The 230686-nt window shown below is 51.5% G+C and carries 210 protein-coding genes, 6 pseudogenes and 1 riboswitch; of the genes and pseudogenes, 135 read left to right on the top strand and 81 right to left on the bottom strand.

The features are described 5' to 3' along the window. The first annotated feature begins 188 nt into the window (after positions 1 to 188). On the top strand, positions 189 to 956 hold the full coding sequence (gene pdeH / locus JQ822_RS15665; RefSeq protein WP_213134232.1) for a cyclic-guanylate-specific phosphodiesterase: 768 nt from the start codon (positions 189 to 191) through the stop codon (positions 954 to 956). Positions 957 to 1034: 78 nt separating this feature from the next. Beyond that, on the top strand, positions 1035 to 3095 hold the full coding sequence (locus JQ822_RS15660; protein ID WP_213134231.1) for an AsmA family protein: 2061 nt from the start codon (positions 1035 to 1037) through the stop codon (positions 3093 to 3095). A 48-nt stretch (positions 3096 to 3143) separates the two neighbouring features. Here JQ822_RS15660 and JQ822_RS15655 read toward each other — a convergent pair whose 3' ends face one another. The 3 genes from JQ822_RS15655 to JQ822_RS15645 form a co-directional block, all read right to left on the bottom strand. Then, a complete protein-coding gene (locus JQ822_RS15655) occupies positions 3144 to 4466 on the bottom strand; it encodes an MFS transporter (RefSeq protein ID WP_213134230.1) in 1323 nt (440 codons plus the stop codon). Positions 4467 to 4764: 298 nt separating this feature from the next. Next, positions 4765 to 5793 carry an inner membrane protein YhjD gene (gene yhjD / locus JQ822_RS15650; protein WP_213134229.1) on the bottom strand — a complete coding sequence of 343 codons (1029 nt, stop codon included), beginning with the start codon at positions 5791 to 5793 and terminating at the stop codon, positions 4765 to 4767. A gap of 47 nt (positions 5794 to 5840) precedes the next feature. Next, positions 5841 to 6740: a LysR family transcriptional regulator gene (locus JQ822_RS15645; protein ID WP_213134228.1), complete on the bottom strand. Its 900-nt coding sequence runs from the start codon at positions 6738 to 6740 to the stop codon at positions 5841 to 5843. 119 nt (positions 6741 to 6859) lie between these two features. Between JQ822_RS15645 and JQ822_RS15640 the strand changes: the two genes are divergently transcribed. Beyond that, the gene (locus JQ822_RS15640) at positions 6860 to 7618 is read left to right on the top strand and encodes an SDR family NAD(P)-dependent oxidoreductase (RefSeq protein WP_213134227.1); all 759 of its coding nucleotides are present in this window, start codon (positions 6860 to 6862) and stop codon (positions 7616 to 7618) included. 28 nt (positions 7619 to 7646) lie between these two features. Here JQ822_RS15640 and JQ822_RS15635 read toward each other — a convergent pair whose 3' ends face one another. Further along, positions 7647 to 8111 carry a hypothetical protein gene (locus JQ822_RS15635; RefSeq protein ID WP_213134226.1) on the bottom strand — a complete coding sequence of 155 codons (465 nt, stop codon included), beginning with the start codon at positions 8109 to 8111 and terminating at the stop codon, positions 7647 to 7649. After that, on the bottom strand, positions 8098 to 8892 hold the full coding sequence (locus tag JQ822_RS15630) for a winged helix-turn-helix domain-containing protein (RefSeq protein ID WP_213134225.1): 795 nt from the start codon (positions 8890 to 8892) through the stop codon (positions 8098 to 8100). The genes JQ822_RS15635 and JQ822_RS15630 overlap by 14 nt, the downstream gene beginning before the upstream one ends. 573 nt (positions 8893 to 9465) lie before the next feature. On the opposite strand from JQ822_RS15630, the gene JQ822_RS15625 reads away from it, so the two are divergent. The 4 genes from JQ822_RS15625 (at position 9466) to JQ822_RS15610 (ending at position 13835) form a co-directional block, all read left to right on the top strand. Then, complete coding sequence (locus JQ822_RS15625; protein WP_213134224.1) at positions 9466 to 9906, top strand: winged helix-turn-helix domain-containing protein; 441 nt, start codon at positions 9466 to 9468, stop codon at positions 9904 to 9906. Between the two features lie 135 nt (positions 9907 to 10041). Further along, positions 10042 to 11979 (top strand): methyl-accepting chemotaxis protein, encoded by a 1938-nt coding sequence (locus JQ822_RS24525; RefSeq protein WP_274608460.1) that lies wholly within the window; start codon positions 10042 to 10044, stop codon positions 11977 to 11979. Between the two features lie 51 nt (positions 11980 to 12030). Continuing rightward, positions 12031 to 12867 carry an EAL domain-containing protein gene (locus JQ822_RS15615; RefSeq protein WP_213134223.1) on the top strand — a complete coding sequence of 279 codons (837 nt, stop codon included), beginning with the start codon at positions 12031 to 12033 and terminating at the stop codon, positions 12865 to 12867. A gap of 365 nt (positions 12868 to 13232) precedes the next feature. Beyond that, a complete protein-coding gene (locus tag JQ822_RS15610) occupies positions 13233 to 13835 on the top strand; it encodes a helix-turn-helix transcriptional regulator (RefSeq protein ID WP_213134222.1) in 603 nt (200 codons plus the stop codon). A gap of 18 nt (positions 13836 to 13853) precedes the next feature. Here JQ822_RS15610 and JQ822_RS15605 read toward each other — a convergent pair whose 3' ends face one another. Further along, the gene (locus tag JQ822_RS15605; RefSeq protein ID WP_213134221.1) at positions 13854 to 14204 is read right to left on the bottom strand and encodes a glycoside hydrolase family protein; all 351 of its coding nucleotides are present in this window, start codon (positions 14202 to 14204) and stop codon (positions 13854 to 13856) included. Between the two features lie 86 nt (positions 14205 to 14290). After that, positions 14291 to 14830, bottom strand: a complete 540-nt coding sequence (locus tag JQ822_RS15600) for a GNAT family N-acetyltransferase (protein WP_213134220.1) — start codon at positions 14828 to 14830, stop codon at positions 14291 to 14293. A gap of 178 nt (positions 14831 to 15008) precedes the next feature. On the opposite strand from JQ822_RS15600, the gene JQ822_RS15595 reads away from it, so the two are divergent. Continuing rightward, the gene (locus JQ822_RS15595) at positions 15009 to 16598 is read left to right on the top strand and encodes an STY4199 family HEPN domain-containing protein (protein WP_213134219.1); all 1590 of its coding nucleotides are present in this window, start codon (positions 15009 to 15011) and stop codon (positions 16596 to 16598) included. A gap of 37 nt (positions 16599 to 16635) precedes the next feature. On the opposite strand, the gene JQ822_RS15590 is transcribed toward JQ822_RS15595, so the two are convergent. After that, positions 16636 to 18285, bottom strand: a complete 1650-nt coding sequence (locus JQ822_RS15590) for an alpha,alpha-trehalase (protein ID WP_213134218.1) — start codon at positions 18283 to 18285, stop codon at positions 16636 to 16638. A gap of 429 nt (positions 18286 to 18714) precedes the next feature. Between JQ822_RS15590 and JQ822_RS15585 the strand changes: the two genes are divergently transcribed. The 13 genes from JQ822_RS15585 to JQ822_RS15525 all read left to right on the top strand — a co-directional run bounded on the left by JQ822_RS15585 (position 18715) and on the right by JQ822_RS15525 (position 31692). Further along, a complete protein-coding gene (locus JQ822_RS15585; protein ID WP_213134217.1) occupies positions 18715 to 20109 on the top strand; it encodes a cytochrome-c peroxidase in 1395 nt (464 codons plus the stop codon). A gap of 412 nt (positions 20110 to 20521) precedes the next feature. After that, complete coding sequence (locus JQ822_RS15580) at positions 20522 to 21193, top strand: PIG-L deacetylase family protein (protein WP_213134216.1); 672 nt, start codon at positions 20522 to 20524, stop codon at positions 21191 to 21193. 9 nt (positions 21194 to 21202) lie between these two features. Beyond that, the gene (locus JQ822_RS15575) at positions 21203 to 22399 is read left to right on the top strand and encodes a glycosyltransferase (RefSeq protein ID WP_213134215.1); all 1197 of its coding nucleotides are present in this window, start codon (positions 21203 to 21205) and stop codon (positions 22397 to 22399) included. Next, on the top strand, positions 22377 to 22958 hold the full coding sequence (locus JQ822_RS15570; RefSeq protein WP_213134214.1) for an acetyltransferase: 582 nt from the start codon (positions 22377 to 22379) through the stop codon (positions 22956 to 22958). The genes JQ822_RS15575 and JQ822_RS15570 overlap by 23 nt, the downstream gene beginning before the upstream one ends. A gap of 1 nt (position 22959) precedes the next feature. Continuing rightward, positions 22960 to 23733: a YaiO family outer membrane beta-barrel protein gene (locus tag JQ822_RS15565; protein ID WP_213134213.1), complete on the top strand. Its 774-nt coding sequence runs from the start codon at positions 22960 to 22962 to the stop codon at positions 23731 to 23733. A 447-nt stretch (positions 23734 to 24180) separates the two neighbouring features. Continuing rightward, positions 24181 to 24720: a fimbrial protein gene (locus tag JQ822_RS15560; RefSeq protein WP_213134212.1), complete on the top strand. Its 540-nt coding sequence runs from the start codon at positions 24181 to 24183 to the stop codon at positions 24718 to 24720. Positions 24721 to 24794: 74 nt separating this feature from the next. Further along, a complete protein-coding gene (locus tag JQ822_RS15555; protein ID WP_213134211.1) occupies positions 24795 to 25382 on the top strand; it encodes a fimbrial protein in 588 nt (195 codons plus the stop codon). Between the two features lie 124 nt (positions 25383 to 25506). Beyond that, positions 25507 to 28008: a fimbria/pilus outer membrane usher protein gene (locus JQ822_RS15550; RefSeq protein WP_213134210.1), complete on the top strand. Its 2502-nt coding sequence runs from the start codon at positions 25507 to 25509 to the stop codon at positions 28006 to 28008. 91 nt (positions 28009 to 28099) lie between these two features. Beyond that, positions 28100 to 28831, top strand: a complete 732-nt coding sequence (locus JQ822_RS15545; protein WP_213134209.1) for a fimbrial biogenesis chaperone — start codon at positions 28100 to 28102, stop codon at positions 28829 to 28831. 23 nt (positions 28832 to 28854) lie between these two features. Beyond that, positions 28855 to 29415 (top strand): pilus-assembly fibrillin subunit, encoded by a 561-nt coding sequence (locus tag JQ822_RS15540; protein WP_213134208.1) that lies wholly within the window; start codon positions 28855 to 28857, stop codon positions 29413 to 29415. Between the two features lie 15 nt (positions 29416 to 29430). Further along, entirely contained in the window at positions 29431 to 29988 is a 558-nt protein-coding gene (locus JQ822_RS15535; protein WP_213134207.1) for a fimbrial protein, read from the top strand. Continuing rightward, entirely contained in the window at positions 29981 to 30562 is a 582-nt protein-coding gene (locus JQ822_RS15530; protein WP_244848957.1) for a fimbrial protein, read from the top strand. The genes JQ822_RS15535 and JQ822_RS15530 overlap by 8 nt, the downstream gene beginning before the upstream one ends. A 77-nt stretch (positions 30563 to 30639) precedes the next feature. Continuing rightward, the gene (locus JQ822_RS15525) at positions 30640 to 31692 is read left to right on the top strand and encodes a PapG chaperone-binding domain-containing protein (RefSeq protein WP_213134206.1); all 1053 of its coding nucleotides are present in this window, start codon (positions 30640 to 30642) and stop codon (positions 31690 to 31692) included. A 371-nt stretch (positions 31693 to 32063) separates the two neighbouring features. On the opposite strand, the gene JQ822_RS15520 is transcribed toward JQ822_RS15525, so the two are convergent. Then, positions 32064 to 32285 (bottom strand): ANR family transcriptional regulator, encoded by a 222-nt coding sequence (locus tag JQ822_RS15520; RefSeq protein ID WP_213134205.1) that lies wholly within the window; start codon positions 32283 to 32285, stop codon positions 32064 to 32066. A gap of 109 nt (positions 32286 to 32394) precedes the next feature. On the opposite strand from JQ822_RS15520, the gene JQ822_RS15515 reads away from it, so the two are divergent. Next, positions 32395 to 33219 (top strand): helix-turn-helix transcriptional regulator, encoded by an 825-nt coding sequence (locus JQ822_RS15515; RefSeq protein WP_213134204.1) that lies wholly within the window; start codon positions 32395 to 32397, stop codon positions 33217 to 33219. A 27-nt stretch (positions 33220 to 33246) separates the two neighbouring features. On the opposite strand, the gene JQ822_RS15510 is transcribed toward JQ822_RS15515, so the two are convergent. The 4 genes and pseudogenes from JQ822_RS15510 to JQ822_RS15500 all read right to left on the bottom strand — a co-directional run bounded on the left by JQ822_RS15510 (position 33247) and on the right by JQ822_RS15500 (position 37030). Continuing rightward, the gene (locus JQ822_RS15510; RefSeq protein WP_213134203.1) at positions 33247 to 34062 is read right to left on the bottom strand and encodes an AraC family transcriptional regulator; all 816 of its coding nucleotides are present in this window, start codon (positions 34060 to 34062) and stop codon (positions 33247 to 33249) included. 271 nt (positions 34063 to 34333) lie between these two features. Beyond that, positions 34334 to 34600, bottom strand: a pseudogene (locus JQ822_RS24410) (hypothetical protein); the annotation flags it as partial. A 127-nt stretch (positions 34601 to 34727) separates the two neighbouring features. Next, positions 34728 to 36083 carry a glutathione-disulfide reductase gene (gene gorA, locus JQ822_RS15505; RefSeq protein WP_213134202.1) on the bottom strand — a complete coding sequence of 452 codons (1356 nt, stop codon included), beginning with the start codon at positions 36081 to 36083 and terminating at the stop codon, positions 34728 to 34730. 104 nt (positions 36084 to 36187) lie between these two features. Then, positions 36188 to 37030 (bottom strand): 23S rRNA (adenine(2030)-N(6))-methyltransferase RlmJ, encoded by an 843-nt coding sequence (locus JQ822_RS15500; RefSeq protein ID WP_213134201.1) that lies wholly within the window; start codon positions 37028 to 37030, stop codon positions 36188 to 36190. A gap of 215 nt (positions 37031 to 37245) precedes the next feature. Between JQ822_RS15500 and prlC the strand changes: the two genes are divergently transcribed. Further along, on the top strand, positions 37246 to 39288 hold the full coding sequence (gene prlC / locus JQ822_RS15495) for an oligopeptidase A (protein WP_213134200.1): 2043 nt from the start codon (positions 37246 to 37248) through the stop codon (positions 39286 to 39288). Positions 39289 to 39296: 8 nt separating this feature from the next. Continuing rightward, a complete protein-coding gene (gene rsmJ, locus JQ822_RS15490) occupies positions 39297 to 40046 on the top strand; it encodes a 16S rRNA (guanine(1516)-N(2))-methyltransferase RsmJ (RefSeq protein ID WP_213134199.1) in 750 nt (249 codons plus the stop codon). A gap of 43 nt (positions 40047 to 40089) precedes the next feature. Here the strand turns inward: rsmJ and JQ822_RS15485 are convergent, their stop codons facing one another. Then, positions 40090 to 41289 (bottom strand): NAD(P)/FAD-dependent oxidoreductase, encoded by a 1200-nt coding sequence (locus JQ822_RS15485; protein ID WP_213134198.1) that lies wholly within the window; start codon positions 41287 to 41289, stop codon positions 40090 to 40092. 230 nt (positions 41290 to 41519) lie between these two features. Between JQ822_RS15485 and JQ822_RS15480 the strand changes: the two genes are divergently transcribed. Then, on the top strand, positions 41520 to 42023 hold the full coding sequence (locus tag JQ822_RS15480; RefSeq protein WP_213134197.1) for an RrF2 family transcriptional regulator: 504 nt from the start codon (positions 41520 to 41522) through the stop codon (positions 42021 to 42023). A gap of 43 nt (positions 42024 to 42066) precedes the next feature. Here JQ822_RS15480 and nadS read toward each other — a convergent pair whose 3' ends face one another. From nadS to uspA, 4 genes are all read right to left on the bottom strand, one after another. Then, complete coding sequence (gene nadS, locus JQ822_RS15475; protein WP_213134196.1) at positions 42067 to 42354, bottom strand: NadS family protein; 288 nt, start codon at positions 42352 to 42354, stop codon at positions 42067 to 42069. After that, positions 42351 to 42692, bottom strand: coding sequence for a type II toxin-antitoxin system RelE/ParE family toxin (locus JQ822_RS15470; protein ID WP_342344248.1), 342 nt, complete (start codon positions 42690 to 42692; stop codon positions 42351 to 42353). The genes nadS and JQ822_RS15470 overlap by 4 nt, the downstream gene beginning before the upstream one ends. Before the next feature lie 108 nt (positions 42693 to 42800). Further along, positions 42801 to 44273 (bottom strand): dipeptide/tripeptide permease DtpB, encoded by a 1473-nt coding sequence (gene dtpB / locus JQ822_RS15465; RefSeq protein ID WP_213134194.1) that lies wholly within the window; start codon positions 44271 to 44273, stop codon positions 42801 to 42803. Between the two features lie 292 nt (positions 44274 to 44565). Next, positions 44566 to 45003, bottom strand: coding sequence for a universal stress protein UspA (uspA, locus tag JQ822_RS15460; protein WP_003023368.1), 438 nt, complete (start codon positions 45001 to 45003; stop codon positions 44566 to 44568). A 393-nt stretch (positions 45004 to 45396) separates the two neighbouring features. On the opposite strand from uspA, the gene uspB reads away from it, so the two are divergent. Continuing rightward, positions 45397 to 45732: a universal stress protein UspB gene (gene uspB / locus JQ822_RS15455; protein ID WP_096759190.1), complete on the top strand. Its 336-nt coding sequence runs from the start codon at positions 45397 to 45399 to the stop codon at positions 45730 to 45732. Between the two features lie 64 nt (positions 45733 to 45796). Here the strand turns inward: uspB and pitA are convergent, their stop codons facing one another. Further along, the gene (gene pitA / locus JQ822_RS15450) at positions 45797 to 47293 is read right to left on the bottom strand and encodes an inorganic phosphate transporter PitA (RefSeq protein WP_135323972.1); all 1497 of its coding nucleotides are present in this window, start codon (positions 47291 to 47293) and stop codon (positions 45797 to 45799) included. Positions 47294 to 47522: 229 nt separating this feature from the next. On the opposite strand from pitA, the gene JQ822_RS15445 reads away from it, so the two are divergent. The 8 genes from JQ822_RS15445 to JQ822_RS15410 all read left to right on the top strand — a co-directional run bounded on the left by JQ822_RS15445 (position 47523) and on the right by JQ822_RS15410 (position 58736). Further along, the gene (locus JQ822_RS15445; RefSeq protein ID WP_213134193.1) at positions 47523 to 48746 is read left to right on the top strand and encodes an NAD(P)/FAD-dependent oxidoreductase; all 1224 of its coding nucleotides are present in this window, start codon (positions 47523 to 47525) and stop codon (positions 48744 to 48746) included. Between the two features lie 122 nt (positions 48747 to 48868). Next, complete coding sequence (locus JQ822_RS15440; protein WP_020833813.1) at positions 48869 to 49711, top strand: TnsA endonuclease N-terminal domain-containing protein; 843 nt, start codon at positions 48869 to 48871, stop codon at positions 49709 to 49711. Beyond that, the gene (locus JQ822_RS15435) at positions 49698 to 51821 is read left to right on the top strand and encodes a Tn7 transposition protein B (protein WP_048217579.1); all 2124 of its coding nucleotides are present in this window, start codon (positions 49698 to 49700) and stop codon (positions 51819 to 51821) included. The genes JQ822_RS15440 and JQ822_RS15435 overlap by 14 nt, the downstream gene beginning before the upstream one ends. Further along, positions 51821 to 53269 carry an ATP-binding protein gene (locus JQ822_RS15430; protein WP_001049182.1) on the top strand — a complete coding sequence of 483 codons (1449 nt, stop codon included), beginning with the start codon at positions 51821 to 51823 and terminating at the stop codon, positions 53267 to 53269. The genes JQ822_RS15435 and JQ822_RS15430 overlap by 1 nt, the downstream gene beginning before the upstream one ends. 41 nt (positions 53270 to 53310) lie before the next feature. Continuing rightward, the gene (locus JQ822_RS15425; RefSeq protein WP_024143025.1) at positions 53311 to 54867 is read left to right on the top strand and encodes a TnsD family Tn7-like transposition protein; all 1557 of its coding nucleotides are present in this window, start codon (positions 53311 to 53313) and stop codon (positions 54865 to 54867) included. A gap of 11 nt (positions 54868 to 54878) precedes the next feature. Continuing rightward, the gene (locus JQ822_RS15420) at positions 54879 to 55805 is read left to right on the top strand and encodes a hypothetical protein (RefSeq protein ID WP_000262426.1); all 927 of its coding nucleotides are present in this window, start codon (positions 54879 to 54881) and stop codon (positions 55803 to 55805) included. A 362-nt stretch (positions 55806 to 56167) separates the two neighbouring features. After that, on the top strand, positions 56168 to 56467 hold the full coding sequence (locus JQ822_RS15415; RefSeq protein WP_001097217.1) for a helix-turn-helix domain-containing protein: 300 nt from the start codon (positions 56168 to 56170) through the stop codon (positions 56465 to 56467). 562 nt (positions 56468 to 57029) lie between these two features. Then, entirely contained in the window at positions 57030 to 58736 is a 1707-nt protein-coding gene (locus JQ822_RS15410; protein ID WP_244848968.1) for an AAA family ATPase, read from the top strand. On the opposite strand, the pseudogene JQ822_RS15405 reads toward JQ822_RS15410, so the two are convergent. Beyond that, positions 58732 to 59172, bottom strand: a pseudogene (locus JQ822_RS15405) (IS5-like element IS5B family transposase); the annotation flags it as partial. The gene JQ822_RS15410 and the pseudogene JQ822_RS15405 sit on opposite strands and share 5 nt — an antisense overlap. Positions 59173 to 59240: 68 nt before the next feature. Between JQ822_RS15405 and JQ822_RS24655 the strand changes: the two are divergent. After that, positions 59241 to 59366 (top strand): annotated as a pseudogene (locus JQ822_RS24655) (TOPRIM nucleotidyl transferase/hydrolase domain-containing protein); the annotation flags it as partial. Positions 59367 to 59532: 166 nt separating this feature from the next. Here JQ822_RS24655 and copM read toward each other — a convergent pair. The 4 genes from copM to JQ822_RS24400 all read right to left on the bottom strand — a co-directional run bounded on the left by copM (position 59533) and on the right by JQ822_RS24400 (position 61400). Further along, positions 59533 to 59883: a CopM family metallochaperone gene (gene copM / locus JQ822_RS15400; protein ID WP_000694954.1), complete on the bottom strand. Its 351-nt coding sequence runs from the start codon at positions 59881 to 59883 to the stop codon at positions 59533 to 59535. A gap of 143 nt (positions 59884 to 60026) precedes the next feature. After that, positions 60027 to 60458, bottom strand: coding sequence for a silver-binding protein SilE (gene silE, locus JQ822_RS15395; RefSeq protein ID WP_000790483.1), 432 nt, complete (start codon positions 60456 to 60458; stop codon positions 60027 to 60029). Between the two features lie 335 nt (positions 60459 to 60793). Next, a complete protein-coding gene (locus tag JQ822_RS15390) occupies positions 60794 to 61255 on the bottom strand; it encodes a DUF6448 family protein (protein WP_020833811.1) in 462 nt (153 codons plus the stop codon). Beyond that, the gene (locus JQ822_RS24400) at positions 61248 to 61400 is read right to left on the bottom strand and encodes a hypothetical protein (protein ID WP_020833810.1); all 153 of its coding nucleotides are present in this window, start codon (positions 61398 to 61400) and stop codon (positions 61248 to 61250) included. The genes JQ822_RS15390 and JQ822_RS24400 overlap by 8 nt, the downstream gene beginning before the upstream one ends. 177 nt (positions 61401 to 61577) lie before the next feature. On the opposite strand from JQ822_RS24400, the gene JQ822_RS15385 reads away from it, so the two are divergent. Continuing rightward, complete coding sequence (locus tag JQ822_RS15385; RefSeq protein ID WP_242405924.1) at positions 61578 to 62762, top strand: helix-turn-helix domain-containing protein; 1185 nt, start codon at positions 61578 to 61580, stop codon at positions 62760 to 62762. Between the two features lie 166 nt (positions 62763 to 62928). On the opposite strand, the pseudogene JQ822_RS15380 reads toward JQ822_RS15385, so the two are convergent. From JQ822_RS15380 to silR, 3 genes and pseudogenes are all read right to left on the bottom strand, one after another. Then, positions 62929 to 62991, bottom strand: a pseudogene (locus JQ822_RS15380) (copper-binding protein); the annotation flags it as partial. 250 nt (positions 62992 to 63241) lie between these two features. After that, on the bottom strand, positions 63242 to 64717 hold the full coding sequence (silS, locus tag JQ822_RS15375) for a copper/silver sensor histidine kinase SilS (RefSeq protein WP_032433718.1): 1476 nt from the start codon (positions 64715 to 64717) through the stop codon (positions 63242 to 63244). Further along, positions 64710 to 65390 (bottom strand): copper/silver response regulator transcription factor SilR, encoded by a 681-nt coding sequence (silR, locus tag JQ822_RS15370; protein WP_137397188.1) that lies wholly within the window; start codon positions 65388 to 65390, stop codon positions 64710 to 64712. Before silR ends, silS begins: the two co-directional genes overlap by 8 nt. Positions 65391 to 65579: 189 nt before the next feature. On the opposite strand from silR, the gene silC reads away from it, so the two are divergent. The 7 genes from silC to JQ822_RS15335 all read left to right on the top strand — a co-directional run bounded on the left by silC (position 65580) and on the right by JQ822_RS15335 (position 75248). After that, a complete protein-coding gene (gene silC, locus JQ822_RS15365; protein WP_213134192.1) occupies positions 65580 to 66965 on the top strand; it encodes a Cu(+)/Ag(+) efflux RND transporter outer membrane channel SilC in 1386 nt (461 codons plus the stop codon). Between the two features lie 27 nt (positions 66966 to 66992). Then, positions 66993 to 67346: a cation efflux system protein CusF gene (gene cusF / locus JQ822_RS15360; protein ID WP_137397186.1), complete on the top strand. Its 354-nt coding sequence runs from the start codon at positions 66993 to 66995 to the stop codon at positions 67344 to 67346. Positions 67347 to 67459: 113 nt separating this feature from the next. Then, a complete protein-coding gene (silB, locus tag JQ822_RS15355; RefSeq protein ID WP_000157620.1) occupies positions 67460 to 68752 on the top strand; it encodes a Cu(+)/Ag(+) efflux RND transporter periplasmic adaptor subunit SilB in 1293 nt (430 codons plus the stop codon). A gap of 10 nt (positions 68753 to 68762) precedes the next feature. Continuing rightward, on the top strand, positions 68763 to 71909 hold the full coding sequence (gene silA, locus JQ822_RS15350) for a Cu(+)/Ag(+) efflux RND transporter permease subunit SilA (RefSeq protein ID WP_137397185.1): 3147 nt from the start codon (positions 68763 to 68765) through the stop codon (positions 71907 to 71909). A gap of 86 nt (positions 71910 to 71995) precedes the next feature. Continuing rightward, the gene (locus tag JQ822_RS15345) at positions 71996 to 72436 is read left to right on the top strand and encodes a DUF411 domain-containing protein (RefSeq protein ID WP_137397184.1); all 441 of its coding nucleotides are present in this window, start codon (positions 71996 to 71998) and stop codon (positions 72434 to 72436) included. A 126-nt stretch (positions 72437 to 72562) separates the two neighbouring features. Continuing rightward, the gene (gene silP / locus JQ822_RS15340) at positions 72563 to 75010 is read left to right on the top strand and encodes an Ag(+)-translocating P-type ATPase SilP (protein WP_023331515.1); all 2448 of its coding nucleotides are present in this window, start codon (positions 72563 to 72565) and stop codon (positions 75008 to 75010) included. A gap of 40 nt (positions 75011 to 75050) precedes the next feature. Next, the gene (locus JQ822_RS15335) at positions 75051 to 75248 is read left to right on the top strand and encodes a DUF2933 domain-containing protein (protein ID WP_000843494.1); all 198 of its coding nucleotides are present in this window, start codon (positions 75051 to 75053) and stop codon (positions 75246 to 75248) included. Between the two features lie 33 nt (positions 75249 to 75281). Here JQ822_RS15335 and JQ822_RS15330 read toward each other — a convergent pair whose 3' ends face one another. Beyond that, positions 75282 to 76019: a peptidoglycan DD-metalloendopeptidase family protein gene (locus JQ822_RS15330; RefSeq protein WP_000287501.1), complete on the bottom strand. Its 738-nt coding sequence runs from the start codon at positions 76017 to 76019 to the stop codon at positions 75282 to 75284. A gap of 288 nt (positions 76020 to 76307) precedes the next feature. Then, entirely contained in the window at positions 76308 to 76757 is a 450-nt protein-coding gene (locus tag JQ822_RS15325; RefSeq protein WP_001023257.1) for a copper resistance protein, read from the bottom strand. Positions 76758 to 76991: 234 nt separating this feature from the next. On the opposite strand from JQ822_RS15325, the gene pcoA reads away from it, so the two are divergent. The 7 genes from pcoA to JQ822_RS15290 all read left to right on the top strand — a co-directional run bounded on the left by pcoA (position 76992) and on the right by JQ822_RS15290 (position 83843). Beyond that, positions 76992 to 78809, top strand: a complete 1818-nt coding sequence (gene pcoA, locus JQ822_RS15320; RefSeq protein WP_000925242.1) for a multicopper oxidase PcoA — start codon at positions 76992 to 76994, stop codon at positions 78807 to 78809. 5 nt (positions 78810 to 78814) lie between these two features. Next, positions 78815 to 79705 (top strand): copper resistance outer membrane transporter PcoB, encoded by an 891-nt coding sequence (gene pcoB / locus JQ822_RS15315; protein ID WP_074133539.1) that lies wholly within the window; start codon positions 78815 to 78817, stop codon positions 79703 to 79705. A 39-nt stretch (positions 79706 to 79744) separates the two neighbouring features. Next, positions 79745 to 80125 (top strand): copper resistance system metallochaperone PcoC, encoded by a 381-nt coding sequence (gene pcoC / locus JQ822_RS15310; RefSeq protein WP_000025662.1) that lies wholly within the window; start codon positions 79745 to 79747, stop codon positions 80123 to 80125. Between the two features lie 55 nt (positions 80126 to 80180). Then, entirely contained in the window at positions 80181 to 81059 is an 879-nt protein-coding gene (gene pcoD / locus JQ822_RS15305; RefSeq protein ID WP_229692861.1) for a copper resistance inner membrane protein PcoD, read from the top strand. Positions 81060 to 81113: 54 nt separating this feature from the next. Further along, positions 81114 to 81794: a copper response regulator transcription factor PcoR gene (pcoR, locus tag JQ822_RS15300; RefSeq protein ID WP_001188930.1), complete on the top strand. Its 681-nt coding sequence runs from the start codon at positions 81114 to 81116 to the stop codon at positions 81792 to 81794. Then, positions 81791 to 83191 (top strand): copper resistance membrane spanning protein PcoS, encoded by a 1401-nt coding sequence (gene pcoS, locus JQ822_RS15295; RefSeq protein WP_001211180.1) that lies wholly within the window; start codon positions 81791 to 81793, stop codon positions 83189 to 83191. The genes pcoR and pcoS overlap by 4 nt, the downstream gene beginning before the upstream one ends. A 217-nt stretch (positions 83192 to 83408) precedes the next feature. Next, complete coding sequence (locus tag JQ822_RS15290; protein WP_000723070.1) at positions 83409 to 83843, top strand: hypothetical protein; 435 nt, start codon at positions 83409 to 83411, stop codon at positions 83841 to 83843. A gap of 257 nt (positions 83844 to 84100) precedes the next feature. On the opposite strand, the gene JQ822_RS15285 is transcribed toward JQ822_RS15290, so the two are convergent. Further along, complete coding sequence (locus tag JQ822_RS15285) at positions 84101 to 85216, bottom strand: nickel/cobalt efflux protein RcnA (RefSeq protein ID WP_001572377.1); 1116 nt, start codon at positions 85214 to 85216, stop codon at positions 84101 to 84103. A gap of 122 nt (positions 85217 to 85338) precedes the next feature. Here JQ822_RS15285 and rcnR point away from each other — a divergent pair, with 122 nt between their 5' ends. Beyond that, complete coding sequence (gene rcnR, locus JQ822_RS15280) at positions 85339 to 85611, top strand: Ni(II)/Co(II)-binding transcriptional repressor RcnR (RefSeq protein ID WP_000019951.1); 273 nt, start codon at positions 85339 to 85341, stop codon at positions 85609 to 85611. 463 nt (positions 85612 to 86074) lie between these two features. Here the strand turns inward: rcnR and JQ822_RS15275 are convergent, their stop codons facing one another. Continuing rightward, positions 86075 to 87088: a magnesium transporter gene (locus JQ822_RS15275; RefSeq protein WP_213134191.1), complete on the bottom strand. Its 1014-nt coding sequence runs from the start codon at positions 87086 to 87088 to the stop codon at positions 86075 to 86077. 55 nt (positions 87089 to 87143) lie between these two features. Next, positions 87144 to 87327: riboswitch (M-box (ykoK) riboswitch) on the bottom strand. Between the two features lie 412 nt (positions 87328 to 87739). On the opposite strand from JQ822_RS15275, the gene JQ822_RS15270 reads away from it, so the two are divergent. Genes JQ822_RS15270 through JQ822_RS15260 form a run of 3 tightly spaced genes read left to right on the top strand, consistent with a single transcriptional unit; the run spans position 87740 to position 92675 of the window. Then, positions 87740 to 88807 carry an HlyD family secretion protein gene (locus JQ822_RS15270; RefSeq protein ID WP_213134190.1) on the top strand — a complete coding sequence of 356 codons (1068 nt, stop codon included), beginning with the start codon at positions 87740 to 87742 and terminating at the stop codon, positions 88805 to 88807. After that, positions 88804 to 91551, top strand: a complete 2748-nt coding sequence (gene rbbA, locus JQ822_RS15265) for a ribosome-associated ATPase/putative transporter RbbA (protein ID WP_213134189.1) — start codon at positions 88804 to 88806, stop codon at positions 91549 to 91551. Before JQ822_RS15270 ends, rbbA begins: the two co-directional genes overlap by 4 nt. Then, positions 91551 to 92675, top strand: coding sequence for an ABC transporter permease (locus JQ822_RS15260; protein ID WP_213134188.1), 1125 nt, complete (start codon positions 91551 to 91553; stop codon positions 92673 to 92675). Before rbbA ends, JQ822_RS15260 begins: the two co-directional genes overlap by 1 nt. Positions 92676 to 92722: 47 nt before the next feature. On the opposite strand, the gene nikR is transcribed toward JQ822_RS15260, so the two are convergent. From nikR to JQ822_RS15245, 3 genes are all read right to left on the bottom strand, one after another. Continuing rightward, complete coding sequence (gene nikR, locus JQ822_RS15255) at positions 92723 to 93124, bottom strand: nickel-responsive transcriptional regulator NikR (RefSeq protein ID WP_213134187.1); 402 nt, start codon at positions 93122 to 93124, stop codon at positions 92723 to 92725. 49 nt (positions 93125 to 93173) lie between these two features. Then, the gene (gene acpT / locus JQ822_RS15250; RefSeq protein WP_213134186.1) at positions 93174 to 93752 is read right to left on the bottom strand and encodes a 4'-phosphopantetheinyl transferase AcpT; all 579 of its coding nucleotides are present in this window, start codon (positions 93750 to 93752) and stop codon (positions 93174 to 93176) included. 63 nt (positions 93753 to 93815) lie between these two features. After that, positions 93816 to 94865 (bottom strand): AI-2E family transporter, encoded by a 1050-nt coding sequence (locus JQ822_RS15245; protein ID WP_213134185.1) that lies wholly within the window; start codon positions 94863 to 94865, stop codon positions 93816 to 93818. Between the two features lie 132 nt (positions 94866 to 94997). Between JQ822_RS15245 and JQ822_RS15240 the strand changes: the two genes are divergently transcribed. Beyond that, entirely contained in the window at positions 94998 to 96215 is a 1218-nt protein-coding gene (locus JQ822_RS15240; protein ID WP_213134184.1) for an MFS transporter, read from the top strand. Between the two features lie 3 nt (positions 96216 to 96218). On the opposite strand, the gene JQ822_RS15235 is transcribed toward JQ822_RS15240, so the two are convergent. Continuing rightward, positions 96219 to 96776 (bottom strand): DcrB family lipoprotein, encoded by a 558-nt coding sequence (locus JQ822_RS15235; protein ID WP_213134183.1) that lies wholly within the window; start codon positions 96774 to 96776, stop codon positions 96219 to 96221. A gap of 72 nt (positions 96777 to 96848) precedes the next feature. Then, positions 96849 to 97514: a 7-cyano-7-deazaguanine/7-aminomethyl-7-deazaguanine transporter gene (locus tag JQ822_RS15230; RefSeq protein ID WP_213134182.1), complete on the bottom strand. Its 666-nt coding sequence runs from the start codon at positions 97512 to 97514 to the stop codon at positions 96849 to 96851. A gap of 169 nt (positions 97515 to 97683) precedes the next feature. Here JQ822_RS15230 and tusA point away from each other — a divergent pair, with 169 nt between their 5' ends. Further along, positions 97684 to 97929 (top strand): sulfurtransferase TusA, encoded by a 246-nt coding sequence (gene tusA / locus JQ822_RS15225; protein WP_003827551.1) that lies wholly within the window; start codon positions 97684 to 97686, stop codon positions 97927 to 97929. Positions 97930 to 98030: 101 nt separating this feature from the next. Here the strand turns inward: tusA and zntA are convergent, their stop codons facing one another. Both zntA and JQ822_RS15215 read right to left on the bottom strand, forming a co-directional pair. Continuing rightward, the gene (zntA, locus tag JQ822_RS15220) at positions 98031 to 100229 is read right to left on the bottom strand and encodes a Zn(II)/Cd(II)/Pb(II) translocating P-type ATPase ZntA (protein ID WP_213134181.1); all 2199 of its coding nucleotides are present in this window, start codon (positions 100227 to 100229) and stop codon (positions 98031 to 98033) included. A 75-nt stretch (positions 100230 to 100304) separates the two neighbouring features. Beyond that, positions 100305 to 100931, bottom strand: coding sequence for a lysoplasmalogenase (locus JQ822_RS15215; RefSeq protein WP_213134180.1), 627 nt, complete (start codon positions 100929 to 100931; stop codon positions 100305 to 100307). Positions 100932 to 101072: 141 nt separating this feature from the next. Here JQ822_RS15215 and JQ822_RS15210 point away from each other — a divergent pair, with 141 nt between their 5' ends. Then, entirely contained in the window at positions 101073 to 101432 is a 360-nt protein-coding gene (locus JQ822_RS15210; RefSeq protein WP_213134179.1) for a DUF2500 domain-containing protein, read from the top strand. Between the two features lie 44 nt (positions 101433 to 101476). On the opposite strand, the gene JQ822_RS15205 is transcribed toward JQ822_RS15210, so the two are convergent. Then, positions 101477 to 101752 (bottom strand): DUF1145 family protein, encoded by a 276-nt coding sequence (locus JQ822_RS15205; protein ID WP_135323997.1) that lies wholly within the window; start codon positions 101750 to 101752, stop codon positions 101477 to 101479. Further along, entirely contained in the window at positions 101742 to 102338 is a 597-nt protein-coding gene (gene rsmD / locus JQ822_RS15200) for a 16S rRNA (guanine(966)-N(2))-methyltransferase (protein WP_213134178.1), read from the bottom strand. Before rsmD ends, JQ822_RS15205 begins: the two co-directional genes overlap by 11 nt. Positions 102339 to 102489: 151 nt before the next feature. Here rsmD and ftsY point away from each other — a divergent pair, with 151 nt between their 5' ends. The 5 genes from ftsY (at position 102490) to JQ822_RS15175 (ending at position 108227) form a co-directional block, all read left to right on the top strand. Then, positions 102490 to 103995, top strand: coding sequence for a signal recognition particle-docking protein FtsY (gene ftsY, locus JQ822_RS15195; protein WP_213134177.1), 1506 nt, complete (start codon positions 102490 to 102492; stop codon positions 103993 to 103995). Between the two features lie 2 nt (positions 103996 to 103997). Then, positions 103998 to 104666 (top strand): cell division ATP-binding protein FtsE, encoded by a 669-nt coding sequence (ftsE, locus tag JQ822_RS15190; protein WP_003023420.1) that lies wholly within the window; start codon positions 103998 to 104000, stop codon positions 104664 to 104666. Then, entirely contained in the window at positions 104659 to 105717 is a 1059-nt protein-coding gene (gene ftsX / locus JQ822_RS15185; RefSeq protein ID WP_213134176.1) for a permease-like cell division protein FtsX, read from the top strand. The genes ftsE and ftsX overlap by 8 nt, the downstream gene beginning before the upstream one ends. A gap of 270 nt (positions 105718 to 105987) precedes the next feature. Then, on the top strand, positions 105988 to 106842 hold the full coding sequence (rpoH, locus tag JQ822_RS15180) for an RNA polymerase sigma factor RpoH (protein ID WP_213134175.1): 855 nt from the start codon (positions 105988 to 105990) through the stop codon (positions 106840 to 106842). 281 nt (positions 106843 to 107123) lie between these two features. Then, positions 107124 to 108227: a branched-chain amino acid ABC transporter substrate-binding protein gene (locus JQ822_RS15175; protein WP_167817564.1), complete on the top strand. Its 1104-nt coding sequence runs from the start codon at positions 107124 to 107126 to the stop codon at positions 108225 to 108227. 159 nt (positions 108228 to 108386) lie between these two features. Here JQ822_RS15175 and panM read toward each other — a convergent pair whose 3' ends face one another. Then, on the bottom strand, positions 108387 to 108770 hold the full coding sequence (gene panM / locus JQ822_RS15170; RefSeq protein ID WP_213134174.1) for an aspartate 1-decarboxylase autocleavage activator PanM: 384 nt from the start codon (positions 108768 to 108770) through the stop codon (positions 108387 to 108389). Between the two features lie 423 nt (positions 108771 to 109193). Between panM and livK the strand changes: the two genes are divergently transcribed. The 10 genes from livK (at position 109194) to ugpQ (ending at position 119303) form a co-directional block, all read left to right on the top strand. Then, positions 109194 to 110303 (top strand): high-affinity branched-chain amino acid ABC transporter substrate-binding protein LivK, encoded by a 1110-nt coding sequence (gene livK / locus JQ822_RS15165; protein WP_213134173.1) that lies wholly within the window; start codon positions 109194 to 109196, stop codon positions 110301 to 110303. A gap of 47 nt (positions 110304 to 110350) precedes the next feature. Further along, complete coding sequence (gene livH, locus JQ822_RS15160) at positions 110351 to 111277, top strand: high-affinity branched-chain amino acid ABC transporter permease LivH (RefSeq protein ID WP_135324005.1); 927 nt, start codon at positions 110351 to 110353, stop codon at positions 111275 to 111277. Continuing rightward, a complete protein-coding gene (gene livM / locus JQ822_RS15155; protein ID WP_213134172.1) occupies positions 111274 to 112551 on the top strand; it encodes a branched chain amino acid ABC transporter permease LivM in 1278 nt (425 codons plus the stop codon). The genes livH and livM overlap by 4 nt, the downstream gene beginning before the upstream one ends. Continuing rightward, entirely contained in the window at positions 112548 to 113315 is a 768-nt protein-coding gene (livG, locus tag JQ822_RS15150) for a high-affinity branched-chain amino acid ABC transporter ATP-binding protein LivG (RefSeq protein WP_003023438.1), read from the top strand. The genes livM and livG overlap by 4 nt, the downstream gene beginning before the upstream one ends. A 17-nt stretch (positions 113316 to 113332) precedes the next feature. Continuing rightward, positions 113333 to 114046: a high-affinity branched-chain amino acid ABC transporter ATP-binding protein LivF gene (gene livF / locus JQ822_RS15145; RefSeq protein WP_213134171.1), complete on the top strand. Its 714-nt coding sequence runs from the start codon at positions 113333 to 113335 to the stop codon at positions 114044 to 114046. A 294-nt stretch (positions 114047 to 114340) separates the two neighbouring features. Continuing rightward, entirely contained in the window at positions 114341 to 115657 is a 1317-nt protein-coding gene (gene ugpB, locus JQ822_RS15140) for a sn-glycerol-3-phosphate ABC transporter substrate-binding protein UgpB (protein WP_213134170.1), read from the top strand. Between the two features lie 104 nt (positions 115658 to 115761). Further along, entirely contained in the window at positions 115762 to 116649 is an 888-nt protein-coding gene (gene ugpA / locus JQ822_RS15135; RefSeq protein WP_213134169.1) for a sn-glycerol-3-phosphate ABC transporter permease UgpA, read from the top strand. After that, positions 116646 to 117491, top strand: coding sequence for a sn-glycerol-3-phosphate ABC transporter permease UgpE (ugpE, locus tag JQ822_RS15130; protein WP_213134168.1), 846 nt, complete (start codon positions 116646 to 116648; stop codon positions 117489 to 117491). The genes ugpA and ugpE overlap by 4 nt, the downstream gene beginning before the upstream one ends. A gap of 1 nt (position 117492) precedes the next feature. After that, positions 117493 to 118563: a sn-glycerol-3-phosphate import ATP-binding protein UgpC gene (locus tag JQ822_RS15125; RefSeq protein ID WP_213134167.1), complete on the top strand. Its 1071-nt coding sequence runs from the start codon at positions 117493 to 117495 to the stop codon at positions 118561 to 118563. Beyond that, on the top strand, positions 118560 to 119303 hold the full coding sequence (gene ugpQ, locus JQ822_RS15120) for a glycerophosphodiester phosphodiesterase (protein ID WP_213134166.1): 744 nt from the start codon (positions 118560 to 118562) through the stop codon (positions 119301 to 119303). The genes JQ822_RS15125 and ugpQ overlap by 4 nt, the downstream gene beginning before the upstream one ends. On the opposite strand, the gene JQ822_RS15115 is transcribed toward ugpQ, so the two are convergent. Beyond that, on the bottom strand, positions 119300 to 119743 hold the full coding sequence (locus JQ822_RS15115; RefSeq protein WP_213134165.1) for a DUF2756 family protein: 444 nt from the start codon (positions 119741 to 119743) through the stop codon (positions 119300 to 119302). The genes ugpQ and JQ822_RS15115 overlap by 4 nt on opposite strands. Positions 119744 to 119861: 118 nt before the next feature. Between JQ822_RS15115 and ggt the strand changes: the two genes are divergently transcribed. Continuing rightward, positions 119862 to 121607 (top strand): gamma-glutamyltransferase, encoded by a 1746-nt coding sequence (ggt, locus tag JQ822_RS15110; RefSeq protein ID WP_213134164.1) that lies wholly within the window; start codon positions 119862 to 119864, stop codon positions 121605 to 121607. A gap of 72 nt (positions 121608 to 121679) precedes the next feature. On the opposite strand, the gene JQ822_RS15105 is transcribed toward ggt, so the two are convergent. From JQ822_RS15105 to yhhY, 6 genes and pseudogenes are all read right to left on the bottom strand, one after another. Further along, positions 121680 to 121931, bottom strand: coding sequence for a hypothetical protein (locus JQ822_RS15105; RefSeq protein WP_049014307.1), 252 nt, complete (start codon positions 121929 to 121931; stop codon positions 121680 to 121682). 22 nt (positions 121932 to 121953) lie between these two features. Then, a complete protein-coding gene (locus JQ822_RS15100; RefSeq protein ID WP_213134163.1) occupies positions 121954 to 122232 on the bottom strand; it encodes a YrhB domain-containing protein in 279 nt (92 codons plus the stop codon). 37 nt (positions 122233 to 122269) lie between these two features. Then, a complete protein-coding gene (locus JQ822_RS15095; protein WP_213134162.1) occupies positions 122270 to 122530 on the bottom strand; it encodes a hypothetical protein in 261 nt (86 codons plus the stop codon). Position 122531: 1 nt separating this feature from the next. After that, positions 122532 to 123785 (bottom strand): annotated as a pseudogene (gene tssD / locus JQ822_RS24395) (type VI secretion system tube protein TssD). 273 nt (positions 123786 to 124058) lie between these two features. Beyond that, positions 124059 to 124943 carry a hypothetical protein gene (locus tag JQ822_RS15080; protein ID WP_213134160.1) on the bottom strand — a complete coding sequence of 295 codons (885 nt, stop codon included), beginning with the start codon at positions 124941 to 124943 and terminating at the stop codon, positions 124059 to 124061. A 47-nt stretch (positions 124944 to 124990) separates the two neighbouring features. Then, a complete protein-coding gene (yhhY, locus tag JQ822_RS15075; protein WP_213134159.1) occupies positions 124991 to 125479 on the bottom strand; it encodes an N-acetyltransferase in 489 nt (162 codons plus the stop codon). Positions 125480 to 125895: 416 nt separating this feature from the next. Between yhhY and JQ822_RS15070 the strand changes: the two genes are divergently transcribed. The 5 genes from JQ822_RS15070 (at position 125896) to gntU (ending at position 130852) form a co-directional block, all read left to right on the top strand. Further along, positions 125896 to 126933 (top strand): oxidoreductase, encoded by a 1038-nt coding sequence (locus JQ822_RS15070; protein WP_213134158.1) that lies wholly within the window; start codon positions 125896 to 125898, stop codon positions 126931 to 126933. Positions 126934 to 127056: 123 nt separating this feature from the next. Next, positions 127057 to 127752 carry a quercetin 2,3-dioxygenase gene (yhhW, locus tag JQ822_RS15065; protein WP_213134157.1) on the top strand — a complete coding sequence of 232 codons (696 nt, stop codon included), beginning with the start codon at positions 127057 to 127059 and terminating at the stop codon, positions 127750 to 127752. A 92-nt stretch (positions 127753 to 127844) separates the two neighbouring features. Beyond that, on the top strand, positions 127845 to 128840 hold the full coding sequence (gntR, locus tag JQ822_RS15060) for a gluconate operon transcriptional repressor GntR (RefSeq protein ID WP_213134156.1): 996 nt from the start codon (positions 127845 to 127847) through the stop codon (positions 128838 to 128840). A 141-nt stretch (positions 128841 to 128981) separates the two neighbouring features. Then, positions 128982 to 129512: a gluconokinase gene (gene gntK, locus JQ822_RS15055; protein ID WP_003023475.1), complete on the top strand. Its 531-nt coding sequence runs from the start codon at positions 128982 to 128984 to the stop codon at positions 129510 to 129512. Next, positions 129512 to 130852, top strand: coding sequence for a gluconate transporter (gene gntU, locus JQ822_RS15050; protein ID WP_213134155.1), 1341 nt, complete (start codon positions 129512 to 129514; stop codon positions 130850 to 130852). The genes gntK and gntU overlap by 1 nt, the downstream gene beginning before the upstream one ends. A gap of 95 nt (positions 130853 to 130947) precedes the next feature. Here gntU and JQ822_RS15045 read toward each other — a convergent pair whose 3' ends face one another. Both JQ822_RS15045 and yhgN read right to left on the bottom strand, forming a co-directional pair. Continuing rightward, complete coding sequence (locus JQ822_RS15045; protein WP_213134154.1) at positions 130948 to 131394, bottom strand: hypothetical protein; 447 nt, start codon at positions 131392 to 131394, stop codon at positions 130948 to 130950. A gap of 692 nt (positions 131395 to 132086) precedes the next feature. Continuing rightward, a complete protein-coding gene (gene yhgN, locus JQ822_RS15035) occupies positions 132087 to 132680 on the bottom strand; it encodes an NAAT family transporter YhgN (RefSeq protein ID WP_135324026.1) in 594 nt (197 codons plus the stop codon). A gap of 189 nt (positions 132681 to 132869) precedes the next feature. On the opposite strand from yhgN, the gene asd reads away from it, so the two are divergent. From asd to glgP, 6 genes are all read left to right on the top strand, one after another. Next, positions 132870 to 133976, top strand: a complete 1107-nt coding sequence (asd, locus tag JQ822_RS15030) for an aspartate-semialdehyde dehydrogenase (protein ID WP_213134153.1) — start codon at positions 132870 to 132872, stop codon at positions 133974 to 133976. A gap of 322 nt (positions 133977 to 134298) precedes the next feature. Then, the gene (gene glgB, locus JQ822_RS15025) at positions 134299 to 136482 is read left to right on the top strand and encodes a 1,4-alpha-glucan branching enzyme (RefSeq protein ID WP_213134152.1); all 2184 of its coding nucleotides are present in this window, start codon (positions 134299 to 134301) and stop codon (positions 136480 to 136482) included. Next, positions 136482 to 138455 carry a glycogen debranching protein GlgX gene (glgX, locus tag JQ822_RS15020; protein WP_213134151.1) on the top strand — a complete coding sequence of 658 codons (1974 nt, stop codon included), beginning with the start codon at positions 136482 to 136484 and terminating at the stop codon, positions 138453 to 138455. Before glgB ends, glgX begins: the two co-directional genes overlap by 1 nt. 17 nt (positions 138456 to 138472) lie before the next feature. Further along, positions 138473 to 139768, top strand: a complete 1296-nt coding sequence (glgC, locus tag JQ822_RS15015; RefSeq protein ID WP_213134150.1) for a glucose-1-phosphate adenylyltransferase — start codon at positions 138473 to 138475, stop codon at positions 139766 to 139768. Beyond that, the gene (gene glgA, locus JQ822_RS15010; RefSeq protein WP_213134149.1) at positions 139768 to 141201 is read left to right on the top strand and encodes a glycogen synthase GlgA; all 1434 of its coding nucleotides are present in this window, start codon (positions 139768 to 139770) and stop codon (positions 141199 to 141201) included. The genes glgC and glgA overlap by 1 nt, the downstream gene beginning before the upstream one ends. Before the next feature lie 19 nt (positions 141202 to 141220). Beyond that, on the top strand, positions 141221 to 143668 hold the full coding sequence (gene glgP, locus JQ822_RS15005) for a glycogen phosphorylase (RefSeq protein WP_213134148.1): 2448 nt from the start codon (positions 141221 to 141223) through the stop codon (positions 143666 to 143668). An 80-nt stretch (positions 143669 to 143748) separates the two neighbouring features. On the opposite strand, the gene glpD is transcribed toward glgP, so the two are convergent. Continuing rightward, a complete protein-coding gene (gene glpD, locus JQ822_RS15000) occupies positions 143749 to 145257 on the bottom strand; it encodes a glycerol-3-phosphate dehydrogenase (RefSeq protein ID WP_213134147.1) in 1509 nt (502 codons plus the stop codon). A gap of 198 nt (positions 145258 to 145455) precedes the next feature. Between glpD and glpE the strand changes: the two genes are divergently transcribed. From glpE to JQ822_RS14985, 3 genes are all read left to right on the top strand, one after another. Then, positions 145456 to 145782 carry a thiosulfate sulfurtransferase GlpE gene (gene glpE, locus JQ822_RS14995; protein ID WP_135324964.1) on the top strand — a complete coding sequence of 109 codons (327 nt, stop codon included), beginning with the start codon at positions 145456 to 145458 and terminating at the stop codon, positions 145780 to 145782. A 75-nt stretch (positions 145783 to 145857) separates the two neighbouring features. Then, positions 145858 to 146688 carry a rhomboid family intramembrane serine protease GlpG gene (gene glpG, locus JQ822_RS14990; protein ID WP_213134146.1) on the top strand — a complete coding sequence of 277 codons (831 nt, stop codon included), beginning with the start codon at positions 145858 to 145860 and terminating at the stop codon, positions 146686 to 146688. A 15-nt stretch (positions 146689 to 146703) separates the two neighbouring features. Beyond that, positions 146704 to 147462 carry a DeoR/GlpR family transcriptional regulator gene (locus JQ822_RS14985; RefSeq protein ID WP_096759257.1) on the top strand — a complete coding sequence of 253 codons (759 nt, stop codon included), beginning with the start codon at positions 146704 to 146706 and terminating at the stop codon, positions 147460 to 147462. Between the two features lie 41 nt (positions 147463 to 147503). Here JQ822_RS14985 and malT read toward each other — a convergent pair whose 3' ends face one another. Next, positions 147504 to 150209 (bottom strand): HTH-type transcriptional regulator MalT, encoded by a 2706-nt coding sequence (gene malT, locus JQ822_RS14980; protein WP_213134145.1) that lies wholly within the window; start codon positions 150207 to 150209, stop codon positions 147504 to 147506. A gap of 628 nt (positions 150210 to 150837) precedes the next feature. Between malT and malP the strand changes: the two genes are divergently transcribed. Together malP and malQ are read left to right on the top strand one after the other, a co-directional pair. Beyond that, complete coding sequence (malP, locus tag JQ822_RS14975; protein WP_213134144.1) at positions 150838 to 153231, top strand: maltodextrin phosphorylase; 2394 nt, start codon at positions 150838 to 150840, stop codon at positions 153229 to 153231. Positions 153232 to 153240: 9 nt separating this feature from the next. Then, positions 153241 to 155328: a 4-alpha-glucanotransferase gene (gene malQ, locus JQ822_RS14970; RefSeq protein WP_213134143.1), complete on the top strand. Its 2088-nt coding sequence runs from the start codon at positions 153241 to 153243 to the stop codon at positions 155326 to 155328. Positions 155329 to 155373: 45 nt separating this feature from the next. Here the strand turns inward: malQ and gntT are convergent, their stop codons facing one another. The 3 genes from gntT to gntX form a co-directional block, all read right to left on the bottom strand. Then, positions 155374 to 156690 carry a gluconate transporter gene (gene gntT, locus JQ822_RS14965; RefSeq protein WP_045448464.1) on the bottom strand — a complete coding sequence of 439 codons (1317 nt, stop codon included), beginning with the start codon at positions 156688 to 156690 and terminating at the stop codon, positions 155374 to 155376. 315 nt (positions 156691 to 157005) lie between these two features. Continuing rightward, positions 157006 to 157581 carry a Fe-S biogenesis protein NfuA gene (gene nfuA, locus JQ822_RS14960; protein WP_045448462.1) on the bottom strand — a complete coding sequence of 192 codons (576 nt, stop codon included), beginning with the start codon at positions 157579 to 157581 and terminating at the stop codon, positions 157006 to 157008. A gap of 58 nt (positions 157582 to 157639) precedes the next feature. Beyond that, on the bottom strand, positions 157640 to 158323 hold the full coding sequence (gene gntX, locus JQ822_RS14955) for a DNA utilization protein GntX (RefSeq protein ID WP_213134142.1): 684 nt from the start codon (positions 158321 to 158323) through the stop codon (positions 157640 to 157642). 37 nt (positions 158324 to 158360) lie between these two features. Here gntX and bioH point away from each other — a divergent pair, with 37 nt between their 5' ends. Further along, positions 158361 to 159131 carry a pimeloyl-ACP methyl ester esterase BioH gene (gene bioH / locus JQ822_RS14950; protein WP_213134141.1) on the top strand — a complete coding sequence of 257 codons (771 nt, stop codon included), beginning with the start codon at positions 158361 to 158363 and terminating at the stop codon, positions 159129 to 159131. Between the two features lie 44 nt (positions 159132 to 159175). Here bioH and JQ822_RS14945 read toward each other — a convergent pair whose 3' ends face one another. From JQ822_RS14945 to greB, 6 genes are all read right to left on the bottom strand, one after another. Continuing rightward, on the bottom strand, positions 159176 to 160126 hold the full coding sequence (locus tag JQ822_RS14945; protein WP_213134140.1) for an Rpn family recombination-promoting nuclease/putative transposase: 951 nt from the start codon (positions 160124 to 160126) through the stop codon (positions 159176 to 159178). Between the two features lie 182 nt (positions 160127 to 160308). Beyond that, positions 160309 to 160545: a [Fe-S]-dependent transcriptional repressor FeoC gene (gene feoC, locus JQ822_RS14940; RefSeq protein ID WP_213134139.1), complete on the bottom strand. Its 237-nt coding sequence runs from the start codon at positions 160543 to 160545 to the stop codon at positions 160309 to 160311. Positions 160546 to 160556: 11 nt separating this feature from the next. Beyond that, positions 160557 to 162875: a Fe(2+) transporter permease subunit FeoB gene (gene feoB, locus JQ822_RS14935; RefSeq protein WP_213134138.1), complete on the bottom strand. Its 2319-nt coding sequence runs from the start codon at positions 162873 to 162875 to the stop codon at positions 160557 to 160559. Positions 162876 to 162893: 18 nt separating this feature from the next. Next, positions 162894 to 163121 (bottom strand): ferrous iron transporter A, encoded by a 228-nt coding sequence (gene feoA / locus JQ822_RS14930; RefSeq protein ID WP_045448450.1) that lies wholly within the window; start codon positions 163119 to 163121, stop codon positions 162894 to 162896. A gap of 373 nt (positions 163122 to 163494) precedes the next feature. Further along, positions 163495 to 165828 (bottom strand): Tex family protein, encoded by a 2334-nt coding sequence (locus JQ822_RS14925; RefSeq protein ID WP_213134137.1) that lies wholly within the window; start codon positions 165826 to 165828, stop codon positions 163495 to 163497. Between the two features lie 96 nt (positions 165829 to 165924). Further along, a complete protein-coding gene (gene greB / locus JQ822_RS14920; RefSeq protein ID WP_005121627.1) occupies positions 165925 to 166398 on the bottom strand; it encodes a transcription elongation factor GreB in 474 nt (157 codons plus the stop codon). 226 nt (positions 166399 to 166624) lie between these two features. Between greB and ompR the strand changes: the two genes are divergently transcribed. Together ompR and envZ are read left to right on the top strand one after the other, a co-directional pair. Then, positions 166625 to 167344, top strand: coding sequence for an osmolarity response regulator transcription factor OmpR (gene ompR, locus JQ822_RS14915; protein ID WP_001157751.1), 720 nt, complete (start codon positions 166625 to 166627; stop codon positions 167342 to 167344). Then, complete coding sequence (gene envZ, locus JQ822_RS14910) at positions 167341 to 168693, top strand: two-component system sensor histidine kinase EnvZ (protein WP_213134136.1); 1353 nt, start codon at positions 167341 to 167343, stop codon at positions 168691 to 168693. Before ompR ends, envZ begins: the two co-directional genes overlap by 4 nt. A 58-nt stretch (positions 168694 to 168751) precedes the next feature. Here the strand turns inward: envZ and pckA are convergent, their stop codons facing one another. Then, entirely contained in the window at positions 168752 to 170374 is a 1623-nt protein-coding gene (gene pckA / locus JQ822_RS14905) for a phosphoenolpyruvate carboxykinase (ATP) (RefSeq protein WP_213134135.1), read from the bottom strand. 378 nt (positions 170375 to 170752) lie between these two features. Here pckA and JQ822_RS14900 point away from each other — a divergent pair, with 378 nt between their 5' ends. Then, positions 170753 to 172471, top strand: a complete 1719-nt coding sequence (locus tag JQ822_RS14900; protein WP_213134134.1) for a DUF4153 domain-containing protein — start codon at positions 170753 to 170755, stop codon at positions 172469 to 172471. A 46-nt stretch (positions 172472 to 172517) separates the two neighbouring features. On the opposite strand, the gene hslO is transcribed toward JQ822_RS14900, so the two are convergent. From hslO to igaA, 4 genes are all read right to left on the bottom strand, one after another. Further along, positions 172518 to 173396, bottom strand: coding sequence for an Hsp33 family molecular chaperone HslO (hslO, locus tag JQ822_RS14895; protein WP_213134133.1), 879 nt, complete (start codon positions 173394 to 173396; stop codon positions 172518 to 172520). A gap of 24 nt (positions 173397 to 173420) precedes the next feature. After that, entirely contained in the window at positions 173421 to 173822 is a 402-nt protein-coding gene (gene hslR, locus JQ822_RS14890) for a ribosome-associated heat shock protein Hsp15 (RefSeq protein WP_213134132.1), read from the bottom strand. Positions 173823 to 173832: 10 nt separating this feature from the next. Next, positions 173833 to 174501, bottom strand: coding sequence for a GMP/IMP nucleotidase (yrfG, locus tag JQ822_RS14885; protein WP_213134131.1), 669 nt, complete (start codon positions 174499 to 174501; stop codon positions 173833 to 173835). Between the two features lie 62 nt (positions 174502 to 174563). Further along, positions 174564 to 176699, bottom strand: coding sequence for an intracellular growth attenuator protein IgaA (gene igaA / locus JQ822_RS14880; protein ID WP_213134130.1), 2136 nt, complete (start codon positions 176697 to 176699; stop codon positions 174564 to 174566). Between the two features lie 323 nt (positions 176700 to 177022). Between igaA and nudE the strand changes: the two genes are divergently transcribed. Continuing rightward, complete coding sequence (gene nudE / locus JQ822_RS14875) at positions 177023 to 177583, top strand: ADP compounds hydrolase NudE (protein ID WP_003827667.1); 561 nt, start codon at positions 177023 to 177025, stop codon at positions 177581 to 177583. A 69-nt stretch (positions 177584 to 177652) separates the two neighbouring features. Here the strand turns inward: nudE and mrcA are convergent, their stop codons facing one another. After that, positions 177653 to 180205: a peptidoglycan glycosyltransferase/peptidoglycan DD-transpeptidase MrcA gene (mrcA, locus tag JQ822_RS14870; protein ID WP_213134129.1), complete on the bottom strand. Its 2553-nt coding sequence runs from the start codon at positions 180203 to 180205 to the stop codon at positions 177653 to 177655. Between the two features lie 120 nt (positions 180206 to 180325). Here mrcA and JQ822_RS14865 point away from each other — a divergent pair, with 120 nt between their 5' ends. The 20 genes from JQ822_RS14865 to JQ822_RS14770 all read left to right on the top strand — a co-directional run bounded on the left by JQ822_RS14865 (position 180326) and on the right by JQ822_RS14770 (position 198088). Beyond that, the gene (locus tag JQ822_RS14865; protein ID WP_213134128.1) at positions 180326 to 181105 is read left to right on the top strand and encodes a DNA utilization protein HofM; all 780 of its coding nucleotides are present in this window, start codon (positions 180326 to 180328) and stop codon (positions 181103 to 181105) included. Then, on the top strand, positions 181105 to 181644 hold the full coding sequence (locus JQ822_RS14860; protein WP_213134127.1) for a PilN domain-containing protein: 540 nt from the start codon (positions 181105 to 181107) through the stop codon (positions 181642 to 181644). The genes JQ822_RS14865 and JQ822_RS14860 overlap by 1 nt, the downstream gene beginning before the upstream one ends. Next, positions 181628 to 182095: a HofO family protein gene (locus JQ822_RS14855; protein WP_213134126.1), complete on the top strand. Its 468-nt coding sequence runs from the start codon at positions 181628 to 181630 to the stop codon at positions 182093 to 182095. Before JQ822_RS14860 ends, JQ822_RS14855 begins: the two co-directional genes overlap by 17 nt. Next, a complete protein-coding gene (locus JQ822_RS14850) occupies positions 182085 to 182489 on the top strand; it encodes a HofP DNA utilization family protein (protein WP_213134125.1) in 405 nt (134 codons plus the stop codon). The genes JQ822_RS14855 and JQ822_RS14850 overlap by 11 nt, the downstream gene beginning before the upstream one ends. Further along, positions 182401 to 183639 carry a DNA uptake porin HofQ gene (gene hofQ / locus JQ822_RS14845; protein ID WP_213134124.1) on the top strand — a complete coding sequence of 413 codons (1239 nt, stop codon included), beginning with the start codon at positions 182401 to 182403 and terminating at the stop codon, positions 183637 to 183639. Before JQ822_RS14850 ends, hofQ begins: the two co-directional genes overlap by 89 nt. A gap of 403 nt (positions 183640 to 184042) precedes the next feature. Beyond that, positions 184043 to 184564: a shikimate kinase AroK gene (gene aroK, locus JQ822_RS14840; RefSeq protein ID WP_003023552.1), complete on the top strand. Its 522-nt coding sequence runs from the start codon at positions 184043 to 184045 to the stop codon at positions 184562 to 184564. 55 nt (positions 184565 to 184619) lie between these two features. Beyond that, complete coding sequence (aroB, locus tag JQ822_RS14835; protein WP_213134123.1) at positions 184620 to 185708, top strand: 3-dehydroquinate synthase; 1089 nt, start codon at positions 184620 to 184622, stop codon at positions 185706 to 185708. Positions 185709 to 185804: 96 nt separating this feature from the next. Next, positions 185805 to 187115 carry a cell division protein DamX gene (gene damX, locus JQ822_RS14830; RefSeq protein ID WP_213134122.1) on the top strand — a complete coding sequence of 437 codons (1311 nt, stop codon included), beginning with the start codon at positions 185805 to 185807 and terminating at the stop codon, positions 187113 to 187115. Between the two features lie 117 nt (positions 187116 to 187232). Continuing rightward, on the top strand, positions 187233 to 188069 hold the full coding sequence (gene dam / locus JQ822_RS14825; RefSeq protein ID WP_213134121.1) for an adenine-specific DNA-methyltransferase: 837 nt from the start codon (positions 187233 to 187235) through the stop codon (positions 188067 to 188069). 17 nt (positions 188070 to 188086) lie between these two features. Continuing rightward, complete coding sequence (rpe, locus tag JQ822_RS14820; RefSeq protein WP_096759286.1) at positions 188087 to 188764, top strand: ribulose-phosphate 3-epimerase; 678 nt, start codon at positions 188087 to 188089, stop codon at positions 188762 to 188764. Then, positions 188757 to 189515, top strand: a complete 759-nt coding sequence (gene gph, locus JQ822_RS14815; protein ID WP_213134120.1) for a phosphoglycolate phosphatase — start codon at positions 188757 to 188759, stop codon at positions 189513 to 189515. Before rpe ends, gph begins: the two co-directional genes overlap by 8 nt. After that, positions 189508 to 190512 carry a tryptophan--tRNA ligase gene (gene trpS, locus JQ822_RS14810; protein ID WP_135324059.1) on the top strand — a complete coding sequence of 335 codons (1005 nt, stop codon included), beginning with the start codon at positions 189508 to 189510 and terminating at the stop codon, positions 190510 to 190512. The genes gph and trpS overlap by 8 nt, the downstream gene beginning before the upstream one ends. 163 nt (positions 190513 to 190675) lie before the next feature. Next, on the top strand, positions 190676 to 191581 hold the full coding sequence (gene yhfZ / locus JQ822_RS14805; protein WP_213134119.1) for a GntR family transcriptional regulator YhfZ: 906 nt from the start codon (positions 190676 to 190678) through the stop codon (positions 191579 to 191581). A 15-nt stretch (positions 191582 to 191596) separates the two neighbouring features. After that, positions 191597 to 191959: a PRD domain-containing protein gene (locus JQ822_RS14800; protein WP_213134118.1), complete on the top strand. Its 363-nt coding sequence runs from the start codon at positions 191597 to 191599 to the stop codon at positions 191957 to 191959. A gap of 83 nt (positions 191960 to 192042) precedes the next feature. After that, the gene (locus JQ822_RS14795; RefSeq protein WP_213134117.1) at positions 192043 to 193206 is read left to right on the top strand and encodes a YhfX family PLP-dependent enzyme; all 1164 of its coding nucleotides are present in this window, start codon (positions 192043 to 192045) and stop codon (positions 193204 to 193206) included. Further along, complete coding sequence (locus tag JQ822_RS14790; RefSeq protein ID WP_213134116.1) at positions 193206 to 194432, top strand: phosphopentomutase; 1227 nt, start codon at positions 193206 to 193208, stop codon at positions 194430 to 194432. The genes JQ822_RS14795 and JQ822_RS14790 overlap by 1 nt, the downstream gene beginning before the upstream one ends. Beyond that, positions 194429 to 195307: a phosphotriesterase-related protein gene (locus tag JQ822_RS14785; protein WP_213134115.1), complete on the top strand. Its 879-nt coding sequence runs from the start codon at positions 194429 to 194431 to the stop codon at positions 195305 to 195307. Before JQ822_RS14790 ends, JQ822_RS14785 begins: the two co-directional genes overlap by 4 nt. 10 nt (positions 195308 to 195317) lie before the next feature. Next, on the top strand, positions 195318 to 195671 hold the full coding sequence (locus JQ822_RS14780) for a DUF2620 domain-containing protein (RefSeq protein WP_213134114.1): 354 nt from the start codon (positions 195318 to 195320) through the stop codon (positions 195669 to 195671). Positions 195672 to 195682: 11 nt separating this feature from the next. After that, the gene (locus JQ822_RS14775; protein WP_213134113.1) at positions 195683 to 196987 is read left to right on the top strand and encodes a YhfT family protein; all 1305 of its coding nucleotides are present in this window, start codon (positions 195683 to 195685) and stop codon (positions 196985 to 196987) included. Between the two features lie 12 nt (positions 196988 to 196999). Further along, positions 197000 to 198088, top strand: a complete 1089-nt coding sequence (locus JQ822_RS14770; RefSeq protein ID WP_213134112.1) for an aminotransferase class I/II-fold pyridoxal phosphate-dependent enzyme — start codon at positions 197000 to 197002, stop codon at positions 198086 to 198088. A gap of 65 nt (positions 198089 to 198153) precedes the next feature. Here JQ822_RS14770 and JQ822_RS14765 read toward each other — a convergent pair whose 3' ends face one another. From JQ822_RS14765 to tsgA, 6 genes are all read right to left on the bottom strand, one after another. Then, positions 198154 to 198324 (bottom strand): YhfL family protein, encoded by a 171-nt coding sequence (locus JQ822_RS14765; RefSeq protein WP_213134111.1) that lies wholly within the window; start codon positions 198322 to 198324, stop codon positions 198154 to 198156. Positions 198325 to 198607: 283 nt separating this feature from the next. Further along, positions 198608 to 199981, bottom strand: coding sequence for a siroheme synthase CysG (gene cysG / locus JQ822_RS14760; RefSeq protein ID WP_213134110.1), 1374 nt, complete (start codon positions 199979 to 199981; stop codon positions 198608 to 198610). 11 nt (positions 199982 to 199992) lie between these two features. Beyond that, positions 199993 to 200802: a nitrite transporter NirC gene (gene nirC / locus JQ822_RS14755; protein ID WP_213134109.1), complete on the bottom strand. Its 810-nt coding sequence runs from the start codon at positions 200800 to 200802 to the stop codon at positions 199993 to 199995. Positions 200803 to 200881: 79 nt separating this feature from the next. Then, positions 200882 to 201208: a nitrite reductase small subunit NirD gene (gene nirD / locus JQ822_RS14750; RefSeq protein WP_005121659.1), complete on the bottom strand. Its 327-nt coding sequence runs from the start codon at positions 201206 to 201208 to the stop codon at positions 200882 to 200884. Then, positions 201205 to 203748 (bottom strand): NADPH-nitrite reductase large subunit, encoded by a 2544-nt coding sequence (gene nirB / locus JQ822_RS14745; RefSeq protein ID WP_213134108.1) that lies wholly within the window; start codon positions 203746 to 203748, stop codon positions 201205 to 201207. The genes nirD and nirB overlap by 4 nt, the downstream gene beginning before the upstream one ends. Positions 203749 to 204021: 273 nt before the next feature. Beyond that, positions 204022 to 205203 carry an MFS transporter TsgA gene (tsgA, locus tag JQ822_RS14740; RefSeq protein ID WP_213134107.1) on the bottom strand — a complete coding sequence of 394 codons (1182 nt, stop codon included), beginning with the start codon at positions 205201 to 205203 and terminating at the stop codon, positions 204022 to 204024. Positions 205204 to 205479: 276 nt separating this feature from the next. On the opposite strand from tsgA, the gene ppiA reads away from it, so the two are divergent. From ppiA to argD, 5 genes are all read left to right on the top strand, one after another. Beyond that, positions 205480 to 206052: a peptidylprolyl isomerase A gene (gene ppiA, locus JQ822_RS14735; RefSeq protein ID WP_096759295.1), complete on the top strand. Its 573-nt coding sequence runs from the start codon at positions 205480 to 205482 to the stop codon at positions 206050 to 206052. Positions 206053 to 206159: 107 nt separating this feature from the next. Beyond that, positions 206160 to 206327, top strand: a complete 168-nt coding sequence (locus JQ822_RS14730; protein ID WP_096759296.1) for a YhfG family protein — start codon at positions 206160 to 206162, stop codon at positions 206325 to 206327. Continuing rightward, positions 206317 to 206919, top strand: coding sequence for a putative adenosine monophosphate-protein transferase Fic (locus JQ822_RS14725; protein WP_213134106.1), 603 nt, complete (start codon positions 206317 to 206319; stop codon positions 206917 to 206919). Before JQ822_RS14730 ends, JQ822_RS14725 begins: the two co-directional genes overlap by 11 nt. Positions 206920 to 206950: 31 nt before the next feature. Then, a complete protein-coding gene (pabA, locus tag JQ822_RS14720) occupies positions 206951 to 207514 on the top strand; it encodes an aminodeoxychorismate synthase component 2 (protein WP_213134105.1) in 564 nt (187 codons plus the stop codon). Positions 207515 to 207599: 85 nt separating this feature from the next. Then, the gene (gene argD / locus JQ822_RS14715) at positions 207600 to 208817 is read left to right on the top strand and encodes a bifunctional acetylornithine/succinyldiaminopimelate transaminase (protein ID WP_213134104.1); all 1218 of its coding nucleotides are present in this window, start codon (positions 207600 to 207602) and stop codon (positions 208815 to 208817) included. Positions 208818 to 208860: 43 nt separating this feature from the next. Here argD and JQ822_RS14710 read toward each other — a convergent pair whose 3' ends face one another. Both JQ822_RS14710 and crp read right to left on the bottom strand, forming a co-directional pair. Next, the gene (locus JQ822_RS14710; protein WP_213134417.1) at positions 208861 to 210948 is read right to left on the bottom strand and encodes a YccS/YhfK family putative transporter; all 2088 of its coding nucleotides are present in this window, start codon (positions 210946 to 210948) and stop codon (positions 208861 to 208863) included. 51 nt (positions 210949 to 210999) lie between these two features. Further along, a complete protein-coding gene (gene crp / locus JQ822_RS14705; RefSeq protein ID WP_000242758.1) occupies positions 211000 to 211632 on the bottom strand; it encodes a cAMP-activated global transcriptional regulator CRP in 633 nt (210 codons plus the stop codon). 309 nt (positions 211633 to 211941) lie between these two features. Between crp and JQ822_RS14700 the strand changes: the two genes are divergently transcribed. Further along, the gene (locus JQ822_RS14700) at positions 211942 to 212346 is read left to right on the top strand and encodes an OsmC family protein (protein ID WP_096759301.1); all 405 of its coding nucleotides are present in this window, start codon (positions 211942 to 211944) and stop codon (positions 212344 to 212346) included. Between the two features lie 45 nt (positions 212347 to 212391). Here JQ822_RS14700 and JQ822_RS14695 read toward each other — a convergent pair whose 3' ends face one another. From JQ822_RS14695 to JQ822_RS14680, 4 genes and pseudogenes are all read right to left on the bottom strand, one after another. Beyond that, the gene (locus JQ822_RS14695; RefSeq protein ID WP_135324078.1) at positions 212392 to 213261 is read right to left on the bottom strand and encodes a phosphoribulokinase; all 870 of its coding nucleotides are present in this window, start codon (positions 213259 to 213261) and stop codon (positions 212392 to 212394) included. Between the two features lie 54 nt (positions 213262 to 213315). Further along, positions 213316 to 213534 (bottom strand): YheU family protein, encoded by a 219-nt coding sequence (locus JQ822_RS14690; protein WP_096759303.1) that lies wholly within the window; start codon positions 213532 to 213534, stop codon positions 213316 to 213318. 2 nt (positions 213535 to 213536) lie between these two features. Continuing rightward, positions 213537 to 214599, bottom strand: a pseudogene (locus JQ822_RS14685) (hydrolase). A gap of 35 nt (positions 214600 to 214634) precedes the next feature. Beyond that, a complete protein-coding gene (locus tag JQ822_RS14680; protein WP_213134102.1) occupies positions 214635 to 215354 on the bottom strand; it encodes an NUDIX hydrolase in 720 nt (239 codons plus the stop codon). A gap of 194 nt (positions 215355 to 215548) precedes the next feature. Between JQ822_RS14680 and prs the strand changes: the two genes are divergently transcribed. Together prs and JQ822_RS14670 are read left to right on the top strand one after the other, a co-directional pair. Then, positions 215549 to 216409 carry a ribose-phosphate diphosphokinase gene (gene prs, locus JQ822_RS14675; RefSeq protein ID WP_213134101.1) on the top strand — a complete coding sequence of 287 codons (861 nt, stop codon included), beginning with the start codon at positions 215549 to 215551 and terminating at the stop codon, positions 216407 to 216409. 14 nt (positions 216410 to 216423) lie between these two features. After that, positions 216424 to 217914, top strand: a complete 1491-nt coding sequence (locus JQ822_RS14670; RefSeq protein ID WP_213134100.1) for a nicotinate phosphoribosyltransferase — start codon at positions 216424 to 216426, stop codon at positions 217912 to 217914. A gap of 51 nt (positions 217915 to 217965) precedes the next feature. Here the strand turns inward: JQ822_RS14670 and JQ822_RS14665 are convergent, their stop codons facing one another. Then, the gene (locus JQ822_RS14665; protein ID WP_213134099.1) at positions 217966 to 219867 is read right to left on the bottom strand and encodes an ABC transporter ATP-binding protein; all 1902 of its coding nucleotides are present in this window, start codon (positions 219865 to 219867) and stop codon (positions 217966 to 217968) included. Positions 219868 to 219998: 131 nt separating this feature from the next. Here JQ822_RS14665 and kefG point away from each other — a divergent pair, with 131 nt between their 5' ends. The 4 genes from kefG (at position 219999) to slyD (ending at position 223274) form a co-directional block, all read left to right on the top strand. Further along, complete coding sequence (gene kefG, locus JQ822_RS14660) at positions 219999 to 220550, top strand: glutathione-regulated potassium-efflux system ancillary protein KefG (protein WP_137398838.1); 552 nt, start codon at positions 219999 to 220001, stop codon at positions 220548 to 220550. Next, positions 220550 to 222355 carry a glutathione-regulated potassium-efflux system protein KefB gene (kefB, locus tag JQ822_RS14655; RefSeq protein WP_213134098.1) on the top strand — a complete coding sequence of 602 codons (1806 nt, stop codon included), beginning with the start codon at positions 220550 to 220552 and terminating at the stop codon, positions 222353 to 222355. Before kefG ends, kefB begins: the two co-directional genes overlap by 1 nt. Before the next feature lie 9 nt (positions 222356 to 222364). Next, entirely contained in the window at positions 222365 to 222565 is a 201-nt protein-coding gene (locus JQ822_RS14650; protein ID WP_005121675.1) for a YheV family putative zinc ribbon protein, read from the top strand. Between the two features lie 94 nt (positions 222566 to 222659). Then, positions 222660 to 223274 (top strand): peptidylprolyl isomerase, encoded by a 615-nt coding sequence (gene slyD / locus JQ822_RS14645; protein WP_213134097.1) that lies wholly within the window; start codon positions 222660 to 222662, stop codon positions 223272 to 223274. 201 nt (positions 223275 to 223475) lie between these two features. Here slyD and JQ822_RS14640 read toward each other — a convergent pair whose 3' ends face one another. Beyond that, positions 223476 to 223694, bottom strand: coding sequence for a protein SlyX (locus JQ822_RS14640; RefSeq protein ID WP_038634770.1), 219 nt, complete (start codon positions 223692 to 223694; stop codon positions 223476 to 223478). A 231-nt stretch (positions 223695 to 223925) separates the two neighbouring features. On the opposite strand from JQ822_RS14640, the gene fkpA reads away from it, so the two are divergent. The 9 genes from fkpA to JQ822_RS14595 form a co-directional block, all read left to right on the top strand. Beyond that, on the top strand, positions 223926 to 224744 hold the full coding sequence (fkpA, locus tag JQ822_RS14635; protein ID WP_213134096.1) for an FKBP-type peptidyl-prolyl cis-trans isomerase: 819 nt from the start codon (positions 223926 to 223928) through the stop codon (positions 224742 to 224744). A gap of 165 nt (positions 224745 to 224909) precedes the next feature. Further along, positions 224910 to 225632 carry a helix-turn-helix transcriptional regulator gene (locus tag JQ822_RS14630; RefSeq protein WP_000091462.1) on the top strand — a complete coding sequence of 241 codons (723 nt, stop codon included), beginning with the start codon at positions 224910 to 224912 and terminating at the stop codon, positions 225630 to 225632. Next, positions 225632 to 226018, top strand: coding sequence for a sulfurtransferase complex subunit TusD (gene tusD / locus JQ822_RS14625; protein WP_213134095.1), 387 nt, complete (start codon positions 225632 to 225634; stop codon positions 226016 to 226018). Before JQ822_RS14630 ends, tusD begins: the two co-directional genes overlap by 1 nt. Continuing rightward, entirely contained in the window at positions 226018 to 226377 is a 360-nt protein-coding gene (gene tusC / locus JQ822_RS14620) for a sulfurtransferase complex subunit TusC (protein ID WP_213134094.1), read from the top strand. The genes tusD and tusC overlap by 1 nt, the downstream gene beginning before the upstream one ends. Positions 226378 to 226383: 6 nt before the next feature. Beyond that, positions 226384 to 226671, top strand: a complete 288-nt coding sequence (gene tusB, locus JQ822_RS14615) for a sulfurtransferase complex subunit TusB (RefSeq protein ID WP_213134093.1) — start codon at positions 226384 to 226386, stop codon at positions 226669 to 226671. A gap of 125 nt (positions 226672 to 226796) precedes the next feature. Further along, positions 226797 to 227171 carry a 30S ribosomal protein S12 gene (rpsL, locus tag JQ822_RS14610; RefSeq protein ID WP_003023654.1) on the top strand — a complete coding sequence of 125 codons (375 nt, stop codon included), beginning with the start codon at positions 226797 to 226799 and terminating at the stop codon, positions 227169 to 227171. A 95-nt stretch (positions 227172 to 227266) separates the two neighbouring features. Beyond that, entirely contained in the window at positions 227267 to 227737 is a 471-nt protein-coding gene (gene rpsG / locus JQ822_RS14605) for a 30S ribosomal protein S7 (protein WP_135324092.1), read from the top strand. A gap of 96 nt (positions 227738 to 227833) precedes the next feature. Beyond that, positions 227834 to 229948 (top strand): elongation factor G, encoded by a 2115-nt coding sequence (fusA, locus tag JQ822_RS14600; protein ID WP_213134092.1) that lies wholly within the window; start codon positions 227834 to 227836, stop codon positions 229946 to 229948. Between the two features lie 71 nt (positions 229949 to 230019). Then, positions 230020 to 230686: GTP-binding protein (locus tag JQ822_RS14595; protein WP_213134091.1), on the top strand; the 667-nt coding region annotated here is incomplete at its 3' end.

The raw sequence follows: 230686 nt of genomic DNA, 5'->3' as shown, positions 1-230686 counted from the left end.
GTGGGTGTTAAGTGGTCAACTATATTAAAACATCGTTCCATTAATTTTTTGAGCCAACGCGTATTCTGCGCGATTTTTTGCTGCCAGGTTTTTATTTAGCGACGTGCTGAACGTAAAGTTCTGCGCCTGAGCGCCGATAACCTTTGACGAGTCCGGTCAGTCACACTCTTATTTACAGGACATCTCAGATGATAAAGCAGGTTACCCAGCAGCTAATTACGCCTGATGCGAGTATCGAAAGCTTGCTGGAGAGACGCTATTGGCTGCAGTGCGAGCGTGCTTACACCTACCAGCCGATTTACCAGACTAATGGGCGGCTGATGGCTGTTGAATTGCTGACAGTGGTGAGCCATCCTGATAACCCTTCCCAGCGTCTTGCGCCAGACCGTTATTTTGCCGAAGTAGCCGTACGTCACCGTATTGAAGTGGTGAAGGAGCAGCTCCAGCAACTCCAACTGAAAAGCGACTTTTTTAAAACCCACGACCTGCTGGCGTCGGTGAACGTTGATGGCCCAACGCTGCTTGCGATGCGCCAGGAGCCCGAGATACTGAGAATCATCGAAGGTCTGCCGTGGCTGCGCTTTGAGCTGGTGGAACATATTCGCTTGCCGAAGGGGTCGTCATTTGCTTCGATGTGCGAATTTGGTCCGCTCTGGCTGGATGACTTTGGCACTGGGATGGCCAATTTCTCTGCCCTGAGTGAAGTCAGCTACGACTACATTAAAGTGGCGCGGGATCTGTTTATTATGCTGCGCCAGACGCCGGAAGGCCGGAATCTGTTCACGCTGTTGCTACAGCTCATGAACCGCTATTGCCGCGGGGTGATTGTCGAAGGCGTTGAAACGCTGGAAGAGTGGCGCGATGTGCAAAACTCACCGGCGTTCGCTGCGCAGGGCTATTTTCTCTCGCGTCCGGTTCCCCTGCATACCCTTGAAGAGGTGATTTTGTCGCTTTGATGTTGGCGTCATCAGCCTCCTTTTAATCCTGCTGGACTATCTTTAGGACAGGCAAGGAAGAAAGTGAGGAGGTAAAAGATGACGAAAGCAGGCAAAATAGCCACAGCAGTATCAGGGGTTTTCTTGTTGTTGATCGTCGTACTCATCATCGTGATTGCGACATTTGACTGGAACCGGCTCAAACCGACCATCAACCAGAAAGTCTCTACTGAACTCAACCGACCGTTCGCGATACGCGGTGATTTGGGCGTAGTCTGGGAGCGGCAGAAGCAGGAAACCGGCTGGCGCAGCTGGGTTCCGTGGCCGCACGTTCATGCGGAAGATATTATCCTCGGCAACCCGCCGGATATTCCCGACGTTACCATGGTGCACCTCCCACGCGTTGAAGCCACGCTCGCACCGCTGGCGCTGCTGACCAAAACGGTCTGGCTGCCGTGGATTAAGCTGGTGAAACCGGACGCGCGGCTTATCCGCCTGTCGGAGAAAAACAACAACTGGACCTTTACCCTCGCCAGGAGTGAAAACCCCGACCCCAATGTCCCACCGTCTGCCTGGTCATTTCGACTCGATAACATTTTGTTCGATCAGGGGCGCATTGCCATCAACGATAAGATCACGCAGTCGGAAATTGAGATCTTCGTTGATCCGCTGGGTAAGCCATTACCCTTTAGCGAAGTGACCGGTGCAAAAAATAAAGAGAGCAACGCCCGCGTCGAGGACTACGTGTTTGGTCTGAAAGCGCAAGGCCGATATAACGGTGAACCGCTCAGCGGCAGCGGAAAAATCGGTGGGATGCTGGCGCTGCGTGGTGAAGGTACCCCTTTCCCGGTGCAGGCTGATTTCCGTTCGGGTAATACACGGGTGGCGTTTGTCGGCACGATAAACGATCCGATGAATATGGGCGGGGCGGATCTCAAACTGAAGTTTTCGGGCGATTCGCTCGGGGATTTGTACGATTTGACCGGCGTGCTGCTGCCGGATACGCCACCTTTTGAAACCGACGGGCGACTGGTCGCCAAAATAGATGGCGGGAAATCCTCGGTGTTTAATTATCGCGATTTTAATGGTCGCATTGGCGACAGCGATATTCACGGCACGCTCGCTTACACCACCGGCAAGCCGCGCCCGAAACTGGAAGGGGACGTTGAGTCGCGCCAGCTGCGGCTGGCAGATTTAGGGCCGCTGATTGGCGTGGATTCCGGTAAAGGTGCGCAACGAGCCAAACAGTCTGAACAACGCAAGGGTGAAAAGAACGTTCAGCCCACGGATAAAGTCTTGCCGTACGACCGTTTCGAAACCGACAAATGGAATGTCATGGACGCCGACGTACGCTTCAAAGGGCGACGTATTGAGCACGGCAGCAGCCTGCCCATCAGCGATCTCTCCGCTCATATCATCCTGAACAATGCCGACCTGCGGCTGAAGCCGCTGAAATTTGGTCTGGCGGGAGGCAGTATCGTCTCCAGCATTCATTTGGAGGGGGATAAAAAGCCGATGCAGGGTCGGGCGACTATCCAGGCGCGCCGTCTGAAGCTGAAAGAGCTGATGCCGGATGTGGAACTGATGCAGAAAACGTTGGGTGAAATGAACGGTGACGCCGAGTTTCGTGGGAGCGGGAATTCGGTGGCCGCGCTGCTCGGCAACAGTAATGGCAACCTGAAGTTGTTGATGAACGACGGGTTGATTAGCCGAAATCTGATGGAGATTGTGGGGCTGAATCTGGGTAACTATATCGTTGGACAGATATTTGGTGATGACGAAGTACGGGTAAACTGTGCGGCGGCGAATCTGGATATCGTCAACGGTGTCGCACGCCCGCAGATTTTTGCTTTTGATACCGAAAATGCGGTTATCAATGTTACCGGAACGGCGAGTTTTGCCTCTGAACAGCTGGATTTAACCGTCGATCCGGAGAGTAAAGGCATTCGTATCATTACGCTACGTTCGCCGCTGTATGTGCGCGGGACATTCAAAAATCCGCAGGCCGGGGTGAAGGCAGGGCCGTTGATCGCCCGTGGTGCCGTCGCCGCTGCGCTGGCCACGCTCGTCACGCCTGCGGCCGCGCTGTTGGCGCTGATCTCACCGTCTGAAGGTGAGGCCAACCAGTGTCGGACGATTTTGTCGCAGATGAAGAAGTGATTTCAGAAGAAAACTGCCGGATAAGCGAGGCGCTATCCGGCAATCAAATTACAACGATTGATGGCGGGTTTCGTGGGTTAATAACAGCGCAATCAGCGTTAACGCCGCCATCGATGCCAGATAAATACCGACGGCTGGCAGGCCGTAGTTGCCCTGCAGCCAGGCGGCGATGTAAGGGGCCACGGAAGCGCCGAGAATGGATGAAACGTTATACGAGAACGACGCGCCTGTGTAGCGAACCTCGGTCGGGAACAACTCCGGCAGCAGCGCGCCCATCGGGCCGAAGGTCAGCCCCATCAGGCTCAGCCCCAGCAGCAAGAAGACAAATACCAGCGCCGGATTGCCAGAACCCAACAACGGTTTAAAGGCGAACAGGGCGAACAGAATGATAAGCGTGGTGATGATGAGCATGCTCTTACGACGACCAAACGCGTCGGCCAGCAGCCCGGCTATCGGTACCATGACGCCAAAGCCAATCACCGCCATCATCAGCATCCACAGGACTTCATTACGCGGTAAGCCAAGGCCCACAGGGGCTGCGGCGGTACTGAAGGTCATCGAGTAGACGGTCATGATATAAAACAGCGTATAGGTCGCCAGCATGATAAACGTGCCGAGGATCGTGACGCGAACATGCTTCGTCAGCAGTGTACCCAGCGGGATTTTCACCTGCTTTTTCGCCGCCGCGACTTTGGCGAAAACGGGGGATTCATGCAGTGAAACGCGAACGTACAGGCCGATAATCACCAGCACCGCAGAGGAAATGAACGGTACGCGCCAGCCCCAGCTCATAAACTGCTCATCGGTCAACAACCACGAGAGCAGAAGAAACGTGCCGTTGGCAAAGAAAAAGCCGATCGGCGCGCCCAACTGAGGGAAGGAACCGTACAGCGCCCGCTTGCGCGGTGGAGCATTTTCCGTTGCCAGCAGCGCAGCACCGCCCCATTCACCGCCCAGGCCTAAACCCTGACCAAAGCGAGCCAGCGCCAGCAGGATCGGGGCGAAAATCCCAATCGTCGCGTAGCCAGGCAACAAGCCGATAATCACCGTCGAGATCCCCATGGTCAGCAGCGAGGCAACCAGCGTGACCTTGCGCCCGACACGGTCGCCGAAATGTCCGAACACCGCAGAGCCGATCGGTCGCGCGACAAAGGCGATAGCAAACGTTGCGAGAGACTGCAGCGTTGCCGCGGCCGGGTCGCCCTGGGGGAAGAAGATGTGAGGGAACACGATCACCGCAGCGGTGGCGTAAATGTAGAAGTCGAAGAACTCAATGGCGGTGCCGATGAGTGAGGCGACGACGACTTTATTGCGCGAGTTGACCGGGGTATGTTCCTGTTCGTTGTCGAGCGTTGTGGCGGTTGCTTGCATAATATTTTCTTATTTTTTGTCGAACGAATGGTCATATTACGCACAGCAAAAGAGACATTTCAATCTGTAACAAACGTTGCGCGTGGTCAAAAATAAGGCAAAAAGGGGATAATTTTTAGGCCGGCGGTTTCACTTCTATGAAATGCTTCACACAATTTAAAACTTGGATGATAAAACTGGTTTTTGGTTAAATAAAAGTTACAGGTTGGATTTATATCCTAAGAATGTACTGGATGGCGATGCAAGCATTTGGGGCACAGGCCGGATGAACGTAGCGTCATCCGGCAGTTGACGAAGACTAGCGGTGCGTTTTCCCCGGCATCCGGGGGTCATCTTTGTATTCAGCGGTGGCTATCCAGGCGGCGCAGAACAGGGTCAGGCGGGCGAAGAAATAGAAGAACGCCATCAGGCCGAGCACCGATCCAAACGCCGCGCCAGAGGGTGATTGCACCAGCGACGGCAGCGTCCAGGTCATAATAATTTTGATGGCTTCAAAGCCAAGGGCGGCGATAAATGTACCGCGAATCAGCGCCTTCTTACGCGGGCGATGGCGGGGAAGTCGCCAGAAAATCCAGAAGAACAGCAGATAGTTGGCAAAAATGGAGATCGCCAGGCCGATCAGTCGCCAGGCGGGCTTCAGCCATTCGATGTCGTCGAGGTACAGGGCCGAGATAATCATCTGCTGGGCAGAACCAGAGATGGAGGTAATCGACAACGTGACGATCAGCGCAATCAGTAATCCAATCAGCGAGATAAAATCACGCAGATATTTGACCCAAATTTTTTCCTGATCCTGCGGCGTGCGCTCCCAAACGTCTCGCGACTGAGCACGTATCGCTTCGCGCAGGTTTCCCATCCAGTTAATTCCGGAATAAAGCGCGATACCCAGCCCAACCAGACCGACGGTAGTACGCTGCTGAACGGCAGTATTGATGGTGTTTTTCAGCGTGGAGGCGAGCGTCGGATCGCTGACGTTAATCAGGATTTTGCTGAAGATATCCTGCAATAGTGTGGGGTGCGAAGCGAGAATAAAACCGGCAGCGGCAAACGATACCATCAGAATGGGGATCATCGACAGGAACGAGAAATAGGTAATCGCTGCGCCAAACTGGTTTCCCATCCGGTCATTAAAACGCTCTGTAGCACGGATCAGGTGGGCGATAAAGGGCTGGCGCTGAACGCGTTCTGCCAGAGTCAGGGCCGTTTTCAGCACCTGATGGGGCCTACTGTTGGTCTCCGTGCGGTCACGCTCTGGCGTCTCAATTTTTACGATCGGGGTGTGCTCAAGTTCCTGAATGGGGCGTTTTACGTCTTTTTCCTGCGTCATCAGGGCGGTAGTCCTTATTTTATGCATTCACAGGACAGTATAGCGTGTCAGTCCACATAGTCTTTCATCACGCCGGTCAGCCACTCCATAAACAGGTGTACCCGGCGGGAGAGATTGCGGCGATGCGGATAAAGCAAAGATACCGGCATCGCTTCGGCGCGATATTGCGGTAAGACTTCGACCAGCGTACCGGCGCGTAATGCCTCGCGTACGCCTACTCGTGGGACCTGGATGATACCCAACCCGGCAAGACAGGCCGCATGATAGGTTTCGGTGCTGTTTACCGTCAGCATGCCGCCGGTTTTAATCCACCGGGGTCCGTTGTCTGTCGCTACTTCGAAACCCTGCGAGCGCGTACCCAAGTTTACCGCGTAATGCACCACCGCATGCGAAACCAAATCTTCCAGGTTTTCTGGATAACCAAAACGGGCCAGATACTGTGGGCTGGCACAGTTAATCTGCGTCAGTTTCCCCAGCGGACGGGCAATAAGTCCAGAATCTTTCAGCGTGCCCACGCGCACTACGCAATCGAAACCTTCGCGTATTAAATCCACCAGGCGGTCGCTGCTGCTGAGTTCGAGTTCAAGTCCTGGATACTGATGTAAAAAGGTGGGCAGGCGGGGCATTACCAGATTCCTGGCGACGCCAACCGGCATATCGACCCGCAGCTTACCGCTGATGCTGGTGGGATCGTGATGAAACAGCCCGTCCAGTTCATCCAGATTGCTCAACAGATCTTTCGCGCGTTCGTAATAGATCATACCGTCCTGGGTCAACTGAACGCGGCGGGTGGTGCGATGCAGCAACTGAGTCCCCAGATGATTTTCCAGCGCCTGGATTTGGCGCGATACGCTACCCTTAGGCAGTCCGAGGGTGTCGGCCGCGCGCGAAAAGCTCTCCAGTTCTGCGACGCGGATGAACAACTGCATTGCGTGAATTTTATCCATCCTCATGCCCTATTGTTGTTCTGATTGAAACAGTAATGCGCAATTAACAGTATTTATTGTTTTTCTAACACCTAATAAGCTCAATCTCAATCTTCACTACAGCAGAAATGGGGTTTCTTATGACGCAACGCATCGCATTGGTGACCGGCGGCGGTCGTGGACTGGGTAAAAACGCGGCGCTTAAGCTGGCGAGCAAAGGAATTGGCATTATCCTGACGTGGAACAGCAACGAAAAAGAAGCCCTGCAGGTGGTGGATGAAATTCGCCAACTTGGCGGGAAAGCAGCAACATTGCCGTTGAATGTCGGGGATATTTCAACGTTCCCGCGCTTTGTTGAACAAATGCAGGAAACGCTGCAAACCCAGTGGCAGTGTGAGGGGTTTGATTATTTATTGAACAACGCAGGAATTGGCATAAATGCGCCGTATACTGCCTTCACCGAGGCGCAGTTTGACCAGCTTTTGAACATCCAGTTTAAAGGCCCGTTTTTCCTGACGCAGAGCTTGTTGCCGCTGATAAAGCAGGGCGGCAGGATCCTCAATGTGTCGACCGGGTTGTCGCGTTTTGCCCTGCCTGGCTACAGCGCTTATGCCGCCATGAAAGGCGCGATGGAAGTGCTAACCCGCTATCAGGCGAAAGAGTTGGGGGAGCGCGGTATTACGGCGAATATCATTGCCCCTGGCGCGATTGAGACCGATTTTGGTGGCGGAAACGTGCGGGACAACGCACAGCTGAATGCGTATATCGCCTCACAAACCGCCCTGGGACGCGTTGGGTTGCCGGATGATATTGGGGATGCCATTGCCGCGCTTCTCAGTGATGAGCTGGCCTGGATGACAGCCCAGCGCATCGAGGTGTCTGGCGGGATGTTCTTGTAATTCGGTCGTCTACTTATTGCGTAGCAGATTAGTTTTTTGAGCAATAAAAAACCGGGGCGTCATCATACGTGAAAATATAGCTGATGGCGTTTACCGGTGTTATCTGGAATCGAACGCCACGATTACGGTGCTGAAAGAAATCGGGGATAAATTGCCTGAAAAATTCATCTTTCTTAGGTAATGGGTTTGCCTCATCAGAAACCATAATGACTTGCCCATCTTCATACCAATATTTAAACGATACTTTATTACTGACGGACTGAGTCGGTGCGCCATTTTCATTGTATTCACCGGCAGCTTCATAGGTGCCATTACCATTATTAAGGTTAAAGTCGAGGATCATATCCAGAACTGAATTATCATAAACGATGGTTGTGTGGATCTCGCAGCTGAAATTCTTCCTCTGATGTTGAATATAAGTAGCAACGAGTAGCGGAGTGACAATCGCCAGAGCAATCAGCGACCAGATAACGATCCCTTTATTCATTTTCATGGTATTGCTGCTTGTAATAAATAGAGTGGCAATGTGCGCTACTTTCTTGCGGATTTTTGTCGCAAACTAAAACAGATACCCCGCGTTGTGCATGGTTGAGCGTTAAATATGCTATTTCACCCTGATTACATTTAACAGGATAGCGGCCAGATAAGGTCTCGAATGCGCTTCGACTTTTGTCTCGATCGTGCCATGAAGAGAAAATGTGGCAGCCGTTCATCTGACCAGTATTATAATAATTGGCAAAGGCCGGTTCATCATATGTCCAGGTCAGATAAAGCACGTAGCAGGAAAGAATAAACAGCAGGGCGGCCAACCCGTACACTATCGCGTGTTTTCGTGGCGCTGTGTGGGGCATGGCATTCGTTTCTGGTGGCGCGGAGGATGATGCCACAAAAATGGGATTGGCAGGCATGCTCTGTGGTTTCAGAAAATCCTCTCGTTCACCCACGACAACACGAGCGATGCTCTTAAAACCTTCCTTGGAAATCGTTTTGATGACATCGTCAGCGAGGTCGGCTGCTTTCAGCGCTTTTCGGATAGAAGAAATCGTTTGATAAAGGGCGTTAGTCGTTACTACCGCACCTTGCTTTTCCCATACGGCAGAGAACAGATAACGCTGGCTCAGCACCTGTCCATTATGTTCAAGCAACTGCGTCAGGCACTCACTAACAGGGCCATGCAAGGCGACAGCCCGTTCCGGGTAGTTGGCTAATGGCCCAAGGCGGCGAAGTTCCGGCTCGAAAATTACCGTCTCGTTTATCATAAACACTTTTTTCATGACATGCCCATTTGCGACCTGTAGAACATCAGGCTGTTCAATGTGTTTAGATTATCCGACTGCTAAAATTCTGATTAAGATTTTTAATGTTATAAATCATGATGTTGTACATGTACTTATCTGTGTCTTTCACGCGTATCCCCTCTCCAGTCGTCCGCTATGATTCATTATAAATCAAAAAAGATCACTGCTTCTGCAAGCTTTTTGCCCTTATTGTGGTCTCGATTGATAGCTGGGCCGAGTGGATAACGAAAATCTTCAGAAGATGCAGAATTTAATTCTTTATAATTACAAAATTTCGACATTTAAAATTGAGTGATTGGTTGCATATGCCTGAACAGAATAAATAGGTTTTCATGTTGCCATTTTAAAGAATATTAAACTGTCAATTTCATTTATTACTTCTAATCTACCATAAACGAATGCTAAACGACCGGTTCTTTATAGTGCATCGGGTTGTGGATTGGAAAGCATTTATAGCAGCCATATAATCCACCACATAAACGGTATGGATTATCTCAACGCTTATATGTAGAGGTGCATGTTAGTCTTCATTTAACGTGGGTATAAGATATGGGCTATCGTCTATATGGATTTATGATAGGTGATGAGATTCATTTTGATATTTCTAACCGCAGGCTGTATCGGCTGACAGGGAGCCATACCGATAAAAGCATCGCTTTTGCGTCAATTTATTTCAATGAAACAATGTTAAGGCTTTTTCTGTATCTGCTGATGAATGGCAGGACCAAGCCAGTTCCCAAAGAAGAGTTATTTGAAGAGATCTGGGAAGCGCATAACCTCAGCCCTTCCACACAAAGATTATGGCAGGTTCTGCACAATCTTAATAATAAATTAAGCCTGCTAGGGTTACCTGGAGATTTTATCCTTAATATTAGAGGGCGTGGTTACATCATTAATTATCCTGATGTGATCCCCGTCTATTACAGAGTGAGCGAGCTCCCGGCTCACTCCGTTAAAAAAGGGGAGAAGACAGATACCCTGAGTGAGTGATGTCAACTCAGGTGTTTGCCCTGAACACTTACGTGTGAAGGGCTTTTTTTTATCATTCTTATTCTATATTCAATTTCTTATTAATGATGGTTAAATAGCATTGTTGTTCGGTTCATTCCGGCACTGGAATAATATATGAGCATAATAAATCGCTTCACCAATTTAAAAGTAAGTAAGAAATTATTCTTTGGCTTTTCAATCGTCTTGCTTGTGACGCTTGTCATTCTTGTTTCTGGTTTGCTTGGTCTTACTAATATTCAGGACAAGGTTGAAAAAAATGGACATACCACTGATTTATTTAATGCGTTGTCTCAGGTCCGCTTAGGGCGTACTAGTTTTCAATATACGCTGGACCAGAAGTATCTGGACCAGACCAATGCTGCCACCCAGCGTATGCAAAGTATCGTCACTGAAATGAAAGCGCTCTCCTGGTCTCCTGAAGGGGCAAAGGCATTGGCAGATACCGCGAATGCAGTGAATAGTTATGTCACGACTTTGGTGCCTTTTACGAAAGCGCTTTCTGAAAAGAAAACCAGCGAACAGAAACTCAGCACACAAGGGCTGTGTGATAACTCAGAATTGGCCTCAGAACTGAGCCGAAACGGTACGCTAGATGCTCAGCATTCGCTTATCGCGGCGCAGATCGCCTTTATTATGAGCGATATTGATTCGCAGATGGCGCTGTACAAGCAGCACCCGACAGAGGTGTTACTGAAAGGGATTCACAAACGTCTGGAGACAGCAAAGGCTGACACCGGGCAACTGTTACCGATTTCTTCTGAAGAGCAAAAGGTCTGGTTGCAGTCTGGTCTTGAAGAGATGCAGAACGTAGCTTCCGAACTGGAGAATTATAAAAATGTCTGGAACCAACAGGCAACGCTGTCCGATGCCTTAGCGGGTAAAGCGATCTCGTTGACCCAGGCAATCCAGACTCTGTTTGCCATGCAGCAGAAAATGGTGACTGACACGGTCGGTAACGTGCAACTGCAGATGGGTATTGTCGCTGCTATTGGTATTGCGTTAGGGATCCTGCTGGCGATTGGCATAACCACATCCATAACCCGCCCGCTCAACGAAACCCTGCGTGTGGCTGAACAAATCGCCAAAGGCGATCTGACCAGCACACTGACCAGCACCCGCCGCGATGAGCCGGGCTTGTTAATGCAGGCTGTTTCCACCATGAACGACAACCTGAAAAACATCATTAACGATGTGCGTAACGGTGTGGATAGCGTCGCGCGTTCTTCATCAGAAATTGCGGCGGGCAATATGGATTTGTCTGCACGTACCGAGCAACAGTCCGCTGCCGTGGTGGAAACCGCGGCAAGTATGGAAGAGCTTACCTCAACCGTGGCGCTGAACGCGGAAAACGCCAACCATGCGCGTCTGCTGGCGGATGAAGCCTCGCAGCATGCGACAGCAGGCAGTGAGATATCGCAGCAGGTGATCGATACCATGAAGAATGTGCGAAGCAGTTCGCATCGTATTTCTGAAATCACCACCGTCATCAACAGCATTGCCTTCCAGACCAACATTTTGGCGCTAAATGCCGCCGTTGAGGCCGCCCGCGCAGGTGACCAGGGGAAAGGTTTTGCCGTTGTGGCTGCTGAAGTGCGTACGCTTGCCCAGCGTAGCGCCCAGTCAGCCAAAGAGATTGAAAACCTGATTAATGAGTCTGTCGTGCATGTCGATACCGGTTTTAACCTTGTCGAAAATGCAGGCGATGCGATGTCTAAAATTGAGACTTCCGTTGCGCAGGTTCGGGACATCATGAGCGAAATTGCCGCTGCTACCGATGAGCAAAGCCGGGGGATCTCGCAAATTGCGCAAGCGATGGCCGAAATGGACACCACCACTCAGCAGAACGCCGCTCTGGTGGAAGAATCTTCTGCTGCGGCCAGTTCGCTGGAGGAGCAGGCGGTACAGCTTGAAAAAGTCGTGTCGATCTTCCGCGTATCGAATGATCAAACCACACAGGCGGAACATCGCCGGGTAAACCACGGGAATACTGCCCGTATGACCACGAGTAAACGACCTTCCTCCAATGTCCAGGATGACTGGGTCAAATTCTGATGATTAGCGTGCGGCTGCCATGAACGGATAGCCGCACGCGAAAGGTGCGCGATGATTAGCTTAACCAAAGATAGCCCTGGATTGTTCTCGGGTGCCGGTGCGCAGCAAGCCTGCTTTCTTCCCCATACAGCGGCGAAAACGTTGAGCGCAGCAATGACTCAGCGACAGATTAAGCCAGTCTATCAACCCTTTTTTGATAGTCAGACGGGTAGAATCGCGGGTATCGAAGTATTGGCCAGGTGGAGGCATCCAGTACATGGCAATATTCCCCCTGATATATTCATTCCCCTGGCGGAGGAGCATAACCTTATTGCCTTGCTGACGCATCAGCTGGTTCAGGAGGTGATTGCCGAGCTTCAGCATCGGATCCATCTTTTCCCTGATGGGCTTTATATCAGTCTTAACCTGAGCCCTTATAACTGTCTCGATCCACGCTTTGAGTCGGATGCCATTACGCTGTTGCAAACGCTTTCTGCAAGCCATGTTCAGTTGGTCATCGAAATAACCGAGAAGTACCCGCTGCACTTTACTCCCCAGTTAAGCGAGTGGTTTGCCAAATTAAAAAAATCCAATATCGCCGTGGCGCTGGATGACTTTGGAACGGGATATTCAAACCTGTCATACATCCACGAGCTGGAGCCTGAGTTCATTAAGATTGATAAAATTTTTGTCGCTCAGATTGACGGCAACGGTGATACCCGCCTTGTTGACACCCTGATTGAGCTGGCGAAAAAGATGCATCTGCGGATTATCGCTGAAGGCGTTGAAACCCTGGCTCAGGCTGACTATCTGCGCTTGAAAAACAGTGATTTTTTACAAGGATACTATTTCTGTAAGCCGGTTCAGATTGATGAGCTGATCGAGCTGGTGTTGGGTGAAAAGAGCTGACCATATCAGGACCTGTCACTGTGTAGAGATACGTCGAAAGAAGCACTTCATGCTATATTGTGTTTTGTAACACATTCACCCGACGTTTGAGATTCCTTATTTTCAGCAAAAAATATAGACTCGGATTAATTAATATTAATTGCTTTGATGTTCGTACTGATAATAAGGAAATCCTTAAAGCAAAGCCTTGCTTTTACCTCTTTGTGTAATCCTTTTGCCTGAGCTGTAACCATTCATAATTTCTGCTTCTTTCTTCTTCAGTTATCGGTAGAATGGCCACTGCCAAACGGCGAGTTCTTATTTTACCCCGTGGGTAATACCCTTCTGCGTTGATGGCTAATATCTTATTCAGACGGAGAGAAGTAATGCAGTTAATAATGTTTGACAGGCAGTCGATATTTATTCATGGAATGAATGTAAGTTTACAAGAAAGTATTCCAGGAGTGGATGTTCAGGGTGTCAGTCAGGCAGATGACCTTTGGCAAAAGCTGGAAGCAAACCCGGATGCGTTGGTTATGATTGATGGCGATCTTGACGGTGAGTTTTGCCGTGGATTACTCCAACAGCTCGCACAGCGCTATTCGACGGTAAAAGTGCTGATAACCGCCACGGATTGCCGTAAAAAATGGCTGCAGGAGTTGGCGCAGCTAAATGTACTGGCTATTGTACCGCGCGACGCCGACGCAGGAACGTTTACGCTGGCGCTCAATAGCGTTGCAATGGGCATGATGTTTTATCCCAGAGATTGCTTAACGCCAATCGAGAGCGGTAGCCAAAATATTAAAACATTAAGTGCGCGCCAGCGAGAGATCCTGACCATGCTGGCTGCCGGAGAGTCCAATAAACAAATTGGTCGCATGTTAAATATCAGCACCGGGACGGTAAAAGCGCATCTGGAGTCGCTGTATCAGCGCCTGGAAGTGAAAAATCGTACCCAGGCGGCAATGATGTTAAACGAAATACATTAACCCACGCTTATTTCACAGTCAGATAATCTCTGGCTGTGAAATATAATCAGGCCACATTTCTGATGGGCAAAACCGGGTTATCCCCGCGCTAAACATCCACGCAATTAACGCTTCCAACTGGAACAGATCTTTCAGCTGCGGCAGCTTTGCATGGATTAATTCCTCGCAGGCGCACAGATCCGTGAGCAGCAGCGTTTCTGCCTGTGCCACTGAAATTTGGCCATTGAAGGCTTCACCTGCGGTGATTTCATGCCCATAGCCAATGACCCAGACGCCGCGTTCATCCTGATATTTTTCCAGTGACAATCCTTGTCCCTGTTTAATAAAGGCGATACAGGCGGGCGTAAAATGTGATGAATGGCGGTGCATGCTGATTTCTCCGCAAAGAGAGCCATTCTAGAGAAAATACCCGGTTACAGTAGTTGCCATGCGGCCCGTTTTTTCAGTAAAACGCCTTATGACGTGGGTGGCTGATATTCCTGCTTTAGCAGGCCGAAAATCCAGTCGTCGTACCAGGTTTGATGCAGCCAGTAGCTTTCGCGCAGTGTGCCTTCATGAACGAATCCCGCCTTTTCCAGCAGGCGTCGCGAGGCTTCATTCCCTGCGGTGACGTAGGCCGTCAAACGGCGTAACCCGCCAGTGGTAAATGCGAAATCACACACGGCATACAAAGACTCTGCGCCATAGCCTTTACCTTGCGCTTCGGGTGCAAGCAGAAAACCTACTTCGGCGCAGGCATTATTTTGGTGAACATACCCCGTGACACCCAGCCGCGATCCCGACTCATTATCGCACACGACCAGGCATAGCCAGTGTGGGCTTCCGGGAGACCATTCAGGCAGGCGTGAGTTAAATATTGCCCGTACATATTCTTCAGCGCGTGCATCGGAGACATAGTGCATTACATTAGGATCTTGCTGCAATGCTAAGAAAAAATCCCAATCGGCCTCCGTCAGCGGGCGGCAGGTCAGACGTGATGTTTTTAACACTGGCACAGGCTTACCTCCTGAATAATTTTCAATGATTACGTGGTCATCACTGTAAAACACACTTATTTGTTATATGAATGTGTTTCAGTTTACATCGGTACGTTTTTACACGACGCCGCGTTTATAAAAAGAGCAATAAAGACCATCGTGAGGCCGCACTGTTGCGGTCCTTTTAGGGACGATAATGACCAATAGCGCATTACCGGCGACATGTACGCCATTTGAACACTGTTTAGGGAGCATTCGCCAGGCATCGGTGGAAATCCTGCTGCTATTAGGTGTGCATGTTGCAGAAGGCAAAGATCCGCGCTGGTTTCTGGAACAGCTCGATCAGGCCCGCCTGAATCTGGGCGGCTGGGGGGCGGTTGCCAGACGATTGCAGATGAACGATGCGCAATTAAGCCAGTTCACCCTGCGATTGCGTCATCTTCAGCAGAACGTACCTCAATATGAAAGTGGTCAGGATGTCAGTGAAAACCAGCTTATTTCTGCGTTGCGCTTTGTCGCCTCTCTGGAGCAATTGCGTCATCTTCAACCGTTGCTGAAGTATCAAACCGATATTGACGTCGGGAGTCCAGAGGCACAGATGCAGGCGCAGCGCCAGCTTCGCGCAATAGAGTTAACGCTGAAAGCCCTCGTTGCGCGGGTATGGCCGGACCAACATCCTCTTAACAGCTTCCTGAAACAGCACTTTGGTGCCGATCGGCTGCGACGCTGGCTTAAACTTGGCGAGGGGCGTGATGCGTTGGACGGCATGTTGTTTAGTGAACTGGCGCTAATGGTGGTCGATAAGAAACTGTTCGTGCGCCATTTTACCCAGATTTTTAATGACTCTTCGGTACTCACGCTGTTTGTCGAGCCGCGCTTAACGCTGCGTATGTTTCTTGATGACTGCCGGCTGGCACGCAATGGGGTTATTGCTCAGCAGCCGCTGAGCTCGGTACAACTGATGCTGTTAAATTATCAGTACCGACAAATCACCCACCCTGTGCAGCGGGCGTTTGAAGAGCGGCGTATCCGCATCAGCCCTGCATCGTATCTGGAATCTGATGAGAGCCTCATTCGCCAGTTCTGGATAACGGCAAAGCAAAAGGCCGAACAGACCGGGGAGGATAAGCAGGAAATTGCCGACAGTATCGACCCGCCGGAAAAACGGGTGCAGCGCACGGCCGAAGAGCGTGAACAGCTGATTTCCGGCATGCTGTGGGTGGCCGTTGGCGTAATGGTGCTGATGATATCGCTGGGCGCGTTCTGGTTATTCAGCTCGCCTGCGCCACAGGCACCTGCCGGTCAATCGGTTGACATCGTGCAGGAGGAACCGCGACGTGACGCGCCTTCCGCGCGGGACACGGTGACCCGTATGGGCATCTCGTGGGATGCGTTTACTATGCGGGCGGCTATCGATCGCAACGACACCCGCGTAACGTCCTTGTTTTTGCAGGGCGGGATGGACTGGAAGCTGGCGTGGACGGAGCAGGCGTTCACTGCGGGTAATACCGCCGTGCTGAAGCTGCTGTTGCGTTATCCCTCGCAGATGGATGAGGCCCAACCCTGTCAGCAGTTTATGGGTACGCTAAGTCATGCAATGTCGAACGGAGCATCGCTGACATCGTTGCATAAAAGCTATCTGCAAAGTTTTTGCGCCAAACCGGACGTTGTTGCGCGACAGCGGTATGACGCCGAACAAGCCGAACTGCGCGCTCGCGCGGAGCCAAGCGCCGAAAATAAGAAATGGCAGAAAATTCATAACACGCTGTATGACGCCATTAACTGACAGCCTGAATAGCCAGCGCCATCAGGCTGCCAGGCCGTTACGGTTCGCCGTAGAGGCCGATTAATCGGCGCACCACGCCATTAGTCCAGCCAAAACCATCTTGCAACGGATATTCACCGCCGCCGCCTTCGCGCGGCGTGCCGTCGGCGATATGGTATTTCTCGATAAGTTTATGGTGTTCCTGGTAAAAAAGATTAACCGTTTTCAACCAGCTACGAGCAATTTCATCTCCCAGGTGGTCGTCACCGTACAGCTTAAATCCCTGAATTGCCATCCACTGCAGCGGTGCCCAGCCGTTGGGTTTATCCCACTGTTCACCGGTTTCGTATTCCGTTGCCATAATGCCACCGGGGGTTAACAGGCGACTGCGCACGGTATTGGCGAGCCGATCGGCTTGTGCGTGGGTCGCCATACCGACATACAGCGGCACAATACTGGCGGCAGAGAAGAGGGCCATTTCTTCGCGTCGCCAGTCATAATCCCGATAACAACCGTTTTCATCATCCCACAGATAGTGGTCCACGGCAGCGCGGCGGTCATTGGCTTTCTGGCGAAACAGGGTCTCCGTTTCCCGCTCACCTTTCAGTGCCGAAATGTTAGCAATGGTGCTCTCCAGCTTGTACAGGAAGGCGTTGAGGTCAATGGGGATGAACTGGGTGGTGCGGATGCTGGCAAGACGGCCCGCATCGCGCAGCCAGCGTGAGGAGTAATCCCAACCGGAAGCCGCACCCGCTCGCAGATCCCGGTAGACCTCATTGGGCGGGCGACCCGAATGCTTGGCCGTTTCGACGTCTTCGATCCATGACTCATCGCGCGGGGTATCACGATCGTCCCAATAGCGGTTGAGCAGAGAACCGTCCGGCATTCTGATGACATGGCGGTAGGCCTGGTTAAGCGCCAGGGAATCTGCGCCATCCATCCAGAACGCGTATTCCATTTTAAGATGATCCAGATAACGACGCGCGCCGCGCACGCCATCCTCTTCAAACAGTTCCACCATCAGCGCAAAGACCGGCGGCTGGGAACGGCTCAGATAGTAGGTTCGATTGCCGTTCGGGATGTGACCATAGTTTTCAATCATCCAGGCAAAGTTATCCGCCATACATTTCAGCAGATCTTCCCGACCGCTCTCTGCCAGACCGAGCATGGTGAAATAGGAATCCCAGTAGTAGGTTTCACTAAAACGTCCGCCCGGCACAATATACGACTGCGGCAACGCCAGCAGTGAAGACCAGGGAATGTGATCCTGCGGTTCGCGCGTTAGCACGGGCCACAGTTGGTCAATATGCTCTTTCAGCGAGTCCTGCGGGTTGGAAACATACTCACTTGACGGGGTTTCGGGCATCCAGAAATGGTTCTCGACAAAGCGTTGCAGGTCAAAGTCCCGGTGGCGCTTAACTTTGCGATAGCGGATCAGAATATCCAGCGGGTCCATTTTAGGCGCGCAGTCGGGGAAGGTTTTGCTGTCGGCAAACAGCTTTGACGACTGGACATGCTCGAACAGTTCAAGATAGCGGTCGGCGGGCGTTAACGCATCGGAGGCGGGTAGTCCTTCAATCATTTCCGGCTCAGGCTCCGCCTCAATCATTTCATCCAGCTTTAACTCGCACGGATCCATTTCATAAAGCAGATCGATGTCGATCGTCAGTTCTTCTGAAGGGGCGTGGGGTAGTTTCTGGTTGAGCATAATGAGAAAGACCTCCGGTAAAGAGATGTTGAAAGGAAACGGCTATTGCCCGGCTGTCTGTTAAGCGTAGACATTCGCTTCGGTGTCGGGTGAGTAAAGCGTGCGGTTGATCACGTTTTTAGGTTTTTCAATTATTAAGAGATAAAACTATCCCAATGATAACAATGAATAATTGCTGATTTTACGTGACCTGTAGATATTTAATTTTCAGAACATTCGATTGCAACGAGGTGTGAACAGAATGAGGTAGCGTCCGATCCCTGTAATAGGCGCAGGCTATTCTAATGATAGTTCCCGCCCATGTAATTGATTGATACTTATCAAAATAATAATCCCCTTATTTTCTATGATGGTCAAGTCTGACAAAGACTGCGCAGTATTTATTTTAATTTCTGGGTCACAATAACTCACAACGGTGAGGGTAAAATAATGAAAATCATTACCCGTCTTACCGCGATTGCTATAGCAGGCATCGTGATTTGTTATTTTGGATTATCCGGTTATGTGTGGTATCACGATAATCAACGTAGCAAACAGGCTGATGTTCAGGCCTCTACGCTGGAAGCCAATAATAAGGTATTAGGATTTTTACGCGAAAAGGGATGCGATTATTGTCACACGCCTTCAGCTGAATTGCCTTTCTATTCTTCCTTTCCTGTCGCTAAACAATTGATGAATTACGACATTCAACTGGGATACAAATCGTTCAATCTTGAAGCCGTTCGCGCCGCTCTGATTGCGGATAAACCTGTTTCGCAAAGTGATTTGAACAAAATCGAATGGGTGATGCAGTACGACACCATGCCGCCTACGCGCTATACCGCGCTGCACTGGGCCGGTAAGGTTAGCGATGCGGAGCGAGAGGAAATTCTTGGCTGGGTAGCCAAACAACGCGAGCAGTACTACGCCAGTCGCGATACCGCAACTCAGCACCGCAATGAACCTGTACAGCCAATACCGGAAAGCATTCCGACTGACGATCGCAAAGTGGCGCTTGGGTTTACGCTTTATCATGACCCACGTATCTCTGGCGACAGCACAATCTCCTGCGCGCACTGCCACGCCTTAAACGCAGGCGGCGTGGATGGCAGGAAAACGTCAATTGGCGTCGGTGGTGCCGTTGGCCCTATCAATGCGCCGACGGTCTTTAACTCGGTCTTTAACGTTGAACAGTTCTGGGATGGCCGTGCGCCAACATTGCAGGCGCAGGCGGGTGGTCCACCGCTCAATCCGATTGAAATGGCGTCTAAATCCTGGGATGAAATTATCCAGAAACTGGACAAAGACCCGGCCTTGAAGCAAGAGTTTATCGCCGTCTATCCTCAGGGATTCAGCGGGGACAATATTACTGACGCGATTGCTGAGTTTGAGAAAACGCTGATTACGCCAAATGCACCGTTTGATAAATGGCTACGTGGTGATGAAAGTGCGTTAACGGCCCAGCAAAAACAGGGTTATCAGTTATTTAAGGATAATAAGTGTGCGACCTGCCATGGCGGTATTATTTTAGGCGGACGCTCATTTGAACCCCTGGGCTTGAAAAAGGACTTTAATTTTGGCGAAGTCACTGCGGCAGATATTGGTCGTATGAATGTAACCAATGAAGTTCGCGATAAGTTGCGTCAGAAAGTCCCTGGATTACGTAACGTCGCGCTGACTGCACCTTATTTCCACCGCGGTGATGTGCCTACGCTTGATGGTGCGGTAAAACTGATGCTGCGTTATCAGGTGGGTAAAGAGCTACCGCAGAAAGATATCGACGATATCGTGGCGTTCCTTGAAAGTCTCAACGGGGTATATACGCCGTATATGCAGGGTAAATAATAAATAAACAGGATGGCGTCCGGCCTACACTCAGCAATGTCTGTAGGCCGGATTCTTCCACCAACAAAGAACTGTCAGATGCTGTTGCATTTATGGTTACCGCAAGAGCCATCTCGACATGTGTCATATCTGGATGTCAAAGAGGATAGTCGATACTTTAATTTAATCTTAATGTATATATGATGTTTTTCTAAGCCTGATCTTAAATAATATTATTTTATTATCGATTATTGGTAAAGCTTCCTGTGTAGAATAAAAATGTCCGAGAGTGATTAAACGTTTTTGTGCCTCTTTGGTTATAGCAGCGAATCTAAATAGTGGCAAAGAACGATTGCATTAGTATGTTGTTATGTTTGGTGTCAGATATTGTGGCACTTTACTCTCATCATAAAATCTACAAAATGAAAAAATATTGGATAAGGTGTTAAAGTCAGTGATCCTTTCTCAATCAAATAAAAGAAAAGGCATACTTGCTATTGGTGCACACCCTGATGATATAGAACTGGGTTGTGGTGCATCTCTTGCGCGTCTTGCGCGAAAGGGGATTTATATTTCTGCTGTAGTAATGACGGCCGGTAAGTCTGGCACTGATGAACCTATTGATCGTCATCAGGAATCACGTGAAGCATTAAAAGTTTTAGGCTGCCAGCAAACCATTCATCTTGATTTTGCCGATACTCGCGCCCATTTTCAACTCAATGATATGATTTGTGCTCTAGAAAACATCATTCACCATGAAATTCCATCGGATGTTGAAATTGGGCGAGTATATACCATGCACAATGCTGATCGTCATCAGGATCATATGGCGGTCTATCAGGCTTCAATGGTTGCTTGCCGTACTATTCCACAAATTCTTGGCTATGAAACCCCAAGCACATGGCTTTCATTCATGCCTCAGGTTTTTGAATTATTGGAAGAAGAAGATTTCAATTTAAAACTTAAAGCTTTAAGTAAACATAGAAGTCAGAGTAAACGTGATTATATGTGTCCTGAACGTTTGCGTGCTGTCGCGCAGTTTCGTGGACAGCAAATTAATAGTAATTATGGAGAAGGCTTTGTTATTCATAAAATGATTCTATGAGCATATATAATGAAAACTATCATTTTCGTATTTATGGCTGTAGCTATATTTATATGGTTTCTTAGTACATTAAGACAAAAACCAAGTCACAAAAAAGGATGTGTTGATGTTATTATTCCAGCATATAATGAAGGGCCTTGCCTAAAACAATCATTGGAAAATCTTTTACTGAACCCTTATTTCTGTAAGGTGATCTGCGTTAATGACGGCTCCACTGATAATACCGCGGAGGTAATGGAAGAAGTAAAACAAAAATGGGGTGGTCGTTTTATTGCTGTGACACAAAAAAATACCGGTAAAGGTGGGGCGTTGATGAATGGCCTTAATTACGTTACCTGCGAACAGGTTTTTTTAAGTGATGCTGATACTTACGTTCCGCCAGATAACGATGGTATAGGGTATATGCTGGCGGAGATTGAGCGTGGCGCGGATGCTGTGGGCGGAGTTCCCTCTACAACATTAAAAGGGGCGGGTTTTTTACCCCATATCAGAGCCACCGTAAAGTTACCGATGATCGTTATGAAGCGAACATTGCAGCAGTTGCTTGGAGGGGCTCCATTTATTATCAGTGGCGCATGCGGGATGTTTCGAACGGATGTTTTGCGTAAGTTTGGTTTCTCCGATCGGACAAAAGTAGAGGATCTGGATCTCACCTGGACGTTGGTCGCCAATGGCTATTGTGTTCGTCAGGTCAATCGCTGTGTTGTCTATCCGCAAGAATGTAACAGCCTGGGTGATGAGTGGCGTCGTTGGCGACGCTGGATTATTGGCTATGCGGTATGTATGAGATTACATAAATCACTCCTCTTTAGCCGCTTCGGTATATTCAGCATTTTTCCTATGGTTATGGTAGTGCTTTATGGCGTAGGAATTTATTTGGTTACCTGGGTTAATGAATTTCACGCTACCGGGGTTCATGGTGTGGTACAAGCTATATTTCCTTTTCTTTGGGTAGGTGTGGTTTGCCTGATTGGTGCTTTTAGCGCGTGGTTTCATCGTTGTTGGGTATTAGTACCATTAGCGCCACTTTCTGTTCTATATGTTTTATTAGCGTACGCTATCTGGATTATTTATGGACCTATTGCCTTTTTTACTGGACGTGAACCCCAAAGAGATAAACCTACACGCTATTCGGCCTTGGTGGAAACGTCAGAAACTTATTCCCGCCCTTCTTCCACAGGAAGTGAGAGACTTTCTGAAACTTGATACCAAAAAGGACAAAATTCAAATTGCTGATAATGTCATTATAGATGAAAGTGCTGGAGAAGTTGTTATTGGTGCCAATACACAAATTTGCCATGGTGCTGTTATTCAGGGACCTGTAGTGATTGGCGCTAACAGTTTGATTGGCAATTATGCCTTCATTCGTCCAGGCACAGTGATTAGCAATAGTGTGAAAGTTGGGTTTGCAACCGAAATTAAAAATGCGGTTATTGAATCCGAAGTAACTATTGGGCCACAGTGTTTTATCTCCGACTCTGTTGTTGAGCATCAGGCATATCTGGGAGCACAGGTGCGTACCAGTAACCATCGTCTGGATGAGAAACATGTATCAGTTCGCACCCCATGGGAAACTATTTCAACTGGGTGTGAAAAACTAGGGTGCTATATCGGTCAGCGCTCACGACTTGGTGTACAGGTGATTATTTTACCAGGGCGAATTATTGCTCCGGGTACTCAACTTGGCCCACGTATTATAGTGGAAAGAAACTTATCTTCCGGAAATTATGCCCTCCGGCAAGAGCTTATTTGCACAGGTGATTAAAATGATAAAACAAGCATTATTAGCGGCAGGTATTTTTAGCACATTGCCAGCTTATGCAGGATTAAAATCAATTACTGCAGGCTATGATTTTATCGATTATTCTGGAAACCATGGTACGCGCAATGTGGCTTATGCTGAAATGGTCGCAAACGTTGATAGATCAACATTGCTTTTGAATATTTCTCAGGGAAAACGCGATTATGAGACCGAGCGTTTCAATGCCACGAGAGGTCAGGGTGCTGTATGGTATAAATGGAATAACTGGCTAACGACCCGTACAGGTATTGCCTTTGCTGATAATACCCCAGTCTTTGCACGACAGGATTTTCGTCAGGATATTAATCTGAACCTGCTGCCAAAATCCGTGTTCAGCACTGGATATCGCTACACTAAATATTATGATGATGCTGAAGTTAATGCATGGCAAGGCGGCATTGGTCTCTATGTCGGTCAACTTATCGCCAATTATCGTTACACTCATTATGATTCAAGTCATACGGGAGGCAGCTATAGCAATATGATCTCCTTTCGGCTGAAAGACTCACGTGGGGATGGTTATACTCAGTTGTGGCTGAGTCGTGGCACAGGCGCTTACATTTATGACTGGTCTCCTGAGACCCTTAGCGGAAGTATGAAGAGCATAAGTCTCCAGCGTATCCAGCCGCTTACAGCGCAGCTTAATCTGGGATTGACGGCAGGTAAACGTTGGTATGACACACCCACGAATGAATACAGTGGATTACAATTTGCAGCTCAGATTTCGTGGAAATTCTGACTTTCCCATAATAAATGGCTCTGACGGCAGATTCGTGCGGCAGAATATTAATTGGAACCGTTCTCGGGTACTTGTCGTCGGGGCTAGCCCACCAGCCCCTGTTCTATATTCCCCACTAGCCCAGTTGGTATCTTTTATTACAAGTTTTCATATCCGAATCTCTGTGCAGTAGTTGCCGCAAGCAGTGCGTCACCACACTGCTTATATAGTACATGAATATCTTTTTTGCTTTCGAAATGGCATTGTAATGGCTTGTAATCCGTGTTTTTTCTTATAATTAGTAATAAGTGATAAAATTTTAACAATATTAAATATAGCTCTTGCTAGTCATGATTTGTTTTATAATAATTTGAGCAACCCGAAATTATTAGCGTCATTTTGAATGCCATTAGTTCTCGGTGTTTAATTTATTGTGTACTAGTTAAAGAAGGATTGAGGTTTAATTTTATGAAGAAAAGTTTAGTAGCTGGTGTTGTAGCTATGGCGATGTTTTCTTTTGGCGCCCAGGCTAAAGGCCAGGGTGTTGTTAACTTCAAAGGTTCTGTAATTGATGCACCATGCGGGATTGCATCTGAATCAGCAGATCAAACTATTGATTTCGGCCAGATTTCTAAGGCGCATCTAGAGGCTGATGGTATTTCGGTTAAGAAAAATCTGGATATTAAACTTGTTAATTGTTCTCTGGCTAATACAGCGCCCGGGGCCAATCCAACGGCTTTTAAAACCGTAAAAGTTGCGTTCTCTGGCACGACTATAGGTGCTAAGAAAGAAGAATTAGGTACTGCGGGGGACACGGGTACTGTAATTGTTGTGTCTGACGCTGGTGGCAATCTGGTTGACTTTACGGGAGCTGACGGTGCAGCAAGCAACCTTAAAGAAGGCGATAACACCCTGCGTTATAGCGCATGGGTCAAAAAAGCGAATGGTGGCACTCTGAAAGAAGGTGATTTCACCGCCGTTGCGAACTTTAACCTGACCTACCAATAATTAGCGCTTGCTTCTTATATAATAAAAAGCAGAACTATTTATAGTTCTGCTTTTACTCGGAATGGAATATCAAAATGAACTGGCGCTTTGCTTTTATTATAACGATATTCTGGAGTTCAGCATTATATGCTACCTCCTCATTACCTTTCCCTCCTCCGGGGATGACACTGCCGGAATATTGGGGGGAAGAGCATGTATGGTGGCATGGTCGTGCAAATTTTAAAGGTCAGGTCATTCTGCCTGCCTGTACGTTGGCGATGGAAGATACGTATCAGGTAATCGACATGGGAGAAACACCTGTACGGGATTTACAGAATAGTAGTGTTGGAGCGGAAAAGAAATTTCGCCTGAGGTTACGTAATTGCGAGTTGGCGGGTACTGGGAAACGAGTTTATACGGCAAGTCGAGTGCGTGTAACTTTTGAGGGGGTGCATGGTGAAACTCCCGATAAATTCTTATTACTCGGGAGTTCTCAGGGCGTAAGCTTACAAATACTGGACCAGCAAGGTTATCCGGCTAAGTCTGGAAAGGTGATGCCCCCATTATTATTGAATGGGAATGAAGATGAGTTCGATTATACCTTACGACTTGTCCGCAACGAATACCCACTAAAAGCTGGGAGTTATTATTCCGTATTGCGGTTTAAGGTCGATTACGAATAATAGCTTAACTGTATTTCATTAAGCATATCCATCATACATGATGGTTTTATTTCCTTGTTGTTGGAGGAATATAGCTTTCGTTTGTCGGAATCACTCTGATTCGTGTTAAAAGTGATGATTGATAATGGAAAAGAATAATTATTTTACCGTTAATAACATTACCTATGCGTTGATGCTTTCACTATCGGGTGTGCCGGCTTACGCTGTAGACTTTAATACTGATGTTCTGGATGCGGTAGACAGAAAAAATATTGATATTTCCCGATTCTCACAAGTGGGATATATCATGCCCGGGCAGTATCAAATGGAATTAATAGTGAATGGGCAAGGCGTTTCACCCACTGCGTTTTCTGTAACATTTCTGGAGCATCCAACACAAGGAAAAGGCGAGGAAGAGTCATTACCGCAGCCATGCCTGACCCCTGAAATGGTTAACAGAATGGGGCTAACTGAAGAATCTCTGGAGAAAGTTACCTACTGGAACAATGAACAGTGTGCTGATTTCAGCCGTTTGCCGGGGGTCGAAATTCGCCCAAATACGGCACAAGGTATGCTTCACATTAACATGCCACAAGCGTGGCTGGAGTACTCTGATGCGTCTTGGCTACCACCGTCACAATGGGATGATGGTATTCCAGGATTGTTGTTTGACTATAACATTAACGGGACAGTAAATAAGCCGCACCAGGGAGGACAGTCTCAGTTACTCAGTTATTACGGTACAACAGGTATCAATGTAGGGGCATGGCGTTTACGTGGAGACTACCAGGGTAATCTTAACCATACCACTGGTAATGCAGGGGGGACGGAGAGTCAGTTCACCTGGAATCGATTTTACATGTACCGTGCACTCCCGCGTTGGCGTGCTAACTTAACGCTGGGTGAAAATTACATTAATTCAGAAATCTTCAGTCCCTGGCGATACATTGGTGCCAGTCTGGAGAGCGATGATCGCATGTTGCCGCCAAAACTACGTGGTTATGCTCCGCAGATTACGGGGGTTGCCAATACGAATGCCCGTGTTGTGATCTCGCAACAGAATCGAATTCTTTATGATTCAACTGTCCCGGCTGGACCATTTTCGATCCAGGACTTGGATAGTTCTGTTCGTGGACGCCTTGATGTAGAAGTTATTGAGCAGGATGGACGAAAGCAAACATTTCAGGTTGATACGGCGTATGTGCCCTATCTTACCCGACCTGGTCAAATTCGCTATAAACTTGTCTCAGGTCGTTCGCGTAATTACGAACACACTATGGAAGGTCCGGTTTTTATATCCGGCGAAGCATCATGGGGGATCGGTAATAAATGGTCTCTCTATGGCGGCAGCATTTTTTCGGAAGATTATAACGCCCTGGCTGTTGGTCTCGGCCGTGATCTTAATGAATTTGGTACTGTATCTACGGATGTTACCCAATCCGTGGCTCGACTTGAGGATGAAACAAAACAAGGTAAGTCCTGGCGTTTAAGTTATTCAAAACGTTTTGATGATGTAAATGCAGATATTACATTTGCAGGGTATCGTTTCTCAGAGCGTAACTATATGACCATGGAACAGTACCTTGATGCCCGTTATCGCAATGATTTCACGAGACGTGAAAAGGAGATGTATACCGTTACGTTTAATAAGAACTTCGTAGACTCAAATACATCCGTTAACCTGCAGTACAGCCATCAGACATACTGGGATCAGAAAATGTCTGATTATTACATGGTGTCAGTGAACAGATATTTCGATGCTGCTGGCTTGAAAAATGTTTCTTTGGGATTGTCTGCCTCCCGTTCGAAATACCAGAACTACGATAACGATTCGGTATTTCTGCGGTTGTCCGTTCCTTGGGGAAGCACAACACTTAATTATAGCAGCAGCATGAGTAACGATCGTTACACTAACACCGTAGGGTACAGCGGTACCCTGGATGGTGGGTTAAGTAGCTACTCGTTGAACGCAGGTATGAGCAATGGCAACAGCTTGCCGTCTCAAACACAGATGAGTGGGTTCTTTAGCCACAGCAGCCCACTGGCTAATATTGCAGCCAATTTTTCAACAGTGCAGAACGGTTATACCTCATTTGGGGTGAGTGCTTCAGGTGGTGCAACCATTACAGCACAGGGGGCAGCCCTGCATGCGGGGGGTATGAATGGTAGTACCCGCTTACTGGTCGATACTGACGGTGTTGGAGGAGTACCCGTCGATGGTGGTCGAGTTTCGACCAACGATTGGGGTATTGGTGTTGTGACAAATGTGAGCAGTTATTATCGTAACACTACCTCAGTTGATATGAAGAAGTTACCAGCAGACATCGAGGCTCGTCGTTCTGTGGTGGAATCCGTCCTGACCGAGGGTGCAATAGGATATCGTAAATTTGAAGTTCTAAAGGGGAATCGCTTATTTGCCGTGTTGCGTATGGCTGATAACAGTTATCCACCCTTTGGTGCAAGCGTAATGAATGCTAAAGGCCGTGAACTGGGAATGGTCGCAGACAGTGGACTTTCTTGGTTGAGTGGGGTAACCCCCGGAGAAAGATTGAATGTGAGTTGGGACGGAAAAATACAGTGCGTCGTAGATATTACGGAGAAGCTAAATCCAGACCAACAATTACTGTTGCCATGCATAAAGGCATAGAAGGCCGTTATTCACTCGGAGTATGGAGATATATTCTCCATCCGATTATTTATGTGCGATTTATCAGAACATAAAATGAGAGAGGTTTAATATGTTGAAAGTAACACCAGTATTTAAGAATATATTGATGACTGCAGCATGTTTGACTGCAGCACCTATTGTTAATGCGGCCGTTTCCCTTGACCGCACCCGAGCCGTTTTTAACGGTGGGGAAAAAACAATGACTCTCAATATTTCCAATGACAACAATCAATTACCATACCTTGCTCAGGCATGGATAGAAAATGAAAAGCAAGAAAAAATCACAACGGGACCGATTGTTGTTACACCACCAGTACAACGCCTTGAACCTGGTGAAAAAAGTATGGTGCGCCTTTCCAGCACCCCGGAAATAAATAAACTCCCTCAAGATAGAGAGTCTATTTTCTATTTCAATCTTCGCGAGATTCCGCCTAAGAGTGACAAGGCGAATGTTTTGCAAATAGCACTGCAAACGAAGATAAAACTTTTTTATCGACCTGATTCTATTAAAGCAGAACCTAATGCTGTATGGCAGGATCAGTTAGTACTCAATAAAACCAGTGGTGGTTACACAATTGATAATCCAACACCATACTATGTAACAGTAATAGGTCTGGGGGGCAGCAAAAAACAGGCAGAAGAAGGTGAATTTGAACCGGTGATGCTGGCTCCTAAGTCTTCAAAAACAGTTAAATCAGGTAGCTACACTACACCGTATCTGAGCTACATAAACGATTACGGTGGGCGCCCAGTCTTACAATTTAGCTGCAGTGGAGATCGTTGTACGGCGGTGAAAAAGTAATGGTAATAGCCCGGAGCGGAGTGATGAAACTGGTCGCGGCCAGAGTTTTTCTGGCTGTTCTAATGGCAGGCTATATCGTAAATAACGTGTTATATGCAAATGAGTGGGTGAAGCAAGAAGAATTTTTGCATGTGGACGAGACGCGTCATCAATGGGTGAATGAAAGGAATGGTCGCACCGGCATGCTGGTAGTCAGTGGCGCGCTGTTGTCTTCTCCCTGTACCCTGGAAACAAATGAAATTGATTTGCATAAGGACATGCAACCGCAAGGAATGCTTGAACGGTACGTGTTTAAGCTAAAGCTTGTAGGGTGTGGTGACGGTGATGCAAAAATACAGGCAGGTCGTGATAAGACCATAGCTACACAAAGTGCCCTTTTATACAACCGAAAGGGGGGGCAGCCGGCAGAGCAAAAGATGCTCAGTAATGGAAAAGTAGCACTGGAGAATGGGCAAAACCATCTCATATATTACATGAGCAAAAATCAGCGGCAAGCCCTGGTAAGCCAGAATAGATCAGACCACACGCATATGGCACCACTTGCGAGTAGCTCATTGTTGCATCTACTGCTGGGGTACGAATAAAAGAGGGGGGGGATAATGAAAAGAATGACCTTGGGAATTGCTGTTTTGCATTTGATTGGGAGTATTGCTTTTTCAGCAAAAGCAGTGGACATCTCATTCATTGGTGATTTAACAGATTACCCTTGTAAGATTGACACTGGTAGTGATAATCAAACGGTTCATTTTTTAAAATATCCTGTAAAAAATTTTCATATAAGTCCTGGTAACATGCCGCCTCAGAAATTTAGTATTCGTTTGCGTGATTGTGATGCAAACTCTTCATGGAAAATAGTGAAGTTTAGATTTTCCGGTAAGAATGAACCTCAAATGAAGGAGAGGAGTGATTATTTTCTTAGTGTCACTGGTTCGGGAAATGAAGGAAAGCTGGCTATAGGGTTACTTGATACGGATGGGAAAACTCCACTTAAATTAGGTGAGAATCATAATCATTCGAATGGTACGCCTTTAATTGATGGTAGTATGAATTTTGATTTTTTTGCATATGTCCAAGCAACGCCAGATGCCATTTCGAATAAAAGTGTACAGCCGGGAGAATACGAATCTTTGGCCAGGTTTGAGATTACGTATGAATAATGCCAGTGCTATCAATATAAACAGTAAAATATTTTTGATGAAAATGAAAGTAAAAAATGGAATTCGGATTCTAATTGCATGTTTTCCATTAACTCTCGGCAGTGCCCTGGCTGAAGAGGTTCAAATAGAAATAACAGGGGAAATTTATAATGAGCCGTGCAAAATAAATAACGACGCGAGCTTTGAGATTAATTTTGGAAAGGTATCAATTCAAGAAGTTGATGGTAATAAATTCAAACAGACAAAAACAGTTGAAGTTCTGTGTGTGAATAATTCGGGAGTGCCCTATATAAGTTTTACATCAAACACCGGTGTGCAAGGTGAGAATATTCTAAAGACTACAGGGGTAAATGCCTCATCTTTAGGGATTGCCCTGTACCAGGGAGATTCTGTTGACAGTCGTTTCCCTTTGAAGGTCAATGTAGATAAAGATAAAATTAAAAAAGGGTTATCTCAAATAAATACTGAAAGAAGTCATTTTACCTTTACTGCTGCACCTTATAAGTATGGGAGCGAGGCACTTACTGCTGGTACATTTAGTGCAACGGCTACCATGAATATTTTTTATGTGTAATCGTATTTGTTTTATTACTTTGTTATATATCGTTATATAAAAACCACTATTAAATACTATCTAAACTAGAGGTATATATGCGATTTTTATTTCTGTGTGCATTCATTGCTAGTCAATTTTCGACTCCAGTACATGCTGATTATATAGGGACATTACCACATCTTGGTTATGTGACTTACGGTTTTTTTTGGACAGCACCAAATGATGGTTTTGAAATGGGTAGATTAGAATACAATGGAAATGCTATATCAAGTATTCCTGTAGCATTAAATTCTATTACGCCGGGGAATCTATATCTTAAAGCTAAATTTTGTAAAACCAGTAATTTTGTATCAGTAGATATTGAAGGCCTTGATTATTATCTTTTTCTACCGAAAAAAATAAGTGCAAATGGTGTAGAGATACCAATCAGTATTGGCCAAACACCATCAGATACTACTGTTATTGACAGGACAGGACATTATGCTTTATATAAAAAAATAGAAGATAGACGCATGCCCTTAACACAGTATCGATGTTATGCCGACGGGCATGTTACTAATTATGGCCCTGTGGCATTTGATTCATCCTTACTTCTTGATGTACGACATCTTGGTGTGGGTCATTATACGGGGTCTATACCGATGAGGATAGGATTTGCTTCGTACTATTCTAGTAGAATTATGCACCAATGGCTTTCAAGATGGCCGCTGGATAGTATTGATGATATTTCAACTACCCAGGCCTCGCTTCCATTCGATATTACAATCAATAATAAGTGTGAGGTGTTTCCAAGTAAAATAGAACTGTCACATGGAGGGCATTCAATTTCATCTGCAGATGGTCATACTACGAGTAGTTCTATAAACATTAAGTGTCAACTTCCTAGTGATGTTAAGTTTAAATTAACCCTAAAATCTCTAAATACTCCGACAACTGAATACTCTGATGGTGTGGGTGTTGGATTAGGAAATGGTTGGGATTCTGTTTTGACAGTAGAAAACACAAATATTTCCGCGTCATCACCTTCTGCGGATATCACTATATCAGGAAACGGTAATTTAACTATTCAATCAGTATTAAAAAAGACTGCGAGTAGTCAACCGGGAAATTTAAGTGGTGCAGCTGTAATGGAAATTTCCATACCATGATGTCGGTTTAATACCTGGCACGATTGATCGTTAAAAAGTTGCTGAGTAAAGTGCCTTTCTGAAAAGTGATCGCTTTGCAGAAAGGCACTTTCTACCTGTTCTATATCACTGGAATTCGCCCGCTGTTTATTCTATTCCGCTTTCACCCAGATTGCTGCAGGTTTTCGATGAACCTTTTAAATAGGGCATAACCAGTCCGCTACACTGACGCTTTCCTGGTTGAATCGGGATGGTATCATTCTCTATATTAAAACAACGAAAATAAATTATTTCATTGTTTATACTCATGATGATTTGTAAACGGCTTGCTATAATGAATTATAGCTAGCATCGCATATGCAAAACTTTAATTCTGAAACGTATTATTAGTATTAGATATCTTGATTTTTCTTGTGTGACGAAATTTGTTTTAAACAAAATTTTTTTCTACGGATAGCCCATTCAATATTTTCATTACTTAAAGCATACTGCAATGCTTTCTCCCAAAATTGAGCTGCGAGATCATACTTCCTCTTTCTTTCTGTGTTGGAGGCGATATGTGCATAAAATCTAAATTGGTTTAGTGCTTTATCTGACGGCATACTTATCTTCATAAATACATCTTTGGACTTGTTATCATGGGGTATTCGTAATTTTATCATTAGACGGGTACAGAATTAAGTGTTAGCATTGATAAAAATTTAATACTCTGAGGTGTGATTTATGGACAGCAAAGAGATTGTGGATGGTGTGATTAAAAAAATAGAAGCAATGATTTATAATAAAGACAACATCAGTGTTGTTGATGTGGCAAATATGTCAGGGTATAGTAAAAGACATATACAAAAAATATTTAAAATCTTCACAGGTATGAACATTAGTACCTATATCAGGAAAAGAAAACTAACTCAGGCTGCTATTCTTTTAAAATTAACCAAAAAAAAGATTTACCATATTGCGATGGAATTGAATTTTTCGACTCAACAATCATTTACACGTGCGTTTTTACGAGAGTTTAATGTTACTCCTTTAGAATATCGAAATGAATCGGGTTTTGATTGTACTGGTTTATTTTTGGGGGTATCTATCAATTTATACATTAAAAGTCCAGTGATGAAGGTAATTGATTCTTTAAAATTGAATACTAAGGAGTTTCATTATCGTGATAGTTTATTGGGTAAGCCATATTCCAGGAGTAACAATATCAGATTGCAAGAAGTAACTTCTATTCTCTCGGCAAAAAATGAAGCAGTTATTGTAACGACATTCGATCCAAGCTCATATAAAACGGAGATTAACTTAGTGGCCATGATTGGTTATAGCGATGCAACCAATTATAACTATGAAACTTACAGTGGGTGTTATTGGGAGCTTGAGTACAATGGTACATGGGAAGAATATATCATATTTGGTCGTTTTTTTATATTGTTCATTGATTTTAAAATTGATCTATTCATAATTGAATGTATTCAATTAAATGGTAAGGCAAGGGATGGGCAGCAGCTATATTGTGTGAAAGTATATCTACCCACCCCTCATAATGGGTAATGATTTATAAACGTAAATCACTTATATTTAACTTCTAAAGTAAATAATAAATTGTTTTGGTGTAATGCCAAAATAGTCTTTAAAGTTTTTTATAAAATAAGATGGACTTGAGATCCCTACATCTCGCGAGATTTGATGTATTTGCAATTCATTTTCAAGCAGTAATTGCATTGCTTTATTCATTCTAATCTCAACTAATAAATTATTAAATGATGTTCCCTCTGACTCAAGACGCTTTCTGACAGAGACTTCTGAAATATTAAACTCATCGGCAATCATATTCAGACGCCATTTTCTAGATGTGTTTTCTTCAATCATATTTCTAACCTTATCTGTAAATGTAATAGCTGCAGATACGATTAATGAGTTAATGATTTCTTTCGATCGCCCAATTCGTGAGATAATATTAGCTAATTTGAGTATTTTTAGTGGTTGGTCCGTAGTAGACTCAGCACGGTTGAATTCCTCTATATATTCCTGGCGCCCTTCAACACCAATAATTTTATTATGGGGTTTTCTTGCAATCACCTTTTCATCAAGATAGTAACTGTGTGTTGCTTTAAAAACATCTTTGAGCATAACCAATTCTTTTTTGTCAAGACGTATAACTCTATATGGTTTTATCCCTGGGAGTGATTTTTTTATTTTGCAAGAGAATTTTATTCCGCGCTCTATAAATACAAAAGTCCTTTGCGGGAAAAACAAAGTCTCATTATTTTTTTGTATTGTTAAATCGCAGTTGTCAGTATAAATGACCAGGTACTTATTTGTCATTATGCTTTCTATTGCGATGGTTTCCGTATCAGTAAAATTCAGTTTGTCCTGTATATTAACCTTTTTCATGAAACCTCCAGAAGCCATCAGAACGATGTGCTTTCAATTACTTTAGCTATCCTGATGGTGGGTGATTTTCTATTTTGTTTTATTTTGAATCTTATGTTTGATATTTTTTTACCAATTTGTGCAAAAGAAATTTTTTTTATCACTTATGTATCGCAAATAACTAGCAGGCTAACTAAATACCTTTGAAAGGGAAGCCGTCTTTAATATTGACTAAACTTTTTTATGAGTTGCCACGGATAATCCAGACACTTCCGAGCCTGGTTTTCATATTACGCCCGCGCGAACTCCGGTATCCAACCAGGGCCTTTATTCCAGCACGTTTCACCTGCCGCCAAGCCCAGTTAACACCGCACCGTTGCCCGGTATCACGCAGGTCGAGATGGATCTTACGATGGCCATAGATGTAACAGCACCTGACGGTTTTTTGTTGGTGGTAAGAGTCTGGTCCGAATTTCTTTATCAAGGCATAAGGACTGTGGATGGTGATACTGGAACGTGTTGCAACACTGGAAACAGAATGACCGCGATTAACAACCTGTTAAACCTGTGTTGATTCAGACAACAAAGCGAGATAGGGCTTACATACATTGATAACAGCAATAAAAAACTGGCCTTTTACAGCCAGTTTTTCAGAATCATAAAGGTGTAGGGATGCGTTTTCTACATTAACCCCTCATGGTCACAAATTCTTCCGATGCGGTCGGGTGAATGGCAACGGTGTTATCAAAGTCTTTCTTGGTTGCGCCCATTTTCAGTGCCACCGCAAAGCCTTGCAGCATTTCGTCCATCCCAAAACCAATGCCGTGAATACCGACAATCTTTTCTTCCGGGCCTACGCAAACCAGTTTCATGCGGCATGGCTGACGGTGTGTGGTGACAGCGGTATACATCGCGGTAAACGATGATTTATACACTTTCACCTGGTCATCGCCGTGCTGTTCGCGAGCCTGTTGCTCGGTTAAACCGACGGTGCCAATTGGCGGGTGGCTGAAGACCACGGTCGGGATGTTGCTGTAGTCCAGATGCTCGTCCGGTTTGTTGTTAAACAGACGCTCGGACAGACGACGGCCTGCGGCAACGGCAACTGGCGTCAGCTCAACGGCCCCGGTGTTATCACCCACGGCATAAATACCCGGCACGCTGGTGTTCTGGAATTTATCAACGACGATGTAGCCTTTTTCGTTGGTTTTCACGCCAGTAACCGCCAGATTGAAGTTGTCGGTTGCAGGTTCACGACCAATCGCCCAAATCAGGCAATCTACCGTTTCGCTACGACCGTCTTCCAGTTGCAGGGTCAGGCTGCCGTCAGCGTTTTTAACCACCGCTTTCGGAATAGCGTGAGTATGCAGAGTCGGGCCTTCCGCGTTCATTACCTCAACCAGCGTGTCGACGATCATTGGGTCAAAGCTACGCAGCGGCGCGTGTTTACGCACGAACAGATGCGTTTGGGCACCCAGGCCGTTAATCACACCAGCCAGTTCAACGGCAATGTAGCCTGCACCCACAACGGCTACGCGTTTTGGCAGGGCTGGCAGTTCAAAGAAACCGTCGGAGTCGATACCGTATTCCACGCCCGGAATATTCGGATGGCTCGGGCGACCGCCGGTAGCAATCAAAATATGATCGGCGGTAATGGTTTCACCGTTCACTTCAATGGTTTTGGCATCCACGAAGCGGGCAAAGCCTTTAATCACATCGACATTATTTTTACCCAGCACGTTATCGTACGAAGTGTGAATACGGTCGATATAGGCGGTACGGGTGGCGATCAGCTTGTCCCAGTCGAATTTGTTGATGGTGGTGTCGAAACCATAATCTGGGCCGTACATGTGGATCGCTTCACGAACCTGTGCGGCATGCCACATCACTTTCTTCGGTACACAGCCAACGTTGACGCAGGTGCCGCCGAGTTCTTTGGCCTCAATCAACGCGCATTTCTGGCCGTACATGGCCGCGCGGTTAATGGAGGCAATACCGCCGCTGCCGCCGCCGATAGCGATGTAATCATAGTGTTTGGTCATGACCGCTCCTTCATGTTCATTGTTGGGCGGAGAAGCGTTATGCCCTCCGCCAAAATATTCGCGATTGTATACCTGAAATCAAAAGGTTCCACCGATGGCTGCGATTACTCCGGCACGATCCAGCTGACCGAGGTATGCCCGATTCCCGTTGGAACCAGTTTGCTGTGCAGCCATGGCAGCACATTGTTCATCTGCTGTTCCAGCTTCCACGGTGGGTTAACCACAATCATGCCGGACGCCGTCATACCGCGCTGATCGCTGTCCGGGCGCACCGCCAGCTCAATTTGCAGGATGCGGCGAATGCCGGTCGCTTCCAGCTCTTTGGTCATGCGCTTGATTTGCTGGCGCAGGACCACCGGATACCACAGGGCATAAGTGCCGGTCGCGAAACGCTTGTAGCCTTCGTTGATGCCGGCGACTACCGCCTGGTAGTCGGTTTTAATTTCGTACGGCGGATCGATGAGGATCAGCCCACGGCGGGAGACCGGCGGTAATTTAGATTTTAACTGCTGATAGCCGTCGGCTTTTGCCACGCGTGCGCGCTCATCTTTCTGAAACTCAGAGCGCAGCAGCGGAAAATCGCTCGGGTGCAGTTCGGTTAATTGCAGGCTGTCCTGCTCGCGCAGTAACTGGCGGGCAATCAGCGGTGAACCCGGGTAGTAGCGCAGTTGGCCGCTACGGTTGAAATGGTTAACCACACTGATGTACGGCTCCAGTTCTGCAGGCAGGTCGTCCTGTTGCCAGATGCGGGCGATGCCTTCCAGATATTCTCCGGTACGTTCAGCGCGCTCACTGCTCAGCTGATAACGACCCGCACCGGCGTGGGTGTCCAGATAGAGAAACGGTTTATCTTTCTCTTTGAGCGACTCGATGATCAGGCTCTGAACCGTATGTTTAAGGACGTCGGCGTGGTTGCCAGCGTGGAAGCTGTGGCGATAACTGAGCATGGGTAAACGTGTTCCAGGTTGTAAACGTAGGCCCGACAAGCTGCGTGCCATCGGGCGAAAATAGAGCATATCGCCACAGTATACAGAAAAGTCGCCACTGCCGCGAAAGCGCAACGCCTGGCATTGAAATCCTCTACACTTAACCCCATTCTACAAATAATATGCATAGCGCCGGTATGCGCGCTTCATTCACTCTTTTCAACAGGACTGCGCTAATGACCAATCCATTGCTGACTCCCTTCGAACTGCCGCCGTTTTCCAAAATTCAGCCGGAGCATGTTGTACCCGCCGTCACTAAGGCACTGAACGATTGCCGTGAAAACGTTGAGCGTGTGGTTGCGCAGGGGGCGCCGTACACCTGGGAAAATCTTTGCCAGCAGCTTGCGGAAGTGGACGATGTCCTGGGGCGTATTTTCTCTCCGGTCAGCCACCTGAACTCGGTGAAAAACAGCCCGGAGCTGCGTGAAGCCTACGAACAAACGCTGCCGTTGCTGTCTGAGTACAGCACCTGGGTTGGGCAACATGAAGGTCTGTACCAGGCGTACCGTGACCTGCGTGATGGCGATCATTATGCCACCCTGAATACCGCGCAGAAAAAAGCCGTCGATAACGCACTGCGTGATTTTGAGCTTTCCGGTATTGGCCTGCCAAAAGAAAAACAGCAGCGCTATGGCGAAATAGCCACCCGTCTGTCTGAGCTGGGCAACCAGTACAGCAACAACGTCCTCGATGCCACAATGGGCTGGACTAAGCTGGTCACCGACGAAGCGGAACTTTCCGGCATGCCGGAAAGCGCGCTGGCTGCCGCTAAAGCACAGGCCGAAGCCAAAGAGCAGGAAGGCTATTTGCTGACGCTGGACATCCCAAGCTACCTGCCGGTGATGACCTATTGCGACAACCAGGCGCTTCGTGAAGAGATGTACCGCGCCTACTCCACCCGCGCGTCTGACCAGGGGCCAAATGCGGGCAAATGGGACAACAGCCCGGTGATGGAAGAGATCCTCGCGCTGCGCCACGAGCTGGCTCAACTGTTGGGCTTTGAAAGCTACGCCTTTAAATCCCTTGCCACCAAAATGGCGGAGAGCCCACAGCAGGTGCTCGACTTCCTGACCGACTTAGCAAAACGCGCCCGCCCGCAGGGTGAAAAAGAGCTGGCTCAGCTGCGCGCCTTTGCGAAAGCTGAATTTGGTGTGGATGAGCTACAACCGTGGGATATTGCCTACTACAGCGAAAAACAGAAACAGCATCTCTACAGCATCAGCGACGAACAGCTGCGCCCGTACTTCCCGGAAAACAAAGCCGTTAACGGCCTGTTCGAAGTGGTTAAACGTATTTACGGCATTACCGCCAAAGAGCGTACCGATGTTGATGTCTGGCACCCGGAAGTGCGCTTCTTCGAGCTGTATGACGAACACAACGCGCTGCGCGGCAGCTTCTACCTTGACCTCTACGCCCGCGAAAACAAACGCGGCGGGGCGTGGATGGATGACTGCGTCGGCCAGATGCGCAAACTTGATGGTTCGCTGCAAAAACCGGTCGCCTACCTGACCTGTAACTTTAACCGTCCGGTCAGCGGCAAACCGGCGCTGTTTACCCACGACGAAGTGATCACCCTGTTCCACGAGTTCGGTCACGGTCTGCACCACATGCTGACCCGCATCGAAACGGCCGGTGTTTCCGGCATCAACGGTGTACCGTGGGATGCCGTCGAACTGCCGAGCCAGTTTATGGAAAACTGGTGCTGGGAGCCACAAGCGCTGGCGTTTATCTCCGGTCACTATGAAACCGGCGAACCGCTGCCGAAAGAACTGCTGGATAAAATGCTGGCGGCGAAAAACTATCAGGCGGCGCTGTTTATCCTGCGCCAACTGGAGTTCGGCCTGTTCGACTTCCGTCTGCACGCTGAGTTTAACCCGCAGCAAGGGGCGAAAATCCTCGACACCCTGGCGGAGATTAAAAAGCAGGTTGCCGTGGTGCCGGGCCCAACGTGGGGCCGCTTCCCGCATGCCTTCAGCCATATTTTTGCCGGGGGTTACGCAGCGGGTTATTACAGCTACCTGTGGGCTGACGTGCTGGCGGCGGACGCCTTCTCTCGCTTTGAAGACGAAGGGATTTTCAACCGTGAAACCGGTCAGTCGTTCCTTGAAAACATCCTGACCCGCGGCGGTTCAGAAGAGCCAATGGAGCTGTTTAAACGCTTCCGTGGCCGTGAGCCGCAGCTGGATGCGATGCTGGAGCATTACGGGATTAAAGGCTGATTATTCGCGTGAAGATCTGCTTACTTGATGAAACGGGCGCCGGAGACGGCGCCTTATCTGTTCTGGCCGCCCGCTGGGGGCTGGAACACGATGAAGACAATCTGATGGCGCTGGTGATGACACCGGAACATCTGGAACTGCGCAAACGCGATGAGCCAAAGCTTGGCGGCATCTTCGTGGATTTTGTCGGCGGGGCGATGGCGCACCGTCGCAAGTTCGGCGGCGGTCGCGGTGAAGCGGTGGCGAAAGCCGTTGGCGTGAAAGGCGATTATCTGCCGGATGTGGTTGACGCGACTGCCGGGCTGGGGCGCGATGCGTTTGTACTGGCATCTGTTGGCTGCCATGTGCGGATGCTGGAACGTAACCCGGTGGTGGCAGCGCTGCTCGACGATGGCCTGGCGCGCGGCTATGCCGATGCGGAAATTGGCCCGTGGTTGCAGAAGCGCTTGCAGTTAATCCACGCGTCCAGCCTGACGGCGTTAACCGATATCACCCCGCGTCCGCAGGTGGTGTACCTTGACCCGATGTTCCCGCATAAGCAGAAAAGCGCGCTGGTGAAAAAAGAGATGCGCGTGTTCCAGTCGCTGGTGGGGCCTGATTTAGACGCTGATGGCCTGCTGGAGCCTGCGCGCCAGTTAGCCACCAAACGCGTGGTGGTCAAGCGCCCGGACTACGCGCCACCGCTGGCAGATGTGGCAACGCCAAACGCGGTGGTCACTAAAGGTCACAGGTTTGATATCTACGCCGGGACAGCGTAGTTTCCAGGCCGGATGAGGCGTTAGCCGCATCCGGCAATACTGCTTACACAAACGGTGCCAGCGGATCGGCAATCTCAAACGCTACTGCGCGGTCGGCCTTCGGCGGATAAATCAGCTCGCTAACAATCGACACTTTCAGCTTCTTCGCTTCTGCACGCGTCAGTTTTACCTGCTGATCCCACCCTTCGCTATATACCGCGCCCCAGGCACCGAGATCCAGACAGGTGACGTAGTTTTCCTGACGGTACGGCAGTGGTGCGACGTCGAGCAGGCTGGCGGCAGCGTTATTCCCGGCAAATTTACCCAACAGAATGGCGTGCTGGCAGGTCATCAGCGCATGGTTGCCCTTATCGTCGGTGGCGGCGTAGGCGACGTCACCCGTCGCGTAGATATCTTCATGCCCTACAACCTGTAGTTCGGTGTTCACATGCAGGCGGCCCTGGCGATCGCGCGGGGCGTCGATCTGTGCCGTTAAGCCGTTCGCCTGCACGCCGACCGTCCAGATAACGGTTTGTGATGCAATCGTCTGTCCATCTTTCAGCGTTACGCCGGACGCGTCCACGCTTTCGACTTCCGCATTGACCTGCCATTCCACGCCCAGCTCCGCAGAGGCCTCGGCGATCACGTCACGCAGTTCCTGACTCCAGCGTGCACCCGGCTGTGGACCGCGTTCAACTACGACAACTCTGGTCTTAGCATCAGCGCCCAGAATGTCGCGCAGGCGACCCGGTAATTCCAGCGCCATTTCGATACCGGTAAAACCGCCGCCGCAGACCACTACGGTATTGCGTGCTTCGCTTTCCGGTTGGTGTGCGAGACCTTTCAGGTGTTGCTCCAGTACGGCTGCACTTTCCAGCTGATCGAGATCGAAGGCGTGCTGCGCGGCTCCGGCGACCATGGAACGGTTTACCTGACTGCCGCTTGCCAGAATCAGTCGGTCGTAGCTGAGAAGCTGTTTTTGGCCCGACGCGTCCGTCCAGCTCACTTCTTTGGATTGCGGAAGCAATTGCGTTACCGTGCCGCACAGGAAGTTCACGCCGGTGACATCAAACAGTGGCTGCAGCGGTGCGACCAGCGTCTGGACGTCATTCTCATAAAAACGCGGGCGTACGCGCAGCTCTGGCTGCGGTGCAATAACTGTAATATCAATAGATTGCTGATGTTTATCCGCCAGTCGTGCGGCGCTTAATGCTGCCCACATACCGGCAAAACCGGCGCCCACGATCAGAATTTGTTTACGCATTGGAGTTTCTCACTGGTAACTACGAATTATTGACTCGGATTTTATTGGTCGTAGTTGCGAATTGCAATGTGATTCCTCATAAACTTACTGGTTTGCATATGATTCTGTATTTATCTATTTGATATTTATCTAATTATATTTTTATTGAACGAGATCGCATTCGGAGATTCTGGAAACTGTAAGCCGAAAAAGCTACAATAACTCAGATTAATATTGGCTGAGATAAGAGAATGGCATTTTACAGTTCCGGGGTTGAGTACGGCATCCATAGTCTGATGTGTATGGTCGATAGTAAGGGCGATGCGCGAGATATGAGCGTGCGGGAAATTGCCGAGTTGCAAAGCGTGCCGTATGACTATCTGGCCAAAATCTTCACCCGCCTGTCGAAGGCCGGGCTGGTGCGCAGCATTGAAGGGAAGGGCGGTGGTTTTCAGCTCGCCAGGCCTGCCGAGCACATCACGGTGCTGGACGTGGTCAACGCCATTGACGGCGACAAGCGCATTTTCGAATGCCGCGAAATCCGCCAGCGTTTAGCCGTTTTCGAGGAACATCCGCCCCAGTGGGCTTGTGAAGGGATTTGCGGCGTGCGCTCAGTGATGGATATGGCGCAGCAGCGCATGGAAGAAGCGCTCGGTCAGCACACAATCCTGGATTTAGCCCGCAAGATGTACCGCAAAGCGCCGGATACTTTTGTGGTGGAAGTGCAGGACTGGATTGACGCGCGTAAAGGTTAACCGCTGAAAATGCCCGATAGCGCAAGGCCGAACGGGCGATATCTCAGGCAATTTTGAAAAGATTGACCATTTCCGGGTTGCGTTCTATAACGCGGAGAACCTTTAAATAGGTTCCAGTTGGAATGCGCCTTTTTTGTTCCCAGGCCTGGATCAAGGAGGATGAAACACCTATCGCCTGTGCAAATTCATCCTGCTTCATTTTGGCTTGCTTTCGAATAGCCCTGACATCTGGAAGCTCATATCGGGTGACCTGGGCGGCAGCTTTGCGACCCTGGCTGATTTCAACGGCCTCGCTTGCCGATTCCATCAGTTCTTTAAAGAAATCATTCATAACGAGCTCTCTTTCAATTGGTGAATGATGGCCTTGAGTGCGTTTTTTTCTTCGCCGCTCAGGTTGTCCTTTCTGCTTTTAGGATAAGCCATGAAAAGCCAGATACGCCCTTCGCCATTTTGAAAATAGTAAATACTACGAATCCCACCGCTTTTGCCTTTGTTGTTGCTTTCGCGTGCGAAGCGGACCTTCCTGCAACCGCCTGTACCCTGAATTAAATCTCCCTCCAATGGATTTATAATGAGCATTTCCTGAAATGCCCGATACTCGTCCTCGGAGAGCAGAGCTTCTCGCTGGCGTGAGAAGACTGAAGTCTCAATAAACTCAATATAGTTCATGGTCATGTCCGTCCATGATGACCTTTTTGTATAAACTATACTCTTACAGCGTAAGACTTAAAAGACAAAAAACCGCGATGTGACTCGCGGTTAATGTTAAAAATAAGCTTACTTACTGCTATCTGGCGTATTAATCATCCGATTCAGCCATGGCACCATAATCGCCATCACCACCGTGACTGCCAGCGTAACCAGACCGATTTTACTAAAGACGTTGGTATAGATAGGCAGCGTTTGTAGCGGGTCGGTGATGTTTTCCGGGACGGCAGTGAACGTCGCCACGTACCCGCCCATCAGGAACGCCGCGGCCTGGGTCAGGAACCACATTCCCAGAATAAAGCCCATCAGGTGCTGCGGCACCAGTGCAGCGACCATTGCCAGCCCCAGGGCGCTAATCAGCAACTCACCCAGACTCTGGAATAGATACACCAGCACGATAAACCACGGTGAAGTCAGCCCCTGCGCATCGGCAAACCACATACCGGCGGCGGCGGCGGTCAGGAAGCCCAGCGAGCACAGGAACATCCCGAGCGTAAACTTCATCGGCATGGTCAGGTCTTTGCCTTTGTTGCCCAGGCGGGTATAAATCACCGCCAGTACCGGGCTGGCAAGCACGACCCAGAACGGGTTCAACGCCTGGAAACTCACCGGGTTGATGGCGAAGCCCAGAATTTCATGGTGTACGTTATTGATAGCAAAGAAGTTCAGAGACGTTGGCATCTGTGCGTACAGCACGTAGAACACCACGGCTTCCAGCATCAGAATAAAGGCCACGAACATCTTATTGCGTCCGGTTTTATCCAGTTTGAATGCCTGGCGGAAGAAGATGATGGTGACCACAATCGACAGGAAGATCAGCACCAGGTTGGCAACCTGAACGTTGTGCATCAGCCAGGCGCACAGGAATACCATCACCACCGTACCGGCCAGTACACAGAGCAGGTTGCGGAATACCAGCGGCTTATGGTCTGGCTCAGAACCAATGTCCTTCACCATCCCACGGCAGGCAAAATAAACCAGCAGCGCGACGATAAGCCCCGCCCCGCACAGGTTATAGGTCACCGCATAGCCAAACTTATCGGCAATAACCGGGGCCAGCGACAGTGACAGCAGGGAACCGATGTTAATCGACATATAAAACAGGGTGAAGGCGCCGTCCAGCCGGGCGTCTTTGGGCGGATAGCATTTTGACAGCAGGCTTGCCGGGTTAGCTTTGAACAGCCCGTTACCAACGGCAATGGTACCCAATGCGATAAAAATCAGATCGGGTTTCAGCAGGGACATCCCGGTCATGAAGTAGCCGATTGCCAGCACAATAGCACCGAGCACCAGCGTGCGTTTGGTACCCAGCAGGTGGTCACCGACGTAGCCGCCAATGGAGATCAGACCGTACACCAGTGCAGCAAACGCACCGAAGGTGATAAACGCCTGTTCCTGAGAGAACCCGAGTTGTTTAACAAAAAATACCGCCAGGATGCCCTGAACGCCGTAATAGCCAAATCGTTCCCATAACTCTACAAAAAAGATCATGAAGAACGGACGAGGTTGCTGCAGCAAGCCCGTAGGTGCAGTTTTATTCATATTCCATCGCCTTTCAAAGCCATCCCGAAAAGTATGAACGCGTATTCTTAAACGCGCCGAAAAAGTCTTATTTTGTTATAGACTGCGGTGATTGGCCGCGCGGGTAGAGTATTATAGAGATAGTTTTCGATCCAATTAGTTGATCACACTAATTATGATTTATTTGTTGGATTGATGTACTGAGGTGTAATGATTTGTACGAAAGGCACAAAAACAAAAACGCCCGCACAGGCGGGCGCTTACAGGCTTAAATGTTTGCAGCGAGGCGGGTTACGCCCCGACAACTAGCATTTTATGCTTCTTCGTCATCTCGCAGCGGAACAATCAACATGTCGACGTGAACGGTGTTGATCAGTTGGCGCGCGGAGGACATCAGCTTGCTCCAGAAATCCTGGTGATGGCCGCAAACGACCAGATCCATGTCGTATTTCTTGATGGCATCAACCAGTACCTGACCCAGATCGCCGCTACCGCTCAGGGTTTCGGTGATAGGGTAGCCTGCGTTGGTGGACAGCTCGGTTAACGCGTGGTGAGTTTCTTCAGAAATGCGCTTCTGCATGTCGCCCAGATTCACGTCGATTAACCCGGTGTACAGGTCGGAATAGTTTACGTCAACGTGGATAAGGGAGACTTTTGCATTGTAAGGCCGCGCCATAGAGACTGCTTTTTCAACCAGAACTTTGCTTTCCGGAGAAAGATCAACCGCGATGAGAATGTGTTTATAAGCCATAGTGTTACTCCTTCCATAAGTTGTCGATGACTAGCCTTCTGGCGATCGTTTGCCGCCGCGTCATCCGCATCCTGCGGACCTTACGCGCGGGGCTAGCCCAGTCGTAAAATATACCCTTTAAGGACTATCCTTACATTATAGCGACCAGGATAATCCGTCAATCCGCCTTGCTTGCCAATTAGTTAAACAAATTTTTCAGTTAATTGCATTGATAGCGATTAACCTTCTGGCAAAAAAATTAACTAATCTCCTACACTATCTAGAGAGGCGTTCGGATGCGAGACACTAACACGAGCGGTTTCGGTAGCACTCTTCACTGAATAGTTTGGTAGGGTATCGGGGAGCGGTAGTCCCGGAGAGGAACTCCGTGGGCGGGTCGCCGGGGAGGGGGGTATGATAAGCACCATTGCGTTATTCTGGGCTTTGTGTGTCGTTTGCATAGTTAATATGGCGCGCTATTTTTCGTCGTTACGCGCACTGTTAGTGGTACTTCGTGGTTGCGATCCATTGCTTTACCAGTATGTTGATGGCGGAGGCTTTTTTACCTCGCATGGGCAGCCCAACAAGCAGATGCGTCTGGTGTGGTATATCTACGCTCAGCGTTACCGCGATCATCATGATGATGAGTTTATTCGTCGCTGTGAGCGAGTTCGCGGCCAGTTCATTCTTACCAGTTCGTTATGTGGCCTGGTATTGATCAGTATGGTTGCGCTGATTATCTGGCACTGAGGCTTATAACAATGCAAAAAAAAGCGGACCTGTTTGCAGGCCCGCTTTTTTATTGTGCATTCGCTTAGATAAGCTTCAGGGAGAGCCAGTACAGCCCCCCGGAAAGAATAATCGCCGCAGGCAGGGTGAAGACCCAGGCCATCAGAATGCTGGTCACTGTTTTACGCTGCAAGCCGCCACCGTCAACAACCATCGTCCCTGCTACGGAAGAGGAGAGAACGTGGGTGGTGGAAACAGGCATACCGGTATAACTGGCAAGACCGATAGAGACGGCGGCAGTCATCTGCGCAGACATCCCCTGAGCATAGGTCATGCCTTTCTTACCGATTTTCTCACCGATAGTGGTTGCCACGCGACGCCAGCCAATCATCGTACCGCAGCCCAGAGCCAGCGCAACGGCCATGATGATCCACACCGGAGCGTACTCAATGGTGCTCAGCATGTCAGTTTTCAGTTTCTTCAACAGACGCTGATCGTCGTTGCTTACGCCAGGCAGTTTCACGACTTTATCGGTCGTATCGGAAATGCACAGCATAATACGGCGCAGTTGTCCGCGCTGATCGACACTTAATTTGTCGTAGGTTTCCAGATTCGCCAGCATACCTTTCGCACGTTCAAGCGCGTTAATGGTGTTCGCCGGGTGGCAATGGAACTCTGTTGGTGTCGCAGCACTGGCTTCCGGTGACGGAATCAGCTGGTCTACGCCGGTTGCCTGCTTGAGCAGGTCAGGGCGTTGCTGGAAGAAGGTTTCGACGTTATTGATTGCATCGCGAGTACGGGTAATTTCGTAACCGGAAGCGTTCATATTGACCACGAAACCGGCAGGTGCTACGCCAATCAACACCAGCATGACCAGACCAATGCCTTTCTGCCCGTCGTTTGCGCCATGAGAGAACGCTACGCCGATTGCAGAGAGGATCAGTGCGATACGCGTCCAGAATGGCGGCTTTTTCTTGCCGTCTTTCTTTTCACGCTCTGCTGGCGTCAGGTGAATACGGGCACGTTTTTTAGTACCGCTCCAGTAGCGACGCAGCAAAAAGATCAGGCCGCCTGCAACCACCAGACCGACAATCGGCGAGATGATAAGCGAGGCAAAAATACCCATCACTTTCGGGATGTTAAGTGCATCCACGACCGATGTGCCGTTCATCAACGCATTGGTTAAACCAATACCGATAATCGCGCCAATCAGCGTGTGGGAGCTGGATGCAGGCAAACCAAAGTACCAGGTACCCAGGTTCCAGATAATTGCCGCCAGCAGCATAGAGAACACCATGGCGAGACCATGTGATGACCCCATGTTAAGCAGCAGATCCGTTGGTAACATATGCACGATGGCATACGCTACGCTGAGACCGCCCAGCAAAACACCAAAGAAGTTGAATACCGCAGCCATGATCACCGCCAATTGCGAACGCATGGCACGGGTATAGATCACGGTAGCGACGGCATTGGCTGTATCGTGGAAGCCGTTAATTGCTTCGTAGAACAGGACAAAAGCCAGAGCAAGCAATAGTAAAAGCCCGGTATGTAAATCCAGGCCAGCAAACAAATGTAGCATAGGACGTTACGCCATTTTGAGGACATGAACGCGGCGCATTATCAGTGACTTTGGCGGCGCGGGCAAAGTGAAATATAGAGTTTTTTTGATTTGTCTCCTGCTTTGTATAACACCACTAAAGAATTATCTTATAGAATTCAGATAAATACCTATTTTTGATGGTTTGGTGCTGGTGCGACCACTGAGGAATCTTTACAATTCACGCCCGCTTTTTAGAGAGGATCGCAACGTGGAAAGGTTTGATACCGTTATTATAGGTGCTGGCGCAGCGGGTATGTTCTGTGCCGCGCAGGCAGGACAAACAGGTAGTCGCGTACTGCTCATTGATAATGGGAAAAAGCCAGGACGCAAGATCCTCATGTCCGGCGGGGGGCGTTGTAACTTTACCAATCTTTATGTAGAACCTGCGGCCTATTTGAGTCAAAACCCCCATTTTTGCAAGTCAGCGCTGGCGCGCTATACCCAGTGGGATTTTATCGATCTGGTGGGTAAACACGGTATTGCCTGGCATGAAAAAACGCTCGGCCAACTTTTTTGCGACGACTCAGCGCAGCAAATTGTCGATATGCTGGTGGCGGAATGCGAAAAAGGTAACGTTACGATGCGCTTACGTAGCGAAGTTCTGAGCGTCGCGCGGGGTGATGAGGGCTTCATGCTGGAGCTTAACGGCGCGACCGTCGGTGCGAATAAACTGGTGATTGCCAGCGGCGGGCTTTCGATGCCGGGTCTTGGCGCTACGCCGTTTGGTTATAAAATTGCCGAACAGTTTGGTTTGAAGGTTCTGCCGACCCGTGCTGGTCTGGTGCCTTTCACTCTGCATAAGCCGCTGCTGGAGCAGCTTCAGGTGCTTTCAGGCGTCTCTGTTCCTTCGGTTATCACCGCTGAAGATGGCACCGTATTTCGTGAAAACCTGCTCTTTACGCACCGCGGGCTTTCTGGTCCGGCCGTTTTACAAATTTCCAGTTTTTGGCAGCCAGGTGAATTTGTCAGCATTAATTTGTTGCCAGATGTAGACCTCGAAAGCTTCCTCGATGAACAGCGCAGCGCGCACCCAAACCAGAGCCTGAAGAACACGCTGGCGATGCAATTACCAAAGCGGCTGGTGGAGTGTTTGCAGCAGTTGGGACAAATTCCTGACGTGACGTTGAAGCAGCTTAACGCGCGCGATCAGCAAACGCTGGTGGAGACGCTGACCGAATGGCGCGTGCAGCCAAACGGTACAGAAGGTTATCGCACGGCAGAAGTGACGCTGGGTGGAGTAGACACCAACGAGCTGTCGTCACGGACAATGGAAGCCCGGAAAGTACCTGGTCTCTACTTTATCGGTGAAGTGATGGACGTCACCGGCTGGCTGGGCGGGTATAACTTCCAGTGGGCGTGGTCGAGCGCCTGGGCGTGTGCGCAAGATTTGGTGCCTTGTCCGAAGACAATAAAGTTGTACACAAAGCACTAAAGTTGTAACCATTCTCAAAAAACGACGCTAATGTTGTATACTTACTGAATGTGTGGTTATAGGGTTGGAGACTATAAAATGCACATATAGGTACGTATCAATGTCGTTTTTTGGGTACGATCATGGGTAGGGGTAGGCGTCTCAAATCCTATTTGGATTATGAAAATGCGCTAGGTGACGGCATAGGAGTGGGCTATGGCCAAAGTTATCAGCCCTGGCTTAGAGCTCAGGACGTTAAATCCCGTGGAAACCGTTCGATAGTCTTTGGCCTTAAGACGTTTCGAAACCATCATCTCCTTTCTTCTGTCGAAAGTAACTTTTTCTATCTGGCTGAGTTTAATGACTCGGTGATTGATATCCGGGAACAATTCCCACTCTTTCCTCTCCGGCTTACCCAACAAATAGCAAATCATCTACATTTTCAACATCCTATGGTGAGGGGAGTAAGAGGAGTACCTGTCGAAGTTCTGAATGTTATGACAACCGATTTTTTACTGACCTTGAGAACTCCTGAAGGCGGACTTCGATACAAAGCTGTAGCAGTAAAACAAAACGAGAGCATACCTGAACGCGAAGCCCAAAAACTTGAAATAGAGAGGATGTTTTGGCAGTTGATTGATGTTGAGTTTCAAATTTATGTTGGCTCGGAACTCAATAACGTCGTCGGTAAAAATATTTGTTGGGTTACTTCTGTATTAAGAGATGGTTCTGTATTTTATGATAAATATCCTCTTGATAAAATCCTATGGAAGCTTAAACCAGATGTTTATCCCATAGTGGGACTACGTGCAATGATTTCATCAATCATTGGGGTAGATGCACAAGAAGCGATGATGTTATTGCAGGCAATGATTGGATTAAAAATGATAAAAATTGATTTATCATATCCAATACTCGAAACCGGTCTGATAAAGATAATATCCAATGGCCACTATATAGGACTGAACGCAAATGGATATTATTAGAAATTCAGTCTGGCTCTCTCAAGGCACTGATTTGCTTGCAGAGGGGCTTTATCGTGTTTTGGATTTTGACAAAAAGGTTGATTTGTTAATTTTGTTTAAAATAAAATCAGAAAGAACGGGTAAGCCAATTCCTTTCTCATTTTCATTGTTTAAATATTATATTGAATCAAATAGCATAACTTGTAAAGATTATATATACCCTTCATATATGTTAGTAGATGAGAAAGAAATAACAGATGAAGACAGGGGAAGGCGAGATGAAAATTACAATATCATTAAAGATCTTGTAGATGACAGAATGTTTCTGTTCGACTATGCATTACATAAAAAGTCTCACCTTTTAATGGACTACTCCAGAAATAAAAAAATATCACAATATACTATCAGAACGCTTCTGGCGTTGTACTGGCGACATGGGCAGGATGTTTATGCATTACTACCCGCATTCTCGAACTGTGGTGCCGCTGGGAAAAGTAGAATCAAACATGAAATTAAACTTGGGAATTCCAAGAAAAACAGAGCATTACCTAATGAACGTTCACGTGTTTTCATTCTTAATGAAAGAGATATAAATAATATTAGAAAATCTCTCATTATGTATCATTATAAAGTTAACGGAGATACGATAAAGAAAACATTAGAGAGACATATTGATTTGTATTTTAGGGATGAAATTAAAACAGCGAACTTAGAAAATAGAGCTCCATATGTTCCTTCTTTAAAACAATTTTCATACTGGAATAAAAAACTCTTCACTAAAGATTTCTCGATAAAGAAGAAGAACACGAAAAAAGAAATAGACCTCAAAATGCGGGCGCTTTTAGGTAGTGCGGCTAATACAACTGTTTTACCGGGTGATGTTTTCGAAATAGACTCAACTGTCGCTGATGTACATCTTATTTCGAGTTTAAACAGACGAAAAGTCATTGGGCGCCCAACTATTTATACAGTGGTGGATCGCGCAACAAGAATGATTGTTGGCCTTCATGTTTCTTTATACCATGCTTCATGGCGAGCTGCCCGACAAGCGTTAGCAAATTGCTTTATGCCAAAAAAAGAATATTGTAGATTATTTGGAATCTCTATTACTAATGATGATTGGCCTTGTTCTCATATTCCATTAACATTGATGTGTGACAACGGGGAGATGATTGGTCTTAAACCTCAGGAAAAGATGACCCCCCTGACAAAACTTGAGTTTGCGCCAGTCGGTAGAGGCGACAGAAAAAGCATTGTTGAACGCTGTTTCGGTATTCTAAATGATGAAGTTATTCATAGGCTTATTGGAACAACACGAAGGGGTAAGATTGTTAAAGGAGCGCCAACACCGCAATCCAGGGCTTGTTTAACGATTCAGGAGGTCACGTCTTTACTGATTCGGGAGATACTTGCACATAATCAGAGAACATATGAAGAACTGGCTTATATCAATCCCTTACTGATTGAAAATGATCTCGTAATATCACCAAAAAATAGTTGGATGATAAGCTTAAAGCACGGGAGATTCAGCGCAAGAGCCGTTGGGGCCGACGAAGTGATCGCACGATTGTTGATCCCTGTGAACGCTAACATTACCGCCGGTGGGATTCAGTACAATAATCTTTTTTATGAATGTGATCCAGACATTGCATCAGGTGCCAGAGTATTTGGAAGAACCACTTGTGAAGCAAGAATAGATGACAATTGCGTAGATTATATATATGTAAGATTTGACAAAAATAGCATTTTCAAAAAGCATTACCTGCTTAAGAAAAGAGATATATTTAAAGGTAAAGCTCATCTTGATACAGATGTAATGGCTGATTGGGTAGATACTCAAAAAGAAATTAATTTATTTACTCTGGATTCACTCAGCAATATCAATAATAAAGATGATTTTAACAAGAAAGGTAACGAAAGATTAAATGAAATATACGAATCTCGACGGGTACATGGTAAAGATATTAAAAAGAACAGGAAAAATGAACTTGATTCATTAGGGCGAACTGATGTTGCTAATGGAAGACCTGAACCCCTACTTCCGTCATCCAGTAAGGTTCTGCTTTTGCCTGGCCGGGAGGAGAAACAAAGATGGTTAAAAGGTAAGAAGAAGACTGAGGACGCAGAATAATGAACCTTATACGGAGCGTTTCAGCGATATATAAAGAACAGGAGTTACCTGAGTATCGTGGCAACCCCTTAATTGAAGCACTTCCTGAAGCGCTTACGGAAGATGAAGTACTTCTGGAAATGAGTTATTTTCCCGAAATTGACGAAAAAATCCGCTGGACTGCCCCGGCGAATGTTAGAGAGCAGTATGTCGAACGTATAAAGAAATTCCGTTGCCCTCAAACCAATCTTATCCAGGCTTATAAAATGATTTTACGGGCACTTAGGGAAAGCTATGCAGCCCGTAATCCTTTAAAAAGCGGAACTATTCAATATCTTCATTACTATGGGACTGAGCGTCCTGATATTGAACCCGAAAGTGGATATTTTAAATCCCAGGCTGAAACCATTACGATAGTTGGAATGAGTGGTTCTGGAAAAACTACCATGATCGAGCAAGTCATGGATCATTTCCCTCAGATTATAGAACACAGCAGCTATAAAGGAGTTTTTCCCGGCTTCAGTAAGCAAATCGTATGGGTAAAGATTAATTGTCCATACAACTCAAGTGTGAGAGACCTTTGTGAAGAGATTTTACAAAAATTAGATGATGCAATTGGTATTGAACGAACTACACCAGAGATTAGAAATGGTGCTCTGGCTCGCCAGATTGCGCAAAGAATAAAATCATCATTTTTAGGTATCCTTGTTATTGATGAAATGCAGAGGCTAAAATTTTCAAGAACTGGAGGTGAGAGTAAGTTGATTGATTTTTTACATGAAATTGTAGATTCGATGGGGGTATCTATGGTTTTTTGTGGAAATCATCCTTTTGACGAGACTCTGACAAAGAAAATGAGAATTGCCAGGCGGGCAGAGTCTGGTGGTTATATGAAAATTTCAAATGTCAGATACGACTCACAAGACTGGCAATCGTTTATTCATTATTTATGGCCATTACAATGGACAAATGTTGAAACACCATTAAATGATGAGTTAAACGAAAAATTATTCATTTTATCTAAAGGCAACATTGGATTGGCTCAGATGATTTATCGGGGGGCACAATTAAAGGTTATCGGTAGCGGTAATGAAATCATAACTGGTGCAGTCTTGTCGGCCTCTGTACCGGTACTCGTAAGCCATACGGAGGAATATAAGGATACTTTACTCCCGGGGGCAGCGACTGAAGACGAGGAAGCCAAATGGCTCTCTGCATCTAATGAAAGTGATGCTTCGGCTAAGTTCATGTCAGAGAAGCCCTTAAAAGCTTTGATCCCTGGAGATATAGACAGGCCACAGCACAAGGAATTCGTAAGAAAAATAGACGAGGTTATGCGCAATTTCGACGAGAAAATACTGTCTCTTGACCATGATCTTGTTATCACCAGAACAGCTGAAAAGAAAAATACCTACGATGCTCTTCAGCGTTGCGGGCTTATAAATACAGATCCACTTAATAAATTGTAATGAGGTCATCAGTTCGTAACGGTCAAAGAGAGGTGGGGTAAATGAGAATGTTGTCTGTTTTACCTGATGAATCCTTGTTCAGTCGGTTTTGTCGGACAGCTACCGTGTACGGTATGTCCCCATCTTCTCTGTTAACGATCATTTTCCACAAACCTGATATGAGCGTCCATCCAATTCTCAATTCAGGATTAAAGGCTATTTCTCTTCATACATCCGAAAGTGCAGACCAGCTCTGGCATGAACAGACTTTACTCCCTCTGTTTGCCTGGGCACTACCAATCAGTCGTAATGAAATTATGGATTTCAACACGACCCCTGCCAGGCTTAATCGATTGTGCCGCCTTAGTAATTTTTCACTAGGACAGCGGACACTATTGAAGTTTTGCCCGGTTTGCGCTCGTGAAGATACTTTTCATTATGGTGTTACTTATTGGCATCTGGCGCATCAACTTCATGGGGTTACAACCTGCCATCGGCACCAGGTAGTGCTTGAAAGCATCAATGTCCCTTCTGCACCGCACATACGTATTGGACTGATGCCTCCTGTTTCGTATACAGAACAACTCAGCAATGAGACAGACTTCGATTTTGCTAAATTTTGTTATGAGTCCATAAATATAATCAGAAGAAAAGAAATTTGTCACCCAAATTACATGGATGTACTTAAAAAGTTAAATTTATTATCATTGGACGGGAATCTGAAGAAAAATGTATTTTACGCACATGTTTATGCTAAGTGCCAGTTATTTGGGGAGGGTTCATCGGAGCTTCTACCGACATCCCTTACTGATTATCACTACTGGGAGCCTATACTCAAAGATAAATGTTGTCAGCATCCCACAAAGCACCTTTTGCTTTGTTATTGTTTGTTAAATACTTGCTGGCCAACGTATGCAGGAAGTCGTCCTAATAAAAAGAAAGAAATCTTTAAAAGTCATAAGGAATACAGCTTTCATATGGCTGAAAATAATACTAGTGTTAGCAACCTTGGGAGAGAATTTAATCGCAGCAGATGTTACATTAAAACACTTATTTATAAAAAATACCTGAGGGCGTTTAAGCGAAACACAAAAATTAATATATTCACTGAATTGCTTATCAAGTCTATGGCTGTAAGGGGGTTTAGTCTGGCATCCATAGCTGAGAAAAACTCATTATCGGAAGGAACTGTATCCTCTGTAATTTCATCTTGTTACGGTTTATGCTCATGGCGTAAAAAATGTAAAAAAGATTCTTTAAGACGGCGTCATAAGCAGAAAATATTAAGATTTATACATAATCAATCCATTTCTGTAACGCGAAAGTTAGTCAAGGAAAGTTGTTATGCTAGTTTCTTTTGGCTAAATAAACATGAAAATGGCTGGCTTAATTCCTGTCTTCCTAAAGCAGTACGATGTTATAGAAATAAAAGAGTAGACTGGAGCGAGAGAGATATAATCTCATCATCATTAATAAATGTTGTTTTATCTCAGGGGCAATACCCGATGTCACTTACAAGCCTGGATGCTTTACTGGGGGGGCATAACTGGCTTTTGAAATACAGAGATAAACTACCAATGACAATGACACTTCTCAGGAAAAAGAATCTAATTAAATAAGAGGGAGTGATATGGTTTACGAAAATGAATTGTGGCACAGTTTTCTTCTGCGTTCACAGATAATGTATAACTTATCCAATTGCAGGAACATAATATCTAAGCATGGTGAACTAAGGTACGATGCCTTTCCTCGGCTCGAACTGATTGATATGTACAAATTGCATAGTTTGCAGGATATATATGACATTCTTGCCACAAGAAATGGTTATATACTAACTTCCAATATAGTGTCGTTATCTTCTGGTGTTTACGGGTATTTCAACGCTGTTGAAGATGCCTGTCGAAATAATTTACACATAACTAATTCATATCCATTGGTAAACATCTCAAAGATTCGTTACTGCCATAAATGTATTATTGAAGATATACACTCTAAAGGCATTGGTTATCTTCGTCATAGATGGTTGTTTGAATCTAAATGTGCAGCTCATAGTACCTGTTTATATGAGGTTTGTTTTGACAACTATTTGGATGCAGTGAAAGGACTTAGTGACTTAATTATAAGTGGAATAAATCCTCATGGTTATTGTTCCCTTGTGGTTGACATTTCAAATCCTTTCAAAACTCCAGTGTATTTATTGCCATGTGCCAGGGATAAAATTTTAAAATGGATTTCTGACAATAAAAATGAGCTGGTTTACTTTCTCTTTGACCTCTTTAAAAGTAAATCGCATTCTAGTTTATTAAAGGTTATTGAAGTCAGGATAATGCATAGTAGTTATATTTCTGCGGTGTTCAGGATATTGAGTGAGGTTAATTTTTGTAATTTCAACTCATTTATTACCGATTTATTCGAGGACGTAAGTTATGCCTCTGTTGGACTTGATGATTATTCTGTTAATGTGGATTTTCTCAGGCTAAAAGCCGCAGATTGCAAATTTTGCCGGTTCAATGGTAAAAATTTTTGCTCACTTTTTAATGTAAAGCTTCTTCGCTAATTTTTACTTCATTTATAAACTACTAAGAAAGCTAATAAGATAGGGTTATATATTTTGATTAGGGCGGGAATAAATTATCACTTCCCGAGTATCCCTGGGGGTTACCACCTGAGTATGATGCCGGTTAGCAACAACGTCTAAAAGACCTACGATCACGATAAATGTCACTGGGTCACTCTCAAGCAAAGTGGTCAGGGGTGCTAGATACCAGTACTGCTTACTCAACACGGCCTTGTTTTTGAAAGATGCCGAATCTTGGCAAGAGGCGTATTACAGCCTATAGTCTGTTAATGAGTATTACAGCTTATCTGCTGTAAATCCATTCGTTGTGCTTGTTAACCCGTCGATACGGAAGATCACTTATGAACACTCAATACGCTTTGAAGACCTTGAATCAGTTGCGTCCTGTTTTAATCGGCTTTCGCAAAGCCAATGGACTGACGCAAAGAGATGTTTCTGAACGTTTGGGTGTAACACAGCAAACTTATGCCCGACTGGAGGCCAACCCTGCAAGTGTGGGTTTTGAGCGTTTGTTTAGAGTGTTCAGCGTCCTTGGAGTGGAGATCGTACTTTCATCCAGGGAACCATTGTCAGATGCAAAGCCCGAATACGGAGCTTTGCACAATGATTCTTCACTTCCAGCCAGGCGGGAGAAATGGTGACGCCATGCGCTTCCCGGTCTAATTGTCTGCAGCAATATTAACCCCTTAGCGGCCTGAAGTATCAGGTTGCTATGAAGCCTTTCGTTTCTTCTGTTATGTTAAATACACCAGTTTGAGCTGTTTCGGACAACCATAAATTATCTCTTCACTCTTAAATGAAAATTTTATGTCGATCACATTATCGATGAATTTAGGAAATAATCCGTAAATGAAAATCTATCTACCTTTAAATTTATCAATGTCCGTACGACATAATTAATATCAAAGAATGTGTATTATTATCATTTAAGTCATAAAAGCCATGAGTCAGTTCCAAAAAATATAATGAGCATTGAAATTATTACCCATCATTCTGGAGTTTTAACTTAGCCATGTATCGAACCACAAGTTGGCTTCCGGTGTTTTGAGGAGCAGTAAAGTTCAGAAAGCGCGACCAGATCATAATCCAGAAATGTCGTTAAGATATTCTGAATAACGGTTATCCCTGCATGTTGGCAGGCATTTGAAAATATATTTTGTATTCAGGTTGCAGCAAAACGCTTTCTTACACACAGGACTTCATATGCGGCTCAGAAAATTAAAACTGAAAAACTTCAGAGGCTACAGAAACTCTACTGAAATCATTATTGATGAAAGCATGACGGGTATTGTCGGTCGTAATGACTTTGGGAAGTCAACGATTCTGGAAGCGCTGGCTATTTTTTTTGAAACAGAAGGAATGAAGGCTGACAAGAATGACATGAACTGTTTCAGCCTAAGAGAAGGGGACGGCCGTTTTGAAATAGCCTGTGAATTTGATGACCTGCCCGATTTTATCATGATCGACGACAGGGTGCAGACCACGCTCGCCTCAGAACATCTGCTGAATGAAGACGGCAATTTTGAAATCGTCAAAACGTTTAAAGCAACGACTTCAGGAAAACCGGAGCAGACCTGCATCCGCTGCATCCATCCCGAAGAGGAGCCCCTGAGAAACTTACTGGCAATGAAAATTTCCGAGCTCAGGGCGGTGGGAAAAGAAGCTGAAAAAAATGTGGCGGATAAACGCACTGCATCGTTATGGCGTCAGGCCATCAGGGAAGCCGCCGCTCCCTATACCTGTTCTGAAATGTTGCTGGATGTCGATAAAGAGTTTGGAACCGACACAAAATCATTATGGGGTAAGATCCTCGATTTGCTGCCCACGTATGCGATTTTCAAAGCCGACAGGGAAAGCAGCGACGGGGATTCAGAAGCTAAAAACCCCTTACAGCAGGCCGTAAAAGACGCTCAGGCTGCGCTGCAGGACAAAATTACAGCGCTGGAAAATGAGATCCAGGACAGCGTACTGGATGTCGCACAGAGAACGCTGGATAAATTACGTGAAATGGCCCCCGAACTCGCCAGTGAACTGACTCCACGATTTAAGGAGAAACCCAAGTGGACCTTCAGTTTCACCCTGGACGGGGAAAATGGCATCCCCATCAATAAGCGCGGCAGCGGGATAAGGAGGCTTATCCTGTTGAATTTTTTCCGGGCTGAGGCCGAGAAGCATGTCGCGGGGACGCCCAGAAATGTGATTTATGCCATAGAGGAGCCTGAAACGTCACAGCATCCGAACTATCAGATGATGCTGATGAAAGCGTTACTGGCACTGGCAGGCCAGCCGCACCGTCAGATTATCGTCACCACCCATGTCCCGGCGCTGGCCGGATTGATCCCTGTCGAAGGCGTACGTTATGTCACCCGAAATGAGGCGGGTGAACCCGTAGTAAAAATGCCGGATGACGCTGTGCTGAAGGAAGCGACTGAAAGCCTGGGGGTGCTGCCAGAGACCGGTATGGAAAGGGCGCAGGGGATAGTTCTGGTAGAGGGAAAGTCGGATGTCACTTTCCTGAGGCATGCGGCCAGTTCATTAAAACAGTCAGGTATGTTGCCAGCCTCTCTGGAGGACGTGAAAATAGTGCCAGTCCTCATAGGAGGGTGTGGCAGCGTCAAACACTGGGTGACATTGAATCTGGCCAACGATCTGGGGCTTCCCTGGTGCGTATTTCTGGACTCCGATATTGGGGGAGACCCTGCACAGGTTCTGTCCATTCAGAAACGTAAAAAAGAAGTGGAGGATGCCGGTAAGGTATTCTTCGCCACGCGCAAACGTGAAATAGAGAACTATCTCTGCCCGGATCTGATTGAAGAAATGACCGGTGTAGCCGTCACGTTTACGGACACCTGTGATGCTAAAAAAATAATTGGCCGGGCGGTGGGAATGAAACCCGATAATGTGNAATGATGGTGGCATCGACCAAGGTGCCTCGAGTCATCATGACGCCTGCTTCGGCCAGCCAGCGATTGATGGTCTTGAACAATTGGCGGGCCAGTTGATGCTGCTCCAGCAGGTGGCGGAAATTCATGATGGTGGTGCGGTCCGGCAAGGCGCTATCCAGGGATAACCGGGCAAACAGGCGCATGGAGGCGATTTCGTACAGAGCATCTTCCATCGCGCCATCGCTCAGGTTGTACCAATGCTGCATGCAGTGAATGCGTAGCATGGTTTCCAGCGGATAAGGTCGCCGGCCATTACCAGCCTTGGGTTAAAACGGCTCGATGACTTCCACCATGTTTTGCCATGGCAGAATCTGCTCCATGCGGGACAAGAAAATCTCTTTTCTGGTCTGACGGCGCTTACTGCTGAATTCACTGTCGGCGAAGGTAAGTTGATGACTCATGATGAACCCTGTTCCATGGCTCCAGATGACAAACATGATCTCATATCAGGGACTTGTTCGCACCTTCCCTTGATAAATTCTGGCCCCGGATGACAGCGGAAAGAATCATCTCAAGATCAACCTATCATGACGGAATGCAGGAAAGGATTGAGCTGGTTGAGATCCTGAGCGATATTGTTGCCATGACGAGATAATGTGTAAAAATTATCGCAGCTGCATATATTCCGGTCCACAGCAAAGGACCGGAGTATAGTATATAAAAAACCCGAAATTAATCGGGTTTTAATTATTTAACGTTTAACAGGCTCCCGTGCCCGGGAGTGAATTAAAATTACGCTTATTATGGCTTTTTTGCAATCTTTATTTTTGACTGCCAAGCCATTTATTCATCTGCTCGATTTCACCTTTCTGAGCTTTAATGATGTCCTGCGCAAGCTTTCTCATTTCGGGATCTTTTCCGTATTTGAGCTCGGTCTCAGCCATTGCGATTGCCCCTTCATGGTGTGCGATCATACCTTTTGCAAAGGCCTTATCGGGATTGGATTCATTAACGGCGGCCATCATTTTTTCATGCATATTTTTCATGCCAGCCATATATTCCTGTGATGATGCCGATGAGTGCATATCTGACATTTTCATTTCCGAATGTTCAGCAGAAATGGCTGGCAGGGATAACATTAATATTACAAAAAGGGTGTTTTTGATTTTCATATAATAATTCCTTTCAGACAGGTACCGGTTAAGTGTAGCTGAGTCAGACAAAAAAGCCCCCTGACGGGGGGCAAAAATGTAGCAACGTTGTTTCAGGAAAATCTATCAGGGAAAAGGTAACAGCACGGATACTACCGTCGCATTCAGCCTGCATTGATCATGCGGCGGTGCGCTTCGGCCATGGCCTGATGTGGGCCGGATTGCCCGTTATTCATGAATTCATGGGCAACCGCTGCTCTTTCATGCTCATTCATCGCCGCGTAAGACGTTGACGGGACGGTCGTGGATACCGTGTTATTTCCCATCATCTTCTGATGACTTTCCACCATTTTCTGGTGCGCATCCGCCGAGCCGTTCGTCATGGTTTCATGAGCAATAATGGCCTGTTCATGCTGGTCCATACCGGTCATACGAGGAGCAGTCCCCTGGATCCCGACAGGAGCCGCAGCAGACTGCATCTGGTGAGCAGGAGCCTGTGCATTGTTGACGCGATCATGGATATTCACGGTTTCAGTGGCCCAGGCCGATGAAATTAAACCAAAGCCCAGCAAAGATGCTAATACGATATTTTTCATGATAACTCTCCATTTCTGAATGACATTGATGATAGAATGTTTGCACCAGTTGGCGCTATCTCCAATAAAGGTGACGCCGTTGGGCTGGTCATTGACCATGATTTTAGTCGTTTCGTTGCAGTGACGTAGGGCAAAGCTGAGGCCCTCGGTTCAGACCAGAATCCCGCTCCCTGTTTATCAATATATTATGGTTGTCTAGCCGAAGCTAACCGTCACAACGATGCTCCTGAAACGTTCAGTATCGTTCAACGGTTAGCACGGTGAGCTGCGTTTTCGCACAGCCTTAGCGTCGCGGTTCAGAGATGCCGTAAAGGCATCTCTGAAGGGCATGATGATTAGTGCTGATGCTCCGTATCGGGCGCTCTACCCTCCGCCATTTCGTTTATTTCCTCGACAAAATGTATGTAGTGAATGTAGTCATTTACATATTCGCGTCCCTGCTTAACCGATTGATTCGCCTGCTGCTTACTGAGTTCGGCTTTGGTAAATTTTTCCCGGATAGCATGCTCAATGTTAGCGGTCACCTTTGCCACCAGGCTATCAACACTGTTGGTGCGAAGTGCGGCATCAGCCTCTTGTACAATAACAGGAATATGACCTGCCGATTTTACACCGGTAAACGATGCACCTTCCGCTTCACGGTGAATACGTACCAGGGTGGTAAAAAGCTTTTGCTGGGCCTTTTCCTGAGAGGTTTGACTGCTGCCTTGTTTACTCATTGTTTCGTCAAACGCCTTTCTGACGTCATCTTCACGGTTTTCTGGTACCCATTTTAATAATGGGGTAACATCACGCACGCGCCTGAAGGGCGCTTTTAGCCTCGGTGATCACAGGCCCATCCATGCTGTCGCAGTGGGCAAACGCCGTTGTGCTTACGGTCATTCCCGCAAGGAACATAATGCTTGCGCACAGGGATGTTCTGGTCTTTTTCTGCTTTTTCATATTAATACCCCCGGGTCTCTTTCGACCTGTTCATCTGCTTTTTTGTGTTTAAAGGAGGCAGAATTTCAGTCCTCTGCCGATTTGGTTGCAGAGTACTGGCGAGTAACCCGGGAGTCGTTCGAATTGATAAATTCGAACGTATGAAACGTAAAGTCGAACGTTCTGCTGACACGAAGCGTGTGTGGCGTCCGTTTCTCATATCTCGTTTTAAATTGTTGGTGCTCGTGCATGCTGAATGATCTATCTGTTTTTCTTCTGGCAGCAGGAATGATGCAGGCTGCATTGCTCTCTGTTTTTCTTCTTTTGCCGTCTAACATCATACAAGTCAGCAACCGGCTATTGGTGATCGTTCTGCTGACCCTTGCCGCCGGTTTTGGTGAACTTTTCCTCTATGGTAGCGGCGTGAGTTTTTTACACCCGAACTACGCCTATATCGGTACGCTTATCTCTCTGCTTCAGCCACCGGCCATCTATCTGTATACCCGTTCGCTGATGTATCGCCATTTTCGAATCCGGCCAGCTCATGCTGTACACTTAATCCCGTTTGCTACTGGCCTTATTGTGTTTTTCACGCTGTACGTTCCGTTATCTGACTCAGCAAAAATAACGCTCTTACAGCAGCAGGATTTACCGGGCATGCCAGTATCACTGCCCCTTGCATTGGCCTATCACGGGGTATTTCTCGGCTGGCTTGGCTATTCCCTCAGACGTTTGCGGTCATTTAATTCGGATATTCAGCATCTTTATTCCGATATTGCCAGCCAGCAAATGCTCTGGCTCCGCTTCCTGCTGTCAGGTTATTCGGGACTTTGGATAGTCAGTATTATTTGCTGCCTGTTTTTCTATCTGTTCAGGCTAACCGATAAAACGAGTTGGGTACTGCCCGTTGTCAGCATAGCGGGGTTTGCATTTATTAATACGTTATTAGTTTGTGCGCTGCGGCAACCCGCTGCGTTTATGGGGCTAACGCAGGCAGATGAAATCCTGCTGGAGAATATTCAGCCGGTTAAAGCACCGCAGTTACGGGGGGCTGAACAGGTGGATAAGGTGGCAGAATTTATGCACCGGAATCAGCCGTTTCTGGATTCCACCCTGTCCTTAAGCCAGCTTGCGCATCAGTTAAAACTCTCGCCGCACGATCTGTCAGCCATTATCAACAACGGGTTTCAGCAGAATTTTTTTACGTTTATCAGCGAGTACCGAATAGAGCACGCTAAAAAACTCCTGGCAATGCCGGAAGATAAGCGGACCATTCTTGATATTATGTATTCCTCAGGCTTTAACTCTAAATCGGTCTTTAATACCGCGTTTAAGAAGCAAACGGGTTTAACGCCTTCAGAATATCGGCGGCAATACTTATAATATCTATTGATGTGTGGTTAGTCCAGGCCGTGACTTACTAAGTTGTCAGAACTTTTTGAGCAAGGCTATATAGTGAAAAAATGATGAGTAATTCTCTTCCAAATATATTTACATCCTTTTTTCCAAACTTTTTTATCAAAGAGAATACCAGCATGCGGAAAATGANAGTGGCCCAGGCCGATGAAATTAAACCAAAGCCCAGCAAAGATGCTAATACGATATTTTTCATGATAACTCTCCATTTCTGAATTAGTGATGTCCGGGGAAGTACAACCGGTGTTTTCAGTTCCATAACTGAAACAGGTTCGGCAGCGTTTATTTCTCCGGAAGAGGGCTGGATATTCATTTCCTGGCGTACTCTGACGCCGGGTATTGATGAAGCAATCCAGCCTTCCTGATAAGTTGCACTAATTATATCGAATGGCTTCTGTTTGCTGCATGACAGGCTAATGACATCTTTGTCATTTACATCTTTATTTTCAGCATTGGGTTTCCGGGATCATTTTCTCCAGTCTGGGCACGGATAAGATAAAACGCGTGGAGCGTACGTCTGATTCCACCTGCACTCTTCCGTGATGTGCTTCCACGATTGACTTCACAATCGCAAGGCCGATGCCGCTGCCTTCTCCTTTTCGTTGTCTGGATGGATCCACCCGATAAAAACGGTCAAACAGCCTTGATAAATGTTCTTCAGGGATCGGTTTCCCTGGATTTTCAATCACAAGGTCAAAAAAGCTCTCCTGCTTTCTTATTGAGACGGTGATGGCCTGTCCCTCCGGGGTATAACGCAGGGCATTGGATAACAGATTATTGATCGCTCTTCTGAACATTTGTGGATCTCCCTCAACCAGGCAGGGCATCCCGTTAAATTTGAGCGTGATATTGCGTTCTTCGGCCCAGGCTTCGAAAAACTCGAAGACTTTCATGACTTCTGCTCTGAGGTCAAAACGGACCCTGTCAGGTATAAGCTGGTTATTGTCCGCCTGTGCCAGAAACAGCATGTCGCTGACCATTTTGGTCATCCGGTTATACTCTTCAAGACTGGAGTAGAGGACATCCTCAAGTTCCTTCTGGGTTCGATCCTGACTCAGTGCGATTTCAGTCTGCGTCACCAGATTGGTGATGGGCGTTCTGATCTCATGCGCGATATCGGCAGAGAAATTGGCCTGGCGGGTAAAGACGTCCTCAATCTTTCCAATCATATGATTGAACGAGATAACCAGTTGCTCCAGCTCAATGGGAACGCGTGTCGGTTCCAGCCGCGCATCAAGATTCTCGGAGGTGATGTTTTTAATGGCATTGCTGACATTACGAAGGGGCAGGTGCCCCTGACGGACAGCGATGCGAATGATCAGAACAATCAGCAGGCTTATCACGACGGCGATCGCAATCAGATTTTTTTTCAGCGCATCGAGGTAATGGAGATGGAAATTAATGGAGAGGCCAGTCAGCATGACATAATTCTGCTGTTTGCCCTGAAATATCGCCTGGCCAGAGGAGGCGATAATCCGGTATGTTTCCATCTTCATTTCAGACCCGGTATCCATCGGTCTCGCAGGATCCTCCACCGTCCAGAGAAAGACATCCCGTGCGCGGCTGTGCTCGCTAAAATCTGCGGAATTCACGGCCGGGTGTAGTGCCGCCCCCTGCGCTGAACTAAAGAGCACTTCCCCCCTGGGATTGAGGAGCAAAAGGGCAACGTTGCGGTAGCTGGCAATCGACTCCTTTATTTTGCTTACTTTTTTTTCATCCGGATCCACCGGGGACTGCAGTATACGGTTCAGGGTAGTGCTGATTTGTTGAAGATCGCTGACATCCTGCTCGGCAAAATGATTTTCAACAGAATGCAGCATAAACCAGGTGAAGGCGATAAAAGCCAGTATCGTGGACAGGCTGATAAAAAAGGTCAGCCGCAGGGCGAGTGAGAAAGGGCGCCTGGAAGGTTTGCTATGCATCCGGGGCCTCCAGCATATAGCCCACGCCCCGGACAGTCTGGATCAGCTTTGTCCCGTAATCGTTGTCTATTTTAGCGCGGAGTCGCTTTACGGCGACATCAATCGCGTTAGTGTCGCTGTCAAAATTCATGTCCCAGACCTGAGAGGCAATCAGGGAACGGGGAAGAACCTCGCCCTGATGGCGAATGAAAAATTCCAGCAGGCTGAACTCTTTACTGGTGAGCACAATGCGGTTTCCGGCGCGACTGACTTTTCTGGATACGAGATCCATCGAGAGATCAGCCACCCTAAACTGGCTTTCCGTGATCATCGTGTTTCCCCGCCTCAGAAGGGTTCTCACCCGGGCCAGCAGTTCGGCAAACACAAAGGGTTTAACCAGATAATCGTCCGCACCCAGTTCCAGTCCTTTGACCCTGTGTTCGATCGTGCCGAGGGCCGTCAGTAGTAAGACCGGCATACCCTTTCCGGCAGTGCGCAGCATGCGGATGATATCCCAGCCGTTCACATCAGGCAGCATGATGTCCAGAATGACTAAATCATACTCGGCTGTCATGGCGAGATGATATCCGGTAAGACCATTATCAGCGTGATCCACTACGAACCCTGCCTCTGTAAGCCCTTTGCTGAGATATTCACCTGTTTTAATTTCGTCTTCGACGATCAATATTTTCATCTTGCTCCCCGTCTGGCTGCTAATGTCATTCTATTGCGCACACGATCGTAATCAACGAATTACCGTAAAAATGACAACATTGTCATTATTCTGTCACCCGACAAACAGAGTGCATTCTGTAAAGTAACCCTGGTAATACTCTGAACTTCATTTGAACCATTTACCAGGTCTGCCTGGACGAGAAGCAATATGTTCAAATTAAAACTACTCAGCATCAGCACAATCTTCATTCTGGCTGGTTGTGTCTCTCTGGCGCCTGAATATCAGCGTCCGGCAGCACCGGTACCCCAGCAGTTTTCACTGTCCCGTAACAGCCTGACGCCAGCGGTGAATGGCTATCAGGATACGGGCTGGCGTAACTTTTTTGTCGATCCCCAGGTCACCCGGCTGATTACTGAAGCCCTGACTAATAACCGTGATTTGAGAATGGCTGCACTGAAGGTTGAAGAGGCCCGGGCCCAGTTCAACGTCACGGATGCAGATCGTTATCCCCAGCTGAATGCCTCATCCGGGATCACATACAGCGGTGGTCTGAAAGGTGACAAGCCGACCACACAGGGGTACGACGCAGGTCTGAAGTTCAGTTATGAGCTCGATTTTTTCGGCAAACTTAAGAACATGAGTGATGCTGATCGCCAGAACTACTTTGCCAGCGAAGAAGCCCGTCGGGCCGTACACATCCTGCTGGTATCCAACGTTTCACAAAGCTATTTCAGCCAGCAACTGGCGTACGAACAACTTCGTATTGCGCGGGAAACGCTGAAAAATTATCAACAGTCCTATGCTTTCGTTGAGCAGCAGCTCGTGACCGGGAGTACGAACGTTCTGGCACTTGAACAGGCGCGAGGACAAATCGAAAGTACCCGCGCCGAAATAGCCAAACGAGAAGGCGATCTGGCTCAGGCAAACAATGCCCTGCAACTGGTGCTGGGAACGTACCGCGCACTTCCGTCAGAAAAAGGGATGAAAGGCGGGGAGATAGCCCCAGTAAAATTGCCACCAAATCTGTCTTCACAAATTTTGCTGCAGCGACCGGATATTATGGAAGCGGAATATCAGCTGAAAGCGGCTGATGCCAATATTGGCGCAGCGCGAGCGGCCTTTTTCCCCTCCATTACCCTGACCAGTGGTCTTTCCGCAAGCAGTACGGAGCTGTCCAGCCTGTTTACGTCAGGAAGTGGAATGTGGAATTTTATCCCTAAAATTGAAATTCCTATATTTAATGCTGGCAGGAATAAAGCCAATCTGAAGCTGGCTGAAATTCGCCAGCAACAGTCGGTGGTTAATTACGAACAAAAAATTCAGTCAGCCTTTAAAAATGTTTCCGACACGCTTGCGCTGCGCGACAGCCTTAGCCAGCAACTTGAGTCACAGCAGCGTTATCTTGATTCACTACAGATAACTCTACAGCGTGCCAGAGGATTGTATGCAAGTGGTGCTGTCAGTTACATCGAAGTGCTGGATGCAGAACGTTCCCTCTTCGCTACCCAGCAAACCATTCTCGATCTTACCTATTCCCGGCAGGTTAACGAAATTAATCTGTTTACCGCGCTGGGTGGCGGTTGGGTAGAGTAAATTTATTTAATTAATCAGGAAATTAAAATGCGTAATTCACTTAAAGCCGTTTTATTTGGTGCCTTCTCTGTCATGTTTTCTACCGGTCTTCATGCTGAAACACATCAGCATGGCGATATGAATACTGCCAGTGATGCTTCGGTACAGCAAGTTATCAAGGGCACCGGTGTCGTTAAAGACATTGATATGAATACTAAGAAAATCACCATTTCGCATGAAGCAATTCCAGCGGTGGGCTGGCCTGCAATGACCATGCGCTTTACTTTTGTTAATGCAGACGATGCTATTAATGCCCTGAAAACAGGCAACCATGTCGATTTCTCGTTTATTCAGCAGGGCAATATCTCCTTACTCAAAAGCATTAACGTGACGCAGTCCTGATTGGCTGTCCGGAGCGATTACATCCTGTGCGCCTGTACATTCACATAGGTATATGTGTGAGTTAACCGTCAGGCGCATATGCCAGGTGTTTTGATTTTTTAGCGGAAAATTGTATGGCTTCTTTAAAGATAAAATATGCTGCAATAATTATCAGCAGCCTCATAGCAGGGGGGCTGATATCGGTTACTGCCTGGCAGTATGTAAACTCAGCACAAAAGACAGAAAAAACAGAACAAAAGGCACCGGAACGAAAGGTGCTTTTCTGGTATGACCCAATGAAACCGGATACCAAATTTGATAAACCCGGAAAATCGCCCTTTATGGATATGGACCTGGTGCCAAAATATGCTGATGACAGTGGCGATAAAAGCAGTGGCGGGATCCGTATCGACCCAACCCAGGTTCAGAATCTGGGATTAAAAACGCAAAAAGTCACGCGAGGAATGCTGAATTATTCTCAGACAATCCCGGCTAATGTCAGCTATAACGAGTATCAGTTTGTTATTGTGCAGGCGCGTTCTGACGGGTTTGTCGAAAAAGTCTACCCCATGACGATTGGCGATCATGTGAAGAAGGGGACGCCACTTATCGATATTACCATTCCGGACTGGGTGGAAGCACAGAGTGAATTCCTTCTGTTATCCAGCACCGGTGGTACTTCCACGCAAATTAAAGGCGTTCTGGAACGGCTTCGCCTGGCAGGTATGCCGGAAGAGGATATTCAGAGACTGCGTTCTACCCGGAGCATTCAGACCCGTTTTACCATTAAAGCACCTATTGATGGTGTCATTACTGCATTTGACCTGCGCACCGGCATGAATATTTCGAAAGATAAGGTGGTGGCTCAGATTCAGGGAATGGACCCGGTCTGGATCAGCGCTGCAGTGCCAGAATCTATCGCCTATCTGCTGAAAGATACGTCGCAGTTTGAAATTTCGGTACCGGCTTATCCGGATAAAACATTCCATGTCGAAAAATGGAATATTCTTCCCAGCGTGGATCAGACAACCCGTACGCTTCAGGTCCGTCTCCAGGTTTCTAATAAGGATGAGTTTCTCAAGCCGGGCATGAATGCCTATCTGAAACTGAATACCAGAAGCCAGGAGATGCTGCTGATACCAAGCCAGGCCGTTATCGATACCGGCAAAGAACAGCGCGTGATTACTGTTGATGATGAAGGCAAGTTTGTGCCGAAACAGATCCACGTTCTGCATGAGTCACAGCAACAGTCCGGCATCGGCTCCGGCCTGAATGAAGGCGATACCGTGGTGGTCAGTGGCCTGTTCCTCATTGACTCTGAAGCCAATATTACGGGCGCACTGGAACGTATGCGCCACCCTGAAAAAACAGAAAGCAGTATGCCAGCAATGTCTGACCAGCCTGTAAATATGCATTCAGGGCACTGAGGAGACGACGATGATTGAATGGATTATCCGGCGCTCTGTCGCCAACCGTTTCCTGGTCATGATGGGGGCCCTGTTTCTCAGCATCTGGGGCACATGGACGATTATTAACACGCCTGTCGATGCCTTGCCTGACCTGTCAGATGTGCAGGTCATTATCAAAACCAGCTATCCCGGCCAGGCCCCGCAGATTGTAGAAAACCAGGTCACCTATCCACTTACCACCACCATGCTGTCCGTGCCTGGCGCAAAAACCGTGCGTGGTTTTTCACAGTTCGGTGATTCGTATGTGTATGTCATTTTTGAAGACGGCACCGATCTGTACTGGGCCCGTTCCCGCGTGCTGGAGTACCTGAACCAGGTACAGGGAAAACTGCCCGCCGGTGTGAGTTCTGAAATCGGTCCGGACGCCACGGGGGTGGGCTGGATATTTGAATATGCCCTTGTCGATCGCAGCGGAAAACACGACCTTTCAGAACTGCGTTCTCTGCAGGACTGGTTCCTGAAATTTGAGCTGAAAACCATCCCGAACGTGGCTGAGGTCGCTTCGGTTGGCGGCGTGGTGAAACAGTACCAGATTCAGGTCAATCCGGTAAAACTGTCTCAGTATGGTATCAGCCTGCCCGAAGTGAAACAGGCCCTTGAATCGTCTAACCAGGAGGCCGGTGGCTCATCCGTTGAAATGGCCGAAGCTGAGTATATGGTCCGTGCCAGCGGTTATCTTCAGAGCATTGATGATTTTAATAACATCGTCCTGAAAACAGGCGAGAACGGCGTGCCGGTTTATCTGCGGGATGTTGCCCGCGTGCAGACCGGGCCTGAAATGCGGCGTGGTATTGCCGAGCTGAACGGCCAGGGCGAAGTCGCTGGCGGCGTGGTGATCCTGCGGTCGGGTAAAAATGCACGCGACGTTATCACGGCAGTGAGGGATAAACTTGAGACGCTGAAGGCCAGCCTGCCGGAAGGCGTTGAAATCGTGACCACCTACGATCGCAGCCAGCTCATCGACCGGGCGATTGATAACCTCAGTTCCAAACTTCTGGAAGAGTTTATCGTGGTGGCCATCGTCTGTGCCCTGTTCCTGTGGCACGTACGTTCTGCCCTGGTGGCGATTATCTCTCTGCCGCTTGGTCTGTGTATCGCCTTTATCGTCATGCACTTCCAGGGACTGAACGCCAATATCATGTCGCTGGGAGGGATAGCGATTGCCGTCGGTGCGATGGTGGATGCCGCCATTGTGATGATTGAGAATGCGCATAAGCGGCTTGAGGAGTGGGATCATCAGCATCCGGGTGAGCAGATTGACAACGCCACCCGCTGGAAGGTGATTACCGATGCCTCCGTTGAAGTGGGACCCGCACTGTTTATCAGCCTGCTGATCATCACCCTGTCCTTTATTCCTATCTTTACCCTGGAAGGTCAGGAAGGACGTCTGTTTGGCCCGCTGGCATTCACGAAAACGTACTCCATGGCGGGCGCGGCCGTGCTGGCCATCATCGTCATTCCGATTCTGATGGGATTCTGGATCCGGGGGAAAATTCCTGCAGAGACCAGTAACCCCCTGAACCGGGTACTGATCAAAGCGTATCATCCATTGCTGTTGCGGGTTCTCCACTGGCCAAAAACAACCCTGCTGGTTGCGGCCTTGTCCATTTTCACCGTTATCTGGCCGCTGAGCCAGGTGGGCGGTGAGTTTCTGCCGAAGATTAACGAGGGCGACCTGTTGTATATGCCGTCGACCCTGCCGGGTGTCTCTCCGGCTGAAGCTGCAGCGCTCCTGCAGACGACGGACAAGTTAATCAAAAGCGTTCCTGAAGTGGCCTCTGTATTTGGCAAGACCGGTAAAGCAGAGACCGCCACGGATTCCGCACCGCTCGAAATGGTTGAAACCACGATCCAGCTCAAACCTGAGGATCAGTGGCGTCCAGGCATGACGATTGACAAGATTATTGAAGAACTCGACAGGACCGTCCGTTTACCGGGGCTGGCAAACCTCTGGGTGCCGCCAATCCGTAACCGTATTGATATGCTCTCAACCGGGATCAAAAGCCCGATAGGTATCAAGGTGTCCGGAACGGTTCTGTCCGATATCGATGCAACGGCGCAGAGTATCGAAGCGGTCGCCAAAACCGTACCCGGCGTAGTGTCTGCTCTCGCAGAGCGACTGGAAGGCGGGCGCTACATTGATGTGGATATCAACCGGGAAAAAGCCTCCCGCTACGGAATGACGGTGGGCGATGTGCAGCTGTTCATCTCATCAGCCATCGGCGGCGCGACGGTAGGGGAAACGGTTGAAGGCGTGGCCCGGTACCCGATTAATATCCGCTATCCGCAGGATTACCGGAACAGCCCGCAGGCCCTGAAACAGATGCCGATCCTGACCCCGATGAAGCAGCAGATCACGCTGGGCGATGTTGCGGATATTAAGGTCGTTTCCGGGCCGACTATGCTGAAAACGGAAAATGCCCGTCCAGCCAGCTGGATTTACATTGACGCGCGCGGCAGGGATATGGTGTCGGTGGTTAATGACATTAAAACGGCGATCAGTCAGAAAGTGAAACTGAGACCGGGTACCAGCGTGTCATTCTCCGGACAGTTTGAACTGCTTGAGCATGCCAACAAGAAACTGAAGCTGATGGTGCCGATGACGGTGATGATCATCTTCATCCTGTTGTATCTGGCATTCCGCCGGGTTGATGAAGCCCTGCTGATCCTGATGAGCCTGCCGTTCGCCCTGGTTGGCGGGATATGGTTCCTGTACTGGCAGGGCTTCCATATGTCAGTCGCAACCGGAACGGGGTTTATCGCTCTGGCCGGGGTGGCAGCAGAGTTTGGCGTGGTCATGCTGATGTATCTGCGTCATGCCATTGAAGCGCACCCGGAATTGTCCCGTAAAGAGACGTTCACACCGGAAGGCCTTGATGAAGCCCTCTATCATGGTGCCGTACTGCGTGTCCGGCCGAAAGCCATGACCGTGGCGGTGATCATTGCGGGTCTGCTGCCAATACTCTGGGGAACCGGTGCAGGTTCAGAAGTCATGAGCCGTATCGCGGCACCCATGATTGGTGGGATGATCACGGCTCCGCTGCTGTCCCTGTTCATTATTCCTGCCGCCTACAAATTAATCTGGCTGCGCAGACATAAAAAAAGCGTGTCCTGAACCTGAAAGGGCACCCCCTGTGGGTGTCCTTCTTTACTGATTCACCCTGACGTCAGGGTTTAAATCGATAATATACAGAGGTGAGTATGAAAAAAGTGGTTCTGATGGCGCTGGCTCTCGGCCTTTCACTGCCCGCGATGGCGAGTGAAAAAGTGATTGATATGTACAAATCTGAAAACTGTGGCTGTTGTTCCCTGTGGGGCAAGGCGATAGAAAAAGACGGGTTTGAAGTACGAACTCACGTCATGAATGATCAGGTGCTGTCAGCCCTGAAAGAAAAGCATGCTATTCCTGCAGGACTGCGAAGTTGTCATACCGCGGTTGCCGGTAATTTGATCATTGAAGGCCATGTGCCTGCGACAACGATACATAAGGCAATGCAGTCTGGTTCAGGTATATACGGTCTCGCCACCCCCGGTATGCCAGCAGGAAGTCCTGGAATGGAGATGGGAGCCCGAAAAGAGGCTTACGATGTTATCGCATTCTCACCGGATGGAAGTAAAAAAGTCTTCCAGCGAATCGAATAGTCAGCGGAACGGCTGATAACGGGACGCCGGCAGCAGGCACTCTTATGCCGGCGGCATTCGTGGTAATCGCATCCATGACATACCCTGAAGACAGAAGATGCTTCGGTATGCATAAGGAGAGTTACTGTGAAAAATGACAATGCAGTGCAACACAACAACCAGACTGCTTCTGAGCAGACATTATCCCCGGACGAGGGCCACGTATTGCATAAGGTGAGAGATCCCGTGTGCGGGATGGACATCCTGCCCGACAGGGCGCACAGCAGCATTCGATACCAGGACCATCAACTTTATTTCTGCTCCGCCAGCTGTGAGAGTAAATTTAAAGCCCATCCCGATCGTTATCTTACCGAAGATGCCAGTGAACATTCCCATCACCATCACCACGATCATCACGAAGTCAGCCCTGATCAGATAAAACAGCCTCACCACCAGGCGGAGAAAGAGAATTCTGAAGGTGTGTGGACATGTCCGATGCACCCGGAGATACGCCGCAGTGGTCCCGGAAGCTGTCCTGTCTGTGGAATGGCACTGGAGCCGCTCGTAGCTACGGCATCCACGGGGCCAAGTGATGAACTTCGCGACATGACAAGACGCTTCTGGCTGGGGTTGTTGCTGGCGTTTCCGGTTCTGGTACTCGAAATGGGATCTCATCTGTTTCCCGCCTTGAGGAATACAGTACCGCCACAGTACAACACATGGCTGCAGCTGCTTCTGGCCTCTCCTGTCGTGTTGTGGTGTGGCTGGCCATTCTTCGCCCGGGCCGGAATGTCGTTACGTAACCGCTCCCTGAATATGTTTACCCTTGTTGCAATGGGCACCGGCGTAGCCTGGGTGTACAGCGTCATTGCAACCGTCTTCCCCTCCTGGTTTCCTGCATCGTTCAGAAACATGGATGGCCTGGTGGCCGTTTATTTTGAAGCCGCAGCAGTTATTACGGTGCTTGTTCTGCTGGGACAGGTTCTTGAGCTGCGGGCACGGGAACAAACCTCAGGTGCCATTACTGCACTACTGAATCTTGCCCCCAAAACCGCCAGGCGGCTGGATCATGACGGTCATGAAACGGATATTAATGCGGAAGATGTTCTGCCTGGCGATAAGCTCCGCATCAGACCAGGAGAGAGTATTCCGGTCGACGGTATTGTGATCGAAGGCAAAACAACCGTTGATGAATCGATGGTGACCGGGGAATCTATGCCGGTTACCAAAACGGAGGGTGACCCTGTCATCGGGGGGACCATTAATCAGACAGGGAGTCTCATCATCCGTGCAGAGAAAGTCGGTGATGAAACAATGCTCTCACGAATTGTTCAGATGGTCGCTGATGCACAGCGTTCGCGTGCCCCCATCCAGAGAATGGCTGACAGCGTTTCAGGCTGGTTTGTTCCTCTGGTGATACTTATCGCGGTTGTTGCTTTCGTGATCTGGTCTGTCTGGGGGCCCGAGCCCAGGATGGCGCACGGTCTCATTGCGGCTGTGTCGGTCCTGATTATTGCCTGTCCCTGCGCGCTGGGGCTGGCCACGCCGATGTCGATAATGGTGGGGGTGGGCAAAGGAGCCCAGGCCGGGGTGTTAATCAGGAATGCCGAAGCCCTTGAGCGTCTTGAAAAAGTGGACACGCTGGTTGTCGACAAAACAGGCACGCTCACGGAAGGTTCGCCTACGGTGACAGGGATTATCAGTCTCAATCCGGGTGGGGAAACATCTCTTTTGCGTGTAACAGCCGCAGTGGAAAAAGGCTCGCAGCATCCGCTGGGTATGGCAGTAGTTAAAGCAGCACAGGAAAAGGGGATCGCAATACCCGCAGTCACTCATTTCGATGCACCGTCGGGTAAAGGTGTCTCAGGCGATGTCGAAGGTCAACGGGTTGTTATTGGTAATGAACTGGCTATGCAGGAAAACAGTATCGTTATTGATAATCAAAAGGCCGTTGCGGATACGTTGCGGATGGAAGGCGCTACCGTTATCTATGTGGCCACAGACGGGGACCTTGCAGGCCTGATAGCTATCTCGGATCCCGTGAAAACAACCACGCCGGATGCGCTTAAAGCTTTGCGTCAGGCGGGGATCCGCATTGTTATGCTCACCGGGGATAACCAGCTTACTGCTGAAGCAGTCGCACGGAAACTGGGAATAGATGAGGTTGAAGCCGGAATTCTGCCGGATGGCAAAAAAGCAGTGATAACCCGACTGAAAGAGTCTGGCCATGTGGTTGCGATGGCCGGAGACGGTGTGAATGATGCCCCGGCGCTGGCAGCGGCTGACGTGGGTATAGCCATGGGAACGGGTACAGATGTGGCAATTGAAAGTGCCGGAGTCACCCTTCTCAAAGGCGACTTGATGATACTGAACAGGGCCCGTCATCTGTCAGAGATCACCATGAAAAATATCCGTCAGAATCTGTTTTTTGCATTTATCTACAACGCACTTGGCGTGCCTGTGGCTGCAGGTCTGCTTTATCCTGTGTATGGAATACTGCTGTCGCCAGTTATTGCGGCGGCGGCCATGGCTCTTTCCTCCGTCAGCGTCATTGTGAATGCGTTGCGTCTGAAAAGTGTCAGGCTCGGGAAATAACACTGAGTGAAGGGTCAGTTACGAACAGAAGGAGTCCAGTATGAAAAGTACCACCTATGCGCTTATTGCTGTCGCCGCGATCGCGGCATTTGCCCTCCTGCGCGAACACTGGTCACATGTGGCAGGTTACTGGCCATATCTGTTATTGCTGGTCTGCCCGCTAATGCATCTTTTCCACGGCCACGGAGGGCATGGGGATCATCAACATCACGGAAGTGAAAACGATAAAAAAAATTAATCCGGCAGACGGGGCCGCGTCGCGGTCCCGTTATCAGTCCAGGTATCGTTCGTAGTCTCTGGCATGCGCAAAGGCATGCTGTTCGAGTTTGTTATCAGCGGGTGCCGCTGCCCGGAACGCCAGAGAGTTAACAGGGTTGTTATTGATGACCAGCTCGTAATGCAGATGAGGACCGGATGAACGTCCGCTGTTACCGGATAACGCAATAGCACCTCCCCGTGTAACCCTGGCCCCTTTAGTAACGAGTATTTTATTGAGGTGGAGATAGCGAGTTTTAACACCGGCTTTTCCCGTTACTTCAACAAAATATCCCATGGTACTGTTGTATTCGGCCCGGGTGATTTTTCCGTCGATGACGCTGACTATTTTCGTGTTCATGGGCATGGAATAATCAATGCCATTATGGGGACTCACTTTTCCCGATACCGGGTTAAGCCTTGCAGGATTGAAAGGCGAACTGAGTCTTGCTGTGGCCGGTAACGGATAATCGAGACTGCCTTTCCCGGAAGTATCGGAAAGGTTATAGAACTTTTTATCTGATATACGATACGCCGTGTAATTAAATGAACCGGACGTAAATTTATAGGCCACGACACGTGATTTTCCCGCTTTCTTTTGCAGTACGAGTTTTAATGATTCATTTTTTTTCAAATGCCGCAGATTAAACCGGGAAGGCAAGGAGCGCTGAAGAGTAGCGATCTCGTTCGATTCCAGCCCCGAGCGGGTGGCTGAAAGGTAGGCATTTTCTTTTACGACATCGGTAGAATACATTTACTGGAATTCGCCGTTAGCATGAACACTGCGGCGTATGCTAGGGGTTTTCAGGAGGCGTGTCATCTGTCAGTTAATCGGGAGCACCGTTGATGGTCGTCATTTTTGTAACATATCTTGTTTCCCGTTTGCTCCTGAAGCTCTGGGAACTGTATGACCAGCCCGACGGTGATGATTAACGGGACTGAAACAGGTTACGGCAGAGCAATATGGGGCTCATGTCCTGCTACGTAACCCGTCAGTAAAGCCCTGCTGCGCACCTGACGCTAAGCACTAACCCGCCTGCAGTTACCTGGTCGAATACAGCCCGCGAAGCTTTCTTGCCTGCGTCTGATGTGCTTCCGCACCGGCATTATTGACCTGCTCATGCACGAGAGCGGCTTTTTCTCCGGCATTCAGTTCGTTAAAAGAAGAAGACGAGGTCTTTGAATTTGCATCACTGCCGGACAGCATTTTTTTATGTTCCTCAATCATTTTCTGATGCGCATAGGACGCGCTGTTGTTCATAAATGAATGAGCAACAATGGCCCTTTCATGTTCATTCATTTCAGAGAATGAGGGCGTGTTGTTTTTATTAACCCTGTCCGGTAAGTTTTCATGCGTCGAGGAATTCACATGACTGACGGCTGAGGCATTATTAACAAATCGATGTGCTTCATGGGCAATATCACTGGACTGAGCAAAAGCTGCCCCACAAAATAAAGCTGTAAACGCAGTGGTCGTGATTAATATATTCATGTGTAATTACCTTCTGAGGTACATAAAAGATGTCCTTATGATCATATATAAAAATAATCAACCTGTGGGGAAGATGACGTAAATGTAATACAGCTATGTACATTACACGATTGTAATGAATTTGTTTCTTAAGGTGTGCTAGATTCATTTCATTGTAAGTGGATGAACCAGTAATTTAATTTAAATCGGTTCTCGAATTCTGTCAGTAACCATACTTTAAATAAGGGAATGCGCATGCTGTTGAAAACGTCTCGACGAACTTTCCTGAAGGGGTTAACCCTCTCTGGCGTAGCCGGAAGTCTTGGCGTATGGAGTTTCAATGCGCGTTCCAGTCTGAGCCTGCCAGTTGCCGCATCCCTGCAGGGTACTCAGTTTGACCTGACCATTGGTGAAACGGCCGTCAATATCACGGGCAGTGAGCGTCAGGCCAAAACAATCAATGGAGGCCTGCCGGGGCCCGTTCTTCGCTGGAAAGAAGGTGACACCATTACCCTGAAGGTCAAAAACCGTCTTAATGAACAGACGTCCATTCACTGGCACGGCATTATTCTTCCGGCCAATATGGATGGTGTTCCGGGGCTGAGTTTTATGGGCATAGAGCCTGATGATACCTACGTTTACACCTTTAAGGTTAAGCAGAACGGGACTTACTGGTACCACAGCCATTCCGGTCTGCAGGAACAGGAGGGGGTATACGGTGCCATTATCATCGATGCCAGGGAGCCAGAACCGTTTGCTTACGATCGTGAGCATGTGGTCATGTTGTCTGACTGGACCGATGAAAATCCTCACAGCCTGCTGAAAAAATTAAAAAAACAGTCGGATTACTACAATTTCAATAAACCAACCGTTGGCTCTTTTTTCCGCGACGTGAATACCAGGGGGCTGTCAGCCACCATTGCCGATCGGAAAATGTGGGCTGAAATGAAAATGAATCCGACTGACCTCGCGGATGTCAGTGGCTACACCTACACCTATCTCATGAACGGGCAGGCCCCGCTGAAAAACTGGACCGGACTGTTCCGTCCCGGTGAAAAGATACGCTTACGGTTTATCAACGGCTCGGCAATGACCTATTTCGATATCCGTATCCCCGGGCTGAAAATGACGGTCGTGGCTGCAGATGGCCAGTATGTAAACCCGGTTACCGTTGACGAATTCAGGATTGCCGTTGCCGAAACCTATGATGTCATTGTGGAGCCTCAGGGTGAGGCCTATACCATCTTCGCACAATCCATGGACAGGACCGGTTACGCTCGAGGGACACTGGCCACGAGAGAGGGGTTAAGTGCTGCCGTTCCCCCCCTCGATCCCCGTCCTCTGTTGACCATGGAAGATATGGGTATGGGGGGAATGGGACATGATATGGCAGGAATGGACCACAGCCAGATGGGAGGCATGGATAACAGCGGAGAGATGATGTCTATGGACGGTGCTGACCTTCCGGATAGCGGGACATCCTCCGCGCCCATGGATCACAGCAGCATGGCCGGTATGGATCATTCCCGGATGGCCGGAATGCCGGGTATGCAAAGTCATCCTGCGTCAGAAACGGATAACCCACTGGTTGATATGCAGGCGATGAGCGTCTCTCCGAAATTAAATGATCCGGGTATTGGTCTTCGAAATAACGGAAGAAAGGTTCTCACGTACGCGGATTTGAAAAGCCGCTTTGAGGATCCTGACGGACGTGAACCTGGCCGTACCATAGAACTGCATTTAACCGGCCACATGGAAAAGTTTGCCTGGTCATTTAACGGAATCAAGTTTTCAGATGCCGCACCGGTGCTGCTGAAATACGGTGAGCGGCTCAGGATCACGCTGATCAACGATACCATGATGACTCACCCCATTCACCTGCATGGTATGTGGAGCGATCTGGAAGATGAAAACGGTAATTTCATGGTTCGTAAACACACAATAGATGTTCCCCCTGGTACAAAACGCAGTTACAGAGTGACAGCAGATGCGCTTGGCCGCTGGGCGTATCATTGCCATTTGCTCTATCACATGGAAATGGGAATGTTTCGTGAAGTCCGGGTGGAGGAATGATGCGAATGAAGAGAAATTTGAAGGCCATACCTGTTCTGGTCGCCGGTTTGTTTACCTCACCGCTTTCTATTGCGGCGGGCTCCGTCTCTGCAGATCCCCACGCCGGGCACGACATGTCTGCCATGCAGATGCCAGCAGATGAGAATTTCACTGAGATGACGTCAATGGAGCCCATTGTAACTGAGAGCAGAACGCCAATTCCGCCTGTTACCGATGCCGACCGGAAGGCTGCATTCGGCAATTTACAGGGGCATGCGATTCACGACAGTGCGATTAATTATCTGGTTCTGCTGGATCAACTGGAATGGCAACGGTCGGATAACACCAACAATTTCAGCTGGAGTGTTAACAGCTGGATTGGAGGCGACACAGATCGGATTTGGCTAAAGAGTGAAGGTGAACGAAGCAATGGGGAAACGGAGGCGGCTGAAGCGCAGTTACTCTGGGGACATGCGGTTGGCCCATGGTGGGATTTGGTTGCGGGTGTCAGGCAGGATTTCAGACCTGCTTCTGCCCGGACCTGGGCTGCTGTCGGTTTTCAGGGGCTGGCACTCTATAATTTTGAGTCTGAAATTACGGGTTTTGTCAGTAATGGCGGAAAAGCAGCCCTTCGTCTGGGAGGAGAATACGACGTTTTACTGACTAACCGGCTCATACTCCAGCCATCCTATGAGGTGAATTTCTACAGTCAGGATGATGAATCGCGGGGTCGCGGCAGGGGACTGACTGACACAGAGCTGGGGCTCCGGCTGCGCTATGAAATACGCCGTGAGTTTGCACCCTATATAGGCGTTTCCTGGAATCAACTTTACGGGAAAACATCCGATATGGCGAAAAGAGAAGGTGAGAAAGACCATCAGGTAGTATTCCTGGCGGGAGCCAGAATCTGGTTTTAACGCACTGATATAAAACACTCAACTAAACAGGTAAATAAAATGTCGATTTTAAATAAAGCCATTCTTACAGGTGGCCTCGTTATGGGCGTTGCTTTCTCTGCTATGGCCCATCCGGAATTAAAAAGCTCTGTGCCACAGGCTGATTCAGCCGTAGCGGCCCCGGAAAAGATTCAGCTTAATTTCTCGGAAAATCTGACCGTGAAATTCTCAGGTGCAAAATTAACGATGACGGGTATGAAAGGCATGTCATCACATTCTCCGATGCCGGTCGCGGCAAAAGTGGCGCCAGGCGCTGACCCTAAATCGATGGTCATTATTCCGCGAGAGCCTTTACCCGCTGGCACTTATCGTGTTGACTGGCGCGCGGTTTCTTCAGATACGCACCCTATTACCGGTAATTACACCTTTACAGTGAAGTAATATTATGAACGACCTGATTATGATTGTTATTCGTTTTCTTCTTTATCTGGATTTGATGGTAATATTTGGATTGCCATTTTTTCAGATATATGGAATAAGCGGTGTCAGACATGAAACCTATAACCTGACTAATTTCAGGTCGTTTATAACCTTTGCTGTTGTTACAGGCATCATTCTTACTGGCATTAATATGCTCCTGGTATCTAATGCCATGAGTGGAGTAACTGACCTCAGAGAATTATCCATCCATGTTATCGAGATGGTGATAGAAGAAACTGATGTGGGTATTAGCTGGATTGTCAGGCTCTGTGCCCTGTTTACCACACTCGGTGCTTTGTTCCTTTACACTAATAAGAGAGTATTGTCCTGCCTGCTGATGACGATGAGTGGGGGCGTGGCGCTGGCTACACTTGCCTGGGGAGGACACGCCGTTATGCATGACGGTCTGCATTACTATCTCCATTTACTGAGCGATCTGACCCATCTCGGTGCTGCAGGTGCCTGGACAGGTGCTCTGGTTGCATTTGCTATCCTGCTGATGCGCAGAAACGAGCATAATGCACAGAGCGTCATTGTGATATCTGACTCCCTGGCAAAATTTGCCACGGCAGGAACGGTGATTGTTGTAGCCCTGATCCTGAGTGCGCTGGTCAACTATCTGTATATTGCTGAGGGTAACTTAACTCCCTTATTCAACAGTTCCTGGGGGAGGATATTGCTTGCCAAGACGGCTCTGTTTGTTCTGATGCTTCTTCTGGCTGCAGCAAACCGGTTTCACCTGGGTCCCCGGCTTGAAGTTATGGTCAGGGAAGGGAATTATGATCGCAGCGTTGCCCTGATGCGAAACAGCATCCTGACAGAATTCGTTGTTGCGATTATCATTCTGGGCGCCGTAGCGTGGCTCGGAATGCTTGCTCCGTCTCAGGTCAGCTAGGGGACAGCCAAAGCTCATGCGTGAGATTTTTACTTTCATATCAGCGAGTTGACCATGCAGCGTATTTTAATCGTTGAAGACGAACAAAAAACAGGTCGTTACCTGCAGCAGGGACTGGTTGAGGAAGGCTATCAGGCCGATCTCTTTAATAATGGCCGCGATGGTCTCGGGGCCGCGTCGAAGGGACAGTATGATTTGATAATACTGGACGTGATGCTGCCTTTCCTCGACGGGTGGCAAATCATCAGCGCACTGAGGGAGTCCGGGCACGAAGAACCGGTCCTGTTTTTAACCGCAAAGGACAACGTGCGGGACAAAGTGAAAGGACTGGAGCTTGGCGCAGATGACTACCTGATTAAGCCCTTTGATTTTACGGAGCTGGTTGCACGTGTAAGAACCCTACTGCGCCGGGCACGCTCGCAGGCCGCAACAGTCTGCACCATCGCCGATATGACCGTTGATATGGTGCGCCGGACCGTGATCCGTTCGGGGAAGAAGATCCATCTCACCGGTAAAGAATACGTTCTGCTTGAGTTGCTGCTGCAACGCACCGGAGAAGTGTTACCCAGGAGTCTTATCTCGTCCCTGGTCTGGAACATGAATTTTGACAGTGATACGAATGTGATTGATGTCGCCGTGAGACGTCTGAGAAGTAAAATTGATGATGACTTTGAGCCAAAACTGATCCATACCGTTCGCGGTGCCGGATATGTCCTGGAGATCAGAGAAGAGTGAGGTTCAAAATTTCCCTGACCACACGCCTGAGCCTGATTTTTTCTGCGGTGATGCTTACGGTATGGTGGTTATCAAGTTTTATCCTGATTAGCACCCTTAATGGCTATTTCGATAATCAGGACCGCGATTTTCTGACAGGTAAACTTCAGCTCACCGAAGAGTTTCTTAAAACAGAGACGTTCCGGAACAAAACGGATATTAAGTCATTATCAGAAAAAATAAACGATGCGATGGTAGGGCACAATGGTTTATTCATTTCTATAAAAAACATGGAAAATGAAAAAATTGTTGAACTCTATGCCAAAAATTCTGTTGTTCCAGCGGTCCTGCTTAATAAGTCGGGTGATATTCTCGACTATATGATCCAGACGGAAGAAAATAACACCGTGTACCGCAGTATCTCGCGGCGGGTTGCCGTGACGCCGGAACAGGGTAAAAGCAAACATGTCATCATTACGGTTGCCACGGATACTGGGTATCACACCCTGTTTATGGACAAACTCAGTACCTGGCTGTTCTGGTTCAATATCGGTCTGGTCTTTATTTCTGTTTTTCTGGGCTGGCTGACCACACGTATTGGTCTGAAACCGTTACGGGAAATGACCAGTCTGGCTTCCTCCATGACTGTACACAGCCTGGATCAGCGTCTAAATCCCGATCTGGCTCCGCCGGAAATCTCTGAGACCATGCAGGAGTTCAATAATATGTTTGATCGCCTGGAGGGGGCATTCCGGAAACTGTCAGATTTCTCGTCTGACATCGCGCATGAGCTGCGCACACCAGTCAGTAATCTGATGATGCAGACGCAGTTTGCACTGGCTAAGGAAAGGGATGTTTCGCATTACCGCGAAATTTTATTCGCTAACCTGGAAGAACTGAAAAGGTTGTCACGAATGACCAGTGACATGCTTTTTCTGGCACGTTCAGAGCATGGTCTGCTGCGGCTGGATAAACATGATGTGGATCTGGCAGCCGAACTGAATGAATTACGTGAGTTGTTCGAGCCCCTGGCAGACGAAACAGGAAAGACAATCACGGTTGAAGGAGAGGGCGTTGTTGCCGGAGACAGCGATATGCTCCGACGTGCTTTCAGTAACCTGCTTTCCAATGCAATCAAGTATTCTCCCGATAACACCTGTACAGCGATACACCTTGAGCGTGACAGTGACTGTGTGAACGTGATGATTACGAATACGATGTCCGGCCAGGTTCCCGCTAATCTGGAACGTTTGTTTGACCGGTTCTATCGCGCAGACTCATCAAGGTTCTACAACACGGAAGGCGCGGGGCTGGGATTATCAATTACAAGGTCGATCATTCATGCTCACGGCGGCGAGCTGTCAGCAGAACAGCAGGGGCGGGAAATTGTGTTCAAAGTGCGCCTGTTAATGGATTAATCCCGTTCTTCAGGAGAAACCTGGAAGGTGACAAAATTGTCATCATTCAGTCACGCGATAAACAGAGGCGGTTTTTTATAATCATACATAAATCAGGAGCAGAGTGATAACGCAATCGCCTGGTTCCTGGAGTGATGAATAACCCGCCCTGAGATCAAATGCTTTCTCTGTTATAAGCCGTTGATTGTTTGGGTATGAAAACACCGGAGACCCAACCATGAAAAAGATCCTTGTATCATTTGTTGCCATTATGGCTGTCGCTTCATCCGCCATGGCTGCAGAGACAATGAACATGCATGACCAGGTAAATAATGCCCAGGCACCCGCCCATCAGATGCAGTCAACCTCTGAAAAAAGCGCTGTTCAGGGAGACAGTATGACAATGATGGATATGAGCGGACACGATCAGGCTGCAATGTCCCATGAAATGATGCAAAACGGCAACGCTTCTGCCCACCAGGACATGGCGGAGATGCATAAAAAAATGATGAAAGGCAAACCAGGGGCCACCAACGAATCAGCAACGTCATTTTCAGAAATGAACGAGCATGAAAAAGCCGCTGTTGTGCACGAGAAGGCGAATAATGGTCAGTCTTCCGTTATTCATCAGCAGCAGGCTGAAAAGCATCGCAGCCAGATCACCCAGAATTAACCCGCAGCTCCACTTGTTAGACCCTCATTTGACGCCGAAGTCACTGGCTTACGCTCCCATTCGGGAGCGTTTTTTTTATTCTTTCATTTATCATTGAGTCTTATGGGAATGGATTTAATCAGTTACTTAATCCCTGCCTCAGCAACAAGTCCCGGAAAGAGCAGCTTTATATTCCGGGTTTTTCTGCTCATAACCTCAACGGTGGCGCTTAGGATGTACTTTGTAAGTACCCAGAGTGTGTGTCATCAGTACCGGTGTTAATGCACCAGCCCATTCCAGCCATGTATACCCATGTAAATCCCAACAGCAGCAATCAGGGCGCTTGAAATATAGGGGGCTCTTCTGGCGATGGTATTGAAGCCACTCCAGCGTTTGGCGACCTGACGAACGCTGATCGCCGCACCCACTCCAACCGTTACGAGGGTCAATGCCAGGCCGATACTGAAACAAACAACCAGTGTGGCACCCAGCGTAAGCGCTTTAAGCTGAAGGCAGATCAACAATACAGTTATAGCTGCCGGGCAAGGGATAAGCCCTCCTGTCAGTCCAAATATCAGGATTTGCCCGTTGGTTACTTCTTTCCCGTCGAAGCGGCGTTTTATGTCATTGGCATGAGCCAGTTCGTGAGCGTCCTGATACTCTTTCGAATTCACATCCAGCCCATCAAGCTCAGAGTGGTCATGGTCATGGTCGTGTTCAGCGAACGCCACATCATAGTCATGGACATGACCACGATGTCCCAGAGACAGACGTACGTTGAAACTGTGAGGCTCAGGGATGGGAGATGTTGACTCCAGATAATCACCATGATCAACAAATTCAAAAGTCTGAGAGATCGTACTGTTTTCCCGAAGTGTGGTTAATGAGATATCTTCAGAAGCCCATCTTTGGCCACTAAGAGTGCGTAGCCGCCAGTGGGGAAGTTGTCCTTCTTCAAAAATGGACAGTTCAACTTTTCCATGGCCAGTATCGATCAACCTTGTTTCGTCATGGTGATGATGTTCATTCTCCTGCATTCCCTCCAGCCAGTTTTTCTCACCGCTCCAGGTTCGCCAGAACATCCAAAAAGCCGTACCAAGGATGATCACTGAAGAGACCATCTGTAGCCAGGGTTCGGCTGATTCTGCGGTAAATTTATTACTGATATACATCCCTCCAAAAGCAATCAGCCATACGACTGCAGTGTGCGACAATGTTGCCGCGACACCCAGCATCACGGCCTGACGTACGGTGCCTTTTATAGCAATGATGAATGCTGCCATCATTGTTTTGGAGTGCCCGGGCTCCAGTCCATGAAGCGCGCCAAGCAGAATGGCGCTGGGGATGAAAAACCATGCGTTGCCTTGCTGAAGAAGTGTCGTAAATTCGTTCATGAGAATCATTCTTGGTTATTAAGTGTAGGCCGGATTCTACTCCCCCCCAGTAAAATATACTACCCCCCAGTAGAATAACGCTGGTATAGTTACATAAAATATCCAGGAGAGTGAGAGCCCACATGTCACATACCATCCGCGATAAACAAAAACTGAAAGCACGTACAAGCAAGATCCAGGGGCAGGTTGCTGCGCTGAAAAAAATGCTTGATGAACCTCACGAATGTGCCGCTGTACTGCAACAAATAGCCGCCATACGTGGTGCCGTGAATGGTTTATTGCGTGAAGTGATTAAAGGACATTTGACTGAACATATTGTTCATGAAAGTGAAGAACAGAAACGAGAAGAAGACCTGGACGTTGTGCTGAAGGTTCTGGATTCTTACATCAAGTGACAGTTTGGCTAAAAGCCCTGAGCATTAATTTATCTAAATAACACGTTATCAAGTGACGGTTTTGGGCTGTTTGTAGCGGCATAGTGAGTTTGTTTAATCAATGAGCTTTAAGATGCCCCCCTTCATGCAAGGAAACGCGTACATTTCTGGTACATCTACTTCCCTTACTTTGCTCAGGGCAACCCACATTGTTAAAGCCTCTACTCGCTGACCATCAAAATCACCCAACGTCAGATAATGGAAAAAAATTTTGGATGACATTTTGAAACGTGTCCTCTGCTGTGAACGTCGAGAGATGCTACGCGAGAAAGGAGATGACCTACTTAGTATCCTGTTAAGTAGGTCTATCTGAAGAAGTAGACAACTTTAAAGTCTTTTTCATGTTAAAGGAGACAACTTTAATGTCTGTGTACATGCCTGCCTGACAGTGACGCCCGACAACCTGAGCTGCCGGGCGTTATCATTAGTTCAGACCAAGAAAATACTGGGCGATTTTAAAGTAGATAATCAAGCCGGTACCGTCGATAAGCGTGGCGATAAACGGGGCGGAAACCACAGCGGGATCAATGCCGATACGCTTGAGCACCATGGGGATCACTGATGACACCACGGCGCTCCACAGCGTAATGCAGACCAGCGTCAGACTGACGATCAGCGTGATTTCCATGCCGATACCCATCATCCAGGCGCGCAAGCAGCCTGCCAGACCCAGCGTCAAAGCGATCAGCAGCGAAGTTGAAACTTCTTTGCGGATCACCCGGCCCATATCGCGCAGCCGTACTTCCCCCAGCGCCATTGAACGTACCAGCGTCGAGGTGATCTGCGTACCGCTGTTGCCGCCAGTACCAATTAATAGTGGAATAAAAAAGGCCAGTGCGATCGCGGATTCCAGCGCCTCTTCAAAATGCTGAAGAACGCTGCTGGTATAGGCTTCTGCGACAAACAGCAACAGAAGCCAGACCGAGCGTTTTTTCCACAATGTCCATGGACTAATCTCCAGATAGGGTTTTTCCAGCGGCAGCGTCGCCCCCTGAAGCTGAACATCTTCGGTAACATCATCTTCCTGCAGATGAGCGATCTCTTTTTCCATCAGACAACCGACCAGCTCGCCTTTCTCAACGACAGCAACCAGATCCAGTTTGCGTTCGGCTAACTCGGCAACGACCTGTGCCCGTTCATCATCTGGATTAACCTGAAACAAACAGCTGTCCGTAAGATGGTTGATGTTCAGCGATGTATCTTTTTCCTGCAATAAGCGCTTGATGGATAACACCCCGCGTAGCGTTTTCCCAGCCACAACAAAAACCTGGCCTGGAATATCATCCGTCGTGAGCTGGGAGACAAAGTATTCGCGGGCGCCGTTCACGCTGAGACTTTCCGGCAGGGTAATAAAATCGGTGCGCATATATTGCGCGATAGCATCGCCGTTAAAATCCGGCATAGGATGATGGGCGGCGCAGAGTGGCATAGATGACATGGTGTAATTCCCTATAAAAATCTCTCATAGGGGCGAACAAGACAGGGTTAGCGCAGGCAGATCCCTACGTCCTGGTTTTAGCACTGAACAACGTATCTGTCCGATGGTGAAATCGTCAGAAGTTACCTTGGCAACACCTTGATTCGATGGATGCCTGTATTTCCCTGAGTGGTCTCTCTCGATACCAGCAGGGCGGTAACTTGTATTTGTACAGGAGCCTCGCCATAACGAGATCGGTAAATGAGCCGCTATTATAAGGATGGATAATTATTGATTATGTTTATAATTGCCTCTGTTTATCAATCGTTGATATACGAAATATTTCCTGCGCCAAAGCGCAATATGGCATAACTGGAAGCCACAACCGAATAGACATATCGAATCCAGATGTTAGTATTCAATAGATAGCAGTTATGAGTATGCGTGTTTCATTTCCGGCCAGGAACGCTGATGATGACAACATTAACTACCCGATTTTACAGCATCTTTGTCATTCACTTCCTTTGCGGTGAACGTCGTCCTGACGTCCGTCCGCCGTCTGGCCTTTGTCTCTCATTCCTTCTCATCCCGGATGGAATTTCCCGCTGAATAGCTGTTCAGTGGGCTTTGTGACACGCATCGTTTAATAACAGGGATTACGGCGGGTCGAATATGGATAAGATTAAGCGTCATCTGGTGTGGTGGGGCGCGGGTATTTTGGTGGTGGTTGCTGTAACTGCGTGGTGGATGTTGCGTCCTGCGGGGATACCGGAAGGGTTCGCGGCCAGCAACGGCAGAATTGAAGCCACGGAGGTGGATATCGCCACCAAGATTGCCGGGCGTATCGATACGATCCTCGTATCGGAAGGGCAGTTCGTTCGCCAGGGCGAGGTGCTGGCAAAAATGGATACCCGCGTGTTGCAGGAGCAGCGGCTGGAATCTATTGCCCAAATCAAAGAGGCCGAAAGCGCGGTGGCGGCGGCGCGCGCGCTGCTGGAACAGCGGCAAAGCGAAATGCGTGCCGCGCAGTCGGTGGTGAAACAGCGCGAGGCGGAACTGCAATCTGTCTCTAAACGTCACGTGCGTTCCCGTTCTTTGTCCCAACGCGGAGCGGTGTCTGAGCAACAACTGGATGACGATCGGGCTGCCGCAGAAAGCGCGCGCGCGGCGCTGGAGTCAGCAAAGGCGCAGGTCTCAGCGGCGAAAGCGGCTATTGAAGCCGCCCGTACCAGCATCATTCAGGCGCAAACCCGCGTCGAAGCCGCACAGGCCACCGAACGACGCATTGCGGCAGACATTGATGACAGCGAGCTTAAAGCGCCGCGCGATGGTCGCGTGCAGTACCGCGTGGCCGAACCGGGTGAAGTGCTTGCCGCCGGCGGACGGGTGCTGAATATGGTCGATCTCAGCGATGTCTACATGACGTTCTTCTTACCTACCGAACAGGCGGGTTTATTGAAGATTGGCGGTGAAGCACGGCTGGTACTGGATGCCGCGCCGGATCTGCGCATCCCGGCGACCATCAGCTTTGTGGCAAGCGTGGCGCAATTCACGCCGAAAACGGTCGAAACCAGCGATGAACGGCTGAAGTTGATGTTCCGCGTCAAAGCGCGTATCCCGCCAGAATTGTTGCAGCAACATCTGGAGTACGTGAAAACCGGTCTGCCGGGGATGGCCTGGGTGCGTGTCGATGAAAACCGCCCCTGGCCTGACGACCTGGCTGTGAGGTTGCCACAATGACGCATCTGGCGCTGGTTCCCGTTCCTCCCGTGGCGCACCTTGACGGCGTGAGTCAGCATTACGGGAAAACGGTAGCGCTGAATAATATCACGCTGGATATCCCCGCCCGCTGCATGGTGGGGTTGATTGGCCCGGATGGCGTCGGGAAATCGAGCCTGCTGTCGCTTATCTCCGGCGCGCGGGTCATTGAACACGGCAACGTGATGGTGCTGGGCGGCGATATGCGGGACCCGAAGCACCGCCGCGATGTCTGCCCGCGCATTGCCTGGATGCCGCAGGGGTTGGGGAAAAACCTGTACCACACGCTGTCGGTGTATGAGAACGTCGATTTCTTCGCCCGGCTGTTCGGACATGACAAAGCCGAGCGCGAAGCGCGGATTACCGAGTTGCTGAACAGCACCGGACTGGCGCCGTTTCGCGATCGTCCTGCCGGGAAACTCTCGGGCGGGATGAAGCAAAAGCTGGGGCTGTGCTGCGCGTTAATCCACGACCCGGAACTGTTAATTCTCGATGAACCCACCACCGGGGTCGATCCACTTTCCCGCGCCCAATTCTGGGATCTGATTAACAGCATTCGCCAGCGGCAAACCAACATGAGCGTGCTGGTCGCGACCGCCTACATGGAAGAGGCCGAGCGCTTTGACTGGCTGGTGGCGATGAACGCCGGTGAGGTGTTAGCCACCGGGAGCGCGCAGCAGCTACGCGAACAAACCAACAGCGACACGCTGGAGCAGGCGTTTATCGCACTGTTACCTGAAGCCCAGCGTCAGGCGCACAAACCGGTGGTGATCCCGCCGTATCACGCTGAGCAGGAAGAGATAGCCATCGAGGCGAAAGATCTGACCATGCGCTTCGGTAAATTCGTGGCGGTTGACCACGTTAATTTTCGCATTCCGCGCGGGGAGATTTTTGGCTTTCTCGGCTCCAACGGCTGCGGTAAATCCACTACCATGAAGATGCTCACCGGATTGCTGCCTGCCAGCGAAGGTGAGGCTTGGCTGTTTGGGCAAGCGGTTGACCCGAAGAACATAGAGACCCGCCGCCGGGTGGGCTATATGTCACAGGCATTTTCGCTCTACAGCGAGCTGACCGTGCGGCAAAACCTCGAACTGCACGCGCGACTGTTCCATATTCCCGAGGCAGAAATCCCGGGGCGCGTACAAGAGATGAGCGAGCGCTTTAGCCTGACTGAGGTCGAAGACTCGCTGCCCGGCGCACTGCCGCTGGGGATCCGTCAACGGTTGTCGCTGGCGGTGGCGGTGATTCACCGCCCGGAAATGCTCATTCTTGATGAACCGACCTCCGGGGTCGATCCGGTGGCGAGGGACATGTTCTGGCAGTTGATGGTCGATCTCTCGCGTCAGGACAAAGTGACCATTTTTATCTCCACCCACTTTATGAACGAAGCGGAGCGCTGCGACCGTATGTCGCTGATGCACGCCGGAAAAGTACTCGCCAGCGGCACGCCGCAGGAGCTGGTGAAACAACGCGGCGCAGCCACCCTGGAAGAGGCATTTATCTCCTGGCTGGCGGAAGCGGCAGGCCCGGCGCCGGAGGCTACGCCCACACAGGTGAATACGCCGGTTGTACATGAAAACAGTCAGCCGCCACGGCAAGGGTTCAGCCTGCGACGCCTGTTTAGCTACAGCCGCCGTGAAGCGCTGGAACTGCGGCGCGACCCGGTGCGTTCAACGCTAGCGCTGATGGGCACGGTGATCCTGATGCTGATCATGGGCTACGGCATCAGCATGGATGTGGAAAATCTGCGTTTTTCGGTGCTCGATCGCGACCAGACCGTCAGCAGCCAGGCGTGGACGCTGAATCTGGCGGGATCGCGCTATTTCATCGAGCAGCCGCCGCTCAACAGCTATGACGAGCTGGACAAACGGATGCGCTCAGGCGAAGTGGCCGTGGCGATAGAAATCCCACCAAATTTTGGCCGTGATATCGCGCGTGGCACGCCGGTGAAGATTGGCGTCTGGGTCGATGGCGCAATGCCGAGCCGCGCTGAAACGGTCAGAGGCTACGTGCAGGCGATGCACCAGACCTGGCTACAGGATGTGATGGCACGTCAGCCCAATGCCAGCGGGCAAACCGGGCTGATGACCATTGAAACTCGCTATCGCTACAACCCCGATGTGAAAAGCCTGCCGGCGATTGTTCCGGCGGTGATCCCGCTGCTGCTGATGATGATCCCTTCCATGCTCAGCGCCCTGAGCGTGGTGCGTGAGAAAGAGCTGGGGTCGATTATTAACCTGTACGTTACGCCCACCACCCGCAGCGAATTTTTACTTGGTAAACAGTTGCCCTACATCGTGCTGGGCATGCTGAACTTCCTGCTGCTGTGCGCGTTGTCGGTATTTGTGTTCGGCGTTCCGCACAAGGGCAGTTTTGTTACTTTGACGCTGGCTGCGCTGCTGTATGTCACCATTGCCACCGGACTGGGCTTGTTAATCTCCACGTTTATGAAAAGCCAGATCGCCGCCATTTTTGGTACGGCGATTATTACGCTGATCCCGGCGACGCAGTTTTCCGGGATGATCGATCCGGTCGCCTCGCTGGAAGGGCCGGGGCGCTGGATTGGCGAAATTTACCCGACCAGCCATTTTCTGACCATCGCGCGCGGGACGTTCTCTAAAGCGCTGGATCTGACGGATCTCTGGCCGTTGTTTATCCCGCTGGCGGTCGCCATTCCGGTGGTAATTGGTCTGAGCGTGTTGCTGCTGAAAAAACAGGAGGGGTGATGCGCCGATTACGCAATATTTACAATCTTGGCATCAAGGAGTTGCGTAGCCTGCTGGGCGACAAAGCGATGCTGACGCTGATCGTCTTCGCCTTTACGATTTCGGTCTACTCCTCCGCCACCGTGCTGCCGGGGTCGTTGCACCTGGCGCCGATTGCCATTGCCGATATGGACCAGTCACAGCTGTCGAATCGCATTGTGAACAGCTTTTATCGCCCGTGGTTTTTACCGCCGGAGATGATCACCGCCGATGAAATGGATGCCGGTCTGGATGCCGGGCGCTATACCTTTGCTGTCAACATCCCACCTGACTTTCAGCGTGATGTGCTGGCCGGGCGGCAGCCGGATATTCAGGTTAACGTCGATGCCACGCGGATGAGCCAGGCTTTTACCGGCAACAGCTATATCCAGAATATCATCAGCGGTGAGGTGAACAGCTTTGTGGCGCGTTACCGCGATAATACTGAGCCGCCGGTGGCGCTGGAAATGCGTATGCGCTTTAACCCGAATCTGGAACCTGCGCGCTTCGGCGCGGTGATGGCGATTATCAACAACATCACCATGCTGGCAATTGTGCTCACCGGCTCGGCGCTGATCCGCGAGCGCGAGCACGGGACAATAGAACATCTGCTGGTCATGCCGGTGACGCCGTTTGAGATCATGATGGCAAAAATCTGGTCGATGGGGCTGGTGGTGCTGGTGGTTTCTGGCCTGTCGTTGATGCTGATGGTGAAAGGGGTGCTTGGCGTGCCGATTGAAGGCTCAATCCCGCTGTTTATGCTGGGCGTGGCCCTGAGTTTGTTTGCCACCACGTCGATCGGTATTTTTATGGGTACGCTGGCGCGTTCCATGCCACAGTTGGGACTGCTGATGATTCTGGTGCTGCTGCCGTTGCAGATGCTTTCCGGCGGTTCCACCCCGCGTGAAAGTATGCCGCAGGCGGTGCAGGACATCATGTTAACGATGCCGACCACCCACTTTGTCAGCCTCGCGCAGGCAATACTCTATCGTGGTGCCGGGTTTGGTATCGTCTGGCCGCAGTTCCTGACGTTACTGGCGATCGGCTGCGCGTTCTTCCTGATCGCGCTGTTCCGCTTTAGAAAGACGATTGGCACGATGGCGTAAGCATCATTGCCGGGAAAGCGAAGCGCACCCGGCAATGTCATTCGTAATCACTCTTCCTTCGGCAGGCACTGCAAATGACCGTGGCGCACGCCGCGCTGGGAGATGACGTCATCGGCAAAATGCTGTACGTCGCCCATATCGCCTTTCAGCACGGCGATTTCCAGACAGTCGTCATGGTTGATGTGGACGTGCAGGGTAGCGACCGACAAATCATGATGATGATGTTGGGTCGAGATAATACGGCTGGCTAAGTCACGTTTCTCATGTTCATAAACATATGAGAGCACCGCGAAGCCCTGGGTGCCGTGCTCTTGCGTGCTTTCCTGGGACAGTGCACCGCGCAGAATGTCACGAATGGCTTCGGAACGGTTGTTATAGCCGCGACGCTGACTCAGGCTGTCCAGCGTTTCCAGTAAATCGTCATCGAGAGTAATGGTGACTCGTTGCATCTGATTTCAACCTTACGATAAAGCGCGGTAGCGCACGGGGAATGCGGTATTACAGCCTTTGCACGGCGTCAGCTGTCAGGGTAAACGGCGTTGGCGTACACACTGCCAGGCTCAGAGCGTCGAGCTGACACTGGCTGACAGAGAGCGAGGACGTTAGCGTGGTGCTGTCAACGCTGACAATTTGCCAGGCGCTGCCGCCACGTTGTTTAATGATGGCCTCTTTGCGCGTCCAGATGCGCCAGAAGGCCGCCAGTTGTTGGTCCGGGCGTTCGGCTTCGACTTCGGCATGTTCCCCAAGGCTGAATACCGTATTTGCCAGCGTTTGCCAGTTATCGCGTGGGCGCACGACTTCAATATCGCAGCCCACTTCCCCTTCGTCGCTGAGCAACAGGGCGATGTCATCGCCACTATGGCTGAGATTGAACCACAGCGGCGTGTCGGCTGAGAACGCCGGTTTTCCCTGCTCGCCATAGATAATGTCTGGCAGTGGCGACAGGGTATGAGAAAGTAGCACACGGCCAGCCAGCCAGCGCGCGCGGCGAGCACCTTGCGGTGCCTGTTCATAGAGCGCACGGGGTAGGGGGCCGGAGCTTAAATCAGACACTTTCCCAAGAACAATCCGGTACATATCAGGGCTAACCTTTAGTCATAATGGGGGTTGTGTACCATTCTTCACGTCCCTTTTGCAAGTTTATCCCGGTAATCGACTTTTCGGTCTGCCGGGGCCCAACAAAATTGCCAGCTTGCTGCCGCCTTTGGTGGTTTCCATCCAGATTTTACACACGCTGGTGAGCGGCACGGAAAGCAGCATACCAACCGGGCCAAGCAGCCATCCCCACACCAGCAAGGAAAGGAAGACGACAAGCGTCGACAATCCCAGGCGATGCCCCATCATGCGCGGCTCGAGGATATTGCCAATCACCATATGCACCACCAGAAACAGTGCGCCGACCAGCACGCATTCGTAAATGCCGTTGAACAGCAGCGCCTGGAGCATAGGGGGGACGGCGGAAATAACGGAGCCAATATTGGGCACATAGTTTAGCAGGAACGCCAGCACGCCCCACATCAGAGCAAACTGAATACCCATCAGCGCCAGCCCCAGCCAGACAATAGCCCCGGTCCATAAGCTGAGCAATGTTTTTAGCGCCAGATAGTGAGTCACCCCCTTCAATGCGCGATGCAGACCAGCAATATGGATCTGCGGATTATTCAACGCAAAGCGCATCTTGTAAGGTACATGGCGCACCTCGAACAGCATAAACACCACCGTCATCACCAGCAGGAAGACGCTTGCCATTGCACCGGAAAGTCCGGTCATTAGCGTGGTTGTGAAGGTCATCAGCTTGTCGGAGTCGATACGTTGCAGTAGACGTTCTGGCGACATGTGCAGGTTAAGAAAGGGCACCATCTCTTGCACATAGAGGACCTTGCGCGTCAGCTCTTTGTTGTACTTCGGCAACATGTCCATGAATTCAGTGATTGAAGACGCGAGGACGCCCACCAGCGCGGTGAGAACAAACAGCATCACCACCACCACCAGCGTAATGGCAATCGGGCGACCTAGCCCCCGGCGAATAAACCAGGTGACCAGTGGGTTCAGCACGATGGCAAAAAAGAGGGCCAACAGAAGTTGGACAATGATATCGGCAGCCGCGTGAATGCCCGCAAGGATAACAACCAGGGCGGCCAGTTTGAGTAAAATATGCAAACCCGTTTTATCAGGCTGAGCGGTTGTCATGTATTTTTCCTTTTTACGTTTTGCATTAAGTGTAGCGGCTGGCTTGCAACCGATATTCCTAATCTGGCTGCTGATTTCTGCCCGGCAACATGATAGAAATGAAACAATGTTGTAAAAATGTGGTGACCCTCCATGCCCGAACCCGTCGCTCAACCGGCGCTTAACGGATTACGTCTCAATCTGCGCATTGTCTCGGTGGTGATGTTTAACTTCGCCAGCTATCTGACCATCGGCTTACCGCTCGCGGTGCTGCCTGGCTATGTCCATGATGTTATGGGGTTTAGCGCCTTCTGGGCCGGGCTGGTTATCAGCCTGCAGTATTTCGCTACGTTATTGAGTCGCCCGCATGCGGGCCGATATGCCGATCTACTGGGCCCGAAAAAGATTGTCGTGTTTGGGTTGTGCGGCTGTTTTTTAAGTGGCCTGGGCTATTTGCTGGCGGGATCGTCCAGCGGTTGGCCGATGGCGAGTTTGCTGTTGCTGTGCCTCGGGCGTGTGATCCTGGGGATTGGGCAAAGTTTTGCGGGTACCGGCTCAACGCTGTGGGGCGTGGGCGTGGTTGGCTCAATGCACATCGGACGGGTGATTTCATGGAACGGTATCGTCACCTACGGGGCGATGGCGATAGGCGCGCCGCTGGGCGTGCTCTGTTATGCCTGGGGTGGATTGCAGGGACTGGCGCTGACCATCATGGCGGTAGCGCTGCTGGCGATACTTCTGGCGCTGCCGCGCCCGACGGTGAAGGCCAGCAAAGGCAAACCGATGCCGTTTCGCGCGGTGCTCGGGCGCGTCTGGCTGTACGGGATGGCGTTGGCGTTGGCTTCTGCCGGTTTTGGGGTGATTGCCACCTTTATCACCCTGTTTTATGACGCCAAAGGCTGGGACGGCGCGGCATTTGCGTTGACGCTGTTCAGCTGCACGTTTGTCGGGACTCGCTTGTTATTCCCAAATGGCATCAATCGGTTAGGCGGTTTAAATGTGGCGATGATCTGCTTTAGCGTCGAGATTGTCGGGCTGCTGCTGGTGGGAATGGCGTCCATGCCGTGGATGGCGAAAGTGGGCGTTCTGCTGGCTGGCGCGGGGTTCTCACTGGTGTTCCCGGCGTTGGGCGTGGTGGCAGTAAAAGCGGTACCGCAGCAGAATCAGGGCGCAGCGCTGGCAACCTATACGGTATTTATGGATCTCTCGCTGGGGGTTACCGGGCCGCTGGCGGGGCTGGTAATGACGTGGGCGGGCGTGCCGATTATCTATCTGGCAGCAGCCGGACTGGTGGCGGTGGCTTTACTACTGACCTGGCGGTTAAAAAAACGGCCCCCGGAGGAATCTGCGGAGGCCGTGTCATCATCTTAACGGTTACTGGATAACCAGCGTGTTAATGATGTTTTCTGCGGTCGTCTGCGCTTTCTGCTGATCGTCAGCAGGCAGCGTGATCTGCAGGGTCAGCAGTTGATTGTCCACTTTACCCAGCACGACGGAAGAGTAAGCGGTCTGGCCTTTGGCGGAGATGATGCTGTCTAACTGCTGCAGGGTATGACCTTTCAGCTCAATTGATTTATTGGTGACGACCTGCAGCTGCGGGTCACGGCTACGCTGCTGATCTTCCAGGCGTTTTGCCAGCACGGTCAGGTCTTCGCTGGTGTTATCACCGACAATCACAATCACCGCTTTCTGGCCGGTTGCGTCAGAATACACGTGCATATTGTTGGCCTGAGTGCCCAGCTTACCGCTCTGATCGGTCATATCCGCTGGCAGAGAAAAACTGAGTTTGCCGTCCAGCAGGCTGACCGGTTGTCCGGCTGCGTTACTTTCTGCTGCAGCACCCTCGGCTGGCGCTTTTGTATCGCTATTATCACAGGCCGCAAGCCCCATAACCAGCAGGCCAATACCGACATATTTAACCAGATTGCGCATTGACTTCTTCCTTTCGATAAACGGCCATAACGGCTCATTCGTCCATCTTATCACAACTCGGAAAATGAACCTTTAACTCGTCTGCAATGCAGCGATTTCGGATTTATCTGCCAGCCTTTTCAGCAACATATTCAGCAACACGCCGTACATCGGCAGGAAGAAAATAATGCTGATCAGCACCTTGAAACAGTAATCGACAAGCGCGATTTCCATCCAGTGCTCGGCCATAAAGGCATCCGGGCTACGCCAGAAGGCGATAAAGAAGAAGGCCAGCGTATCGCTGATGTTGCCAAACAGCGTGGACGCGGTCGGTGCGAGCCACCAGCGACGGTTCTGACGCAGGCGGTTAAAGACATGCACGTCCAGAATTTGCCCTAACGCGTAGGCCATAAAGCTGGCGACGGCGATACGGGCGACAAACAGATTAAAGTGCAGCAGCGCGTCGAATCCCTGCCAGGACCCCATATAAAATAGCGCGGAAACCATGTATGAAATCAACAGGGCGGGGATCATGACGGCAAAAATGATGCGTCGCGCCAGCGGTGCGCCAAAAATGCGTACAGTCAGGTCGGTGGCGAGGAAAATAAACGGAAAGCTAAAGGCGCCCCATGTGGTGTGAAAACCGAAGATGGTGATCGGTAGTTGCACCAGATAGTTGCTGGAAGTGATCACCAACAGATGAAATAGCGATAGCCAGAACAACGCTTTTACGCGCTGAGTTTGTGTAAACGGAGTCATATTGTACCTTTTTAGTAAACAATTGGGGTGAGGGAACCCAATAAAACGGACGCATGATACTGCTTTAATGCTGCTTTGCAATGGTTGTTTTTCACGCAATCGTTAACCTGATTGGCTTACTGAACAACAGAGCGTAAAATAACGCCGTTTTTTATTGAACGAGACAACGATGAGCGATTTGTTTACCTCTCCCGACCATACCCTTGATGCCCAGGGGCTGCGCTGCCCGGAACCGGTGATGATGGTGCGTAAAACTGTGCGCGGCATGCAGGCCGGTGAAACGCTGCTGATTGTCGCGGACGATCCGGCAACAACCCGCGACATTCCCGGCTTCTGTACGTTTATGGAACATGAGCTGGTGGCCAAAGAGACCGACTCTCTGCCGTACCGCTATTTGGTGCGTAAAGGCCAGTAATCTTGTTTGCCGGATGGCGGCGCAAGCGCCTAATCCGGCCTACGAATGACTACCAGCCTGTAGGCCTGATAAGCGAAGCGCCATCAGGCGAGAAACAGGCATTACCCTTTACGCAGTAACCGCAGCGCGTTGGCAGTCACCAGCACCGTCGCACCGGTATCTGCCAGCACCGCCAGCCACAATCCGGTTATCCCCAGCAGCGTGGTTATCAGGAAAATCCCCTTCAGACCCAGTGCAATGGCAATGTTCTGACGAATATTGGCATGGGTGGCGCGCGCCAGTTGGATCATTTGTACCAGACCGCGCAGGCGGTTATGGGTCAGAGCGGCGTCCGCTGTTTCCAGCGCGACGTCGGTGCCGCTTCCCATTGCAATGCCGATGGTGGCTGCTTTCATTGCCGGTGCGTCGTTGATCCCGTCACCGACCATCGCCAGCGGCGACTGTTGGTTCAGGCTGGTGACCACCCGGACTTTATCTTCCGGTAGCAGGCCAGCTTTGAATTCCAGACCCAATTTACTGGCAATCGCTGCCGCTGCACGTGGGTTATCACCGGTCAGGATCACCCCTTTCACGCCCAACTGATGAAGCTCGCTGATGGCGGTAAGCGCGTCATCACGCAGCGTATCCTGTAAGGCCAGCACGCCGAGCACCGCATCGTTGCGTAGCACCAGTACCACCGTTTGTCCCGCGCTTTCGAGTTCGCTGATTCGCCCGGCAAAGGCTTCGGCAGGCTGTTTGCCCGCCGCACAAATCAGCACCCGCTCGCCGTCGACCAGCGCTTCAATACCCGAGCCGACTAATGCGCGCTGTTCTTTCGCGACAGGTATTGCCAGTTCGCGGGTTTGTGCTTCACGGACAATCGCCTGCGCCAACGGGTGCGTGGCACCTTGCTCAACCGCCGCCGCCAGCGCCAGCAGTTCGCACTCGCTGATACCGCTCGCCGGATGAATCGCCGTCACGCGCGGTTTACCCACGGTCAGGGTACCGGTTTTATCGAATGCCACATGAGTCACTCTGCCCAGTTGTTCCAGCGCGGCACCGCCTTTAATCAGTGCTCCACGGCGTGCAGCCGCCGCCAGCCCGGAGGTGATCGCGGCAGGCGTTGAGATCACCAGTGCACACGGGCAGCCAATCAGCAGCAGCGTCAGCCCTTTATAAATCCATTCCTGCCAGGAGGCGGCAAACAACAGCGGTGGCACGAGAGTGACCAGCAGGGCGATCGCCATGATGGCCGGGGTGTAAATCCGGCTGAAACGGTCAATAAATCGCTCAATGGGGGCTCGACGCTCTTCGGCTTCTTCAATCAGCTTCAGGATGCGGTCAATGGCACTGGCACCCGGTTCAGACAGGACTTCCAGCGTGACCAGACGGTCTACGCTGGTGGCGCCCGCCGGGACTTTATCACCCGTGGCACGCTCGACCGGGATTGATTCGCCGGTCAGGGCGCTCTCATCAAAGCTGGCAAAGCCGGAGACCAGTTTGCCGTCGGCGGGTAAGCGCCCACCGGCGGCCACTTCAATCACATCGCCAGGCTGGAGGGTGGTAATGGCAACCTCTTCGCGCTCGCCATTACGCAGGCGCGTAGCCGTTTCCGGTTTCAGCGCCATCAGTGCGCTGACCCCTTTGCGGGCACGGCTGGCGGCCCATCCTTCCAGGCGTTCGCCAATTAAAAACAGCAGCAGCACCATCGCGGCTTCTGCCGTGGCACCAATAAACAGTGCGCCAATGGCGGCGACGCTCATCAGCGTTTCAATGGCAAAATAGCTGCCGGTTTTCATCAGACGCAGCGCCTGACGGGCAATGGGATACAGCCCGACCAGCGTAGTGGCGATAAACGCTATCTGCCCAAAGGGATGATTGAACTGCTCGAGGCCCCAACTAATCGCCATCATAATAATCAGCGAAATCAGCGGCAGGTTTTCTTTAAACCGTGATTCGGGGGCGGCTTCCGGCGCCTGCTCATCGCGCAGGGTGTAGCCTGCCTTTTGCACTGCGCTTTCTATTTGCAGACGGATATCGGCCCCGGCATCGACCACCAGTTTTTCGGTGGCGAACAGCACCTGGACCTGGTTTACGCCGCTGACCTGGCGGACGGCATTTTCAACTTTACGCGCGCAGGCAGCGCAATCCATGCCTGATACTTTCCAGGTATAGCGAGTGCCGTCCACGGTTTCACCAACGGGCGTGGGCGTTGAGCAACCACCTTCACAGCAGCAGTCATCAACCTTCTGCGGCGCAGGAGCAAGCTTGAATGAAGAAAATTGTGGGGCTTTTTTGCCATCAGTATCGGGCGTCGACATGGCATCCTCCGGTTGATAATCATTGCGTATTAACCGGAGGATACACTCTGGAGTCGACTCCAGAGTCAAGCGTTTTTAAAGATACAGCGAACGCACAATCAGGAAATGTCCGGCAAAGTAGCAGGCGGCGGCAATCGCGTTATCGGCGCGGAAACGGCGACGATAATGACTGCCCAGCCAGACAATGTTACCGATGAACAGCAATGAGGCCCCCATAAATGCCGACAGCGCCGGGCTGGTTGGGCGGAAAAACCACAGCTCGCCTGCCATCCAGACCATCATCAGGGTGATGCCGATAAAGGTGCATATGGCGACGCGCAGTTCTTCCAGTCGTGTCCAGATCACGGCGATCAGCAAGGCACCCAACACCAGCAGCACCAGTGGCAGAGGCCAGAAGAACGACATCGTCATTTGGCTGGCGAAGTAGATGGTATAGAGCAAATGCGACAGGAAAAACGCGCCCACGGCGTACAGCAGACGCTGACGCGGCAACAGCGTCAGCGCATCGCCGAGCAGCGAGGCAAGCAGGCCGGCCAGCACCAGATAACTGATGGCGTTAAACATTGGCGCCTGCCAGGCCAGCAGCGCCAGCAGCAGTAACGTCAGGGGTTTAAAGACCCAGCGTTGCCAGGCGGGCCCACGATAGGATGCGTCCACAAACAGCCATGCGGAAAGACAGACAGCGATAAACGACCAAAGCATCTTAGTTCCTTGAATTCGTTATTTTTTCGTAAGCGGGGTGCCTACGGCTCTTCTGTCCAGTGTAGAGGCCGACACCGCCAGATGACAACACCATAACAGGCAGGGTATGCTTATTTCCGCATTTTCTGATGGGTTAATAAGATGAGTAAGCCACCGTTTTTTTTCATTGTTATCATTGTATTAATCGTTGTCGCCGCGTCGTTTCGCTTTGTCCAGCAGCGACGGGAAAAAGCGGATAATGATGCCGCGCCGCTGATGCAAAAGCAGGTTGTGGTGAGTAATAAACGGGAAAAACCGCTTAATGACCGACGTTCGCGCCAGCAGGAAGTCACCCCGGCGGGTACCAGCATGCGCTACGAAGCCAGCTTTAAGCCGCAAAGTGGGGGAATGGAGCAGACCTTCCGCCTGGATGCGCAGCAGTACCATGCGCTAACGGTCGGCGATAAGGGCACGCTGAGTTACAAAGGGTCGCGTTTTGAGGGATTTAGCGCGCAACCCTAGTTGACCAGGCCGGAAGTGGCGTCAGCCGCCATCCGGCATCACGGTTACTTCTTTAGCTGATCTTTAATTTTCTTCTGCCAGACCAGCAGTTCAAATACGCCGAACAGAAAAATACGCACTTTCTCACCGGTGGTCATCTGGGGTCCGTCTTTCGGCATGGTTGATTTCAGCAGTGCCAACTGCATGCCGTGCATCAGCACCATAAACACCAGCGCCACGTTAACGAAGATATTGAGCGGACGCGGAAAGGGCTGAAAAAGATTGAGCAGTAAAAATGCCCAGACGCACAGCATCAGCAGGCGTCCCAGATTAATCAGCATGCTGTTCTCCTTTTTCTTCACGTTGATACAGGCGATAGGCGACCTGGCCGGCCACTTTTTCGCGGTACAACGACCAGTTAACCGGAACTGGCGGCAGGCCGTTTTCGACTTCGCTCTCAACGTAAATATACGCCTCGTTTGCCAGCCAACCATTCGTTTCCAGAAGAGTTAATGTTTCTTCCAGTAACCCTTTACGAAATGGCGGATCGACAAACACGATATTATGCGGCGTACCCGCCTGAGCCAGAAACGCCAGCGTATTGGCGTTGACGACGCGGGCGTGATTTGCCTTCAGCGTGACGAGATTTTTTTGTAGCTGCTGAGACACCGCCCGATCCATTTCCAGAAGCGTTGCGCCTGCCGCATAACGGGAGAGCGCTTCCAGCCCCAGCGCACCGCTGCCGGCAAAGCAGTCCAGGCACTGAGCATCGACCATCATCGGGGCCAGCCAGTTAAAGAGCGTTTCGCGGACACGGTCGGTAGTCGGTCGCAGACCTGGGCTGTCCGGAACCGGGAGTTTACGGCCACGCCATTGCCCGCCAATAATGCGGATCTGGCCGCTGCCAGAGTGATTAGGTTTTTTCATTTCTATTATTGCTCAATCCGCCTATAGCATGTCATTCCAGGCGGTGATGTGAGTTAAGTTAAGTGATAGACTATTTCATCATTTTTTTAGCTGCTATGTACATAGCGTTGACGCTGTGCCATGAAGCAACAGCGGGGGAGTGTAGTCGCAAATGGCGAAAGAGAAAAAACGTGGCTTTTTTTCCTGGCTGGGCTTTGGTCAAAAAGAGCAGGCACCGGAAAACGAGACAGAACTAAAAAACGAAGAACAACAACCGGTTGCAGAAGAAACTACCGTCGTTGACGAACAGCCGCACGCTGAGGAAACCCGTAGCGAAGCCGAGACTGAGGCCTTTGCTGCCGAGGTCGTGGAAGTCACTGAACAGGTTGCGGAAATCGAAAAACTGCAGCCTGAGCCGGAACCTGTTGTCGCCCAATCGCAGCCGGAGGCTGAGCCGGTAGTTGACGTTCCCGCACCCGCGGCGGTTATCGAACACGAAGAATTGCCGCTGCCGGAAGAGGTGAAGGCCGAAGAAATTTCTGCCCAAGAGTGGCAGGCCGAAGCGGAAACCGTTGAAATTGTTGAAGCGGTTGAAGAAGAAGCGGAAAACGAACCGCAGCTGACCGACGAAGAGCTGGAAGCGCAGGCGCTGGCTGCCGAGGCTGCTGAAGACGCCGTCATGGTTGTGCCAGTAGAAGAACCTGCTGTAGAAGAGTCGGCAGAAGAAGAGGTCGTACAGGAGCAGGAGAAACCGACGAAAGAAGGCTTCTTTGCGCGCCTGAAACGCAGCCTGCTGAAAACCAAAGAAAATCTCGGTTCCGGATTTATCAGTCTGTTCCGTGGTAAAAAGATCGACGATGATCTGTTTGAAGAACTGGAAGAGCAGTTGCTGATCGCCGACGTAGGTGTAGAAACCACCCGTAAGATCATTGCGAGCCTGACAGAGGGCGCCAGCCGCAAGCAGCTTAAAGATGCAGAAGCGCTGTACGGTCTGCTGAAAAATGAAATGGGCGAGATTCTGGCGAAGGTTGACGAACCGCTGAATGTTGATGGCAAGACGCCATTTGTTATCTTAATGGTTGGCGTCAACGGCGTGGGTAAAACCACTACCATCGGTAAACTGGCGCGTCAGTTCGAGCAGCAGGGGAAATCGGTGATGCTGGCGGCGGGCGATACCTTCCGTGCGGCGGCGGTCGAGCAGCTGCAGGTCTGGGGCCAGCGTAACAATATCCCGGTGATTGCTCAGCATACCGGCGCGGATTCCGCGTCCGTTATCTTTGATGCCATCCAGGCGGCGAAGGCGCGTAATGTAGACGTGCTGATCGCCGATACCGCGGGTCGCTTGCAGAACAAAGCGCACCTGATGGAAGAATTGAAAAAAATCGTTCGCGTGATGAAGAAGCTCGACGTTGATGCGCCGCATGAAGTTATGCTGACTATCGATGCCAGTACCGGGCAGAATGCCATAAGCCAGGCCAAACTGTTCCATGAAGCGGTAGGCATAACCGGTATCACCCTGACCAAGCTGGACGGTACGGCGAAAGGTGGGGTTATCTTCTCGGTTGCCGACCAGTTTGGCATCCCTATCCGTTATATCGGTGTGGGCGAACGTATCGAGGATTTACGTCCGTTTAAAGCGGACGATTTTATAGAGGCACTTTTTGCCCGAGAGGATTAACAATGATTCGCTTTGAACATGTCAGCAAGGCCTATCTCGGTGGGAGACAAGCGCTGCAGGGAGTCACATTCCATATGCAGCCTGGCGAGATGGCGTTTCTGACCGGCCATTCCGGTGCGGGTAAAAGTACCCTGCTGAAGCTGATCTGTGGGATTGAACGGCCCAGCGCCGGGAAAATCTACTTCAGCGGGCATGACATCAGCCGTTTGAAAAACCGTGAAGTACCGTTTCTGCGTCGCCAGATCGGGATGATTTTTCAGGATCACCATCTGCTGATGGACAGAACCGTTTTTGACAACGTGGCGATTCCGCTGATTATCGCGGGTGCCAGCGGAGACGATATTCGTCGCCGCGTGTCAGCGGCACTGGATAAGGTCGGGCTGCTGGACAAAGCGAAGAACTTCCCGATTCAACTCTCTGGCGGTGAGCAACAGCGCGTGGGGATTGCCCGTGCAGTGGTGAATAAGCCTGCGGTGCTGCTGGCGGATGAACCGACCGGGAACCTTGATGACGCGTTGTCAGAAGGGATCTTACGCCTGTTCGAAGAGTTTAACCGCGTCGGGGTCACGGTATTAATGGCGACGCACGACATTGGGTTGATCTCCCGTCGTTCCTATCGCCAGATGGTCCTGAGCGACGGACATCTGCATGGAGGCCTGGCGCATGAATAGACGTGACGCTATTAATCAAATCAAACAGTTCGGTGGTCGCCTGGATCGTTTTCGTAAATCGGGCGGTACGCCGGGTGACGGTGGACGCAACGGGCCGAAGCGTGCGAAATCCTCGCCAAAGCCGAACTCGCGTAAAACTAACGTCTTTAACGAGCAGGTACGCTATGCGTTCCAGGGCGCGTTACAGGACCTGAAAAGCAAGCCGCTGGCGACGTTCCTGACGGTGATGGTGATCGCCATCTCCCTGACACTGCCAAGCGTGTGTTACATGGTTTATAAGAACGTAAACCAGGCGGCAAGCCAGTATTATCCGTCCCCGCAGATCACCGTGTATCTGCAGAAAACGCTGGATGATGATGCGGCGGCGCGGGTGGTAGGCCAATTGCAGGCAGAGCAGGGCGTGGAGAAAGTGAATTATCTCTCCCGCGACGATGCGCTGGGTGAATTCCGTAACTGGTCTGGTTTTGGTGGCGCACTGGATATGCTGGAAGAGAACCCGCTTCCGGCTGTGGCGGTGGTAATCCCAAAACTGGATTTCCAGGGAACGGAATCGCTAAACACGCTGCGTGACCGTGTGGCACAAATCAACGGTATTGATGAAGTGCGCATGGATGACAGCTGGTTTGCGCGTCTGGCATCGCTGACAGGCCTGGTGGGGCGTGTGTCGGCGATGATTGGCGTATTGATGGTAGCAGCAGTCTTCCTGGTCATCGGCAACAGCGTACGACTGAGCATTTTTGCCCGTCGCGATACCATCAACGTGCAGAAACTGATTGGCGCGACGGATGGATTTATCCTGCGGCCGTTCCTCTACGGTGGTGCACTGCTTGGCTTTTCGGGCGCTTTTCTGTCACTGATTTTGTCAGAAATTTTGGTGATGCGCCTGTCGTCAGCGGTCACCGAAGTGGCACAAGTTTTTGGAACTAAGTTTGATATCAACGGCTTATCATTCGACGAATGCCTGCTGCTCCTGCTGGTGTGCTCAATGATTGGCTGGGTGGCAGCCTGGCTTGCCACTATTCAACATTTACGCCATTTTACCCCTGATTAAAAAATCTCTGGTATAATCTTTCCCTGCACTGAATAGTTCGCTCTGCAGGGAAAGAGTCCCTGTTGCTTCTTTCCGGCGTATTCATCGTGATGTCACATTTTGTGCGTAATGTATACACAATACGACATGGAACTTGTGGATAAAATCACTGTCTGATAAAAGATTGAATGATATTCTCGTTGCTCATAAGCTCTGGCATGGTTGTTGCTATTGGTTTTTGCTCATTAGTTTTTTGCCAACGCGCCAGATGAAAAGATTGAGAGGATTTGAATGACCAAAGAAATGCAAAATTTAGCTTTAGCCCCTGTTGGTAACCTGGAGTCTTACATCCGGGCTGCGAACGCGTGGCCGATGTTGTCGGCTGACGAGGAGCGGGCACTTGCTGAAAAGCTGCATTACCAGGGCGATCTGGAAGCAGCTAAAACGCTGATCCTGTCTCACCTGCGCTTTGTTGTTCATGTTGCTCGTAACTACGCGGGCTATGGCCTGCCGCAGGCGGATCTGATTCAGGAAGGTAATATCGGCCTGATGAAAGCCGTGCGCCGTTTCAACCCGGAAGTGGGTGTGCGCCTGGTTTCTTTCGCCGTGCACTGGATCAAAGCTGAGATCCACGAATACGTTCTGCGTAACTGGCGTATCGTCAAAGTCGCGACCACTAAAGCACAGCGTAAGCTGTTCTTTAACCTGCGTAAAACCAAGCAGCGTCTGGGCTGGTTTAACCAGGATGAAGTTGAAATGGTCGCTCGCGAGCTGGGGGTTTCCAGCAAAGACGTGCGCGAAATGGAATCCCGTATGGCGGCGCAGGACATGACGTTTGACATGTCTTCGGACGACGAGTCCGACAGCCAGCCGATGGCACCGGTGCTCTATCTGCAGGATAAATCGTCTAACTTTGCTGACGGCATTGAAGATGATAACTGGGAAGAGCAGGCGGCGAACAAATTGACTCACGCGATGGAAGGTCTGGACGAACGTAGCCAGGACATTATCCGCGCCCGTTGGCTGGACGAAGACAACAAGTCGACGTTGCAGGAGCTGGCCGATCGCTACGGTGTTTCCGCTGAACGTGTACGTCAGCTTGAAAAGAACGCCATGAAAAAACTGCGCGCGGCAATCGAAGCGTAATCTTCCAGTCAATCTGGAAATGTGAAAAACCCTGGATGTAAATCCGGGGTTTTTTGTTTTTATCTCTCCCCCTCCATTCTGGCGTCACGCCCTGCGTTTTCCTCTTTTTGTCATAAACTTGTTATTCGGATGTCAAATTAGCTATTCCAAAATAATAAAAATCGGGTATGTTTTAGCAGAGTATGCTGCTAAAGCACGGGTAGCTATCCAATAATCGAAATAAAGTGCTGAACAACAACATCACAACACACGTAATAACCACAATAATGGGGATTGTCAGGATGAATATGAAGGGTAAAGCGTTATTGGCAGGATGTATCGCCCTGTCTTTGAGCAATATGGCCTTTGCTAAGGATATTAAAGTTGCTGTCGTCGGCGCGATGTCGGGTCCGGTGGCGCAGTATGGCGACCAGGAATTTACCGGTGCAGAACAGGCGATTGCAGACATTAACGCCAAAGGCGGCGTTAAGGGTGACAAGCTGGTCGTGGTGAAATACGACGATGCCTGTGACCCGAAACAGGCGGTAGCGGTTGCTAACAAAGTGGTCAACGACGGGATTAAATACGTTATCGGCCACCTGTGCTCATCTTCCACTCAGCCAGCGTCTGATATCTACGAAGACGAAGGCATCCTGATGATCACCCCAGCGGCAACCGCACCGGAGCTGACCGCGCGCGGCTATAACCTGGTGATGCGTACCACCGGTCTGGACTCCGACCAGGGCCCAACTGCCGCCAAATATATTGTCGAAAAAGTGAAACCGAAGCGCATTGCCATCGTTCACGACAAGCAACAGTACGGTGAAGGTCTGGCTCGCTCTGTGCAAGACAACCTCAAGAAAGCGAATGCTGACGTCGTGTTCTTTGACGGTATCACCGCTGGTGAAAAAGACTTCTCCACTCTGGTGGCGCGTCTGAAGAAAGAGAACATCGACTTTGTTTACTACGGTGGCTATCACCCGGAAATGGGCCAGATCCTGCGTCAGGCGCGTGCCGCTGGCCTGAAAACCCAGTTTATGGGACCAGAAGGTGTAGCGAACGTGTCGCTGTCTAACATCGCCGGTGAATCTGCGGAAGGTTTGCTGGTGACCAAGCCGAAGAACTACGACCAGGTTCCGGCAAACAAACCGATTGTGGATGCCATCAAGGCCAAGAAACAAGATCCAAGCGGCGCGTTTGTGTGGACCACCTACGCCGCGCTGCAATCGTTGCAGGCTGGTCTGAACCAGTCAGACGATCCGGCTGAAATTGCCAAATACCTGAAAGCCAACACCGTGGAAACCGTCATGGGACCACTGTCATGGGATGCGAAGGGGGATCTGAAAGGCTTCGAGTTTGGCGTGTTTGACTGGCATGCTAATGGTACGGCGACCGACGCCAAATAATTTTCCTGGCGCCTTTCGCGCTGCAGGTGCGTTGGCTACGTTATTCAACCCCGGTCACTTACTTATGTAAGCTTCCGGGGATTTTATAACTTGCCGTCTACCTGCAGCACGAAATTCTTGGAAAAATGCTAGTAATACAATTGGTTGGGGGCGGTTTTTTTACCGTTTCACCCAGCCATCCGCCTGTGCCGCAAATCCTAACGCCTGCATAAACGCGGCCATCACGCCGCGGTCCTCAACGCCGACATCGGCCATCCACCACGAACTCACGTCTGGGTTCTCGCGGATCACTTCTTCGATCAAATACTGCCCGACGCCGCGACGGCGGGTGATTTCACGTACGCGCAATGAATCCAGCGCGCCTTGCGTACTGCTCAAGGTCACGCGTACCGCGCCCAGCAGACGTTCATTAAACCGCGCGGCGTAGATCCGGTGCGTTTCATCTACGCTTAACGATGAGGCGGAATATTCCGGCCAGATTTTGCCCAGATCAATGTGATCCTGAGCACTAAAGTTTTCTAAACGAATGATGGTCAGCTTCATTGACAGCATGTCCAAATCACAAAAGATGAAATCAGTGTACCGAAATAATTCACCCGGATGCTTTCTCTTTTTTATATGAATAACCAGATTAATAATTCTGCAACAACGGCAATGACAGTTTGAAACATTAGAGATTGAAAAACAGGCAGGATAATCCCCTGGAATGCAGCATTTTATTCCGCTCTTTATGCCGTTATTTTATGCTGACAAGTGCGCTTTTTTTTGTTTATCTATAGTGAAAAGCAGAATATTATCTTTTCTTAATCGACTGAAAAATAGAGATTTTAGCCTTATTTTGCTTAAAAGACTGCGCTAAACCATTAATGAGACTGGTAAAAATAGTACAGTTCAAAAAAAGCACAGTCTGCTTTTTAACCACATAAATACAAAATATTAATAACATCACGAATGGGGATTGAGTTAATGAAACGGAATGCGAAAACAATCATCGCAGGGGCGATAGCACTGGTCATGTCACACGCAGCCGCGGCGGAGGATATCAAGGTCGCCGTAGTCGGGGCGATGTCAGGTCCGGTCGCGCAGTGGGGCGATATGGAATTTAATGGCGCACGTCAGGCGATTAAAGATATCAATGCCAAAGGCGGGATCAAAGGCGACAAGCTGGTGGGCGTGGAATATGACGATGCCTGCGATCCAAAACAGGCTGTGGCGGTAGCGAACAAGATCGTTAACGACGGCATTCAGTATGTGATTGGTCACCTGTGCTCATCGTCAACTCAGCCAGCATCCGATATCTACGAAGACGAAGGCATCCTGATGATTTCCCCGGGAGCCACCAATCCGGAACTGACGCAGCGCGGCTACGCGCACATCATGCGTACGGCAGGTCTGGATTCCTCTCAGGGACCGACCGCCGCAAAATACATTCTGGAGAAGGTGAAGCCGCAGCGTATCGCCATCATCCATGATAAACAGCAATATGGCGAAGGTCTGGCGCGTTCGGTGCAGGAAAGCCTGAAAGCGGGCAAAGCCAATATCGTCTTCTTTGATGGGATCACTGCCGGAGAAAAAGATTTTTCTGCGCTGATCGCCCGCCTGAGTAAAGAAAAAATCGACTTCGTCTACTACGGTGGCTACTACCCGGAAATGGGGCAAATGCTGCGCCAGGCGCGTTCTGTAGGGCTGAAAACGCAGTTTATGGGACCCGAGGGCGTGGGTAATGCGTCGCTGTCTAACATTGCAGGTGAGGCAGGCGAAGGCATGCTGGTGACCATGCCAAAACGCTATGACCAGGATCCGACGAATAAAACTATTGTCGATGCGCTGAAAGCGGACAAGAAAGATCCGACCGGACCGTACGTGTGGATCACCTATGCCGCCGTGCAGTCGCTGGCAACCGCCATGGACCGCAGCGGTAGTAAAGATCCGCTGGAGTTGGTGAAAGATTTAAAAGCACACGGAGCTGATACCGTGATTGGGCCGCTGAATTGGGATGAAAAAGGCGATCTAAAGGGATTTGAATTTGGTGTCTTCCAGTGGCACGCCGACGGGTCGTCCTCGGTAGCCAAATAATTATCCCACCGCCCGGTGATGCCGGGCGGGTATGAAAAGGTTTCCTTATGTCCGAGCAGTTCCTCTATTTCTTGCAGCAGATGTTTAACGGCGTCACGCTGGGAAGCACCTATGCGCTGATCGCCATCGGTTACACGATGGTGTACGGCATTATCGGCATGATCAACTTCGCCCACGGCGAGGTATATATGATCGGCAGCTATGTCTCGTTTATGATCATCGCCGCGCTAATGATGATGGGCATTGATACCAGTTGGCTGCTGGTAGCGGCCGGATTCGTCGGTGCTATCGTGATTGCCAGCGCCTACGGCTGGAGTATTGAGCGCGTGGCGTACCGGCCCGTGCGCAGCTCCAAGCGCCTGATTGCCTTAATTTCCGCCATCGGGATGTCTATCTTCCTGCAAAACTATGTCAGCCTGACCGAAGGCTCGCGTGACGTGGCACTGCCCAGCCTGTTTAACGGCCAGTGGACTATCGGCAGTAGCGAAAACTTCTCTGCGTCCATCACTACCATGCAGGCGGTTATCTGGATTGTGACCTTCCTGGCGATGCTGGCACTGACGATTTTTATCCGCTACTCGCGTATGGGCCGCGCCTGTCGCGCCTGCGCAGAAGATCTGAAAATGGCGAGCCTGCTCGGGATTAACACTGACCGCGTGATTGCCCTGACCTTTGTGATCGGTGCGGCAATGGCGGCGGTGGCGGGCGTGCTGCTCGGTCAGTTTTACGGAGTTATCAACCCGTATATTGGCTTTATGGCCGGGATGAAAGCCTTTACCGCAGCGGTACTGGGCGGCATCGGCAGCATTCCTGGGGCGATGATCGGCGGCCTGATTCTGGGCGTGGCGGAAGCGCTTTCCTCTGCTTATCTGAGTACGGAATACAAAGACGTGGTGTCGTTCGCACTGTTGATAATCGTGCTGCTGGTGATGCCAACCGGTATTCTGGGTCGCCCGGAGGTAGAGAAAGTATGAAACCAATGCACTTTGCGATGGCGCTGCTCTCTGCCGTCATGTTTTTCATCCTGGCGGGCGTCTTTATGGGCGTCCAGCTAGAGCTGGATGGTACTAAGCTGGTCGTTGATGTCGCCAGTGATATTCGCTGGCAGTGGGTGTTCATCGGTACTGGGGTGGTTTTTCTGTTCCAGCTGATGCGCCCGGCTTTTCAACACAGTCTGAAGCGGGTTTCCGGCCCGAAGTTTATTCTGCCGGCGATTGACGGCTCTACCGTCAAACAAAAGCTGTTCCTGGTGGCGCTGCTGGTGATTGCCGTGGCGTGGCCGTTTATGGTCTCACGCGGGACGGTGGATATCGCCACCCTGACGATGATTTATATCATTTTGGGTCTGGGCTTAAACGTGGTGGTGGGGCTTTCCGGGCTGCTGGTGCTGGGCTACGGTGGTTTTTATGCCATTGGTGCTTACACCTTCGCGCTACTGAACCACTATTACGGTCTCGGTTTCTGGACCTGTCTGCCGCTGGCGGGGCTGGTCTCTGCTGCCGCAGGTTTCCTGCTCGGTTTCCCGGTACTGCGCCTGCGTGGCGACTATCTGGCGATTGTGACCTTAGGTTTTGGCGAGATCGTTCGTATTCTGCTGTTGAACAATACCGAAGTGACCGGTGGCCCGAACGGCATCAGCCAGATCCCAAAACCGACTTTCTTCGGTCTCGAGTTCAGCCGTAACGCCCGCGAAGGCGGTTGGGATACCTTCAGCAACTTCTTCGGTGTGAAGTATGACCCGTCCGACCGCGTGATTTTCCTCTATCTGGTGGCGCTGCTGCTGGTGGTCTTCTCGTTGTTCGTCATCAACCGCCTGCTGCGTATGCCGCTGGGGCGCGCGTGGGAAGCCCTGCGTGAAGATGAAATCGCCTGTCGTTCGCTGGGCTTAAACCCAACGCGTATCAAGCTGACTGCTTTTACCATCAGCGCCGCGTTTGCCGGTTTTGCCGGAACGCTGTTCGCCGCGCGTCAGGGCTTCGTTAGCCCGGAGTCTTTCACCTTTGCCGAATCGGCCTTTGTGCTGGCGATTGTGGTACTTGGTGGCATGGGATCGCAGTTTGCGGTGATCCTGGCGGCCATCCTGCTGGTGGTGTCGCGCGAACTGATGCGTGATTTTAATGAATACAGCATGTTAATGCTGGGTGGTTTGATGGTGCTGATGATGATCTGGCGTCCGCAAGGCTTATTGCCGATGACTCGTCCACAGTTGAAGCTGAAAAACGGGGAAGCGAAAGGAGAGCAGGCATGAGTCAGCCATTATTATCCGTTAACGGCCTGATGATGCGCTTCGGCGGTCTGCTGGCGGTCAACAACGTTGAACTGGAACTGAGGCCGCAGGAGATCGTCTCGTTAATCGGGCCCAACGGTGCGGGAAAAACCACGGTCTTCAACTGCCTGACCGGTTTTTATAAGCCGACCGGTGGGACGATTAAGCTGCGCGACCAGCATCTGGAAGGGCTGCCGGGCCAGCAAATCGCTCGTATGGGCGTGGTGCGTACCTTCCAGCACGTGCGTCTGTTTCGCGAGATGACGGTGATTGAAAACCTGCTGGTGGCGCAACATCAGCAGCTGAAAACCGGCGTCTTCTCGGGCTTACTGAAAACCCCGTCATTCCGTCGCGCGCAGAGTGAAGCGCTGGATCGTGCCGCCACCTGGCTTGAACGAATCGGCCTGCTGGAGCATGCCAACCGTCAGGCCAGTAACCTGGCCTACGGCGACCAGCGTCGCCTGGAGATTGCCCGTTGCATGGTGACCCAGCCGGAAATCCTGATGCTCGACGAACCCGCCGCAGGTCTCAACCCGAAAGAGACCAAAGAGCTGGACGAGCTGATTGCTGAGCTGCGTAATCATCACAACACGACGATCTTGTTGATTGAACATGACATGAAACTGGTGATGGGCATTTCAGATCGCATTTACGTGGTGAATCAGGGCACGCCGCTGGCGAACGGGACACCGGAACAAATTCGTAATAACCCGGACGTGATCCGCGCCTATTTAGGTGAAGCATAATGGGGGCGAGCCAAAAGATGGAAAAAGTCATGTTGTCCTTTGACAAAGTTAATGCCCACTACGGCAAGATCCAGGCGCTGCACGACGTCAGTCTGTATATCAATCAGGGTGAGATCGTGACGCTTATCGGTGCCAACGGCGCGGGGAAAACCACGTTGCTCGGCACGCTGTGTGGCGACCCGCGTGCCACCAGCGGTCGCATTGTTTTTGATGGTAAAGACATCACCGACTGGCAGACGGCGAAAATCATGCGTGAAGCGGTAGCGATTGTTCCGGAAGGGCGTCGCGTGTTTTCGCGTATGACGGTAGAAGAGAACCTGGCGATGGGCGGCTTCTTTGCCGAGAAGGACCAGTTTCAGGAACGCATCAAGTGGGTGTATGAGCTGTTCCCTCGCCTGCATGAGCGTCGTATCCAGCGGGCGGGCACCATGTCAGGTGGTGAACAGCAAATGCTGGCGATCGGTCGTGCGCTGATGAGCCAGCCGCGCCTGCTGTTGCTTGATGAGCCGTCACTGGGTCTGGCGCCGATCATCATCCAGCAGATCTTTAACACCATTGAGCAACTGCGCGAGCAGGGGATGACGATATTCCTCGTCGAGCAGAACGCCAACCAGGCGCTGAAGCTCGCTGACCGCGGCTACGTGCTGGAAAACGGCCATGTGGTGCTATCCGATACCGGTGATGCGCTGTTGGCCAATGAAGCGGTGCGCAGCGCGTATCTCGGCGGTTAACGTTCTGCCTCCCTGCCGGATGGCGGCGTAAACGCCTTATCTGGCCTACGGTATGCATAGGCCGGATAAGATGCGTGAGCATCGCTATCCGGCCTATCATTTAAAAAGCCTATACGTGCCTCAGCTCCCACTTTCCCTTCTCATAACCTTCACTGCCTTGCCATCTCTCTGTCGCCTTACTATCTTTTTTTTGTAATAAAAAAGTTATTTTTCTGTCATTCGAGCATGTCATGTTACCCCCGCGAGCATAAAACGCGTGATATCGCGCATCCGGCACAACAAGAGAGATAACCGATGATATCGTTACGACATACAGCTTTAGGACTGGCACTTAGCCTGGCGTTTGCAGGTCAGGCACTGGCGGTCACCACTATCCCGTTCTGGCATTCAATGGAAGGTGAACTGGGTAAGGAAGTTGATTCACTGGCGCAACGTTTTAATGCAGCCAATCCCGACTACAAAATTGTTCCGCAGTACAAAGGCAACTACGAGCAGAGCCTGAGCGCGGGCATTGCCGCTTTCCGTACCGGAAACGCGCCTGCGCTGCTGCAGGTTTATGAAGTGGGTACGGCAACGATGATGGCCTCAAAGGCGATTAAGCCGGTCTATGAAGTGTTCAAAGAGGCCGGTATTAACTTTGATGAGTCTCAGTTCGTGCCGACGGTTGCCGGTTATTACACCGACTCTAAAACCGGACATTTGCTCTCCCAGCCGTTTAACAGCTCCACTCCGGTGCTGTACTACAACAAAGACGCCTTCAAAAAAGCCGGTTTAGATCCAGAGCAGCCGCCAAAAACCTGGCAGGATCTGGCCGAGTACACCGCGAAGTTGAAAGCCTCAGGCATGAAGTGTGGCTATGCCAGCGGCTGGCAGGGGTGGATCCAGATTGAAAACTTTAGCGCCTGGAACGGCCTGCCTGTGGCGACTAAAAACAACGGCTTTGACGGCACTGACGCGGTGCTGGAGTTCAATAAGCCGGAGCAGGTGAAACATATTGCCCTGCTGGAAGAGCTGAATAAAAAGGGAGATTTCAGCTACTTCGGGCGTAAAGATGAGTCCACCGAGAAGTTCTATAACGGCGATTGTGCCATTACCACCGCGTCTTCTGGCTCTCTGGCTGACATCCGTCACTACGCGAAATTCAACTATGGCGTCGGCATGATGCCGTACGATGCCGATGTGAAGGGCGCACCGCAGAACGCGATTATCGGTGGGGCCAGTCTGTGGGTGATGCAGGGTAAAGACAAATCAACCTACGATGGCGTGGCGCAGTTCCTCAACTTCCTGGCGAAGCCAGAAATTGCGGCTGAATGGCACCAGAAAACGGGTTATCTGCCGATCACCACCGCCGCCTATGATCTGACCCGCGAACAGGGCTTCTATGACAAGAACCCGGGGGCGGATACCGCTACGCGTCAGATGCTGAACAAGCCGCCGTTGCCGTTCACTAAAGGGCTGCGTCTGGGCAATATGCCGCAGATCCGCACTATCGTGGATGAGGAGCTGGAAAGCGTCTGGACCGGCAAGAAAACCCCGCAGCAGGCGCTGGATTCCGCCGTTGAGCGCGGCAACCAGTTACTGCGCCGCTTCGAGCAATCGACCAAGTCTTAAGTGTATAAGTGCCTGATGGCGCTGCGCTTATCAGGCCTACAGCGTTTGTAGGCCGGATAAGGTGCTTGCACCGCCATCCGGCACCTTCCAGGAAAAGAATCTACATGTCCTCATCCCGTCCGGTGTTCCGCTCGCGCTGGCTGCCCTATTTATTGGTTGCCCCGCAGTTGGCTATCACTATTATTTTCTTTATCTGGCCTGCCGGTGAAGCGCTGTGGTATTCGCTACAAAGCGTCGATCCGTTTGGTCTTTCCAGCCAGTTCGTGGGTCTGGATAACTTTGTCACGCTGTTTCATGACGTCTACTACCTTGATTCATTCTGGACGACGATGAAATTCAGCACGCTGGTCACGGTAAGCGGCCTGCTGGTCTCGCTGTTTTTTGCCGCACTGGTGAATTACGTGGTACGCGGCAGCCGTTTTTACCAGACGCTGATGTTGCTGCCCTACGCAGTGGCACCCGCCGTCGCTGCGGTGCTGTGGATCTTCCTGTTTAATCCAGGGCGCGGGCTGATTACGCATTTTCTCGGTGAGTTTGGCTATGACTGGAACCATGCGCAAAACAGCGGTCAGGCGATGTTCCTGGTGGTGTTTGCCTCGGTCTGGAAGCAGATTAGTTACAACTTCCTGTTCTTCTTTGCCGCACTGCAGTCTATTCCGCGATCGCTGATCGAAGCCGCCGCGATTGACGGTGCGGGGCCGGTTCGCCGCTTCTTTAAACTGGCGCTGCCGCTCATTGCCCCGGTCAGCTTCTTCCTGCTGGTGGTGAATCTGGTGTATGCCTTCTTTGACACCTTCCCGGTGATTGATGCCGCTACTGCGGGCGGGCCGGTACAGGCGACGACGACGCTGATTTATAAGATCTATCGCGAGGGTTTTGTCGGACTGGATCTGGCTTCTTCCGCCGCACAATCGGTGGTGCTGATGTTCCTCGTCATTATTTTGACGGTGGTGCAGTTCCGCTATGTGGAAAGTAAGGTGCGTTACCAATGATTGAGAACCGTCGCTGGCTGACAATATTCAGCCATACCATGTTGATTCTGGGGATTACGGTGATCCTGTTCCCGCTGTACGTTGCGTTTGTGGCAGCGACGCTGGACAACCAGTCCGTGTTTGACACACCGATGACGCTGGTTCCCGGCACGCATTTACTGGACAACCTATACACCATTTGGGTCAATGGCGTGGGCGTGAATAGCGCACCGTTCTGGCTGATGATGCTCAACAGTTTCATCATGGCATTCAGCATTACGGTGGGGAAAATCACGGTGTCGATGCTGTCTGCATTCGCCATCGTCTGGTTTCGCTTTCCGCTGCGTAACCTGTTCTTCTGGATGATTTTTATCACGCTAATGCTACCGGTTGAGGTGCGTATCTTCCCAACGGTGGAGGTGATCGCCAACCTGAAGATGCTCGACAGCTACGCGGGCCTGACGCTGCCGCTGATGGCTTCCGCCACCGCGACCTTCTTGTTCCGCCAGTTCTTTATGACCCTGCCGGATGAACTGGTGGAAGCGGCGCGTATTGACGGCGCGTCACCAATGCGTTTTTTCCGCGACATCGTGCTGCCGCTGTCAAAAACTAATCTGGCGGCGCTGTTCGTCATTACCTTTATCTACGGCTGGAACCAGTATTTATGGCCATTGTTAATTATTACCGACGTTAACCTGGGCACTGCAGTGGCGGGTATCAAAGGAATGATCGCCACCGGCGAAGGTACGACGCAGTGGAACCACGTTATGGCAGCCATGCTGCTGACGCTTATCCCTCCGGTAATCATCGTGTTAGCCATGCAGCGCGCGTTCGTGCGTGGTTTAGTGGACAGTGAGAAATAAAATGGCAGGTTTAAAACTACAGGCAGTAACCAAAAGCTGGGATGGTAAAACTCCGGTGATTAAACCGCTGACGCTGGACGTCGCGGACGGGGAATTTATTGTCATGGTGGGACCGTCCGGCTGCGGCAAGTCTACGCTGCTGCGGATGGTCGCCGGGCTGGAACGGGTGAGTGGCGGCGATATCTGGATCGACAATAAGCGCGTCACTGAGATGGAGCCGAAAGATCGCGGTATTGCGATGGTATTCCAGAACTACGCGCTCTACCCGCATATGAGCGTGGAAGAAAATATGGCCTGGGGGCTGAAAATTCGCGGCATGAGTAAAGCGCATATTGCTGAACGCGTGAACGATGCCGCGCGTATCCTTGAGCTGAGCGAACTGCTCAAACGTCGTCCGCGTGAGCTTTCCGGTGGACAGCGTCAGCGTGTGGCGATGGGGCGGGCAATTGTGCGTGAGCCGGCGGTATTCCTGTTTGATGAGCCGCTTTCCAACCTCGATGCCAAGCTGCGCGTGCAGATGCGGCTGGAGTTACAACATCTGCACCGACGACTGAAAACCACCTCGCTGTACGTGACCCACGATCAGGTTGAGGCCATGACGCTTGCCCAGCGGGTACTGGTGATGAACAAAGGTGTGGCAGAGCAAATCGGTACGCCGGTTGAGGTGTACGAAAAACCGGCCAGTCGCTTTGTGGCGAGCTTTATCGGCAGTCCGGCCATGAACCTGCTGGACGGGTACATTAGCGCCACGGGCAGCCATTTTGAGCTGGAGAGCGGCATGTCATTACCCCTCGGCAAGGATTATTCTCGCTACATTGGGCGTAAAATGACGCTGGGTATCCGCCCGGAGCATATTGCGCTAAGCTCGCAGGCCGAAGGCGGCGTGCCGCAGGTTTTAGACACCCTGGAAATGCTGGGCGCGGATAACCTGGCTCACGGACGCTGGGGCGAGCAAAAGCTGGTGGTGCGACTGGCGCATCAGCACCGCCCGACGGCGGGCAGCACGCTGTGGCTGCATCTGCCCGAAAACCATTTGCATCTCTTTGATGGCGAAACAGGACAACGCGTATGAGTAACTGGCCTTATCCCCATATTGTCGCCCATCGCGGCGGCGGTAAGTTAGCCCCGGAAAACACCCTGGCGGCAATCGACATGGGGGCGCGATACGGGCATACCATGATCGAATTTGACGCGAAATTGTCAAAAGATGGCGAGATCTTTTTGCTGCACGACGATAACCTCGAACGCACCAGTAATGGCTGGGGTGTCGCCGGTGAGCTGAGCTGGCAGGATCTGCTGCGCGTGGACGCCGGGGGCTGGTTCAGCGGTGAGTTTAAAGGCGAGCCGTTGCCGCTGCTCTCGCAAGTGGCTGAGCGCTGCCGCCAGCACGGCATGATGGCGAATATTGAGATCAAACCGACCACCGGGACCGGAACGCTCACCGGGAAAGTCGTGGCGCTGGCCGCACGAGAGTTATGGGCTGGCATGACGCCGCCGCTGCTGTCATCCTTTGAAATTGACGCCCTGGAAGCGGCGCAGCAGGCCGCTCCTGAACTGCCGCGTGGGCTGTTGCTCGACGAGTGGCGCCAGGACTGGCGCGAGTTAACATCGCGGCTGGGGTGCGTCTCTATTCATCTTAACCATAAGCTATTGGACGAAGCGCGTGTGGATGCGCTACGTGATGCCGGGTTACGCATTCTGGTGTACACCGTCAACAAACCCCAGCGCGCGGCGGAACTGCTGCGCTGGGGAGTGGACTGCATCTGTACCGATGCCATTGATGCGATCGGGCCGGATTTTCAGCCCTGTTAAGGCCCAAGCGTTTTTAACGGGACGTTAGGCTGCGGCGTGCTGGAGGGCTTCAGCATGTCGCCGTTCTTTTTTTCCGACAGCATTTGCTGCTGTTTATTCAGCGTGCTGTCCGGATTGCGGTTGGTGTTTAGCATTCCACCGTTGTTGTTGGGCAGCATTTGCTGTTGACCTGAATTCAACTCCCCTGGCTGAGACTGACGTACGCGCTGGGAGTTGGTATTGATCTGATTTTCCATATGCTGCTGTTGCATGCGTGTTTGCGTTTGCAACTGCTGATTGAGCATCCCTTTTTGCTGAATTTGCTGTGATTGCATTTGGGTCTGCATCCGCTGCTGGCTCGGGATCTGATAACCCTGTTGATTCGGGTTATTCATGGTGTTAATAGGCTGTGCAAAGCCTGCAAACGGCAATAGCATGGCTAAAATCAAGAATCGTTTCATCGCTTTTCTCCTCTCGGGGATCTCTTAAGTTTACTCCTTTCTCGCCGTTACGATGATTATTTCAGAGTTATGCACCAGGCTTAGTGGGGGCTGACCCCCGTACATCTGGAGAATAACGATGATAAAACCGACGTTTATACGCCGGGTAGCCATTGCTGCTCTGCTCTCAGGAAGTTGTTTTAGCGTTGCTGCCATGCCACCTGCGCCACCGCCGGTATCTTACGGTGTTGAGGAAGATGTGTTCCATCCGGTACGCGCACAGCAGGGGATGGTCGCCTCAGTGGATGCTATGGCTACGCAGGTTGGGGTGGATATCTTAAAGCAGGGCGGTAACGCGGTGGATGCCGCCGTGGCCGTGGGCTACGCGCTGGCGGTGACACACCCGCAGGCGGGGAACCTGGGGGGCGGGGGATTTATGCTGCTGCGCACCAAAGACGGGAATACGACCGCTATCGATTTCCGTGAAATGGCCCCTGCTGGCGCGACCCGAGACATGTTCCTTGATGAGCAGGGCAATGCCGATTCCAAAAAGTCGCTGACCTCGCATCTGGCTTCCGGTACGCCTGGCACGGTGGCGGGTTTTTCGCTGGCGCTGGAGAAATACGGTACGATGCCGCTGAACAAAGTGGTGCGCCCGGCGATGAAGCTGGCGGAAGAGGGCTTTGTGGTTAACGATGCGCTGGCTGACGATCTGAAAACTTACGGCAGCGAAGTGATTCCTGACCACGAGAACAGCAAAGCCATTTTCTGGAAAGACGGCGAGCCGCTGAAAAAGGGGGAAAAGCTGGTTCAGAAGAACCTGGCGAAAAGCCTGGAGATGATTGCCGAGAACGGCCCGGATGCGTTCTATAAAGGGGCGATTGCCGATCAGATTGCTGATGAAATGCAGAAAAATGGCGGGCTGATGACCAAAGAGGACTTAGCCAGCTATAAAGCCGTGGAGCGCACGCCAATCAGCGGCGATTATCGCGGGTATCAGGTCTTCTCGATGCCGCCTCCGTCCTCTGGTGGCATTCATATCGTGCAGATCCTCAATATTCTCGAAAACTTTGATATGAAGAAATACGGGTTTGGCAGCGCCGATGCCATGCAGGTGATGGCGGAAGCGGAGAAATATGCCTACGCCGACCGCTCGGAATACCTCGGCGACCCGGATTTTGTGAAGGTACCGTGGCAGGCGCTGACCAACAAAGCCTATGCCAAATCGCTTGCCGATCAGATTGATATCAACAAGGCTAAGCCATCCAGTCAGATTAAGCCCGGCAAACTCGCCCCGTATGAAAGTACCCAAACTACCCATTTCTCGGTGGTGGATAAAGACGGCAATGCCGTGGCGGTGACCTATACCCTGAATACGGTGTTTGGCACCGGGATTGTGGCAGGGAACACCGGTATTCTGCTCAATAATGAAATGGATGATTTCTCTGCCAAACCGGGTGTGCCGAACGTTTACGGGCTGGTGGGCGGCGATGCCAACGCGGTCGGGCCGAAGAAACGCCCGCTGTCATCAATGTCGCCGACTATCGTGGTAAAAGACGGGAAAACCTGGCTGGTTACCGGCAGCCCTGGCGGGAGCAGAATCATCACTACTGTGCTGCAAATGGTGGTTAACAGCATTGATTTTGGAATGAACGTTGCCGAAGCGACCAACGCGCCGCGTTTCCATCATCAGTGGTTGCCGGATGAACTGCGCGTCGAGAAAGGTTTTAGCCCGGACACCATTAAGCTACTGGAGCAGAAAGGGCAAAAAGTCGTGCTGAAAGAGGCGATGGGCAGTACACAGAGCATTATGGTCGGACCGGATGGCGCACTGTATGGCGCGTCTGACCCGCGCTCCGTGGATGATTTAACGGCGGGATATTAAAGATAATGGCCCTCTTCGGTCGGAGAGGGCCGGTTTGGAAGGCTCAATTTTTAGCGAACATAATATTTCAAACTAAAAAAGATGCTGTTGCTCTTTGATCAAGTTAAAGCCATTTTGGGCTACTTTGTAGCGTGGTCTTGATTTATCTTCGCCATATACAACATCAACCAATCCGCTATTGACAAGGCTCGTTACGATATTCGCAACGTTACCAAATCCAGGGACGTTTCTCGTATAAAGCGCACGATCCAGAGCTATCCAGTTCCAGTTAATATCTTTTTCGGCCATAACTTTCAGTACGTTAAATTCTGTTTCAGTTATCATAGTTGATCGTATCCGAGTGAGCTTAGCTTCGTGTTGTTTTGCTCGTTTCGTAGTCTTTTAAATATTTCTCCAGTGGGCAGGCAGTACCTAAATCAACGATTTCACCGCTATCTTTATCGATGATGAAAGGCACATTTCCTGCCAGGCGGGAAGCGTTGTCTCCGGTTTCGAGGTATTCCCTCGATTCAAAACAAAAAAACCAACCTTCTGCAAACCGTCCGTGGAGCGTGATGACGACAGGAGCATCCGCCTCGCTAAGGTACTTATTGGCCTTGGTTATGGCTTCTTCGTAAGCGATCATAGAGATCCTCCTGACTGTACGAAGTGTTATCGTTGATCTATTTCTCTTTTCGCTCAAGCCCAATATATTCAACAAAACCCTCTCCAGAGTAAACATTCATTCTTATTCTGAGAATATCTATTGCATCTTTTGCAAGTTCTTTAGGTATGAATAAAACAAAAACTCTGTCATCGCCATCAATAATTGTTCCTAATGCCAATTGCGAAAATATATCGTCTGGCAATACATAATCACATAATGTGTCCCTGCTTATTTTTTTTGCTTTTTGCTCTAAAACGTCTAACGGTATTTTTTTCATTCTATGGTCTCCATTCAGGGCTAATTAAATCGCCATCAGGTGAAAAGTTAAATCTGCGTCCATACGGATCAGATATAGAACTCTTACTATTCAAATTGTGATCCCTAAATATCTTTAAAATCGCTCTATCACCAAGAGACGATCTTAATGTCCCATCCGGATGAACATGGCTGGACCATCGCCAGCCTTTAGCAGCAAGTTCTTCAGCTTCGACAGCACCTATCGGTACTCCGGTTGCATTTCCGCGAATAATCAATCTTCTGCCACCTGTTGTAAACATTGCAAACTCGTCGCCTGTAGCAGCACTAAGTGCCGCTAAATCATTCTGCCCAAAGTCTTTGGTTACAATAATTCTTGAACCCACTTTGGGCAATTGTGTCAGAGTTTTTGTTTGTGCAACACTCAGGTTCTCCACACCGGCGGCAATCGCGCGGTAATTCTGCCCTGTTGTCGCAATGGTAGTAGCATCAATGCTATCTGGAACTGATAGTGGCTTCCTGACTTTTACCTGTCCGAGCTTTTCCACTTCCGAAGCTAATCCTAACCGACCCATTCCAAAAACAGATGCGATTGATGCTAAGGCTATTATGGTTCCTTTTGTTTGATCGTTCATAACCTGCTCGTAACCCGCTGGCGCATCACCTCCCAACTTCTCCGCCGTTTCCCTGAAGCCTTCTATATTCCCGTTGTAAATCCCTCCGGCGGCAAGCAGTCTGCCAACCCCTTTGCTGTTTAACGTTTTGAGGCCGTTATCTACGGGTGTTTTTGGGCGGGGGATAAACAGGCGGTTGTAGTTCTCGGGCAACGCCAGGTAGCTGAACTCAGTGTTGGCAACAAGGTGTTTGCAGAGGATGTATTCATAGCTGATGGTTATTGTTTCTGTATCTAAACTATTTTCACTGAACTGGTGTTGAATACTGGATAAGAATGCTCCCCGCAGTTGAATATAATAATACTTCTCCCATCTACCGAATCTATTAATGCGGTAGAAATAAAACTCCATATACAACTATTCGTTGTTGTTAATCGCATTAACAAACAACGGCGTGCTTTTATCGATCAGCTTACAAAAGCGTAGTCCGTGCAACTGAGAGCCTTTGCCGGTACTGGTTATACTATTAGCGAGCGAAAAGGCAAAGATTTCGTCCTCGTGTCCGATTTGCCAGCGGTTACCCACAGATGCAGTGGTTCCACATCCGCCAGAAATGGCGCCTTGTTGCTGTCCTGAAACCATCAGATAGACGATATCACTCATGACATCCTTATCCTTTTATTACGTTTTATTGTAAAAACGGAAATTCTTACTCTTTCTTTTTTAATTACGCTTTCTGATGGTGTTCGTATATAGCAGAAACAAAACGTTTCATTTTAAGTGGTTTTTTTTGAGGAAATTCTGAATATAAATAACGTTTGAAATAAGTATTTACATATTTAATAATGGTGGGTTATTGATAGAATGTTTATTGATGTTCATTAACTCATATCCATAGCCTACATCGTTCTGAACGTTGTAGGCCTTATTCGTCCGTTAAGGAACATACTGTTGCAGTGATTCGGACCAGCGAAATATGTGGCTGCTTTTATCCTGCAGGTCAACGCGTTCTAAATCATAAAATCCCTGCGTCTTTGCCGACCGCAATTTCAGGATGTACTTACTCTCGCTAATGTCATGCTGTCGCGTTCCGTCTTTATTCCAGTCTCCGGCGATGTCCTGATATTGATAAACAAGGCTGGAAAACACGTTTATTATCTTGCTGTCTTTGATTGTGTAAAGCTCCAGCACTTCATAAAATGCGCCACCGCCGGAATACGCCTCAGAGTATCCGCCGCGTACTCCGAACGCCAGAGTCTCTGGCGCGATTCGGTATGGTGCCAGATCCAGTTTTGTATAATAAGCCAGCGGTTTAACTGACTCATCATTGCTCTCCTTTTCGGCGGCCTTATTCCATGCCGAGAGTTGGTTCAGCGGTTTTTCCGAACGCGCGAGCGGCTGTAATTGTTGGTTCTGCCAGGAAAAAACGCCGAGGTATAATTTATTGGCGCGCCCGTTGCTATAGTTTTCCGGACAATCATTATCTGCGTATTTCTTTGCCTGTTCGGCAGCAACCTGATTATCGGCGAAACAGGCGACGCCAATATATTTACCGTCTTTTCCCCAGGCTTTGGCACCCGAGAGGATGAGATTTTTAGCATCTTCATTCGGCGCAACCCAGGCAATCCACTGGGCAACATCTAACCCTTCTGGTAGTTCGCCAAATCCTTTCGCAGGTGTTTCCCCTGCCATTTGCTCGGCAAAAATCTGTTTACCTTCAGGATGTTGAATGGCGCCGGGCACGGCAGCGAGATTTTGTACGGTCGTGGCGTAGGCAGGGAAGAGTGTTGCCAGAAAAACCAGGGGAAGAGACTTTTTCACTATTGCGTCCTTTCAATAAAAAGGGCGAAATGGCTCGCCCTCCATAATTATTTCACGCGTGCCATAAAGTACGCATCGACATACTCACCGTTGCGCAGGCCATATTTCTTACCGGTGCCTTCAATCTCAAAGCCATGTTTCTTATAAACTGCGACAGCAGGCTCATTATCGACAAACACCGTGAGCTCAATACGGTCGACGCGCAGCCAGTTGTCGCACATGTCGATCATCGTGCGAATAAGTGCGCTGGCAACGCCGCGATTCTGCCACCGGGCGTCAACGCAGATACCAAAATCGGCAACGTGGCTGCGGCGCGGGCGCTGGGCAACTTCGATGCAGAGATGTCCGACGACAATATCATCAATGCAGGCGACCAGTTGTTTGATCCCGACTCGCTCGGTTAGTCGTGCTTGCCACATCTCCATGGAAGGATGAGGAACCTGTAGCGTGTTGTGATACACCTCCGGCTGGGCATGGATCTGACGAATTGCGTCGTAATCTTTTGGTTCAGCGTGGCGTATCACTATCTCACTCATTCCTTATCTCCTTCAGGGTTAATTGAGTCTTTACCCTCGCTGAGAAAGAAAAATCCGTCAACTGCATTTTTTTGCAAAAAGAAGTAGACAAGTGCGAATGAGAATGATTATTATTGCTCTGCGTTCAGGGGAACCCTACGGAGAACCTGAAAGCACGACATTGCTCACATTGCTTCCAGTATTATTTTAGCCAGCTTTTGCTGGCTTTTTTTTTGGGGGGTTTCTGCCTGGCTTACTTGTCATTTTGTCCCCGGGAAGTGCTCGTGCTCCTCACGTACTGCGTGTACGCTCCGGGCCCTGCGCGCTTGCCGTGAACAAACTGCCTGCGACGCCGACGGCCGATCCTGTAGTGATGGATTCAGTCTCCAGCCGCTTTGCGCTATGGTGTAGACAATCACCTTCAAAAGGACTGTCTCATGACCTTACACTGCGCATTTATTGGTTTTGGTAAAAGTACCACTCGCTACCATTTGCCGTACGTCCTCAGCCGCAAAAATAGCTGGCATGTCGCGCACATTTTCCGCCGCCACGCCAAGCCGGAAGAGCAGGCACCGCAGTATTCGCATATTCATTTCACCAGCGACCTTGACGAGATCGTAAACGATCCGCAGGTGAAACTGGTGATCGTCTGTACCCACGCGGATAGCCACTTTGAATACGCGAAGCGCGCGCTGGAAGCGGGTAAAAGCGTACTGGTGGAGAAACCGTTCACGCCGACGCTGGCAGAAGCAAAAGTGCTGTTCGACCTGGCGCGAAGTAAGGGGCTGACCGTTACGCCGTATCAGAATCGTCGTTTTGACTCCTGCTTCCTCACCGCCAAAAAAGCGATTGAGAGCGGCAAACTGGGTGATATTGTTGAAGTGGAAAGCCATTTTGACTACTACCGTCCCGTGGCGGAAACCAAACCGGGTCTGCCGCAGGACGGTGCGTTCTATGGGCTTGGCGTGCATACGATGGACCAAATCATCTCGCTGTTTGGTCGTCCCGACCATGTGGTCTATGACATCCGCAGCCTGCGTAACAAAGCAAATCCTGACGATACCTTTGAAACGCAACTGTTCTACGGTGACCTGAAGGCCATCGTCAAAACCAGCCACCTGGTAAAAATCGACTATCCGAAGTTTATCGTTCATGGCACCAAAGGTTCGTTTGTGAAGTACGGTATCGATCAGCAGGAAACCAGCCTGAAGGCTAATATCATGCCGGGTGAGCCTGGTTTTGCCGCTGACGATTCCGTCGGTGTGTTGGAGTATGTCAACGATGACGGCCTGACGGTGAGAGAAGAGGTGAAGCCGGAAGTGGGGGATTATGGCCGCGTTTATGATGCGCTGTACCAGACGCTGACAGTCGGCACGCCTAATTACGTCAAGGAATCTGACGTTCTTACCAACCTGGAAATCCTCGAACGCGCCTTCGAACAGGCAACTCCTGCGACGATAACCCTCGCTAAATAACGTTAATCGACTCCTCTGGGCTTGTTCATATTTTTTGAACAGAGGAGTCAATTTTCACCCTCTATGATCCCCGGGCGATTGAGTCCACACTTACCCCATCGAAAACATCTGGGGGTGAATACAATGATCTTCTTACGCAAAGCAAACGACCGTGGTCATGCGAATCATGGCTGGCTCGATTCCTGGCATACCTTTTCTTTTGCTAACTACTATGACCCGAATTTTATGGGGTTCTCGGCACTGCGCGTCATTAACGATGACGTGATTGACGCAGGTCAGGGCTTTGGGACGCACCCCCATAAAGATATGGAAATTCTGACCTACGTGCTGGAAGGCGCGGTCGAGCATCAGGACAGCATGGGCAACAAAGAGCAGGTTCCTGCCGGTGAGTTTCAGATTATGAGCGCCGGGACGGGGATCCGTCACTCGGAGTACAACCCGAGCGATACTGAGAAACTGCATCTGTATCAGATCTGGATCATCCCGCAGGAAAACGGTATTACGCCACGCTATGAGCAGCGCCGTTTCGATGCTGCGCAGGGCAAGCAACTGGTGCTGTCGCCGGATGCGCGTGATGGTTCATTGAAAGTGTACCAGGATATGGAGCTGTACCGTTGGGCACTGGTCAAAGATGAGCAGTCGGTGCATCAGATTGCCGCTGAACGTCGCGTCTGGATCCAGGTCGTAAAAGGCAACGTCACCATAAACGGCACTAAAGCCACGACCAGCGATGGCCTGGCAATCTGGGATGAACAGGCAATTTCTATTCATGCCGACAGCGACAGTGAAGTTTTGTTGTTTGACTTGCCACCGGTATAAATAAATGTCACAACCTTCCCGAGTAATCGGGAAGGTTCACTCGCGTCCGTGGTAAACTGGGGAAATCTATCCCTTTTATATCATTCAGGACGATGAAAAAGAAAAGACCCGTACTTCAGGATGTAGCCGACCGCGTGGGCGTGACCAAAATGACGGTCAGCCGCTTTTTGCGTAACCCGGAGCAGGTATCCGTGGCGCTGCGGGGCAAAATTGCCGCTGCACTTGATGAGCTGGGTTACATTCCCAATCGCGCTCCTGATATCCTTTCTAACGCCACCAGCCGTGCTATCGGCGTCCTGTTGCCCTCTCTCACCAACCAGGTTTTTGCTGAAGTGTTACGCGGTATTGAGGCCGTTACCGACGCCCATGGGTATCAGACTATGCTGGCGCACTACGGCTATAAACCGGAGATGGAACAGGAGCGTCTGGAATCGATGCTGTCGTGGAACATCGATGGCCTGATCCTCACCGAACGTAGCCATACGCCCCGCACGCTGAAAATGATTGAGGTTGCGGGCATCCCGGTGGTTGAGCTGATGGACAGCCAGTCTCCGTGTCTGGATATCGCCGTGGGTTTTGACAACTTCGAGGCCGCGCGTCAGATGACCGCAGCGATCATCGCACGCGGGCACCGCCATGTTGCCTATCTCGGCGCACGTCTTGATGAACGTACTATCATCAAACAGCGGGGTTACGAGCAGGCCATGCGTGACGCCGGTCTGGTGCCGTATAGCGTGATGGTGGAACAATCTTCTTCCTATTCGTCCGGTATTGAGCTTATTCGTCAGGCGCGGCGTGAATACCCGCAGCTGGACGGCGTCTTTTGTACCAACGATGATCTGGCGGTAGGTGCTGCATTTGAATGCCAGCGTTTAGGGCTGAAAATCCCTGACGATATGGCGATTGCCGGTTTCCACGGTCACGACATCGGGCAGGTGATGGAGCCGCGTCTGGCGAGCGTGCTCACGCCGCGTGAACGCATGGGCAGCATTGGCGCAGAACGCCTGCTGGCGCGCATTCGTGGTGAAGCGGTCACACCTAAAATGTTAGATTTAGGTTTCACCTTGTCACCGGGCGGATCTATTTAAGCCAACAAGTTTGACGTAGCTCACACTTATACACTTCGGGCACGAATGGATATTGCTTCTCCATTTGTCCGGCTGGACAATGTTACCGATAACAGTTACCCGTAACAATTTCCTGATTCTTGTACCAGTGGGGGCAACGCTTTGAGCACGACTAATCATGATCACCACGTTTACGTTCTGATGGGCGTATCGGGCAGCGGTAAATCTGCTGTCGCCAGCGAAGTGGCGCATCAACTGCAGGCCGCGTTTCTTGATGGCGATTTTCTCCATCCGCGCAGCAACATCATGAAAATGGCTTCCGGTGAGCCACTCAACGATGATGACCGTAAACCGTGGTTACAGGCGCTGAACGACGCCGCCTTTGCAATGCAGCGTACCAACAAGGTTTCGCTGATCGTCTGTTCCGCCCTGAAAAAAGTCTATCGCGACCAGCTGCGCGATGGTAACCCGAACCTCTCTTTCATCTATCTGAAAGGGGATTTTGACGTTATCGAAAGCCGCCTGAAAGCGCGTAAAGGCCACTTCTTCAAAACGCAGATGCTGGTGACCCAGTTTGAAGCGCTGGAAGAACCGGGTGCGAATGAAAACGATGTACTGGTGGTCGATATCGATCAACCACTGGACGGTGTGGTCGCCAGCACCATTGAGGTTATTAACCAGGGCAGTAAGTAGTGACTACATTAACGCTTGTTTTAACAGCAGTAGGTTCCGTTTTATTACTGCTGTTTTTAGTGATGAAGGCGCGCATGCACGCCTTCCTTGCTTTGATGGTGGTGTCTATTGGTGCAGGTCTCTTTTCCGGTATGCCGCTCGATAAAATCGCCGCGACCATGGAAAAAGGGATGGGAGGCACGCTCGGTTTCCTGGCGATTGTTGTGGCGCTGGGGGCGATGTTCGGCAAGATTTTGCATGAGACCGGCGCGGTCGATCAGATTGCCGTCAAGATGCTGAAATCCTTCGGCCATAGCCGCGCGCATTACGCGATTGGCCTGGCCGGTCTGATTTGCGCGCTGCCGCTGTTCTTTGAAGTGGCGATTGTGCTGCTGATAAGCGTAGCGTTCTCGATGGCGCGTCACACCGGTACCAACCTGGTTAAATTAGTCATTCCGCTGTTTGCGGGTGTGGCGGCGGCGGCTGCGTTCCTGCTGCCGGGGCCAGCGCCAATGCTGCTGGCTTCCCAGATGCACGCTGACTTTGGCTGGATGATCCTGATTGGCCTGTGTGCGGCGATTCCGGGTATGATTATCGCCGGACCGCTGTGGGGTAATTTCATCAGCCGTTACGTTGAGCTGAACATTCCTGATGACATTACCGAGCCGCACTTGGGCGAAGGTAAAATGCCGTCCTTCGGCTTTAGCCTGGCGTTGATCCTGCTGCCGCTGGTATTGGTTGGCCTGAAAACCATCGCCGCACGCTTTGTGCCGATCGGTTCTACTACGTACCAATGGTTCGAGTTTATCGGTCACCCGTTTACTGCGATTCTGGTGGCTTGTCTGGTGGCGATTTACGGTCTGGCAATTCGCCAGGGTATGCCGAAAGACAAGGTGATGGAAATTTGCGGACACGCGCTGCAACCGGCGGGGATTATTCTGCTGGTGATCGGTGCGGGCGGCGTGTTCAAACAGGTGCTGGTCGATTCCGGCGTTGGTCCGGCGCTGGGTGAAGCGTTAACCGGAATGGGCCTGCCGATTGCCATTACCTGCTTCGTGCTGGCGGCGGCGGTGCGCATCATTCAGGGTTCTGCAACCGTAGCCTGCTTAACGGCGGTGGGTCTGGTGATGCCAGTGATTGAACAGCTGAACTTCTCCGGCGCACAGATGGCGGCGCTGTCTATCTGTATCGCAGGCGGCTCGATCGTGGTCAGCCACGTCAACGACGCCGGTTTCTGGTTGTTCGGTAAGTTTACCGGTGCGACCGAAGCACAAACGCTGAAGACCTGGACGATGATGGAAACCATCCTCGGTACGGTCGGTGCGATTGTCGGTATGATTGCCTTCCAGCTGTTGAGCTGAGTCTTGTTGCCCGGTGGCGCTTGCGCTTACCGGGCCTACAAACGAGCACACATCCACATCGTAGGCCGGGTAAGCGCAAGCGCCACCCGGCTTTTTTACAGCACCATCACACCATCCTCGATTTTCAACCAACGCGGTGCTTTCAGCGTGTCGGCGAAATAGCCCACCAAATCCTGCAGCAAATCACCCGCCACTCGCTCCATATCATCAGAAAGCGTTTTGCTCATCAGCAAATGCGTCAAAAGCTGGCAGTAACGCCCCATCTGGTCTGGCTCAGGCTCGAAAAGGGGAAAACGGGTCGGGAATGTTTCTACCGTCAGGCTCGCTTGCAGATGCTGCGGTACAGGTTCTGCTAAGGTCGGTTGCAATAACGCGAGACAGGCCGACAGACGTGCACAAATCGCCAGTTTTTCAACCGGGTCATGGCATTCAACCAGCCCTTCGACAAAACGCTCGCAGTTATCCGCCAGTTCGGTGAAATCTGTGGCATGGCTAAAGGGCAGGGTAAATAAAGAGTGTGAAAAGAGAGGGGTAGTCGCCATAGGGCAGCCTCCAGTATGTTTTATTTAAACCACCACCGGAGAGGCTAATCTCGCGGGTGGCAGAATCGAGCGGAGTTAGCCTTACCGGTCATACTGGATACCGGCGCGTCTTGCGACGCCCCCGCTCGACCCGCCATTGAGACGAAATCGGTCGTACGACATAGAAGTATATGTCGCCAGTATGATTTTCAGAAGGCTAATCCTGGCACCTGATTTTGCAGGTGCAGCGAGAAGATAATGCTTATCCGCGATGCTGACAAGAGGGCATTCCGGAAGGCACCTCGCAGAAATGGAAATACGTTTTTTCAGCGAGTTAAAAGCATAAGGAATACCTGAAATTACAGCGGTGCCGTTGGTCCGGCTGAAAATCGCTGAGCTGTTTCCTGGACGCCGGGGCGACGCGCAAGGATGCGCGGCGAGGGCGCCGTTTGCATGGACGCTACCTGCGCCTGTCCCCGGAAACGGGAAGGAATAAGGCGAGGGAACCGCGAAGCGGCGATTTTCCTGCCGGATAGCCGGGATTGTTAAGGGGGCTGCGTAGCCCCCTTAACACGTTCACCGATGAAGAAACTCCAGAGAAGCAACGAACATAACGTGAACGGAACCGTTCTCTGAAATACCATGTTCTTCCAGTTTCAACACGATTGCCCGGCGGCGCTTGCGCTTACCGGGCCTACAAAATCAACGAAATATCACCCCTTCATCCACATCCGCACGCCGTCGAGGAACATCTGCGTTGCCATCATCACCAGAATCAGCCCCATCAGACGCTCCAGCGCGTTAACCCCTTTCTCGCCCAGTAGACGCAAAAACAGCGACGACTGCAGCAAAATCACAAACGTACCGCCCCAGGCGATCAGCAGCGCAATCACCAAATGCCCCATCTGATTAGGGTATTGATGCGACAACAGCATCAACGAGGCCAGGATTGTTGGGCCGGCCACCAGCGGAATTGCCAGCGGGACGATAAATGGCTCTTCACCCGCCGGAAGTCCGGTGCTGTTGCCGGTGGCGCTGGGGAAAATCATCTTGATGGCGATCAGGAACAAAATGATGCCCCCGGAAATCGATACGGTTTCTGCGCGCAGGCTAAGAAATGCCAGAATTTTCTCGCCCGCAAACAGGAATATCAGCATCACCAGCAGCGCAATAAACAGCTCGCGAATCATAATTGCGCGACGGCGTTTTGGTTCGGTATGTTTCAATACGGACATGAAAATGGGCAGATTTCCGAGCGGATCCATAATCAGGATCAATAAAACTGCCGCTGAAATGATTTCATTCATAACTCAAATTCCCTGATAATTACCACGGACTTTCTGCTTGCTAGCGCAGCGGGATAAGTCGCATTACTGATGGCTTCGCTATCATTGATTAATTTCACTTGCGACTTTGGCTGCTTTTTGTATGGTGAAGGACACGTCACAGGATAATGACGTACATACACAGCACACATCTCTGCAGGAAAAAACGCTATGAAAAATGTTGGTTTTATCGGCTGGCGCGGTATGGTCGGCTCTGTACTCATGCAACGCATGGTAGAAGAACGCGACTTCGACGCCATTCGCCCTGTTTTCTTTTCTACTTCCCAGCTTGGTCAGGCAGCACCGACGTTTGGTGGTACCCCAACCGGCATGCTTCAGGATGCATTTGATCTCGATGCGCTGAAGGCGCTCGACATTATTGTGACCTGTCAGGGCGGCGATTATACCAACGAAATCTATCCAAAGCTTCGTGAAAGCGGTTGGCAAGGTTACTGGATTGACGCAGCCTCAACGCTGCGCATGAAAGACGATGCCATCATTATTCTCGATCCGGTTAACCAGGATGTGATCACCGATGGTCTGAATAAAGGCGTTAAGACCTTTGTCGGCGGTAACTGCACCGTCAGCCTGATGCTGATGTCTCTCGGTGGCCTGTTTGCCAACGATCTGGTGGACTGGGTGTCTGTTGCGACCTATCAGGCGGCTTCCGGCGGCGGCGCGCGTCATATGCGTGAACTGCTGACGCAGATGGGCCATCTGTATAGCCATGTGGCCGATGAACTGGCGACCCCTTCTTCTGCTATCCTCGACATCGAACGTAAAGTGACAACCCTGTCCCGCAGCGGTGACCTGCCGGTTGATAACTTTGGCGTACCGCTGGCCGGGAGCCTGATTCCGTGGATCGACAAACAGCTCGATAACGGTCAGAGCCGTGAAGAGTGGAAAGGACAGGCAGAGACCAACAAAATTCTCAACACGTCTTCCGTGATCCCGGTGGATGGTCTGTGCGTGCGCGTCGGCGCGCTGCGCTGCCACAGCCAGGCGTTCACCATTAAACTGAAAAAAGATGTGTCGATTCCGACCGTGGAAGAACTGCTGGCCGCGCACAACCCGTGGGCGAAAGTGGTGCCAAACGATCGGGATATCACCATGCGTGAGTTAACCCCAGCGGCCGTAACCGGCACGTTGACCACGCCAGTAGGACGTCTGCGTAAGCTGAATATGGGACCAGAGTTCCTGTCAGCCTTTACCGTGGGCGACCAGCTGCTCTGGGGGGCTGCGGAGCCATTGCGCCGCATGTTACGCCAGCTGGCGTAATCGTTCAGCGCATGTCTGCTGGCTAAGGCGGAGCCGCCATCCGGCAGACAATTATCGTGTTTAAACAATGGGTGCTAAGTCGCCCTTTTTTTGCGTAATACAGGAGTAAACGCAGATGTTTCATTATTTACAGGGGGTAAGATAAAGCATTGGCTATTCTTTAAGAGTGACTTAATACCGGAGGTATTAAGTTGTTGCCTGAAGGTGGGACGACGCAGAGAGGATGCACAATTGTGCTGCGCCGTTCAGGTCAAAAAAAGTGTCGCTACCTGATGTCGAAAATCAGTTGGAAGGGGTGACACCATAAAACAGGATGACAACCATGTCCGTTCGTATCGATAGAGACGTGATTAATGCGCTAATTGCAGGCCATTTTGCGGATCCATTTTCCGTACTCGGTATGCACCAAACTGAAGCCGGGCTTGAAGTTCGTGCCCTATTACCTGACGCCACCGAAGTGTGGGTGATCGAACCCAAAACCGGACGCAAAGTCGGCAAGCTGGACTGCCTCGACTCTCGCGGTTTTTTCTGTGCTGTACTTCCCCGCCGTAAAAATTTTTTTCGCTATCAACTGGCTGTTGTCTGGCATGGACAGCAGAATCTGATCGATGACCCTTATCGTTTTGGCCCGCTTATTCAGGATATGGACGCCTGGCTATTGTCTGAAGGGACGCACCTGCGCCCTTACGAAACGTTGGGCGCACATGCCGATACCATGGACGGCGTAACCGGCACGCGTTTCTCCGTCTGGGCGCCGAATGCGCAGCGTGTTTCGGTAGTGGGTCAGTTCAACTACTGGGATGGTCGTCGCCATCCGATGCGCCTGCGTAAAGAGAGCGGCATCTGGGAGCTGTTTATCCCTGGCGCACAGCATGGTCAGCTGTATAAATACGAGATGATCGATGCCAACGGCCATTTGCGTGTTAAAGCCGATCCGTATGCATTCGAGGCGCAAATGCGCCCGGAAACGGCGTCGCTTATCTGCGGTCTGCCGGAAAAAGTGGTGCAAACCGAGGAACGCAAAAAAGCCAACCAGTTTGATGCGCCGATCTCTATCTACGAAGTGCACCTGGGCTCGTGGCGTCGTCATACGGATAACAACTTCTGGCTGAGCTATCGCGAGCTGGCGGATCAGTTGATCCCCTACGTGAAGTGGATGGGCTTTACCCATCTTGAGCTGCTGCCGATTAACGAACATCCGTTTGACGGTAGTTGGGGTTACCAGCCGACCGGCATGTATGCACCGACCCGTCGTTTCGGCACGCGCGATGACTTCCGCTATTTTGTGAACGCGGCGCATCAGGCGGGGCTGAACGTCATTCTCGACTGGGTGCCTGGCCACTTCCCGTCGGATGACTTTGGTCTGGCTCAGTTTGACGGCACCAGTTTGTATGAGCACAGCGACCCGCGCGAAGGCTATCATCAGGACTGGAACACACTGATCTACAACTACGGTCGTCGTGAAGTCAGCAACTATCTGGTGGGCAATGCCCTGTACTGGATCGAGCGTTTTGGCATTGACGCACTGCGCGTAGATGCGGTGGCATCGATGATTTATCGCGATTACAGTCGCAAAGAAGGCGAATGGATCCCCAACGAATTTGGTGGTCGTGAAAATCTCGAAGCCATTGAATTTTTACGTAATACCAACCGTATTCTTGGCGAACAGGTGCCGGGCGCGGTGAGTATGGCGGAAGAGTCGACCGACTTTGCCGGTGTTTCAAGACCGCAGGATATGGGCGGCTTAGGGTTCTGGTATAAGTGGAACCTGGGCTGGATGCACGACACGCTGGACTACATGAAGCTGGACCCGATTTATCGCCAGCATCACCACGATAAGCTGACCTTCGGCATGCTGTACAACTACACCGAAAACTTTGTCCTGCCGTTGTCGCACGATGAAGTGGTGCACGGCAAGAAATCGATCCTCGACCGCATGCCGGGCGATGCGTGGCAGAAGTTTGCCAACCTGCGCGCCTACTATGGCTGGATGTGGGCCTTCCCTGGCAAGAAATTGCTGTTTATGGGCAACGAGTTTGCTCAGGGACGCGAATGGAACCACGACGCAAGCCTTGACTGGCACCTGCTGGAAGGCGGTGATAACTGGCACCACGGCGTACAGCGTCTGGTGCGCGACCTGAACCACACCTATCGTCATCACAAAGCGCTGCACGAGCTCGACTTTGACGGCTATGGTTTTGAATGGCTGGTGGTCGATGACAACGAGCGTTCGGTGCTGGTTTTTGTCCGTCGCGACAAAGCCGGCAATGAAATTATCGTTGCCAGCAACTTTACGCCGGTCCCGCGTCCTGGCTATCGCTTTGGTATTAACCAGCCGGGCAAATGGCGTGAAATCCTCAACACCGACTCGATGCACTACCACGGTAGCAATACCGGTAATGGCGGCGCGGTACACAGCGATGAAATTGCCAGCCATGGTCGTCAGCATTCACTGAGCCTTACGTTGCCGCCGCTGGCCACTGTCTGGCTGGTGCGGGAGGGGTGATGGCGCAACTGGCAACCGGTAATGCCACGCCCCATGGCGCAACGTATGACGGTCATGGCGTCAATTTCACCCTTTTTTCGGCGCACGCCGAGCGCGTTGAGTTATGCGTATTCGATGAGCAAGGCTGTGAGCATCGCTATGACCTGCCTGGGCGTAGCGGTGATGTCTGGCACGGCTATCTGGCCGATGCTAAGCCCGGTTTGCGCTACGGTTATCGCGTACATGGTCCGTGGCAACCGCAGCAGGGACACCGTTTTAACCCGGCGAAACTGCTGATTGACCCCTGCGCGCGCCGGGTGGACGGTGAGTTAAAAGATAATCCGCTGCTGCACGATGGGGGTAACGAACCGGATCACCACGATAACGCGGCAATTGCCCTGAAAAGCGTGGTGGTGTCCGACCGTTATGACTGGGAAGACGATGCCCCGCCGCGCACGCCGTGGGGCAACACCGTCATCTATGAAGCCCACGTCAAAGGGTTGACGTATCTGCACCCGGATATTCCGCAAGAGATTCGCGGCACCTATAAAGCCCTCGGTCATCCGGTGATGATCGACTATTTCAAACACCTCGGCATTACCGCGCTGGAGCTGTTGCCGGTGGCGCATTTTGCCAGTGAGCCACGGCTGCAGCGTTTGGGCCTGTCGAACTACTGGGGCTACAACCCGGTGGCGATGTTCGCGCTGCATCCGGCCTACGCCTGCTCACCAGAGAGTGCGCTTGATGAGTTTCGCGATGCGGTGAAAGCGCTGCACAAAGCGGGGATTGAGGTCATTCTCGATATTGTTTTGAACCACAGCGCCGAGCTGGATCTTGAAGGACCGGTTTTCTCCCTGCGCGGAATTGATAACCGTAGCTATTATTGGATTAGGGAAGATGGTGATTACTACAACTGGACCGGCTGTGGCAACACCCTCAACCTGAGCCACCCCGGCGTGGTGGAGTATGCATGCGAATGCCTGCGTTATTGGGTTGAAACCTGTCATGTAGATGGTTTTCGTTTTGATTTGGCTTCCGTCATGGGGCGTACACCTGCATTTCGTCAGGATGCGCCGTTGTTTACCGCGATCCAAAACTGCCCGCAGCTCTCTCGCGTTAAGCTGATTGCGGAGCCGTGGGATATCGGTGAGGGCGGATATCAGGTGGGTAATTTCCCCCCACCGTTTGCCGAGTGGAATGACCATTTCCGTGACGCAACGCGACGCTTCTGGCTCCAGCGTAATCTGCCCCTCGGGGAGTTTGCCGGACGTTTTGCGGCATCCAGCGACATGTTTAAACGTAATGGTCGCAAGCCTGGCGCATCGGTCAATCTGGTGACCGCGCATGATGGTTTTACGCTGCGTGACTGTGTGTGCTTCACAAATAAGCACAATGAGGCCAACGGTGAGGAAAATCGCGACGGCACCAGCAATAACTACAGCGACAATCATGGTAAAGAAGGATTAGGCGGCACGCTGGACCTGATTGAACGGCGGCGCGACAGCATTCATGCGCTGTTAACCACGCTGTTGCTCTCTCAGGGGACGCCGATGTTGCTGGCGGGCGATGAGCATGGTCATAGCCAGCACGGCAACAATAACGCTTACTGCCAGGACAACGCCTTAACCTGGCTGGACTGGCAGCAGGCAAACAGCGGGCTAACCACATTTACCGCCGCGTTGATTCATCTTCGCCAGCAAATTCCTGCATTAACAGGCGATTGCTGGTGGGAAGAGGGTGACGGCAATGTGCGTTGGCTGAACCGATACGCACAACCCTTAAGTGCGGATGAGTGGCAAAACGGCCCGAAGCAGATGCAGATCCTGCTTTCAGATCGTTTCCTGATCGCGATAAACGCCACGCTTGAGGTAACAGATATCGTTTTACCTGAAGGGGAATGGCACGCTGTTCCTCCATTTGCCGGAGAGGATAATCCGGTTATTACGGCTGTCTGGCAGGGACCTGCGCACGGACTGTGTGTGTTCCAAAGATGATAAAAAAGGAGTTAGTCATGGTGAGTTTAGAGAAGAACGATCGTGTAATGTTGGCGCGCCAGCTGCCATTAAAATCTGTTGCCCTTATCCTGGCCGGTGGTCGTGGTACCCGCCTGAAAGATTTAACCAACAAACGCGCCAAGCCTGCCGTGCACTTTGGCGGTAAGTTCCGCATTATCGATTTTGCTTTATCCAACTGCATTAACTCCGGGATCCGCCGTATTGGCGTGATCACGCAGTATCAGTCGCATACGCTGGTGCAGCATATCCAGCGCGGCTGGTCTTTCTTTAGCGAAGAGATGAACGAGTTTGTCGATTTGCTGCCCGCCCAGCAAAGGATGCAGGGTGAAAACTGGTATCGCGGCACGGCGGATGCGGTCACCCAAAACCTGGACATCATTCGACGCTATAAAGCGGAATATGTGGTGATCCTCGCGGGCGATCATATCTACAAGCAGGACTACTCGCGCATGTTGATCGACCACGTTGAGAAAGGCGCGCGCTGCACCGTCGCCTGTATGCCAGTGCCGATTGAAGAAGCCAGCGCATTTGGCGTTATGGACGTGGACGACACCGATAAAATTATCGAATTCGTTGAAAAACCGGCCAACCCACCGGCTATGCCAAACGATCCAACCCGATCTCTCGCCAGTATGGGGATCTATGTTTTTGACGCTGATTATCTGTATGAATTACTGGCGGAAGATGATCTCGATGAAAACTCCAGCCACGATTTCGGTAAAGATATCATCCCGAAAATCACCGCAGCTGGCATGGCTTATGCGCATCCATTTCCTAAGTCTTGCGTACAGTCTGACCCGGAATCTGAGCCGTACTGGCGCGACGTTGGGACGCTGGAAGCCTACTGGAAGGCCAACCTCGATCTGGCTTCGGTGACGCCTGAACTGGATATGTACGACCAGGACTGGCCGATTCGCACGCATATGGAATCACTGCCGCCGGCGAAGTTTGTGCAGGACCGTTCCGGTAGCCACGGTATGACGCTGAACTCGCTGGTGTCCGGCGGATGCATTATTTCCGGTTCGGTGGTGGTGCAGTCCGTTTTGTTCCCACGGGTGCGCGTGAATTCATTCTGTAACATTGATTCGGCAGTGTTATTACCTGAAGTGTGGGTAGGGCGTTCGTGCCGCTTGCGCCGCTGCATCATTGACCGCGCCTGTATTATCCCTGAAGGCATGGTGATTGGCGAAAACGCGGAAGAAGATGCGCGTCGCTTCTACCGCTCAGAGGAAGGCATTGTGCTGGTCACGCGTGAAATGCTGCGCAAACTGCAGATCAAACAGGAGCGATAATGCAGGTTTTACACGTATGTTCAGAGATGTTCCCCCTGTTAAAAACCGGGGGACTGGCAGATGTTCTTGGGGCGCTGCCCGCCGCACAAATTGCAGATGGTGTGGATGCCCGCGTGGTGCTCCCGGCGTTTCCGGATATTCGTCGCGGTATTCCTGATGCGCAGGTGGTAACGCGTCGGGATACCTTCGCGGGCCGGATAACGCTGCTGTTCGGACATTACAACGGCGTTGGCATTTACCTGATTGATGCGCCGCATCTCTATGACCGTCCTGGCAGTCCATATCACGATACCAACCTGTTTGCTTACACCGACAACGTCCTGCGCTTTGCGCTGCTCGGCTGGGTCGGATGTGAAATGGCCTGCGGTCTTGACCCATTCTGGCGCCCGGATGTGGTGCACGCGCACGACTGGCATGCCGGTCTGGCCCCGGCATATCTGGCGGCACGCGGCCATCCGGCGAAATCGGTGTTCACCGTGCACAACCTGGCCTATCAAGGCATGTTTTATGCAAAGCATATGGATGACATCCAATTGCCATGGTCGTTCTTTAATGTGCATGGGCTGGAGTTTAACGGACAGATTTCATTCCTGAAGGCGGGGCTGTACTACGCCGACCATATTACGGCGGTGAGCCCGACCTATGCGCGTGAAATCACCGAAGTGCAGTTTGCTTACGGAATGGAAGGGTTGTTGCAGCAGCGTCACCGTGAAGGGCGACTTTCCGGCGTGCTGAACGGTGTTGATGAAAACATCTGGAGTCCGGAAACGGACCTGCTGTTGGCGTCGCGCTATACCCGCGATACGCTGGAAGATAAAGCAGAGAACAAGCGTCAGTTGCAGATTGCCATGGGGCTTAAGGTTAACGACAAAGCGCCGCTTTTTGCAGTCGTGAGCCGTCTGACCAGCCAGAAAGGGTTAGATCTGGTGCTGGAAGCGTTGCCAGGATTACTGGAGCAAGGCGGACAACTGGCCCTGCTCGGCGCGGGCGATCCCGTGCTGCAGGAAGGTTTTCTCGCCGCAGCGGCAGAGCATCCAGGACAGGTCGGCGTGCAGATTGGCTATCACGAGGCTTTCTCACACCGCATCATGGGTGGGGCCGACGTTATTCTGGTGCCCAGCCGTTTTGAGCCGTGCGGCCTGACGCAATTATATGGACTGAAGTACGGTACGCTGCCGCTGGTGCGGCGCACCGGTGGGCTGGCTGATACAGTTTCTGACAGTTCGCTGGAAAACCTGGCGGACGGTATCGCCAGTGGGTTTGTATTTGAAGATAGTAATGCCTGGTCGCTGTTACGGGCGATCCGGCGTGCTTTCGTGTTGTGGTCCCGCCCTTCGCTCTGGCGGTTTGTGCAACGTCAGGCAATGGCAATGGATTTTAGCTGGCAAGTCGCGGCGAAGTCCTACCGTGAGCTTTACTATCGCTTGAAATAGATATCCAGGAATCACCTATATGAATGCTCCATTTAGTTATGCATCGCCCACACTCAGCGTAGAGGCTCTTAAGCATTCTATCGCCTACAAGCTGATGTTCACGATTGGCAAAGATCCGGTCATTGCCAACAAACATGAGTGGCTTAACGCCACGTTATTCGCGGTGCGCGATCGCCTCGTGGAGCGCTGGCTGCGTTCTAACCGTGCGCAATTATCCCAGGAAACTCGTCAGGTCTACTATCTGTCAATGGAGTTTCTGATTGGCCGCACGCTTTCCAATGCACTGTTATCGTTGGGGATTTATGACGATGTCAAAAATGCGCTGGAAGGCATGGGGTTGGATCTCGAAGATCTGATCGACGAAGAAAATGACCCCGGCCTCGGCAACGGCGGTCTCGGGCGTCTGGCGGCCTGTTTCCTCGACTCGCTGGCAACGTTAGGCCTGCCGGGGCGTGGCTACGGTATTCGCTACGATTACGGCATGTTCAAACAGAACATTGTTGATGGTCGGCAGAAAGAGTCCCCGGACTACTGGCTGGAATACGGTAATCCGTGGGAGTTCAAACGCCACAATACGCGCTACAAAGTGCGCTTTGGTGGGCGTGTTCAGATGGAAGGCAAGAAGATGCGCTGGATCGAGACCGAAGAGATCCTCGCGGTGGCTTATGACCAGATTATCCCGGGGTACGATACTGACGCCACCAACACGCTGCGCCTGTGGAACGCTCAGGCCAGTAGCGCAATCAACCTCGGTAAATTTAACCAGGGCGACTACTTCGCGGCGGTGGAAGATAAAAACCACTCCGAGAACGTCTCCCGCGTACTGTACCCGGATGACTCCACCTATTCCGGGCGCGAACTGCGTCTGCGTCAGGAGTACTTCCTGGTCTCCTCGACGATCCAGGACATTTTGAGCCGCCATTATCAGCTGCACAAAACCTACGATAACCTGGCGGATAAAATCGCCATTCACCTCAACGATACCCACCCTGTGTTGTCTATTCCTGAGCTGATGCGTCTGCTGATTGATGAGCATAAGTTTAGCTGGGACGACGCGTTTGAGGTCTGCTGTCAGGTGTTCTCGTATACCAACCACACGCTGATGAGCGAAGCGCTGGAAACCTGGCCCGTCGATATGCTGGGCAAAATTCTGCCGCGTCATCTGCAAATTATTTTTGAAATTAACGACTACTTCCTGAAGACGTTGCAGGAACAGTATCCGAATGACACCGGTCTGCTGGGACGCACCTCTATCATTGATGAATCTAACGGTCGCCGTGTACGTATGGCATGGCTGGCGGTGGTGGTGAGTCACAAGGTTAACGGTGTTTCTGAGTTGCACTCCAACCTGATGGTACAGTCGTTGTTTGCTGACTTTGCGACGATCTTCCCGACGCGTTTTTGCAACGTTACCAACGGCGTGACGCCGCGTCGCTGGCTGGCGCTGGCAAACCCGCCGCTCTCTAAGGTGCTGGACGAGAACATTGGCCGTACCTGGCGTACCGATCTCAGCCAGCTCAGCGAGCTTGAACAGCACTGCGATTACCCGCTGGTGAATCAGGCAGTACGCCATGCGAAGCTGGAGAACAAAAAGCGTCTGGCAACGCTTATTGCCCAGCAGTTGAACGTAGTGGTGAACCCGAAATCGCTGTTTGATGTGCAGATCAAACGTATCCATGAGTATAAGCGTCAACTGATGAATGTGCTGCATGTGATCACCCGCTACAACCGTATCAAGGCCGATCCTGACGCCGAGTGGGTGCCGCGCGTGAATATCTTCGCCGGTAAAGCGGCTTCTGCCTATTACATGGCGAAGCACATTATTCACCTGATCAACGATGTCGCTAAAGTGATCAACAACGATCCGCAAATTGGCGACAAGTTGAAGGTGGTGTTCATTCCGAACTACAGCGTCAGCCTGGCGCAGGTGATTATTCCTGCCGCCGATTTGTCTGAGCAGATTTCGCTGGCCGGGACGGAAGCGTCCGGCACCAGCAACATGAAATTTGCCCTGAACGGCGCGTTGACCATCGGCACGCTGGACGGCGCCAACGTCGAGATGCTGGAGCATGTAGGCGCAGAGAATATCTTTATCTTCGGTAATACGGCGGAAGAGGTTGAAGCCTTACGCAGCCAGGGCTACAAACCACGCGAGTATTACGAGAAAGATGAAGAACTGCATCAGGTGCTGACGCAAATTGGCAGCGGGGTCTTCAGCCCTGAAGAGCCGGGGCGCTATCGTGACCTGGTGGACTCATTGATCAACTTTGGCGATCACTATCAGGTGCTGGCGGATTATCGCAGCTATGTCGATTGCCAGGACAAGGTTGACGAACTGTATGGCCGCCCGGAAGAGTGGACCACCAGGTCGATGATTAATATCGCCAATATGGGTTACTTCTCATCGGACAGAACGATCAAAGAGTACGCCGAACACATCTGGCATATTGATTCGGTGCGGTTGTAGTAAAAAAGGCCCGGTAGCGTGACCGGGCCTTTTGATTTGTGTAGGCCGGATAAGGCGTTAGCCGCCATCCGGCTTTATTCTTAAGACGCCAGCGATAGCTGGTGTTTCTCAACATATTCCGCAAGCCACTGAGTCATGCGCGATTGCTGTTCGACGTTCAGCCACATGCCTTCTTTCGTGCGACGCCACAGCGCATCGTCTGCGCGGCGTACCCATTCGTGATCGACCAGATATTTCAGCTCAGCCTCATAGAACTCATGGCCGAAGTCTTCGCCTAACTCGGCAATCGAGGTTGCTTCGCCGATGATCCACTCGGTGTTGCTGCCGTAGGTGCGCGAATAGTGGCGCGCCAGCGATTCAGACAGGAACGGATAGCGACGGCGCAGTTTTGCCGCGTAATCTTCACGGTCACCGCCGATATCACCGCCGGGCAGGATGCACTCTTTGGTCCACGCCGGACCGATGCCCTGATAGTACGACGACAGTTTTTCCATCGCGTGCTCGGCCAGCTTACGGTAGGTGGTTAGCTTGCCGCCGAAGACCGACAGCAGCGGTGCTTTGCCGTTTTCGTCGTGGATATCCAGCGTGTAGTCACGGGTGATAGCCTGCGGCGAATCGGACTCGTCATCACACAGCGGACGCACGCCCGAATAGGTCCAGACGATATCGTCACGGCCCAGCTGTTTCTTGAAGTGCGCGTTGTAGACCTGCAGCAGATAATTGATTTCGCTTTCATCAATTTTCACCGCTTTCGGATCGCCTTTGTATTCGACATCAGTGGTGCCGATGATCGAGAACTCATCCATCCACGGAATGACAAACACAATACGCTTGTCTTCGTTCTGCAGAATATACGCCTGCTTCTGGGTATGGACGCGCGGCACCACGATGTGGCTGCCTTTGATCAGACGAATACCGTACGGCGATGGCAGATGCATGCCGTCGTCGAAGAACTCTTTCACCCACGGGCCGGTGGCGTTAACCAGGCCGCGCGCCTGCCAGGTGTGTTTTTTACCGGTATCGATATCTTCCGCTTCGACAATCCACAGACCGTTTTCACGACGTGCGGAGGTGGCGCGAGTACGGGTTAAGACTTCTCCACCTTTACGTACGACCATTTGGGCATTTGCCAAAACCAGTCGTGCATCGTCCACCCAGCAGTCAGAATATTCGAAACCGCGCACAATCTCGGGCTTCATCACAGAATCTGCGCCAAAACGCAAACCAGTAGAACTCGGCAAACTGGTGCGTTTGCCCAGATGATCGTACATAAACAGACCAATACGGATCATCCATGCCGGGCGCAGGTGCGGGCGATGGGGTAGACGAAAACGCATCGGGAAGGCGATATGCGGTGCCATTTTCAACAATACTTCGCGTTCAGCCAGCGCTTCGCTGACCAGACGGAATTCGTAGTGTTCCAGGTAGCGCAGGCCACCATGGATGAGTTTGGAACTGGCGGAGGAGGTTGCACAGGCTAAATCCTGCGCTTCCAGCATCAGCACGGATAAACCGCGTCCAGCGGCATCTGCCGCGATACCGGCACCGTTGATGCCTCCACCTATCACAATCAGATCTTTGGTTTCCATGCTGGCCTCTCGCACTTTCGTTATAGCTCATTAATGTTCGTTATCGAGCATAATAGCAAAGAATCGCGCCATTGGTAACATCGGATAAACAATTTACAGTGATACATATAACATTATGGCGTTTAACTGCCGTCGGGACGTACACTAGGAAGTAACATGCTTGCAAAGCATCACCTGCAATATAAAGAAGAGAAAGCCATGGATCAGTTTGAATGTATCAATGTCGAAGAAGCCCATCAGAAGCTGCTGCATGGAACGGCGGTGCTGGTGGATATCCGCGATCCGCAAAGCTATGCCATGGGCCATGCGCCGCAGGCGTTTCATCTGACTAACGATACGCTAGGGTCGTTTATGCGTGACCATGATTTTGATACCACCGTGCTGGTGATGTGTTACCACGGCAACAGCAGCAAAGGCGCGGCGCAATATCTGCTTCAACAAGGCTATGACGCGGTTTACAGCGTTGACGGTGGTTTTGACGCCTGGCATCGTCATTTTCCTGCAGAAGTGGCATACGGGTCGTAAACCAACAAAGATGCAGCCTGAAACGGGCATGATATATATACTGTCCTCTTTTGTGTGGAATAAGCGACAGCAACAATGTTGATGATTACCTCTTTTGCTAACCCCCGCGTGGCGCAGGCATTTGTTGATTACATGGCGACACAGGGCGTTATCCTGACGATTCAACAACATCAGCAAACGGATGTCTGGCTGGCGGATGAGTCTCAGGCTGAGCGCGTGCGCGCTGAACTGGCGCGTTTTCTGGAAAACCCAGGCGATCCGCGTTACCTGGCAGCCAGCTGGCAGTCTGGTCAAACGGACAGCGGCCTGCACTATCAACGTTTTCCGTTTCTTGCCACGTTGCGCGAACGCGCCGGTCCGGTAACCTGGGCGGTGATGGCCGCGTGCGTGCTGGTGTATATCGCCATGAACGTGGTGGGCGATCAGGCGGTCATGTTGTGGCTGGCGTGGCCATTCGACCCTACGCTGAAATTTGAATTCTGGCGCTATTTCACCCACGCTTTTATGCACTTCTCGCTGATGCATATTCTCTTTAACCTGCTGTGGTGGTGGTATCTCGGCGGGGCGGTGGAAAAGCGACTGGGCAGCGGAAAACTGATCGTTATTACCGTCATCAGCGCACTGCTGAGCGGCTACGTGCAGCAGAAGTTTAGCGGCCCGTGGTTTGGCGGATTGTCTGGCGTGGTGTATGCGTTGATGGGCTATGTGTGGCTGCGCGGTGAGCGCGATCCGCAAAGCGGTATTTTCCTGCAGCGTGGTTTGATTATCTTTGCCTTGATCTGGATTGTTGCCGGCTGGTTTGATTTGTTCGGCATGTCGATGGCGAACGGCGCACATATCGCCGGGCTGGCCGTGGGTCTGGCAATGGCATTTGCTGATACTATTCATGTGCGAAAACGAACGTAATCCCAGGGACTAATAATGAAACAAACACAACGACATGACGCGATCATCGAACTGGTAAAAAAACAGGGATACGTCAGTACCGAGGAGCTGGTGGAGCATTTCTCCGTCAGCCCGCAGACGATTCGCCGGGATCTTAACGATCTGGCCGATCAGAACATGATTTTGCGCCACCACGGCGGCGCGGCGTTGCCATCCAGCTCGGTCAATACTCCGTGGCATGACCGTAAAGCGACGCAGACGGCGGAAAAAGAGCGCATTGCCCGCAAAGTTGCCACGCAGATCCCGAACGGCTCGACGCTGTTTATTGATATCGGCACCACGCCGGAAGCGGTCGCCCACGCGCTGCTCAATCACAGCAATTTGCGCATTGTGACTAACAACCTCAATGTGGCGAATACGCTGATGGTGAAAGAGGATTTCCGCATTATTCTGGCCGGCGGCGAACTGCGTAGCCGCGACGGCGGTATTATGGGCGAAGCCACCCTCGACTTTATTTCACAGTTTCGTCTGGACTTCGGTATTTTGGGGATCAGCGGTATCGACAGCGATGGTTCATTGTTGGAGTTTGATTATCACGAAGTTCGCACCAAACGCGCCATTATTGAGAATTCACGCCATGTGATGCTGGTGGTGGATCACTCGAAGTTTGGTCGTAACGCGATGGTGAATATGGGCAGTATCAGCATGGTGGATGCGGTGTATACCGACACGCTGCCGCCCGCTGGCGTGATGCAGGTCATTGCCGACCACCATATTCAGCTGGAGCTGTGCTAAGTTAACCGTAGGCCTGATAAGCGTAGCGCATCAGGCATTAACTAAACCCCGTATCCCATCATCTTCAGCAGTTTCTGCGCATGCTGCACTGCATCCTGGCGGTGTGCGACGCCGAGCTTCTGGTACAAATTACGGATGTGCGTCTTGATGGTCGTTGCCGCGACGGCCAGTTCTCCGGCGATCTGCTCGTTGCTGTAGCCCGAATAAATCAGTCCTAACACCTGCCATTCACGCTGGGTTAGCGGGCTGGTACGGATAAGTTCGGGGACTTCGGGATGGGTCAGCAGGCGCTCAACGAACCCTTCATCAAAATGGGCGAATTTGTGGCGGTGATGCTGATTAATCTCGCGCAAAATGCGCTGGGCGCGATGCTGATCGAGTTCCGGTAGCGTATTGAGCTGAATCAGCTGACGCAACTGCTGCGCCATGGCCTCACCTTCAATAACAAAGTGACTGATAAACCCGGTGCGGTTAGCCAGCTGCAGCGCGTCGAGTAATACGCGCTGCGCGTCATTTTTACGTCCTGCCTGCCAGTACAGCTGATTCAGCAGCAGCAGGTTACGGTTAAGATCGCTCATCAGGCGCAGGTTACGCGCATTTTCGTTTAACTCTTCCAGCACAATCTCAGCCGGTTCAAACTCACCCAGCAGGATCTGCGCGCGGGCGATGTTGCGCCACTGACCTTGCAGGAAGTGGTTATTGGCGAACTCGGGTTTTGGCGTGTGGCGTAGCCAGTTGGCGGCTGAGTTTTTGTCGCCCACCATTTGCCAGTAAATCACCCGTACCTTATCGGCATTCGAGATCCAGTCGCTGTGATAGTGGCCGTTGCCGAGCAGGTTTTCCAGACGGTTGAGCAGGCTGCGGGCATTGTCCAGATCGCCCCGCGCCAGCGAACACTGAACCAGCAGCGCCAGGCACTGCAACTGCTGCTGCGGCTGGAAAGTGGAAAGCAGCTCAATGCCGCTGCGGGCAGACGCTTCAGCTTCGTCCAGACGCGCCCATGCCCACAGTAACTGCGCGCGAATACGCACCAGAAACTCGTGCATCGGCAGCTGTTCCAGATGCTGCTCTTTGATCAGCTGGAACGCTTTTTCCTGGATTTCCCAGGCGGCTTGTAAAAAGCCCTGGGCAAACAAGATTTCGCTTTGCTGGATCAGACTCCACAGCGCGTAATGCCAGACGTCATGATGGCGAGCCATTTGCTCAGTTTGTTGCATCAACGCCAGTGACCGCGTGAGATCGCCCTTACAGTGCAGGACTTCGCCATGCACCGAGGTGGCAACGATACGGCTGTAGAACCAGGCGATCGGTAACTCATCCAGCGCCAGCTTTGCCAGACGCTCGGCTTCGTCAGGATTCCCGTCGTTAATTGCCACCTGAGCACGCAGCGCATTAAATTCTGCGTGCAGGGTCTGTTCCATGTCGCCTTTCATTTCTTGCTCTGCGCGCGCCAGCAGGGTGTTCACTTCACTGTAGCGGTGCTGGCTCTGCATTAGCCAGGCTTGCAGCAGCACCAGGCGCGGGTTTTCCAGCAGGCTTTCCCACGGCAACGCTTTTAACGACTCTTCCAGCAGCGCCAGTTCACTGTGGTTAAACAGCCCCCATGCATGATTGAGCAGGATATCGCGCAGCATGTGGGCGTCGCCTGCCGCCAGCGCATGATGAATGGCTTCGCTGGGGAAACCTTGTTCCATCCAGCTTTCCGCGGCAGCGCGATGAATTTCGGGCAGTTCGCTCGCCAGCTCCCACTGGCAGCGCTGACGTAAGAAGTTGCCAAACAGCGGGTGGTAGCTAAACCATTCGCCGACGTCATCCATCCGCTGCAGGAATAATCCCTGGCGTTCGATCTCCTCCAGCCGCATTTGGCCGTTTTCTTCCCCAGTCACCCGGACAATCAGCGCATCGTTCATTGAACGCAGAATGGCGCTTTTCAACAGAAAATGACGGGTGCTGAGATCCACGCTGTCCAGCACTTCATCGACCAGATAATCCGATAAATGGCTGGCGTTGATCCCCGCCAGACGTCGTGCCGACTGGTGCGCGGAATGATTGTTCTGGCGAGCGGAGAGGGCGATCAGCTGTAACGCCGTGGCCCAGCCCGCGACGTCATCGCACATCCGGCTGCTTTCCGCCGCTTCAATAGGGGAAGACAAACGACGATCGAAGAACTGCTTCGCTTCCTGATGGTTAAACGCCAGTTGCTGGCTGCCGATTTCCAGTAGCTGATCGCGCACGCGCAGGTTGGCAATACCCAACTGCGGTAAATTACGCGACAGCACGACCAGCGTGAGATTCTCAGGCTGATGGCGCAGGAAGAAACGCATCGCTTCGTGAATGGCCGGATTGGAGATCAGATGATAATCATCCACCACCAGGTACAGCGGACGATGCCATTCGGCCAGTTCAATAAATAGCTGTGCAAACAGTGAAGTCAGGCTGGCATACTGGCGTTTTTGCACCATCGCTTCGCTGGTGGTGCAGTGTCCACCGGTCGCCTGTTGGATCGCGGCAATCAGATAGCTGGCAAAACGTTCCTGCTGGTTATCACCTTCATCCAGTGAGAACCAGCCCAATTCATTTTTCCCCGCCGCCCATTGTGAAACCAGCGTTGTTTTTCCATAACCAGCAGGACTTGTTACCAGGGCGAGCCTGAAATTGTTCGCGCCGGAAAGTTTAGCCAACAGGCGCTCACGAACCACCGTATGGTCGAGTCGAACCGGACGACTTAATTTAGACGGAATCAACATAAGTTTGTCACTTCACTGTGTGAAAATGGGGAAAATGATTTTTTTTGCGCTTCGTAATTAATGGTTATAAGGTCGGCCAGAAAGTCATTTTATGCAAGCTAAGCGGACTTTTTGTGTGTCTGAATTTGCACTATGTCACAATTCTATACATCTATTGCAATAATTGCTCTTAGGGGCCACAAAGGGCGTGGTGACTGGGTTCGGCGTTATTTTTCCGCTTAGGAAAATTGACCTCAATTTTTTATGGTTATTGAATTGTCCTGGATGTCGCCGGCAGTATTTGCGATCGACTTAAAATTTTCATGTGAAATATCTTATCCGCCATACGTATTTCAGGTTAGAAACTATTTCCCTGTTTACATAATTTTTCTCAACCATACCCCGCTATTTGATATTGTCTGGTTAATCCCTTTTTTAATGCGAAAACCCTGTCGCATTTGCCGGGGTTTTATGTGGATATTCTGCGTATCTACGGGCAATTACTGCTCCTTTAAGTGGCGGCGATCACATTTTTATGCTCATCCCCGCTCCTCCTCCCTGCCTAATCCTTGCCAGGATGAGGAAGGTCAACAATGAGCCTGGCAAACTAGCGATAACGTTGTTTATTATCTAAGGATCTGGAACCCCTATGTCACAGCCAACCTTCAACAAAGATCACTTTCAGGCGGCCCTGACACGTCAGTGGCAGCGCTTTGGTTTACTGTCGGCTCACGAAATGACCTCACATCAGTGGTGGCAGGCCGTGAGTGGAGCGTTGGCTGAATTACTCAGCGCCCAACCTGCGGCGAAACCGGCAAAGAATCAGCGTCATGTTAACTACATCTCGATGGAGTTTTTGATTGGCCGTCTGACCGGCAACAACCTGCTCAACCTGGGCTGGTATCAGGGGGTGAGCGATGAACTGAAAGCGCACGACGTCAATCTGACCGACCTGCTGGAAGAAGAAACCGATCCGGCTCTGGGTAACGGCGGTCTCGGGCGGCTGGCGGCCTGTTTCCTCGACTCGATGGCAACGGTGGGTCAATCCGCAACGGGCTATGGCCTGAATTACCAGTACGGTTTGTTCCGTCAGTCGTTTGTCGACGGTCAGCAGATGGAGGCGCCGGACGACTGGCATCGTGGCAGTTATCCGTGGTTCCGTCACAACGAAGCGTTGGATGTGCAGGTCGGTATTGGTGGTAAAGTCAGCAAAGAAGGCCACTGGGAACCTGGATTCATCATCACCGGTCAGGCCTGGGATCTACCGGTTCTGGGCTACCGCAACGGCGTGGCGCAACCGCTGCGTCTGTGGCAGGCCAGCCACGCGCATCCGTTTAACCTGACCAAATTCAACGACGGTGATTTCCTGCGCGCTGAGCAGCAGGGGATCGACGCCGAAAAACTGACCAAAGTGCTGTACCCGAACGACAACCACACGGCAGGTAAAAAGCTGCGCCTGATGCAGCAGTACTTCCAGTGTGCCTGTTCCGTGGCTGACATTCTGCGCCGCCATCATCTGGCCGGGCGTAAATTGCATGAGCTGGCTGATTTCGAAGTCATTCAACTGAACGATACTCACCCGACCATCGCGATCCCTGAGCTGCTACGCGTGCTGATTGATGAGCACCAGATGAACTGGGACGACGCATGGGCCATTACCAGCAAGACCTTCGCCTACACCAACCACACCCTGATGCCAGAAGCGCTCGAGTGCTGGGATGAGAAGCTGGTGAAAGCGCTGCTGCCGCGCCATATGCAAATCATCAAAGAGATTAATGACCGCTTTAAGAAGCTGGTCGATAAAACCTGGCCGGGCGATGCTACTGTCTGGGCTAAGCTGGCGGTGGTGCACAACAAGCAGGTGCGCATGGCCAACATGTGCGTAGTTAGCGGCTTTGCGGTCAACGGCGTGGCGGCGCTGCATTCTGACCTGGTGGTGAAGGATCTGTTCCCGGAATATCATCAGCTGTGGCCGAACAAATTCCATAACGTTACCAACGGGATCACCCCGCGTCGTTGGATCAAACAGTGCAACCCTGCGCTTGCCGCGCTGCTGGATAAATCGCTGAAAAAAGAGTGGGCCAACGACCTCGACCAACTGATTAACCTGGAAAAATACGCTGACGATGCCAAATTCCGCCAGCAGTATCGCGACATCAAGCTGGCGAACAAACAGCGTCTGGTGACGTTTATTAAAGCGCGGACCGGTATTGAGATAACGACCAACGCCATCTTTGATATTCAGATCAAACGTCTGCACGAGTACAAACGTCAGCACCTGAATCTGCTGCATATTCTGGCGTTGTACAAAGAAATTCGCGAGAACCCGCAGGCCGATCGCGTGCCGCGTGTATTCCTGTTTGGCGCGAAAGCCGCACCGGGTTACTACCTGGCGAAAAATATCATCTTCGCCATCAACAAGGTGGCGGAAACCATCAATAACGACCCGAAAGTCGGCGATAAGCTGAAAGTCGTCTTCCTGCCGGATTATTGTGTCTCGGCGGCGGAAATGCTGATCCCGGCGGCGGATATCTCTGAGCAGATCTCGACTGCGGGGAAAGAGGCTTCCGGCACCGGTAACATGAAGCTGGCGCTGAACGGTGCGTTAACGGTGGGCACACTGGACGGGGCTAACGTCGAAATCGCCGAGAAGGTGGGTGACGAAAATATCTTTATCTTTGGTCATACCGTGGAAGAGGTAAAAGCGCTGAAGGCGAAAGGCTATGACCCGGTGAAATGGCGTAAGAAAGATAAAGTGCTGGATGCCGTTCTGAAAGAGCTGGAAAGCGGCAAATACAGCGACGGTGACAAACACGCCTTTGACCAGATGCTGCACAGCATCGGCAAACAGGGGGGTGATCCGTACCTGGTGATGGCCGATTTTGCAGGCTACGTTGAAGCCCAGAAGCAGGTTGACGTGTTGTATCGTGACCAGGAAGCCTGGACCCGGGCGGCGATTCTGAATACCGCGCGTTGCGGCATGTTCAGTTCGGATCGCTCGATCCGCGATTATCAGGCTCGTATCTGGCAGGCGAAACGTTAAGGAATCGCGATGGAAAGCAAACGTCTGGATAATGCCGCGCTGGCGGCGGGGATCAGCCCCAATTACATTAATGCCCACGGTAAACCGCAGTCTATTGGTGCCGAAACCAAGCGGCGTTTGCTTGATGCCATGCATCGCACCACCGCCGCCACTCAGGTGGCGGTGACCCCGGTGCCGAACGTCATGGTCTATACCGCGGGCAAAAAAATGCCGCTGGCGGTTGAAGGCAGCGGCGAGTTTACCTGGCTGCTGACTACCGAAGAGGGTGTACAGCACAAAGGGCACGCCACTGGCGGTAAATCTTTTCACCTGCCGGCGAAGCTGCCGGAGGGGTATCACACGCTTACCCTGACCCAGGGCGAGCTGCGTACGCATTGCCGAATTATCGTCGCGCCGAAACGCTGCTATGAACCTCAGGCTCTGCTGACCGGGCAGAAACTGTGGGGTGCCTGCGTTCAGCTCTACACTCTTCGTTCAGAAAAAAACTGGGGGATTGGTGACTTTGGCGATCTGAAGGCGATGCTGCCGGAAGTCGCCAAACGCGGCGGCGCGTTTATCGGCCTCAACCCGATTCATGCGCTATATCCGGCGAACCCGGAGAGCGCCAGCCCGTACAGCCCATCTTCACGCCGCTGGCTGAACGTGATTTATATTGATGTAAACGCAGTAGAAGATTTCCATCTGAGTAAAGAGGCGCAGGTCTGGTGGCAGAAACCCGCGACGCAGCAAGTTCTGCAACGCGCGCGGGATGGTGAGTGGGTTGATTATTCTGCCGTTACCACACTGAAGATGACCGCACTCCGTATGGCCTGGAAAAGCTTTTCTGCCCGTGATGATGAGCAGATGGCAGCATTCCGCCAGTTTGTGGCTCAGGAAGGCGACAGCCTGTACTGGCAGGCGGCGTTTGACGCGCTGCATGCGCACCAGGTGAAAGAAGATACATTACGTTGGGGCTGGCCGGTGTGGCCGAAAGCCTTCCAGTCTGTGGACTCGCCGGCAGTGAAACAGTTCTGCGCAGAGCATCGTGATGATGTGGATTTCTATCTGTGGCTGCAGTGGCTGGCGTATACCCAGTTTGCTGACTGCTGGAAAACCAGTCAGGGCTTTGCGATGCCGATTGGACTGTATCGCGACCTGGCGGTTGGCGTGGCCGAAGGTGGGGCAGAAACCTGGTGCGACCGTGAACTGTATTGCCTGAAAGCGTCCGTTGGCGCACCGCCGGATATCCTTGGCCCTCTCGGTCAGAACTGGGGGCTGCCGCCGATGGATCCGCATATCATTACGGCACGCGCTTACGAACCGTTTATCGAGCTGCTGCGCGCCAATATGCAGAACTGCGGCGCGCTACGTATCGACCACGTGATGTCGATGCTACGTCTGTGGTGGATCCCCTACGGTGAAACTGCCGATCACGGTGCCTACGTGCATTATCCTGTTGACGATCTGCTTTCTATTCTGGCGCTGGAAAGTAAACGTCATCACTGCATGGTGATTGGTGAAGATCTGGGCACCGTGCCCGTGGAGATCGTCAGCAAGCTGCGCGACAGTGGCGTGTATTCCTACAAAGTGCTCTATTTTGAGAATGATCATGAGAAGAACTTCCGCGCGCCGCAGGCGTACCCGGAACAGTCAATGGCAGTCGCGGCGACGCATGACCTTCCTACGCTTAAAGGCTATTGGGACAGCGGCGACCTGACGCTCGGCAAAACTCTGGGCCTGTACCCGGACGAAGTTGTACTGCGCGGCTTATATCAGGACCGCGAGCTGGCGAAGCAGGGGCTGCTGAATGCACTGCATCAATACGGCTGTCTGCCGAAACGTGCCGGACACAAGGCGTCGCTGATGTCGATGACGCCGATCCTTAACCGTGGGATGCAGCGCTACATTGCCGACAGCAACAGCGCGCTGCTGGGCCTGCAGCCGGAAGACTGGCTGGATATGGCGGAACCGGTCAACATTCCGGGCACCAACAACCAGTACAAAAACTGGCGACGTAAGCTGACGACCACACTTGAGAAGATGTTTGCTGATGACGGGGTGAACAAGCTGATTAAGGATCTGGATAAACGTAGAAGGGCCGTTGTGAAGAAGAAATAAAGATATCAGGCCGGGTAGGCGCTAGCGCCACCCGGCTTTTTTACATCAGATTGCCATATTTAACAGCAGACACCCTACCAGGCCGCATACTGAAATAATGGTTTCCAGCATTGACCATGACTTGATGGTTTCGCCGATGGTCAGGTTGAAGTATTCCTTGAACAGCCAGAAGCCTGGATCGTTCACGTGGGAGAAGATGACGGAACCGGAGCCTACCGCAATAACCATCAGCTCAGGGCTAACACCTGTTGTCGCAATCAGCGGAGCCACAATCCCACCTGCGGTGATGGCCGCCACGGTGGCAGAACCCAGCGCGATACGCAGCACGGCGGCAATTGACCATGCCATCAGCAGCGGAGAGACGTTGGTTTCGTGCATCATAGAGGCGATGTATTTGTCTACGCCGCTATCCACCAGTACCTGTTTGAACGCACCGCCACCGCCGATAATCAGCAGCATCATCGCGATGATTTTGATTGAGGAAACCAGCGTGTCGTTAATCTGATCCATCGAACGCCCACGGTTCAGACCAAACGTGAACATTGCAATCAGAACGGCAATAAGCGTTGCCATGACCGGGTCGCCGAGGAATTCTGCAACCGGCAGGAAGGCATGCCCTTTCGGCAAGATCATCTCTGCGATAGCGCGCATCGCCATCAGCACCACTGGAACCAGGGAGGTCCAGACGCTGACGCCAAAGCCCGGCATCTCTTCTTCTGTGAAGGTTTTCGCGCTGTACAGACCTTCCGGGATTGGCTTATCGATACCCTTCAGGAAACGTGCATACACCGGACCGGCGAGAATGACGGTTGGGATCGCCAGAATCGTACCAAACAGCAGGGTTTTACCCATATCTGCGTGGAAAATGGTAGCGATTGCGGTTGGACCCGGGTGCGGCGGTAAGAAGCCGTGAGTAACAGACAGCGCAGCGGCCATCGGCACACCCACATACAGCAGTGGGATGTTCGCGGCGGCAGCGATGGTGAATACCAGCGGCAGCATCAGCACGAAGCCCACTTCGTAGAACAGCGCAAAGCCCACAGTGAAACCGGTTAATACCACAGCCCACTGGATGTGCTTTTTGCCAAATTTAGCAATCAGCGTGGTGGCAATACGTTGCGCACCGCCGCAGTCAGCCAGCATTTTGCCCAGCATGGCGCCAAAGCCCATAATCAGGGCGAGGCTGCCAAGGGTTCCGCCGACGCCGGCTTTAATAGAACCGATGACTTTATCCAGTGGCATCCCTTGCATCAATCCGACAGCAAGCGCCACCAGGACGAGAGCGATGAAACCGTTCATTTTGAAACGGATCATCAGGAGGAGTAACAAGATTACACCGATAGCAACGATGACTAATGGCATGATTTACCTGGCCTTTACTTTGTTATGGGTAACGTCAGTGTTTAGATGACAAATTCCGCTTGTCCCGACCGGGAACAGAGTTATTAGGGCACCAATGCTGATTGCCTGCAAAACTAGTTTGTTTAGCTGGCTGTTATGGGGGTTCCTGGTGCTTGCGTGAATGATACGGGTAACATGTGGTGATTGAAAATCACCTGGGCAGGCAAAATTTAAATTATGAGAGGCAGGTCAAATTATAAAGGGGATGTTGCAGGGTACGTGCGGGGGAATGTCGACCCGGTGAACAAAATGCCACCGGGTAAATACAAACGGGGCTTAGTAGTAAGAGTGCTCGCCGCGCTGGTGTTCGGTTAAATCGCGAACGCCTTTCAGTTCCGGAAATTCACCCAGCAGCTGTTTCTCGATGCCTTCTTTCAGCGTGACATCGACCATTGAACAGCCGTTACAGCCGCCGCCAAACTGCAGAATAGCGTAGCCTTCATCGGTGATTTCCATCAGGGTGACACGACCACCGTGACCGGCCAGCTGCGGGTTAATCTGCGACTGCAGCATGTATTCCACGCGTTCCATCAGCGGTGCATCATCAGACACTTTACGCATTTTCGCGTTAGGTGCTTTCAGCGTTAGTTGGGAGCCTAACTGGTCGGTAACGAAATCGATTTCTGCATCTTCCAGGTACGGTGCACTCAGTTCATCAACATACGCGGTCAACAGGGAAAATTTGATGGCGGTGTCGGTTGCTTCCACGGCGTCCGGCGGGCAATAAGAAACGCCGCATTCAGCGTTAGGCGTGCCGGGATTAATCACAAATACGCGGATTTGTGTCCCTTCTTCCTGATTTGCCAGCAGTTTGGCAAAGTGCGCTTGTGCAGCATCGGAAATATGGATCATAGTAATGGCCTAATAGTTGACTATTTTACTTGGTTATAATACGCCCATCATCGAGGCTCTACAAGGTTCGACACAGGCACCATACCTGGACAGTCGCCGCGCCGTTGCGTAAAAGCAGCTGCGCGATTTCCGCGACGGTACTTCCGGTAGTGACGACATCATCCACAACAACCATATGGAGTCCCTGTACCGGCAATTCAAGGCGAAACGCATTTTTCAGGTTGCGTTTGCGTAATCGGGCGCTGAGATGGTGCTGTGTGGCGGTGGGTCGAATCCGCGTGATGGCCCGGCCGTCCCAGTCGCAGCCCAGCCAGTGCGCCAACGGGCGACACAGTAAGTCACTTTGGTTAAACCCTCTGCGCCAATGGCGGCGTTGCCAGAGTGGGACGCTGATGAGCCTGTCCGGTAAAGGAAGTCCACTGGTACGGCGAGCCTGCAATACATCCAGCAACAGCAGGCGCGAGAGTGCAGTGGCTATTTCACTGCGCCGGGAAAACTTGAGCTGGTGGATAAGCCCACTCAGCGGCGGAGCGTAGTCGCTGACCGTGACCAGCCGCTGCCACGGCGGCGGTTTTTGCAGGCAGCGTCCGCAGGGAATGTTGGGGTGGGCCGCGGGCAGCCCGCACTGAGGGCACAGGCAGACATGATGGCGTGTTGCCCGCGTGCAAACAGAACAGATCCCCCAATGCCCGAGCATTAACGGCATTCGGCATAGCCAGCACAATCCTGGTACTGTTAGCATAGGTTCATCCTTGTTGGTCAAAAGAGAACAGTAACTGATGAATGACATCTGGTGGCAGACCCGTGGTTCGGGAAATTGCCATCTTGTGCTGCTGCACGGATGGGGATTGAATGCGGAAGTCTGGCATTGCATAAGTGAGGAACTTAGCTCGCATTTCACGCTGCACCTGGTCGATTTACCGGGATTTGGGCGCAGCCAGGGATTTGGCGCGATGTCGCTGGAAGAAATGGCGGCGCACGTTTTGCAGCAGGCCCCCGAGAACGCGGTTTGGCTGGGCTGGAGCCTGGGCGGACTGGTGGCGAGTCAGGTGGCGTTAACGGCTCCTGAGCGCGTTCAGGCACTGGTTACCGTCGCATCTTCGCCGTGCTTTAGTGCTCGCGATGAGTGGCCGGGTATTAAACCTGAAGTGCTGGCAGGCTTCCAGCAGCAACTGAGTGACGATTTCCAGCGGACGGTGGAACGTTTCCTGGCACTGCAAACCATGGGTACGGAAACGGCGCGTCAGGATGCGCGAGCGTTGAAGAAAACGGTACTGGCATTACCCATGCCGGAAGTCGAGGTGCTCAATGGCGGGCTGGAGATCCTGAAAACGGTCGATCTGCGTGAACCACTCTGCGCACTGAACATGCCGTTTCTGCGGTTGTACGGTTATCTCGATGGTTTGGTCCCGCGTAAAGTGGTGCCGATGCTGGATGAACTGTGGCCGCAGAGTGAATCGTTGGTATTTGCCAAAGCGGCACATGCGCCGTTTATCTCGCATCCTGCTGAGTTCTGTGCAGCGTTGGTGGCGTTAAAGCATCAGATATAGCGCGGTTGACTTGCCCGGTGACGCGTGGCGATCCGGGCCTGGAGTCAATGACCTTTAGTCGCCAGGTCTTCAGGTATAAGTCCGGTAATTCTGAGGATTGTTAGTCTGTCGATACCATCTGCCTGCATGGTTGTCGCGATGCGCAAAGCCTCCTCTCGCTTACCTTGCCGCAGACCCGTTTGTAGTCCAGTTTGCAATCCCTCTTGCAATCCCTCTTGTAACCCTTTCATATGACCTTCCTGACGTAATCTTTCGGCGATCGTCATCAATCTTTCCTTTTGTTGGGGTAAACGTTCGGTGACTTGATGAATAAACTCGCTAAAACGAGCCGAGTCACCCGCCTGCATCAGGTAATTAAACAGCGCTTTCAACTGGTTGTCATTAGCATGTCCTTTAACTAACAGGATGACCAGTTTCTCCACTAGCCCCATTAAATCTCGTTTGCGGATATGTTTTTGGATCAGTTCCAGCAATGCCATACGGCGATGCTGCATGATCTCGTCATCCGGTATTACCGTGACATCGACCAGCGGAAACGCCGTGGCATAAAGTTGTCTGGCGACCTTCGGGTCTTCAAACTCGTCCAGCCAACACAGTGAGTAGGGATAAGGACTGGCTGTACCGTGGTAAAAAAGCAGGGGTATCACCAGCGGCAGCTTCTTGTGACCTGCATCTAAATGACGCTGCATTACTGCAATGGCATAGCGTATAAGACGAAACGCCATATGGGCATCAGCAGTGCTCTGATGTTCAATAATGGTGTAAATATAGCCATCGCCTTCGCGGGTTTTAAGCGACCACAACACATCGGAATAGTACGCGCGCAAATCGTCTTCAATAAAACTGCCTGATTCCAGTTGCAGTGTTTCCAGGTCGCAAAGCGTGCGTAAAGATTCTGGAAGATGGAGTTGAAGAAAGTCGCGTGCGGTAGCCGGGTGGTTCAGAAACGTTTTGAATATCGCGTCATGCGGTGTAGCGGTAGTGTCAGTATTCATGGCGGTCCGTCACCTGAGGAACAAGAAGACGAGACTTTACTGGCAAGCTGGGAGGGAAGCATCCCGGTATTGCTAACAATGCGTAAAGGACAGGAAGATAAATCAGCGTTGCTGAAACAGTGACATTTTTGCGGAATCTGGTACGCAAAATGCCGGATAGCACTACGCCATCCGGCATCAGGTTAACGCAAAGTCCACCACTCACGCAGGCAGGCTTTGCCTTCCGGGCAACTTTTGCAGCTTCCGGAAAGACATCCGTCGGGATCTTCCTGAATACGCACGGCTCTACCCATCTTTTCTAACTGATTCAGCATGGCGTCAATCATCGGCTGCGGGGTGTGCAGCGTATGGCTGATTTGCGTCGCCTCCATGCGCCCCCGCAGAGCCAGTAAATCACGAACCTGAATAAGCGATGCCATCGTTTAAAGTCCTAGTGGCAATCGCCAGTGCTGCTGGCACAACAGGAACTTGCCGTTTTGTGGGTCGCCAGCAGTTCAATATCCACCCGACTACGGGCACGGCGCAGCATTCCCAGCAACACGATGTTAAACAGGATGACGGCCAAAATGCACACCAGACTGTAGGTCGGGTGTTCTTTGTAGCTGACGGTCTGGTAAAACAGCGTTGACAGCGAGTAGGCGATGTTCAGGCCCCACAGAACGGAGAAGCCCATCCAGCCACGGCTGGATTCACGTGCGATAGCCCCCATTACTGAAATGCACGGTACATACAGCAGCACAAAAATCAGGTAGCTGTACGCGGCGGCAGCGCTGCCGAATTTCGCGCCCATCACGCCCATTGCGCCGGTTGCCATCTCACCGTCGCCTTTGCTGGCTTCGATAGGGTTAGCCAGAACGCTCAGGCTGAAGGTGTCTTTCAGGCTCTGCCAGGTTTCATCTACTGCACCGAGCAGCTCGTCGCCGAGGTGGAAATCTGCCGGGTTGAACTCTTCTTCCTGAATGTTTTCAGCGGTATAGAGAGTGTTCAGTGTACCGACCACCACTTCTTTCGCCATCGCGCCGGTGAACAGACCCACGGTGGCCTGCCAGTTATCTTCGTGTACGCCAATCGGTTTAAACACCGGAGTAATGACGCGGCTGACGGAGGCCAGGGCTGAGTCGTTAATGTTATCGACGATTTTTCCGCTCAGGGAGAAACTGTTAAACGCGCTGAGGAAAATACTGACGATGATGATGACTTTACCGGCACGCAGGACAAAGCCTTTCAGGCGCTGCCAGGTCTGAATGACCAGACTTTTAACGTGCGGCACGTGGTAAACCGGCAGTTCCATCACGAACGGTGTGGCTTCGCCACGCATGATGGTGTGCTTGAGCATCAGACCGGTAAGTACCGCCATGACGATACCCAGTATGTACAGAGAGAAGACCGCCAGTGCGCCGTTCTGGCCAAAGAACGCTGCGGCAAACACGGCAAAAATTGCCAGACGTGCACCGCAGGACATAAACGGTGCCATCATGATGGTCATCAGACGTTCACGCGGGGCGTCGAGGGTACGTGCGCCCATTACCGACGGGACGTTACAGCCAAAGCCGACAATCAGCGGCACAAACGATTTGCCCGGCAGTCCCAGCGCCTGCATCAGACGGTCCATCACAAACGCGGCACGCGCCATATAGCCGGAGTCTTCGAGGAACGAGAGGAACAGGTACATCATGCCGATTTGCGGCACCAGCGGCAGCACGGTGTTAATCCCGCCGCCAAGGCCCTGCGCCAGGAAAATAGTTAACCAGTCCGGGAAGTGTAGGGTGTAGCCAATCCACTGAATACCATGGATAAAGAGCGCGACAGAGCCAACGTCAAACAGTGGCTGCAGCGCGCCACCGATGTTAATAGCGAGCAGGAACATCAGGTACATCACGAACAGAAAAACCGGCAGACCGAGGAAGCGATTAAGGACGACCTTATCGACTGCGGTGGTGAAGCGGCTTGGCTCTGCGGTAAGGGTATTACTGACGGTATCGCAAATGGCGGCAATGCACTGGTAACGCGCATCGGCAATATGCAGCGCCGGATCGTCCATTGTTTCATTCAGACGAGTCAGCGCAGCATCCAGATTTTGCGCCGCATCACCCGCATAGGCGCGGCTGTAGATATCGCCTTCCAGCATCTGCAGACCGAGCCAGCGACGCTGTTTCAGCGGCATCTCTTTGGCCATCGCGTCTGCCAGAGACTCGGCTTCACGCAGCAGCGGCTGGGCATAATGTACCAGCTCGACGGTGTCGTTTTCTTTGTAGCGATCGATTGCCAGCTTCAGTGCTTCAATTCCGCGTCCACGGGTCGAGACCAGCGGTACCACCGGGCAGCCAAGACGGGCGGAAAGGGCGTCGATCTCAATACGGACCTGCTGCTTCTCAGCAATGTCCAACATGTTCAGGGCGACGATGCAGGGGATGCCCAGCTCAAGCAGCTGCAGCGTCAGATAGAGGTTGCGCTCGAGGTTTGAGGCATCGACCACGTTGATCAGCAGGTCAGCGTCGCCGCTCAAAATATAGTGACAGGCAATCTGCTCATCGAGAGATGTCTGCGATGAGATTGTCGTCAGGGAATAGGTGCCGGGTAAATCGACCAGCGTGACCTGATGGTCCGTCGTCGAGAAATGACCCTCTTTACGCTCGACGGTAACGCCAGCCCAGTTGCCCACACGCTGACGCGCGCCGGTAAGCTGGTTGAATAAAGTTGTCTTGCCGGAATTAGGATTACCAATTAAACCAATGGTTAGTTTTTTCATTTTTATAGACTCACTGTATTAACAGGAAACCGCTTCCACTTCTAATAACGCCAGATCTTTTTTCCGCAGCACCAGGCTTACTCGGCGTGTTTCAATATGGATAGGATCGCCGAGCGGGGCGACGCGAACCACGTTGAAGGAGGAGCCGGGTAGCATGCCGAGCGATAAAAGCTTCTGACGGTACGCCGGGCTGATTTCACGAGAAAAACCGGTAATTTTCCACGCAGTGTCTGGAGTGAATTGCATAGGGACCTACTTATATCTCGCTAACTGGATGATTACCTCATGGGGCGACAAGGCGGCATGAGACCAGATGATTAGCCAACGAAGGAAAGAGTAAATAATCAACAAAACAATGATAATGAGAATGGTTTCTATCATCAATACATTAAATGTGACGGAATGTAGGATTGGATAATAATTTGAGTCAATATTGATATGGCTCAACATTTATTCAGGTCTGACGCGAATGATTCGCGGAGGGAATTATTGGCTATTTTAATGTTTAATTAAGGTTTCATCTGTTAATAAAGTGATAAATATATTGCAATGGAAAGCGGTAAATAGAGTAAATATGCCGGACAGGGTATTTACACCGCCATCCGGCACAATATTCACACTATCGCTTTTTACCCATTGCCGCCGCCAGCGCATCCATCATCGCGCTGTTACCGGCTGACTGCGCTTCACGACCTCGAGGTTTTGCGGCTTTTGGAGCCGGGCGGTTACCCTGCGCGCGCTCGTTACTGCCACCGCCACGACGGGCATTGGTTTCACCCGGCTGCTCGTCCAGACGCATGGTCAGGGCGATACGCTTACGCGGCAGATCAACTTCCAGCACTTTCACCTTCACGATGTCGCCCGCTTTCACCACGGTGTGTGGATCTTCGACGAACTTGTTCGACAACGAGGAGATATGCACCAGACCGTCCTGATGAACGCCGATATCAACAAACGCGCCGAAGTTGGTGACGTTGGTGACTGCGCCTTCCAGAATCATACCCGGCAGCAGATCGTTCATGGTTTCTACGCCATCAGCAAACTGTGCGGTTTTAAATTCAGGACGCGGGTCGCGACCCGGTTTTTCCAGCTCTTTGATGATGTCGGTGACGGTCGGCACCCCGAAGCGCTCGTCGGTAAAATCGGCGGCTTTCAGATTGCGCAATTCGGTGCTGTTGCCCATCAGGTCACGCAGCGACTGCTCGGTGGCGGCCAGAATACGTTCCACAATCGGATAGGCTTCCGGGTGAACCGTTGAGGCATCCAGCGGGTTATCGCCGTGGTTGATGCGCAGGAAGCCCGCGCACTGCTCAAAGGCTTTAGGCCCCAGGCGGCTGACTTTTAACAACTGCTGGCGGTTCTGGAACTGGCCGTTCTCATCGCGCCAGGCGACGATGTTCTGTGCCATCATGCGGGTCAAACCGGCTACGCGGGTCAGCAGAGGAACGGAAGCGGTATTCAGATCAACGCCGACGGCGTTTACGCAGTCTTCCACCACCGCATCCAGCTTACGGGCGAGCTGGGTCTGGCTTACGTCGTGCTGATACTGGCCGACACCGATCGATTTCGGGTCGATTTTCACCAGTTCGGCCAGCGGGTCCTGCAGACGACGGGCAATAGAGACCGCGCCGCGCAGGGAAACGTCGAGGTCCGGGAACTCCAGCGCTGCCAGCTCGGAGGCGGAGTACACCGACGCTCCGGCTTCGCTAACGATCACTTTTTGTGCGGTAACTTTCGGGAACTGCTTCTGCACGTCGAGGAAGAACCGCTCGGTTTCACGCGATGCAGTACCGTTGCCAATCGCCACCAGTTCAACGTTGTATTTTTCGCACAGCGCGGCAACCGCAACGGCGGCTTTGGCTGCCTGTCCGGTATGCGGATAAATGGTGTCGGTAGCGACCAGCTTGCCGGTACCGTCAACAACCGCGACCTTCACGCCGGTACGCAGACCCGGATCGAGACCCATGGTGGCACGCAGGCCGGCCGGGGCCGCCATCAGCAGGTCGTGCAGGTTGCGGGCAAAGACGTTAATGGCTTCGTCTTCGGCTCGTTCACGCACGGTGCCCATCAGTTCGGTTTCGAGGTGCATCAGCACCTTAATGCGCCATGTCCAGCTGACAACGCCTTTACGCCAGCTGTCGGCTGGCGCGTTGTTCAGGCGCAGACCCAGATGATCGCGGATTATCTGCTCGCCATGACTCTCTTTTGGCGGCTCATCGAACTGTGGATCGGCATTCAGAGAAAGCTGCAGCACGCCTTCGTTACGCCCGCGAAACATTGCCAGCGCACGGTGAGAAGGAACGGTGGAGATCGGCTCATGGTGATCGAAGTAATCGCGGAATTTTGCGCCTTCCTCTTCTTTCCCGCTTACCACGGCGGAGACCAGGTGGGCATTTTTCCACAGGTAGTCACGCACTTTTGCCAGCAGCGCGGCGTCTTCGGCAAAACGCTCCATCAGAATATAGCGCGCGCCGTCGAGAGCGGCTTTGGTATCTGCCACGCCGTTTTCGACATTGAGATATTTTGCGGCTTCGGTTTCCGGGTCGTGGGAGGGGTCATTCCACAGCAGATCTGCCAGAGGCTCAAGGCCTGCTTCAATGGCGATTTGCCCACGGGTACGGCGTTTAGGTTTGTACGGTAGGTAGAGGTCTTCGAGTTCGGTCTTACTTAACGTGCCGTTGATCGCTTTTGCCAGATCGTCGGTCAGTTTGCCTTGCTCGCCGATAGATTTGAGGATCGCCTGACGGCGGTCTTCCAGTTCCCGCAGATATCCCAGACGGGTCTCCAGATTACGCAGCTGCGTGTCATCCAGACCGCCAGTGATTTCCTTACGATAACGTGCGATAAACGGCACGGTGTTCCCTTCATCAAGCAGGCGAACGGCAGCTTCTACCTGTTCAGCACGAGCCTGAATTTCACCTGCGATAATGCGGCAGAAAGAATCATTCATCATGGATAGCTTCGTCTTTAGGATAAAAATCAGGGGATAGTTATACGGATTGACTGGCAAAAATGCCAGTCATCAGCAGGGGCTTCGGATTGTTCCGTCTTATTTAACGTACTCAATTTCGTTTACATACCAACTTGCTTCGCCAGCAGGGGTGTTCACCACCGCGAGATCGCCGACCTCTTTTTTCAGCAAGGCGCGCGCCATCGGCGAGTCGATAGAGATGTAATCCTTACGGCCAAAGATTTCATCGTAGCCGACAATGCGAAATTTGCGGATGTCGCCATCGTCATTTTCAATCTCGACCCATGCACCAAAGAACACTTTGCCTTCCTGTTGCGGGGAGTAATCGACTATTTTCAGATTCTCCATGCATTTGGTCAAATAACGGACACGCCTGTCGATCTCACGCAGGCGCTTTTTATTATACTGGTAGTCGGCATTTTCGCTGCGGTCGCCCAGGCTTGCGGCCCAGGTAACCTTCTTGGTGACTTCCGGGCGCTCTTCACGCCAGAGATAATTCAGCTCTTGTTTGAGTTTTTCATACCCTTCACGGGTTATCAGGGGCGTTTTCATCTTATTGTTTTACCTTGGTTCTGTGATGATGCGCACAATTAGTATTACGTGAGCATATCAACAGAATAAATAATGTATTGCGAGAAACATTGTATACTTAAGCTGCTGTTTAATATGCTTTGTAACAATTTAGCCTGGAATTCATACCAGAATTTGCTGGTTACTCAGGTGAGCTTTCTTAAGAATACACACTTACAATTGTTGCGAACCTTTGGGAGTAATAACAATGCAAGAGAACTATAAGATTCTGGTGGTCGATGACGACATGCGCTTGCGCGCGCTTCTGGAACGTTATCTGACCGAGCAGGGCTTCCAGGTTCGAAGCGTCGCAAACGCTGAGCAGATGGATCGTCTGCTGACCCGTGAATCCTTCCACCTTATGGTACTGGATTTAATGCTGCCAGGTGAAGATGGTCTGTCGATTTGCCGTCGCCTGCGTAGCCAGAGTAACCCGATGCCGATCATTATGGTGACGGCGAAGGGGGAAGAGGTTGACCGTATTGTCGGGCTGGAAATCGGCGCTGACGACTACATCCCGAAACCGTTTAACCCACGTGAACTGCTGGCGCGTATTCGTGCCGTACTACGTCGTCAGGCGAATGAACTGCCGGGTGCGCCTTCTCAGGAAGAAGCGGTTATTGCTTTCGGTAAGTTTAAGCTGAACCTCGGCACCCGCGAGATGTTCCGTGAAGATGAGCCTATGCCGCTGACCAGCGGTGAATTTGCGGTACTGAAAGCGCTGGTCAGTCACCCGCGTGAGCCGCTGTCTCGCGATAAGCTGATGAACCTGGCCCGTGGTCGCGAGTACTCCGCGATGGAACGTTCCATTGACGTGCAGATTTCCCGTCTGCGCCGTATGGTGGAAGAAGATCCTGCACATCCGCGCTACATTCAGACCGTATGGGGTCTGGGCTACGTCTTTGTCCCGGACGGTTCTAAAGCATGAGGCGAATGCGCTTCTCACCACGAAGTTCGTTTGCTCGCACGTTATTGCTCATCGTCACCTTGCTGTTCGCCAGCCTGGTGACGACTTATCTGGTGGTGCTGAACTTCGCGATCCTGCCGAGCCTCCAGCAGTTTAATAAGGTCCTGGCCTACGAAGTCCGTATGCTGATGACTGATAAACTGCAACTGGAGGACGGTACGCAACTGGTGGTGCCTCCCGCATTCCGCCGGGAAATTTACCGTGAGCTGGGTATTTCCCTCTATTCCAACGAAGCCGCTGAAGAAGCGGGGTTACGTTGGGCGCAACACTATGAATTCTTAAGCCATCAGATGGCGCAGCAGCTGGGTGGCCCCACGGAAGTGCGTGTGGAGGTCAACAAAAGCTCGCCGGTCGTGTGGCTGAAAACCTGGCTGTCTCCGAACATCTGGGTTCGCGTTCCTCTCACTGAAATTCATCAGGGCGATTTCTCGCCGCTGTTCCGCTATACGCTGGCGATTATGCTGCTGGCTATCGGTGGGGCGTGGCTGTTTATCCGTATCCAGAACCGACCATTGGTGGATCTGGAACACGCGGCGTTGCAGGTGGGTAAAGGCATTATTCCGCCGCCGCTGCGCGAATATGGCGCCTCTGAGGTGCGCTCGGTGACCCGCGCCTTCAACCATATGGCGGCAGGCGTGAAGCAACTGGCTGATGACCGAACGCTGCTGATGGCCGGAGTGAGTCACGATTTACGTACGCCGCTGACGCGTATTCGTCTGGCGACCGAAATGATGGGCGAAGAGGACGGTTATCTCGCGGAGTCCATCAATAAGGACATCGAAGAGTGTAATGCCATTATTGAGCAGTTTATCGACTACCTGCGTACCGGTCAGGAAATGCCAATGGAGATGGCGGATCTGAACTCGGTGTTAGGCGAAGTGGTCGCGGCAGAAAGCGGTTATGAACGTGAGATTGACACCGCGCTGCGGCCTGGCCTCATTCAGGTGAAGATGCATCCGCTGTCGATCAAACGTGCGGTCGCCAATATGGTGGTTAACGCTGCCCGTTACGGTAATGGCTGGATTAAGGTCAGTAGCGGCACAGAACCACATCGCGCCTGGTTCCAGGTCGAGGATGATGGTCCGGGCATCAAGCCGGAGCAGCGTAAGCACCTGTTCCAGCCGTTTGTTCGCGGCGACAGCGCCCGCAGTACCAGCGGTACTGGTCTGGGTCTGGCGATCGTGCAGCGTATCATCGATAACCATAACGGTATGCTGGAAATCGGTACCAGCGAGCGCGGTGGGCTGTCGATCCGTGCCTGGCTTCCGGTTCCCGTCTCCCGTATACCGGGAACAACTAAAGACGCATAAAAAGGGAGGCGAAATGCCTCCCTTTTTGTTACTTCACTGCCGGATTCGGCAATGTTCGTTACAGCTTCGGACCGGCGCTGACTAACGCGGCGCCCGCTGGGGTATCGGTATACTTCTCGAAGTTCTCGATAAACAGTTTTGCCAGCGCATTGGCTTTTTCCTGCCACTGTTCCGGTGACGCGTAGGTATTACGCGGATCGAGAATACGCGTGTCCACGCCCGGCAGTTCGGTCGGGATAGCCAGGTCAAACATCGGCAGACGGAACGTTTCTGCGTTGTCCAGAGAACCGTTCAGGATGGCGTCGATAATGGCGCGCGTATCTTTAATGGAGATACGTTTGCCGGTACCGTTCCAGCCGGTATTAACCAGATAGGCCTGTGCGCCAGCAGCCTGCATGCGTTTCACCAGCACTTCTGCATACTGCGTCGGGTGCAGCGACAGGAAGGCTGCGCCGAAGCAGGCAGAGAACGTCGGGGTCGGTTCAGTCACGCCGCGTTCAGTCCCGGCCAGTTTGGCGGTAAAGCCAGACAGGAAGTGGTACTGAGTTTGATCTGCCGTCAAACGAGATACCGGCGGCAGAACGCCAAAGGCATCGGCGGTCAGGAAGATAACCTTCGTTGCATGGCCCGCTTTTGACACCGGCTTAACGATATTATCGATGTGATAAATCGGATAGGAAACGCGGGTGTTCTCGGTTTTGGAACCGTCATCGAAATCGATGGTACCGTCTTCACGCACGGTAACGTTTTCCAGCAGCGCGTCACGGCGAATCGCGTTGTAGATTTCCGGCTCTGCGTCTTTAGACAGCTTGATAGTCTTCGCGTAGCAGCCGCCTTCGAAGTTGAACACACCATCGTCGTCCCAGCCGTGCTCATCATCGCCAATCAGGCGACGTTTCGGGTCGGTAGACAGCGTGGTTTTACCGGTGCCGGACAGGCCAAAGAAGACTGCCACGTCGCCTTTTTCACCGACGTTTGCCGAGCAGTGCATGGAGGCAATGCCTTTCAGCGGCAGCAGGTAGTTCATGACGGAGAACATCCCTTTTTTCATTTCGCCGCCGTACCATGTCCCGCCAATTAACTGAATGCGTTCAGTCAGGTTGAAAGCGACAAAGTTCTCAGAGTTGAGTCCCTGTTCTTTCCACTGTGGGTTGGTGCATTTTGCACCGTTCATCACGATGAAATCAGGTTTAAAATCAACCAGTTCTTCATCGCTCGGACGGATGAACATATTTTTGACGAAATGTGCCTGCCAGGCGACTTCGGTAATAAAGCGTACAGAAAGACGGGTGTCGGCGTTCGCGCCGCAGAATGCATCAACAATAAACAGGCGTTTGCCTGAGAGTTGCTGGGTGACTAATCCTTTCAGGTGCTGCCAGGTTTCCTGGGAGAGCGGTTTGTTGTCGTTCTTACCTTTACCTTTGTCGGACCACCAGAGCGTATCTCGCGTGGTGTCGTCGCGGACAATGTACTTATCCTTTGGCGAACGCCCGGTAAAGATACCGGTATCAACAGCAACGGCGCCCAGATTCGTTAATACGCCACGCTCGTAACCTTCCAGGTTTGGATCAAGTTCTTCCTGATACAGCAGATCGTAGCTTGGATTGTAAACGATATCCTGAACGTCATTGATACCATAAGCCTTGAGATCTTGCGGGGTTAAACTGTTGTTCACACGCATTTCACTGCTCCTTAGCCAATATGTATTACCTGGAATAGTAAGGTTTTTTAGGGATTGCTAACCGCGACAAGGCTCATAGATTTACGCATCCGGCAAAATCACAGATAACTGAATACGCTGCGACTCCTGTCACAAAGAGGCAGATATTATGGCAGGAAACCCTTTTTTGTTGTGGAAAATGTTCTTAAAACGTTAATGGAGAGTATATTTGGCGGGAATATTGTGAGTGTAATCGCATTCATGTAGGAAAATAACGTAACTCAAACATTCACAATATCGATTCACTTCGCGTAGTCGTTGTCTGAAAACGGCCTGCGGATGATCATAATTGTGAGGTTGGTGCGATAATTACATTTTCTCTTCATTCTGGATAACGACATGGATAGTGTTGAACTTTCGCGTACCACTCGCTGGGGCATGATATTTATCGGCCTGTTACAGGGGGTATTGTGCTACCTGCTGATGACATATCTTGTTCCCCATAACAATTATTGGCTGTTTTACGGTATGCCCGTTACGATTGCGATTTCTTCGGCGCTTCTGCTTACCGTCGTCTCTTTTAAACAGCGGGCGCTGTGGTACTGGATGGCGCTGATCTTCTGTGTTGTGCTGGCGATGAGCGTCTGGTTGAAATGGAATGTGGCGGATAGCGATAAGTGGCGACAGCAGAGCGTCTTTTTTGTCTTCGGTTGGCGTTTACTGTTGATGGCGATGCTGGCGTTGCCCTGGATCCAGTACTCGCTTCACGCACGTACCGACCAGGCGCGCTACCCGCAGTTTTATACACAATTGTGGCTTAACGTGCTGACGTTGCTGATTGTGTTCATTTCCAATGGTTTGTTCTGGATGGTGCTCCTGCTGTGGAGCGAGATGTTTAAGCTCGTTAACATTACCTTCTTTGAAACGCTGTTCTTTGATACCGACTGGTTTGCCTACATCGCGTTGGGCCTGATTACCGCGCTGGCGGTGGTGCTGGCGCGCACGCAATCGCGTTTAGTCGCGGCGGTGCAAAAACTACTGACGCTGATCGCCACCGGTTTGCTGCCTCTGGTCGCGCTGTTAGCGCTGATGTTCATTGTTACATTGCCTTTCACCGGGCTGGAAGCCATCTCACAGCGGGTTTCCGCTGCGGGGTTGATGTCAACGCTGACGCTTCTTCTCCTGTTGCTAATGGCTATTGTGCGTGAGCCACAAAAAAACGCATTACCTTATCCCGGCGCGCTACGCTGTCTGATTAAAACCTCACTCCTGGTTGCCCCTGTTTATATGCTGATTGCCGGGTGGGCGGTGTCGGTGCGGATTCATCAGTACGGCTGGACGCCAGATCGCTTGTATGGTGCGTTGGTGGTCTGTGTGCTGCTGGTCTGGTCATTTGGCTATCTGGCGAGCATTTTACGTCGTCGATGTAACCCGCTTGAGATTCAGGGGAAGGTCGTTCTTGGCGTTTCGTTACTGGCGTTGGTGTTGCTGGTTTTGCTGACGTCGCCGGTGATTGATGCATGGCGTATTAGCGTCAATAGCCATATGGGGCGTTATTACAGCGGGAAAATTAAGCCGGATCAGGTCAGTCTGTACATGCTGAGCAATAGCGGAAAACCGGGACGTGCTGCGCTGGAAGCGTTACAAAAAGACGCGGCGTTCAACAAAGATAGCAAGCGCAAACGCGACTTAGACGCCATTCTACGCGGGAATCGTGATCCGATTAAGGAACTGACCGCGACGCAACTGGCACCGGTAGTGATGATTGCTCCGGGTAGCAAGAAACCCGATGACGCATTCTGGCGGTTTGTAAAACAACAAAGTTACCGCATTACTTCCTGTGTTGAGCAGGACGCATGCGTACTTGTTGATCAGGACCTGAATGCTGATGGTAAACCTGAGCAGGTGCTGTATGCCTTTGGTGATGGAGAGAGCCTGATCTTTGGCATAAAGGAGAGCCAATGGTCATTGCTTGGCGCAACCCAGCTACCAGAAGGATTCAACAAGGAAAAACTTCTGCAGGCGGTGGCTAACCGTACGCTGACTTCAGCCCCCAGAATCTGGCGTGATATCACCGTCAACGGCGAACGGCTAGAGGTTAACTACTACGCTGAGTAAGAGCAGGAATAGGTCGCCCGGCAGAATAGACTGCCGGGCGAAGAACTTAATGCACTTGTGGGTCTGCTGGGGACGCGTTGTTGCGGATTTCTGCGATATCCATCGCATTAAACAGGTAGTGGCTCGAGCAGTAATCGCAATGCATATCGATCTCGCCTTCTTCCGCCAGAATGCTGTCAACTTCTTCGTCTGGCAGGGTTTTTAGCGCATCAGCACAGCGTTCACGCGAACAGGTGCATTTGAACACCACGTCCTGCGGATCGTACAGCGTCACCTCTTCTTCGTGATACAAACGCCACAGCACATCATTCGCCGGCAGCGTCAGCAGCTCTTCGGCTTTGATGGTTTCCGTCAGCGTAGCGAGATGGGTGAAATCATCGGCCTGGGCGTCCTGTGCCGGCATCACCTGTAACAGCATACCGCCAGCGGCTGGTTTGCCATCGACGTCGCCAGTGCGGATAAACAGACGTGTCGGCAGCTGTTCTGAACGCAGGAAGTAATCTTCCAGGCAGGCGGCCAGCGTGTCACCTTCCAGACCGACCACGCCCTGATAGCGTTCGCCTTCTTCCGGTGTAATGGTGATCACCAGATAGCCGTTACCGACCAGCGTTTTCAGATCTGCATCTTCAGGGATATCACCCTGAATGCGCGCGACACCGCGCATCTGTTGCTTATTGTTGCCGTTAATCACCGCCAGGCTCAGCGGGCCATCGCCCTGAAGCTGTACGGTGATATCACCGGCAAACTTTAGCGTGGCGGTCAGTAGACTGGTGGCAACCAGCAATTCGGCCAGCACGGTTTTGACCGGCTGTGGGTAAGTATGGTTTTCGAGGATCTGTTGCAGGGTTTCTGAAACGGTTACCAGCTCGCCGCGCACGGCAAAGTTTTCAAACAGATAACGATGTAATTGGTCATGTTGCGGCATAATCATCTCTCTTGCGGGTGACAGTTATTCACTGTCGCCGTGTTTAAATCGTAACAGGTCGCGGCGCTCTTTTTTGTCCGGTCGCCTGTCCGGGTGCGGCATGGTCAACGCGTTAAGTTTACGCGCCAGTGCTATTTTTTCGCGTTTTTCGACGCTTTGCGCCGTTTCTTCGTACAGCGCAACGGCTTCCGTTGCCGGGCGACGCTGTTCGGTAACGGCCTTAATAATCACCGTTCGCTCGTCATTTCCCTGGCGCAGGGTAAGGGTGGCATTCAGCTCGACAATCTTGCTCGGCTTACTGCGCTGCCCGTTGTAATGCACCTTACCGCCTTCAACCATGTCGCGGGCTATCGCACGCGTTTTATAAAAGCGCGCAGCCCATAGCCATTTATCCAGCCTGACTTCAACAGGGGGCTTCTCTTTCATGGTATTTCCTTCACATTAGTGAGGGGATCAGACGGCGGTAGTCATTCAGTGACGGATGGCGTGCATACTGTTTTTCCGCAATACCTGAATCGGGATTGGTCACGCCGAGGCAGTAACGAATGCCGAATTGAGCAGCGGCGTCGAGAATGGGTTCGCTGTCGTCAATAAACAGCGTTTTCTCAGCACTCATTCCCGTTTCTTCAGCTACAGCGTGCCATAACCGCTGATCCTCTTTGGGATAACCAAATGTGTGGGTGGAAAGTAATAAATCAAGGTGTGAGGCCAGACCGGTATGCTCCAGCTTCACTGCCAGGTTATGTGGATGCGCGTTGGTGAGCAAAATACGGCGTTTGCCGCTGGCTTTGAGGGCATCAAGAAACGGTACGGTATCTTCACGCAAAACGGCGCGTGGTCCCTGTTCCGTCGTCATGGCGCAAATATCCAGACCCAGGCATTCGCTCCAGTAATCCAGGCAGTACCAGTTTAGCGTATGTTGCACGGCGTGATATTGCTGACGTATATAGGTCTGGGCTTCCTGGGGAGAGATACCCTGCTGCGCGCCGTAGGTTTCCGGCACCAGTTTTTGCCAGAAATAATTATCGAATGCCAGATCGAGCAGCGTACCGTCCATATCCAGCAAAACGGTATCAATATTTTGCCAGGCGATATTGAGATGCATAAGAACTCCCCAGAGGAACACATGATGCGCGACAGGGTAGCATATCCTGTCGCGCGGACGTGTTATCGAATGAGGCTTTCCGGATCGTTAATCAGCGTTGGATTCAGGCAACTTTCGTAGTATCCCTGAATTTCCGCGATGCGCGAGCGGTGGCGCTGGTAGCGTCTGAACGCCTGAACGCCGTTGTAGAGAGCACAACCCAGCATGGAGAACATCAGCAAGGTGGTGCCGAGGTAACGCCACAGGCCTGAACGATCCGGGATACGGTGCAGGCCGATGTGCTGGGTTCCGTTGGCGTCAGTCGTGATATTGGTGACGATCCCTTCAGCACGGAAAGGTGTTTGCATGAGCATCTGCGCCAGACGCTGGAAGGCGTTCCACTGCTCCTGAGGCGGATAGTCATACAGAGACGTCGCGGGCCACGGCTGATCGACCAGATCGCTGCCCTCGTCGCTGATAATCAGGAAACCGCCAGGTGCGGGGCTGTTCAGTGCCTGAGCGGCGCGGGCGGTCTCACGTGCAATAAATGGCGCTGTGGAGGTATTGACCAGGTTATCCAGCGACTCGGCGCTGACCGGGCGTAGCAACACGTTCACGCCATCCAGCTTACCTGCGTTTGCCCGTTTAACCAGCGCGGTCCAGTCTTTACTGTTACCCAGATTGACCAGCGCATTTTTCAGTCGTACGCAGTCATCTTTAGCGGCACACAGGTCAGCGGTCTTCAGGACAATCTCGCCAAAGTCATCCAGTAGCACCATGCCTGATTTCTGAATGGCCGAACGTAATGATGCGCTGACGCGGGAATCATCATCAGGTTTGGGATGCAGTTGGCGGTTGACGGCCTGCGTGAGCGCTGTGGCTTTATTCACCAGATCGGACTCGGGCAGCGGCAGCGCGCGCGCGTCGTTCCAGATAATCTGCGAACAGTCAAAGGGCAGAAAAGGCGTGGTGGGCTGAGCATTCCAGCTTCCGGTCGTATGAATATTACACATTCCCGTACCGCTCAGATGCAGGGTATCGCCGACGCGAACTCCGGCGTCTTCGAGTTGCTTAACGCTGGTGGCCTCAATAGTTTGCGCGCCTTTCATCCATGAAAGCGTGAATTTTATCGGCATATCCAGCGGGATCCAGAACAGCAGCATCAGCAGTACCAGCAACGAGCCACCCGCGATAACGGCGCTGCGTAGCCAGTGCTGCAAGGGGAAGTTTTTCACTTCGTCATGCAGGGATAAAAAACGCCCCTGGCGGACAACGTGCCGATCGAGATAAATATCGATATCCGTTTGCTGCCCGAGATCTTGCGCAATGTAGGGCTGCCAGTGAGGCGGATAAATCAGGTCGATAATGCCCAGCGAGATATTATTAATGTGTTCCTGATCGTTTTCACCAAACAGCCCCCAACGGCGTGGGGTTCCGCGCAGGCAATGGATCTCCCGCAGGGCGGTTTTAGACGGCGGGGCGAACAGTCCCCACAGGCCCGCCGCCAGTAGCAATACAGCGCCCCCGGCCATCCATGGTACAAAGCTATCCGGTACGATTAAGCAAAAGAAGAACAGCAGGAAAGAGGCCGCAATCAGTAACGCCTCGCGAAGTCCTGCGGGGCGACTAAGCGCATACTCTTCATGTGTTTCCTGGCGAATATTCAGCAGCTCTATCTGCTCGCTCTCTTCGCCACGAATGGACGCTTGCGTTGATGCGGTGTGTTGCAGTGTATAGCCACGAGCTTCCTGCATATACTCTTGCAGCGTATGGCCGTTTAACGAGATCACCAACGGTAGCGTATTTGTGTGGATCAGCTCAACGCTATTTTCGTCATTGATGTATTGTTCCCAGAAGGGAGGCAAATGCACCTCGACGGAATCCAGATAATAACGCCACTTATTGGGATCGTCGGTGGTGATGCCATAGCGGGTAATCGAATGTGTAAGCACGATGACGCTATTACTTTGGGCATTCAGCGTCAATGACACCGGCGCGGAGCTGGCGCCTGTTGGGCCAGGAATCTGCTGGTTTTGATTCAGGTTTTCCAGATAATTTTCGACTGCGCTGCGCTCTTCGGGCGTCAGCTTACGCTTGTCGGCGTCTGAGAAGACGTTGCTCCAGGGCAGTTTTTGCCGCCTGGATTTTGATCTGAGTCGCCACCCTGCAAGCAACGAGCAGGCCAGCAAAGCAGCTAAAAAAATCAGAATGGTGCTCATGCTTTCCCCATCTTACTTAGTCTGGCAGGTGTAGTCAGTTGCACCCTGTTCAATTATCGTGATTCTGCGGTTGGCTATCGGCAAGCGTGGAGTTGAACTTGAGCATCTTTAAAGTACAGCCCAGTAAATGCGAATCATAGCAAAATCACCAAAAACGGCATATCAGCAAATTCCTGGAGTTATTTCAACCTATTGACTTTTAATTTGAAATGAGAAATAACTTTTATTACGTTACATAAATGTAAATAAACGGCAATTCACATTGCCGAAACCGTGCGGTATATCGCACAATGACCCCAGATTTCACTGCAAAGATCCTCACGATGAGCAAATCATTACAAAAACCCACGATTTTGAAAGTGGAAACCGTCGCACAATCCCGACTGTTTAAAGTCGAAAGTGTCGACCTTGAGTTCAGCAACGGCGTACGCCGCGTCTACGAACGTATGCGTCCGTCCACGCGTGAAGCGGTAATGATTGTGCCGATTGTTGATGACCACCTGATTCTCATCCGCGAATACGCGGTCGGGACCGAATCTTACGAGCTGGGTTTTTCCAAAGGGTTAATCGATCCTGGTGAAAGCGTGTTTGAGGCGGCAAATCGGGAGTTGAAAGAAGAGGTCGGGTTTGGGGCGAAGGACCTGACGTTTTTGAAGAAACTCAGCATGGCACCGTCCTATTTCTCCAGCAAGATGAACATTGTTGTGGCCGAGGATCTGTACCCTGAATCGCTGGAAGGTGATGAGCCCGAGCCGTTGCCCCAGGTACGCTGGCCGCTGGCACATTTGATGGACTTGTTAGAAGACCCGGATTTCCACGAAGCGCGCAATGTAAGTGCGCTGTTTCTGGTGCGCGAATGGCTGAAAGGGCAGGGGCGGCTGTAGGCCGAATAAGGCACCGCGCCATCCGGCAATACGCTCGCAATAAAAAAGGCGCCGAAGCGCCTATTTTGATTAGAACAGTTCGTGCGTCTCACCATTATCGATAATGGTGGTCCCCACTTCATGTACCGCCTGCTGCGTGGGCTGAGTACCTTCAATGAAATACTCTTCACGACTGTTACCGCCGCTCGCTAACTGGCCGGTACTGCGATCGATATTGACCGTTACGATGCCCGGCGGTGGCGTCAGTGGCTGTTCAGGCACGCCCTCTAACACACTCTTCATGTAGGCATCCCATGCTGGCTGGGCGCTCTTCGCGCCGCCTTCATAGCCGGAGATCTGATCTTTGATCGCACCAGAGGCCGTAGAGTGTCCAAGGTTACGGCGATGGTCATCAAAACCGATCCATACCGATGTCACAACCCCTGGGCCGTAGCCGGAGAACCAGGCATCTTTCGAGCTGTTGGTGGTCCCGGTTTTACCGCCGATATCGCGACGCTGTAAATCGCGACCTGCACGCCAGCCGGTTCCCATCCAGCCTGGTTCACCAAAGATATTGGTGTTTAGCGCGCTTTTAATCAGGAAAGCCAGCGGTGTGTTGATCACGTGCGGGGCGTATTCCTGCGTTCCGCTTTGCGCGACCAGTGCCTGATTCGCCTGTTCCAGTTGCGGCATAGGGACGGCGGTATTTTGCTGCTCCTGAGAAATGGCGACGTCCTCAACGTTACTGTTTTCCAGCACGTTAGATTTCTGGGTATCGCCATAAATCACCGGAATATCACACTCCGGGCAGGCAATTTTCGGCTTCGCCTCGAAGATAACGCCGCCCTGATCGGTTTCAATCTTGCTGATGAAGTATGGATCAACCAGGAAACCGCCGTTGGCCATCACCGCGTAGCCGCGTGCAACCTGCAGCGGGGTGAACGAGGCGGAACCCAGTGCCAGCGACTCGGTATGAACGATGTTTTGCGCCGGGAAGCCAAAACGCTGCAGATACTCTGCCGCGTAATCCACGCCCATCGCGCGCATGGCGCGAACCATCACCACGTTCTTCGACTGACCCAGTCCCTGACGTAAGCGGATAGGTCCGGCATATTGCGGCGGTGAGTTTTTCGGCTGCCAGTCTGAACCCGCACCGGCATCCCAGCGGGAAATCGGGACGTCATTCAACATGCTTGCCAGCGTCAGGCCTTTATCCATCGCGGCGGTGTAGAGGAACGGTTTGATATTCGAACCGACCTGACGTAACGCCTGGGTAGCACGGTTAAACTTGCTCTGGTTGAAATCAAAGCCACCGACCAGCGCCATGACCGCGCCGTTTTGCGGATTGATGGAAACCAGTGCGGAGTTGACGTCTGGAACTTGCGCCAGCCACCAGGCGTCACCGACCTGGCGTACCCAGATTTGCTGCCCCGTCTGGACGACATCGGTCACTTTTCGCGGTGTCGGGCCCTGTTGGGTATCGGAGCGGTAAGGACGCGCCCAGCGCATACCTTCCATACGCAATGCAACCGACGTACCGTCTGCCAGCATCGCTGTGGCTTCCTGCGGGTTGGCGCTGGTGACTGCCGCTGGTAGTAATGGGCCGTAGGTCGGCAGCGCTTTCAGCGTGTCGGTGATTTTCTTGCTGTCCCAGGCGCTTTCGCCTACTTTCCACAGCACATTTGACGGGCCGCGGTAGCCGTGGCGCATGTCGTAATCCATGACGTTGTTACGGACGGCCTGCTGGGCCGCCTGCTGAACTTTGCGCGTAATGGTGGTGGTGATGCGATACCCGTCTTCATAGGCTTTTTCACCATAACGGCTATACATCTCCTGGCGCACCATCTCAGACAGATATGGCGCAGAGAAGGCGATTTCCGGCGCGTGATAGTTGGCGTCAATGGCTTCGCTGCGCGCCTGATCGTACTGGGCCTGCGTGATGTAGTTTTCGCTCAACATACGCGACAGCACAACGTTACGTCGCGCGGTAGCCCGGTCCATTGAATAGAGCGGGTTGAAGGTTGATGGCGCTTTCGGCAGACCGGCAATGACTGCCATCTCGCTTAAGCTGAGCTGGTCAACCGTCTTACCGAAATAGACCTGAGCGGCAGCACCCACGCCATAGGCGCGATACCCCAGGTAGATCTTGTTCAAATACAGCTCAAGGATCTCATCTTTGCTCAGCAATTGTTCAATGCGGATCGCGAGGAATACCTCTTTGATCTTACGCATCAGCGTACGTTCTGGGCTCAGAAAGAAGTTTCTTGCTAACTGTTGGGTGATGGTGCTCGCCCCTTGCGACGCATGACCGGAAAACAGCGCGACGCTGGCCGCACGGAAGATCCCCACCGGGTCAACGCCGTGGTGCTCATAGAAGCGGCTGTCTTCGGTGGCGATAAAGGCTTTGACCATTTCCGGTGGCATCTGATCCAGCGTTACCGGAATGCGACGTTTCTCGCCATATTGGGCAATCAGTTCGCCGTCAGCGCTGTAAACCTGCATCGGGATCTGCAAACGCACATCTTTTAACGTCGCGACGTCAGGTAATTGCGGCTCAATATAGCGATAGAGGCCATAAACCGAGCCTGCTCCCAGCAGGATGCAACATACTGCAAGGATTAATAAATACTTTACGAACTTCACTGGAGATTTCCCATTTAGTGGCATTTGGGCAGTTTATAAACAAACGCGCGGTAGTATAAAGGCAAGCCAGACGCATTGATATACCCGTTAGAGCAACGGGTGATAAGGAGATCATCAGCAATGGCTTTCAATATCTGGAAAATTGGTCTGCATATTCAGCAACATGAAGTACTGGCTGTTGCCGTCGCTCGCGACGCATCCGGTTGGTTTCTACAGCGTTGGTGGCGTATGCCGCTGGCAGGGCTGGCGATAGTCGACGGACACATTCGCGCGCCTGGGCTGCTTACCGAGGTGTTATTGCCGTGGAGTCATGAACTCCCCCGCAGACACCACATCCATCTGTCCTTTCCCGCGCACAGAACGTTACAGAAAAAGTTTCCACGCCCTGCGATGGCGCTGTGTGAACCAGAGCAAACGGCATGGTTATCCGGGTCGATGGCGCGTGAGTTGGATATGGACCCAAATACGCTGCAATTCGATTATAGCGAAGACACCTTAAGTCCGGCGTTTAACGTGACCGCCGCGCAAAGCAAAGAGGTGTCGACCCTTCTGACGCTGATGCAAACGCTGAAAGTACAAGTAAAGGCCATTACGCCAGATGCCAGCGCGTTACAGCGCTTTATTCCTTACTTATTGGCGCATCAGCAGTGCCTGGCCTGGCGTGATGACGCGCAGTGGCTGTGGGCGACTCGTTATGCGTGGGGGCGCAAATCGACAGGCGATAGTCACGCTATTGACGATCTTGCCGCGACATTATCGCTTAACCCGGAAGAGATTGCGTTGTGCGAGCCAGGCGGCTTTGACCCCTTAAGCGTAGTGGCTGTTCGCCAGCCGCCCATTCCGCCTGAAAGCCACATTTTTACCATTGCGCTTGGACTGGCAATGGGGGGAACAGACTGATGATAGCGACCATCAACCTTCTTCCCTGGCGTCAGTCACGGCGGCGCGACTGCCTGCGTTTTTGGGGTGTTTTATTTAGCGCTTCATTCCTGTTGATCGCTGGCTGTGTATTGAGCTATTACGCCGTCGTCATTGAAGACAACCGGGCAAATGCTGTGTGGGTAACCGCTGAGAAAATGCGGGCCGAAGCGCTTGTGGCGCAAAAACCGCATTTGCTCCAGCGCCAGCAGCAATGGCAACAGCGACAGCAGCGTAACGCACAGCGTGATGAGACGCGAAGCTGGCAGTTGGTGCTTGAAGGGCTGGCGAACTTACTGCCAGAACAGGCGTGGTTGACAACCCTGACCTGGCAGCACGATGCGCTGGAATTAAGCGGAGTGGCGCTCAACTTTACCGCACTCAATGCGCTGGAAACGCAATTACGCAAACAGCCCTTTTTTCGCTTAGGCAGCTCCGGCGAAACGCAACAGGATGCGCAGGGCCGTTGGCAATTTCATTATCGTCTGACGCGGAGCGTAACGCATGACAGCACTCTGTGATGGTTGGTTGGCGCAGTCGCCGCGTTTTCGATTCATGTGTTGGGGCGGTTGGCTCTTGGGCCTGGTCACGCTTGCCGTGTTATGTCTTTATCCTGCGAGGCAAGAGCAGAGCTCACAACGAGAAGCTCTGACACAGCAACGTGCAGCTATTCAACTGCAATGGCGAAGCCTGTACCTGCTGGCTGCCTCAGTGAACCGACCTCTTTCCTCGTCTGAAGAGAAGCGGGTACCTTTTTCTCCGTTGGTCTTTCAGACCCCTCTGACACGTCTTATTCACTGGCGGCCCTCCGCACAGGGAGGAGATATGTCCCTGAAGTCAGCCTGGGATGCTGTCCCGCCGATGTTTGTCCGGCTGGCAGAGCAGGGGATGAATGTAAGCCAGTTTTCACTCAGCGTAGAAGATACTGAACTGTTGTTAACGCTACAGCTGGAGCGTCTGAATGAGGGGTGAACGCTGGCTGTTAGCGTTTGTCAGCATGCTGATACTGACCGGTATGCGCAATCCCTTTCAACCGCCAGACGATCGTTGCCATATCGCTGAGCTATCGGTGTGGCGCTATCAAGGCGCGGTGAGCCGGGGACCGCGCCTGATTGGCCTGGTTCAGGATGATAAGCACAAATGGCGGCGGGTCGAACTGCATGAGACGTTGAATGGTGGCTGGACGATTTCTCAGATCTCGGCGCAAAGCGTAACCATTGAGACAGGCAAAAACTGCGAGCCGCCTCGCTGGCAGTGGCAACGACAAGGAGAGGTGAATGAAGCGATGGATAGTCATGGCGCTGATGATAATCGTCCCCAGCGTGCTGGTGGGAAAAACGCAAAACGTGACGCTGGTGGTGGATGATGTTCCCGTGGTTCAGGTACTGCAGGCACTGGCTGAACAAGAAGATAAAAATTTGGTGGTTTCTCCGGATGTCAACGGTGTGCTGTCACTGCATCTGACGAATGTACCGTGGAAGCAGGCATTCCAGACGGTGCTGAAAAGCGCCGGACTGGTGTTGCGCCAGGAGGGGAGCATTCTGCATGTGCATTCGGTGGACTGGCAGAATGAAAATGCGGCGCGCCAGGAGAACGAGCAGGCACGGCTGCAGGCCAGCCTTCCACTGGAACATCGCAGCATTGTTTTGCAGTACGCTGATGCCGCTGAGCTGGCAAAAGTGGGTGAGAAACTGCTGAGCGCTAAAGGCAGTATGACGGTGGATAAACGCACGAATCGACTGCTGCTGCGTGATAACAAACCCGCACTGATTGCGCTGGAAACATGGGTGGCGCAAATGGACTTGCCTGTTGAACAGGTCGAGCTTGCGGCACACATCGTCACGATTAACGAAAAAAGTCTTCGTGAACTGGGCGTGAAGTGGTCACTGGCCGATGCCCAGCAAGCGGGGGCGGTAGGTAACATCACGGCGCTTGCCAGCGATCTCTCCGTGCCCGCTGCGACTTCGCGTGTGGGATTCAACATTGGCCGTATCAATGGTCGTTTACTGGATCTGGAGTTGTCTGCGCTGGAGCAAAAACAGCAGCTTGATATCATCGCCAGCCCACGCTTACTGGCATCTCATTTGCAACCAGCCAGTATTAAGCAGGGGAGCGAGATCCCTTATCAGGTTTCCAGCGGGGAAAGTGGCGCGACGTCAGTCGAATTTAAGGAAGCGGTGCTGGGAATGGAGGTCACACCCACCGTGCTGCAGAAAGGCCGAATTAGACTAAAGTTGCATATCAGCCAGAATGTTCCCGGACAGGTGCTACAGCAGGCGGATGGTGAAGTACTGGCTATTGATAAGCAGGAGATTGAAACACAGGTCGAGGTAAAAAGCGGAGAGACAATTGCACTGGGCGGGATTTTTTCGCATAAGAATAAATCTGCGGCGGACAGCGTGCCGTTGTTAGGCGATATTCCCTGGCTTGGTTATTTATTTCGCCATGATGGCAAAGAGGATGAGCGGCGCGAGTTAGTGGTTTTTATCACGCCCCGACTGGTCTCGAGCGAATAATTTATGCATGAAAAGCCGTTGTTTTTTCACTGAACACGTTTCAGAAATTTGACGTGCGGGTGTATTTAGCATACAAGGAGTACCGATTTGAGTGTCGGTACTTTTCTTTACTTGGGCTCCAGTAATACGCTTTGCCTTTCTGGTGGTGTGTCATTGGTTGATTTAGCGTCATTTGGCTGCGCGATTCGTCGCCAGGCCTGATGTTTGCAGGGCAGTATGCCTGCCACGACCAGAAATGCGAAAGGTTTGGTGATTTATTCAGTTGCCAAACCCGCTTGAGTATTGAGATAATTTTCAGTCTGACTCTCGCAATATCTTATGAGGTTTCAGTTCATGTCCTGCTGCGCTGAGTGTCTGCGAAGCGGGTTTACCATTAACGAATAGTCTTAGTAGTACCGAAAAAATGGCAGAGAAACGCAATATCTTTCTGGTTGGGCCTATGGGTGCCGGAAAAAGCACTATTGGGCGCCAGTTAGCTCAACAACTCAATATGGAATTTTACGATTCTGATCAAGAGATTGAGAAACGAACCGGAGCTGATGTGGGCTGGGTCTTCGATGTAGAAGGTGAAGACGGCTTCCGCGATCGCGAAGAAAAAGTCATCAACGAGTTGACGGAAAAACAGGGTATTGTGCTGGCAACTGGCGGTGGCTCTGTTAAATCACGTGAAACACGTAACCGTCTTTCCGCGCGTGGCGTCGTGGTCTATCTTGAAACGACAATTGAAAAACAACTTGCGCGAACTCAACGCGACAAGAAACGCCCACTGCTGCAGGTAGAATCACCGCCTCGCGAAGTTCTGGAAGCGTTGGCTGACGAACGCAATCCTCTGTATGAAGAGATTGCTGACGTGACCATTCGCACCGATGATCAGAGCGCTAAAGTCGTGGCAAACCAGATTATTCATATGTTGGAAAGCAACTGATTCTGGCTTAATACACTCGTCTGCGGGTACAAGTAACTAAGGTGGATGTCGCGTCATGGAGAGGATTACAGTCACTCTCGGGGAACGTAGTTACCCTATCACCATCGCGGCTGGTTTATTTAATGAACCAGCTTCATTCTTACCGCTGAAATCGGGCGATCAGGTTATGTTGGTGACCAACGAAACCCTGGCTCCCCTTTATCTCGATAAGATTCGCGGGGTACTTGAACAGGCGGGTGTTAATGTTGATAGCGTCATCCTTCCCGACGGCGAGCAGTATAAAAGCCTGACGGTGCTGGAAACGGTATTTACAGCATTACTGCAAAAACCGCACGGTCGCGATACCACGCTGGTTGCTCTTGGCGGCGGCGTGATTGGCGATCTTACCGGTTTTGCAGCCGCCAGCTATCAGCGCGGCGTACGCTTTATTCAAGTCCCGACAACGCTGTTGTCGCAGGTTGATTCCTCCGTTGGCGGCAAAACCGCCGTAAACCATCCCCTCGGCAAAAACATGATTGGTGCCTTTTACCAACCGGCCTCCGTGGTGGTGGATCTCGACTGTCTGAAAACGCTTCCTGCGCGTGAGCTGGCGTCGGGTCTGGCGGAAGTGATCAAGTACGGCATCATTCTTGACGGTGAATTTTTCAGCTGGCTGGAAGACAATCTGGACGCATTGCTCCGTCTGGATGGTCCGGCAATGGCGTACTGTATCCGCCGTTGTTGTGAGCTGAAAGCAGAAGTTGTCGCAGCAGACGAGCGCGAAATGGGCTTACGTGCTTTACTGAATCTGGGGCATACGTTTGGCCATGCAATCGAAGCTGAAATGGGTTATGGCAATTGGTTACATGGTGAAGCGGTGGCCGCTGGTATGGTAATGGCTGCTCGTACGTCAGAACGTCTTGGTCAGTTCTGCTCCGCGGACACGCAGCGCATCATTACGCTGCTGAAACGGGCAGGCTTACCGGTTAATGGACCACGTGAGATGTCCACTCAGGCCTATTTACCGCACATGCTGCGAGATAAAAAAGTGTTAGCGGGGGAGATGCGTTTAGTGCTTCCGCTGGCGATAGGGAAGAGTGAAGTGCGCGGCGGAGTGTCGCACGAGGTGGTTCTTAACGCTATTGCTGATTGCCAGCAGGCGTAACAACAAGAAAGGTCCGGCTTGCGTTGTAAGGCGTAAGTCTTTTAGCTTCAGGTTATGTGCAAAGTCGTAAGCATTAACCTTTGAGTGGGGTGTTAAATGGATGAATTCAAACCAGAAGACGAGCTGAAACCCGATCCCAGCGATCGTCGTACTGGTCGTTCTCGTCAATCGTCTGAACGCGATAATGAGCCGCAAATCAATTTTGATGATGTTGATCTGGATGCTGACGATCGTCGTCCAGCGCGCGCGCGTAAAGAACGTGACGAAGAGCAAGACATTGAAGAGGATTATGAATCTGATGACGATACCGTGGATGAAGAGCGTGTAGAACGCCGTCCGCGTAAGCGTAAGAAAGCCGCCAGCAAACCTGCCTCTCGCCAATACATAATGATGGGTGTGGGTGTTCTGGTATTGCTGTTGTTGATCATCGGCATCGGTTCAGCGTTGAAAGCCCCCTCATCTCCCTCTTCCAGCGATCAGACGGCGTCTGGCGAGAAGAGCATCGATCTTTCTGCCAGTAATGCGACCGATCAGGCGAGTGCAACTCAGCCTGCGACGGGCGCTGAGCAGCCGGCTGGCAATGCGCAGCAGGATGTTTCTCTGCCGCCGATTTCCTCTACGCCGACTCAAGGGCAAGCACCTGCCGCAGCTGAAGGCCAACAGCGTGTTGAAGTTCAGGGCGATCTGAATAATGCTCTGACGCAGCCGCAAGGTCAGGAACAGGTTAACAACGTGGTCGTGAGCTCCACGCTGCCAACCGAACCAGCTACCGTTGCGCCAGTTCGCAATGGCACTACGCCGCGTCAGGCTGCAACAACTGAGCCTGCTGAGCGTCACGCAACCACGCGTCCGGAACGCAAACAGGCTGTTATTGAGCCGAAGAGCAAGCCGCAGACTACCGTGAAAGCGACGCCGACAGAGCCAAAACCTGTTGCCCAGGCGAAGCGTACTGAACCAACAGCGGCAGTTACCGCGCCGGTTACAACGACGAAAGCGCCTGCAGCAACAACTGCGCCAAAAGCGACAGTTGAACCAAAAGCAACCGTGAGCACCACGCCTGCTCAGACGGCTACCCCTGCGCCAACGGCGACAACCCCCGTTGCTGGTGGTGCAAAAACGGCAGGCAACGTTGGAGCGTTAAAATCGGCGCCGTCCAGTCACTACACTCTGCAGCTCAGCAGTTCTTCTAACTACGACAACCTGAACGGTTGGGCGAAGAAAGAAAACCTGAAGAACTACGTGGTGTATCAGACGACGCGTAACGGTCAACCGTGGTATGTTTTGGTGACGGGCGTATACGCATCTAAAGACGATGCAAAACGTGCAGTGTCCACGTTACCAGCCGACATTCAGGCGAAAAACCCGTGGGCGAAACCGCTGCATCAGGTTCAGGCCGATCTGAAGTAAGATAGGATATGTTCTGCAATGGTTTGATGTTTCGCCCAATTGCGGGACAAAGACTAAAGCGCAGGATGCTGTCGGAGCTTTCTCCACAGCCGGAGAAGGTGTAATTAGTTAGTCAGCATGAAAAAAAATCGCGCTTTTCTGAAGTGGGCAGGGGGGAAATACCCCCTGCTTGATGATATAAAACGGCATTTGCCTCAGGGTGAATGCCTTGTTGAACCCTTCGTGGGTGCCGGGTCGGTGTTCCTTAACACCGACTTTTCTCGTTATATTCTTGCCGATATCAACAGCGACCTCATTAGTCTCTATAACATCGTGAAGTCACGTACCGATGAGTATGTACAGGCTTCGCGCGAGCTGTTTGTCCCTGAGACAAATCAGTCTGAGGTGTACTATCAGTTCCGGACAGAGTTTAACGCAAGCCAGGATCCGTTCCGACGTGCGGTGCTGTTCTTATACCTGAACCGTTTTGGCTACAATGGCCTGTGTCGGTATAACCTCCGTGGCGAATTTAACGTGCCGTTTGGACGTTATAAAAAACCCTACTTCCCGGAAGCAGAGTTGTATCATTTTGCCGAAAAAGCGCAGAATGCAGAGTTTCATTGCCTCTCCTATGAAGAGTGCATGGAGCGTGCTGATATCAACTCTGTGGTTTATTGTGATCCGCCTTATGCACCGCTTTCGGCGACGGCGAATTTCACCGCGTATCACACTAATAGTTTTAGCCCGAAAGAGCAGGCGCATCTGGCTGAGATGGCAGAAAAGCTGGTCAGTAAGCAGATCCCGGTGTTAATTTCGAACCATGACACGCCCGATACGCGCGAGTGGTACCGAACGGCGAAACATTTTCAGGTCAAAGTGCGGCGCAGTATAAGTAGCAACGGCGGCACACGTAAAAAGGTGAACGAACTGCTGGCTCTGTACAAACCAGGAGTCGTAGCGCCCGCGAAAAAATAATTCTCAAGGAGAAGCGGATGAAACAGTATTTGATTGCCCCCTCAATTCTGTCGGCTGATTTTGCCCGCCTGGGTGAGGACACCGCGAGCGTCCTGGCCGCCGGTGCCGATGTCGTGCACTTCGACGTCATGGACAACCATTATGTACCTAACCTGACTATCGGGCCGATGGTACTGAAATCGCTACGCAAATATGGGATCACCGCTCCCATTGATGTGCATCTGATGGTGAAGCCGGTTGACCGTATTATCCCGGACTTCGCGGCTGCGGGCGCCAGTATCATTACTTTTCATCCGGAAGCCTCCGAACACGTCGATCGCACTTTGCAACTGATCAAAGAGAATGGCTGCAAGGCAGGTCTGGTGTTCAACCCGGCTACGCCGCTGAGCTACCTGGACTACGTCATGGATAAGCTGGATGTGATCCTGCTCATGTCCGTCAACCCCGGTTTTGGTGGGCAATCTTTCATTCCGCAAACGCTGGAAAAATTGCGCGAAGTCCGTCGCCGTATCGATGAGTCTGGCTATGACATTCGCCTGGAAGTCGATGGCGGCGTCAAAGTGAACAATATCGGTGAAATCGCCGCTGCGGGTGCGGATATGTTTGTCGCGGGCTCCGCGATTTTTGATCAACCTGACTACAAAAAAGTCATTGATGAAATGCGCCATGAACTGGCGAAGGTAAGTCATGGATAAATTTCAGGACATTCGGGGCGTTGCTTTTGACCTCGACGGTACGCTGGTTGATAGCGCGCCGGGATTAGCCGCCGCAGTAGATATGGCGCTGTACGCGCTGGAATTACCCACCGCAGGCGAAGAGCGCGTGATTACCTGGATTGGCAACGGCGCGGACGTATTGATGGAGCGTGCGCTCACTTGGGCTCGCCTTGAGCGTGCCACGTTGCGTAAAACAACGGGCAAACCGCCCGTCGATGATGATATTCCAGCCGTTGAGCAGGTGCGTATTTTACGTAAGCTGTTTGACCGCTATTACGGTGACGTTGCCGAAGAGGGGACGTTCTTGTTCCCACATGTTGCCGATACGCTGGGCGCGCTGCATGCGAAAGGCCTGCCGTTAGGTCTGGTGACCAACAAACCGACGCCTTTTGTGGCGCCGTTGCTTAACGCACTGGATATCGCCAGGTATTTTAGCGTGGTCATCGGCGGTGACGATGTGAAAAACAAAAAGCCGCATCCAGACCCGCTGCTGTTAGTGGCTGACCGGATGGGGATCGCGCCTGAACAATTGCTCTTTGTGGGTGATTCGCGCAATGATATTCAGGCAGCAAAAGCCGCTGGTTGTCCTTCGGTTGGCCTTACGTATGGGTATAACTACGGCGAAGGGATCGACCTCAGCCAGCCGGATGTAATTTACAATAGCATTAATGACCTTCTGCCCGCACTCGGGCTTCTGTACAGCGAAAATCAGGAATTGAAAAATGACTAAGCCCATCGTTTTTAGTGGCGCACAGCCCTCAGGTGAATTGACCATTGGCAACTATATGGGTGCGCTGCGTCAATGGGTAAACATGCAGGATGACTACCATTGCATCTACTGTATCGTGGACCAGCATGCTATCACCGTCCGCCAGGACGCGCAGAAACTGCGTAAAGCCACGCTGGATACGCTGGCGCTGTATCTGGCGTGTGGTATCGATCCTGAGAAAAGCACCATTTTCGTTCAGTCCCACGTACCGGAACATGCACAGTTAGGCTGGGCGCTGAACTGCTACACCTACTTCGGTGAACTGAGCCGTATGACCCAGTTCAAAGATAAATCTGCCCGTTACGCTGAAAACATCAATGCCGGGTTGTTCGACTACCCGGTACTGATGGCTGCCGATATTCTGCTGTACCAGACCAATCTGGTACCGGTAGGGGAAGATCAGAAACAGCACCTGGAACTGAGTCGTGACGTCGCCCAGCGTTTTAACGCACTGTATGGCGATATCTTCAAAGTGCCTGAGCCGTTTATTCCGAAATCTGGCGCGCGCGTGATGTCTCTGCTGGAACCGACGAAGAAAATGTCTAAGTCGGATGATAACCGCAACAACGTGATCGGCCTGCTGGAAGATCCGAAATCTGTGGTGAAGAAAATCAAACGTGCTATGACGGATTCCGATGAGCCGCCTGTTGTACGCTACGATGTACAAAATAAAGCGGGTGTCGCTAACCTGCTGGATATCCTCTCTGCCGTGACCGGTCAGAGCATTCCAGAACTGGAGCAGCACTTTGAAGGCAAGATGTATGGCCACCTGAAGGGTGAAGTTGCTGACGCCGTTTCCGGTATGCTGACTGAGCTTCAGGAACGTTATCACCGTTTCCGTAATGATGAAGCTTTCCTGCAAAAAGTGATGAAAGATGGCGCAGAAAAAGCCAGCGCGCGTGCAGCACAAACCCTGAAAGCGGTATACGAAGCAATTGGTTTTGTCGCCAAGCCGTAATTCATTCTGTGGCGTTAAGAACCGGGTTACGCCCGGTTTTTTTTCGTCTGTGCTTTTCGAACAACAAAAAAATGTGAAGCGCCTCGCCGTTTGTGGATCTCGTCATTGCGTTATATCTTCACTTTAATGAAGATATAAATATTCAATTTACTGAAAATATATAATGAGCCGGACATTTATCAAGAAGGAAGGGGTTGTCCTGACAACCCTGGCCCGTTACCTGCTCGGTGAGAAGTGTGGTAACCGTTTGAAAACCATTGATGAACTGGCGAATGAATGTCATTCGTCGGTGGGATTAACGCAGGCTGCGCTAAAAACACTGGAATCGTCAGGGGCGATCCGTATTGAGCGTCGTGGGCGTAACGGTAGCTTCCTGGTGGAGATGGATAATCGCACGCTGTTGACGCATGTGGATATTAATAACGTGGTCTGCGCAATGCCGCTACCCTATACCCGTTTATATGAAGGGCTGGCGAGTGGACTGAAGGCGCAATTCGACGGGATCCCATTTTATTACGCACACATGCGTGGGGCTGACATTCGCGTGGAATGCCTGCTCAATGGCGTCTACGACATGGCGGTAGTTTCTCGTCTGGCGGCGGAAAGTTATCTTGCGCAAAATGGGCTTCGCATCGTACTGGCGCTGGGACCGCACACTTATGTAGGCGAACACCAGCTCATCTGTCGCAAAGGTGAGTCCGGACGCGTGAAGCGGGTGGGGCTGGATAACCGCTCGGCGGATCAGAAAATCATGACCGAAGCCTGTTTTGGCGGCCACGATGTTGAATTGATCGACCTGCCTTACCATGAAAGCTTGCAGCGTATTGCTAAAGGGGACGTGGATGCGGTGATCTGGAACGTGGTTGCGGAGGCTGAGCTGGCGGTGCTGGGGCTGGAAGCCACTCCGCTGACTAACGATCCTCGATTCCTGCAGGCTACGGAGGCAGTGGTGCTAACCCGGACAGATGATTATCCGATGCAGCAGTTGCTCCGCGCCGTTGTTAACAAAGAGGCGCTACTTGCCCACCAGCAACGCGTGGCAAATGGCGAACAGGAACCCAGTTATTAAGTTAAGGCGAATGTCATGGAAAACAGGCTAAACCTGCTGTGTGAAGCGGGCGTCATCGACAGGGATATCTGCAGCGGTATGCTGCAGGTTGTGAAGCAACTCGATGAAGAGTGGTGTTTACCGGTCCATACCGAGCAAGGGGCGATGGCGATGACCCATATGGCAAGCGCATTAATGCGCAGCCGCCGGGGGGAAGTCATAGAAGCCCTGGATGACCAGCTGCTGGCTGAAATGGCGCAATCCAACCTCTGGCCAACTATTTTATTGGTACATCATGGGTTGCTGAAAGAGTTTACGCTTACGCTGCACGCGAATGAAGAGGGATACCTGCTGGCAAACCTGTACGGATTGTGGATGGCGGCGCACGAAGGCGTCTGAAGTAAACCGAATATCGGCGTAGCGCATCCTAAATATTCAAAAAAATGAATATTTATCTGAAGGATTAGAAACGAGGCATACAGATGTTTATACATGCATTGAAACGCCAGAACCCTGCACTTATTTCGGCCGCTTTTGCCCTTTGGCAGGAAGGAAAGATAGCGCCGGATAGCTGGGTTATTGATGTTGACCAGGTGATTGAGAATGGAAAACGCCTGTTAGACGTGGCACAACAACACGGTATCTCACTCTATTTGATGACTAAGCAGATTGGGCGAAACCCATGGCTGGCAGAGAAGCTGTTGCAGTTGGGGTACGAAGGCATTGTAGTGGTGGATTACAAGGAAGGCCGCGTCATGCGTCGTGCCGGGCTGCCGGTCGCGCATCAGGGACACCTCGTACAGATCCCTGCGCGACAGGTTAGTGATGCCGTGGCTCAGGGGACTGATGTCATTACTCTTTTTTCGCTGGAGAAAGCGCGTGAGGTTTCTGCTGCGGCGGTAAAAGCTGGCTGCGAACAGGCCGTGATGCTCAAAGTACATGGCAAGGATGATTTTCTCTACCCGGGACAAGAAAGCGGATTTCCGCTGGCCTGTCTGAATGATGTCGTGAGTGAAATACGAGGTTTACCGGGCCTGCATCTTCGTGGGCTAACCCATTTCCCCTGTCTGTTGTGGGATGCGGAATCCGCAGAAACGGTACCGACGCCAAATCTGCACACCCTGGTAGCGGCCCGACGTCAGTTAGCGGCGGCGGGCGTTGAGATTGAACAACTCAATGCCCCTTCCGCCAGCAGCTGCGCATCACTACCGCTACTGGCGAAATATGGCGTAACTCACGCCGAGCCTGGACATGCACTGACCGGCACCATCCCTTCCAATCAGAACGGCGATCAGCCTGAGCGTATTGCAATGCTCTGGCTGAGCGAGGTTTCCCATCAATTCCGTGGAGACAGCTATTGCTATGGTGGCGGCTATTACCGTCGTGGGAATGCGCAAAATGCCCTGGTCTTCACGCCAGGAAGTGACACCCCTGTCGCAGCGACGCTGAAACCTGTGGATGACAGCAGTATCGATTACTACCTGCCTCTGGCTGGCGAGTTCCCGGTGAGCAGCGCGGTCGTGTTCTGTTTCCGCACACAAATTTTCGTGACGCGCAGCGACGTGGTGCTGGTGTCCGGTATTCAGCGCGGCGCGGCTGAAATTGTTGGCCGTTACGACAGTCTCGGAAATGTACTGGAGGAGTAATGGCTCGATTTGTGGTGTTGGTGATCGATAGCTTTGGTGTCGGCGCAATGAAGGACGTCACGCTGGTCAGACCCCAGGATGCCGGGGCGAACACGTGTGGACATATTCTTGCTGAAGTACCGTATTTACACCTCCCGGCCCTCGAAAGACTGGGGTTGATTAACGCCCTGGGTTTTGCGCCGGGGGTGATGAAGCCTTCGGCATCGGCGGTCTGGGGCGTTGCGGAGCTACAGCATGAAGGTGGCGATACCTTTATGGGGCATCAGGAAATTTTAGGTACACGGCCACAAGCGCCGCTGCGGATGCCGTTCAGTCAGGTTATCGACAGTGTTGAGCTGGCGCTAAAAACCGCAGGCTGGCAGGTAGAACGACGTGGCGGCGATCTGGCGTTTCTGTGGGTCAACGAGGCTGTGGCTGTGGGGGATAACCTCGAAGCGGATTTAGGTCAGGTCTATAACATTACCGCCAATCTTACCGTTATCCCGTTTGACGAGGTGCTGGAAATAGGTCGCATAGTCCGTGAGCAGGTACAGGTCGGGCGGGTGATCGCATTTGGCGGTCTGCTTAATGACAGCCAGCGTATTCTGGACGCCGCCGAAACCAAAGAAGGTCGTTTTATCGGTATTAACGCCCCGCGTTCCGGCGCGTATGAAAGCGGCTTTCAGGTCAGGCATATGGGTTACGGCGTGGATGAAAAGGTACAGGTGCCGCAAAAACTGCATGATGTAGGCGTGCCTACCGTGCTGGTCGGCAAAGTGGCGGATATCGTCAGTAATCTTCATGGCCGCAACTGGCAAAACCTGGTGGATAGCCAGCAGATTATGGATATCACCCTGAATGAGTTTCAGGCTGAATCTACGGTATTCATCTGCACCAACATCCAGGAAACCGATCTCGCCGGGCACGCAGAAGATGTCGCACGTTATGCCGAACGGCTACAGCTTGTTGACCTTAACCTTTCGCGTCTTCTGGCCGCTATGGATCCACATGATTGCCTGGTGGTCATGGCCGATCACGGCAACGATCCAACCATTGGACATAGCCATCATACCCGTGAAGTTGTGCCGGTGCTGGTGTACCAGCAGGGACTGGAGCCAGACCAGTTAGGTGTACGTGCCACGCTGTCGGATGTTGGTGCGACGGTATGCGAGTTCTTCGGCGCTCCTCCACCACAAAACGGCACTTCTTTTCTTTCTGCGTTACGACTCACAGGAGTTGTTTTATGAGCATTGATACGACGGGCTACACCTATGCCCACGAGCATCTGCATATCGATCTCTCTGATTTTAAGGGGAACCTCGACTGCCGGTTAGATCAGTACGATCTCATCTGTCAGGAGATGAAGGATCTGCGGGTGTTAGGCGTCAGCAATATTATAGAGATGACCAACCGCTACATGGGACGTAACCCGCAATTTATGCTCTCACTGATGCGCGATACGGGGATCAACGTGGTGGCCTGCACCGGCTATTACCAGGATGCGTTTTTCCCCGAGCATGTGGCGACCCGAAGCGTGGAACAGCTCGCGCAGGAGATGATCGATGAGATTGTCATCGGTATTGATGGCACAGAACTGAAGGCCGGGATCATTGCGGAGATCGGCTCAAGCGAAGGGGTGATCACGCTGCTTGAAGAGAAGGTGTTCATCGCCGCCGCACGTGCGCATAACGAAACCGGGCGCCCCATCTCGACGCATACCTCTTTCAGCACCATGGGGCTGGAACAGCTGGCGCTGCTGAAAACGCAGGGGGTGTCACTCGCGCGCGTGGTTGTCGGCCACTGCGATTTAAAAGATAACCTCGACAACATCCTACGCATGATCGATCTCGGTGCGTACGTGCAGTTCGACACCATTGGTAAAAACAGCTACTACCTCGACGAGAAACGCATTGGCATGCTGCATGCGCTTCGCGATCGCGGGCTGCTTAACCGTGTGATGCTCTCAATGGATATTACCCGTCGCTCCCATTTAAAAGGCAATGGTGGTAATGGCTATGACTACCTGTTAACGACTTTTATCCCACAGTTGCGCCAGTCAGGATTCGACCAGGCCGATGTGGACACGATGTTACGTGATAACCCCTCAAAATTTTTCCAATAAGGACAGAACCATGAAAAAGATTGGTGTTGCTGGCTTACAGCGTGAGCAGATTAAAAAGACCATCGAGACTGCGGCTCCTGGCTGCTTTGAAGTCTCCATTCACAACGACATGGAAGCGGCAATGAAGGTGAAATCTGGGCAACTGGACTACTACATTGGTGCGTGTAACACCGGCGCGGGTGCGGCGCTGTCGATTGCTATTGCGGTGATTGGCTACAGCAAAAGCTGCACTATCGCCAAACCGGGCATTAAGGCGAAAGACGAACATATCGCAAAAATGATTGCGGAAGGGAAAGTGGCTTTTGGTCTCTCCGTCGAACATGTTGAACATGCGATCCCGATGCTGGTTAACCATCTGAAATAAAAGGCACGATTATGGATCTGTACATTCAGATTATCCTGGTGGCCTGTCTGACCGGCATGACGTCGCTTCTGGCGCATCGGTCGGCCGCCGTTTTTCATGATGGAATCCGTCCAATTCTGCCGCAGCTTATTGAGGGGAACATGAACCGTCGTGAGGCGGGGAGTATCGCGTTTGGTCTAAGCATCGGCTTTGTTGCCTCCGTCGGGATCTCGTTCACGTTGAAAACCGGGCTGCTTAATGCGTGGCTGTTGTTTCTGCCAACGGATATTCTCGGCGTGCTGGCGGTTAATAGCCTGCTGGCGTTTGGCCTGGGGGCTATCTGGGGCGTATTGATCCTGACTTGTCTACTCCCGGTGAACCAGTTACTGACGGCATTACCCGTGGATGTGCTGGGTAGCCTCGGGGAGCTGAGCTCTCCGGTGGTTGCGGCATTCGCGCTCTTCCCTCTGGTGGCGATTTTCTATCAGTTTGGCTGGAAGCACAGCCTGGTTGCTGCCTTTGTGGTATTGATGACCCGCGTGGCGGTCGTTCGTTTCTTCCCACACCTAAACCCGGAATCAATCGAGATTTTCATTGGGATGGTCATGCTGCTGGCGATTGCTATTTTCCACGATATACGCCACCGCGGTGATGAGGAGATGGATGTCAGCGGACTATCGGTGTTTGAGGAGCGAACCTCACGAATCATTAAAAATCTGCCGTATATCGCCATTGTTGGTGCACTGATCGCCGCTGTCGCCAGCATGAAGATTTTCGCCGGAAGTGAGGTTTCAATCTTTACGCTGGAAAAAGCCTACTCGGCGGGAATTACGCCGGAACAGTCGCAAACGCTGGTGAATCAGGCGGCGCTGGCGGAGTTTATGCGCGGACTGGGCTTCGTGCCGCTGATTGCCACCACCGCGCTGGCGACGGGTGTGTACGCGGTAGCCGGTTTCACTTTCGTTTACTCGGTGGGCTATCTGGCTCCGAACCCGTGGATTGCGGCTATCCTTGGTGCCGTAGTGATTTCAGCGGAAGTACTGCTGCTGCGCTCCATTGGTAAATGGCTGGGCCGCTATCCGTCAATACGCAACGCGTCGGATAACATTCGTAATGCCATGAATATGTTGATGGAAATGGCGCTGCTAATCGGTTCGATTTTTGCTGCCATCAAGATGGCAGGCTACACCGGATTCTCTATTGCGGTTGCCATTTATTTCCTCAACGAATCGATTGGACGCCCGGTGCAGAAGATGGCAGCACCGGTAGTGGCGGTGATGATCACCGGTATCCTGTTGAACATTCTCTACTGGTGCGGGCTGTTTGTCCCGGCCTGAGGAGGCATGTAAATGATGACGTTCCCCCTGCAAAGCCTGACGCTTACAGAAGCGCAGCAAAAGCAGTTTGCATTGGTGGATACGCTCTGCCGCCACTTCCCGGGTGCTGATTTTCTGGCTGGCGGCGACTTGGGGCTGGTACCGGGCCTGAACCAGCCCCGGGTGACGCAGCGTGTGGAAAAAGTGTTGGCCGATGTCTTTCATGCCGAGGCGGCGGTTCTGGTTCAGGGAGCGGGCACCGGCGCGATTCGCGCCGGGCTGGCTGCGCTGCTGAAACCCGGCCAGCGACTGTTGGTTCACGATGCGCCTGTGTACCCGACTACACAGGTGCTCATTGAGCAGATGGGGATTGTGCTGGTCAGGGCTGATTTCAACGATCTTCCGGCGATTAAGCGGGCTATCACAGAGCACCGCCCCGATGCTGCGCTGGTGCAACATACGCGCCAGCAGCCACAGGACCGTTATGTGTTATCCGAGGTGCTGGCGGAGATTACGCAGTGTGGCGTGCCGACGTTAACCGACGATAATTACGCGGTGATGAAAGTAGACAGCATCGGCTGTGAATGTGGGGCGACGCTGTCGACGTTCTCCTGCTTTAAGCTGTTTGGTCCGCAAGGCGTGGGGGCGGTTGTCGGTATGGCGGACGTGGTTGCCAGAATTCGTGCGACCCTCTATTCCGGTGGCAGCCAGATTCAGGGTTCACAGGCGCTGGAGGTGGTGCGTGGCCTGGTTTTCGCTCCGGTGATGCATGCGGTGCAGGCAGGTGTTTCTGAGCGTTTGCTGGGTTTGCTCCATAGCGGAGCGATACCCGAGGTAAAAAAGGCGGTTATTGCCAATGCCCAGTCGAAGGTGCTAATCGTTGAGTTTCATCAGCCTATTGCCAACAGTGTACTGGAAGAAGCGCATAAACGCGGTGCGCTGCCGTATCCGGTTGGAGCGGAGTCGAAATATGAAATCCCGCCGCTGTTTTATCGCCTTTCCGGGACGTTCCGTGAAGCGAATCCCGAACTGAGCGACTATGCGATTCGTATTAATCCCAATCGCAGTGGCGAGGAAACGGTACTGAGGATTTTGCGGGAAAGCGTGAGTGCATGTGAGTGAGCGTAAATCTAAAATGAAAAAACCGGGAAATTCCCGGTTTTTTTGTATCTGCGCAATCGCTTCTATTACTGATCTGCAGCCGGGCCACAGCCACCAATAATTTTAGAAATTGAAATTGCTGGATGGAACAAATAATCATAGCTGCAGTTGTTTTTTTTGTTTTCGATATGGCCAGTACATGCTGTCAGCGTAACCAGAACACCCGCCACAATGGCGATTTTTGCAAATTTAAACATGTCAAAATCCTTATTGGATATTTATTTTTAAATGGATGAAATCCATTTCTCGAAGCCTAATATATCAACTAATAAAAACTTTAAGTAGTCCGGATAAAGACATGGCAATGTTTGTGTGAATTATATATTCAATGAATTGATGTTCTATAGAATTAGTCTTGCTCTAATCATTAATGGACGGGTTATTGGGATGGATATATAGAGTTGGTTGATTTTTATTTTGTATTTGTTTTTCTTAACTATGAATAACGCCCTGAATATCAGGGCGTTATTCAGCGTTCAATTAATGATTTGAGAACCAGTTCAGCTTATCGCGCAGCCCAACCACGCGGCCGACAATAATCAGCGCCGGGCTTTCAACCCGTTGGGCCAGTTCACCGAGCTGTGTGAGTACGCCGTTGACGACGCGCTGTTTCACGGACGTTCCGTTTTCTACCAACGCAACCGGCATGTCTGCGGGCATGCCAAACTCGATCAGTTTTTGCTGGATGGTGGCCGCCTGATTTAGCCCCATATAGAACACCAGTGTCTGTTTTTCAGCCGCCAGGTTTTCCCAGTCCAGCTCGCCGCCGGTTTTCAGATGCCCGGTAACCAGGCGTACGCTCTGGGCGTAATCACGATGCGTCAGAGGAATGCCAGAATAAGCAGAACAACCGGAAGCTGCGGTAATACCTGGAACCACGGAGAACGGGATACCTGCATGGCACAGGGTTTCCAGCTCTTCACCGCCGCGGCCAAAGATGAACGGGTCGCCGCCTTTGAGGCGCACCACGCGTTTACCCTGTTGCGCTTCGTTCAGCAGGATCTGGTTGATCTCTTCCTGCGGTACACAATGATAACCCGCGCGTTTACCCACGAAAATACGGTCTGCATCGCGGCGTACAAGGTTCATGATGTCGTCAGAAACCAGACGGTCATACACCACGACATCAGCCTGCTGGATCTGTTGCAACCCTTTCAGTGTGAGCAGTCCGGCATCGCCTGGACCGGCGCCAACCAGTACCACTTCGCCACGATGATCCAGCGGTTCGCTGAGCATTTGCTCGGTGGTTTCTTCTACCGCTTGCCGATCGTTGTTTGCCAGAGACTGCGCCAGACGATCGTTAACGAACAGTTTCTCCCAGAAGCGGCGACGTTCCCCCATACTGGCGAACTGCTTTTTCACCCGGGAACGCAGCTGGCCCGCATACTGCGCGACCTGCCCCAGATGCTGCGGCAACACGGATTCGAGCCGTTCACGCAGCAGACGAGCCAGAACAGGCGAGGTACCGCCAGAGGAGACCGCCACCATCAGCGGCGAGCGGTCAATAATGGAGGGCATGATGAAACTGGCCGCTTTTGGTGCATCGACCACGTTACAGAAAATACGGCGTGATTCAGCGGCGGTGCTGACGCTTTGGTTGACGGCGTCGTCATCGGTGGCGGCGATCGCCAGCCAGCAGGTGTCGAGCAGGGCTTCGTCAAACGGCCCCTCAACCAGCGTCAGCATGCCTTCATTTGCCCATACGGTGAACTGCGGAATAAATGCCAGCGCATTAACCGTTAAACGGGCGCCCGCTTCCAGCAGTAACCGCGCTTTGCGTTCTGCGACATCACCACCGCCGACGATTAAGCAGTCGCGGTCACGTAGTTGACAAAATATAGGCAAATGATCCACGACATTACCCCTTAGTTATTGGCAGCAGCCTCTGGCTGGTTGATTTTTGCCGGAGCCGGACGCTCCGATTTTGGCGTAGCATACCAATAACCCCACCCCATGAATACGACACCGGACAAAGTATTACCGAGTGTTACCCACAACAGATTGTGACCGATTCCAGTCAGGGTATAGGCATCGCTGTGATGACCGAACCAGGAGAGCGCAAACAGCGTCATATTGGCAACGGAGTGCTCATAACCGGAAGCGATAAACGCCAGCAGGCACCACCAGATAGCGAGAAATTTTGCCGCGCCTTCGGTACGGATTGCCATCCAGATTGCCAGACAAACCAGCCAGTTACACAGCGCGCCTTTAAAGAACAGCACGGTGGCAGGCGCGGTGGTTTTCGCCAGTGCAACCGTATGTACGATGCTGGTATCGACCGGCAGCAGGCTACCGCCACCCCAGCTGTACAGCAGGGCGACGAACACGGAACCGACCAGATTTCCCAGCCAGGTTTGCGGCAAAATTGCCCACATCTGACCGTGGCTGATGGTGCCCGCTTTCACGCCGAGCGTCAGGAACATGGTGTGACCGGTAAACAGTTCCGAGCCGGCAATAATTACCAGCGTCAAGGCAATACCAAAGGTTGCACCCATCACCAGCGGACGCACGGACGGGTCAAGCAGATTACCGAGCGTAAAAATAAGGATGATGCCAAGGCCAACATAGGCCCCCGCCATGGCGGAACTGACCCAGAATCCGAGCGGATTATTAGCCGACAGGCGTGCGATGCGCGCAGCGTTAGCCGCACACTTATTAATAGTGTCTGTGAACATGTGTTGATTATCCTTAAATATGCAATAACAATTAAAAAAAATACAAAAAAGGGGAGGCGTTGCGCCTCCCAAAAATTTATTAACCGCGCAGTTGCACCGTGCCGTCTTTCACTCGGGCTTCGTAATGTTTCACGGAGAACTGTTCGTCTTCCATGCACAAACCGTCGCTTAAACGAAAGCGCTGTTTTTTCAGCGGGCTGGCGACCCACAATTCGCCCTGATGCTCTGCAATCAACCCGCGCGAGAGCACGCTGGATTCAAAGAACGGGTCGATGTTACTGATCGCAAACACCTGGTCGCTATGATAAGGACGGAAAATTGCCACTTGCTCGGTACCTAACAGGGCGCAGACGCCTGTTGCAGGCAGAATGTCATCGATTTTGCAGATGTTTTTCCACTGGCTCATGCGTTTTCCTCCACCAGAGTGACCGGGATGCGCTCATACGGCGTGGCCGGGCGATGTTGTTCACGTTCAGGCACAACCTGGACATTAGGATCGCGTTGTTCGCTATTGATAAAGTGCTTGAAGCGAACCTGCGCGGCTGGCGTGTTAACAGTTTCTGTCCACTCGCACACGACGGCTTCACGCAGACGCGCCATCTCTTCTTCCAGGTGTTCGTTCAGGCCGAGTTTGTCGTCAATGATGACTGATTTCAGGTACTCGATGCCGCCTTCCAGGTTATCTAACCACGGCGCGGTACGGGTCAGTTTGTCCGCTGTACGGATGTAGAACATCATAAAGCGGTCGAGATATTTCATCAGCGTTTCGCGATCGAGATCCGCCGCCAGCAGATCCGCATGGCGTGGTTTCATCCCGCCGTTACCACAAACGTACAGGTTCCAGCCTTTTTCGGTCGCGATAATACCGACGTCTTTACCCTGGGCTTCCGCACATTCGCGGGTACAGCCGGAGACACCGAATTTCATTTTGTGCGGGGTGCGAATGCCTTTGTAGCGGTTTTCCAGCTCTACGCCGAAGCCCACGCTGTCGCCCACGCCATAACGGCACCAGGTGCTGCCGACGCAGGTTTTCGCCATACGCAGTGCTTTGGCATACGCGTGACCGGTTTCGAAGCCTGCTTCAATCAGCTGACGCCAGATTTCCGGCAGGTCATCTTTCTGCGCGCCGAACAGGCCAATACGCTGAGAGCCGGTAATCTTGGTATACAGGTTGAATTCACGGGCAATGCGGCCCACGGCAACCAGACCTTCCGGGGTAATTTCGCCACCGGCAGAGCGTGGGATAACGGAGTAAGTCCCGTCTTTCTGGATGTTGGCCAGGAAGTTGTCGTTGGTATCCTGCAGCGGCGTGTGCTGCGGCTTGAGGATGTATTCATTCCAGCAGGAGGCCAGCAGGGAACCGACGGTCGGTTTACACACTTCGCAGCCGTAACCTTTACCGTGTTTCGCCAGCAGCTCTTCGAAGGTTTTAATGCCTTCCACGCGGATGAGATGGAACAGTTCCTGACGCGAGTACGGGAAGTGATCGCACAGGTTGTTGTTAACTTCGATGCCCTGTTTCGCCAGTTCCGCGTTCAGCACCTGGGTGACCAGCGGGATACAACCGCCGCAGCCGGTACCGGCTTTGGTTTCGGCTTTCAGCGCTGCAACGGTGTGGCAGCCTTTGTTAATGGCGGCAACCAGCATGCCTTTGGTGACGTCGAAGCAGGAACAAATCTGCGCGCTGTCCGGCAGTTTATCCACGCCGATGGACGGTTTACCGCTGCCCGCGTGCGCTGGCAGGATCAGTGAATCTGGGTTTTCCGGCAGTTCGATGGCGTTCAGCACCAGCTGCAGCAAGTTGCCGAAATCGCTGGTGTCACCCACCAGAACGGCACCCAGCAGCGTTTTGTTATCTTCGCTGACGATCAGGCGTTTGTAGACTTCTTTGCTTTCGTCGAGGTAAACGTAGCTACGGGCACCCGGCGTACGCGCGTGTGCGTCGCCGATACCGCCAACGTCCACGCCCAGCAGCTTCAGCTTGGCGCTCAGATCTGCACCTTCGAAGGCGTTTTTGCTACCGAGAATATGGTCAACGGCGACCTGCGCCATTTTGTATCCTGGTGCGACCAGGCCATACACGCGGTCGTTCCAGCTGGCACATTCGCCGATGGCGTAGATATCCGGGTCAGAGGTCTGGCAGGCGTCGTTAATCACGATACCGCCGCGCTGTGCCACGTCAAGGCCGCACTGGGTTGCCAGTTTGTCGCGCGGGCGAATACCGGTGGAGAAGACAATGAAGTCCACTTCCAGTTCGCTGCCGTCGGCAAAACGCATGGTTTTACGCGCTTCGGTGCCTTGCTGGACGATCTCTTTGGTATTTTTGCTGGTGTGCACGCGCACGCCCATGCTTTCAATTTTGCGACGTAACTGCTCGCCACCCATATGATCCAGCTGTTCAGCCATCAGCATTGGGGCAAATTCAATCACGTGGGTTTCAACGCCTAAGCTTTTCAGGGCACCTGCGGCTTCCAGACCCAGCAGACCACCACCGACAACGGCACCGCGCTTACTGCGACGAGCGCAAGACTCAATGGCGTTGAGGTCTTCAATGGTACGGTAAACGAAACAGTCCTGAGTTTCCGAACCTTTAATCGGCGGGATCCACGGGTAGGAGCCGGTTGCCATGATCAGCTTATCGTAATAGACCGTACGGCCTGCGCTGGAGTGGATCACCTTCTCCTGGCGGTTGATGGTAATCGCGCGTTCGCCGACTAATACTTTAACGCCGTGCTTCTCGTAGAAGCCTTCGCGCACCAGCGACAGCTCTTCAGCGGTGTGGTGAGAGAAGTAAGAAGACAGGTGTACGCGGTCGTATGCTTTGCGGGGTTCTTCACAGAAGACGGTAATATCAAACTTGTCCGCCTCGGATTTATCAAGAAGATCCTCAATAAAGCGATGGCCGACCATACCATTACCGATAATAGCGAGTCTGACTTTGCTCATTTTTGCCTCGATTTCTTTTCTATTACTGCCTACCTTAACGATTCAGCAACCCCGCTTATTGATACAAATCAATTTCGCCCTTATATACTCCTTAAGAGGTATATAACTGATTTGTCAGCGTTTTTATAAGTCACGGAATTGACAGGCTTTTCATGTTTGTACAATTAGCGTACAAATTAAAAGGTTTTAACGTGTGTAGGCCTGCATACTAAGGGTAAGGAAGGGGAGTGATAAAATGCCGGATAAGGCGGAGTCGCTATCCGGCATTCAGGTTTAATGCGCAGCCGGTGCGTTATGCTGGCGATGACGCGTGACAAACCCAAGGATAAAGCACATCACGAATACCACGGCATACAAACCGTTAGCCGTCTGCAATGCTGCCAGTGGGCCGCTGTGGGCGACGATGGGGCCGGTAACCACGAAGGTCAACATGGTCCCAATGGTGCCGCAGGTCAGCACGAAGTTAACCAGTTTCGGCGAGGCCACTTTGGTCTGCTGGGAGCCGAGGGTGATAATGGTGGTATAAATTGCGCTGGAGAAAAAGCCCAGCGTCAGGATGAACCACGGCATATGCTCTGGCGTGCCGGTGATGAACAAATACATCAACACGGTTGCCAGGCCTGCCAGCACGGTCAGGATACGCTGCAAGTCAAAGAAACGCAGAATAAAGCTAAACGCCCACATGCCAACCATGTAAGACATCCAGAAATCGCTGACCAGCTTGCCTGCATCGTTCAAGCTCATGCCGAGGCTTTTGGCGTATTCCGGCACCCAGGAGATAAAACCAAGCTGACCGAGGATGTAGCACAGTGCGGCGATAGACAAAAACAGTACGCCAATGCCCCACTTTTCTTTCACCACTGGCGTTTCCGGCTGTTGCGCGTGTTTACCCAGCGCCGGGAACTCACAACCAAAAGTCAGCAGGAAAATGGCGACGTACACCAGGCCGATACAGGCATAGACCCAGTACCATTCAATGCTGCGCGCCAGCAGATATGCCGCAACCATCGGGAAAATCATGCCAGCCATGCTGAAGAAGGAGTCGGTAAACAGCAGGCGGGAACCGCGCTGGCGACCTTCATACATCTGGGTGACCAGGAAAGTACCAATCGACATGGTGATACCGCTAACGACGCCCAGCACAAACATGGCGGCAGAGAACAGCGCCAGGCTATGGCTGAACATCAGTCCGGCGACCGCCAGCAGCATCAGGATAAAGCCAAAACGCAGCTGCGTTTTCAACGGAACAATTTCCATCAACCAGGCATTCAGAAAAATAGAGATCAGAATACCGGCATTCAGAAAGGTGAAGGTGTTACTCATACTGGAAACGGGCAAATGGAAATAGTCTGCGATGTTTCCCATCACCATCCCGGTGACAATGACCAACGCACCTGTCAGGGCGTAGGAGAGAAAGCTGATCCATGTGAGCTTGATGCGATTGCTGTTAGTCATGACTGGCCTGTATAGAAGTGTAAGGCGCATTGACTGCGCCGTGAGCGGGCAGATTTTAGGCGCTTTTGTGAATCATTTAAATATTTATTGATAATCGATGTGAATGTTACATTTTTTAATGTGATTTAGATCACTACTAATCATTATGCGGTCATATAGAACGTCGAGTTACATTTGTTTCAAGTACGTAAAATTAAGTAAAGGGATGGCCTTGTCATGGAAGGCTCTTTAGAATCAATTCACTTGCTTCATTTCTGCTCTTGTTAAGGAATTCTCATGCTCAAATCGACTCTGGCGGCTGTTGCAGCTGTTCTCGCTCTTTCTGCCCTCTCTCCCGCAGCACTGGCAGCGAAAGGTGACCCTCGTGTTCTGCTGACAACCTCTGCTGGTAACATTGAGCTGGAGCTGAATAGCCAAAAAGCCCCGGTTTCAGTGCAAAATTTTGTCGATTATGTAAACAGTGGTTTCTATAACAACACCACGTTTCACCGTGTGATCCCCGGCTTTATGGTGCAGGGTGGCGGTTTTACCGAGCAGATGCAGCAGAAGAAACCTAACCCGCCAATCAAAAATGAAGCCGATAACGGGCTGCGCAATACCCGTGGCACCATTGCCATGGCGCGAACCGCGGATAAAGACAGCGCGACCAGCCAGTTCTTTATCAACATTGCAGACAACGCGTTCCTCGATCACGGCCAGCGTGACTTCGGCTATGCCGTTTTTGGTAAAGTGGTGAAAGGGATGGATGTCGCGGATAAGATTGCTCAGGTTCCGACGCACGATGTAGGTCCTTACCAGAACGTTCCGTCCAAACCGATTGTTATCTTGTCTGCGAAAGTCCTGCCGTAATCGTATTTTTGCGCGGGCGGTTCCTGCCCGCGTTCTCTCCCTTCTCTGCGTAACCCGAAATTGCTGCTTATACTTGTGGCAAGTGTCGGCACATTCAGGGAGGTCACGTGAAAAAACTTACCGATAAACAAAAGTCCAGTCTCTGGGAGCAACTGCGAAACGGCAATTTCCAGGCCAGCCGACGGCTGGAAGGCGTGGATATTCCACGGGTTACGCTGAGTGCTGAAGATGCCCTGGCGCGCCTCGAAGAATTGAGGAGGCACTATGAGCGATAAATTCGGTGATGGGCGCGATCCCTATTTGTACCCTGGCCTGAACGTAATGCGTAATCGTCTGGGGGTTCATCAGGCCCAACGTCTGGCGCAGGCTGCTTACGAATTGACGGCGCTGCGTGCGGCGACAATTGGGCTGGGTCCGTACAAACGCGGTCTGCCGCACCTGTGCGCTATCCACCGTCAACTCTATCAGGATATTTTTGACTGGGCGGGCCAGCTGCGCGAGGTTGATATTTATCAGGGTGATACCCGCTTCTGCCACTTTGCCTACATCGAGAAAGAGGGCAATGCGCTGATGCAGGATCTGGAAGACGAGTCCTGGCTGTTGGGGCTGTCGGAGGAGTCGTTTATCGACCGACTTGCGCATTATTATTGCGAAATTAACGTTCTGCACCCGTTTCGTATTGGCAGCGGTCTGGCGCAGCGTATTTTCTTCGAACAGTTAGCGATCCATGCCGGGTATATGCTCAGTTGGGAGGGCATACCGGTTGAGGAGTGGAACCAGGCCAATCAGAGTGGCGCAATGGGTGACCTGTCGGCGCTGCAGGCGATATTTCGTAAAGTGGTAAGCGAAGCCCGAGAAACTGGGTAGAATAGCGCGGTTCTTCTGTACCGGAGCCGCAATGATCCTGCTTATCGATAACTACGATTCTTTTACCTGGAACCTGTATCAATATTTCTGCGAACTGGGCGCTGAGGTTCTTGTCAGGCGCAACGATGAGCTAACACTGGCGCAAATCGACGCGCTGGGCCCACAAAAAATCGTTATTTCCCCCGGTCCCTGCACGCCGGATGATGCCGGGATCTCGCTGGATGTTATTCGTCACTATACGGGGAAAATCCCGATGCTGGGCGTCTGTTTGGGTCACCAGGCAATGGCGCAAGCCTTTGGTGCCAGCGTGGTGCGGGCGGCGAAAGTAATGCACGGGAAGACCTCCCCGATCACGCATACCGGGCAGGGTGTTTTTCAGGGGTTAGCCAACCCGTTAACGGTGACACGCTACCACTCTCTGGTGGTCGCACCAGAGACGCTGCCTGCCTGCTTTGAGGTAACGGCCTGGAGTGAGACTCAGGAAATCATGGGTATCCGCCACCGTGAGTGGGATCTGGAAGGCGTGCAGTTTCACCCGGAGAGTATCCTCAGCGAGCAGGGGCATCAACTGCTGGGTAATTTCCTCAATCGATGATTTGTAGTTGCTATTCAATGATTTTTTATTCATATTTTATGATTATAATTTCACTCACATTTCTGCTTAACAGGGTGGCAATGACATGGCAACTGAACAAACTGCAATTACGCGCGCAACATTCGATGAAGTGATTCTGCCGATTTATGCACCGGCAGAGTTTATCCCGGTAAAAGGGAAAGGGAGTCGAGTCTGGGATCAGCAGGGGAAAGAGTACGTTGATTTCGCGGGTGGCATTGCAGTGACTGCGTTAGGGCATTGCCATCCGGCACTGGTCGAGGCGTTGAAAACCCAGGGCGAAACCCTGTGGCATACCAGTAACGTTTTCACCAATGAACCTGCTCTGCGTTTAGGCCGTAAAATCATTGAGGCGACCTTCGCCGAGCGCGTGCTGTTCATGAATTCCGGTACCGAAGCCAATGAAACCGCCTTTAAGCTGGCGCGCCACTATGCCTGCGTACGCCATAGCCCGTTCAAAACTAAAATCATTGCCTTCCATAATGCGTTTCACGGTCGCTCGCTGTTTACCGTTTCCGTTGGCGGACAGCCGAAATACTCTGACGGCTTTGGCCCCAAACCGGCGGACATTATTCATGTGCCGTTTAACGACCTGCATGCGGTAAAAGCGGTGATGGACGATCACACCTGCGCGGTGGTAGTCGAACCGATTCAGGGCGAAGGTGGCGTCACGGCGGCAACGCCGGAATTCCTGCAAGGCCTGCGCGAGTTGTGCGATCAACATCAGGCATTGCTGGTGTTTGATGAAGTGCAGTGTGGGATGGGGCGTACCGGTAATCTGTTTGCCTATATGCACTACGGCGTGACGCCGGATATCCTGACCAGCGCCAAAGCCCTCGGCGGCGGCTTCCCGGTGAGTGCCATGTTGACCACTCAGGAGATTGCTTCTGCGTTCCATGTCGGTTCACACGGCTCGACCTACGGCGGTAATCCGCTGGCCTGTGCGGTTGCAGAGACGGCGTTCGACATTATCAATACGCCGGATGTGCTGGAAGGTATTCAGGCTAAACGCCAGGCGTTTGTCGCGCATTTGCAGAAAATCGACGCTCAGTATGACATTTTTAGCGATATTCGCGGCATGGGACTGTTGATTGGCGCCGAGCTGAAGCCGCAGTTTAAAGGCCGGGCGCGCGATTTCCTGTATGCCGCCGCGCACGAAGGGGTAATGGTGCTGAATGCCGGCCCGGACGTGATGCGTTTTGCCCCCTCGCTGGTGGTGGAAGATGCGGATATCGATGAAGGGATGCAGCGCTTTGCGCAGGCCGTTGCTAAAGTGGTGAGTTGATTGCCCGTAGGCCGGATAAGCGTAGGGCATCCGGCAGTCGAGCTTAACCCTTCATGTCCCGCAATCGGCGGCTCAGCCAGATCCCGTGGTGCGGTCGCTGACGCCAGGCTACCGACGAAATGGTGTGCATGGTATTCAGATGCCCCAATATCCGCTGCAGATGCTGTTCCAGAGTGCTAAGCGGGCCGTGGGATAGCATCTCCGGTGACTCGAGAATATTCACATCGCCGGAACTTCCCGGCCCGTCATATTCCAGCCGCTGTTGACAGCGCTGAATCGCAATTTCGCAGGACTCCAGATACCGCTGCGCCAAATCCGGCGTCAACATTGTGTGTTCTCGAGCCAGCGTAGTCATTGCGTTGATGTGTTCGACGATGAACTGGCTGTGTGTGACCCACAGTTTCATATCGGCCAGGTAATGCGAATTAAACCCTGGCTCCTGCATCGCCTGGTTCAGTGAGTTAAACAGCGTGTTATGCGCCTGATTGACCCGCATGCGCTGATACGCGAGCGGAGTTGCCTGTGGATCGTTGCTGAGGATCAGGCGGATGGCTTCCTGATCGGATTCCAGCGCATCGTGGGCGTTTTTGCGCAGCAGGCCACTCTGCCACTGTGGCCATAGCCAGAGCATGCCGCCAAAGGCAATCAAACAGCCCAGTACCGTATCGACAAAGCGCGGTACGATAAACTGCTCCCCGTTCAGCGTCAGCAGTTGCAGGGTATATACCGCCGTGACCGTAAAGCCGACGGTGGCCCAGCCGTAGTTTTTGCGCATGATCAGATAGCTGACGAGGGTGACGACCAGCATGGCCGCCAGTGTAAACCCTTCCGGAATATGAAAGTGCAACGTGACGCCGGCAATCACCAGCCCGACGAGCGTCCCTACCGAACGATGCAGAATACGTACCCGCGTTGCGCCGTAGCCATTTTGTGTGACGAACAGGATCGTCATCAGGATCCAGTAAGGCTTTGGCAGGTGTAAGGCGCTGCCCATCAGGCTGGCGATGCTCAACATGACGCTGATACGTCCGGCATTACGCAGCGCGGGAGACTTAAGCGACAGATAGTTTTTCAGGGCAGGGAGCAACGGCAATCGGCGCTGTTTGTCGGCCATCAAATCTCGGGCGTACAGTGGACGCTGGGTACGCAGCACGCGGGCAATACGGCTAAAGTGCCAGTAGCAAAACTGCCCGACCGGGTTATCCGGATGCTGATTGGCAATTTTCTCCAGCGTACCAATCTGTTTCTCCATGGAAAAACGCGTGGGCAATCGGTGATACAGAATGTCATCTGCCAGCACGCGCAGGCGGGCGGCGACGGTGCGCGCGTTCCAGCGAATCACCTGCTCCGCGTGGCTACGTTCGACCAGCTTTTGCACCTCTTCCGGCTGATGCAGGCTGACGGAAATATGCTCCTGCAAATCCAGTGCTTCCTGAAAGGCCCGCAGCAGGCGTTTGTACTCGTTATTGTGATGTGCTGACAGCATGTGCATTTGCTGATAACACTGGGTGATCAGGTCCACGGCTTTTTGCTGGCGAACCAGCAGCGGGGGCAGCGCTTTTTCGGGATCGACGTGCTGGGTTAACAGGCTGTATTTTGCTTCACAGTAATCGGCCAGTTCGCGGTACAACAAGCTGAGCGATTCCCGCAGCGGCTGTTCACGCCACAGCCAGAACCAGAACCAGTTGAACGCGCCGTACCACAACGTACCCAGCGCATAGATCAGCAGCGGCTCCCAGATGGGCATATTCCCGGCCAGGCTTAGCGTGAAAATTGCCGCGATCAGTGAGGCTGGCAGTAATCGCGCATGCAGCGGGCCCAGCTCTGCGGTTACGCCGAGAACCAGCGTCAGGCCTGTGAGGATCAGCGGAAGCGGTATGGTCTGAGCCAGCAGCAACTGCATGATCAGGCTGCATCCGGCAAACAGTGATGCGCCAATAACTAAGCGTTTGAAAAAGCGTTTATGCGGGGTATCAAGACCGGCAATGTTGCAGCAGGCGGGGACGAGGGAGAAGAGCAGTCCCAGATGAAGCTGGCCAATGATAAGACCGACAGCCACGGGCAAACACAGCACCAGCGTTTGTCGTAGTGCGTAGTTGATCTCGGGGTGATAAATCAGTCTTCGCCACATCGGTGTAAACAAAAATGGCGCATTACCAGGTAACGCGCCATTTCGATGAGGTTAACGCGTGCCGTAGACGACGATGGTCTTACCGTGCGCGGAGATCAGGTTCTGATCTTCCAGCATTTTCAGAATACGACCAACGGTTTCACGGGAGCAGCCAACGATCTGACCGATTTCCTGACGGGTGATTTTGATCTGCATGCCATCCGGGTGGGTCATCGCGTCAGGTTGTTTCGCCAGGTTCAACAGGGTCTGGGCGATACGACCAGTGACATCCAGGAAGGCAAGGTTGCCTACTTTTTCGGACGTTACCTGCAGACGACGAGCCATCTGAGAAGACAGGCGCATCAGGATATCCGGGTTAACCTGGATTAATTGGCGAAATTTTTTGTATGAAATTTCAGCGACTTCACATGCAGTTTTGGCACGTACCCAGGCGCTACGTTCCTGGCCTTCTTCAAACAGGCCTAATTCACCAATGAAATCGCCCTGATTCAGATAAGAGAGGATCATTTCTTTCCCTTCTTCATCTTTGATCAGCACTGCCACTGAGCCTTTAACGATGTAATACAACGTTTCCGCTTTTTCACCCTGGTGAATCAGCGTGCTCTTCGATGGGTACTTATGAATGTGGCAATGAGACAAGAACCATTCGAGAGTCGGGTCTGTTTGCGGTTTGCCAAGCACCATGCGCGGTTATCCTCTGTTATAAGCTATCTCCAGAGCCAGAAAACGACGCTGCCTCTGGGGTTGCAAAAATATGCTTCCCGCTACCTGGGAAAGGGGCTGCTAAAAAGTGAACTGCAGCCTGTAATGTGATGTCCTCTGCATACATGCAGTACGTCTATGTATTACTGTAGCATCCTGACTGTTTTAGCATAGCTTTCGCCGTGTGTCTCCTGGTGTCTCGCTTCAGCATGATGCAGGTCGCCTTCCGTTGCGAGAATTGTTATGTGCGCGTAATCTGTCAGGAAAATTGAAACATTGGAGTTACGAAATATGCAAGCGCGTGTAAAGTGGGTTGAGGGGTTAACCTTCCTCGGTGAGTCCGCCTCTGGCCACCAAATCTTGATGGATGGTAACTCTGGTGATAAAGCGCCGAGCCCGATGGAAATGGTGCTAATGGCTGCGGGTGGCTGTAGTGCGATTGATGTGGTGTCGATCCTGCAAAAGGGTCGTCAGGATGTGACCAACTGCGAAGTGAAGCTCACTTCCGAACGTCGTGAAGAAGCGCCGCGTCTGTTTACCCATATTAATCTGCATTTCATCGTAACGGGTAACGATCTAAAAGACGCGTCAGTGTCCCGCGCAGTTGACCTCTCGGCGGAGAAGTATTGTTCCGTGGCGTTGATGCTGGAAAAAGCGGTGAATATTACCCATTCCTATGAAGTGATTGCGGCGTAATTTTTAATGCCGGATAAGCCCAGCGCTATCCGGCATTAACACCGCTTACTCGATTTTCTTCCCTTCCATCAGTCGCTGGACCAGCGGCAGCATGATCAGCTCCATTGCCAGCCCCATTTTGCCGCCCGGCACCACTAATGTATTGATGTGAGAAATGAATGAGCCCTGCAGCATAGCCAGTAGCCAGGGAAAGTCGATCCCTTCCAGATTACGAAAATGGATGACAACAAAGCTTTCATCCAGTGACGGAATACTCTTGGCGGCAAAAGGATTGGAGGTATCGACGGTCGGTACGCGCTGGAAGTTAATATGCGTGCGGGAAAACTGTGGGGTGATGTAATTGATGTAATCGTCCATTGAGCGCACGACCGAGTCCATTACCGCCTCGCGGGAGTGACCGCGCTCGCTGGTATCGCGGGTCAGTTTCTGGATCCACTCCAGGTTGACGATCGGTACCACGCCGACCAGCAGATCGACATGCCGCGCCACATTTTGTTGTGGGGTGACTACGCCGCCGTGCAAGCCTTCATAGAACAGTACGTCCGTCGGTTCGGGAAGCGGCTGCCAGGGGGTAAACGTCCCCGGAACCTGATTCCACGGAACAGCTTCATCATACGTGTGCAGATATTTTCGTGACTGACCTTTGCCCGACTGACCGTACTCGATGAAGGTGTGTTCCAGCAGGCTAAAGTCGTTGGCTTCGGGGCCAAAATAGCTGATGTGTCGCCCGGCGTCACGCGCTTTGCGGATCGCCATGTCCATCTCAGGACGGGTATAGCGGTGAAAACTGTCACCTTCCACCTCGGCAGCGCGCAGATTTAACTGCGAGAAAATTTTACGAAACGCGAGGCTGGTGGTGGTGGTCCCCGCGCCGCTGGATCCTGTTACCGCAATCACCGGATGTTTGGCAGACATAATAACTCCATAAATAGTTTGGTTTTTTTATTATAGTCAGCCGTCGACAACCGATTATTCGCGAAACTGTTTCCGCGGCATAATGTTGACCGTTTCATGCAGTTCGGACCACACCAGCACGGCTTCACCTGATTGTAACTGGCGTCTGACGTCGGCGACTTTTTGCTCGAGTGAGCGTTCATGTTCACCATAATCGGTGCCTTCACGCAAGACAAAGCTTTCAATCAGATTATCCAGCGCTTCAGGGGATAAGTCCTGCCAGGGGATCTGCATGATTATGCCTCCAGATACGTTGTCAGCCAGTCGGGGATACGCGATTCCAGCCACATCTCAGGGCGGCGCAGCGTGCCGCTAATAAACCCAACGTGACCACCGTGCTCGGTTAACTGATATTCCACCTGCGAGGGCAGGTTTTCCGGTTTAGGGATCACATGGTGGTCCATAAACGGATCGTCCTTGGCGTGGATAATCAGCGTTGGTTTGGCGATCTGATTGAGCAACGGCATGGCGCTACACTGACGATAATAGTCTATCGCATCGGCGAAACCGTGGATTTTGGCGGTGATCAGATCGTCAAAATCGCGAATGCGGCGCAGGGATTTCAACTGGGCCAGACTCACCGGCAGCGAACCTGGATACGCCTCAAGCTTACGCGAGGCATTGGCTTTCAACAGATTGAGCAGGTAGCGCTGATAGACGCGGGAGAAACCTTTCTCCATATGATAACTACAGGCTTCCAGTACGAAAGGCGCGGAGACGATAACGGCGGCATCAATGGGAATGTCGTTGCCTTCTTTTGCCAGCAGGCAGGCCAGCATGTTACCGCCGAGCGAATAGCCGACCGCTGCGGTCGGTACGCGGCCAAATTCACGTTCCAGCCAGTGTAAAAACCAGGTGCCGTCTTCGGTCTCGCCAGAGTGATAGATGCGGTTCAGGCGATTCGGTTCACCGCTGCAGCCGCGGAAATGCATCACCACGCCTAACCAGCCGCGCTTTTGCGCCGCCTCAATCAGTCCGTGGGCGTATGGACTGTTCAGGCTACCTTCCAGTCCGTGAAAAACCACCAGACGTGGTTTGTGCTTCGCCAGCTGCGGATCTTCACTCCATGCCAGATCGACAAAGTCGCCGTCGGGTAATTCCAGACGCTGCCAGTGGGCGTCGAACTTCACCTTACGGCGAATTAAACGCGGTAGCATGGTTTGCAGATGGCGATTACCGATCCCGCGCATCGGGCGGAATTCTCGTGAATCATCGGCGGGTAGGGTCATTTCTGTCGGGGTGATTTCAACCATAACACCAGAGCAATTAATAATCGGAAAGAGCAACTATACCGCGCATGGAGCCTGCGGGTTAGCCAATATGTGATTTTGTGCTTATTCAGCCAGCAGGTTACGCGAAAACAGATGAATATCCACACCCGGTTTTCGTCGCCACAGGCGGGCTTTTCGCGTACCTGTCGCCATACTTTCACCGGTATCTTCAAACATGCCTGATGCTTCAAAGCGGCGGATCAGGCTTTTGCGCTGAATCGACTGACCGAGGATAACTTCTGTAGCCTCTTGTAGCTGACCATGGGTAAAGGTATCCGGTAAACAGTAAACGGGCAGTAAAGAATACATCGTTTTTTGCCGCAAGCGGTGCAGGGCGGCTTTAATGATGTTTTGGTGATCGAAAGCCAGCGGGTAATCGGCAAGTTTATCAACGGGTACCCAACGGGCATCGCTGACGCTGGCGATACGCGGCTCGCAGTCCACCCAGGCGATCAGCGCAAACCAGGCGACCGTCAGGCTCCAGCCGCGCGGGTCACGATCTGGCCCGGAAAACGTGTCCAGCTGTTCCAGCCACGTAGGTGAAACACCTGTTTTCTCAGTGAGTTTTCGCAGCGCTGTGGCGCGCGTGGAATCATCGTGTGCCATATCGATAAAGCCGCCGGGTAATCCCCAACGTCCTTTTTGCGGCTGGTTTGCCCGTTCGACCAGCAACACACAGAGCGCCTGTTGATGCAGGGTAAATAACACGCTATCCACCGTCACCAGCGGGGAGGGAAAGCGGCGGGCATCATACTGATTCAGGTAGTCGGCTTCGGTGGTCATAAGGTACTCACGATGATGTGTAACGTCGCCAAGTGTACCAGCCCGGCATCGGGGGGCAAGGTGCGTTTTTTTCTCGTTGCTTATCAGTTGGTTATTGCCATTTCCAAAAAGAATGCATTCTTTGCTTGCTTTATATGTGTCTTAGGGACATTATTAATTATGTCGAAGGGACACAATTGGAGGAGGGGAGCGAGATGAGCGTAAAATTAACATTAACTCTGGATGACCAGGCTTATGCCATTGCCAGCGGCATTTTTCCTGATGGGGCCGCCTGGTTGAAAGTCACCGATGCGTTGCCATCTTTCGCGCGTCTGATGCGCATTCGCGCCACGGCGATGCGCGACATGAACGACTTCATGCTGCTGGCGCAGCTGGTGGAGGCGGTGCGTCATCAGACCGATGTCCTGGTCAGCCACCTTGAACTTCCCTGGCTGCCGTGGGCGCGTCAGGATCGACATATGGTGGCGGGCGACAGCTTTGCGCTGAAGGTCTTTGCCCGTCAGCTCAATACGCTGCAGTTCGACAAGGTGAAGGTGCTTGACCCACACAGCGACGCGGCGGCAGCGGCAATCGACAATCTGGTGGTGATTGGGCAAGAGCACTGCTTGTTGCAGAGCGCGACCTTACCGCATCTGTTTCAGCAAAATGCGCTGATGCTGGTGGCCCCCGATGCCGGAGCACTGAAGAAAATTGATGCCGTTGCCAGAGCTGCCGGTGCGGCAGAATACGCCATTCTGAGCAAGAAACGTGATGTGGCCAGCGGCAACCTGACGGGTTTTACGCTGGTGGCCGGGAACGTTAAGGGTCGGGATGTACTGATTGTCGATGACCTGTGTGACGCTGGCGGCACCTTCATTGGCTCTGCGCAGGTATTACGTGATGCCGGTGCCCGCAGCGTTAGCCTGTACGTCACTCACGGGATCTTTTCTAAGGGGGTTGATCACCTGTTTGCTAACGGTATTGACGCTATCTACACCACCACGTCGTTAGCGGCCCCTACGCTGGCCCATCCGCAGCTTGAACTTATCAACATTGACGCGATTTACCGCGCCTGAGGGAGACACCTGTTATGAAAATGAATCCAATTTTAGCTATCGACGGCTACAAAGTGTCTCACCGCGTGCAGTATCCGCAGGGCACCAGCCGGGTTTATTCCAATTTTACTCCGCGCAGCGATCGCTTTTTTTCGTCACCGCTGCCAGATGGCAAGCTGGTGTTCTTTGGCCTGCAGGGCTTTTTGCAGTGGTTTTTGGTCGATCTATTTAACGAGGCGTTCTTTGCCCGACCGCAGGAAGAGGTGGTCAGTGAATACAAGCAGGTGATGGACGGTTATCTGGGAAAAGATGCGGTGGCGGTTGATCATATACGCGCACTGCATCAACTGGGCTATCTGCCGTTGCACATCAAGGCGCTGGATGAAGGCAGCAAAGTCCCAATGGCGGTTCCGGTATTAACCATTATTAACACCCAACCTGAATTTTTCTGGCTGGTGAATTACCTGGAAACCGTGCTGTCGGCGGAGCTGTGGAAGGCGTCAACAAACGCCACGATTGCTCACCACTACCGCAAAATCTGCGCACGCTGGGCACAGAAAACCTGTAGCGATATGACGCACCTCGACTTCCAGTGCCACGACTTTTCGTTTCGCGGCATGTCCGGGTTGCAGGACACTATGCAGGCGGGCAGCGGGCATTTGTTGAGCTTTAAAAGAACCGACAGTATTCCATCCTTGCTGTACGCCCGCGATTACTACACTGACGGCGAGCCATACTTTATCGGTGCCAGCATTCCTGCTACCGAGCACAGCGTGATGTGTATGGGCGAGCGTGAACACGAGATCGAGACCTTCCGCCGCCTGATTGCCTGTCTCTACCCGCAGGGATTTGTGTCGATAGTCTCTGATACCTGGGACTACTGGCAGGTGCTGGCGGAATATACTCGTGAACTGAAAAGCCTCATTCTGGCGCGTGAGGGGCGAGTGGTATTCCGCCCGGACAGCGGCAATCCGGTGGATATTCTGTGCGGCACCGGCGCGGATGATGATAACCGTGCCGATCGTACCCCGCAGGAGAAAGGGTCCGTGGAGGTGCTGTGGGAGATTTTTGGCGGCACGGTTAATGCTAAAGGCTATAAGGTGCTCGACCCGCACGTTGGGCTGATTTATGGCGATTCGATTACGCTGGAGCGAGCGAACGAGATCCTGCGTCGCCTGGAGGCGAAAGGATTTGCCAGTTCAAACGTAGTCTTTGGGGTGGGATCGTTTACCTATCAATACAACACGCGGGATACCTTTGGCTTTGCGATGAAGGCGACCTGGGGAGAAGTGGACGGCAAAGGCCGGACCATCTTTAAGGAGCCAAAAACTGATAACGGTCTGAAACGTTCTGCCCGTGGTCTGTTGCGCGTGGCGTGTGATGAACAAGGCGAGTTATGTCTGCACGATCAACAAAGCTGGGCGCAGGAGCAGGAAGGCGAGCTGAAAACCCGTTTTCTCAACGGTAAGCTTTTAAACCGCGAGCACTTTGAAGACATCCGCCAGCGTCTGGCGACGCAGCATTGATTCAAAAAAAATGCCGGATGAGGTGTTGAGCATCGCATCCGGCAATCACGTTTACTCCGCCAGCATCTGCTCGAGCTGTTCCTGGGCGTCCAGCCAGGCCATTTCACACTCTTCCAGCTCGGACTTCGCGCTGGCCTGCTGTTGCAAGCATGCGGTCAGTTCGGCCTTACGGCTTTGGTCGTACAGTTCGCTGTCACCGAGTTTCTCTTCCGCCTGTGCCAGTTGGGCCTGGAGTTTCTCCATCTCTTTTTCCAGACGGGTAATCTCTTTACGCAGCGGTTGGGTCAGGGTGCGCAGCTCAGCTTCGCGGCGTTTCTGGTCTTTACGTGCCTGGGCGCTATTGACGCTCTCTTTGGCCGGCTCGTCGCTCTGGCTTTCCTGCTTTTGCACGTCGCTAAGCCACTGCTGATAATCTTCCAGATCGCCATCAAACGGTTCGACCTTTTTGTCGTGCACCAGGTAGAGGTCATCGGTGGTGGAGCGAATCAGGTGACGGTCGTGCGACACCACAACTAACGCGCCTTCGAAATCGATCAATGCTTCGGTCAGCGCCTGACGCATGTCGAGATCCAGATGGTTGGTCGGTTCATCGAGCAGCAACAGGTTTGGACGCTGCCAGACGATTAGCGCCAGCACCAGTCGTGCCTTTTCGCCACCCGAGAAGCGGGCAGTCTGTTCGGTGACTTTATCGCCCTGGAAGCCGAAGCCGCCAAGATAATCACGCAACTTCTGTTCTAACTCCTGCGGTGCCATGCGGGCCAGATGCTGAATCGGCGATTCATCTGCGCGCAAGAATTCCAGCTGATGCTGGGCGAAGTAACCGAGCTTAATACCTTTCGCCAGACCGATTTCACCGCTAATCGGAGCCAGTTCTCCTGCCAGCAGTTTAATCAGCGTGGATTTACCCGCACCGTTGCGCCCTAACAGACCGATGCGCGAACCTGGTACCAGATTCAGCTTAATGGAGTCGAGAATAATGTTCTCGCCATAGCCCGCGCTGACCTTCTCCATTTTCAGCAGTGGGTTAGGCAGGCTTTCGGGGACGCGGAAGCTGAAGTGGAACGGGTTATCAACGTGGGCCGGAGCGATAAGCTCCATGCGTTCCAGCATCTTAATACGACTTTGCGCCTGCTTGGCTTTGGTGGCCTGCGCCCGGAAGCGGTCGATATAGCTTTGCAGATGCGCCACGCGCTCCTGCTGGCTTTCATACATTGCCTGTTGCTGTGCAAGGCGGGTAGATCGCTGCACTTCAAATGCGCTGTAGTTACCGGTGTACTCGAACATCGTTTGCTGCTCGATATGAATAATTTTGTCCACCACCGGATCGAGGAAGTCGCGGTCGTGGGAGATCAAAATCAGCGTGCCCTGATAGCTCTTCAGCCATCTTTCCAGCCAGATAACGGCGTCGAGATCGAGGTGGTTGGTCGGTTCATCGAGCAACAGCAGATCTGAACGGCAAATCAGCGCCTGAGCCAGGTTGAGACGCATGCGCCAGCCGCCGGAAAAATCGCTGACCGGACGTTCAAGCTGCTCGTTGGAAAAGCCGAGGCCATGCAACAGGCTGGCGGCTCGCGAGCGAACGGTCCAGGCGTCAATGGCATCCAGTTTGCCGTGCACGGTGGCAATCGCATGTCCATCGTTACGTTCGTTGGCATCGTTCAACTGCGCTTCCAGCTGACGATATTCACGGTCGCCGTCAATGACGTACTCCAGCGCTGGTTGGGCAAGCGCGGGCGTTTCCTGATTCACCCATGCAAGCTGCCAGTTTCCAGGGTACGTAAATCCTCCCGCATCGGCGCTGATTTCATTTTTCAGCAATGCCAGCAGGGTAGATTTACCGCAGCCATTTTTACCCACCAGACCGACTTTCTGACCTGGATTAATGGTGGCCGTGGCATTTTCCAGCAAGACGCGCACGCCGCGACGAATTTGTAACGAGGAGAAAACAATCATAAGGCGCCGTATGTTCAGACTATGTTAATTTATCATTATGATAATGTAATGTGTGGGCGGTTTGCCGCACCGAGGCGCAATGGTAGCCCAAAACGTCGAAAATAGACAAAGACATAACCGGGAGGGGGATGATGTTCCAGCCAGCGAAAGTTTTGCTGCTGTATGCCCATCCGGAATCTCAGGACTCGGTCGCGAACCGGGTACTGCTTAAACCGGCCATGCAGCTCAGTAATGTTACCGTGCACGATCTTTACGCGCACTATCCCGATTTTTTTATCGATATCCCGCATGAGCAGGCGCTGCTGCGTGACCATGATGTGATTGTTTTTCAGCATCCGCTGTATACCTATAGCTGTCCGGCGCTGCTCAAAGAGTGGTTTGACCGGGTGCTGAGCCGTGGGTTTGCCAGCGGGCTGGGAGGAAATCAGCTGGCGGGAAAGTACTGGCGGAGCGTCATCACCACCGGTGAACCCGAAAGCGCGTATCGTTATGACGCGCTGAACCGCTATCCGATGAGCGATGTGCTGCGCCCCTTTGAGCTGACGGCCGGTATGTGTCGAATGCACTGGATGAGTCCCATCATTGTTTACTGGGCCAGACGGCAAACGAAGCAGGAGCTGGACAGCCATGCTAAAGCGTATGGTGAATGGCTGGCAAATCCAATCCCTGTGGGAGGCCGCTGATGGAAGGTTCTGATTTATTGACCGCGGGAGTGTTGTTCCTCTTCGCGGCGGTGGCGGCGGTGCCGTTGGCGTCAAAGTTAGGCATCGGGCCGGTGCTGGGGTATTTGCTGGCGGGGATGGCGATTGGCCCGTGGGGATTAGGGTTTATCAGCGATGTAGATGAAATTCTGCACTTCTCTGAACTGGGCGTGGTCTTTCTGATGTTCATTATTGGACTGGAGCTTAACCCGGCCAAACTGTGGCAGCTACGGCGCTCTATCTTTGGCGTCGGGGCGGCGCAGGTGATGCTCAGCGCGGTGATTCTTGCCGGATTGCTGATGCTGACGAACTTTTCCTGGCAAGCGGCAGTCGTGGGCGGTCTTGGCCTGGCGATGTCGTCAACCGCGATGGCGTTACAGCTGATGCGAGAAAAGGGGATGAATCGTAGTGAATCCGGACAGTTGGGTTTTTCGGTGCTGCTGTTTCAGGATCTGGCGGTGATCCCCGCGTTGGCGCTGGTCCCGTTGCTGGCGGGTTCAGCTGACGAACATTTTGACTGGATCAAAGTTGGCATGAAGGTGCTGGCCTTTGCTGGCATGTTGATTGGCGGGCGCTACTTGCTGCGTCCGGTTTTCCGCTTTATTGCGGATTCTGGCGTGCGGGAAGTGTTCACCGCCGCCACGCTGCTACTGGTGCTGGGTTCTGCTTTATTTATGGATGCGCTGGGGTTGTCGATGGCGCTCGGGACGTTTATCGCAGGTGTGCTTCTGGCGGAAAGCGAATACCGTCACGAGCTGGAAACGGCCATCGATCCCTTTAAGGGGCTACTGCTGGGGTTGTTCTTTATCTCCGTCGGCATGTCACTCAATCTTGGTGTGCTGTATACCCATATTCCGTGGGTGGTGGTGAGCGTTATTGTGCTGGTGGCCGTTAAAGCACTGGTGCTGTATGTGCTGGCGCGACTTAACGGCATGAGAAGTTCTGAACGAATGCAGTTTGCCGGGGTATTAAGTCAGGGCGGTGAATTCGCTTTTGTACTGTTTTCAACGGCATCCTCACAGCGACTGTTTCAGGGCGATCAGATGGCGTTGCTGCTGGTGACCGTCACGCTGTCGATGATGACCACGCCGTTGTTGATGAAACTGATTGATAAATGGCTCTCCCGCCAGATTAACGGCCCGGATGAAGAAGATGAAAAGCCCTGGGTGGAAGACGATAAGCCGCAGGTGATCGTGGTGGGGTTTGGCCGCTTTGGTCAGGTTATTGGTCGTTTGTTGATGGCGAATAAAATGCGCATTACCGTACTGGAGCGGGATATCAGCGCGGTTAACCTGATGCGTAAATACGGCTATAAGGTGTATTACGGCGATGCCACGCAGGTGGAGCTTTTACGTTCGGCTGGCGCAGAAGCAGCACAATCGATCGTTATTACCTGTAATGAACCGGAAGATACGATGAAGTTGGTGGAATTGTGCCAACAGCATTTTCCGCATTTGCATATTCTTGCGCGCGCGCGCGGACGTGTAGAGGCGCATGAGTTATTACAGGCGGGTGTGACGCAGTTTTCCCGCGAGACTTTCTCCAGTGCGCTGGAGTTGGGGCGAAAAACGCTGGTGTCGTTGGGGATGCACCCGCACCAGGCGCAGCGTGCCCAGCTGCATTTTCGTCGGCTGGACATGAGCATGTTGCGGGAGCTGATCCCTATCCACACCGATACGGTCCAAATCTCTCGTGCCCGGGAAGCCAGGCGCGAGCTGGAAGAGATTTTCCAGCGTGAAATGCAGCGAGAGCGGCGTCAGCTGGATGGCTGGGATGAATTTGAGTAGAGGATAACCATGGCAATACGTAAACGTTTTATTGCAGGTGCAAAATGCCCATCCTGTCAGGCGCAGGATTCACTGGCGATGTGGCGCGAAAATAATATTGATATTGTTGAGTGTGTTAAGTGTGGCCATCAGATGCGGGAAGCGGATAAAGAAGCCCGCGAGCACGTTCGCAAAGAAGAGCAAGTGATCGGGATTTTTCATCCGGACTAGCGATATGCCGCAGCTTTTTTTAAGCTAGAGGGTACACAGGTGCAGAATTCCGCTACAATCTGCGCCACTATTCTTTCCATGCTCAGGAGATATCATGAAAGTAGCAAAGGACCTGGTGGTCAGCCTGGCCTATCAGGTACGTACAGAAGACGGTGTGTTGGTTGATGAGTCTCCGGTGAGTGCACCGCTGGACTACCTGCATGGTCACGGTTCCCTGATTTCTGGCCTGGAAACAGCGCTGGACGGTCACGAAGTTGGCGATAAATTCGATGTTGCCGTTGGTGCAAACGACGCTTACGGTCAGTATGACGAAAACCTGGTACAGCGCGTGCCGAAAGACGTCTTCATGGGCGTTGACGAACTGCAGGTTGGCATGCGTTTCCTGGCTGAAACCGACCAGGGTCCAGTACCGGTAGAAATTACCGAAGTGGAAGACGACCACGTTGTGGTTGACGGTAACCACATGCTGGCTGGCCAGAATCTGAAATTTAACGTAGAAGTTGTCGCTATCCGTGAAGCAACCGAAGAAGAACTGGCTCACGGCCACGTTCACGGCGCACACGGCCATGACCACGATCACGAACATGGTCATGATGGTTGCTGCGGCGGCCACGGCCATGACCACGACCATGGTCATGAACACGGTGGCGAAGGCTGCTGCGGTGGCGGCGGTAAAGGCAAAGGTAACGGCGGCTGCGGTTGCCACTAATACCCTTCGTCTTTCAACCCACAGCGGTTTTGGCTGCGCTTTCGAATCCCGGTTACATAGTTATCTATGCTCCCGGAACTTCCTCAAGCTTGTTGCCTTGCTGTGATTTGAAATCCTTTGGGTATATGTGAGTAGGCCGGATAAGACGTTTACGTCGCCATCCGGCACAAAAAAGCGGGGAAACCCCGCTTTTTTTACGTCTCAATAATGCGGCGGCGGTGTCTCTTCAGACTGCGATGCAATGTGGGACGGCTGCGTTGCTTTGAGCTTCTCCGTCAATAGACGCAGATGATCGCGCAGTTTGGCCATCTCCAGTTCGTGCGCGGTGACCGTCACGTTGAGTTCTTCAATGGTTATTTCCTGAAATGCCAGGCGGCTTTCCAGCTCGGCCAGGCGGGTTTCCAGCGTTGTATCCTGCATGATTCACCTCTTTTGTTATTTCCGGCAGATCGCGGACTGCGGCGAATTCTACTGAACTTTGCCTGTTTGCACAGCACTCATTCATTCTCAACGAAACTAATTTAAACAAAAAGAGTCTGAAAAGTGGTGATAATAGGGCGTACCTGTATGTTGATTTGTTCTGCAACGCTTTATAGTACATTTTTGTGTTAGCTAACCCTGGGGTGAGATGCCCCGGCCCTGGAGAGATGGATGAAATCACTGTTTAAAGTAACGCTGCTGGCGACCACGATGGCCGTAGCTCTGCATGCCCCGATCACCTTCGCAGCTGATGCTGCGAAACCAGCCGCTACTGCTGACAGCAAAGCTGCATTCAAAAATGACGACCAAAAATCTGCTTACGCGCTGGGCGCGTCTCTGGGTCGTTACATGGAAAATTCCCTGAAAGAACAGGAAAAACTGGGCATCAAGCTGGATAAAGACCAGCTGATCGCGGGTGTTCAGGATGCGTTTGCAGATAAGAGCAAACTGTCCGACCAGGAAATTGAGCAAACCTTGCAAGCGTTTGAAGCGCGCGTGAAGACCTCCGCTCAGGCGAAAATGGAAAAAGACGCGGCTGATAATGAAGCCAAAGGTAAAGTGTACCGCGATAAATTTGCTAAAGAGAAAGGGGTTAAAACCTCTGCTACTGGCCTGGTCTACAAAGTAGAGAAAGAAGGTACCGGCGCAGCGCCGAAAGACAGCGATACTGTTGTGGTGAACTACAAAGGTACGCTGATCGATGGTAAAGAGTTTGATAACTCTTACACCCGTGGTGAGCCGCTCTCTTTCCGTCTTGATGGTGTTATCCCAGGCTGGACCGAAGGTCTGAAAAACATCAAGAAAGGCGGTAAAATCCAGCTGGTTATCCCACCGGATCTGGCTTACGGAAAAACCGGCGTTCCGGGGATCCCGGCTAACTCCACGCTGGTCTTTGATGTTGAGCTGTTAGATATCAAACCGGCTCCGAAAGCGGATGCGCAGCCAGAGGCCGCACCGGCTGATAAAGCTGCAGACAGCAGCAAAAAGTAAGCGAATAGAAACCGCCGCCCACAGGGCGGCGGTTTTTTATTATCGACAGGATATAATTAATACTGGAAAGCGCCTTGTGCGCTGTATTACTTTAGATGCCCCTAATAGTGATGAGCCTGCCCTGACAACATAACGACAGGCTCCTGAAAAGGAGTGCTTTTTTTCATGTCCAGGTCGCTTTTAACCAACGAAACCAGTGAGCTAGATTTGCTGGATCAACGTCCTTTCGATCAAACCGACTTCGATATCCTTAAATCCTACGAAGCGGTAGTGGACGGGTTGGCGATGCTCATTGGTTCCCATTGTGAAATCGTATTGCACTCTTTGCAGGATTTGAAATGCTCGGCTATTCGCATCGCTAACGGTGAACACACGGGTCGTAAAATCGGCTCACCGATTACCGATCTGGCATTGCGCATGCTGCATGATATGACGGGTGCGGATAGCAGCGTGTCGAAGTGTTACTTCACGCGTGCGAAAAGCGGTGTCTTGATGAAATCGCTGACGATTGCCATTCGCAACCGCGAGCATCGCGTGATTGGTCTGCTATGCATCAACATGAACCTTGATGTTCCTTTCTCGCAGATAATGAATACTTTTATCCCACCGGAAACCCCGGAAGTGGGTTCTGCCGTGAACTTCGCCTCCTCAGTGGAAGATCTGGTTACCCAGACGCTGGAATTCACGATTGAAGAAGTGAATGCCGATCGTAACGTCTCCAACAATGCGAAGAATCGTCAAATCGTCCTCAATCTTTACGAGAAAGGGATCTTTGATATTAAAGATGCCATTAACCAGGTTGCTGATCGTCTGAACATCTCCAAGCATACGGTCTACCTCTATATTCGCCAGTTCAAAAGCGGTGATTTCCAGGGGCAAGATAAGTAATGCGTTTTGCTATCGTCGTGACGGGACCCGCTTATGGTACGCAGCAGGCGAGCAGCGCGTTGCAATTTGCTCACGCATTGATTGAAGAAGGTCATGAGTTAAGCCGCGTCTTCTTCTATCGGGAGGGTGTGTATAACGCCAACCTTCTGACCGCGCCCGCCAGCGATGAATTTGATCTGGTACGCGCCTGGCAACAGCTTAATCAACATCACGGCGTGGAGCTAAACATCTGCGTGGCGGCGGCGCTACGCCGCGGCGTTGTTGATGAATCTGAAGCAAAGAGGCTGGGGTTGGCTGGCGCTAATTTACAATCAGGTTTTAACCTCAGCGGGCTGGGTTCGCTGGCTGAGGCATCCCTGACGTGCGACCGCGTGGTGCAGTTCTAATGAAACGTGTTGCTTTTGTCTTTTCTACCGTGCCACACGGGACGGCATCGGGCCGCGAAGGGCTGGATGCGCTGCTGGCAACGTCAGCATTAACTGAAGATCTCGGCGTCTTTTTTATTGGTGATGGGGTCTTTCAGATCCTGCCAGGGCAAAAACCCGATCTCGTCCTTGCACGGGATTATATTGCGACCTTCAAATTGTTAGGGCTGTACGATATAGAACAATGCTGGCTGTGTGCCGCCTCATTGCGCGAACGTGGCCTGGAACAGAGCGTGAATTTTGTTGTTAATGCGACGGTGCTTGAACCTGAAGACCTGCGCCGTGAACTTGGCAACTATGACGTCATTATGAGGTTCTAAACGCTCATGCTGCATACTTTACATCGCTCAGCGTGGCTGACTGACTTCTCCTCCCTGCTGCGCCTCGTTGGTGCAGATGACGAGCTTTTATTGCTCCAGGACGGCGTGATCGCGGCAATAGAAGGCAGTCGTTTCCTTGAAACTCTGCGAAATGCCTCCATTAAGGTCTATGTACTGGAAGAAGACATTAAGGCTCGTGGGTTAGATGGTCAAATTTCAGACAGTGTCGTCAGGGTTAGCTATACTGACTTCGTCAGACTTACGGTGAAGCATCCCAACCAGATGGCCTGGTAATTGCGGGATCGTTGTATATTTCTTGACACCTTTTCGACACCGACCTAAAATTCTGCGTCCTCATATTGTATGAGGTCGTTTTATTACGTGTTTACGAAGCAAAAGCTAAAACCAGGAGCTATTTAATGGCAACAGTTAACCAGCTGGTACGCAAACCACGCGCACGCAAAGTTGCAAAGAGCAACGTGCCTGCGCTGGAAGCCTGCCCGCAGAAACGTGGTGTATGTACCCGTGTATATACCACCACTCCTAAAAAACCAAACTCCGCACTGCGTAAAGTATGCCGTGTGCGTTTGACTAACGGTTTTGAAGTGACTTCCTACATCGGTGGTGAAGGTCACAACCTGCAGGAACACTCCGTGATCCTGATCCGTGGCGGTCGTGTAAAAGACCTTCCGGGTGTTCGTTACCACACCGTTCGTGGTGCGCTTGACTGCTCCGGCGTTAAAGACCGTAAGCAATCTCGCTCCAAGTATGGCGTGAAACGTCCTAAGGCTTAATGGTTCTCCGTTAAGTAAGGCCAAACGTTTTATATTAATGTCAAACTAAACTCGTAGAGTTTTGGACAATCCTGAATTAACAACGGAGTATTCCCATGCCACGTCGTCGCGTCATTGGTCAGCGTAAAATTCTGCCGGATCCTAAGTTCGGATCAGAGCTGCTGGCTAAATTTGTAAATATCCTGATGGTAGATGGTAAAAAGTCTACTGCAGAAACCATCGTATACAGCGCCCTGGAGACCCTGGCTCAGCGTGCTGGTAAAGATGGTCTGGAAGCCTTTGAAGTAGCCCTTGAAAACGTGCGCCCGACTGTCGAAGTTAAGTCTCGCCGCGTTGGTGGTTCTACTTATCAGGTACCAGTTGAAGTCCGTCCGGTTCGTCGTAATGCTCTGGCAATGCGTTGGATCGTTGAAGCTGCTCGTAAACGCGGTGATAAATCCATGGCTCTGCGCCTGGCGAACGAACTTTCTGATGCTGCAGAAAACAAAGGTACTGCAGTTAAGAAACGTGAAGACGTTCACCGTATGGCAGAAGCCAACAAGGCGTTCGCACACTACCGTTGGTAATCCCTTCGGAGTAATAGTCACCAGGCGGGCGCTTCCTGTAAGCAGCCCGCTTTGGGCTACTTAAATTGAACGCCTAAAAGATAAACGAGGAATCAAATGGCTCGTACAACACCCATCGCGCGCTACCGTAACATCGGTATCAGTGCGCACATCGACGCCGGTAAAACCACTACTACCGAACGTATTCTGTTCTACACCGGTGTAAACCATAAAATTGGTGAAGTTCATGACGGCGCAGCCACCATGGACTGGATGGAGCAGGAGCAGGAGCGTGGTATTACTATCACCTCCGCAGCGACTACTGCATTCTGGTCTGGTATGGCCAAGCAGTATGAACCGCATCGCGTAAACATCATCGACACCCCGGGGCACGTTGACTTCACCATCGAAGTAGAACGTTCTATGCGTGTGCTTGATGGTGCAGTAATGGTTTACTGCGCAGTTGGTGGTGTTCAGCCGCAGTCTGAAACCGTATGGCGTCAGGCTAACAAATATAAAGTTCCACGTATTGCGTTCGTTAACAAAATGGACCGTATGGGTGCGAACTTCCTGAAAGTTGTTGGTCAGATCAAAACCCGTCTGGGCGCGAACCCTGTTCCGCTGCAGTTGGCTATTGGTGCTGAAGAACATTTCACCGGTGTTGTTGACCTGGTGAAAATGAAAGCCATCAACTGGAACGAAGAAGATGCAGGCGTAACCTTCACTTATGAAGATATTCCGGCAGACATGCAGGAACTGGCTGAAGAATGGCACCAGAACCTGATCGAGTCCGCTGCAGAAGCTTCAGAAGAGCTGATGGAGAAATACCTGGGTGGTGAAGAACTGACTGAAGAAGAGATCAAGCAAGCTCTGCGTCAGCGCGTTCTGAACAACGAAATCATCCTGGTAACCTGTGGTTCTGCGTTTAAGAACAAAGGTGTTCAGGCGATGCTGGATGCGGTAATTGATTACCTGCCATCCCCAGTCGACGTACCTGCGATCAACGGTATTCTGGACGACGGTAAAGATACTCCGGCTGAGCGTCACGCTAGCGATGAAGAGCCGTTTGCTGCTCTGGCATTCAAAATCGCTACCGACCCGTTCGTGGGTAACCTGACCTTCTTCCGCGTGTACTCTGGCGTGGTTAACTCTGGTGATACCATCCTGAACTCCGTGAAAGCTGCACGTGAGCGTTTCGGTCGTATCGTTCAGATGCACGCTAACAAACGTGAAGAGATCAAAGAAGTTCGCGCGGGCGACATCGCTGCTGCTATCGGTCTGAAAGACGTAACTACGGGTGACACGCTGTGTGATCCTAACGCGCCAATCATTCTGGAGCGTATGGAATTCCCTGAGCCGGTAATCTCCATCGCGGTAGAACCGAAAACCAAAGCTGACCAGGAAAAAATGGGTCTGGCTCTGGGCCGTCTGGCTAAAGAAGACCCGTCTTTCCGCGTATGGACTGACGAAGAATCTAACCAGACCATTATCGCCGGTATGGGTGAACTGCACCTCGACATCATCGTTGACCGCATGAAGCGTGAATTCAACGTTGAAGCGAACGTCGGTAAACCTCAGGTTGCTTACCGTGAAGCGATTCGCGCGAAAGTTACCGATATCGAAGGTAAACACGCTAAGCAGTCTGGTGGTCGCGGTCAGTACGGTCATGTTGTTATCGACATGTACCCGCTGGAGCCGGGTTCAAACCCGAAAGGCTACGAATTCATCAACGACATTAAAGGTGGTGTAATTCCTGGCGAATACATCCCGGCCGTTGATAAAGGCATCCAGGAACAGCTGAAATCTGGCCCGCTGGCTGGTTATCCGGTTGTTGATCTGGGCGTGCGTCTGCACTTCGGTTCTTACCATGACGTTGACTCCTCTGAGCTGGCGTTTAAACTGGCCGCTTCTATCGCCTTCAAAGATGGCTTTAAGAAAGCGAAACCTGTTCTGCTTGAGCCGATCATGAAGGTTGAAGTAGAAACGCCGGAAGAGAACACTGGTGACGTCATCGGCGACCTTAGCCGTCGTCGTGGTCAGTTGAAAGGTCAGGAATCTAACGCTACTGGTGTTCAGATTCATGCTGAAGTTCCGCTGTCTGAAATGTTCGGATATGCAACTCAGCTGCGTTCTCTGACCAAAGGTCGTGCATCTTACTCTATGGAATTCCTGAAGTATGATGATGCGCCGAACAACGTTGCTCAGGCCGTAATCGAAGCCCGCGGTAAATAAGCCGCAGGGTTAAAAACCAAAATCCCGTGCTCTCTCTATAAGGGGAGAGCACTATAGTAAGGAATATAGCCGTGTCTAAAGAAAAATTTGAACGTACAAAACCGCACGTTAACGTCGGCACCATCGGCCACGTTGACCACGGTAAAACCACTCTGACCGCTGCAATCACCACCGTACTGGCTAAAACCTACGGCGGTTCTGCTCGTGCATTCGACCAGATCGATAACGCACCGGAAGAAAAAGCTCGTGGTATCACCATCAACACTTCTCACGTTGAATATGACACTCCGACTCGCCACTACGCACACGTAGACTGCCCGGGCCACGCCGACTATGTTAAAAACATGATCACCGGTGCTGCGCAGATGGACGGCGCGATCCTGGTTGTTGCTGCGACTGACGGCCCGATGCCGCAGACTCGTGAGCACATCCTGCTGGGTCGTCAGGTTGGCGTTCCGTACATCATCGTGTTCCTGAACAAATGTGACATGGTTGATGACGAAGAGCTGCTGGAACTGGTAGAAATGGAAGTTCGTGAACTTCTGTCTCAGTACGATTTCCCGGGCGACGATACTCCGATCGTTCGTGGTTCTGCTCTGAAAGCGCTGGAAGGCGAAGCAGAGTGGGAAGCTAAAATCGTTGAACTGGCTGGCTACCTGGATTCTTACATCCCGGAACCAGAGCGTGCGATTGACAAGCCGTTCCTGCTGCCTATCGAAGACGTATTCTCCATCTCCG

It is taken from the genome of Citrobacter sp. FP75, assembly GCF_018342065.1.
Taxonomy (GTDB): domain Bacteria; phylum Pseudomonadota; class Gammaproteobacteria; order Enterobacterales; family Enterobacteriaceae; genus Citrobacter.
The sequence above is the reverse complement of the archived record's forward strand: the minus strand, read 5'-3'. Positions and strand labels throughout refer to the sequence as shown.

Excerpts from the sequence above, each read along its gene's own strand:
- silE (WP_000790483.1), bottom strand. The coding sequence starts at position 60,458 with ATGAAAAATATCGTATTAGCATCTTTGCTGGGCTTTGGTTTAATTTCA.
- feoA (WP_045448450.1), bottom strand. The coding sequence starts at position 163,121 with ATGCAATTCACTCCAGACACTGCGTGGAAAATTACCGGTTTTTCTCGT.
- JQ822_RS15595 (WP_213134219.1), top strand. The coding sequence starts at position 15,009 with ATGACCAATAGCGCATTACCGGCGACATGTACGCCATTTGAACACTGT.
- silA (WP_137397185.1), top strand. The coding sequence starts at position 68,763 with ATGATTGAATGGATTATCCGGCGCTCTGTCGCCAACCGTTTCCTGGTC.
- JQ822_RS15045 (WP_213134154.1), bottom strand. The coding sequence starts at position 131,394 with ATGGCGACTACCCCTCTCTTTTCACACTCTTTATTTACCCTGCCCTTT.
- JQ822_RS15655 (WP_213134230.1), bottom strand. The coding sequence starts at position 4,466 with ATGCAAGCAACCGCCACAACGCTCGACAACGAACAGGAACATACCCCG.
- JQ822_RS14770 (WP_213134112.1), top strand. The coding sequence starts at position 197,000 with ATGATGACGTTCCCCCTGCAAAGCCTGACGCTTACAGAAGCGCAGCAA.
- JQ822_RS15275 (WP_213134191.1), bottom strand. The coding sequence starts at position 87,088 with ATGTCATCTATGCCACTCTGCGCCGCCCATCATCCTATGCCGGATTTT.
- JQ822_RS14785 (WP_213134115.1), top strand. The coding sequence starts at position 194,429 with ATGAGCATTGATACGACGGGCTACACCTATGCCCACGAGCATCTGCAT.
- nirD (WP_005121659.1), bottom strand. The coding sequence starts at position 201,208 with ATGAGCCAGTGGAAAAACATCTGCAAAATCGATGACATTCTGCCTGCA.
- JQ822_RS15175 (WP_167817564.1), top strand. The coding sequence starts at position 107,124 with ATGAATATGAAGGGTAAAGCGTTATTGGCAGGATGTATCGCCCTGTCT.
- JQ822_RS15480 (WP_213134197.1), top strand. The coding sequence starts at position 41,520 with ATGGCATTTTACAGTTCCGGGGTTGAGTACGGCATCCATAGTCTGATG.
- feoB (WP_213134138.1), bottom strand. The coding sequence starts at position 162,875 with ATGAAAAAACTAACCATTGGTTTAATTGGTAATCCTAATTCCGGCAAG.
- JQ822_RS15105 (WP_049014307.1), bottom strand. The coding sequence starts at position 121,931 with ATGATAACTGAAACAGAATTTAACGTACTGAAAGTTATGGCCGAAAAA.
- JQ822_RS14855 (WP_213134126.1), top strand. The coding sequence starts at position 181,628 with ATGACAGCACTCTGTGATGGTTGGTTGGCGCAGTCGCCGCGTTTTCGA.
- pdeH (WP_213134232.1), top strand. The coding sequence starts at position 189 with ATGATAAAGCAGGTTACCCAGCAGCTAATTACGCCTGATGCGAGTATC.
- JQ822_RS15125 (WP_213134167.1), top strand. The coding sequence starts at position 117,493 with ATGGCAGGTTTAAAACTACAGGCAGTAACCAAAAGCTGGGATGGTAAA.
- fkpA (WP_213134096.1), top strand. The coding sequence starts at position 223,926 with ATGAAATCACTGTTTAAAGTAACGCTGCTGGCGACCACGATGGCCGTA.
- greB (WP_005121627.1), bottom strand. The coding sequence starts at position 166,398 with ATGAAAACGCCCCTGATAACCCGTGAAGGGTATGAAAAACTCAAACAA.
- hslO (WP_213134133.1), bottom strand. The coding sequence starts at position 173,396 with ATGCCGCAACATGACCAATTACATCGTTATCTGTTTGAAAACTTTGCC.
- JQ822_RS15555 (WP_213134211.1), top strand. The coding sequence starts at position 24,795 with ATGAACTGGCGCTTTGCTTTTATTATAACGATATTCTGGAGTTCAGCA.
- JQ822_RS14925 (WP_213134137.1), bottom strand. The coding sequence starts at position 165,828 with ATGATGAATGATTCTTTCTGCCGCATTATCGCAGGTGAAATTCAGGCT.
- rpsG (WP_135324092.1), top strand. The coding sequence starts at position 227,267 with ATGCCACGTCGTCGCGTCATTGGTCAGCGTAAAATTCTGCCGGATCCT.
- JQ822_RS15325 (WP_001023257.1), bottom strand. The coding sequence starts at position 76,757 with ATGAATATATTAATCACGACCACTGCGTTTACAGCTTTATTTTGTGGG.
- nirB (WP_213134108.1), bottom strand. The coding sequence starts at position 203,748 with ATGAGCAAAGTCAGACTCGCTATTATCGGTAATGGTATGGTCGGCCAT.
- JQ822_RS15235 (WP_213134183.1), bottom strand. The coding sequence starts at position 96,776 with ATGCGCAATCTGGTTAAATATGTCGGTATTGGCCTGCTGGTTATGGGG.
- JQ822_RS14700 (WP_096759301.1), top strand. The coding sequence starts at position 211,942 with ATGCAAGCGCGTGTAAAGTGGGTTGAGGGGTTAACCTTCCTCGGTGAG.
- JQ822_RS15335 (WP_000843494.1), top strand. The coding sequence starts at position 75,051 with ATGAAAAGTACCACCTATGCGCTTATTGCTGTCGCCGCGATCGCGGCA.
- silB (WP_000157620.1), top strand. The coding sequence starts at position 67,460 with ATGGCTTCTTTAAAGATAAAATATGCTGCAATAATTATCAGCAGCCTC.
- JQ822_RS15425 (WP_024143025.1), top strand. The coding sequence starts at position 53,311 with ATGAGAATGTTGTCTGTTTTACCTGATGAATCCTTGTTCAGTCGGTTT.
- JQ822_RS15115 (WP_213134165.1), bottom strand. The coding sequence starts at position 119,743 with ATGAAACGATTCTTGATTTTAGCCATGCTATTGCCGTTTGCAGGCTTT.
- ugpB (WP_213134170.1), top strand. The coding sequence starts at position 114,341 with ATGATATCGTTACGACATACAGCTTTAGGACTGGCACTTAGCCTGGCG.
- gorA (WP_213134202.1), bottom strand. The coding sequence starts at position 36,083 with ATGACCAAACACTATGATTACATCGCTATCGGCGGCGGCAGCGGCGGT.
- gph (WP_213134120.1), top strand. The coding sequence starts at position 188,757 with ATGGATAAATTTCAGGACATTCGGGGCGTTGCTTTTGACCTCGACGGT.
- gntR (WP_213134156.1), top strand. The coding sequence starts at position 127,845 with ATGAAAAAGAAAAGACCCGTACTTCAGGATGTAGCCGACCGCGTGGGC.
- JQ822_RS15440 (WP_020833813.1), top strand. The coding sequence starts at position 48,869 with ATGGGTAGGGGTAGGCGTCTCAAATCCTATTTGGATTATGAAAATGCG.
- JQ822_RS15500 (WP_213134201.1), bottom strand. The coding sequence starts at position 37,030 with ATGCTCAGTTATCGCCACAGCTTCCACGCTGGCAACCACGCCGACGTC.
- JQ822_RS14670 (WP_213134100.1), top strand. The coding sequence starts at position 216,424 with ATGAAAATGAATCCAATTTTAGCTATCGACGGCTACAAAGTGTCTCAC.
- livG (WP_003023438.1), top strand. The coding sequence starts at position 112,548 with ATGAGTCAGCCATTATTATCCGTTAACGGCCTGATGATGCGCTTCGGC.
- JQ822_RS15545 (WP_213134209.1), top strand. The coding sequence starts at position 28,100 with ATGTTGAAAGTAACACCAGTATTTAAGAATATATTGATGACTGCAGCA.
- JQ822_RS24525 (WP_274608460.1), top strand. The coding sequence starts at position 10,042 with ATGAGCATAATAAATCGCTTCACCAATTTAAAAGTAAGTAAGAAATTA.
- JQ822_RS15520 (WP_213134205.1), bottom strand. The coding sequence starts at position 32,285 with ATGAAGATAAGTATGCCGTCAGATAAAGCACTAAACCAATTTAGATTT.
- feoC (WP_213134139.1), bottom strand. The coding sequence starts at position 160,545 with ATGGCATCGCTTATTCAGGTTCGTGATTTACTGGCTCTGCGGGGGCGC.
- JQ822_RS14680 (WP_213134102.1), bottom strand. The coding sequence starts at position 215,354 with ATGACCACCGAAGCCGACTACCTGAATCAGTATGATGCCCGCCGCTTT.
- dtpB (WP_213134194.1), bottom strand. The coding sequence starts at position 44,273 with ATGAATAAAACTGCACCTACGGGCTTGCTGCAGCAACCTCGTCCGTTC.
- JQ822_RS15630 (WP_213134225.1), bottom strand. The coding sequence starts at position 8,892 with ATGAAAAAAGTGTTTATGATAAACGAGACGGTAATTTTCGAGCCGGAA.
- crp (WP_000242758.1), bottom strand. The coding sequence starts at position 211,632 with ATGGTGCTTGGCAAACCGCAAACAGACCCGACTCTCGAATGGTTCTTG.
- JQ822_RS14900 (WP_213134134.1), top strand. The coding sequence starts at position 170,753 with ATGGATAGTGTTGAACTTTCGCGTACCACTCGCTGGGGCATGATATTT.
- prlC (WP_213134200.1), top strand. The coding sequence starts at position 37,246 with ATGACCAATCCATTGCTGACTCCCTTCGAACTGCCGCCGTTTTCCAAA.
- JQ822_RS15415 (WP_001097217.1), top strand. The coding sequence starts at position 56,168 with ATGAACACTCAATACGCTTTGAAGACCTTGAATCAGTTGCGTCCTGTT.
- tusD (WP_213134095.1), top strand. The coding sequence starts at position 225,632 with ATGCGTTTTGCTATCGTCGTGACGGGACCCGCTTATGGTACGCAGCAG.
- glgP (WP_213134148.1), top strand. The coding sequence starts at position 141,221 with ATGAATGCTCCATTTAGTTATGCATCGCCCACACTCAGCGTAGAGGCT.
- igaA (WP_213134130.1), bottom strand. The coding sequence starts at position 176,699 with ATGAGCACCATTCTGATTTTTTTAGCTGCTTTGCTGGCCTGCTCGTTG.
- JQ822_RS14690 (WP_096759303.1), bottom strand. The coding sequence starts at position 213,534 with ATGCAGATCCCCTGGCAGGACTTATCCCCTGAAGCGCTGGATAATCTG.
- JQ822_RS15210 (WP_213134179.1), top strand. The coding sequence starts at position 101,073 with ATGAGTAAGCCACCGTTTTTTTTCATTGTTATCATTGTATTAATCGTT.
- aroB (WP_213134123.1), top strand. The coding sequence starts at position 184,620 with ATGGAGAGGATTACAGTCACTCTCGGGGAACGTAGTTACCCTATCACC.
- fusA (WP_213134092.1), top strand. The coding sequence starts at position 227,834 with ATGGCTCGTACAACACCCATCGCGCGCTACCGTAACATCGGTATCAGT.
- yhhY (WP_213134159.1), bottom strand. The coding sequence starts at position 125,479 with ATGAGTGAGATAGTGATACGCCACGCTGAACCAAAAGATTACGACGCA.
- JQ822_RS15260 (WP_213134188.1), top strand. The coding sequence starts at position 91,551 with ATGCGCCGATTACGCAATATTTACAATCTTGGCATCAAGGAGTTGCGT.
- pcoC (WP_000025662.1), top strand. The coding sequence starts at position 79,745 with ATGTCGATTTTAAATAAAGCCATTCTTACAGGTGGCCTCGTTATGGGC.
- JQ822_RS14710 (WP_213134417.1), bottom strand. The coding sequence starts at position 210,948 with ATGTGGCGAAGACTGATTTATCACCCCGAGATCAACTACGCACTACGA.
- ftsX (WP_213134176.1), top strand. The coding sequence starts at position 104,659 with ATGAATAGACGTGACGCTATTAATCAAATCAAACAGTTCGGTGGTCGC.
- JQ822_RS15515 (WP_213134204.1), top strand. The coding sequence starts at position 32,395 with ATGGACAGCAAAGAGATTGTGGATGGTGTGATTAAAAAAATAGAAGCA.
- asd (WP_213134153.1), top strand. The coding sequence starts at position 132,870 with ATGAAAAATGTTGGTTTTATCGGCTGGCGCGGTATGGTCGGCTCTGTA.
- JQ822_RS15230 (WP_213134182.1), bottom strand. The coding sequence starts at position 97,514 with ATGACTCCGTTTACACAAACTCAGCGCGTAAAAGCGTTGTTCTGGCTA.
- JQ822_RS15285 (WP_001572377.1), bottom strand. The coding sequence starts at position 85,216 with ATGAACGAATTTACGACACTTCTTCAGCAAGGCAACGCATGGTTTTTC.
- nadS (WP_213134196.1), bottom strand. The coding sequence starts at position 42,354 with ATGAATGATTTCTTTAAAGAACTGATGGAATCGGCAAGCGAGGCCGTT.
- aroK (WP_003023552.1), top strand. The coding sequence starts at position 184,043 with ATGGCAGAGAAACGCAATATCTTTCTGGTTGGGCCTATGGGTGCCGGA.
- rpoH (WP_213134175.1), top strand. The coding sequence starts at position 105,988 with ATGACCAAAGAAATGCAAAATTTAGCTTTAGCCCCTGTTGGTAACCTG.
- JQ822_RS15430 (WP_001049182.1), top strand. The coding sequence starts at position 51,821 with ATGAACCTTATACGGAGCGTTTCAGCGATATATAAAGAACAGGAGTTA.
- uspB (WP_096759190.1), top strand. The coding sequence starts at position 45,397 with ATGATAAGCACCATTGCGTTATTCTGGGCTTTGTGTGTCGTTTGCATA.
- tsgA (WP_213134107.1), bottom strand. The coding sequence starts at position 205,203 with ATGACTAACAGCAATCGCATCAAGCTCACATGGATCAGCTTTCTCTCC.
- JQ822_RS14985 (WP_096759257.1), top strand. The coding sequence starts at position 146,704 with ATGAAACAAACACAACGACATGACGCGATCATCGAACTGGTAAAAAAA.
- ugpQ (WP_213134166.1), top strand. The coding sequence starts at position 118,560 with ATGAGTAACTGGCCTTATCCCCATATTGTCGCCCATCGCGGCGGCGGT.
- JQ822_RS15645 (WP_213134228.1), bottom strand. The coding sequence starts at position 6,740 with ATGGATAAAATTCACGCAATGCAGTTGTTCATCCGCGTCGCAGAACTG.
- JQ822_RS15640 (WP_213134227.1), top strand. The coding sequence starts at position 6,860 with ATGACGCAACGCATCGCATTGGTGACCGGCGGCGGTCGTGGACTGGGT.
- JQ822_RS14865 (WP_213134128.1), top strand. The coding sequence starts at position 180,326 with ATGGCTTTCAATATCTGGAAAATTGGTCTGCATATTCAGCAACATGAA.
- JQ822_RS15205 (WP_135323997.1), bottom strand. The coding sequence starts at position 101,752 with ATGCTGATTAATCTGGGACGCCTGCTGATGCTGTGCGTCTGGGCATTT.
- JQ822_RS15485 (WP_213134198.1), bottom strand. The coding sequence starts at position 41,289 with ATGCGTAAACAAATTCTGATCGTGGGCGCCGGTTTTGCCGGTATGTGG.
- glgA (WP_213134149.1), top strand. The coding sequence starts at position 139,768 with ATGCAGGTTTTACACGTATGTTCAGAGATGTTCCCCCTGTTAAAAACC.
- JQ822_RS15590 (WP_213134218.1), bottom strand. The coding sequence starts at position 18,285 with ATGCTCAACCAGAAACTACCCCACGCCCCTTCAGAAGAACTGACGATC.
- hslR (WP_213134132.1), bottom strand. The coding sequence starts at position 173,822 with ATGAAAGAGAAGCCCCCTGTTGAAGTCAGGCTGGATAAATGGCTATGG.
- silR (WP_137397188.1), bottom strand. The coding sequence starts at position 65,390 with ATGAAAATATTGATCGTCGAAGACGAAATTAAAACAGGTGAATATCTC.
- JQ822_RS15625 (WP_213134224.1), top strand. The coding sequence starts at position 9,466 with ATGGGCTATCGTCTATATGGATTTATGATAGGTGATGAGATTCATTTT.
- pabA (WP_213134105.1), top strand. The coding sequence starts at position 206,951 with ATGATCCTGCTTATCGATAACTACGATTCTTTTACCTGGAACCTGTAT.
- nudE (WP_003827667.1), top strand. The coding sequence starts at position 177,023 with ATGAGCAAATCATTACAAAAACCCACGATTTTGAAAGTGGAAACCGTC.
- JQ822_RS14765 (WP_213134111.1), bottom strand. The coding sequence starts at position 198,324 with ATGTTTAAATTTGCAAAAATCGCCATTGTGGCGGGTGTTCTGGTTACG.
- pitA (WP_135323972.1), bottom strand. The coding sequence starts at position 47,293 with ATGCTACATTTGTTTGCTGGCCTGGATTTACATACCGGGCTTTTACTA.
- JQ822_RS15635 (WP_213134226.1), bottom strand. The coding sequence starts at position 8,111 with ATGAAAATGAATAAAGGGATCGTTATCTGGTCGCTGATTGCTCTGGCG.
- bioH (WP_213134141.1), top strand. The coding sequence starts at position 158,361 with ATGAATGACATCTGGTGGCAGACCCGTGGTTCGGGAAATTGCCATCTT.
- ugpE (WP_213134168.1), top strand. The coding sequence starts at position 116,646 with ATGATTGAGAACCGTCGCTGGCTGACAATATTCAGCCATACCATGTTG.
- nirC (WP_213134109.1), bottom strand. The coding sequence starts at position 200,802 with ATGTTCACAGACACTATTAATAAGTGTGCGGCTAACGCTGCGCGCATC.
- rcnR (WP_000019951.1), top strand. The coding sequence starts at position 85,339 with ATGTCACATACCATCCGCGATAAACAAAAACTGAAAGCACGTACAAGC.
- JQ822_RS15100 (WP_213134163.1), bottom strand. The coding sequence starts at position 122,232 with ATGATCGCTTACGAAGAAGCCATAACCAAGGCCAATAAGTACCTTAGC.
- JQ822_RS15610 (WP_213134222.1), top strand. The coding sequence starts at position 13,233 with ATGCAGTTAATAATGTTTGACAGGCAGTCGATATTTATTCATGGAATG.
- ftsE (WP_003023420.1), top strand. The coding sequence starts at position 103,998 with ATGATTCGCTTTGAACATGTCAGCAAGGCCTATCTCGGTGGGAGACAA.
- JQ822_RS15290 (WP_000723070.1), top strand. The coding sequence starts at position 83,409 with ATGAAAAAGATCCTTGTATCATTTGTTGCCATTATGGCTGTCGCTTCA.
- ftsY (WP_213134177.1), top strand. The coding sequence starts at position 102,490 with ATGGCGAAAGAGAAAAAACGTGGCTTTTTTTCCTGGCTGGGCTTTGGT.
- acpT (WP_213134186.1), bottom strand. The coding sequence starts at position 93,752 with ATGTACCGGATTGTTCTTGGGAAAGTGTCTGATTTAAGCTCCGGCCCC.
- nfuA (WP_045448462.1), bottom strand. The coding sequence starts at position 157,581 with ATGATCCATATTTCCGATGCTGCACAAGCGCACTTTGCCAAACTGCTG.
- rpe (WP_096759286.1), top strand. The coding sequence starts at position 188,087 with ATGAAACAGTATTTGATTGCCCCCTCAATTCTGTCGGCTGATTTTGCC.
- slyD (WP_213134097.1), top strand. The coding sequence starts at position 222,660 with ATGAAAGTAGCAAAGGACCTGGTGGTCAGCCTGGCCTATCAGGTACGT.
- argD (WP_213134104.1), top strand. The coding sequence starts at position 207,600 with ATGGCAACTGAACAAACTGCAATTACGCGCGCAACATTCGATGAAGTG.
- JQ822_RS15530 (WP_244848957.1), top strand. The coding sequence starts at position 29,981 with ATGAATAATGCCAGTGCTATCAATATAAACAGTAAAATATTTTTGATG.
- uspA (WP_003023368.1), bottom strand. The coding sequence starts at position 45,003 with ATGGCTTATAAACACATTCTCATCGCGGTTGATCTTTCTCCGGAAAGC.
- silC (WP_213134192.1), top strand. The coding sequence starts at position 65,580 with ATGTTCAAATTAAAACTACTCAGCATCAGCACAATCTTCATTCTGGCT.
- JQ822_RS15330 (WP_000287501.1), bottom strand. The coding sequence starts at position 76,019 with ATGTATTCTACCGATGTCGTAAAAGAAAATGCCTACCTTTCAGCCACC.
- glgB (WP_213134152.1), top strand. The coding sequence starts at position 134,299 with ATGTCCGTTCGTATCGATAGAGACGTGATTAATGCGCTAATTGCAGGC.
- cusF (WP_137397186.1), top strand. The coding sequence starts at position 66,993 with ATGCGTAATTCACTTAAAGCCGTTTTATTTGGTGCCTTCTCTGTCATG.
- ggt (WP_213134164.1), top strand. The coding sequence starts at position 119,862 with ATGATAAAACCGACGTTTATACGCCGGGTAGCCATTGCTGCTCTGCTC.
- JQ822_RS15550 (WP_213134210.1), top strand. The coding sequence starts at position 25,507 with ATGGAAAAGAATAATTATTTTACCGTTAATAACATTACCTATGCGTTG.
- panM (WP_213134174.1), bottom strand. The coding sequence starts at position 108,770 with ATGAAGCTGACCATCATTCGTTTAGAAAACTTTAGTGCTCAGGATCAC.
- JQ822_RS14725 (WP_213134106.1), top strand. The coding sequence starts at position 206,317 with ATGAGCGATAAATTCGGTGATGGGCGCGATCCCTATTTGTACCCTGGC.
- glpD (WP_213134147.1), bottom strand. The coding sequence starts at position 145,257 with ATGGAAACCAAAGATCTGATTGTGATAGGTGGAGGCATCAACGGTGCC.
- JQ822_RS14665 (WP_213134099.1), bottom strand. The coding sequence starts at position 219,867 with ATGATTGTTTTCTCCTCGTTACAAATTCGTCGCGGCGTGCGCGTCTTG.
- JQ822_RS15245 (WP_213134185.1), bottom strand. The coding sequence starts at position 94,865 with ATGACAACCGCTCAGCCTGATAAAACGGGTTTGCATATTTTACTCAAA.
- JQ822_RS14650 (WP_005121675.1), top strand. The coding sequence starts at position 222,365 with ATGGCAATACGTAAACGTTTTATTGCAGGTGCAAAATGCCCATCCTGT.
- JQ822_RS14775 (WP_213134113.1), top strand. The coding sequence starts at position 195,683 with ATGGATCTGTACATTCAGATTATCCTGGTGGCCTGTCTGACCGGCATG.
- JQ822_RS14695 (WP_135324078.1), bottom strand. The coding sequence starts at position 213,261 with ATGTCTGCCAAACATCCGGTGATTGCGGTAACAGGATCCAGCGGCGCG.
- gntX (WP_213134142.1), bottom strand. The coding sequence starts at position 158,323 with ATGCTAACAGTACCAGGATTGTGCTGGCTATGCCGAATGCCGTTAATG.
- gntT (WP_045448464.1), bottom strand. The coding sequence starts at position 156,690 with ATGCCATTAGTCATCGTTGCTATCGGTGTAATCTTGTTACTCCTCCTG.
- JQ822_RS14860 (WP_213134127.1), top strand. The coding sequence starts at position 181,105 with ATGATAGCGACCATCAACCTTCTTCCCTGGCGTCAGTCACGGCGGCGC.
- JQ822_RS14800 (WP_213134118.1), top strand. The coding sequence starts at position 191,597 with ATGGAAAACAGGCTAAACCTGCTGTGTGAAGCGGGCGTCATCGACAGG.
- JQ822_RS15660 (WP_213134231.1), top strand. The coding sequence starts at position 1,035 with ATGACGAAAGCAGGCAAAATAGCCACAGCAGTATCAGGGGTTTTCTTG.
- JQ822_RS15240 (WP_213134184.1), top strand. The coding sequence starts at position 94,998 with ATGCCCGAACCCGTCGCTCAACCGGCGCTTAACGGATTACGTCTCAAT.
- JQ822_RS15575 (WP_213134215.1), top strand. The coding sequence starts at position 21,203 with ATGAAAACTATCATTTTCGTATTTATGGCTGTAGCTATATTTATATGG.
- malQ (WP_213134143.1), top strand. The coding sequence starts at position 153,241 with ATGGAAAGCAAACGTCTGGATAATGCCGCGCTGGCGGCGGGGATCAGC.
- yrfG (WP_213134131.1), bottom strand. The coding sequence starts at position 174,501 with ATGCATCTCAATATCGCCTGGCAAAATATTGATACCGTTTTGCTGGAT.
- JQ822_RS15435 (WP_048217579.1), top strand. The coding sequence starts at position 49,698 with ATGGATATTATTAGAAATTCAGTCTGGCTCTCTCAAGGCACTGATTTG.
- rbbA (WP_213134189.1), top strand. The coding sequence starts at position 88,804 with ATGACGCATCTGGCGCTGGTTCCCGTTCCTCCCGTGGCGCACCTTGAC.
- JQ822_RS15470 (WP_342344248.1), bottom strand. The coding sequence starts at position 42,692 with ATGAACTATATTGAGTTTATTGAGACTTCAGTCTTCTCACGCCAGCGA.
- JQ822_RS15095 (WP_213134162.1), bottom strand. The coding sequence starts at position 122,530 with ATGAAAAAAATACCGTTAGACGTTTTAGAGCAAAAAGCAAAAAAAATA.
- yhgN (WP_135324026.1), bottom strand. The coding sequence starts at position 132,680 with ATGAATGAAATCATTTCAGCGGCAGTTTTATTGATCCTGATTATGGAT.
- JQ822_RS15215 (WP_213134180.1), bottom strand. The coding sequence starts at position 100,931 with ATGCTTTGGTCGTTTATCGCTGTCTGTCTTTCCGCATGGCTGTTTGTG.
- JQ822_RS15535 (WP_213134207.1), top strand. The coding sequence starts at position 29,431 with ATGAAAAGAATGACCTTGGGAATTGCTGTTTTGCATTTGATTGGGAGT.
- JQ822_RS15560 (WP_213134212.1), top strand. The coding sequence starts at position 24,181 with ATGAAGAAAAGTTTAGTAGCTGGTGTTGTAGCTATGGCGATGTTTTCT.
- pcoR (WP_001188930.1), top strand. The coding sequence starts at position 81,114 with ATGCAGCGTATTTTAATCGTTGAAGACGAACAAAAAACAGGTCGTTAC.
- envZ (WP_213134136.1), top strand. The coding sequence starts at position 167,341 with ATGAGGCGAATGCGCTTCTCACCACGAAGTTCGTTTGCTCGCACGTTA.
- malP (WP_213134144.1), top strand. The coding sequence starts at position 150,838 with ATGTCACAGCCAACCTTCAACAAAGATCACTTTCAGGCGGCCCTGACA.
- JQ822_RS15615 (WP_213134223.1), top strand. The coding sequence starts at position 12,031 with ATGATTAGCTTAACCAAAGATAGCCCTGGATTGTTCTCGGGTGCCGGT.
- silS (WP_032433718.1), bottom strand. The coding sequence starts at position 64,717 with ATGCATAGCAAACCTTCCAGGCGCCCTTTCTCACTCGCCCTGCGGCTG.
- yhjD (WP_213134229.1), bottom strand. The coding sequence starts at position 5,793 with ATGACGCAGGAAAAAGACGTAAAACGCCCCATTCAGGAACTTGAGCAC.
- ppiA (WP_096759295.1), top strand. The coding sequence starts at position 205,480 with ATGCTCAAATCGACTCTGGCGGCTGTTGCAGCTGTTCTCGCTCTTTCT.
- JQ822_RS15270 (WP_213134190.1), top strand. The coding sequence starts at position 87,740 with ATGGATAAGATTAAGCGTCATCTGGTGTGGTGGGGCGCGGGTATTTTG.
- JQ822_RS24400 (WP_020833810.1), bottom strand. The coding sequence starts at position 61,400 with ATGAAAAAGCAGAAAAAGACCAGAACATCCCTGTGCGCAAGCATTATG.
- JQ822_RS15420 (WP_000262426.1), top strand. The coding sequence starts at position 54,879 with ATGGTTTACGAAAATGAATTGTGGCACAGTTTTCTTCTGCGTTCACAG.
- glgX (WP_213134151.1), top strand. The coding sequence starts at position 136,482 with ATGGCGCAACTGGCAACCGGTAATGCCACGCCCCATGGCGCAACGTAT.
- malT (WP_213134145.1), bottom strand. The coding sequence starts at position 150,209 with ATGTTGATTCCGTCTAAATTAAGTCGTCCGGTTCGACTCGACCATACG.
- nikR (WP_213134187.1), bottom strand. The coding sequence starts at position 93,124 with ATGCAACGAGTCACCATTACTCTCGATGACGATTTACTGGAAACGCTG.
- copM (WP_000694954.1), bottom strand. The coding sequence starts at position 59,883 with ATGAAAATCAAAAACACCCTTTTTGTAATATTAATGTTATCCCTGCCA.
- trpS (WP_135324059.1), top strand. The coding sequence starts at position 189,508 with ATGACTAAGCCCATCGTTTTTAGTGGCGCACAGCCCTCAGGTGAATTG.
- tusB (WP_213134093.1), top strand. The coding sequence starts at position 226,384 with ATGCTGCATACTTTACATCGCTCAGCGTGGCTGACTGACTTCTCCTCC.
- tusC (WP_213134094.1), top strand. The coding sequence starts at position 226,018 with ATGAAACGTGTTGCTTTTGTCTTTTCTACCGTGCCACACGGGACGGCA.
- JQ822_RS14780 (WP_213134114.1), top strand. The coding sequence starts at position 195,318 with ATGAAAAAGATTGGTGTTGCTGGCTTACAGCGTGAGCAGATTAAAAAG.
- pcoB (WP_074133539.1), top strand. The coding sequence starts at position 78,815 with ATGAAGAGAAATTTGAAGGCCATACCTGTTCTGGTCGCCGGTTTGTTT.
- livF (WP_213134171.1), top strand. The coding sequence starts at position 113,333 with ATGGAAAAAGTCATGTTGTCCTTTGACAAAGTTAATGCCCACTACGGC.
- tusA (WP_003827551.1), top strand. The coding sequence starts at position 97,684 with ATGAGCGATTTGTTTACCTCTCCCGACCATACCCTTGATGCCCAGGGG.
- JQ822_RS15525 (WP_213134206.1), top strand. The coding sequence starts at position 30,640 with ATGCGATTTTTATTTCTGTGTGCATTCATTGCTAGTCAATTTTCGACT.
- livM (WP_213134172.1), top strand. The coding sequence starts at position 111,274 with ATGAAACCAATGCACTTTGCGATGGCGCTGCTCTCTGCCGTCATGTTT.
- JQ822_RS15540 (WP_213134208.1), top strand. The coding sequence starts at position 28,855 with ATGAAACTGGTCGCGGCCAGAGTTTTTCTGGCTGTTCTAATGGCAGGC.
- JQ822_RS15565 (WP_213134213.1), top strand. The coding sequence starts at position 22,960 with ATGATAAAACAAGCATTATTAGCGGCAGGTATTTTTAGCACATTGCCA.
- ompR (WP_001157751.1), top strand. The coding sequence starts at position 166,625 with ATGCAAGAGAACTATAAGATTCTGGTGGTCGATGACGACATGCGCTTG.
- JQ822_RS14795 (WP_213134117.1), top strand. The coding sequence starts at position 192,043 with ATGTTTATACATGCATTGAAACGCCAGAACCCTGCACTTATTTCGGCC.
- zntA (WP_213134181.1), bottom strand. The coding sequence starts at position 100,229 with ATGTCGACGCCCGATACTGATGGCAAAAAAGCCCCACAATTTTCTTCA.
- JQ822_RS14850 (WP_213134125.1), top strand. The coding sequence starts at position 182,085 with ATGAGGGGTGAACGCTGGCTGTTAGCGTTTGTCAGCATGCTGATACTG.
- JQ822_RS15345 (WP_137397184.1), top strand. The coding sequence starts at position 71,996 with ATGAAAAAAGTGGTTCTGATGGCGCTGGCTCTCGGCCTTTCACTGCCC.
- JQ822_RS14790 (WP_213134116.1), top strand. The coding sequence starts at position 193,206 with ATGGCTCGATTTGTGGTGTTGGTGATCGATAGCTTTGGTGTCGGCGCA.
- JQ822_RS15585 (WP_213134217.1), top strand. The coding sequence starts at position 18,715 with ATGAAAATCATTACCCGTCTTACCGCGATTGCTATAGCAGGCATCGTG.
- dam (WP_213134121.1), top strand. The coding sequence starts at position 187,233 with ATGAAAAAAAATCGCGCTTTTCTGAAGTGGGCAGGGGGGAAATACCCC.
- prs (WP_213134101.1), top strand. The coding sequence starts at position 215,549 with ATGAGCGTAAAATTAACATTAACTCTGGATGACCAGGCTTATGCCATT.
- JQ822_RS14945 (WP_213134140.1), bottom strand. The coding sequence starts at position 160,126 with ATGAATACTGACACTACCGCTACACCGCATGACGCGATATTCAAAACG.
- kefB (WP_213134098.1), top strand. The coding sequence starts at position 220,550 with ATGGAAGGTTCTGATTTATTGACCGCGGGAGTGTTGTTCCTCTTCGCG.
- kefG (WP_137398838.1), top strand. The coding sequence starts at position 219,999 with ATGTTCCAGCCAGCGAAAGTTTTGCTGCTGTATGCCCATCCGGAATCT.
- glpE (WP_135324964.1), top strand. The coding sequence starts at position 145,456 with ATGGATCAGTTTGAATGTATCAATGTCGAAGAAGCCCATCAGAAGCTG.
- yhhW (WP_213134157.1), top strand. The coding sequence starts at position 127,057 with ATGATCTTCTTACGCAAAGCAAACGACCGTGGTCATGCGAATCATGGC.
- glgC (WP_213134150.1), top strand. The coding sequence starts at position 138,473 with ATGGTGAGTTTAGAGAAGAACGATCGTGTAATGTTGGCGCGCCAGCTG.
- pcoA (WP_000925242.1), top strand. The coding sequence starts at position 76,992 with ATGCTGTTGAAAACGTCTCGACGAACTTTCCTGAAGGGGTTAACCCTC.
- pckA (WP_213134135.1), bottom strand. The coding sequence starts at position 170,374 with ATGCGTGTGAACAACAGTTTAACCCCGCAAGATCTCAAGGCTTATGGT.
- yhfZ (WP_213134119.1), top strand. The coding sequence starts at position 190,676 with ATGAGCCGGACATTTATCAAGAAGGAAGGGGTTGTCCTGACAACCCTG.
- JQ822_RS14630 (WP_000091462.1), top strand. The coding sequence starts at position 224,910 with ATGTCCAGGTCGCTTTTAACCAACGAAACCAGTGAGCTAGATTTGCTG.
- hofQ (WP_213134124.1), top strand. The coding sequence starts at position 182,401 with ATGAAGCGATGGATAGTCATGGCGCTGATGATAATCGTCCCCAGCGTG.
- glpG (WP_213134146.1), top strand. The coding sequence starts at position 145,858 with ATGTTGATGATTACCTCTTTTGCTAACCCCCGCGTGGCGCAGGCATTT.
- ugpA (WP_213134169.1), top strand. The coding sequence starts at position 115,762 with ATGTCCTCATCCCGTCCGGTGTTCCGCTCGCGCTGGCTGCCCTATTTA.
- JQ822_RS14640 (WP_038634770.1), bottom strand. The coding sequence starts at position 223,694 with ATGCAGGATACAACGCTGGAAACCCGCCTGGCCGAGCTGGAAAGCCGC.
- pcoD (WP_229692861.1), top strand. The coding sequence starts at position 80,181 with ATGGTAATATTTGGATTGCCATTTTTTCAGATATATGGAATAAGCGGT.
- rpsL (WP_003023654.1), top strand. The coding sequence starts at position 226,797 with ATGGCAACAGTTAACCAGCTGGTACGCAAACCACGCGCACGCAAAGTT.
- livH (WP_135324005.1), top strand. The coding sequence starts at position 110,351 with ATGTCCGAGCAGTTCCTCTATTTCTTGCAGCAGATGTTTAACGGCGTC.
- damX (WP_213134122.1), top strand. The coding sequence starts at position 185,805 with ATGGATGAATTCAAACCAGAAGACGAGCTGAAACCCGATCCCAGCGAT.
- JQ822_RS15070 (WP_213134158.1), top strand. The coding sequence starts at position 125,896 with ATGACCTTACACTGCGCATTTATTGGTTTTGGTAAAAGTACCACTCGC.
- JQ822_RS15510 (WP_213134203.1), bottom strand. The coding sequence starts at position 34,062 with ATGAAAAAGGTTAATATACAGGACAAACTGAATTTTACTGATACGGAA.
- JQ822_RS15605 (WP_213134221.1), bottom strand. The coding sequence starts at position 14,204 with ATGCACCGCCATTCATCACATTTTACGCCCGCCTGTATCGCCTTTATT.
- rsmD (WP_213134178.1), bottom strand. The coding sequence starts at position 102,338 with ATGAAAAAACCTAATCACTCTGGCAGCGGCCAGATCCGCATTATTGGC.
- livK (WP_213134173.1), top strand. The coding sequence starts at position 109,194 with ATGAAACGGAATGCGAAAACAATCATCGCAGGGGCGATAGCACTGGTC.